Source organism: Nocardia rhizosphaerae, from assembly GCF_042650365.1.
In the GTDB taxonomy this organism is placed as follows: domain Bacteria; phylum Actinomycetota; class Actinomycetes; order Mycobacteriales; family Mycobacteriaceae; genus Nocardia; species Nocardia rhizosphaerae.
Window position 1 is genome coordinate 571,451 of record NZ_JBHSBA010000007.1, and the last position, 227,709, is coordinate 799,159.

Consider the following 227,709-nt stretch of genomic DNA (forward strand, 5'->3'; position numbering starts at 1 on the left):
TGTCGACACCGGGCGCGGCGTCGGTGACGATCGTGTCCGCGCCGAGCACGCCCGCGCCGCCCTTCTTCCGGCGACCCGAACGCAAGCGCTTCTCGATCCGGGTGGCCAGGAAACTCAAGGCGATATTCAGCGAGATCATCAGCAGCGCGACGACGATCAGCGCGGGGACGGGGTTGCCCAGCGCCGCGCCCACCTGTGCGCCGGAGCGGACCAGCTCCACATAGGTGATCTGGTAGCCCAGTGCCGTGTCCTTGAGCACCACGACCATCTGGGACACCAGCGCGGGCAGCATCGCGGTGACGGCCTGCGGCAGCAGGATCAGTCGCATCAGCTGGTTCTTGCGCAGACCCAGCGCGACCGCCGCCTCGGTCTGCCCCTTCGGGAGCGAGAGGATTCCCGCCCGCACGATCTCGGCGATGACCGAGGAGTTGTAGATGATGAGCGCGATGACCACCGCCGCCAGCGCCAGCTGATCGGACGGGAAAACCTTGTAATCGGCGAAGAACGAGAACAGGAAGATCATCAGGATCAGCACCGGGATGGCCCTGGCGAGTTCGACGATCGTGCCCGCCGTCCAGCGCACCCACGCATGATCCGACAGCCGCAGGATACCGAAGATCATGCCGAAGATCACCGAGCCGACGATCGAGATCGCGGCGGCGGTGATCGTGCCCTCCAGGCCGGGCAGGATGTAGGTCTCCCAGACCTGGGAGTCCAGAAACGGCTCCCACTTGGCCGCGGTGAACTGGCCCTTCGCGGCGAACGCGGTGTAGAGCCACCAGCCGGCGCCGATGAGAGCAAGGACGACGAGAACCGAATACAGGTGGTGACGCAGCCGCGCGCGGGGGCCGGGAGCGTCGAAGAGAACCGAAGCACCGCTCACCGTGCCACCTCGTATCGCTTGGCCAGCCAGCCGAAGATCAACCCGGTCGGCAGGGTGAGGACGACGAAGCCGAGCGCGAAGATCGCACCGATCGTGAGAATCGCGGCCTCGTTCTCGATCATCGACTTCATCAGCAACGCCGCTTCGGCGACGCCGATCACCGACGCCACGGTCGAATTCTTGGTCAACGCGATCAGCACGCTGCCCAGGGGCGCGATGACGGCGCGAAACGCCTGGGGGAGCACGATCAGCCGGAGATTCTGGGCGAACCCGAAGCCCAGCGAACGCCCCGCTTCGGACTGACCGAGCGCCACGGTGTTGATGCCGGCGCGCAGTGACTCGCATACGAACGCTGCCGTGTACACACTGAGGCCGATGATCGCCCAGCGATAGTTGATGTCCTGGATGTCGTCACTGGCGAGGGTCCACCCGAGCTGGGTGTACAGGCCGATCGAGGTGAAGACCAGGATCAGGGTGAGCGGCGTATTGCGGACTACGGTCACGAAGGCCGCGCCGACCCAGCGCGCGACCGGAATCGGGGATACGCGCATGGCCGCGACGAGGGTGCCGAGGACCAGGGCGCCGATCGCCGAGAAGAACGTTAGCTGCACGGTCACCCAGAATGCTTCGAGGATGTTGTACCTCGAGATCAGGTCGAACACGGACTCGCGTCCTCCGATCGATGGAAAAGGGCGAACAGGACATCACCGCCGCGGCGGCCAAGGGGCGCGCCGCGGCGGTGGCGATCATCAGTAGCGGTCGACGGCGGGCGGCTCGGGAACCGCGAAACCGGTACCGGCGAAGGACTTCTCCAGCGCGGCCTGCCACGCGCCGTCGGCGAACATGGCCTCGAGCGCGTCGTTGATCTGGTCGCGGGTCTCCTGATCGCCCTTCTTCACACCGATGCCGTAGTTCTCGGTGGTGAAGGTCTCGTTCACCAGCTTGAAGGTGCCAGGCGACTGCGCGGCGTAGCCGGCGAGGATGACGTTGTCGGTGGTGACCGCGTCGATGGCGCCACTGCGCAGCGCCTCGATGCACAGCGAGTACGTGTCGTAGGTCTGCAACTGCGCCTGCGGGTAGTTCTTCTGGATGTTCTGCGCGGGCGTCGAACCGCTCACCGAGCACACCTTCTTGCCCGCGAGCGAGTCGGGTCCGGTGATGTCGGTGTTGTCGGCGCGGACCAGCAGGTCCTGACCGGCCACGTAGTACGGGCCCGCGAAATCGACCTTCTCCTTGCGGGAGTCGGTGATCGAGTAGGTGGCGACGATGAAGTCGACCTGCCCGTTCTCGATCAGCGTCTCGCGCTGCGCCGACGGGGACTCCTTGAAGGTGATGTCCTCCGGCTTCACCCCCAGCTTGTCGCCCACGTACTTCGCGACCTCGACATCGAGGCCGCTGTAGGTGCCGTCGGTGTTGCGCAGGCCCAGGCCCGGCTGGTCGAACTTGATGCCGACGGTCAGCTTGCCCTCTTCGGCGTGGTCGAGGGCCGTGCCCTCGTCACCGCCGCCACAGGCGGTGAGCGTGGCCGCAAGGGCTACCGCGGCGGCACCGATGCCGACGCGCATCGCACGATTGATCCTCATCGAGTTTCCTTCTCCCTCTTGATGTGTGGACGGGCGTCAGTGGCTCAGAATTTTGCCGAGGAAATCCTTGGCGCGGTCGGACGTGGGCGCGGTGAAGAACGTCTCGGGGACGGTGTCCTCCACGATCTCCCCGTCGGCCATGAACAGCACCCGGTCGCCGGCCCGGCGGGCGAAGCCCATCTCGTGGGTGACCACCAGCATGGTCATGCCCTCCTTGGCGAGCGAGACCATCACCTCGAGCACCTCGTTGACCATCTCCGGGTCCAGCGCCGAGGTGGGCTCGTCGAACAGCATCACCTTCGGGTCCATCGCCAGCGAGCGCGCGATGGCCACCCGCTGCTGCTGACCGCCGGACAGCTGTGCGGGGTACTTGTCGGCCTGGTTGGCGATGCCGACCCGATCGAGCAGGGCGAGCGCGCTGGTGCGTGCCGCGTCCTTCTTCAGCCCACGCACCTTCAGCGGCGCCAGCATGACGTTCTCCAGAATCGTCTTGTGCGCGAAGAGATTGAACGACTGGAACACCATGCCGACCTCGGCGCGCAACGCCGCGAGCGCCTTGCCCTCGGCGGGCAGCGCGACGCCGTCGATGGCGATGGCGCCGGAATCGATCGGTTCGAGCCGGTTGATGGTGCGGCACAGTGTGGACTTCCCCGAGCCCGAAGGGCCGAGGACGATCACGACCTGCCCGCGCGGCACGTCCAGGTTGATATCGCGCAGCACGTGGAGGTCGCCGAAGTGTTTGTCCACGTTGCGCATCGAGATCATCGGCGGCGCGCCTGCGGAGGCGGCGGCGTTCCCGGTCGCGGGTGCGGCGTCGTCGGTCATGGTCAGAAACCTTAGGCGTTCTTCGGAGATTTGCCCCGCTTTCGGTGACTCGCCGGAACGGCACGCCGAGACGACACCTGCCGGTAACCTGGCCGGACCCGACCGCGACGCAGGCCACAGGGCCCGTGGCCGTAGCATGGACCGGTGGATTCGAACGGACAGAACGCGACGGAGCGGGCGCGCAGCTACGAGGTCCGCACCTTCGGCTGCCAGATGAACGTGCACGACTCCGAGCGCTTGTCCGGCCTGCTCGAGGATGCCGGATATGTGAAGGCCACGGCGGCCGAGACCCCCGATCTGGTGGTCTTCAACACCTGCGCGGTGCGCGAGAACGCCGACAACAAGCTCTACGGCACCCTCGGCCATCTGGCACCGATCAAGCAGGGCAGGCCGGGCATGCAGATCGCGGTCGGTGGCTGCCTGGCGCAGAAGGACCGCGAGACCGTCGTGCGCAAGGCGCCGTGGGTCGACGTGGTCTTCGGTACCCACAACATCGGGTCGCTGCCGGTGCTGCTGGAGCGGGCACGGCACAACGAGCGGGCCCAGGTGGAGATCCTCGAGTCGCTCGACGCCTTCCCGTCGACGCTGCCCGCTCGGCGGGAGTCCGCCTACGCGGGCTGGGTGTCGATCTCGGTGGGCTGCAACAACACCTGCACCTTCTGCATCGTGCCCTCGCTGCGCGGCAAGGAAGTCGACCGCCGCCCCGGTGACGTGCTCGCCGAGGTGCAGGCCCTGGTGGACCAAGGCGTGCTCGAGGTGACCCTGCTCGGGCAGAACGTGAACTCCTACGGCGTGAACTTCGTCGATCCCGAGCAGCCGCGCGATCGCGGTGCCTTCGCCCAGCTGCTGCGCGCGGCCGGGCGGATCGAGGGACTGGAGCGGGTCCGGTTCACCTCCCCGCATCCGGCCGAGTTCACCGACGACGTGATCGAGGCGATGGCGCAGACCCCCAACGTGTGCCCGCAGCTGCACATGCCGCTGCAATCCGGCTCGGACCGGGTGCTCAAGGCCATGCGCCGCTCCTACCGCAAGGAGCGCTTCCTCGGCATCATCGACAAGGTCAGGGCCGCGATGCCGGATGCCGCGATCACCACCGACATCATCGTCGGTTTCCCAGGGGAGACCGAGGAGGATTTCGCGGAGACCCTGGACGTGGTCCGCCGCGCGCGCTTCACCAGCGCCTTCACCTTCCAGTACTCCAAGCGGCCCGGCACGCCCGCCGCGGAGCTGCCCGACCAGCTGCCCAAGGCGGTCGTGCAGGAGCGCTACGACCGGCTGATCGCGTTGCAGGAGCAGGTGTCGCTGGAGGCGAACCAGGAACTGATCGGTACCGAGGTGGAACTGCTCGTCGCCGAGGGCGCCGGCAAGAAGAACGCCGCCACCGCCAGGATGAGCGGGCGGGCCCGCGACGGCAGGCTCGTGCACTTCCGGCCCGGCACCGATGCGGGGATCCGGCCCGGCGACATCGTCACCGTCGACATCACCGCCGCCGCACCGCACCACCTCATCGCCGACGGTGTGGTCAAGTCCCACCGGCGCACCAGGGCGGGCGACGCGCACGAGCGCGGTGTGACTCCCAAGACCGCGCCCGTCGGTGTCGGTCTCGGGCTGCCCCCGATCGGCGCACCGAGGGTGGCCGAGCCCGCGGACAGCGGTTGCTCGACAGGTTGCTCGGCGTGAGCTCGCCCGAACCGGATCCCGAATCTACTACCGGCGGTAGTGGGTCGGCCGCGGGTGGTGTTCGCGGTGATGGCACAGTGGAGCCCGGCGCGAACGAGCCCAGCAACGACGAGCCTGCCGACAGGAGCGACAACGCGGTGAACCGGGTGGACGAGGACAAGCAATTCGAACAGTTCCGCGGCGAACTCGACGCGGTGGAACGCCGCATCGCCGGTGAGATCGATCCAGGCGCCCGCGCGCTGGTGGTGGCGGGCGCGGTGTTCGCCCTGCTGATCTCGCTGGTGCTGCCGACCGCGGGGACCGCACGCGGCTTCGACGTGCTGCTGAACACCGACGCGGCAGGCGTCGAGCACATCGGTCTGCCGTCGCGGATCTTCGTGTGGCTGGTCATCGTGTTCGGAGTCGGCTTCTCGTTGCTCGCGCTCACCACCCGTCGTTGGGTGCTGGCCTGGCTGGCCTGCGCGGGGTCGGCCGTCGGCAGCGTCTTCGGCGTGCTCTCGATCTGGCACCGCCAGACGCCCGGCCTCGGCAACTACGAAGGCGCCGGTCCCGGGATCGGCCTGATCCTCGGCACGCTCGCGATCATGGTGCTCACCTTCCACTGGGTGCGGGTGGTGTGGAGCCGCACGGCGGTCCAGCTGGCCGCCGAGGAGCAGCGCCGCAATGCCGCCCGCGAGGCCGAGGAGCGCGACCGCAAGCGCCTCACCGGCGAGTAGGCTAGCCCGCCTCCCGCGACTGTTGCCGGTCGTTTTGGGAGGGCGGCCGGACTCGCGGGGGTGCGCTGATCGTTGTGCGTCCCCGGCGAGCTACCCGTGTTCGTGCGAAATCAGCTGCCGATGCTGTGTACGCCTCAGCGATTGCTGACCGCGCCCTCGGCGGCCTCGGCCCATTCGCGCCACTGCTTGGCTTGTTCGAGCGCCTTCTCGGCGTCGCGCTTCTTGCCCGCCGCGGTGGCCTTGGCCGCCTGCTCCTCGAACTGGGCGACCCGCTCGCGGAACTGCGCGGCGCGGGCGACGGCCTCCGGGTCGGTGCGGCGCCACTGCTGGTCGGCGGCGTCGCGCACGCGCTTCTCCACCGCGCGCAGCTTGCCCTCGAGCTCCTGCATGCGCTCGCGCGGCACCTTGCCGATCGCGTCCCACTTGTCCTGCAGCTCGCGCAGCGCGGCGCGGGCGGCGTCTAGCCCGGCGGCCGGGTCGATGTGGGCGTAGGCGCGCAGCAGCTCCTCTTTGGCGGTGGCGTTGTGCTCGAACTCCGCGTCGCGCTCGGAGGCCGCCGCGTTGCGCGCGGCGAAGAACACGTCCTGGGCGCTCTTGAACCGGCGCCACAGCGCTTCGTCGGCTTCCCTCGGCGCCCGGCCCGCTGCCTTCCACTCGGTGAGCAGATCGCGGAACACCGCGGCGGTGCCGGTCCAGTCGGTGGAGTCCGACAGCTCCTCGGCACGCACGCACAGCTCTTCCTTGCGGGTCTTGGCCGAGGCCCGTTCCCGATCGAGCTCGGCGAAGTGGGCGCCGCGGCGCCGGTTGAACGCCTCCCTTGCCTTGGAATAGCGCTTCCACAGCGCGTCGTCGACCTTGCGGTCGACGCCGCGAATGGTCTTCCACTCGTCGAGGATCTCGCGCAACCGGTCGCCCGCGGCCTTCCACTGGGTGGACTCGGCGGCGATCTGCTCGGCCTCGGCCGCGAGCGCTTCCTTGCGCTCGGTGTGCTCGTGCCTGGCCCGCTCCTTCTCCTCCTTGGCGTGCGCGGCGACTTCCTCGGAATGCTCGGTGATCGCCTGCAGCCGGGCGGCGAGGCCGTCGATATCGCCGATGACCGCCGCGGTCGGCAGCGACTCGGCCAGGGCGAGCGCCGCGGCCTTGGTCTTGCGGGCGTCGGTGCCCGCGGCCAGTCTCGCCTCCAGCAGGGCGACCTCGGTGGCGAGATCGTCGAAGCGGCGGCCGAAGTGGGCGAGGCCCTCGGCCGCGTCACCGGCCTGCCAGGAGCCGATCATCCGTTCACCGTCGGCGGTCTTCACCCAGGCGCTGCCGTCCTCGTCGACGCGGCCCCACTTGCTCGGGTCGGTGACGGTCGGCACGACGACGGGATGTGGGTGCGGTTGGTCGGGGCCCGGCGCGGGTTTCACCGCGTGCGGTTTCGGCGGGCGCGCGGGCTTGCCGCCGGGCTTGGGGATACCGGACGGTCGCGGGCCCGGCCCTGGGGTGGGCTTCGCGGTTCCGTTGCTGTCGGTCATTGCTCTCCGTCCCTGCCGCGCGTCACGGCTGCCTGGTTACGCCCTAGCACATCCCATTGAACCCGGTCCGAGCCGAGGAAACCATCGATCCGGGCGATCGGATGCCGGATTTCCTGGGATTTCGTCCCGGACGACGGGGGTGGTCGCCACTGAAAACACTAGCAATCCCGGCGCGCATCACCGCGCCGGACACTCGCGCGCCGCACCGTGGCCGGGATGTGGTGGCTGCCCGGCCCCATCGGCCCTCCGGCTACGGTTACGGCGTGTTCTCGATAGCGGCCCTGGTCCCGTCGCCGCCGATGCTGGTGCCCGAACTGTGTGGGCGGCCGGGCGCGCCGGGCGACGATCCCGACGACCCGATCGCGCAGCTGCGCGCCGCTGCCGTCGCCGCCGCGGCCCGGCTGGCCGCGTCCGCCCCGCGCTGGACCGTTCTCGGCGTCGGCACCGGCGACCAGAACTTCCCGTCCACGACCAGAGGGACCTTCCGCGGCTTCGGTGCCGACGTGGTCGTCGGACTCGGTCCAGCCGGCCCCGACCCGCTCCCGGCAGACGCTCAGCTTCCGCTGCCGGTGCTGATCGCCGGCTGGTTGCGGGAGCGGGCCGCGCCGGGGATCGAGGTGACGGCGCGACTGGTCGCCGCCGACACCACACCGGCGGACTGCGTGCGGGTGGGTGCCGCCCTGCGGGCCGAGCTGGACACGGACCCGCAGCCGCGGGCGGTGCTCGTCGTCGCCGACGGCGCGGCGACCCTCACCGTCGAGTCCCCCGGCTATCTGGACGATCGCTCGGCACCCGTGCAGGCGGCCGTCGATGCCGCGTTGCGGGCCGGATCGCGCGCCGGACTCGCCGATCTCGACCCGCAGCTGTGTGCCGAGCTGCTGGTCGACGGACGCGCGGCCTATCAGGTGCTGGCCGGTCTGTTCGCCGCCGATCCGGGCGATCCCCGGGTGCGTACCCTCTATCAGGGCGCACCCTATGGTGTCGGCTACGACGTGAGCGTGTGGGAACCGAGCGGGCAGGAAGGGATCGACGGGTGACGAGCCGGCTGTGGCGTCCGATCGCGGTGGTCGGCCCGACGGCCACCGGGAAATCCGAGCTCGCGCTCGACCTGGCCCAGCGCCTGGACGGCGAGATCGTCAACATCGACGCGATGCAGCTCTACCGCGGCATGGACGTCGGCACCGCGAAGCTGCCGCCCGAGCAGCGCCGCGGCATCCCGCATCATCTGCTCGACGTGCTCGACGTCACCGAGACCGCGACGGTCGCCGCCTATCAGAGCACCGCGAGCGCGGTGGTCACCGACATCATGGCCCGCGGCCGCACGCCGGTGATCGTCGGCGGATCGATGATGTATGTGCAGGCGCTGCTGGACAAGTGGGACTTCCCCGCCACCGACCCCGAGGTCAGAGCCCGCTGGGAGGCGGTGCTCGCCGAGGGCGGCGTTGCCGCGGTGCACGCCGCGCTGCGCCGGGCCGACCCGGTCGCCGCCGACACCATCCTGCCCACCGACGGCAGGCGGATGGTGCGCGCGCTCGAGGTCGTCGAACTGACCGGACAGCCCTTCGCCGCGTCGGCGCCGACGATCGGCGCCCCGCGCTGGGACACCGTGATCCTCGGAGTCGACCGGGAGACCGCCGCGCTGGATGCCCGGATCGAGGCACGCACCGCCCTGATGTTCGACTCCGGTCTGGTCGAGGAGGTGCGCGGGTTGATCGAGGTGGGCCTGCGCGAAGGTCAGACCGCCCAGCGCGCGATCGGCTATGCCCAGGTGCTCGCCCATTTCGACGGCGAGTACGACCTCGCAGGCGCCAGGGAACGCACCCTCATCGGCACCCGGCGGTATGTGCGCAGGCAGCGGTCGTGGTTCCGCCGCGATCCCCGGGTGCGCTGGGTCGACGGCGCCGATCCCGACCTCGCCGCGACCGCACTGACCCGGCTCTCCCCGATCGATCAGACAGGACGGACAGCGCAGTGACGCGACGAGTGAGCACCCGCAACGCCTCGGTGCAGGTGTGGCAGGCCTACCTGAGCAACCGGACCAAACGTCATCGTGACGGCCGGTTCCTCGTGCAGGGGGTGCGTCCGATCACCCAGGCGCTGGCCAACGACTGGCCGCTGGAAACGCTGCTCTATCGGCTGGGCACTCCCGAACTGTCGGGCTGGGCCCGCGAGATCCTCGACACCGCCGACGTACCGCAGGTGGGCCTCGTGCCCGAACTCATGGCCGAGCTGGGGGAGAAGTCGGCCGGTGTCCCGGAGATCGTCGCGGTCGCGGAATCCCGCCAGCCCGAGCTGACCGGGTACGAACCCGGCGAACCCGGCGAGGAGCCGCCGGTCGTCGTGGTGTTCGACCGCCCGAACTCACCGGGCAATCTGGGCACGCTGATCCGTTCGGCCGATGCGTTCGGCGCATCCGGGGTGATCGTCACCGGGCACGGCGCCGACCAGTTCGACCCCCAGGCGGTGCGTGCCTCCACCGGCTCGCTGTTCGCGGTGCCGGTGCTGCGCGCCGCCGGGCCTGCGCAGGTGCTCGAGTTCCGCGATCGCCAGGTGGCGCGCGGGATCCCCACTCGCGTCGTCGGCACCGACGAGGACGCGCCGAGCACGATCTACGACTACGACTTCACCGAGGCCACGATCCTGGTCGTCGGCAACGAGAGCGCCGGCATGAGCACCGCGTGGGCGCAGGCCTGCGACGACCTGGTGACCATCCCGATGGGCGGCACCGCGAGCTCACTCGGCGCGCCGTCGGCCGGTGCGATCGGGCTGTACGAGATCTCCCGGCAGCGCCGGAGTTTCGCCCGGTAGCGAGCGGGCCGATGACGAGGAGGACAATGGGCGGCGTGTCCGACATCGAATTCAGCAAGGGCCACGGCACCCAGAACGATTTCGTCGTGCTGCCCGACCCGCAGGTCCAGCTCGAGCTGCACGCCGACCGCGTCGCCGCGCTGTGCGACCGGCAGCGCGGCCTCGGCGCCGACGGTGTGCTGCGCGTCGCCACCGCCGGTGCCCTGTGCGACGCGGGCGTTCTCGACACGCTGCCGCCCGGGGTCGGCGCGCGGGACTGGTTCATGGACTACCGCAACGCCGACGGCTCGATCGCCGAGATGTGCGGCAACGGGGTCAGGGTCTTCGCGCACTATCTCGCCGCCACCGGCCTCGAGGAGCGGACCGAGTTCGTGGTCGGCAGCCGCGCGGGCGCCCGGCCGGTCGTCGTGCATGCCGCTGGCCCGGTCGACGGGGAGGTGACCGTCGACATGGGGACGGTCCGCGAGCTCGGCCCGTCCACGGCGACCCTCGGCGGCTGGGCGCTGCCCGGCCTCGGGATCGATGTCGGTAATCCGCACCTGGCGTGCGTCGACGACACCCTCACCGCCGACGCGCTGGCCAAGCTCGATCTCACCGCGGCGCCCGGCTTCGACCCCGATCTGTTCCCGCACGGCGTCAATGTCGAGATCCTGACCGCGCTCGACGCGGGCAACGCCGTCGACATGCGCGTCTACGAGCGCGGTGTCGGCGAAACCCGCTCCTGCGGAACGGGAACCGTCGCCGCCGCGGCCGCCGCGCTCACCGCGGCCGGGGTGTCCGTCGCCACCGGGACCGGAGAAGTGACGGTCCGGGTGCCCGGCGGGCAGGTGCGGGTGCGCATCGACGCCGGACACGCCAGGCTGCGTGGGCCGTCGGTGCTGCTGGCCACCGGCACCCTGTCGCGGGTGTGGTGGGACGCGCGGTAACCGGATAACCGGATGCGTGCTGTCACCACGACGTGGCAGCATAGAAGGCGTATGACGACATCGAACATTCCCACAGAGCCCCCCTCGGCCGAGCACACCACCCCGGCCGAGTCCGACGTGGCCGCCGACCGCGGTGACGTCGACGCCGCGCTCGCCCGCCACGCCGCGCGCATGCAGCGTCCCGGCTGGTCGGCCGAACCCACCGTCGGCGAGATGCAGCTCGACGAGCGCTCCTCGCTGCGCCGCGTCGCCGGGCTGTCCACCGAACTCACCGACATCACCGAGGTCGAATACCGGCAGCTGCGCCTGGAACGGGTCGTGCTCGTCGGGGTGTGGACAGCGGGCAGCGCCGCCAAGGCCGAGGCCAGCATGGTCGAGCTGGCCGCGCTCGCCGAGACCGCGGGCTCGGAGGTCCTCGAAGGCCTGATCCAGCGTCGCGACAAGCCCGACTCGGCCACCTACATCGGTTCCGGCAAAGCCGAGGAGCTGCGCTCGATCGTGCTCGAGACCGGCGCCGACACCGTGATCTGCGACGGCGAGCTCACCCCGGCGCAGCTGACCGCACTGGAGAAGGTCGTCAAGGTGAAGGTCATCGACCGCACCGCGCTGATCCTCGACATCTTCGCCCAGCATGCCACCTCTCGTGAGGGCAAGGCCCAGGTCGCGCTCGCGCAGATGGAATACATGCTGCCGCGCCTGCGTGGTTGGGGTGAGTCCATGTCCAGGCAGGCGGGCGGTCGCGCGGGCAGCAACGGCGGTGTCGGTCTGCGTGGTCCCGGTGAGACCAAGATCGAAACCGACCGCCGGCGCATCCGCGAGCGCATGGCGAAGCTGCGCCGCGAGATCCGCGAGATGAAAACCGCCCGCGACACCATGCGCGCCAGGCGCGCGGGCAGCGGCGTGCCGTCGGTGGCTATCGTCGGCTACACCAACGCGGGCAAGTCCAGCCTGATGAACCGGCTCACCGGGGCGGGGCTGCTGGTCCAGGACGCGCTGTTCGCCACTCTCGACCCGACCACCCGCAGGGCCGCGCTCGACGACGGCCGCGAGATGGTGTTCACCGATACCGTCGGTTTCGTCCGGCATCTGCCGACCCAGCTCGTCGAGGCGTTCCGCTCGACTCTGGAAGAGGTCACCGGCGCCGATCTGCTGCTGCATGTGGTCGACGGCTCCGATCCGCTGCCGTTGGAGCAGATCAAGGCGGTGCGCGAAGTGATCACCGACGTGATCAAGGAGCAGGGCACCGCGGCGCCGCCGGAACTGCTGGTGGTCAACAAGATCGACGCGGCCGATCCCAACGAGCTCACCCGGCTGCGCGGGCTGCTGCCCGACGCGGCCTTCGTCTCCGCGCACACCGGAGCCGGGGTGGAGCAGTTGCGCGAGCGGCTCTCGGAGGTGCTCGGCGGGCTCGACGTCGAGATCAGTGTGCTGCTGCCCTACAGCCGGGGTGACCTGCTCGCCCGCATCCACGCCGACGGCCGGATCATCTCCGCCGACCACGAGGAAGGCGGAACCAGGATCCGCGCGCGGGTGCCGCACCCGCTGGCCGCCGCACTGTCGGAGTACGCCCACTCCGGGCCCGCGGAGGCCGTGCCGAGCTGATCCGGTTCGCCGGGTGGTTGCCGGTCGACGTCGATGCGACACGGTCATTTCGGGCCGCTATGGTCGATGGTCGACAGCAGGAGGGTGTTATGTCGAACGACCAGCGGGGGACGGGAACTGTGAGTGTGACCAACGGGGGATCGGTCGAGCAGGGCGACCGGATCCTCTCCGACGACGCGCCATTGCGTCCGGCGCCGACCGAATGGGAGATGCGCGCGTTCGAGGCGGTGTTCGCGCCGGTGCGGGCGTGGGCGAGTCCGCGGTTCTTCGGGCTGGAGAACATCCCGGAGCAGGGCCCGGTGCTCATCGTGGCCAATCACAATCTGCTCGGCGGGATCGACGCGCCGCTGCTGATGCCGGAGATTCTGCGCGCCCGCGGCAGGCTGGTCCGCGGCCTGGCCGAGCACGTGCTGATGGTGCCGGGGGTCCGGCACATCCTGCACCGTTTCGGCGCGGTGCGCGGCACCCGCGCGAACTGCCTCGCGCTGCTGGAGCGCGGCGAGGCCGTCGTGGTGTTCCCCGGCGGCGGCCGCGAGGCGATCCGCCGCAAAGGCGAGAAGTACGTGCTCAAGTGGGAGGGCCGGACCGGGTTCGCGCGGATGGCGATCCAGGCCGGTGCCCCGATCGTGCCGCTGGCGATGATCGGCATCGACGACGCGTTCGACATCGTCTTCGACGGTCAGCATCCGGTGATGCGCCCGCTGCGCTGGACCTGCAGCCTGCTCGGTATCAACCCCGAGCTGAACCCGCCGATGGTCAAGGGCATCGGGCCGACTCCGCTGCCCCGACCGGAACGGTTCTACTTCTCCGCGGGTGCTCCGATCGACCCGACGCCGTGGCTGGAAGCCGATGACCTCGACACCGCCGCGGCCGACCTGCGCGACGTGGTCCACAAGAGTCTCGAGGAGGAACTGCGGTTCCTGTTCGCCGAGCGCGAGCGGGATGCCGGCCGCACCCTGTTCGGCAGGCTGCGCGGCGCGCTGCCGTTCTGAGCGCGTCCGTCGCGTGAGGGTCATCGCCCGGCCGGTTGCCCGGCCAGGCGTGTCGTCCTCTCGGTCCGGACGCGCGCCGCCGCGGTCAGATCTTGCGGATGACGGTGACGACCTTGCCCAGGATCTGCGCGTCGTTGCCGGGGATCGGTTCGAAGTGCGGGTTGTGCGGCATCAGCCACACGTCCTTGCCGCTGCGTTTGAACGTCTTGACCGTCGCCTCGCCGTCGATCATCGCGGCCACGATATCGCCGCCCTCGGCCACGTTCTGCTGGCGCACCACCACCCAGTCGCCGTCGCAGATGGCCGCGTCGACCATCGACTGGCCGACGACCTTCAGCAGGAACAGCGACCCGTCGCCCACCAGCTCGCGCGGCAGCGGGAACACGTCTTCCACGGCCTGTTCGGCCAGGATCGGTCCACCGGCCGCGATCCGGCCGAGTACCGGGACGAAGGTGGGAGTCGGCCGCTCCTGCCCGGTCTCGTCGACCTGTTCCACCGGGAGCGCGGTCACCGAGCGCACCGCCTCGTCGAGGCCGCGCACATTCACCGCGCGCGGGCGGTTCGGGTCGCGCCGCAGATAGCCTTTGCGCTCTAGTGCGCGGAGCTGATGCGCCACCGAGGAGGTGGAGGTGAGGCCGACCGCATCGCCGATCTCGCGGATGCTGGGCGGGTAGCCGCGCTCGGTGACCGAGGTGCGGATGACCTCGAGGACCGTGCGCTGACGCACGGTGAGATCCGCCCCGGATCCCGATGTGACGGTGCCGGTAGCGCTTTCGTCACCCGTGTCGTCTGTGTGGGTCACCGTGTCCCGCCCTTCCGCTTGTCGAATTCGCTGTTCCGAGGTTAGTCGCGCCACGCCGAAGTATCAAACATCTGTTCGAGCATGTCGGGCGTTTCGCGCTGACATCGACCCCGTGGCGTGGTAGAAATCGAACATCAGTTCGTCGCACAGATGTTCGAATGGCACACCACCCCGGAGGTTCTTCCGATGAGCACAGCGACCAGCGCCCTGCCGTCCTACGACCACGCCGCCGCCGTCGAGCCCGTTGTCCGGCGCCGTCGCGCCGCCCGAGGGCGGCGACCGTTCTCGCTGGTCCGCGGGGCGGGCGCGGCCAGGCCGCCGCGGCCTGTCGCGGCTGTTTCCGCCTCGCCGTCCTCGCCTGCCCCGGAGCGTCCGCGCCCCACGGTGTCACGCGGACCGGCCGCCGAGGTGTTCGCCGTCTACGGCACCCGTGGTCCGGCGGCGGCGCGGGCGGTGCTGGCTGCGGCCGCGACGCGACCTGTCGACGGGGCGCTCGATCAGGCCTTCGCCACGGTGCCGCGCACGGATGTGCCGCGTCGCCGCGTCGCCCGTCCGGCTCCCGCCGAGCGCGGCCCGCGCGCGCGTGGTCCACGTGCTGACGCGGCGCTCTACGTCCGGGTCGCCGGTGTCGGCCCGGCCCGTGGCGCGCATCCGGTGCGCCGGGTCGAGCAGGCGCAGGCCGGGTTCGCCGCGCTCGCGGTGGTGGCGCTGGCGACCGCCCTGATCGTGGTGGCCTTCCTCGGGTTGGCGCACCTTCGGGCCGGGAGTTTCGGTGAGCGGGTGGAGCCAGCGGTGCCGGTGGTCTCGGAGTCGGCGGGCGCCGGTGCAACTGAACTGTCCGGGACAGTTCGGTGAGGCGAAAACTCCTGTACAGCAGGTATTTCGGTGGTCTAATCGCTGCGCGGTTCGCGATCGGCATGATCGAAAATCGCCCATGGAACTAGAACGCGTTGCTACGGTGACGGGCATCGTCGAGCCGGGACGGACAGTGACCCGGCCGAACCGGATGCGAGGTCACGGTGCGCCGCTGCTCGATCGCCCTGTTGCTCAGCCTGGTCCTCGGCGCGCTGCTCGCGCCCCCTGCCCGCGCGGTCCCCGCCTACGTGGCGTATCTGGACCTGCCCGCCCGCAACGGAGACGGGGAATACGGCGGCGGCCTGCATCCCGATCTCCCGCTCGCCGCGCCCCCGCTGCTGGCCGCGCTCACCGAAGCCAGAGCCGACGGCATCTCCCCGGCCAGATACGCGACGTTGCTGCACCAATACTGGCTCGTCGTCGCGACCGACAACGCCGCCATCGACCTGGCCGCCTGGGAGCCCTATCGCGGCGTCGCCGCCAACGCGGCCACCTTCCCCCAGGTGTATGTGAACTACTTCCGGATCGCCGCCGCCGACCCCGACCTGTATTGGGCCGGCCTGGCCGGCCTCGCGGGCGGGTCCTTCGCCTCCGGGTTCTTCGATGTCGGCGACATCGCCACGGTGCTCTCGGTCGACGGCATCCATCAGCTCGGGACCGCGGTGGCCGATCTGCTGCGGGCGACCCCACCGGAACTGGTCGCCGCGGTGCCCGCCGACATCGCCGGCCTCGCGACCCTCGGCCCGCGCCTGACCGCGGCCGATCTGGCCTGGTACCAGACCCGGCTGATGATCATGCAGAAGCACATCTTCATCGATCTGGTGCCCATGCACGAGGCCTACCTCGCCGAGGGCATGACCGCGATCGACGAGCTGGCGGCCGCGGGCGTGATCGACGCCGACATGCGCGCCGCCTGGGCGGGGATCGACGGCGGCACCCCGGCGGGCCTGGCCGACGCGCTGGTCCGGATGGCCGACCGCGAACAGAACCGCATCATCGCCGACCAGTGGGACGTGACCGCGGCGGGCCGCGACGGCATGGGCCGGGTGCTGACCTACGTGACCACCGTGGCGGGCAAACCCGCGGTGCCGGGCACCAGGGCGCCCGGCCGGTACGACCCGGTGACGGTACGCGCAGGCGGTCTCGGCCTGCGGATTCCGCTGCCCGACTTCAACTGGGCCGACCGGCATCCGCGCTGGGACTACATCACCGACGACCTGCTGCCCCGCCACCACGACCTGGCCGCGAACCCGGCGCAGGCGGTGGCGGTGTATCGGGAACCGTTCCCGGCCAAGCTGGCCAGGGGTCGGATGTTGGCCCGGTTGCCGGAGCTGATCACCGACCTCACCACGCAGTGGCAGGTGGTGCAGTAGTGACAGGTATTCTGTCAAGTGCCATGGAGTAGCGTCGCATCGACGAAGGAACCCCCGGATGCATTGCCCGTATTGCCGACACCCGGACTCGCGAGTCGTCGACTCGCGGGAAGTCGAGGAGGGCACGGCGATCCGCCGCAGGCGGTCGTGTCCGTCGTGCGGTCGCCGGTTCACCACCGTCGAGACCGCCGTGCTGTCGGTGGTCAAGCGCAGCGGCGTCACCGAGCCGTTCAGCCGGGAGAAGGTGATCGTCGGGGTGCGGCGGGCCTGCCAGGGCCGCGAGGTCGACGACGACGCCCTGAACCTGCTCGCCCAGCAGGTCGAGGACGCGGTGCGCGCCAAGGGTTCCCCCGAGGTGCCGAGTCACGAGGTGGGACTGGCCATCCTCGGCCCGCTGCGTGACCTGGACGAGGTGGCGTACCTGCGGTTTGCCTCGGTGTACCGGTCCTTCACCAGCGCAGCCGATTTCGAACGCGAGATCACCGAGATGCGCAAGGCGCGCGCGGTAGCGGCCGGCACCGACTGAGCTCTCGGCGGGAACCCGGATGCGATGACCGACAGCGGATTCGGCCTGCCCGGGCGTTCCGGCGGCACAGCAGACATCAGCGGCGGATCGCGCTGATCGCCTTCTCGATCCGCTTGGCCGAGACCGGGTACGGCGTGCCGAGCTTCTGCGCGAACAGGCTCACCCGCAGTTCCTCGATCATCCACCAGATCTCGGTGACATCGCGGGCATTGCGGCGGCCTTCCGGCAGGCCGCGGACCAGCTTGTCGTAGGCGGCGAGCATGCGGTCGACCTCGGCCATGCCCTGGCGATCGCGCACGGCCGAACCGGGCAGTGACTCGAGGCGCTGCGCGGCGGCCTGCAGGTAGCGGGGGAGTTCGCGGAGCCGGGCGCGGCCCCATTCGGCAACGAAACCGGGGAACAACAGGTCGTCGAGCTGCTGGCGGACATCATCGGCGATGTCGGATTCGGTGCTGTCGGCGAGCGCGGAGCGCGCCTGGTTGGCGGCCGACAGCACCGGGACCACGGTGCGGATCAGGTCGGCGACCGCGCCGGTCAGCTGCGGTCGCACGGTGGCGACCAGACGATCGAACTCCGCTGGCGTGCGCACCGGTCCGCCCGCGGCGGCGATGAGTGCGTCGGCGGCCGCGATCCGGCAGTCCTGTACCAGGGCGTCGAGCGAGCCGTCGGGGTTCTGGCTCAGCGACAGCCGATCGGCCGGGCGCAAACTCGCGGTGACCGCCTTGGTGGACGTGGGGACCGCGGCGAGCAGCAGGGTACGCACGCCCGCGCGCATCGCGGCCGCCTGCTCGGCCGGTGTGCTCAGGACCCGCACCGCCACCCCGTCGCCCTCGGGGACCAGTGCCGGATACCCGGTCACCGTCTGCCCGGCGACCTCGCGGCGCACCGTCGGCGCCACCGAGCCGAGGGACTCCGAGGTCCACACCGTGGCCGGTGCCCGCTCGGCGCCCGCGGTGGCGCGGGCGACCGAGGCCGAGACCTGCTCGGCGAGCTGAGCTTTCAGTTGCGCGAGGTTCTTGCTCTTGGCCATGACCTCGCCGCGCCGGTCGACGGCGGCGAAGGTCATCCGCAGGTGATCCGGGAGCGCGGTGGGCGAGAGGTCGTCGGCGCCGATGGTGACCGAGCCGAGCCGGGACAGCTCCCTGGCCAGACCGGTGCGCAGCGGCTCCGAGCGCGGAACCAGCTCGCGCAGGGCCGCCGCGGCGAAGTCGGGAGCGGGAACGACAGTGCGGCGCAAGGTCTTCGGCAGGGTCTTGATGTACGCGGAGGCCAGCTCCTCCCGCATGCCTGGCACCAGCCAGTCGAAGCCGACCGCCCGCACATGCGCGAGTTGTTCGACCGGGATGCGCACGGTCACGCCGTCGTCGTCGCGGCCCGGCTCGAACTGGTAGGTGAGCGGGAAGCTCAGCTCGCCCTGGCGCCAGGCATCGGGGAAGTCGGTCGGGTCGAGGGTGGCGGCACCGGCGTTGACGACGGTGTCGGTGGAGAAGTCGAGCAGGGTGGGATCGTCGCGCTCGGCCTTGCGCCACCAGCTGTCGAAATGGCGCACCGAGACGATCTCGGCCGGAACGCGCTGGTCGTAGAACTCGAACAGCACCTCGTCGTCGACGAGGATGTCGCGGCGCCGCGCGCGGTGCTCGAGATCGGCGACGTCGTCGACGAGGGCGCGGTTGCGGGTGAAGAAGCCGTGCCTGGTCTGCCATTCGCCCTGGACCAGCGCGTGCCGCAGGAACAGTTCGCGCGAGAGCTCACCGTCGATGCGCCCGAAGTCGACCGGGCGGCCGGTCACCAACGGGACTCCGTAGAGCGTGGCCCGCTCGTAGGCCCGCGCGGCACCCCGCTTGGCCGACCAATGTGGTTCGGAGTAGGTGCGTTTCACCAGATCGCCCGCGAGCCGTTCGGCCCACTCCGGCTCGATCTTCGCGGCGATGCGCCCCCACAGCCGCGAGGTCTCCACCAGCTCCGCCGCCATCACCCAGCGCGGTGGCTTCTTCGCCAGCGACGATCCGGGGAAGATCATGAACTTGGCATTGCGCGCGCCGAGGAACTCCCGCGACTCCGCCTCCCGCACCCCGATGTGCGACAGCATGCCGGCCAGCAGCGCCTGATGGATCTGTGCGCTCGGCCACGGCATCGTGTCCTCGGCGGCATCGGTGGCGCCCTTCTGGCGGCCGGTACGGCCGTCGCCGGACTGCGCGCCCTGGCGGCTGTTTCCCGTGGCTGGTCCGGCCGAATCCGACAGGGCACGTTGGGAACCCGAGCGACCGCGCCGGGACCGGCGCCCTCGGCCGTCCCCGGATGCCTCCTCGCCCGGCGCGTCGCCCGCGGCACCGACGAGATTCCAGCCGAGTCCGCGGGTGATGGTGCGCAGCTGGCCGTGCAGGTCCTGCCATTCCCTGATCCGCAGGTAGTGCAGGAATTCGTCGCGGCACATGCGGCGGAAGCGGTTGGCCGACAACGACTTGCGCTGCTCGGTCAGGTAGTCCCACAGGCGCAGGTAAGCCAGGAAGTCCGAGCCGTCGACGGTGAACCGCGCGTGCTGGGTGTCGGCTGCCTGCTGATGTTCGACGGGGCGTTCGCGGACGTCCTGGATCGACAGGGCCGCCACGATCACCAGCACCTCGTCGAGACAGCCGTTGCGGTGCGCCTCGACCAGCATGCGCGCCATCCGCGGATCCACCGGCAGCTGTGCCATCTCCCGGCCGATCGCGGTGAGCGTGAGATGTCCCCGCGACTGGTCCTGGCCGTCGATCGTCTTCGTGCTGCCGTGGGCCAGCGCGCCGAGTTCCTCCAGCAGTCCGATGCCGTCGCGGATGGCACGGCGGTCGGGGGCCTCGACGAACGGGAAGCTCTCGATGTCGCCGAGCCCGAGCGCGGTCATCTGCAAGATGACCGCCGCCAGGTTGGTGCGCAGGATCTCCGGTTCGGTGAACGCGGGCCGCGCCTCGAAATCGTCCTCGGAGTAGAGCCGGATGCAGATGCCGTCGGCCACGCGGCCACACCGCCCGGAGCGCTGCCGCGCCGAGGCCTGCGACACCGGCTCGATCGGCAGCCGCTGCACCTTGGTACGCATCGAATAGCGGGAGATGCGGGCGGTGCCGGGGTCGATCACATAGCGGATGCCAGGCACGGTCAGCGAGGTCTCGGCGACATTGGTGGCCAGCACGACCCTTCGCCCGGTATGCGGGGCGAACACCTTGTGCTGCTCGGCGGCCGACAGTCGCGCGTAGAGCGGCACGATCTCGGTGCGGGGGAGTTTCAGGTCGCGCAGCGTGTCGGCGGTGTCGCGGATTTCGCGTTCACCGGACAGGAAAACCAGTACGTCACCGTCGCCCTCGGCGAACAGTTCGGTGACCGCGTCGGCGATGGCGTCGGTGGGGTCACGGTCGACGACGCGGACATCCTCGTCGTCTTCGTCCTCGTTCCCCGGCAGCTCCAGCGACAGGGGGCGATAGCGCAATTCGACCGGATACGACCGGCCGGAGACCTCCACGATGGGGGCGGGGGTGCCGTCGGGACCGGCGAAGTGCCGGGCGAACAACTCGGGATCGATGGTGGCCGAGGTGATGATCACCTTCAGATCGGGGCGCTTGGGCAGCAGCTGCTTCAGGTATCCGAGCAGGAAGTCGATATTGAGGCTGCGCTCGTGCGCTTCGTCGATGATGATCGTGTCGTAGCGGCGCAGCAGCCGGTCCCGCTGGATCTCGGCGAGCAGGATGCCGTCGGTCATCAACTTGACCAGGGTGCGGTCCGATGCCTGGTCGGTGAAGCGGACGGTGTAGCCGACGACATCGCCCAGTTCGGTGCCCAGCTCCTCGGCGATGCGTTCGGCGACCGTGCGCGCGGCGAGCCTGCGCGGCTGGGTGTGGCCGATGGTGCCGCGGATCCCGCGCCCGAGTTCCAGGCAGATCTTGGGGATCTGGGTGGTCTTGCCGGACCCGGTCTCACCGGCGACGATCACCACCTGATCGGCCGCGATGGCGGCGGCGATGTCGTCGCGGCGGGCCGAGACCGGCAGCTGCTCCGGGTAGCGGATGGCCGGAACCGCCGCGCGGCGATTCGCGACGCGAGCCTCGGCGGCGGCGATCTCGGCGTCGAGTGCGGGCAGGTCCTCGGCGCGCGCCCGGTCGAGCTTGCGCCGGAGCCGGTGTTCGTCGCGCAGCGAGACCTCCGCCAGGCGGGTGCGCAGCGCGCGGGTTCCGGTGATAGCTGTCCTGGTCATTGCGTCTCCCAGCGTAGCGAAGCCCGCTACCGGTTTTCCGGCCGCGCCGACGCCCGGCCGGGCGGTGGAGAGCTACGACACACCGTGCTGCGTGCTGCGCGGCCGTGGCGAGTCGGCGATTTCGTCGTGACGCGGCGCTCGGATCGGGGTGGTTTCGGCGATCGACGTGCGATGATCCGGCGATGAACGCAGCGACGGGGACGGCGTGGTGGATCAGGGTTCTGCGGCTGGGATTCGGCGTGCTCGGGGCGGTGGCGTTGCTGTGGATTCCGATCCGCAATATCGGTTCGGACACGTTCTCTCTCGCCAACTACTTCAGCTACTTCACCGTCCAATCGAACATTCTCGGGGTGATCGTCCTGCTCGTCGGCGGCCTGTTCGCCCCGGAGAGCCGTCGTTGGCAGCTGTTCCGCGGCGCGGCCACGCTGTACATGCTCATCACGATGGTGGTCTACGCGGTGTTGCTGGCGCACCTGGACGTGATGCTCAACGACAAGTGGATCAACGACACCATGCACCGGTACGTGCCCCTGGTCCTGGTACTGGACTGGGTGCTGGTGGCCATGCCGCACCGTCTGCGGCCGAGTCCGGCGCTGATCGGGCAGTGGCTGCTGTACCCGCTGGCCTACGGCGTGTACAGCCTGATCCGCGGGCCGATCGTCGACTGGTATCCCTACCCCTTCCTCGATCCGCGGGAGCAGGGCTACCTGTCGATGACGCTCGGGCTCGTCGTGCTGACGCTGGTGTTCGCGGTGCTGGCGGTCGCCATGGCGTCGCTGGCGGATCTGCCGTCGTGGTGGCGGGAACGCCGGTCCGCGGAGTGAGACATCGGTGGGTCCGGCGAGCGTGGTGCGGCCCGGTCGGGTAAGTGTGGACCCATGAATGCGCTCTGGCATGGATTCGCCGATATGGGTGCCGTCACGCGTGACGGCGCGTTCGTCGTCGCCCGTGGTGACGGTGCCTACGTCTACGACATCGCGGGCACCCGGTACCTCGACGCCACCGCGGGCCTGTGGTTCGCCAATGTCGGGCACGGCAGGGCCGAGATCGCCGACGCGGTCGCCGCCCAGCTGCGCACCATCGCGCACTACTCCAACTTCGGTGATCTCACCGAACCACCCACCCAGGAACTGGCGGAGAAGCTGTCGGCCATCGCCCCGGTGCCGGGCAGCAAGATCTTCTTCACCTCGGGCGGCTCGGACTCGGTGGAGACCGCGGCCAAGCTGGCCCGCCGCTACTGGCACGAACTCGGCCGCACGTCGAAGAAGATCCTGGTCGGCCGCAGGCTGGCCTATCACGGTATGCACTACGCGGGCACCTCGATCGGCGGCCTGGCGGGCAACCGGGAGGGCTACGGCGAACTCGTCGCCGACACCAGGACCGTGGAATGGAACGACGCGAAATCCTTGCTGGCACTGATCGAGGAGATCGGTGCCGACCAGATCGCGGCGTTCTTCTGCGAACCGATCATCGGTGCGGGCGGGGTGTATCTGCCGCCCGAGGGCTATCTGGCCGAGGTCCGCCAGATCTGCCGCGACCACGACATCCTGTTCGTCGCCGACGAGGTGGTCACCGGATTCGGGCGCATCGGCGGCTCCTGGTTCGCCTCCACCAGGTTCGGCCTCGAACCCGACCTCGTCACCACCGCCAAGGGCCTGACCTCGGGCTACGTGCCGATGGGCGCGGTGTTCATCGCTCCGCACCTGGCCGAGCCGTTCTACGCGGGTGGCACCTGGTGGCGGCACGGCTACACCTACGGCGGGCACGCGGGCGCGGCCGCCGCGGCCCTGGCCAACCTCGCCATCGTCGAACGGGAGGGTCTGCTGGAAGAGGCCGCCCGCCTGGAGAATTCCCTGCACGTGGCGCTGGCGCCGCTGGCCGGGCACCCACGGGTGGCCGAGGTCCGCAGTGGTCTCGGCGCGGTGGCCGCGGTTCAGCTCGCCGATCCCTCCGAAGGGCCCGCCCTGGTGAAAACCCTACGTGCGCATGGCATCTCGGGCCGTGCCGCCGGTCAGGGTGCGATGCAGATCTCACCGGCGTTCGTGATGACCGACGCGCAGGTCGCCGAGCTCGTCGAGGGCTTCACCCAGGCCCTGGGCTGACCCGACCGGGATCAGCCCGACTGTCGATCCCGATCGAGCCGCCGGACCCGCTCGTTGAGATACCGCTGTTCGGGCACGCTCGCGGTGAGCTGGGCCGCACGCGCGTACCCGGCGCGAGCCGACGTGGTGTCGCCGGTCAGTTCCATCAGGTGCGCCCACACGGCGTGGGTGCGGTGATGCCGGGCCATCGCCGGGTCGTCGAGCAGCTCGGTGATCATGGCTGGCCCGCGCTCGGGGCCATCGGCCATCCCGACCGCGACCGCCCGGTTGAGGGTGACGATCGGGCCGGGCGCCACCCGTTCCAGCATCTCGTAGAGCACCGCGATCTGCGAGAGGCGGCGCAGGCTCGGATGACAGCACACCAGTAGCAGCCGCAGGGTGTCGTCGCTGTCGGTGCCCTCCTGGTCGGCGGGCCGGGCGACCAGGTCGGACCGGGACACCGCGACCGCCTCCTCCCTGCCCGTGCGCGCCCGGTCGGCCCTGACCGGTCGATCAGCCGCCGCGAGGCGACCGTGATCAGCCGACCGCGCGGGCTATCGGGCCACTCCGGTTACGCCCCATTGCGCTGTTGCCGCCTCGGCCGCTTCCTGCGCGGCGTCCTCGCAGTCGCCGAGATCTCCATGCCTGCGCATCAGGGCGGCCAGGACGTACGGCGACTCTCGCCGCCACACGTCCGCGACCACCCGCGCCGTCACTGGTCCTCGGCTCCCGGCCACATCACCGGCCGCAGTTCCACCGTCTCGCCCGGCCCGGCGAACCGTTCGACGATCTCCTCGGCCCTGACCTGGCTCGCCACGTCGATGAGGAAGAACCCGGCCAGGTAGTCACTGGTCGGGTGCCCCAGGGCTGTGGGTTGGAGTGGATCACGATCACGTACTTCATGACGGCTCCCTTCGTCATCGCGGGATGGTCGCCTCGACCATCCTCACCCGGAACGTCGGAGCAGCGGTCGTGATGTCGACATCGTCATGCCCGATCGAGCGCAAGGGTGAAGAACTGGCTGTACGGATCGAGGACATAGCCGGCGAACGGGCCGCATTCGGTGAAGCCGTGCCGCAGGTACAGGCGCCGGGCGGGGGCGAAGAAGTCGTCGGAGCCGGTCTCGAGGCTCAGCCGGAGGTAGCCGCGCGTACGCGCTTCGGTGACGATCGCGTCGAGGACCGCGGCCGCGATTCCCCGGCCGGTGAATCCGTCGGCCGTGCGCATCGACTTGACCTCCCCGTGCCGGGGGTCCAGCTGTTTGAGCGCACCGCACCCGGCCAGCTCCGCACCCGCCCAGGCACTCCACACGGTGACCGCGGGATCGCGCAAGGCGGTCAGATCCAGGGCGTGCATGCTGCACGCGGGCGAGTTGGCGGCCATCTCGCTGTGGTGGCCGGTCAGCAGGGCACGGATCGCGGCGCCGTCGAGATCGTCGACGACGACGCGCACCGCCGAGGCGGTGGCGGCGGGGACATCGGGCATCGTTCCATGATCCTGCACCCGGATCCGGCACGCCCGACCGGGGGAAACACGCACGCGAAGGCCACCGGTTTGCGAGCATGGTTGCGGTGGGTGGGCGAGTCGAAGGTGGTGGGGTGTGGCCGAATTCGTCGAGCAGTACACGCTGGTGCGCTGGCCGGTGGTCGCCGCGTTCGTCCTGGCGCTCGGCATCGTGGCGGTCCGGCTGACCCGGCCTGCCCGCGGTCCCCGCCAGGACGACACGGCCACCGACGGCGCGCATCTGCTCATGTGCCTGGTGATGCTGGCGATGCTGATCTTCCCGGCCGACACCCATCCGCACGCGGTGCGGGGAGTGCTCACCGCGCTCATCGTGGCGTTCGCGCTGCTGCTGGCCGAGCGGGTGGTAGGCCGTCGCGCAGGCACGAGGATCGATGGCGCCGCGGCGATGGGGTATCACCTCGTGGCCGCGCTGGCCATGCTGTACGCGATGGGTGGGCACGGCGCGGGCGGGCATACGGCCGCCGGGCCGAGCTGGCCTGCCGCGGTGCTGGCCGTGCTGTTCAGCCTCGACGCGCTCGTCGCCGCCGCCACCGCCCGGCGTGGCGGCGGCTGGCACCGCTTCGCCCACCCCGCCGGCGCCCATCCGCTGACCTCGGCTCTCGTGCCGCACATCGTGATGGATATCGGCACCGTGTTCATGCTGATCGCCGCGATCGGCCGGTGACTACCGATCCACGACCGCGCGCGCTGCGAATTGCCCTTGTGCGGACAGGAATTCGACGATGAACCGGCACCGCCGTCCCGGGCGGGCGCCGGGGCCGGATCCTGAGCCGTCGTCCGGCCCCGAAGACCGCGACGCGGTGCGCGCGCTGTACCGGGCCACCGGGGCCGCCGCCTTCGGGCTAGCCCTGCGGGTGCTGCATCGTCGTGGCTCCGCCGAAGACGTTGTCCGGGAGGCCTATCGGCGGCTGTGGGTAGCCCCCTGGCGGATCGGTGCCCCGGTCGGCAGGCAGGCCATGCCGTCGCCACCGCCCGATCTGGGGACACCGTGGGGCCGGGCGGCCTTCGCCGCCGGACTGGCCAGCACCGCGGGCGACGACGCGGTGGGCACCCTGCCGGGTGGATCCCTCGCCGGCACCGAACAGAGCAGACTGCTGGCCCAGGTCCACCGGCTCGCGGTGCGGCGCCTGCGGCTGGACCGCCACGACGGCGACGACCTGCCCTGGCTGGCGGCCTCGGCGCGGCTCGGATTCGCCGATCCGCTCGACCGGCACTGCGAGGTGTTCGTCCTGGCCTACTACGGTGGCCGCACCTATCGGGCGATCGGCAGGGAGCTCGGCCTGCGGGTCCCCACGGTCACCCGGCTGCTCGCCGAGGGCATCGAACGGCTCGCCGAAACCAGGATCCCCGGGCTGGCCGCCGCACAACCGCCCGCCGCACCGGGATCGCCGCTCGCCCTCGCCGACGCCTACGCGCTGGACGCGGTCGCCGAACTCGAACACCATCACATCGAGAACAAACTGGCCGCGGTCACCCCGCGCAGCCTCGACCGGTTCGCCGCCAGAGTCACCGGTGTGCACGAGGTACTCGCCCGGCTGGCGGCCGACGACCAGCGCACTCCGCCCCGGCAGCTGGAGGCCAGGATCCTCGCCGACCTCGGTGCCGGCGCCGCAGCACGCAGGGCGGGTAAGCCGCCATGGTTGCGCCGCCGCGGCGGACCGGACTGCTGAGCGGCTACAGCACCACCGTGTGGTCGGCGACGACCCGCCCGCCCAGCCGGACCCAGCCGTCGGAATCCCATTCGGTGTAGAGCTGGGACCCCTGCCCCTGGGTCACCACCAGGCCGCGGCGCAGCTGCGCGGTGAGCGCGACCGCGGCCGCACCGGTGGCCTCGTCCTCGGCGATGCCCATGGCGGGCGCGAACATTCGCGAGCGCAGCGCGCCGCGGGTCTCGTCGGTCCAGGTCCAGAAATAGTGCTGGCCCTCGGTGAGGTCGTCGGGTCGCAGCAGGGCGAGTTCCTCGGCGGTCTCGAGCTGATGAAAGGTGAACTCCGGTGCCCATTCGGCACGCGCGGTGATCCAGGTGATGCCGTCGGTCTGGTCCACCGCCACCGGGCCCGCCTGCACCCGCAGCGTGTGGACCGGCGTTCCCTGCACCGCCAGCCACCACGCGGTGCCGACGCTCGGGTGACCCGCGAAGGGCAGCTCGACGGCGGGGGTGTAGATGCGCAGCGCGGCGGTCCCGTCGGCGGGCTCGTCCACCACGGTGGTCTCGCTGAACCCGAGCCGGGCGGCCAGTTCCTGCTTGTCGAGCGCGACCACATCGCCCGCCCTGGCGATGCCGAGCGCGTTGCCCAGCTCGCCTGCCGGGTCGGTGAACACCCGGACCACCTCGACCTGGACATCTGGGGCTTCCGGCACGTCGTGTGCGTTCATGCGCCCGAGCCTACCGGCCGCGACATCGGCCGGGCGGCAACGAAATGGGCCCCGACCGGTGACGGTCGGGGCCCACGACGTGGCACCGGTCAGACGCCGGCGGTGGTCAGGGCCTCGGTGGCCTGCACGGCCTGACCGACACCGGCGACGATCGCCGCTGCCCGCAGCGACTCGAAGATCACCTCGCGTGAGATACCGGCCTCACGCAGGGTCTTCTCATGTGCCTCCAGGCAGTGCGCGCAGCCGTTGATCGAGGACACCGCGAACGACCACAGCTCGAAATCGGCCTTGTCGACGCCCGGGTTGCCGATGATGTTCATCCGCAGGCCCGCGCGCAAGTCGTCGTAGCGGCCGTCCAGGAACGCCTTGCCGCGGTAGAACACATTGTTCATCCCCATGATCGACGCCGCGCCCAGCGCCGCGGAGTAGGCCTCGGCGGCGAGCGTGTCGGCGGCTTCCTCGGCGATCTCGCGCAGCGTGGTGGCCGAGCGGGTGGCCGCGGCCGACGCGAGCAGCGTGCCCCACAGCTGCTGCTCGTTCAGCACCGTGGTGCGCGCGAGCGAGGACAGGTTGAGCTTGAGGTCCTTGGCGTACTCGGGCAGCGAGTTCTTCAGGTTCTCGATGCTCATGGGGGACTACCTCCGGGGATCTGGGATGTGGTGGGGGAGTGCGGAACCGGCTCAGACGCTGGCGGAGAGCAGCTCGCCTGCGTCGATGGTCGGGTCGCCCTTCTTCCAGTTGCACGCGCACAGCTCGTCGGACTGCAGGGCGTCGAGCACGCGCAGCACCTCGTCGACGTTGCGGCCGACCGAACCGGCGGTCACGGAGACGAACTGCACCTCGTTGTTCGGGTCGACGATGAAGGTCGCGCGGTCGGCGACGCCGTCGGCGTTGAGCACGCCGGTGGCGGTGGCCAGCTCACGCTTGAGGTCCGACAGCATCGGGAAGGGGAGGGTCTTGAGATCCTCGTGCTGGGCGCGCCACTGGAAGTGCACGAACTCGTTGTCCACCGAGGCACCGAGGACCTGGGTGTCGCGGTCGGCGAACTCGTCGTTCAGCTTGCCGAACGCCGCGATCTCGGTGGGGCACACGAAGGTGAAGTCCTTGGGCCAGAAGAACACCACGCGCCACTTGCCCGCGTAGTCGTCACTGGTGATCTGGGTGAAGTAGTCGTCGGGCTGCTGCGCGTCGACCTTCGACAGGTCACCTCCGATGACGGCCTTGAGGTTGTATGCCGGGAACTGGTCGCCGATGGTCAGCAGAGCCATTACGCGTCTCCTCATTCGTGGTGTTGGCGCTCATCGTGTGAGCTCGGGGGGGAATCTTGCCGAAAGCGTACTTAAAGGTAAAGCCGATCGCTCGTCGTACACTGATAGGCGTGACTGATCATACTTATCAGCCAACCCTGTCGCAGCTGCGTGCGTTCGTCGCCGTCGCCGAATACCGGCATTTCGGCACCGCCGCAGCGCGTTTGACTGTGAGCCAACCCACGCTATCGCAGGCACTGGCATCACTGGAGAACGGCCTCGGGCTGCAGCTGATCGAGCGCAGCACCCGGCGCGTGCTCGTCACCGCCGCCGGGATGCGGCTGCTGCCGCAGGCCAAGGCGACCCTCGAGGCGGCCGACCGCTTCGTGGCCTCGGCGACCGGCGACGGCCTCGGCGGGGTGCTGCGCCTCGGCATCATTCCCACGATCGCGCCCTACGTGCTACCCGAGCTGCTACCCGAGCTACGCCGCAAGCTGCCCGGTCTGGTGCCGCAGATCGTCGAGGACCAGACCTCGCGGCTGCTGGACGGATTGCGAACCGGTGTCCTCGACATCGCCATGCTCGCCCTGCCCGCCGAGACCCCGGGCCTGGTCGAGATCCCGCTCTACCCCGAGGAATTCGTGCTGGTCACCCCGCGCGGGCACGAGCTGGCCGGACGGGCCGACCTGGCCGCGTCCGCCCTGGCCGACCTACCGTTGCTGCTGCTGGACGAGGGGCACTGCCTGCGCGATCAGACCCTGGAGATGTGCCGCACCGCCGAGGTGCATCCCGGCGCGGTCGGCGATACCCGCGCCGCCTCGCTGACCACCGTCGTGCACTGTGTGGCAGGCGGGCTCGGGGTCACCCTGGTGCCGGAGATGGCGGTGGCCAGCGAGACCGCGCGCGGCACTCTCGACACCGCGCGCTTCGCCGAACCTGCGCCGGGCCGCACGGTCGGGCTCGCCTACCGGGCTTCTTCGGGGCGGGCCGAGGAATACGAGTATCTCGCCGCGATCATCCGCTCGAAGCGCCCGTTCTAGATTTCATCTGTTCGCATGACGCCATTCCTGTGCCCTGGTGCTTTCGTGAATACGGTGACGATCTCGTCATGGGACCGGCACCTCGAAAGTCAGTCTGTTGTTAGGAATGGCCATGTACAAGATTCGTTCTACCATCGCGGTGCTCGCCTGTGCACCGTTGATCGCTCTCGGTGCCGGCGTAGCCGGCGCAGCACCCGCGGCGGACCCCGTCCCCGTCCCCGTCGCACCGGTGCCCGTTCAGGTAGAGCCGGCGGTGTTGTCACCGTTCATCACGATCCCCGGTGCTCTGCTGACCTGTGTTCCGCTGCTGGTGACCCTGCCCATTCTCTACCCGCTGTGCGTCGTCTGAGCGGGTGAGATGACAACGACAAGGAGTAATCGAGGCACTCCCGCACTCGTGTGCGAGGGTGCCTCGAAGGCGTGGTCGCGCGGCTGGATCGCCGTCGCGGCCCTGCTGCTGATCTGGACCACCGCCGGCACCGCCGGTGCCGCGGCGCCCGTACCGCTCGGTGGTGGATCGGGCATCGTCTTCGACGACGGCTCGACCTGCACACTCACCACCATCGGCTACGACGGCGCAGGTCAGCTCGTCGGCTTCACCGCGGGACACTGCGCCGTGGCCGGCGCGGGCGTGGCCGCCGAGGCCGATCAGGGGGCCGGCACCCTCGGCACGGTCGCGTTCGTGAACAGCGAGCTCGACTATGCCGTCATCGGTTTCGACGCGGGTCTGGTCCATCCGGTGAACCGGGTCGGCGCGACCTCGATCACCGGCGTCGGGCTGCCCGCGCAGTTCCCGGCCATCGCCTGCAAGGAGGGGCGGACGACCGGGCAGACCTGCGGCCTGGTCTACGGCGACGTCTTCGGTGGTGCCACCTGGACGATGACCCAGATCTGCGTGCTCACCGGAGATTCCGGCGGGCCGGTCGTGGTCGGCTCGACCCTGGTCGCGGTCGTCACCGGCTACCTCGCGGTGCCGTGCCTCGGCCCGCATGTCGGCATCAATTTCAGTAGAATTCTCGACGACGTGAATGCGCGTGGCGGAATCGGAACCGGATTCGGTCCGATCTGATTCGATAGGTCACGGTGCGGAAACGGCGGTGGTCAACAACAATCGCACCAATTCGGCCTGCCGGTGCGTTTTCGTTTTAGCGAAAATATGTTGCAGATGGGTGCGGGCCGTGAATACCGACACCGAGAGCTGATCGGCGACCGCCGGTAACCCGTCGCCGCGAAGTACTCCCAGCGCGACGAGCGTTTCGGCCTCGGTGAGTCCGTACAGGTCGTGTAGTGCTTCCGGTTGTGGCTCCGGGTCGTGCTCGGGGTCGACCAGGAGCAGCAGGACCGCCCGATGCCACGGGCCGTCGCCGGACAGGCCGTCCAGCGGCGAGACCCGCACGATCAGTGGCCGCGCTCCGGACGGGCGCGCGATCGCGACATTGCCGCCGCCGTCGGCATCGGCCGCGGCGAGGTCGATCAAGCGGCGCAGCCGGGTGTGCGCGGCCGAGCCTCTGGCGCGTAGGCGGCCCGAAGGGTCGACCGCGAGTCCGTCGCCGCGCGCGGTGATCCGTTCGGCCATGGAATTGGCGAACACCAGCGCCGCGTCGGCGGTGACGATGAGGATTCCGTAGTGCGCCTTCTCCAGCGTCGCCAGGGCGAACGCGCGCTCCCGCGACAACTCCACCAGGCGTGACTGGGTACGCAGGGCGCCGCGCAAGTGGGGGACGAGGGCGCGCAGCAGCGCAAGCCCCGCCGGGTGGCCGGTGATTGCGGCGTGATCGGGCATGGTCAGGCAGATCCACGACGCGGGCCGGTCGTCGCTGAGCCGGGCCAGGAAGCTGTTGGCCAGGCCGTCGGCGTGCTCGCCCAGGAGGTCGTCGCTGGTGACGGCGGTGCCGGTGGGGAGCTGGTGCACCCGGTCGGCGACGGGATCCAGTGGCGTCGGCAGGGCCGCGGCGCCCGCGGTGGTGACCGCCAAGCGGTGGGTGGTGGGATCGGTGACCACGAGGAAACCGTGGACCGCGCCGAAGGTGTCGGTGATCTCCCGGATCACTCCGTTCCAGCGATCCGGGTCGCTGCCCGCACCGTAGATTGCGGCGATCAAGTTCGAAAAACGTTGTAGCGCTATCGACATGACGGCCCTTCCCCGGCCACGGAGGTTGGCGGGCGCGCCGTGCTGCGGCCGCCGCCGAACAATAGCTCCCAACCTATGAATCCTAGTCGATCTCCGGGAGCTCGCCACCTGCTATCTTGAACGTCGTTCAAGTCAGTGTGGAGGATGTCTGCCGTGCCCCAAGTCGAGAAGTCTCCGAGCCGCGCGGCCGGATTCGCCGCGCGCGACCTGGCGCAGATCGCGGTGTTCGCCGCGCTGATCGCCGCGCTGGGACTGCCGGGGGCGATCACTGTCGGGTTCAGCGGGGTGCCCATCACGCTGCAGACGCTCGGTGTGATCCTGACCGGTGCGATCCTCGGCGCGCGCAAGGGCACCGCGGCCGTCGCGGTGTTCATCGCGCTCACCATGATCGGTCTGCCGCTGCTGTCGGGCGGACGCACCGGCCTGACCGCGCTCGCTTCGCCGACCGCGGGCTATCTGATCGGCTGGCTCCCGGCAACGGTGGTGATCGGCTGGCTCACCGCGGCCCTCCTGCCCAGGTATCCGTTCGTAGCCGGCCTGCTGGTCAACGCGCTCGGTGGGATCGTGGTCATCTACCTGTTCGGTATCGCGGGACTGCTGGTGCGCACCGATCTCGGCCTGTGGGCCGCGGTGTCGTCGAACTTCGCCTTCGTCCCCGGTGACCTGGCCAAGGTCGTCATCGCCACCGCCGTGGCCAAGAGTGTGCACCGCGCCTATCCCGGTCTGATCCGTGGCTGAGCGCGCGGCGCGATGAGTGAATTCCGGTTCGACGCGGTCGGGCACCGCTTCGGCGAACGCGTGGTGCTGCGCGATATCGACCTACGGATCACCGAGCGCCGGGTCGGGCTCATCGGCGCCAACGGGTCGGGCAAGTCCACCATGGCGCGCATGCTCAACGGGCTGCTGAAGCCCGACACCGGCACCGTCACCGTCGACGGGCTCGACGCCGCCCGCAAGGGCGCGCAGGTACGCCGTAAGGTCGGCTTCGTCTTCACCGACCCCGACACCCAGATCGTGATGCCGACCGTCGCCGAGGATCTGGCGTTCTCGCTGCGGCGCAGCGGCCTGGACAAGGCCGCGATCGCGGGCCGGGTGGCCGGGATGCTCGACCGGTTCGGACTGGCCGCGCACGCCGACCATCCGGCGCACCTGCTCTCGGGCGGGCAGAAGCAGCTTCTCGCCATCGGGTCGGCGCTGATCAGGCAGCCGGAGGTGATCGTCGCCGACGAGCCGACCACCCTGCTCGATCTGCGCAACGCCCGCCGGGTGAGCGAGGCGCTGAACTCGCTGGACCAGCAGGTGATCGTGGTGACCCATCAGCTGGCCCTGCTCGACGGCTTCGACCGGGTGGTGGTGCTCGACGACGGCTGTGTGGCCTTCGACGGCACGCCCGCCGAGGCGGTCGGCGCCTACCGGCGACTGGTCGAATGATCGGTCTGTACCTGCCGGGCGATTCGCCGCTGCACCGGATGCCCGCGGGGATGAAGCTGGTGTTGCTGGTCGGCGCGATCGTCGCCATGACCGTGTCGGTGCGCGGGCCGATCGGGATCGGCTGCGCGGTGCTCGTGGTCGCCTGCCTGTTCGCCGTGGCGCGGATCCCGTGGCGGGTGGCGGTGGCGCAGGTGCGCCCGGTGCTCTGGATGACCGCGCTCATCGGTGTGTTCCAGCTGCTCACCACCTCGCCGGTACGCGCGCTGGTGGTGTGCGGCGTGCTGCTGGTGTCGGTGGCGCTGGCGGCGCTGGTGACCGTGACGACCAGGGTCACCGATCTGCTCGATGCCCTGCTGCGCGGGCTCGGCCCGCTGCGCCGTGCCGGGGTGAACCCCGAACGGGTGGGGCTGCTGCTCGCCCTGGCCATTCGCTGTGTGCCGCTGCTGGCCCAGATCGTGCACGAGGTGGCCGAGGCACGTCGCGCGCGCGGGATGGAGTGGTCGGCCGCAGCGCTGGTCACGCCGGTTCTGGTGCGGGCGTTGCGGACCGCGGACGCGATGGGGGAGGCACTGGCGGCCCGCGGAGTCGACGACTGACCGTTGAGGGGTTGCCATTCCAAGACGACCGGTCGTATAGTCGTCGCATGGCACGACCACGGCGAAGCGACGACACCCGCGCGCTGCTCATCGAGGAGGGCGCGGCGGGGCTGTTGTTCAACGGCTACCACGGGACCGGCATCAAGCAGGTGCTCGACAAGGTCGGCGTGCCCAAGGGGTCGTTCTACAACTACTTCGACAGCAAGGAGAGCTTCGCGCAGGCGGTGATCGAGCATCACTCGCTGTGCGTGCAGCGCAACCTGGCCGAAGCGTTCGTTGGTGCCCCCGACGCGCTCACCGGGTTGCGCCGCTTCTTCGCCCGGCTGACCGACGATTTCGTGGCCGCCGAGTACACCGGAGGGTGCCTGATCGCGAACCTCGGTGGCGAACTCGAGGGCAGTGAGGTGTTGCGTGGCGCGTTGTCGGACGCGTGGGCGACCTGGCGCGACGGGGTGGCCGCCGCGTTGCGCACCGCGCAGGCCGAGGGGGCCGTTCGCGCCGATATCGACGCTGCCGACCTGGCCGATCTGCTGCTCGAGTCCTGGGAGGGCGCGGTGATCAGGATGAAACTCGACCGCACTGTCGCGCCGCTGGACAAGTGCCTGCGGCGTTTGCTCGACGACTACTTCCGCCCCGACCGCGCCTCGGTCGCTGTCTGACCCGGCCGGCGCTGTCCGTGCCGGCACTTCGGTCGCTCAGTTTGAGACGACCGGTCGTATACCTATGAGAGGATCTGACATGGCATCAACGCGAACGGTCGTTGTCACCGGTGCGTCCAGTGGAATCGGGCGTGACGTCGCGCGCGCCTTCGTCGCCCGCGGTGACGCGGTCGTGCTCGGCGGGCGCGACACGGCCAAGCTCGCCGAAGTCGCTGCCGAGCTGGCCGCCCCCGACCGGGTCGCCACCGTGCCCGGCGACATCGGTGACCCCGCCACCGGCGCCGCCTACGTGCGGACCGCCCTCGACCGCTTCGGCCGCGTCGACGTGCTGGTCAACAGCGCGGGCGAGTTCGGTGCGACGCCCTTCGTCGAGGTCACCGAGGCCGAACTCGACCGCTATCTGGCGGGCAACCTCAAGGGCACCTACTTCACCACGCAGGCCGTCGTGCGGCAGCTGCTCGCCCAGGGGTCCGGCGGCGCGGTCGTCAATATCGGCACCGTGCTCATCGACCATGCGATGACCGGCCTGCCCGCCTCGGCGGCGCTGATCAGCAAGGGCGGCGTGCACGCGCTCACCACCAGCCTGGCCGCCGAGCTGGCCCCGGCCGGGATCCGGGTGAACGCGGTGGCGGCGGGCATCATCCGCACGCCACTGTTCGGTGCAGGCGACGAGCGCGCCGCCGCGGGCGCGGCCCTGCTCGGCCGGATCGGCGAGGTCGCCGACACCACCGCGGCTGTGCTGTACCTGGCCGAGGCCGGCTTCGTGACCGGCCACATTCTGCCCGTCGACGGCGGGTTCATCTCAGGGAGAGCGGCGTAGAAAGGAAACCATCATGCCGTATGTCAATATCAAGGTCACCGACGAAGGGGTCACCCCCGAACAGAAGACCCAGCTGATCAAGGGGGTCACCGATCTGCTGTTCGACGTGCTCGGCAAGGCGCCGGAGAGCACCTACGTGGTGATCGACGAAGTGCCGCTCACGGATTGGGGTGTCGGCGGCATGAACGTCGCCGACTATCGCGCCGCGCGTGGCTGAGTGATCCGGTGTGCCGGGCACGGGAAACCGGGTCCGGCACACCGTGGTTCAGCCTGGTCCGTCGAACGGGACCGTCGCGTCGAGGGCGAACCAGCCCATCGGGATTCGCCTCGTCGCGGTCGTGAACCAGCTCGGCCCGAGCCACAGATCCGGTTCGATCTCGCGCAGCTCGTCGTAGACGTGCCGGGCAGGCCTGCGCGAACCCACCCGTGGATCGTCGTAGTCGAACAGCACCGCCGCTCGTCCGTCGAGCACCGATGGGCCCACCGCCGCAACGAAATTCAGCGCGCGCATGCCGCCGAGTAGCCGGAAGACATTGTGTCCCACCGCGATACCGCCGCCTACGTGGCGCAGCGACTTCGCGATCCAGAAGTACGAGGGCCGCGCCATCAACGGCGCGAGCACCCGCTGCGCCGACCCGGGGAACGACCGCATCGTCACATCGCCGTCGAGGCGGGCGAAGTCGGCGGGCGTCGGTGGGGGCGCTGCGGCGAACAGGGCGCCGAACGCGCCGAGTCCCGCCGCGGACAGCGCGTCCAGCCTGGGCCGTTCGTCGGACGGTCTGCTGACCGGCATCAGGCCGTCGGCGGACAGTGGTGTCTGCGTCATGGGCGACTCGATTCTCTCTACGCCCTTCGCATCATGCCGATACTCGGGGTGCCGAGGCACCGGAATCGCCGCGACGACAGCGCCGGTGATCCGGAAATCCGGATCACCGGCGCTGGGTTCGGACCGGGGCCGAGTTCAGCCGCGCAGGGCGTAGGGCTCGATCGCGCCGCGCTCGAGCGCGCGGGCATCGATGGTCTCGGCGCGGTAGGGCAGCAGCGCCAGCCGGTCGGCCATGCCGCGCACCGGGTCGTCGATCTGCTCGTTCAGGCCGAACAGGAAGGTCCACTCGTGCTCGTCGCTGCCGTAGGGGACCACGGTGGCGAACTGCTCGTTGAACCGGCTCCACGACCGCTTGAGGGTCTCGTTGCGCCACATGGTCGCGCAGCCCGCCTGGGCCGACAGCACGCCACCTGGAGCGAGCAGCGCCTTGCAGCGGGACAGGAACTCCGACTCGTAGAGCCGGTTGTGCTGGGCGTCCTCGACCCGCTCGTCGGGCAGATCGATGACGATCACGTCGTAGCGGGTGCCCGCCTGCTGCGCCTCGGCCAGGAAATCCCAGCCGTCGGCGTAGTGCACGTGGACCGGGCCATCGCCGGAGACGGCGGCGGCCAGCTCGGCGCTGGTGTAGCCGTAGGGCAGGTGCTCGGCGCACAGCTCGACCTCGCGCTGGTCGATGTCCACATGGTCGACGTGGCTGGCGCCCGCGGCCACCGACATCTGCGAGGCCACGCCCTCCCCGGACCCGATGACGAGTACCCGGTCGAGCTTCTCGGCCAGCACGAACGCCGGGACCATCATGGCCTCGTGGTAGGTGAGCTGGGAGAACTCGGTGGACTGGCGGTCGTCGTCGGAGAACAGGGAGATGCCCTGATCGGTCCGCGCGATCACCATGTGCTGGAACGGGGTGTTGGTGTCGACGATCACCTCGTGCAGATCCCAGATCCGGGTCAGGCCGTTGCCCACCGGCTCGTAGATCTTCTCGGCGCCGTGGCCGCGCTGTACGACCTCGGTCCGCACTGTCGTCGGAGACAGCTTGTCCCGCAACAACTCGACCGCCTTCGTCGCGCCCGCACCGATGCTGCCGCAGGTGAACACGTCGACGAAGATGTCGCCGGACTCCGGATAGGTGTGAATCGAGGCGTGGGACTCCGACAACAGCGCGAGGACGGTCACCCCCTGCGGTTCGAACTTCTTGTGAACGACATCGCAGATGGTGACGCCCGCCGCGATCAGCGACTCACGCAACGCCGATTCGAGTCGTTCGAGATCGTCACACAGGTCTGTGTCGACACCACCGAACTCGGCCAGCACATGCCAGCCGGTGAATTCCGCCGTCATGGGCAAACTCACTCTCGCTCAGCGCCCGAGACATGAACGGTCAAGGGCGGAAAACCATTGAAGGACACCGACGAATAGCTCGCGGTATAGGCGCCGGTGTCGAGAATCTGGATCTGATCACCGGCTCGCAACGTGGTCGGCAGAAGGACCTTCGTGCGTTGATACAGTACATCGTCGCCGTCGCAGGTCGGACCCGCGACCACCGCCTCGCCGACCGGATCGCCATCGCGATCGGTGACGAATCGGTAGGCGATGTACTCGTTCTCGGTCTCGGCCATGCCGTTGTAGCGGCCGATGTCGAGATACACCCAGCGCCGGCCGTCCGGCGCGATGCGCACGCCGACGACCTCGGCGTGAATGGTGCCCGCGTTACCCACCAGCGCGCGGCCCGGCTCGACCACCAGGCCGGTGGACCCGGGCAGGAACTCGGCCGCGGCCTGGGTTATCGCGGCCGCGAACGCGTCGAGGCCGGGGGCGGCGTCGGCGTAGGAGATCGGCAGCCCGCCGCCCACGTTGACCGTGGCGACGTGAATGTCCTTGTCCGCCAACGCCGAGACGATCTCCCCGGCCTGCTGGATACCGATCCGCCATGCGGCCGGGTCCAGCTGCTGGGAGCCGACGTGGAAGTACGGGCCGCCCACGGTCAGACCCAGATCGCGGGCCCGCACCAGCAGGTGCAGGGCCTCGCCCGGCGCGCAGCCGAACTTGGTGCCGAACGGGGTGCGTGACTGTGGCGCCGAGGACAGGAACCGGCACTCGACCTCGGAGCCGGGCGCGTGCTCGGCGATTCGCAGCAGGTCGTCCTCGGTGTCGAAGGCGTAGCGGCGTACGCCGAGGGCGAAGGCCCGCGCGATGTGGGCGCTCTTCTTGATCGGGTTGCCATAGCAGAGCTTGTCCGCGTCGATGCGTAGGCGCAGCGCCTGCTCGATCTCGCCGAGACTCGCCACGTCGAACTCCGCGCCCTCGGCGTCGAGCAGCGTGAGCAACTCGTCGACCGGTGCCGCCTTCACCGCGTACCTGATCCGGGTGCCCCGGCCCGCCGCGACGGCACCGGTGAGGGCTCGGTAGTTGGCACGTACCCGTTCGGGGTAGATGACAAGGTACGGGGATTCGGGCATTCTCGATCTTTCGGTCGGCGGCCGGGAGAGACTATCAGCGGCTCCTACCCAATAACGAATCCGTCAAACATTCGTCATAGTCACCCGGCGGTGACGGTGACCTCGTCGAACACGACTTCGCCCGCGGCATCGGATTCGGCCAGGTCGACGATGGCCGTGAGCGCCCAGCCATGATTGCCCGCCGGGTCGTCGAGCACCTGGCGGACGTGCCAGAACCCGGGCCGCCGCTCCACCTGGAACAGCTGCGGGCCGCGCGCGTCCGGGCCGGTGCCGATCCCGGCGTACTCCGCGAAGTACGGCTCCAGCTCCTGTTCCCACTCCGGGCCGGTGCCGAGCTCGTCCAGCTCGTCCCAGCGCCGCCTGGCCGCCAGCTCGACCCGGCGGAACATCGCGTTGCGCACCAGCACCTTGAAGGCGCGTTCATTGGCCGAGATGGGCCGCACCGCCTCGGCGCCGAAGGCGATCTGCTCGGCGTCGGTCTCGGCGCCGGGGTTGGTGAGCTGCTCCCACTCGTCGAGCAGGCTCGAGTCGACCTGGCGGATCAGCTCGCCCAGCCACTCGGTGAGGTCGTCGAGTTCCTCGGTGCGCGCGGCATCGGGCACGGTGCGCCGCAGCGCGCGGTAGGCGTCGGCCAGATAGCGCAGCACCACGCCCTCCGAGCGGGCCAGCTCGTAGAACGAGATCAGCTCGGCGAAGGTCATCGCCCGCTCGATCATGTCGCGGACCACCGATTTGGGGGAGGGCGCGAACTCCGAGACCCAGGGGTGCCCGGCCCGGTAGGTATCGAAGGCGGGCTCGATCAGCTCGGCCAGCGGCTTGGGCCAGGTGACCTCTTCCAGGAGCTCCATCCGCTCCTCGTAGTCGATGCCGTCGGCTTTCATCTCGGCCACCGCGGCACCGCGCGCCTTGTGCTGCTGCGCCATCAGCAGCTGGCGCGGGTCCTCCAGGGTGGCCTCGATCAGCGACACCACATCCAGGGTGTAGGTGGGACTTTCGCGGTCGAGCAGCTCGAAGGCGGCCAGCGCGAACGGCGACAGCGGTTGGTCGAGGGCGAAATCCCGTTGCAGGTCGACGGTGAGGCGCGCCATCCGTCCCGTGCTGTCCGGTTCGGTGAGCTGCTGCACCACACCGGCATCGCGCAGAGCGCGATAGAGCCGGATCGCGCGCAGGATGTGCCTGCGCTGGGCCGGTCGTGGCTCGTGGTTGTCCTCGAGCAGATGCCGCATGGCGTCGAAACAGTTGCCGGGGCGGGCGATCACATTGAGCAGCAGGGCGTTCGTGACGCTGAAGCGGGACACCATCGGCTCGGGCTGCGCGGCGACGAGCCGGTCGAAGGTCTCCGCGCTCCAGGACACGAAACCCTCGGGGGGCTTGCGGCGCTGCACCTTTCGCTGCTTCTTCGGATCGTCGCCCGCCTTGGCCAGCAGCCGCGCGTTCTCCACCTCGTGCTCGGGGGCCTGCACGACCACCGTGCCCATGGTGTCGAACCCGGCGCGCCCGGCCCGCCCGGCGATCTGATGGAACTCGCGCGCCTTGAGCCTGCGGGTGCGCACCCCGTCGAACTTGGTGAGCCCGGTCAACAGCACGGTGCGGATCGGCACATTGATACCGACCCCGAGGGTGTCGGTGCCGCACACCACCTTCAGCAGCCCGTCCTGGGCGAGCTTCTCCACCAGTCTGCGATATTTGGGCAGCATGCCCGCGTGGTGCACGCCGATGCCGTGCCGGATCAGCCGCGAGAGGGTCTTGCCGAAACCGGACGCGAAGCGGAACTCGCCGATGGCGGCGGCGATCGCGTCCTTCTCGGCCCGGCTGGCGAAGTTCACGCTGGTCAGCGCCTGCGCCCGCTCCAGCGCCGCGGCCTGGGTGAAGTGCACGACATAGACCGGCGCCTGATGGGTGGTGACCAGTTCCTCGATGGTCTCGGTGATCGGTGTGCGTACATACGAGAACGTCAGCGGGACAGGACGTTCAGTGCCCGCGACCACCGCGGTGGCCCGGCCGGTGCGGCGCTCGAGATCGGTGGCGAAGAAGTCGACCTCGCCCAGGGTGGCCGACATCAGCAGGAACTGCGCGCGCGGCAGTTCGAGGATCGGCACCTGCCAGGCCCAGCCGCGATCGGGATCGGCGTAGAAATGGAACTCGTCCATCACCACCTGGCCGATATCGGCGTCGGCACCTTCGCGCAGCGCCAGGTTTGCCAGGATCTCCGCGGTGGCGCAGATGATCGGCGCGTCGGCGTTGACGGCCGCGTCCCCGGTGACCATGCCGACGTTCTCTGCGCCGAACACCTCGCACAGCGCGAAGAACTTCTCGCTCACCAGCGCCTTGATCGGCGCGGTGTAGTAGCTGCGCTGCCCGTTGGCCATCGCGAACAGGTGCGCGCCCACCGCGACCAGCGACTTGCCGGACCCGGTCGGCGTGGCCAGGATGACGTTGGATTCCGAGGCCAGCTCCATCAGCGCCTCGTCCTGCGCCGGATACAGCGACGTACCCTGCTCGGCGGCCCACGCCGCGAACGACTCGTAGAGCGCGTCGGCGTCGGTCCCTGGTATTTCCAGCAGGTCGGTCAGATCCACTCCGACCACCCTAGTGGGTGGCCGGATCAGGTTCGGTCGTCACCGGGGGTGTCGTCGTAACCGCCCTGTTCGGCCAGGAAACGCTCGAACTCGGCACCGAGCTCCTCGCCGCTGGGCAGTTCGCCGTCGCCGGCCAGCAGGCTGGACTGGCGTTCCTGGGCGGTGACGAAACTGTCGTACTGGCGTTCCAGCGCGGTCACGACCGTCTCCACCTCCTCGTTGCCTGCGATGTGCTCGGCCACCTGCTCGCGCACCCGCGCCGCCGCCTCGCCGAGCGCGGCCAGCGGCAGTTCGAGGCCGGCGTTGTCGGCTACGTTCTCCAGCAGCGTCTGCGCCGCCTCCGGGTAGTCGGTCTGGGCCAGGTAGTGCGGCACGTGCACCGAGAAACCGAGCGACTCGTGCCCGTGCTGGGCCATCCGGAACTCGAGCAGCGAGGACGCGCTGCCCGGCACCTGCAACTCACCCGGCCAGCGCTGATGGTCACCGATCAGTGAACGGTCCGAGGAGTGCGCGGTGACCCCGAGCGGGCGGGTGTGCGGGATGGCCATCGGGATCGCCGAGAGCCCGATCGTACGGCGCACGCCGAGCTGCTCGGCGAGCAGCCGCACCGCGGTGGTGAACTTCTCCCAGCGCAGATCCGGCTCCAGTCCGGCCAGCAGCAGGAACGGGGTGCCCGCGGTGTCGCGCAGCGCCCACAGGTTCAGCTCGGGCTCGGAGTACTCCGAGAAGTGATCGGTCTTGAACGTCATCAGCGGACGGCGCGAACGATAGTCGAGCAACTCGTCCACGTCGAAGGAGGCGACCAGTTCCGATTCCAGGCTCTCGCGCAGGTGGGTGGTCGCCAGGCGCACGGCGTGACCGGCATCGGTGAAACCCTCGAGCCCGTGCACCAGCACCGGGCCCGCGCCGTCGTCGGCCGACAGCTGCGGTGCCGGGAACTCCAGCTCGTACATGTGCGACTGATCGTCCATCGCGTACTCCTTCCTGCGCGGTCCACCGACGCTCGAGGGCGGGGGAGGCCTTTCCATTGTCCCCCACGCGAGCAGACTCGTCGCACACGGCCGGAGGACGGCTCGTCATGGTGGGACAACCACTCCGCCTGCCTCGGCATTCCCCGGCGGCGTGGCGCTGCGGCCCGGCCCCGCGCCGGTGCGGCACAGTGGGTGGGGTGAACGTGGCCGAAACGACGCGGGCCGGTGCACTGGCCCTGGTGCTCGCAGGCACGGCGGTGGCGCTGACCGGCTGTGGCGAGCGGATCAGCGGGACGCCGGTCGCCCAGAGTGCGACGGCGGCGCGGCACGTGGCGGGCGCACTGGCTGATCTGCTGCCCACCCCGCAGCGCTTCCCCGCCCGCTATCCGGCGGTCGTGCTCACGCCGCAGGCGGCGGCCGCGGCGGCGGGGGATCTGGACGGGGTCGGGGCGGGTGCGAGCGTGCAGCCGGTGTCGTGTACACCCCCTGAGCCCGATCCCGACGGCGAGCCCGCCGCGGTGGCGGTCGGCAGCGACGACGTGCGGCGCGCGACCCTGACCGTCGAGTTGTCGCGCACCACCGAACAGCTCGCCGGGGTTCGTGACCGGCTGGCCGGATGCGAACGGATCCGGGTCGGCCGGGCCGGCGCCGTCGCGACGGTCACCACCGCCGTCGACGCGACGGTTCCGGTCGGCGCAGATGACGCGATATCGTTGCGGCGCACTGTGATTCCCGATGTCGGTGGCGCCGGGCTGACTCAGACCATGCAGACCTCGATCGGCCAGATCGGCGATGTCAGGATCACGGTGACCTCGATGACCTTCGGCGGGGGCAGCCCCGACCAGGCCGCCGTCGACGAGATGTTCGCGACCGCGGTGCGCGGCGTCCGCGGGGGCTGAACGGCCGATACCACGCGGCGGTGACAAGGTCGGGCCCCGCTGCGCCCCGCGACCGGCGCCGCTCCACAGGCCGGACACTGTCAACAGGGCGAGAGAAAGCCCAGGTCGCGGTGGCGTGCCCGAGCGGGGCGGCGAGCACTGTTGAGGCATGACACCTTCGACGAACACCACTCGCCGCGCCGGCTCGCCCACCCCCTTCCGCCGCGCCCTCACCTGCGCCGAAGCGGCTCCCGGCTATCCCGGCCGTCGGCCGCCACCGCCGCTGCGGGTCGACGATCCGGGCGCGCTGATCGCCGCGCTGCCCGCCATGCTCGGCTTCGTCCCGGAGCGCTCGCTCGTGGTAGCGATTCTGCACGAGCCCGCGCGCACCGGCCCGAGCGCGATCGAGGCGGTGGTGCGGTTCGATCTGGACGGGCTCACCGATCCGTCGCGCGCCGAGCAGCTCACCGCGTGTGTGGCCTCGATCTGTCTGCGGGAACAGACCGAGGCGGTGCTCGCGGTGCTCGTCGACGACCGTGCCGGGTCGCGGGCCGCGGCGGCGGGACGGGCGGCCGCGTTGGTCGAGGCGTTCGGCGGCGCCGGGATCGCGGTGCGCGGGGCCTGGTCGGTGCCCGCGATCACGGCGGGCGCGCGCTATCACAGCCTGTTCGAGCGAGCGGGCGGGCTCGTCGGCGACCCGGAGTCCTCCCCGGTCGCGCTGTCGCACGTGCTCGACGGACGCCAGATCCGCGCCTCCCGAGGCGACCTCACGGCGCTGGTCGTGCCCGACACCGCGCGCTGCGCCAGGGTGGTGACCTGGCTCGGGCCCGCGGTGGCCCGGTATCGCGGCGGGCTCACCGCCGCGACGAGGACCGGCGCGGCCGTGGCTTACCAGCGCCGCGCGCTGGAATGGGTGCTGTGGCAGATCGCGGGCACCGAGTCCGGCGAACCGCGCGCCGACCGCGAACTCGCCCGGCTCGCCGCGGTCCTGCGGGACCGGCCGATCCGCGACGCGATGTACGGACTGGCGCTCGGCGATCACGCCGAAGCCGCCGAGCAGCTGTGGGCGCAACTCGCGCGCGCCACCCCGGGATCGGACCGCGCCGAAGCCGCGGCGCTACTGGGATTCAGCGCCTACCTGCGCGGCGACGGCCCGTTCGCCGGCGTCGCGCTCGCCGCTGCGGTGGACGCGGACGCCGACCATCCGATGGCGGTGCTGCTGGAGACCTCGCTGCAGAGCGGTCTGCGCCCGGAACGACTGCGCACTCTGGCGCACTGCGGTCGGCAGGTCGCCGCCGACCTCGGCGTCGACCTCGGCCCGATCGGGCCGTGACCGCCGCCGGTCAGCGGGCGCTGTGGGCCTTGTCGCCGAGCGAACGCAGGAAATCCCAGGCGTCGGTGACGATCTCGTCGAGATCGTTGTGCTCGGGCCGCCACCCGAGCTCGGCGATCGCGCGATCACTGGAGGCGATGAGCACCGCCGGATCTCCGGCGCGGCGCGGCGCGTCGATCGCCTCGATCGGCAACCCGGTGACCCGCTCGCACGCCGAGATCACCTCGCGCACCGAAAACCCGGTGCCCGAACCGAGATTCAGGATCCGGTGGCTGCCGGGCTGCGCCGACGACAGCGCGAGCAGATGCGCCTGCGCCAGATCGCGGATGTGGATGTAGTCGCGCACACAGGTACCGTCCGGCGTCGGCCAGTCGGTGCCGTAGACGGAGATGGCCTTGCGGTGGCCGAGTGCCACCTGCAACACGAGGGGGATCAAATGCGTTTCCACCACGCGGTTCTCGCCGAGACCGGCGTAGGCACCCGCCACATTGAAGTAGCGCAGGCTTGTCGCGGCCAGACCGTGCGCGACCGCGTAGGAGGTGATCGCGTGATCGATCGCCAGCTTGCTCGCACCGTAGGGATTGGTGGGTCGGGTGGGCGCGTCCTCGGTGATCGGCACCTGCTCGGGCTCGCCGTACACCGCCGCGGTGGAGGAGAACACCAGGCGTGGCGTCGCGGTCTCGCGGATCGCCTCCAGCAGGGTCAGCGTCTTGACCACATTGCCCTGCCAGTACTTCTCCGGCTGCTCCACCGACTCGCCGACCAGCGACTGTGCCGCGAAATGCAGGACGCCGTCGAAGGATTCGGCGCGCAGCAGCTCCGGCGCCGCCGACGCGATGTCACCGTCGACGAAACGGGCACCGGCGGGGACGCCGTCGGCGTTCCCGGTCGAGAGGTCGTCGACGACGACCACCTCGTGGCCCTGATCGAGCAGAACGGCGGCGCAGCCGCCGCCCACGTAGCCGGCGCCGCCGGTGACCAGAAGTTTCACGACTCAGACCAGCCTCACCTGGACGGCGTGCGCCATCTCCTCGGACAATTCGTACCCGGAGTGCCCTGGCACCGTGATCAGCACCGCGCCCGGCTTGGTCTCCACGGTGACGCGCGCATCGGGCACCACGCCCGCTTCCCGCAGCCGCCCGATCACCTCCGGGTCGGTCTGGATGTGTTCGGCCAGGCGCCGCACCACCACGGCGTGCAGGGCGCCGTTGGGCAGGTCGGACAGCCGCACCAGGGTCTCCTCGGCGGCGGAGATCTCACCGATGCCCAGTTCGTCGAGGCCGGGTATGGGGTTGCCGTAGGGCGAGGTCGTCGGATGGTTGAGCACCTCGATCAGGCGCCGCTCGACCTCCTCGCTCATCACGTGCTCCCAGCGACACGCCTCGGCATGCACGTTCTGCCAGTCGAGGCCGATGATGTCGACCAGCAATCGCTCGGCGAGCCGGTGCTTGCGCATCACCGCGACCGCCATGGCGCGGCCCTTGTCGGTGAGCTCGAGGTGGCGGTCGCCCGCGACGAGCAGCAGGCCGTCGCGTTCCATCCGCGCGACCGTCTGGCTCACCGTCGGACCACTCTGCTCGAGCCGCTCGGCGATGCGCGCACGCAGCGGCACGACGCCCTCTTCCTCGAGGTCGTAGATGGTACGGAGATACATCTCCGTGGTGTCGACCAGATCCTTCACCTGTTACCCCTTCGTCGGCATGAATTCTACCCACGCGCGAACGCCGGTCCGCCCGTCGGACCAGCGGACCTATTTCTACTGCATGTCAACGCCACACGGGGTTCGCAGCTTCCGGCTAGCGTGGCGATCATGCTCACGTCGCCGCGCAGTACCGAGCCGGGCACCGTCGTGTGGACCGAGCGATTCCTCGGCTACACCTGGACACCGGAGCACCCGATGAAACCGGCGCGACTGCAGTTCACCATGTCGCTGGCCGAAAGTCTGGGAGTCCTCGACGGTGTCGAGCCACTCGCTCCCGGCGCGGCCACCGAGACCGATCTGTTGCGGGTGCACAGCAGCGCCTACATCGAGGCGGTCCGCCGGGCGGGCGAGGGACCACCGATGCCGGAGGACACCGCCTACGGCCTGGGCACCGCCGACAATCCGGTCTTCCCGCGCATGCACGAGGCGGCCTCGGTGATCGTCGGCGGCACCATGGCCGCGGCCGGGGAGATCGCCGCGGGGCGGACCAGGCGGGCGGTGAGCATCGGCGGCGGAATGCACCACGCCATGCCGGATTCGGCAGCGGGGTTCTGCGTGTACAACGATGCCGCGATCGCGATCTCGTGGCTGCTCGACCACGGCTTCGACCGCATCGCCTACATCGACGTCGACGTCCACCACGGTGACGGCGTGCAGCGCGCCTTCTACGCCGATCCGCGTGTGCTCACGATCTCGCTGCACCAGCATCCGGCGACGCTGTGGCCCAACACCGGGTGGCCGACCGAGACCGGGCTCGGCGCGGCGGAGGGCACCTCGGTCAACCTGCCGTTGCTGCCGGGCACCCGGGATGCTCAGTGGCTGCGCGCCTTCCACGCGGTGGTGCCTGGTGCGGTGGCGGCGTTCCGGCCGCAGATCGTCGTCAGCCAGTGCGGGGTCGACACCCATCGGGAGGATCCGCTCGCCGATCTGGAGCTGACCGTCGACGGGCAGCGGGCGGCGTTCCTGGCCATGCGCGATCTCGCCGACCGGTATGCCGAGGGCCGGTGGCTGGCGGTCGGCGGCGGTGGCTACGGAGTGGTCCGGGTCGTGCCACGGGCCTGGACCCACCTGCTCGCCGCGGCGCTCGACCGGCCGCTGCCCCCGCCGACCCCGGTACCCGCCGACTGGATCGAGCAGGTGCGCGCCGCCGCACCACGCGTGCAGCCACCGGCGAGCATGAGCGACGGTGGCGACACCGACTACCGGCCGTGGGACGGACCCGGCGGCACGCCCGATATCGGTGACGCGGCCCAGATCCGCGCCCAGCGGGCGGTCGACACCGCCATCACGGCCACCCGGCGGGCGAGTTTCGCCCTGCTCGGCCTCGACCCGGAGGATCCCCGTGACTGAGCCGCTGCTGCCGGACACCCCCGACACCCCGGCAAATCCGCCTGTGCCGCCGCAGCAGTGGAACGCCGACGTGCTCGCCGCCGACGGCGGCGTGGTCCGGGTGCGCCCGATCATGCCCACCGACGCGCCGGCACTGGCGGCCTTCCACGCGGGGCTGTCCGAGCGCACCCGATATCTGCGCTACTTCGGCCCGTATCCGCAGATCTCGGCCAAGGACATGTATCGCACCACGCACGTCGACCACCGCGACCGGGTTGGGCTGGTCGCGCTGCTCGGTGACGCGATCATCGGCGTCGCCAGGTACGAGCTGCTCACCCGGCCGGGACCGCGCGCGGCCGAGGTCGCCTTCGTGGTGGCCGACGAGCATCAGGGCCGCGGGCTCGGCTCGGTGTTGCTCGAACACCTCGCCGGTGCGGCGGCCGAGAACGCGGTGGTGGCGTTCGTGGCCGAGGTACTCGCCGAGAACGAGGCGATGATCACGGTGTTCCGCGAGGCCGGCTATCAGCTGCAGCGCAGCCGCGACGGCGCCGAGGTACATCTCGAATTCGCCATCGACCCCACCGAGGCGCTGCGCACCGTGCGGGATTCGCGGGAGGCGGCCTCGGAGGCGCGCAGCGTCGGCAACCTGCTCGCGCCCGGCTCCGTCGCGGTGATCGGGGCGTCGCCGGAGCACACCAGAGTCGGTGGCGCCGTACTGGCGAATCTGCTGGCCGGTGGGTTCAGCGGGCCCGTCTTCCCGGTGAACCCGAACCGGCGGTCGGTGCGCGGCGTGCGCGCCTACGCCACCGTGCGCGAGATCCCCGACGAGGTCGACTTGGCGGTGGTGGCGGTACCGCCCGCCGCGATCGGATCGGTGCTCGACGACTGCATGGCCAAGGGCGTCAAGGGGCTGGTCGTGCTGACGGCCGGTTTCGGGGAGACCGGGCCCGCCGGGCTGGCCGCCGAGCACGATCTGGTGGCCGCGGCGCGCGGACACGGCATGCGGGTGGTCGGTCCGAGCGCGCTCGGCATCGCCAACACCGATCCGGCGGTCGGGTTGAACGCCACGCTGGCGCCGGTCCTGCCCGGCCGTGGGCGGATCGGCTTCTTCTGCCAGTCCGGTCCGCTCGGCGCGGCGATTCTCGGTGAGGCCGCCGCCCGCAACCTCGGTCTGTCGACCTTCGTCTCGGCGGGCAATCGCGCCGATGTCTCCGGCAACGATCTGCTGCAGTACTGGGATACCGCCGCCGATACCGAGGTGATCCTGCTGTACCTGGAGAGCTTCGGTAACCCGCGCAAGTTCTCCCGGCTGGCGCGGCGGGTGGCGCGCGGCAAGCCGATCGTGGCGGTGAGCAGCGGCAGACTCGCCGCGGGTGCCGACATGGATCGCACCGTGGTGCGCGACCTGTTCACCCAGGCCGGGGTGGTCCAGGTGGACTCCATCTCCGAATTGTTCGACTGCGCCGCGCTGCTGGCCTGTCAGCCACTGCCGCGCGGGCCGCGCGTCGCGGTGGTCGGCAACAGCGCCGCGCTGAATTGGCTGGCCATCGACGCCGCCAACGGTGAAGGGCTGCGGGTGTACCGGCCCGCGACCGCCGTCGATCGCGGGCCGGGCGCGCGCCCGACCGAGCGGGGTTCGGCGAGTGCGGGCGTAGCCGGGCCGGTGGATCTGGGGCCCGAGGCCACCCCTGCCGACTACCGCGAGTCGGTGCTCGCGGCGCTGCGCAGCGACGAGGTCGACGCCGTGATCGTCGTCGTCGCCCCGCCGGTGCCGGTGCCGATGGCCGGGTTCGCCGACGCGCTGCGGGCCGCGGCGGCCGCCGCCCCCGATCGGGACAAGCCGGTACTCACCACCTTCGTCGCCGAATCGGGCATCCCCGAGCTGCTCGCGGTCCGCTCGACCGGCGGCGCGCCTGCACGCGGTTCGATCCCGTCCTACCCCGACCCCGAACGCGCGGCCAGGGCGCTGGCCAGGGTCGAGCGCTACGCGCGCTGGCGGGACCGGCCGCTGTCCCCGGTCGTTCGTCCGCCCGGCATAGATACCGCGGCCGCCGCGGCGCTGGTCGACGGCTGGCTCGCCGAATCGGGCGGGCGCTGGCTGACCGACGAGGAGGCGGTTCGGCTGCTCGGCTGCTACGGCATCGAGGTGGTGGAATTCCGCGCGGTGCGCGATGCCGAGCAGGCGGTGGCGGCCGCCGCGGAACTCGGCTATCCGGTCGCCGCCAAGGCGACCGGCGAGCTGTGGCGGCGTCGCCCCGACCTCATCGGAGTTCGGCTGGACCTGTGGGGCCCGGAGGCCGTCCGGCAGGCCTACACCGATCTGGTGGCGATCTGTGGCGACCCGCTGCTGCATGTGCAGAAGATGGCGACCAAGGGCGTCGGCTGTGTGCTGCGGGTGACCGACGACCCGTCGTTCGGTTCGGTGATCGAGTTCGGCCTGTCCGGTCTGATCATCGACCTGCTCGGGGATCGCGCCTACCGGGCACTGCCGCTCACCGAAGCCGAGGCCGCCGCCCTGATCGACGCGCCGCGCGCCGCGCCGCTGCTGTCCGGTGGTCCGGCGGGGCCCGCGGTGGACAAGGCCGCGCTCGCCGAGCTGGCGCAGCGCATTTCGGCACTGTTCGACGACATCCCGCAACTGCGGGAACTGTCCTGTGACCCGGTGCTCGCCGCGCCGTCGTCGGCGGAGATCATCTACGCCAGGGTGCGGATCGGGCCGGAACCGAGCCGTTTCGACACCGGGCCCCGGCGGCTGGCCTGACCGGGTGCCGATCCGCGGGCCGGTCCCCGGCGACGGACAACGCCGACCGGCTCGCGGCCCCGGAGGGGTGGAGTCGCGGACACCGGTCGGCGTTTCGGAGGACGACCCCGCCAAGGGCCGTCGGGTTTCGGGAGGGTCAGCTGGCGTAGGCGCGCAGCCGGTCGGCGCGCTCACCCTTGCGCAGTTTGGACATGACCTCGCGTTCGATCTGGCGGACCCGCTCGCGGGACAGGCCGAACAGCTTGCCGATCTGGTCGAGAGTTCGCGGCTGGCCGTCGTCGAGGCCGAAGCGCAGGCGGATCACCTGCTGCTCGCGCTCGTCGAGCGTGGCAAGGACGCTGCGCACGTCGTGGTGCAGCAGGCCGGCGATCACCGCGCTCTCGGCGGAGGTGGCCTCGGAGTCCTCGATGAAATCGCCGAGCGGTGCTTCCTCGTCGTTGCCGACGGGCATGTCCAGGCTCACCGGGTCGCGGCTGTGGTCGAGCAGGTCGGCGATCTTCTCCTCCGGAATACCGGATTCGAGGGAGAGTTCGGCGTCGGTGGCCTCACGGCCGAGCTGCTGGTGCAGTTCCCGCTTGATCCTCGCGAGCTTGTTGACCTGCTCGACCAGGTGCACGGGCAGCCGGATGGTGCGGCTCTGGTCGGCCATGCCGCGGGTGATGGCCTGCCGGATCCACCAGGTGGCGTAGGTGGAGAACTTGAAGCCCTTGGCGTAGTCGAACTTCTCCATCGCGCGGATGAGTCCGAGATTGCCCTCCTGGATCAGGTCGAGCAGCGGCATGCCGCGGCCGGTGTAGCGCTTGGCCAGCGATACGACCAGCCGCAGGTTGGCTTCGAGCAGGTGCGAGCGGGCGGCCTGCCCCTCGCGGACCAGGATCGCCAGATCACGCTTGCGAGTGGCCGATAGCCGCTTACCGGTCTCGAGCAGGTGCTGGGCATACAGGCCCGCCTCGATACGCTTGGCCAGTTCGACCTCGTCGGCCGCCGTGAGCAGTGCCGTGCGGCCGATTCCGTTCAGGTACACGCGTACCAGGTCGGCGGCGGGGCTCTGGGCGTCGATATCGGACTCGCTGGGGCGCACACGAGTAGTGGCGGGGCTTGTCATGACTTGCCTCCTGTCGGTGGTGTCTCACTCCGATCAACGGACCCGACTTAAAGAAAGTTCCCGATCCGGTCGGCGATAAACAGCTCTGAGCTGCAGGTTCCCACCCCTACGGCTGAGAAGTTCCTGAGAAGCGCGCCGCCGCGGAACCGAGCCCACTCGAGCGATGCGTTTACACCGGCCGTACCAGTCCGTGGCGCACCAACCCGGCAACGACGCGCACGGCCTCGGCGGCGAACTCGGGCGTCACCTGCTCGGCGCCGTCGGCGAGAGCCAGCAGTTCGAGCAGCTCGTATAACGGAAGACCGTCCGGTCGCATTCCCGCGACCAGGGCCACCGTCGCGTCGTCGACCTCGTGCTGCCAGCGGGGGCCGTCGCCGCGATGCAGCCGGGCCACCTGTTCGGTCCAGCCGTCCTCGCCGGGCAGGTACACCCGTTCCAGCGCGGTGGCGGGACTCGGCGCGAATCGGGAGGTCAGCGCGAGATTCTCGTCGGCGGCGACAGCGCGCAGCCAGGCCGACCGCGCGAAATAGGACGCGACCTCCCCGCCGAGCGGATCGTCGAAGCCGTGGGTGAGGTCCTCGGCCAGCAGTTCGGTGGGGCCATCGATGGCGTGCAGGTAGACGAAACCGAAGCCGATGCCGTCGACATCGGCGGCCTCGAAGGCGGCCAGCCACTGTTCGGCGCGCTTCTGCGCGGCCGGATCGCGCGGATCCAGGCCCGCGTCGCGCAGCCAGGTGCCGACATAGAGGCCGGGGTCGGCCACGTCGCGTTGCACGACCCACGCGTCGACGCCGTGTGCAGGCAGCCACGACGACACCCGCTGCCGCCAGTCCTGCCCGTCGACATGCGCCCACGCCGCGAGCATCGCCGCGGTGCCGCCGGGGGCGAGCAAATCCGGCGCCTGTCCGATGACCAGTTCGCTGGCGCCGTCGAGTGCGAGCCCGGAGTCCCGATAGGTGTGCTCGATCCGGGCCGGGCCGACCACGAACGGCGGATTGGCCACGATCTGATCGAAGCGCCGCCCGGCGACCGGCTCGAACCAGGAGCCCTCCAGCAGGTCGATGTCGAGGTCGTTGAGTGCGGCCGTCGCCTCGGCCAGCCACAGGGCTCGCCCGTTGACGTCGGTGGCGGTCACCCGGCCCGCGTAGCTCGCCGCGTGCACGGCTTGCACACCGCAGCCGGTACCGAGGTCGAGCACGGTGCCGACCGGTTCGGTGGGGGTGGCCCGCAGCAGTGACAGCGACGCGTGGCCGACGCCGAGCACGTGGTCCTCGGTGAGGGTGCGCCTGCGCATCGAATCGTCGAGGTCGGACAGGATCCAGCGCGTGCCGGCGCCGGTGTCGAGCGGTCGCAGGTCCAGTGCCGCCATCACCTCGTCACCGGCGCGGACCAGCAGGCCCGCCGCGACCGCGGCATCGATCCGCACCGGTGCCAGCGCCGCCGCCACCGCGCGCTCCGGCAGCGCGTCACCGAGCAGCAGCAGCCGGATGAGCGTGCCCAGCTCACCAGCAGCCCGCGCGGCCCGCCGCACCGGGACCGGCTCCGAGCGACCGAGCGCCGCGTGCACATCGGGCCCGAGCACGTCGAGCAGCGTGTCGGCGTCGTACCCGACCCGGACCAGCGCGGTGCGCAGATCGGGGCACAGCGCGGTGAGCAGGGAACCGGTGGCAGTGTGGTTGGTCGTCACACGCTCACTCTGCCAGCAACACGCGCGGCCCCCGACCGCCCGCTGCTCCGCGTCGCGAAGGTGCCGCGTGGCGCGGTCTCCGGTGACGTCGGCCGGTCACCGAATCGGCGGCGGATCTCTCCCTGTGCGGTGCGTTCGCGGCTCCGCGGCGGAGGTGGTCCGGTCAGTGAGTGGGGAGCAAGCCGGTGTCGGGGTCGCGGCCGGTGACGCAGTACGTGGTGCCGCTCGGATCGCGCAGCACGATCCACCCCGATCCGTCGGCGACATGGGTCGCGCCGAGAGATTCGTGCCAGGCCGCGGTGGCTGCGATGTCGGTGCTGGCCAGGTCGACGTGGGCGCCTGCCGGGCGCGGGGTGTCGAGGCGCTGCAGGAGGAACTGCAGTGGTCCGTCCCCGCCACGTAGCCGGGCGAACTCCGGACGGCGGCCCGGCGACAGCGGCCAATCGGTGAGCTCCTGCCAGAACACGGTGTCGACGGTGAGGTCGGCGGCGGACAGATCGAGGCAGATCTGGTCGAGGCGGGTGCGGGTACCGTCCGGCGCGGTGACGACGGCGGTGAGCGCTGGGGCCTCGCGGCGATACGGCGTGCAGCAGAAGGTCTGCCCGGCTGGCGATGTCAGCACCGTGTAGTCCGGTTCGACGGTGCGGACGGTCGCGCCGAGCCGGGTCGCCACGGAGACCGCGGCCGCGACATCGTCGACATCCAGATCCAGGTGGATCCCACCCCCGTCACCCACCGCCTGCATCTTCACCCACGCCTGTCCCCGCTCGGGCAGCAGTGTCACGAACTCGCCGCGCTCGCCACGTGGTGCCGACACCGTCGACCCGGTGACGGTGGCCCAGAAGCGCACGCACTCGTCGAAGGACTCGGCAGGCCGATCCAGAAACGCCCACATCCACCGAATCACCAGTGCCTCCTCGAACGCCGATGCCGGAGCACACCACACGGCCACCCGGTCGAAATCGCTACAGGGAAAGCGTATCCGGACGCCGCCGGGCCGCGAGCCGACCCGGCCCGTGGCACCGGGACGCGAAAGCTGGACACCTGGATCGCCGGACGCCGGAAAACGGTGGCGAGACCCCGAACCTGGCCACGACCCCGGCCGCGGGGTCGAGGCAAGCTGCGGAGAGGAAGGCCAGGCCGCGAGTGGTCGTCCGCGAGGAGGGTCGCTGGGGGCTGGTGTGCGTGATGGCTGGGCGCGGGCCCGGACGCCTGCGGCAGAAGCGGGACCCGGCCGCCGGACGCGGGAGCGCCCAGCGACTCTCCTCGCGGCCGGGCCGGGACCGAGGCCGGACGCGGGGAGTGTGGCCGGAGGTCGGGCGCTGGATGCCGACCGATGGCAGAATATTGTCGAAAGCTGACATTCCGGCCACTCGTTCGCGACGTTCCGATCCGCCACGATTCCCGGGTGACCGATCTCCGCGACCAGCTGACCTCCCCTGGCGACGATCCCACCGATCCGCCGACGACATCGGCCGCCCGCGCTGCCGCGCCGGTGCCGCCCGGCGGCCCGGCCGCCGGCACCGCATCGGACGACGCCGTCGGTGTGGCGGCGCGGAGTCGATGGACCGCACTGCACCCGGCCTGGATCGTGGCGGGCGTCGGCTTCGTCGCGCTGCTCGGTGCCGCCGCGTTCCGCTCGGTGCCGAGCGTCCTGATCGACCCGCTGCACGCGGAGTTCGGCTGGTCACACGCCACCATCTCGGCGGCCGTGTCGTTGAACATGCTGCTGTACGGCCTGATCTCGCCGTTCGCGGCGGCACTGATGGATCGCTTCGGCATCCGCAGGGTGGTGTGTGCCGCGCTGGTGCTGATCGCGGCGGGCAGCGGGCTGACGGTGTTCATGACCCAGGCCTGGCAGCTTGTGGCGACCTGGGGGCTGCTGGTCGGGGTCGGCGTCGGGTCGATGTCGATGCCGTTCGTCGCCACCATCACCGGCCGCTGGTTCGTGCGCAGCCGTGGGCTGGTGACGGGCGTTCTCACCGCGGCGGGCGCGGCGGGCCAGCTGATCTTCCTGCCGATGGTGGCGACGCTGGCGCATTCGCACGGCTGGCGGATGCCCGCGCTGATCGTTGCCGCTGTGGCCCTGGCGGTGGTGCCACTGGTGTGGTGGTTCGTCCGTGACTATCCCAGCGACCTGGGTGTGTGGGCCTACGGTGCCCCCGCCGGATCGGCGGTCGGGATGCGGGTACGGAGCACCGGCGGCGCGGGCCGGGCACTGCGGGTGCTGGCCCGCGCGGCCCGCAGACCGGGATTCTGGCTGCTGGCAGGCGGTTTCGCGATCTGCGGAGCCTCGACGAACGGGCTGGTCGGCACGCATTTCGTGAGCGCGGCCCACGACCACGGCATGCCGCCGACCACCGCGGCCGGGCTGCTGGCTCTGATCGGGATCTTCGACGTGGCGGGCACGATCGCCTCGGGTTGGCTGTCGGACCGGGTCGATCCCAGGTACCTGCTGCTCGGCTACTACTCGTTGCGCGGGCTCTCGCTGCTGGTACTGCCGTCGCTGCTCGCCCCGCAGGTGCAGCCGAGCATGTGGGTGTTCATCGTCTTCTACGGCCTGGACTGGATCGCCACCGTGCCGCCGACGGTGCTGCTGTGCCGGGAACTGTTCGGCGCGGACGGCCCGATCGCGTTCGGCTGGGTCTTCGCCGCCCACCAGGTGGGCGCCGCGCTCGCGGCCACCACCGCCGGATTCATCCGCGACCTGCACGGCTCCTATGACCTGGCCTGGTATCTCGCCGGCGGGCTGTGCGGGCTCGCGGCGGTGATGTCGATGCTGGTGCGCAGGCCCGCGGCCTCAGCCGTCGATGGCCTTGTTCGGGCGTGAGTCGAGGGCGAGCTGGTTGCGGCGCCCGTCCCAGCGGCTCGGCTCGTCCTTGGTGCGCGGTGGCCGGTCGTTGGCGATGAGCACCGCGATCCACGGCAGCGGCACCGAGGCGACGATGATCAGGATCGACAACAGCGGATTCTCGAACATGCTGTAGGCGATGGCGGCGAGCACCAGGCAGGGGATGCGGAACGCCATGATGATCGTGTACCGGCGGACCCTGGCCCGGTGCTGCTCGTCGAGCGAGGGCGCGGCCTCGGTGATCAGCGCGGGATGTTTGGTGTCGGCACCGGGGAAGTAGCCGCGCGAGGTGGGTGCGGCGGGCGTGCTCACCTCGGGGTCCGGTGTCGGTTCGTCGGCGCCGGAGGTGTCGCCGTAGGACTGCATACCCCGAGTCTCCCACTCGGCGCTGCCGAATGCACACGCGGCTGGTCAGCGGCATCGGCACCGGATGCGGCATCATGGAAGGCGTGAGTACAGACACTCTGGTACGCCCGGACACCACGACCGACGAGACGACCGGCGACGACGTCCCCAAGTTCTTCCACTACGTGAAGAAGGACCGGATCGCCGAGAGTGCCGTGATGGGCACCATGGTCGTCGCGCTGTGCGGCGAGGTCTTCCCGGTGACACGCTCGCCCAAGCCCGGCTCGCCGGTCTGCCCGGACTGCAAAAAGATCTACGAAGGTTTGCGCAAGGGCGACTGAGCGGGCTCGGCCTCCGGCGCCGCTGCGGTGGCGCCGGTCGGCTCGGCACGCTCGTCGTCCCCGCGGACCTGACTGCTCAGCCACTCCCGCACCTGTTCGATCCTGGTCGCCCTGGCGGGCCAGAACTCCTGCACCGCCGCGTTGAAGTGCGCGCCGAGGATCACCGCGAAGCCGAGGAAATAGGTGAACAGCAGGAACGCGATCGGCGTCGCCAGCGCGCCGTAGGTGACGCCGGTGGCCGAGATCCAGGACAGATACCGGCGCAGCAGCTCGCTGGCGGCCATGAAGAACACCCCGGCCACCAGCGCGCCGCCGAAGAGCCGATGCCACGGCAGCGACTTGTGCAGCGCCAGCTTGTACAGCGTGGTGAGCCCGACGATCAGCAGCAGCCCGACGATCGGGTAGTAGAAGGTGTCGATCAGACGTAGCCCGGGTTCGCGCCAGGTGTCGGGCAGTACCTGACCGATCAGGGCGGGCCCCAGCGCGATCACCGGCAGGATCAGCACCGCCGCCACCAGGAACTGCACGTACAGCAGCAGCGCGAAGATCCGCTGCCACACCGGGTGCCGCGCGTCCTGCTGATGGTGGGCCTCGGTGATCGCGTCGACGAAGGTCGCCATCGCCGAGGAACCCGCCCACAGCGACAGCACGAATCCGAACGACACCACGGCGCCGCGGCCGCGCCCGAGCACGTCGTCGACCGTCGGTGCGATGAGATCGTTCACCACCGACGGGCTGAAGAAATCCCGGCTGAACGCGATGATCTTGGCTTCGACGACGTCGACGGTGTCCGGCCCGAACAGCCCGCCCACGTAGCCGAGACTACCGAGCAGCCCGAGCAGCAGCGGTGCCAGCGACAGCGTCTGCCAGAACGCGGCCGCCGCGGACTTGGCGAAGATCGAATCGTCCCAGCTCTTGACGGCCACCCTGGCGATCAGCCGCCATATCGCGTGGAGCGGGCGCCGGAGTTCGCGGAGACGTTGCCCGGCGCTCCGGGAGGCGGCCGCGGGCGCGGCGGGACGCCCGCCGGGCTGATGCGCCCGCGGTGGGTGTGCCGCGTCGGCTGCCCGGAACTGGTCCTCGCTCATCTCCCGTCCAGCATCCCGCACGAAACCCGTCGGTGGGTGCGGAGCGGGCGTCGTGTCGGCGGGTAACAGGTAAATGGCCGGTGACCTCGGACACCGTTGTGATGCCGGTCGCTGACTCCGCGTCGGTTTGGCGACACGCCGGACCGGGCGGCTAGGGTCTTCTGCGTGACTGGGTCGGGTGGCGCCGCTGCGGCGAAGGATGCGGGTACACCGGGCGAGACCGCCGCCGGGGGTGTGTCGGGGGGAACCCTGCGTGCCTGGCAGCGCCGCGCCCTGACGAAATACCTGGCCACCAAGCCGCGCGACTTCCTCGCCGTCGCCACCCCCGGCGCGGGCAAGACGACCTTCGCTCTGCGTGTTGCCGCGGAATTGCTGGCCGACCGGACTGTCGACCAGGTCACCGTCGTCGCGCCGACCGAGCATCTCAAGCATCAGTGGGCCGCCTCGGCCGCGCGCTCCGGCATCCAGCTCGACTCGCGCTTCTCCAACTCCACCGGTGGCACCTCCGGCGACTACCACGGCGTAGTGGTGACCTACGCCCAGGTCGCGGCTCACCCGACGCGCCATCGGGTGCGCACCGAGAACCGCCGCACCCTGGTGATCCTGGACGAGATCCACCACGCCGGCGACGCCAAGAGCTGGGGCGAGGCCACCGAGGAGGCCTTCGGCGACGCCACCCGCCGCCTCGCCCTCACCGGAACCCCGTTCCGCAGCGATGATTCCAAGATCCCGTTCGTCACCTACGAGCCCGACGAGGCGGGCTTCCCGCGCTCGCGCGCCGACCACTCCTACGGCTACGCCGATGCGCTCGCCGACGGGGTCGTGCGCCCGGTGGTCTTCCTCGCCTACTCCGGTGACGCGCACTGGCGCGACAGCGCGGGCGAGGAGCACACCGCTCGCCTCGGCGAACCGCTCGACGCCGAGCAGACCGCCCGCGCCTGGCGCACCGCGCTCGACCCGGCGGGCGACTGGATCTCGGCGGTGCTGCGGGCCGCCGACACCCGGCTTCGGCAGCTGCGCGCCACCGGCATTCCCGACGCGGGTGGCCTGGTGATCGCCACCGATCAGGAACGTGCCCGCGACTACGCCGAACTGCTGGAACACATCTCGGGCGAGCGCCCGGCCGTGGTGCTGTCCGACGATCCGCAGTCGTCGAGCCGGATCGGGGAGTTCGCCGAGGGCACCCAGCCGTGGATGGTGGCGGTGCGCATGGTGTCCGAGGGTGTCGACGTGCCCCGCCTCGCGGTCGGTGTGTACGCCACCAGCGCGTCGACGCCGTTGTACTTCGCCCAGGCCATCGGCCGGTTCGTGCGTGCGCGCAGGCCGGGCGAGACCGCGAGTGTGTTCCTGCCCTCGGTGCCGGTGCTGCTGGATCTGGCCGCGCAGCTGGAGGTGCAGCGCGACCACGTCATCGGCAAGCCGCACCGGGAGAAGAACGCGCTCGACGACGAGCTGCTGATCGAGGCGAACAAGACCAAGGACGAGCCGGGCGAGGAGGAGAAGTCCTTCGTCGCGCTGGCCGCCGACGCCGAACTCGACCAGGTGATCTACGACGGTTCCTCGTTCGGCACCGCGACCTTCGCCGGCAGCGACGAGGAGGCCGACTACCTGGGTATCCCCGGGCTGCTCGACGCCGATCAGATGCGCGCGCTGCTGCGTGACCGGCAGACCAAGCAGCTGGCCGAGCGCAGCGTCGCCGAGCCCGCCCCAGCGCCCGCGGTGGTCGCCGAGCGCATCGCCACCTCCGACAAGCTGGGTGAACTGCGTCGCGAGCTCAACAGCCTGGTCGCCATGCATCACCACCGCACCGGCAAGCCGCACGGCGTGATCCATGGCGAGCTGCGCCGGGAATGCGGCGGTCCGCCCACCGCGCTGGCGACCGCCGACCAGCTCACCGAGCGCATCGCGCTGCTACGCCGCCGGTAGGACGCCGACGGCGGGGTGGCTCACCGTTCGGTGCGGCCCCTGCCGCGCGGCTGGGCTCTCAGCCGGTCCGCGCCGCGGCGAGCACCGTGAGCGCGCTGTCGACGGCGGCCCTCAGTTCGGCGGATCCGACACCATCTCTGGCCTGGATCGACAGGCCATAGAGCACGGTGCTGTACAGCGCGGCCAGCGCCGCGGTATCCGTGTCAGGTTTCAGGTCGCCGTCGCGGACGCCGCGGTCGAGGCGGGCGCGGATATCCGCGGTGGTCCGGCGACGTGCCTCGACGAGGAATTCCCGGACCGGAGCTGTGCGGGGGGTGTAGGTGGCCCCGGCCAGGACCACCATGCAGCCGTGCGGCAGGCACGGATCGGTGTAGGTGACGACGTTGCCGCGCAGCATGGCCGCGATCGCGGCGTAGGCGGTGGGTTCCTCGCGCAGGGCGCGCGCGGTGTGCGAACCCTCGGTGCGGCCGTAGAGCTCGACAGCGGCACGGAACAGGGCTTCCTTGTCGCCGAACGCGGCGTAGAGGCTGGGTGAATTGATGCCCATCGCGGCGGTGAGGTCGCTCATCGACGCGCCGTCGTAGCCACGCTCCCAGAACACCTCCATGGCGCGGCGCAGGGCCGCGTCGCGGTCGAAGCCCCGTGGGCGCCCGCGTTCTGCCATGTCCCGCCTTTCCGTGCCGGTCGTTCAACATACCCCGGCCGCTGTGGCATGCACTATTTCTGTGTCGATTGATACGAAACTCTTGACGCGTGGGGCGCCGGTGCGCTTGGCTCTTTCTGTATCAATCAATACAGAAATGGAGTGACCCCGGATGACGAACATGACCGTGGCCCTGGTGACCGGCGGCAGCAGGGGGATCGGTGCCGCCATCGCGCGCAGGCTGGCTGCCGCAGGCACCGATGTGGCCTTCACCTACCAGCGTGACGACACCGCCGCCGCGGCGGTGGCCGCCGATATCACGGCGCTCGGCAGGCGCGCGCTGGCGATCCGGGCCGACAGCGCCGACGCCGCCCAGATCGGGTCCGCCGTCGACCGGGCAGCGCGCGAACTGGGGCGCCTGGACATCCTGGTGAACAACGCCGGTATCTTCCCGGCCAAGCCCTATGCGGAGTTCGAGCTCGCCGAGATCGATCGTGCGCTCAACATCCACGCGCGTGCGCCGTTCGTCGCCGGGCAGGCCGCGCTCGCCCACCTCGGCGACGGTGGCCGGATCATCTCGATCGGCTCGAATCTGACCGACCGCGCGCTCTTCGGCGGACTCGCGCTGTACAACTTGAGCAAGTCGGCGCTCAACGGCTACACCAAGGCGCTGGCCAGGGAACTCGGGCCGCGCGGGATCACCGTCAACCTCGTGCAGCCTGGCCCGACCGACACCGAGATGAATCCCGCCGCCGGTGACCACGCGCCCACCCAGCGTGCGTTCAACGCGCTCGGGCGTTTCGGCGCGCCAGAGGACGTGGCCGAGCTGGTCGCGTTCCTGGCCGGGCCGTCGGGCCGCACGATGACCGGCGCGATCATCACCGTCGACGGCGGCACCAACGCGTGACGCGTGCGGACCGTGTTCCGCGGTTCCCGCGCAGGCCGACCCGGCTCCACCTCAGCGCGCGCGGTCGAAGAAGCGGCCGGGGTCGAGAGTGTTGATCCTGATCCAGCGTGGTTCCGTGGCATCGGCGCCTGGGGCGGGTGCGTCGAAGTAGCCCTGTAGTTCCAGTGCGAGCCTTGGGTTCTCGTCGACTCGCCGGGCGATCGTGTACAGCACGGCGAGCAGGTGGACACACCGTTGGGTCCGCGCCGAACACGAGCAGTCGGTGCTCGCCAGAGTCGGCGCGGGGGAGTATCCGGCATCGCGGAGCGCCCGGTGCGTCTCGTCGGTGACCACGGTCGGGTCGGCGATCACCCGCGCGATCGTGGTCACCGCCGCGTGCGGCAGGGGCGCCACCTCCACGTGCGCGACCGAGGCCTGGCCGCCACGGTGCAGGTGCGCGCGGACCGTGCGCGCCTCGATCACGAGGCGCACTCCGTCGTTGCGGGCGATGCTGCGAGCGCGGGGGAGCAGTGGTTCGGGGCGGGTCTGGCGCAGCGGTTCGGCCAGTCGTACCCAGTCCCTGCCCCACGGGGTATAGCCGAATTCGTTGTCGGGCATCAGTTCTCCCGCTTACGTCGGAGGATGTCGACCAGGGCGTCGTCGTCGAGCCTGGCCAGTGCGGCGACGCCTGCGGTGTCGGTGAGATCGGTCAGCGCCGACTTTCGGGCGTGCATGGCCGCGATGTGTTCCTCGACGGTGGTCGCGCTGGTGAGCGTGGTGACGGTGACCGTGCGGGTCTGCCCGATCCGGTGCGCGCGGTCCGAGGCCTGCGCCTCGACGGCCGGGTTCCACCAGCGATCGAAATGGATCACATCGGCGGCTCTGGTGAGGGTGAGTCCGGTGCCCGCCGCCCGCAGGCTCAGCACGAGCACCGGTGGGCCATCGGGTGCTTGGAACGTGGTGACGATCTCGCTGCGCCGCGTTGTGTCGAGCCCGCCGTGGAAGAACGGCGTCTCGATCCCGAACTGCTCGGCGAGATGGCGCACCAGCAGCTCGCCGGTGCGGCGGTACTGGGTGAAGACCAGGGTGGGGTCGCCGGTGTCGAGATTGGTGCCGACGATATCGGTGCACAGATCGAGTTTGCCGGAGCGGCCCGCCAGTTCGCTCAGCTCGCCGGAGATCAGGCCGGGGTGGTTGCACACCTGTTTGAGCTGGGTGAGCGCGGCGAGCACGCGGCTCTGCCGCTGCAGGCCGGTCCCGAAACCCTCGTCGAGCGCGTCGGCAAGGACCGCGTCGTAGACCCGTTCCTGCTCGGCGGTCAGATCGCAGAGCAGATCGCTGTGGATCTTGGCCGGCAGCGCGGCGGCCACCTGGGTCTTCTTGCGGTCCAGGACGACCGGTTCGATCGCGGCGCGCAACCGGGCCGCCGCGGCGGTCGAGCCCTCCTCGATCGGGCGCACGAACCGGCGCCGGAACTGGGTGCGGTGCGCGAACATTCGCGGCACGGTGAGATGCAGCAGGGCGAACAGTTCGTCGAGGTGGTTCTCCACCGGTGTGCCGGTGAGCGCCACTTTCGCCGGTGCCGTGAGGGCCCTTGCCGCCTTCGACACCTGGGTGCGCGGATTCTTCAAGGCCTGTGCTTCGTCGAATATCACACCGGCCCAGGTGATCTCGGTCAGCGCCGCACCGTGCAGGCGCAGCGCCGGATAGCCGGTGACCACGACGGTCCCCGGCGCGGCGGGTACCTGGCCGCCACGCCAGGACAGCACGGTGAGGCCGGGCGCGAACCGGGTGATCTCGTTGACCCAGTTGCCCACCAGCGAGGTCGGGCACACCACCAGCTGTGGACCTTCGGCCCGTCCGGCCAGGAACCCGATGGTCTGTACGGTCTTGCCCAGCCCCATTTCGTCGGCCAGCACCGCGCCGCCGTAGGCCGCCACCGTCTCCCGCAGCCACCCGACACCCCGCACCTGATACGGCCGGAGCTCGGCGTCGAGCACCTCGGCCAATTCGGCGCCGACGGCCTCGGTCTCGCACAGCACACGCACCGCCCGCTCGCCGGAGACGATCGCCTCGCCGACCGCGTCCGGCACCGCGTGCGCCGCGATCGGCAGCGTCTCGGCGGCCGTCGGCGGGTCCACGGTGTCGTCGGGGTCGGCGCAGGTGAGCAGGGCCTGCCAGGCCAGCGCGGACGCGGCGAGCGCGTGCGGCGGCAGCGTCATCAGCTCGGCGGGGGTGACGACTGCGGCCGGGACTTCGGCGAGCTCGATGGACCCGCGCTCACCGACCGGCAGGGCCAGGGGCAGGAGTTCGGGATCGCCGATGTCGGTCGGCGCGTGGCCGGGGGTGTGCCCGGTCCAGGTCCACAGGGCGAACAGGTGACGGTCGGGGAGGTAGGTGGCCTGGGTGGCGGGCAGGGTGTTCTCCTCGGCGGGGCGGCACGGACGAATCAATAACGTACACTGTACTGAGTTTGTTCCCGACTGCCAGTGAAGGACGGCCGGTGCCCACCGACAGCGATGCCAAGACCACCGAGCAGGCCGCCAGGATCCTCGAGCTCCTGTGGCGGCACGCGCTCCCGGCCAAGGTGGGTGGGCGTGGCCCGAAGCCGGGCCTGTCCGTGGATGCGGTGGTGGCCGCGGGCATCGCCCTGGCCGACCGAGACGGCATCGGGAAGCTGACCATCCGCGCCGTCGCCGCCGAGCTCGGCTTGCGCGCGATGAGCCTCTACACCTACGTCCCCAGCAAGGAGGCGCTGCTGGTGCTCATGGTCGACGCGGTCGCCGCCGGTGATCCGCCGATCCCGGTCGGCCTGCCGGTCCGGGAGCGGTTGATCGCGATCGCCACCAGGATCAGGGACGAACTGCTAGCCCATCCGTGGTTGCTCGAGGTCTCTCCGTGGCGTCAGGTCCTCGGTCCGGCCCGGATGCGCCGCTACGAACGCCAGCTCACGGCGATCGACGGCATCGGCCTGTCCGACCTCGCCATGGACCGAGCCATCGCGGTGCTCACCGACTTCGCCACCGGAAACGCCCGGCTGGCGATCGCGGCGCGGGGTGCCGCCGCGCAGCTCAGTGACGCCGACTGGTGGCAGGTGCACGGCCCGCTGCTGACCAGGGTGATGCCTGCCGAGGAGTTCCCGCTAGCAGGCCGGGTCGGTACCGCCGTCGGCGAGCACTATCAGGCGCCCGCCGACCCCGACGGCGCCTTCGCCTACGGCGTCGCCGTCCTGGTCGACGGCCTGCTCGCCGATCCGGGCGCCTGATCCGCCGGACGACGACAGCGGGCGCCGGAATCCGGTCGCCCGCTGTCGGGTGTTCTGTTGTCGGATGCTGTTGTTTCGGACGCGAGGAGTGGTCAGAGCGCGGGAGCGGAGTCCGTGTCGATCACGGCTTCCAGCTCGCGCAAACGGTCCATGTGTTCATTCGCGTGGTGCTGGCAGAAGAGCAACTCGCCACCCGCGGGAAGAACGGCACGCACTCGGGCAGCCGCCCCGCAACGATCGCAACGATCGACCGCGGTCAGTGGGGTGCTGGTCAGTGTTCCTGGCATGACTCCTCCGTCCCGGCTCCCGGCGCTGCGTGGCCGTTCGCCTAGGTGTGGGCCCCGTGGTCACTCCACGTGGCTCGCTCCGCTACTTCCCAGCAGTGGTACGACTACTTTGTCAGACGATCGGGGTTCAGGCTTTGTTCCCGGAAGTGAATCTTTGTGTTTTCGATAACACGACCTGCGGTTTCGCGGAGAGCGAACAATCGCTGGTCACCGTCTCGAGCACCCGCCGATCACCCACGGTGCCGTCTGTGCCACCTCCTACCTCGTTCCCGCCACTCATCGAGATGATCGCTCGCTGCGGTGTTGCCCGTTACGCGTGTGGCAGGGTCTCCTCGTCCGAACCTGTTGTCTACCCGGAGATTACCCGTGACATCCGACACCCACACGCTTGTTCACCTGTGTTCTTCCGAAGAATGGGCGCAGGCTCGCAGAGCCGGGGAACGCAGGCCGCCGTCGCTGGCCGAGAGCGGCTTCGTGCACCTGTCCACGCCTGCTCAGGCCCACCTGCCCGCCAACCGCCTGTTCGCAGGGCGCACCGACCTGCTCGTGCTGTGGCTCGACCCGGCCCGGTTCACCGGCGAGGTGAAATGGGAGCCGGGCGTGCCCGGCGATCCGGCGGCGATGCTGTTCCCGCACCTGTACGCCCCGCTGCCGGTGGCCGCGGTGCTCGCGGCCGTCCCGTATCGGCCCGGCCCCGGTGGCGAGTTCGGTCCACCCCGACGCCACGATGTGGCGTAGGCCACATTCGACCGCCTCGCGCGGCTACTGTGGAAGGCGTGAACGTCGACGTCACAGCGCTACCGGGGATCGGAGTGCGCAAGGATTTCGAGGTCAGGTCCGGCCGCCGGGTCGGGGTGATCGCCCATCGTGACGGCGATCTCGACCTGATCGTGTCCAAATCCGACGACCCGGACGCGATCGCCGCCCAGGTGCCGCTGTCCACCGACGAGGCGTCGGTGCTGGCCAACCTGCTCGGCGCACCGCAACTGGTCGCCAAACTCAACGACGACCATCGCGACCTCCCCGGGATCACCACCCGCCAGCTCGCCGTCGGTGACGATTCCCCGTACGCGGGCCGCACGCTCGGCGAGACCGCGATGCGCACCCGCACCAAGACCTCGATCGTCGCGGTGATGCGCGCCGGTCAGCTCCACCCGTCGCCGGGCCCGGACTTCACCTTCACCGAAGGTGATCTGCTCGTGGTCGTCGGCACTCCGGACGGCCTCGACGCGGCCGCGAAGATTCTCGCGCACGGCTGACGGCCGTGACCGCGCAGGCCCTGGCGCTGCTCGAACTCGGCGCGATCCTGTTCGCGCTCGGGGTCTGCGGGCGGATCGCAGGCCGGTTCGGTATGTCACCGATTCCGCTGTATCTGCTGGGTGGGCTGGCGTTCGGGCGCGGCGGGTTCTTCGAGCTGGAAGCGGCCGTCGAATTCGGTCATCTGGCCGCCGAGATCGGTGTCGTGCTGCTGCTGTTGCTGCTCGGGCTCGAATACACCGCGCCCGAGCTGATGACGGGGCTGCGGCGCTCCTGGGCCGCCGGTGTGCTCGACCTGGTGGCCAACGCGCTGCCGGGGGCCGCGGTCGCGCTGATCCTCGGCTGGGGTGTGCTCGGTGCGGTCGTGCTCGGCGGTGTCACCTACATCTCGTCCTCGGGGATCGTCGCCAAGGTACTCGACGATCTGGGCCGTCTCGGTAACCGCGAGACCCCGGTCGTGCTGTCGATCCTGGTGCTGGAGGACCTGGCCATGGCGGTGTATCTGCCGATCCTGACGATGATGCTGGCCGGGCTGAGTCTGCTCAGCGGGCTGGTGTCGCTGGCGATCGCGCTGGCAACCATCTCGGTGGTGCTGGTGGTGGCGCTGCGCTTCGGCCGGGTGGTCTCGGCCGTGCTCGACAGCGCCGACCGCGAGGTGTTCCTGTTGCAGTTGCTCGGCTCGGCGTTGCTGGTGGCGGGCGCCGCGTCGGCGCTGAACGTCTCGGCGGCGGTCGGGGCGTTCCTGCTCGGCATCGCGATCTCCGGGTCCACCGCGCACGAGGCCGCCAAGCTGCTCGCGCCGCTGCGGGATCTGTTCGCCGCGATATTCTTCGTCGCCTTCGGCCTGTCCATCGATCCGGCCGCGGTGCCGCCGGTGTTCGGCTGGGCGGTGCTGCTTGCGGTGATCACCACCTGCACCAAGATCGCCGTCGGCTGGTGGGCGGCGAGCAGGCAGGAGATCCGGCGGATGGGGCGGGCAAGGGCCGGTGCCGCGCTGGTGGCGCGCGGCGAATTCTCCATCGTCATCGCCGGACTCGCCGTCGCCTACGGCAAGGCCGATGTGCGTCTCGCCGCGCTCGCCTCGGCCTATGTCCTGCTGATGGCGATCCTGGGGCCGATCGCGGCCAGGATCGTGGAGCCGGTGGTCGAGTTCACCAGGGGCCGACCGGGTCTGGCGACGGGTTGAGACTCAGTCGACGATCCGGCGCGGCCAGTTCCCGGCACCGTCGTAGGCGAGTTCCTCGGTGCGGTACTCGATGTGCTGTGCCGGGGCGGGGCCGGGCGGCGCGGGCAGCGGGAGCCGTGCCGGTGCGGTGCGCGGCGTGGGCCGGTGCCGGGAGGTCAGCCACATCCGGGGCAGCGCCTCCTCGTTCTCGATCTCGGTGAGGCTCACGGCGATCAGGACCAGCATGGTGACGATACTGCTCACCCCGATCAGCGGCGCGATCAGCTCCATCGCCGCCGAACCAGATGGCGGCGCCGCGTGGTGGTCGGTGTGCGCGTGCATGGCGGCCATGCCGGTGTAGTGCATGCCGCACACGGCCACCCCCATGATGAGCGCGGCGCCGACGGTGGCCAGAAAACCCTTGACCCGCAAGGTGAACCACAGCGCCACGACCGAGGCGGCCACCGCGATCACCATCGAGAGCGCCACCAGCCCCGCGTCGTAGCTGACAGTCGCTGTCGTTCGCATCGCGTACATGCCGGTGTAGTGCATGGTGCCGACCCCGGTCCCGGTGATCGCGCCTGCGGCCAGCAGCGAACGCAGCGTCGGCTGCGGTTTGTTCACCATGAACAGCCCGATGCCGACGACCACCATCGCGGTGATCGCGCTGAACAGGGTCAGCGGAATGTCGTAGCGGATCTCCGTGCCGCGGATGCTGAATCCGAGCATCGCGATGAAGTGCATGACCCAGATCCCGGTCCCGCCGATGGCGATCGCGGCGCCGATCAGCCACCCGACCCTGCCCTCGGTGGCGTTGCGGCCGCGGGCGGCGCACTGCAGGCCGAGCAGGCATCCGGTGACGGACATGAAATACGCGAGAACAGGGGTGATCCAGCCGTAGCTGAAGTGATAGATGTCGAGCACGCCGCGAAACCCTCAATGCCGAATACCGCAGCCGGGCGGCGGTAGAACGAAAAACTGGAAGCGACGATACGGTGTAGAACCCGAATTCGGAGTGTTCGCAGCGTGGTTCGGCGGCGTGTTCTTGATCACGAAACGGTTACCGAGTCCGGTTTATTGGGAATACCAACCGACTGGAATTTTTATTCGGAATCAAATCCGACCCGTGCGCGACATGCGAAAGGCCCGCGCCGTCCGGGAGGGGACGGCGCGGGCCCTCATGCGCTCGGATCAGTCCAGGTAGTCGCGCAGCACCTGCGAACGGCTCGGATGCCGCAGCTTGCTCATCGTCTTCGACTCGATCTGGCGGATGCGCTCCCTGGTGACGCCGTAGACCTGACCGATCTCGTCGAGCGTGCGCGGCTGACCGTCGGTCAGGCCGAACCGCAGCCGGACCACGCCCGCCTCGCGCTCGGACAGCGTCTCCAGCACCGACTGCAGCTGATCCTGCAGCAGCGTGAAGCTCACCGCGTCGACCGCAACCACGGCCTCGGAGTCCTCGATGAAGTCGCCGAGCTGGCTGTCGCCCTCGTCGCCGATGGTCTGGTCCAGCGAGATCGGCTCACGCGCGTACTGCTGGATCTCGAGGACCTTCTCCGGGGTGATGTCCATTTCCTTGGCCAGCTCCTCCGGGGTGGGCTCACGGCCCAGATCCTGGAGCAGCTCGCGCTGGATGCGGCCGAGCTTGTTGATGACCTCCACCATGTGCACCGGGATGCGGATGGTGCGCGCCTGGTCGGCCATCGCGCGGGTGATCGCCTGCCGGATCCACCAGGTGGCGTAGGTCGAGAACTTGTAGCCCTTGGTGTAGTCGAACTTCTCGACCGCGCGGATCAGGCCGAGGTTGCCCTCCTGGATCAGGTCGAGGAACGCCATGCCGCGGCCCGTGTAGCGCTTGGCCAGCGAGACCACCAGGCGCAGGTTCGCCTCGAGCAGATGGTTCTTGGCCCGGTTGCCGTCGCGCACGATCCAGGTGAAATCGCGGCGAGTGGTGACCGAGAGCTTCTCGCCCGCCTCGGCGAACTCGCGCATCTTCTCCGCGGCGAACAGGCCCGCCTCGATCCGCTTGGCGAGTTCGACCTCCTCCTCGGCGTTGAGCAGCGCGACCTTGCCGATCTGCTTGAGGTAGGCGCGCACCGAGTCGGCCGAGGCGGTGAGCTCGGCGTCCTTGCGGGCCTGCCGCAGTGCCTCGGACTCCTCCTCATCCCAGACGAAATCGCCGGAGGCCTTGTCCTTCTCGGACGGCTCTTCGGTCTCGGCCTCTTCGGTGGAATCCTCGGCGACCTCTTCGACCAGCGTGTCACCCTCGGTGAGCTCGTCCTCGGAGACCTCGAGGTCGCCGAGGTCGTCGAGCTCGATCGACTCGTCTTCGAGCTGCTCCTCGCCACCCTCGCCTGACGTCGCCTTCTTGGCGGCGGTCTTCTTGGCCGGAGCCTTCTTGGCGGCGGCTTTCTTGGCCGGAGCCTTCTTGGCGGCGGCTTTCTTGGCCGGAGCCTTCTTGGCGGCGGCCTTCTTCGCCGGAGCCTTCTTGGCCGGGGTGGTGGCGTCGGCGTCGGCGTCGGCCGAGTCGGCGGTCTGACGGGTATTCGTGGCTACCACGTACGCCCTTTCGTGACGGTCTCGTGCGGCGTCACGCCAGAGTGGTGTTCCGGCGGAGCGGTCGGTCGGGTTGCACCGGCGGTGCGTCGGTCGGGGGAGCCGGTGATGTCCACCGGCGTTCTCGCGACCGGCCGCGGGCCGGAAGGTTTCACCGGCTCACCGCCGGACGTGTTCCATTGTAACGATCCAACCAGGGTACTCATGGCACGATGCCACCCAGGCGTTGCGTCCACCGAACGCGCCGGGCTACGGCGCGATCCCGTCGGCGACCGCCATCGCGGCCCCGACGATGCCCGCGGTGTTCTTCAGCACCGCCGGGATCACCGGAGTCCGGTTGGTGAGCAACGGAATCCACTGCTCGTGGTCGCGGCTGATGCCGCCGCCTGCCACGATCACCTTCGGCCAGAACAGGTCCTCGAGGGTACGCAGCACCGTGCTCACCCGGTGCGCCCACTGCGGGTAGCTCAGCTCCTCGCGATCCTTCACCGAGGCCGCGGCCAGATGCTCGGCCTCGGCGCCGTCGACCACCAGGTGGCCGAGCTCGGAGTTCGGGACCAGGGTGCCGTTGTAGAGCAGTGCCGAGCCGATGCCGGTGCCGAAGGTGAGCAGCAGGGTGAGCCCGTCGAGGTCGCGGGCGGCGCCGTAGGTGTCCTCGGCGAGGCCCGCCGCGTCGGCGTCGTTGAGTACGGTCACCTCGCGCCCGCCCAGCGCCGCCGAGAACAGCGCTCGGGTGTCGGTGCCGATCCAGGCCTTGTCGATGTTGGCCGCGGTCCTGGCCTCGCCGTCGAGCACCACGCACGGCATGGTGAGCCCGACCGGGCCGTCCCACCCGGCCTTCGCCACCAGTTCGGCGACCGCGCCCGCGACCGCGTCCGGGGTGGACGGCTGCGGTGTGGCGATCTTGATCCGGTCGTGGGTCAGCAGGCCGGTGGCGAGATCCACCTGCGCGCCTTTGACTCCGCTACCGCCGATATCGATGCCGAAGGCGTGCCCTCGAGCAGACATGGTTCAACCCCTCGCTGGTGCGGTCGATGTGCCTGACAAAGAGTAGCGGGTATCACCTTCCGGGCGCGTCGAACCGGCATGTGATGCGATGGAGAGGTGCCCGAACACACGAGCTCCGAGACCGCCGCCCCTGCCGTCGCCCCCGACTACGACGAATTGCGTTCGCTCGCCGTGGAACTCGCCGAAGCGGCCGCCGCGCACGTGCGCGCCCGCCGCCCCGAGGTGTTCGCGCCCGAGGGTCCCGCCGCGGGCGCGGTGACCACCAAGGGGCACGTCACCGACCCCGTCACCGTCGTCGACACCGAATCCGAACAGCTCATCCGCCTGCTGCTCGCCGAGCGCAGACCCGCCGACGCCATCCTCGGCGAGGAGGGCGGCGGCGATGTCGGCGCCACCGCGCCGGGGGCCATCACCTGGGTGGTCGACCCGATCGACGGCACGGTCAACTTCCTCTACGGCCTGCCGGGCTACGCGGTGTCGGTGGCCGCGGTCCGCGACGGCAGCCCGGTCGCAGGCGCGGTCGTCGACGTGGCGGCCGCGACGACCTACAGTGCCGCGCGCGGTGGCGGCGCACACGCGGTCGGCGCCGACGGCACGAGCACCCGCCTGCGCTGCGCGCGCGAGGAGTCCCTCGCCGTGGCGCTGGTCGGGACCGGGTTCGCCTACGGCAGGCAGCGGCGCGCGCGACAGGCGGCGCTGCTCACCGAGATCCTCCCGGAGATCCGCGACATCCGCAGGCTCGGCGCGGCCGCCATGGATCTGTGCCATGTGGCGGCGGGCGAGCTCGACGCCTACTACGAGCACGGGCTCAATGCCTGGGACTGGGCGGCGGGCGCGCTGATCGCGGCCGAGGCGGGCGCGGTGGTGCGGGTGCCCGAGGTGACCGTCGGTGGCGCCGCGGGCGAACTGACCGTGGTCGCCGCCCCCGGCGTCGCCGCGCAGCTGTCGGCGCTGCTGAGCCGGGTCGGCGCCACCATCGCGCTGCCCGACTGAGCAGCGCGGGCTAGTCGGCGCTCAGCACTGGACGGTGCGGGCGGCGTCGAGCAGCGCGGGATCGATCGAGGACGAGCTCGCCCCCGGCGCGAGGTTCTTCAGCGCGCGCAGAACCGCTTCGGCGTCGGCGCCCGGCCGCAGCGATTCGCCGAAGCCGAGGCCGAGCACCAGGTCGACGGTGTCGTCGGTGCGCTGATCCTCGATCAGCTCGGCGCACGGCGCGGCCAGCTGGACCGAGGCGGCCGCGGGCCTGCCGTTGACCCCGAACCGGATCTGACCGGTGCAGTTGAGGTCGCTGTTGACATACACCGGATCGTTACCCACCTGTGTCCCCGGCGCGCCGGCGAAGCCGAAGTCGGCGAGTGCGGAGGCGATGGCACCGGCCTGCCCGCTCTTGCCGTTGGCGTTGAAGACCCGCACCTTCGACTCCGACAGCGCGGCGGGATCCACCTCGTCGAGGCGGTCGGGCCCGACCCTGGCGCCCAGCGCGGCGGGCTGCGGTGCGTTGGTGGCCGTCGGCGTGCTCGGTGCGTTGCAGGCCATCGGCTCATTGCTGTCGTCGTGCGTGCGAAACGCCGTGATCCAGACGAACAGGCTCACCAGAGCCAGCACGAGGACGAGCACGAGCCACAGCTCGGGCCGCCGCCGCGGGAAAGGGTTGCCGTCGCGATCGGTCGCGCTGCCTTCGGTGATCAGTGAAACCACGCGCTCACTCTACGAGTCCCGCGGCGCCACGTCGGCGCGGGAGGTCTCGGCGAGTTTCCCGCGAGGTGAAGATTCGTCGTCGGTTTCGACTCGGCCGGGTTTTGATTGCGACATTTGTCCGTAGGTCCGCTATTGTCTGGCCGCCCAGATCGAATAAACACCGGTGAAACGGTGCCAGGTCGCGGGAACAACCAGGGCATGTCCTGCGTTAACCGAACGCTATCGGAGTGGATCCTCCCGGATCGACGCTGATAGGAGAGTCGGTGTACGTGTGAGGTGCACCACCGGCGGGGCGGAACGAAGGCCGAATCCCAGCGGGGATCCCGGTCGGCGGACCGATCCGGGATATACGGAGTAAGGACTGAGGGGAAGACGACATGGCAACCGACTATGACGCACCGCGGCGCACCGAATCCGACGAAGTGTCGGAGGATTCGCTCGAGGAGCTGAAGGCCCGCCGCAACGAGGCGCAGTCCGCCGTCGTGGACATCGACGAATCCGATACAGCGGAATCGTTCGAGCTTCCCGGCGCGGACCTGTCCGAGGAAGTACTCAGCGTTCGGGTGATCCCGAAGCAGGCCGACGAATTCACCTGTTCGAGCTGCTTCCTCGTGCATCACCGCAGCCGCCTGGCCAGCGAGAAGGGCGGCCAGCTGATCTGCATGGATTGCGCCGCCTGAACCGCGGCGAGACGGGTCAGCCCGCGCTCGGGAGCCCGAGCGCGGCCAGGACCCGGTCCGGCCTGCGCGTACTGATCAACCAGTACGGCGTCGGGTCGTCCGGGTCGTCGAGCACCAGCAGCACCATCGGGCCGATCCACGCCCGGTGCTGCACATACGCGGCGGGGTCGAGCTGTCGGCCCATGGCCGCGCTCTTGGCCGTCGGCGCGACGGTCGCGGCCCGCGCGACGAAGCTCACCGGCAGGTGGGCGCGATCGACGCGCAGTTCCGCGGCACCGTCCGGCGCGACGGTGACCTCCAGCCGATGCCTGCTCATCCACAGCAGGATCCAGACCGGGACCGGGGCGAGCAGCACATAGGGCAGCCAGGCCCGCAGGCCGGGCGCGCCCATGTGGATCTCCGCGGCGAGCAGGCCCGCGATGGCGAATCCGATCGGCCACCACCACAGCGGCACCCACAGCCGTTCGCGATAGGGCGAGGCGCTGCGTGTCGCCGGTTCGGGGCGATCGGTATCGGTGGTGTCGGTGGTCGTGGGCAGGCGCTGGTCGGGCACCTGTCCAGAGTAGGCCACCGAGCCGGGGCGCTGGCCGCAAGGGCGGGGCCTCGAGCGCGTAGGCTCGACCGATGTGAACGCACTTGCACCGATTCCGCTGCGGCGGCTCGATCCCGGCATTCCCGTGCCGACGCGTGCCCATGACGGCGACGCGGGCGTCGATCTCTGTACCACCGAAGACGTGATCATCGAACCGGGCGAGCGGGTGCTGGTCGGCACCGGGATCGCGATCGCGTTGCCCGTCGGCACGGTCGGGCTGATCCATCCCAGATCCGGGCTGGCCGCCAAGGCCGGGCTCTCGGTGGTCAACACCCCCGGCACGGTGGACGCGGGCTATCGCGGCGAGATCAAGGTGTGCCTGATCAACCACGATCCGCGCACCGCGATCGAACTGCGTCGCGGCGACCGTATCGCCCAGCTGCTGGTGCAGCGGGTGGAACTGGTCGACTTCGCCGAGGTCGACGACCTCGACGAGACCGCGCGCGGCGCGGGCGGATACGGGTCGAGCGGCGGGCACGCGAGCCTGACCGGCGAGGAGGCGTGATGGGTCTGTTCGGCAGGAAGAAGCGCGAGCGTCGCGAGGACGCGGCCTACGACGAGTCCGTCGGCTACGACGACGAGGACTACGCCGGCGGGTACGACGAGGACGAGTACGACACCGACGAGTTCCCCCGTCCCGATTTCGCGCACCTCGACTTCGACGACGCGCCCACCGACGAGCGGATCTACGGCAACTTCGACCACGCGCCCGATGCCGCCGCCGGTCCCTACGACATCAGCGAGGTCTCCGACGAGGTCGTCGATCAGCGCCTCGATCTCGGCTCGGTGGTCATCCCGCTGCCGCCGGGCGGGCAGCTGCAGGTGGAGATGAGCCCGGACGGCACCCCGCAGGCGGTGCATCTGGCGACCGAGCACGGCAGGCTCACCGTCGCCGCCTACGCGGCGCCGAAGTCGGCGGGGCAGTGGCGCACGGTCGCCGCCGACCTCGCCGACTCGCTGCGCGCCGACGGCGCGAGCGTCGCGGTGGAGACGGGGCCGTGGGGCCGCGAGATCAAAGCCGTCACCGAGGGGGCCGATCTGCGCTTCATCGGTGTCGACGGCCCGCGCTGGATGATCCGGCTGGTCGCGGCGGGCCCGTCCGGTGCGGTCGACGACCGCAGCCCACTGATCACGGCCGCCCGCGCGGTGCTGGCCGACACGGTGGTCCGCCGGGGCAGCGAGCCGCTGCCGGTGCGCGACCCGTTGCCGGTGGTGCTGCCGCGGGAACTGGCCGAACAGCTCGCGGCCGCGCACCAGCAGCAGGTGCTCGCCCAGCAGCAGGCCATCGCCGCGCAGGCCGCGGCCGCGCAGGCGGCGCCGGTGTCGGCGGTGCCGCCGAAGCTGCCCGACGAGCCACGCCGCGGTGCGGACGGCTCGGCCATGCAGCAGCTCGGTTTGAACTAGCGGCAACGGAGTCGGCGTCGGCGCGCCCACCCGGTCAGGCGTCGATCGTCGCCGAATCCGGCAGCAGCCCGCGCAGTTCGGCGAAGCCCGCGTGGCCGATGACTGCGGGGTCGGCGCCGAGTTCGGCCAGGGTCAGCCGATGCAGCGCTGCCGTCGGCAGGGTGGCCGCCCATTCCTCGGCGACCGCGATCGGGTGCACCGGGTCGTCGGTCGCGCCGACCACCGCCACCGGCACCGTGGTGGCCGCGAGCTGGTCGGCGGTCGGCCAGGCGTAGGCTGCGGCCTCGTCGAGTGCCTGCGGCAGATACGGCCACTGGCCGCGCCAGGATTGGGTGAGCGCGTCGGCCAGCCACGGCGGACTCGACGTGCGCATGCGCTCCAGCACCGCCTCCAGACCGTCGGCGCGCAGTTGCCGGGCGGTAACCGACGCGCTGAGCGCGGCGGGGCACGCGGCGGTTTCGGCACCCGTCCAGGCGGGTAATGCGGTAATGACACCGACCACCGCGGTCGGCTGCTCGGCTGCCCAGTCGAGCGCGATCGCGGCTCCGAGGGATATCCCTGCGACCAGAACGGGGCCGCGGGCTGCGGCGGACGACAATGCCGCGGTACAGCTCGCGATCACGGCCTGGGGATCCGGTTCCACGGCCTGGAACGCCAGCCCGTGCGCGGCCGCTGCCGGTCCGAACGCACGGGCGGCGAACGCGGCATCGGAACCGGTTCCGGGCAGGGCGACCACGGTGACCTGGGGTGGGTTGCGCAACACGGACCGAGCGTAGCGACCGGACGTTTGCCCATCTACAGTGGCGGTGTACGGCCAACTAGCGGGAGAAGCGTGTCATGTCGTCATCCACGGGCGGACGCAAGTCGGGATCGGGTCCGGACTCGGGATATTTTCGGCGACTCGGTCGTCGGCTGACCGCCGATATCGATCAGCTCGACGCCGAGGAACTGGCCGAGACCGCCGACGCCTCCGGCGCCCGGCGGGCCGTCGACTGTTGCCGCGGCGAGGAGGCGACCATTCTGGGCAGGCTGCGCAGTGTCGAGGCCTGTCCGAAATCGGCCGGCGCGACCGTGCAGGCCGAGTTCTTCGACGGCACCGACGCGATCACGCTGGTCTGGATCGGGCGCAGGCGCATTCCCGGGATCGAACCGGGCAGGCGCATCATGGTGCGTGGCCGCGTCGGCGATCGCGACGGTCGCAAGGTGATCTTCAACCCCTACTACGAATTGCGCGGGAACAGCTGACGTATGCCAACCAGCGACGAGAACCGCACCGCTGCGGACCCCGAACCCACCGTGGTGCTTCCAGTGGCGACCGAAGACCCGGTCGACCCGGCCGTCGACGGTGAGATCGCCCGCTCCGAGCAGACCCTGCTCGAGCAGATGGGCGGGTTCAGCGGCCTGATCTACTCCACCCTGCCGGTGCTGGTATTCGTTCCGGTGAACACCGTCGCCGGTCTCACCGCCGCGATCTGGGCCGCACTCGGGGTGGCCGCGGGCGTGCTGTGCTGGCGGCTCTACCGGCGCAGCCCGGTCCAGCCCGCGATCTCCGGCTTCCTCGGGGTCGGCGTGTGCGCGTTCATCGCCTACCGGATGGGGGAGGCCAAGGGCTTCTTCCTGTTCGGGATCTACACCAGTCTGGTCTACGGCGGTGTGTTCGCGCTGTCGATCCTGCTGCGCCGGCCGCTGGTCGGGGTGATCTGGGGCGCGCTCAACGGGCACGGCACCGCCTGGCGCGCCGACCGGCGTGCCCGCAGGCTCTACGACCTCGCGACCGCGGTCTGGGTGGTGGTGTTCGGTGCCCGCTATCTGGTCCAGTCCCAGCTCTACGACACCGACCACACCACCTGGCTGGCGGTGGCCAGGATCGCCATGGGCTGGCCGCTGACGGGAGTGGCGTTGGTGACCACCGTCTGGGCGGTGCGGCGGGCGGGCCACCTGCCCGCGGCGAAGGTCGAGTCCGCCGGTGCCGGAACGGTTTCCACGCGCACCGAGGTGTAGGCGGGAAACGCGGGAGAGGTGGGGAAGTATCCACCCTGGGGTGTCTGGTCGCGAGACCGTGATCGTCGCACGATCAATGCGTAGGAGTTACCGAGCGCAGTGATCGTGAGAGGAACCGGCGACCATGATGGCATCCGAGCATCGCCCCCGCGCCGCATCGAAGGGCACGACCGCCGCCGCGCTGTCGGAGAGCAAGCGCATCGGGGCCGAACTCGACGCCCTGATCGCGCCCGCCGCCCGCGGTGACCGCGCCGCCGTCGCCGAGATCGTGCGCCTGGTGCATCCGCTGGTGCGGCGCTACTGCGCGGCCAGGATGGGTGCCACCGGGCACCTGACCGTCACCGCCGACGACGTCACCCAGGAAGTGCTGATGGCCACCGTCACCGCCATCCCGCGCTACCGCGACCAGGGCAAGTCGTTCCTGGCCTTCGTCTACGGGATCGCCGCCAACAAGGTCTCCGACGCGTTCCGCCGCGCCAAGCACACCGCCTACCCGATGGCGGAACTGCCCGATGCCGCATCCGGCGCCGCGGGTCCGGAGGAGTGGGCGCTGGCGATGGAGCGGCGCACTGCCACCCGCGAGCTGATGTCGGTGCTCGCCCCCAACCACCGCGAGGTGCTGGTCATGCGGATCGTGCTCGGGTGGAGCGCCGCCCAGACCGCCGAGGCCATCGGCACCAGCCCAGGGGTGGTGCGGGTGATGCAGCACCGCGCGCTCAACAAGCTGCGCAAGGAACTGCAGGTGGCCTGAGCACACCGGGGCCAAGGCCGGGCCGGGGAGTTACGGCCGGATCCCGTGGGTGGCCAGCGTGAGGCGCAGGTCTTCCTCGGCCTCCACGGAGGTGACGAACAGCAGTTCGTCCTCGCCCTCGAACGGGTCGTCGGGCTGGGGCACGATGACCCGCCCGCCGCGCAGGATCGTCACCAGCGCGGTGTCGCGCGGCATCGTCAGCGTGCGTACCGGTTTGCCGGCCAGCTGGGTGTCGCTGGGCAGGGTGATCTCCACCAGGTTGGCCTGGCCCTGGCGCAGCGTCATCAGCCGGACCAGGTCGCCCACCGACACCGCCTCCTCGACGAGCGAGGCGAGCAGCCGCGGTGTCGACACCGCCACGTCCACACCCCAGGACTCGTCGAAGAGCCATTCGTTGCGCGGATCGTTGACCCGCGCGACCACCCGCCGCACCCCGAACTCGGTCTTGGCGAGCAGGCTGTGCACCAGGTTGGCCTTGTCGTCGCCGGTGGCCGCGATCACCACCTCGTAGGTCTCCAGCTCGGCGTTCTCCAGCAGCGACAGCTCGCAGGCGTCGGCGTGCACCCAGACCGCGTCGGGGATGGCGCCGGGGTCGATGTGGTCGAGCTGGCGCTCGAGCAGCATCACCCGATGCCCGCCGCGTAGCAGTTCCCTGGCGATGGAGCGCCCGACGGCGCCCGCTCCGGCGATAGCAACCTTCATTGTCGATCAGTCCTCGCTCGCGGGGGGCTTGGCGGCCAGCGCGACCGCTTCGCCGACGGTGCCCGAGGTGGCCGCGACGTACACCACGTCCTCGGCCTGCACGATGGTCTTGGATTCGGGCAGCAGCCCCTGGCCGAAGCGCAGCACGAACGCCACCCGCACCCCGAGTTCGCGTTCCAGCTCACGCACGGTGCGCCCGGACCAGTCCTCGTGCAGTGTCAGCTGGGTGACCGCCACCGCGCCGGTGGGGTCGCGCCAGGTGGTGGTGGAGTTGTCACCGATGAGGCTGCGCAGGAAACGGTCGGTGGTCCACGGCACGGTGGCGATGGTGGGGATGCCGAGCCGCTCGTACACCTCGGCGCGCTTGGCGTCGTAGATCCTGGCCACCACCCGCTCGACGCCGAACATCTCCCTGGCCACCCTGGCCGAGATGATGTTGGAGTTGTCGCCGGAGGACACCGCGGCGAAGGCGTCGGCGCGTTCGATGCCGGCGCGGGTCAGCACATCCCGGTCGAAGCCGACCCCGATCACTTCCTGCCCGGTGAAGCCCTCGCCCAATCGGCGGAACGAACTGGGATCGCGGTCGATCACCGTGACCTCGTGGCCCACCCGGACCAGGGCGCGGGCCAGCGAGGAGCCGACTCGTCCGCACCCCATGATCACTACGTACACCGTGCACCCTCGTTCCTGGCCGTGGCATCCAGCCAAGGACCGTACCCGCCGGATGTACCCATCGCCCATTTTCCCCTCGCCGACCCGGCGCAAACAATCACGACACCCGTCTCGGTGGCGGTGAACTGCGCGCGAGCGGATCGATGAGCTGCTCTATGCTGAGCCCGGTGTCCAAGTTGACGACGGCAGCGAAGCGGGTGCTGCTCGGCAGGCCGTTCCGCAGTGATTCGCTCGGCCATACGCTGCTGCCCAAGCGGATCGCCCTGCCGGTGTTCGCCTCCGACGCGATGTCCTCGGTGGCCTACGCGCCGGAGGAGATCTTCCTGGTGCTGTCGGCGGCGGGCCTCTCGGCCTACCTGTACGCGCCGTGGGTCGGGCTGGCCGTCGCGTTCGTCATGGCGATCGTGGTCGCCAGCTACCGGCAGAACGTGCACGCCTACCCGTCCGGCGGCGGCGACTACGAGGTGGCCACGAAGAACCTCGGCCCGACCGCCGGTCTCACGGTGGGCAGTGCGTTGCTGGTCGACTACGTGCTCACGGTGGCGGTCTCGATTTCCTCGGCCGCCTCCAACATCGGTTCGGCCATCCCGTTCGTCGACACGCACAAGGTGCTGTTCGCGGTGGCCGCGATCGCGGTGCTCACCGCCGTCAACCTGCGTGGGGTGCGCGAGTCCGGGACCGCGTTCGCGATTCCCACCTACGCCTTCGTCTTCGGGATGACGGTGATGCTCGGCTGGGGCCTGTTCCGTACCTATGTGCTCGGCGACGACGTGCAGGCGGCCTCGGCGGGATTCGGTCTCCAGGCCGAGGACGAGACCCTGTACGGCCTGGCCCTGGTGTTCCTCATCGCCAGGGCGTTCTCCTCCGGCTGTGCGGCGCTGACCGGTGTCGAGGCGATCAGCAACGGCGTCCCCGCCTTCCGGAAACCCAAGTCCCGCAATGCCGCGACCACCTTGCTGATGCTGGGCATGATCGCCATCACCTTGCTGATGGGCATCATCATCCTGGCGCAGAAGATCGGCGTGGTGTACGCCCACGACCCGGCGAACCTGATCGGCGCGCCCGCGGACTACCACCAGAAGACCCTGATCGCCCAGATCGCCGAGACCGTCTTCCACGGTTTCCCGGTCGGCTTCTTCTTCGTCACCGGCGTGACCGCGCTGATCCTGGTGTTGGCCGCCAACACCGCCTTCAACGGGTTCCCGGTGCTCGGATCGGTGCTGGCCCAGGACCGGTATCTGCCAAGGCAACTGCACACCCGCGGTGACCGGCTCGCCTTCTCCAACGGCATCCTGTTCCTGTCCGGCGCCGCGATCGCGTTCGTCGTGCTGTTCGGTGCCGAGGTCACCAAGCTGATCCAGCTCTACATCGTCGGTGTGTTCGTCTCGTTCGTGCTGAGCCAGACCGGCATGCTGCGGCACTGGACCCGGCTGCTGCGCACCGAGACCGATCCGGCGGTCCGCGGGCGGATGAAGCGGTCGCGGGTGATCAACGCCATCGGCCTCAGCGCGACCGGCATCGTGCTGGTGATCGTGATCGTCACCAAGTTCTTCGCCGGTGCCTGGATCGCGATCCTGACGATGGTGGCGATCTTCGCGGTGATGAAACTCATTCGCAAGCACTACGACTCGGTCTCGCGCGAACTCGACGAATCCGAGTGGGACGGTGTGCTGCCCAGCCGTACCCATTCGATCGTGCTGGTGTCGAAGCTGCATCTGCCGACCCGGCGCGCGCTGGCCTACGCGCGGGCCACCCGCCCGGACACCTTGGAGGCGGTGACGGTCAACGTCGACGACGCCGACACCCGCGAACTGGTGCGCGAATGGGAGAACAGCGAGATCAATGTGCCGCTGAAAGTGGTCGAATCGCCGTACCGCGAGGTCACCAAGCCGGTACTCGACTACGTCAAGCGGGTGCGCAGGGACGCCCCGCGCGATGTGGTCACCGTGTTCATCCCCGAGTACGTGGTCGGGCACTGGTGGGAACAGGTGCTGCACAACCAGTCGGCGCTGCGGTTGAAGGGCAGGCTGCTGTTCGAGCCGGGCGTGATGGTGACCAGCGTGCCGTGGCAGCTGAGCTCCTCGGCGCGGGCCAAGCAGGCCGCCGAGGTGAACGCGCCGGGGTCGGTGCGGCGCGGATTCGACCAGCCGGGACGGCGCCGATGAGCGACTGGTACGGACAGGAATTCGAGGTCAGGCTCGGGCCGCCGGGACACGGCGGGTTCTGTGTCGGCAGGCACGAGGGCCGGGTGGTGTTCGTCCGGCACGGGCTGCCCGGTGAGCTGGTGCGCGCCCGCGTCACCGAGGACCGCGGCGGCTCGTTCTGCCGGGCCGACGCCGTCGAGATCGTCGAGGCGTCCGCGGATCGAGTGCAGGCGACCTGCCCGGTGTCCGGGCCGGGTGGCGCCGGCTGCTGCGATTTCTCCTTCGCCACGCCCGCCGCGCAGCGCGCGCTGAAGTCCACCGTGGTGGCCGAGCAGCTGCGCAGGCTGGCGGGGGTGGAGCGGGAGGTCACCGTCGAGCCGATCGGGGAGGACAGCGGTACCGGCGGCTGGCGCACCAGGATTCGGCTGGTCGTCGACGCGGCGGGCCGCGCGGGTGTGCACCGCTATCGCAGTACCGAGGTGCTCGCGGACCTGCGTTGCCCGCAGCCGGTCGCCGGTGCGCTGGCCGGGGTCGCCGACCGGCGGTGGACGCCGGGCTCGGACCTGGTGATCGCGGTCGACGGCGACGGCGTGCGCCATCTCGTCGAGCTGGCGGCGGTGCCCGACACCGTCGCCCCCGGTGGCCGTCCGGCGACCCCGCGCGGCGCGGGTCGCGGCCGTTCGCACCGGCCCAGCCGTCGTCGCGAACCTGGCCCCCGTGACGAGCGGGCCGCAGTGCGCGAGCGGGCCGCCGCCCGCAAGTCGGCCACCAACGCGCCCCGCGAGGAGTGGGTGATGGCGGGTACCGGCCGGGCCGTGGAGTATGTGGCAGGCCGTCGCTGGGAGCTGGCGGCCACCGGCTTCTGGCAGGCGCATCATGGTGCGGCGCAATGCTATTCGAACCTGGTGGCGGACTGGTCCGGGCTGGCGCCTGGCGGCTGCGGCTGGGATCTCTACAGCGGTGTCGGCGTGTTCGCCGCGCGGCTGGCCGAGCAGACCGGGCAGACCGGCTCGGTCGCGGCCGTCGAATCCGCCCGCGCGGCAGTGGCGGACGGGACGGCCGCCACGGGCGACCTGCCCTGGCTGGACCTGCGCACCGACCGGGTCGAACGCTGGGTCCGTAATGCTTCCGGCACACCGGATGTGGTGGTCCTCGACCCGCCGCGGGCGGGCGCGGGCAAGGAGGTGATCGGCGCGGTCGCCGACGCCGATCCCCGCCGCATCGTGCACATCGGCTGCGACCCGGCGTCCTTCGCCCGCGACCTCGGACTCTATCTGGACGCGGGCTACCACCTGGCCGACCTGCGGGCCTTCGACGCCTTCCCGGCCACCCATCACGTCGAATGCGTGGCGCTGCTCGATCGGTGAGGCCGGCTCGGCCAGGCCGCGATCGGAGCCGCGGCCGGGCGGCCTGCCGCGGTGCGCATCCGGACACCCGCATCGTGCGCCTGCTCGGCCGCGGCGCGTCGGCCCGTCGGCGTGATCAGTCCAGGGCCCAGGTGACCCGCACCGTCGCACCGATCTCGGTCTCACCGGGTACCACCGGCACCGGCGAACTCGCCTTGGCCATCAGCATCGGGGCACCCATCTCCGCGCTGACGTCGTAGGCGCGGGGCAGCGGCACGGCGGTGTCCTCGGTGATCTGCAGGACCGTGCCGAGCGACACGCCCGCGCGCGCCGCGTACTGCTCGGCCTTGGCCTTCGCGTCGTCGAAGGCCGCGTCGCGGGCCTGGGCGAGCAGGGGCTCCGGATCGGCGATGCCGCGGCCGAGACCGCCGAGACGTACGTCGTCGCCGCCCGCGGTGACCGCGGCCGCTACGGTGACCGCCGGATCGGTCCCGCTGTCCTCGCGCAGCGACACACTCAGCCCGGTGGTCGCGAGATAGCCGGCGATCTCGCTGCGCCCGTTGTCGGTGTAGACGGTCTCGGTGCGCACACTCAAACCGCTGGTCGCCATGTCGACCTCGCGCACCCCGGCGGTCCGCAGGGCGGCCACCACTGCCTCGACCCGTTCACCCGCGCGTCCGTACGCGGCGGCGACGGTGGCCGCCCGCGATTCCACCGACAGCGTGAGCCGGATCAGGTCGGGCGCGGCCCGCACGCCGCCCTGCCCGATCATCGTGATGCTCGCCTGCCAGGACTTCTTGCCCATCGTGGTACTCCTCCTCGATTCGGCCGATCCTGTGCTGCCCAACGTCGCACCCGCGGCGCTGGTTCCCGCTCAGTAGTGGCCCGCGTTGCCCGAGATGGTGCGCACGGCGGCATCCATCTGCGCGTAGGCGCCCGCGGCGAGCCGTTGCAGCAGCACCAGTTTCAGTCGCGGATGCCCCTGGGTGAGCTCGTCGAACACCGCGGGGCGCATCACCGCGACCCGCACCGGCGTCTCGGCGACGATCTCGTTGACGAACGGTTCCCCGAGCAGCATCGGGATCTCGCCGAACGACATCCCGGCCGACAGCGTCACCAGCCGGTGCACCCGGCCGTCGGTGCCGGGGAAGGTGACCCGCACCCGGCCGTCGAGGATCAGGTAGAGCCCGGAGCGCGCCTCGCCCCGCTCGGCGATCACCTCGCCGCGGGCGAAGGTCCGCGACTCGAAGTCGGCGCACAGCCTGGTCCGGTCGGTGGGTTCGAGCCCGACCACCAGGGGATGCTCGGCGAGGCCGATCGCGGTGGCGGTGGTGCCCGGCGGCCGGTGCCGGTGCAGGACGATGTCCTCGCACCACTCGGTGGCGGTGTCGCGATCGATGAATACCCGCCCGCGCGGATCATCGGGGTCCAGGCTCGACGCCTCGTGCCCGAGCTTGGCATCGGGATCGACCAGCGCCACCCGGCTGCCGCGGCGGACCAGTTCGGCCTGCAGGGCGTCGAGCATCTCGCGGGCCACCGTGCTCACCTCGCCGACCCGGCGCAGATCGATCACCAGCGCGTCGAGGGAGCTCGCCTTGCCCTCGATGGCGCGGACCGCGCGTTCGGCGCCGGCGAAGAGCAGGTCGCCGTGCAGTTCGTAGACGCGGGCGCGGTCACCGTGCGCGGCGAGTACCGCGGCGTCGTCGGGGGAGCGGCGCAACCGCGACGGCACCTGCGCGACGGTGTAGTCGGCGCGGATGGCGGTGCGCGCCGAGCGGGTCACGTGACAGAAGTGCAGTTCCAGCCGTCGTGACAGCTCCCGGCACGCGGCGACCCCGCGCACGCTGTTGCCGTGCGTGTCGAGCCGAGGCGAGTACACCGAGATCCCCAGCTGACCCGGCAGCACCGCGATGATCCCGCCACCGACACCGCTCTTGGCGGGCAGACCGACCGTGGTCACCCAGTCACCGGCCGCGTTGTACATGCCGCAGGTCGTCATCACGCTGAGCACCCGTTCGGTCAGCGGCGCCGACAGCGCCCGCTCCCTGGTCCGCGGATTCACCCCGTTGTCGGCCAGCGTCGCCGCCATCACCGCCAGGTCGGCACAGGTGACCTCGATCGAGCACTGGCGGAAGTACCGGTCGACGGCGTCGTCGGGGTCGGCGTCGATGATGCCGACCGAGCGCAGCATGTACCCGATCGCGCGATTGCGGAATCCGGTCCTGGCCTCGGACCGGTACACCGCCTCGTCCATCCGCAGCTCCCGGCCGGCGAACCGGGAGTAGCAGCGGCGGACCCGTTCGAACTTGTCGGCGGCGTCGCGGCCCACGACGAGCGAGGCCGCGGTGATGGCGCCGGAGTTGATCATCGGATTGCTCGGCCGCTGGGTGTCGGGTTCGAGGCTGATCTCGTTGAACGGCTCACCGGACGGCTCCACATCGATGTGCGCGGCCACCCCGTCGAGCCCGCGGTCGGCCAGTGCCAGCGCGTAGGTGAACGGCTTGGAGATCGACTGGATGGTGAAACCGGTCGCGGTGTCGCCGACCTCGTAGACCAGACCGTCGGCGGTCGCCAGGCACAGCCCGAACGCGTCGGGCGCGACCGCGGCCAGTTCGGGGATGTAGTCGGCGGGTGCGCCGGAGTCGTCGTCGCGGAAGGCCGCGTACACCTCGTCGAGCATGCCTGCCACGACGCCGGGGTCAACACCTTCGGGTTCGGCCACAGCGTCACTGTAGGGCGCGCGGTCACCACGCCATGGCTGGACGCGCGGGGAGACAGTCCTCACAGCCCCCGACCGCGGGCGCGGCGACCTGGCGCCCTGTTCAGCGGGGGTACGGCGCCTCGCGTGGTGACGGTGGCGCGGCGCCGGGAAGGGGCCGCGGGCCGGAGGCACTCGCGCGGCCAAATACACTGGGCGGATCACACGGTAGTCCGGAGGGAGCGAGTTCAGGTGGGAGTGCTGTCGCGGGTGGATTCACCCGAAGATCTGCGCCGGCTGAGCGTGCCGCAACTGCGCGACCTGGCCGCGGAGATCCGCGAGTTCCTGGTGCGTAAAGTCGCGGCGACCGGCGGCCACCTCGGCCCGAACCTGGGCGTGGTGGAGCTGACCATCGCGCTGCACCGGATCTTCGATTCCCCGGCCGATCCGCTGATCTTCGACACCGGCCACCAGGCCTACGTGCACAAGATCCTCACCGGCCGCAAGGATCGCTTCGACTCGCTGCGTATGCGCGACGGCCTGTCGGGCTACCCGAGCCGCGCCGAGAGCGAGCACGACTGGGTGGAGTCCTCGCACGCCTCGGCGGCGCTGTCCTACGCCGACGGCCTTGCCAAGGCGTTCGCGCTCAGCGAGCAGGACCGCACCGTCGTCGCCGTGGTCGGTGACGGCGCGCTCACCGGCGGCATGTGCTGGGAGGCGCTCAACAACATCGCCGGCGCACCCGACCGGCCGGTGGTGGTCGTGGTCAACGACAACGGCCGCTCCTACGCGCCGACCATCGGCGGCCTGGCCGACCGGCTCACCGCGCTGCGCACCCAGCCCGCCTACGAGCACGCCCTCGACGCGGGCAAGCGGATCCTCAAAAGCATTCCGGCGGTGGGTGATTCGGCGTACTCGATGGTGCACGCGCTCAAGGCGGGCATCAAGGACGCGGTGAGTCCACAGGAACTCTTCGGCGATCTCGGGATGAAGTACGTCGGCCCGGTCGACGGCCACGACCTGGTCGCGCTGGAGGCGGCCATGCGCCGGGCCAAGGACTTCGGCGGCCCGGTGGTCGTGCACGTGGTGACCCGCAAGGGCAACGGCTACGAGCACGCCGAGAATCACGTCGCCGACCAGATGCACGCCTGCGACCCGATCGACCCGCTCACCGGCCGTCCGCTGGCCGGCAAGAAGGCCAAGGGCTGGACGGCGGTGTTCTCCGAGGAGCTCATCGATCACGCCGCCCGCCGCGAGGACATCGTCGCCATCACCGCCGCCATGCCGGGACCCACCGGGCTGGCCGCGTTCGGCGAGCGGTTCCCGGAGCGCATGTTCGATGTCGGCATCGCCGAACAGCACGCGATGGCCTCGGCCGCAGGCCTGGCGCTCGGCGGCATGCACCCGGTGGTCGCCATCTACTCGACCTTCCTCAACCGCGCCTTCGACCAGTTGCTGATGGACGTGGCGCTGCTGAAGCAGCCCGTCACCGTGGTGCTCGATCGCGCAGGCATCACCGGCCCCGACGGTGCCAGCCACAACGGCATGTGGGATCTGTCGCTGCTCGGCATCGTTCCCGGCATCCGGGTCGCCGCGCCCCGCGACGGCGCCACCCTGCGCTCCGAACTCGCCGAGGCGCTGGCCGTCTCCGACGGTCCGACCGTGCTGCGGTTCCCGAAAGGCAGTGTCGCCGAAGACATCACGGCGGTCGAGCGACTCGACGGAGTCGATGTGCTCCGCCTCGCTGTCCCCGGTAACGGGTCGGCGCAGTCCCAGCACGGTGACGTCCTGCTCGTAGCGGTCGGCCCGTTCGCGCACACGGCGATGGCGGTCGCCGAACTGCTCGCCCCGCAAGGCATCTCGGTCACCGTCATCGACCCGCGCTGGGTGATCCCGGTGTCGGACACCCTGGTCAAGCTGGCCGAGAACTACCGGCTCGTGGTCACCGTCGAGGACGGCGGTCTGCACGGCGGCATCGGCTCCACCCTCTCGGCCCGGCTGCGCGACGCGGGCCTCGACGTCCCGACCCGCGATCTCGGTGTGCCGCAACAGTTCCTCGACCACGCCGCGCGCGGCGAGATTCTCGACGACCTCGGCCTCACTGCCGAGGCCATCGCCGGGCGCATCGCCGGCTGGCTGCAGTCGCGCTGAGCGTGCCGGTCCGGCCGTCGACTAGCCGCGGGCCGGGCGGCGGGCGACGACGGCGAAGTTCAGCGGGATCCGTGGCGCACCCGGCGGCAGCATCCAGCCCTCCGGGCACGCGACCAGGTCAGGGAACGCACGCCAGTCCATGAAGGGCAGTTCGGCCAGCCCCGCCACCACGAGCCCGGCACCGAGCAGCGCGCCGACCACCTCACCGAGGTCGTGGCGCCACTCGTGGTTGGTCGGGTGCGCGATCGCGCCGGCGGAGTCCTCGGTGTAGGTGCCCGCGTCGGAATAGGTGCGGACCCCGCCGCCGGCGAGGTAGTCGTCGGTGAGCAGCCATGGCTCGAACTCCATGGCGCCGAGGATCGGATGGTCGTCGCGGATCAGGAAGACGCCGCCGGGCACGAGCAGGTCGTGGATCGACCGTGCCCATGCGGTCAGCTCCGGCAGCCAGACGATGGTGCCCGCGCTGGTGACGACGGTATCGAACTGCCGACGCACCACCGAGGAGGCGAACCGCGCATCACCCTCCACCCAGGTGATGTCGCGTCCGTCCGCGGCGGCGATGCGTGCGGCGTGCCGTAACGAGTTGGGTGACAGGTCGATTCCGTGCACATCCACCGCGCCGAGCCGCGCCCACGACACGGTGTCGGTTCCGATATGGCACTGCAGGTGCAGCAGCGAGCGACCGGTGATGCCGGTGCCGGGCAGGTGTGGTGCCAGCACCGCAAGATCGTTGCGCACCACCGTGGAGATCTCGGCCGGGTCGGTGAGGAAGGCGTCGACGTCGTACATCCGGGAACGGACGTGGACCTCGGCGCGGTCGTCCCAGTTCGCCCGGTTGTCGGCGATCGCATCGGCGTCGAGCACGGCGGTGCCTCCTGTGGTGTCGGCGCGCCGACACTACCGCCGCGACAATGCCGCCGTCGATCGGTTTTCGGCCGCGGGAACCCGCGCACCTCGCCTCGGATTGCGGCGCCGACGTCGCGGGCCGAGGGCTAGGAGGGGGTGAGGGCCTTGGCGAGCGCGGGGACCGCGAGATCGCGTTGCCAGTTCCTGGCACCACCGGCGCGCAGGAATGCCTCGATGGTGGCCGACAGTTCGTCGGGGGCACCGACCTCGGTGTAATCGGGCAGTCCGTCCCAGCACAGGCGGCGGACGAGGTCGGGGGAGAGCAGGTTCTCGACCGGGATGGCGTATTCGGTGGACAGTTCACCCATGGCGGCGCGAGCGGAGGTGAGCCGGGCCGCGGCGGCGGGGTCACGGCGCTCCCAGCGGTTGGCCGGTGGCGGTCCGTCGAAGGGCAGGGTGAGCGGGGGCAGCTCGGTGTCGGGGAGCGTGCGGCCGCGTTCCACCGCGCCCAGCCAGTCGCGCGAGTAGCGGCGCTGGCGCGGTCCGCCGAAGACCGGCAGGGCGCGCAGCTGGGCGATGCTGCGCGGTTCGGCGTTCGCCGCGGCGACGATCGCCGCGTCCGGCAGGATGCGGGCGGGGGCGACATCACGGGCGCGGGCCAGTTCGTCACGGGTGGTCCACAGTTCCCGCACGATCGCCAGCTGCCGGGGACGGCGCAGCGTGTGGATGCCGGACGTGCGGCGCCAGCGGTCGGTCTTCGGGGCGGGCGGGTCCATGGTGCGGATGTGCTCGAACTCCTCGGCGGCCCAGTCGAGCTTGCCCTGCTCGGCGAGGTCGGCGGCCACGGTGTCGCGCAGCTCGAGCAGCAGTTCCACATCGAGGGCGGCGTAGTTGAGCCATTCGTCGGGCAGCGGGCGGGTCGACCAGTCGGCGGCGCCGTGCCCCTTGCGCAGTGTCCGGCCGAGCAGATTCTCCACCATCGCCGCGAGTCCGACCCGCTCGTACCCGGCCAGGCGGCCACCGAGCTCGGTGTCGAACAGCCGGGCCGGGCGCAAACCCAGTTCGGCAAGTCCCGGCAGGTCCTGGTCGGCGGAGTGCAGCACCCACTCCAGGTCGTTGACCGCGGCCGCGAGCGGGCCGAGCGCGTCGGTGATCGGGATCGGGTCCACCAGGAACGAGCCGGCGCCCGCGCGGCGCAGCTGGATCAGGTAGGCCCTGGCCGAATAGCGGAAACCGGACGCGCGCTCGGCGTCGACCGCGAGGGGACCGGTGCCCGCGGCGATCGACGCGGCGGCCGCGGCGACCTCGTCGGCGGTCGACAATACGGGCGGCACCCCCTCGGCAGGGGCGAGCAGGGGTTCTGCTGCGGTCGGTTCCTCGGCGACGGGCATAAACGTGAACTCTACGTGGCGATCAGGGGCGGTCGGTGCGGGTATACGACTCCGGTCGCAAATGGGTGATCCCGGCGGGCGGCAACCCGGCGGCGAAGGCGAGCACCTCACAGAACGCTTCCACGTGCCTGCGCATCTCGGTGTTCATGGCCGTCCACGACGCCCGTAGCTCCAGCTGATGGGCACGGGGCGGGCCCGCGATGTCACCGTAGCGGACCGAACTCGTCGCGGTGACCGTGCCGCCGAGCGCGGTGAACGGTTCGCCCCGCGACTCCAGCGAGTCGACCAGCCAGCTCCACGCCACCTCCGGCAGCAGCGGGTCGGCGGCGAGGGCGGCATCGATATCGGCCTGGATGTAGGCGACGAGGCGGAACACACCGTGCCAGGCCGCGTCGCCCTCCGGGTCGTGGAGCAGGATCAGCCTGCCGAAGGCGTCGCCCTCGGAGTCGATCGGCACCACGGCGCTGTCGGGGTGGGTGACCTCCGCTCCGAGCGCGTAGGAGAACGGCGCCAACCGTTGCGGGGGACGGATAGGCGCCAGCTCTATTCGGGGATGCACGGTTGCGGTGCCCATCGCATCGACCGCCGCCCGGAAAGAAGCAGGCTCACGGGGCGTTCCCCCGGTCGGTGCGGCGCCGTCGCGGATGTCGAGCGGTGTCACGAGGAGCAACGGTAGACGGTCGCGCCGCGGCGCCGTCGGAGGCGCGCCGCCTCGCCGTGCCACCGCCGGGCTGCATTGCGCAGCGCGCATTCTCGCGGTCGCGATGATGCACGATGTGCACCGGCGCGGTGGTCCGCCGGAGGTGTGGTGCCGTGCTGCGGCGCCGTCGAACCGTGTCGCGCAGGGTGCGTTCCGGCGCTGTCGCCGAGGCGCGGATCGCGAGGAGTGCCGCGCGGGGAGGTGGCGCTCGCGCCGCACCCCGGCGGTGCGCGATGGCTGGTGGCGGACCGCGCCGCATAGGATGAACGACGATGAGCACATACACCCGCCGCCGGTTGACCGATGCCCCTTTCCTGGCCGCCGCCACCGGCGCGACGCCGAGCAGGCGCCCGGTCTGGTTCATGCGTCAGGCGGGCCGGTCACTGCCGGAGTATCGCGAGCTGCGCAAGGGCATCGGGATGCTCGAATCGTGTTTCGACCCGGAGCTGGTGTGTGAGATCACCATGCAGCCGATCCGCAGGCACGGTGTCGACGCGGCGATCCTGTTCTCCGACATCGTCGTTCCGCTCAAGGCCGCCGGGATCGACCTCGATATCGTGCCGGGTGTCGGTCCGGTCGTGGCGGAGCCGGTGCGCACCGAGGCCGACGTGCGCGCCCTGCCGCGACTGCGACCGGAGGAGGTCGGCGCCGTGGCCGAGGGCGTCCGGCTGCTCACCACCGCACTCGGGGACACCCCGCTCATCGGCTTCGCCGGTGCCCCGTTCACCCTGGCCTCCTACCTGGTCGAGGGCGGGCCGAGCAAGCATCACGAGCGCACCAAGGCGATGATGCACGCCGACCCGAAGACCTGGCACGCCCTGCTCGGGGCGCTCACCGACATCACCATCGCGTTCCTGCGGGCCCAGCTGACCGCCGGGGTCGACGCCGTGCAGCTGTTCGACTCGTGGGCGGGCGCGCTCTCCCTGGCCGACTACCGCGAATTCGTGTACCCGCATTCGGAACGGGTGTTCGCCGAGGTGGCCGCCGCCGGGGTGCCGCGCATCCACTTCGGTGTCGGCACCGGAGAGCTGCTCGGCGCGATGGGCGAGGCCGGTGCCGATGTGGTCGGCGTCGACTGGCGGGTGCCGCTCACCGAGGCCGTGCGCCGGGTCGGCGCCGGAAAGGGCCTGCAGGGCAACCTCGATCCGGCGATCCTGTTCGCCGGATTCGACGCGGTCGAGGCCGAGACCCGCCGCATCCTGCGCGAGGCCGACGAGGCGATCACCCTCGGCGCCACCGGCCACATCTTCAACCTCGGCCACGGCGTCCTCCCCGACACCGACCCGGGCGTCCTGACCGCACTGGTGGAGCTGGTCCACTCGCTCTGACCGCCCGCCCCACGTGGGCCACCCGATCAGGTCTTGGTGATCTCGGCGACATCGGGCAGGGTGCGGCATGGTGACCCTTCGTGTGGTGGCTAACGTCGGGGTATGCGGATCGCGATCATCGGTGGCGGCATCAGTGGGCTCGTCGCGGCATATCGACTGCGGCAGGGGCTCGGGGCGGACGCCGACATCGTGGTGCTCGAGCAGCGCGACCGCGTCGGCGGGGTGCTGCGCACCGGCGAATTGGCCGGGGAGCCACTGGATCTGGGTGCCGAGGCGTTCGTCGGGCGCAGGCCCGAGGTGCTCGAGTTGATGACCGAGCTCGGCATCGCCGATCAGCTCGTCCGCCCGGCGGGCAAGCGGCCGCTCGTCTGGGCGCAGGGTGCGGCGCATCCGCTGCCGGGGCGCACGCTGATGGGGGTGCCGTCCGAGGCGGAATCCCTGCGCGGACTCGTCGACGACGCCACGCTGGCGAAGGTCGCGGCGGAGCCGCAGCGCCCGTTCGCGTGGACGCCCGGCGCCGACACCGATGTGCACAGCCTCGTCGCCGACCGCTTCGGACCGCAGGTGGTCGAGCGCAGTGTCGACCCGCTGCTCGGCGGTGTCTACGCGGGGACCAGCGCCTCGATCGGCGTGCGCGCCGCGCTGCCCACTCTGGCCGCCGCCCTCGACCGCGGCGCCGCGAGTCTCACCGCGGCGGTCCGCGAGGCACTGCCGCCGCCGAGTACCGCACCGGTCTTCGGCGGCCTGCGTGACGGCTACGGTGCCCTGCTCGCCGCGCTCACCGCGGCCGCGGACGCACGGGTGGTCACCACCATGGCGGCGACCCGGCTGGCAGCGGCGCCGGCCGGATGGGTGGTCGATCCGCTCGGCCTCGTCGACGCCGTCGTCGTTGCCACACCCGCCCCGGTCGCCGCCCGCCTGCTGCACTACGTCGCGCCGGTCGCCGCCGCTGCCGCCGCCGGAATCGAGCTCTCCTCCTCGGCGCTGGTCGCCATGGCACTGCCCGCGACTACCGACCTGCCGGACAACTCGGGCATTCTGGTCGCGACCGGTGAGCCTTTGCGCGCCAAGGCATTCACCCTGTCGAGCCGGAAGTGGCCGCATCTCGGTGCCCGTGAGGTCGCTCTGGTTCGCGCCTCCTTCGGCCGCTTCGGCGACGAGGCGCCGCTGGCTTGGTCCGACACCGAACTCGTCGCCGCCGCCGTCGCCGATCTGGCCACGGTGACCGGCGCCGACATCACCCCGATCGACACGGTGGTCCAGCGCTGGCCCGGCGGCCTGCCCCAGTACGCGCCAGGCCACATCGACCGCATCGCCACCATCGAATCGGCCGTCGCCCCACTGGCCGGCCTCGCGGTAGCCGGTGCCTATCTGCACGGTGTCGGTGTCCCCGCCTGCGTCGCATCCGGCACCGCCGCCGCCGAGCACATCCTCGATCGCTGACTTCCACGGCGGCGATCGGTTCGTGCGGCGTCGACATCGGACGGGGACGGACGCCGCCAGCTCGGCCGAGTCAGGTCAAGTGACGGTGCAACTCGATGCCGACCGGCGTGCTCGTACCACCGGCGGTATCGGCGACGAGCGAGCGGGCAGGCCTACCTCGAGCTCGCTCGCCACCCACACCGAGCGCCGGTTCCGCATGCGGCGAGGCCAGCGGGGCCTGGTGCTTCTGACGCCGCCATTCCCCGGTGATCCGGCCGAGCGGTCGGCGGGGCACCTGGCCGACATCCGGTGCCGAAGTGCCCGCCAGGGGTGATCAACCCCGCGTGCGCTCGGCTTCCGACGACTGGCCGCCATGCCGGGCCGTGCTACGGACCCACGCCACTACCAGGCCGCGATCAGCGGGGCCTCGTGCACCCGGCACCGCCACTCCCCGCTGAGCCTGCCGAGACGGGCCGCGGAGCCGACGCCGTGCACTCCCGCGATCCGTCCGTCGCGCATGTCGAACACCACCATGCCGATCACGCGGTCGTCCAGGACGGCCAGCAGCGCCGGACACCCGTTCACGAGTTCGGCGTGCATCGATGGCGAGCCGCCGACAAGGGCACGTTTGGCCGCGGTCGGCTTGAAGCCGGCACGGAAGGCGCGCGCGACCCGCTCGGGGCTGGTGAGCCGGATGAGTCGCTCCGACAGTCCGGCACCGTCGGACACCGCGGTCACGTCGTCGGTCAGCAGGGCCACCAGCTGATCGGTGCGGCCCGAGGACGCGGCGTCGACGAAGGCCTGCACGATGCGATGGGCAGCGGCGCGATCTATGCCGGTACCGGAACCCGAACGGTCCAGCCGTCGCCTTGCCCGGTGCAGATGCTGCTGACTCGCCGACTCGGTGAGCTCGAGGATCTCGGCGATCTCGGCATGGCGGTAGGCGAACGCCTCGCGCAGCACATACACCGCCCGTTCGATCGGGGTGAGCCGTTCCATCAGCGTCAGCACCGCCAGGGTCACCGACTCGCGCTGCTCGACGGTGTCGGCCGGACCGAGCATCGGGTCGCCGTCGAGCAGTGGTTCCGGCAGCCAGGTGCCCACCGCCCGGACCCGCCGCGCCTCGGCCGAGCGCAGCCGGTCCAGCGCCAGATTGGTGACGATCTTGGTGAGCCACGCCTCCGGCACCTCGACGTAGCTCCGGTCGGCCGCCTGCCACCGCAGGAACGCGTCCTGCACGGTGTCCTCGGCATCGGCGGCCGACCCGAGCAGCCGGTAGGCGAGCGAGGCCAGCCGGGGACGGCTGGCCTCGAACCGCGCGACCGCGGCAGTGTCCATGAGCACGAGACTAACCGAGCGCCATCTCGGGCGCCGGGGCCGTGACCGCACGGTATCGGCGATCGAGCTTGCCGAAGGTCGGGTGGCTCACGCTCCAGCCGGACAGGTCGAGAATCGCAGCCTTGATCCGCGCCGCCATCCGGCCACGCAGCGCCCACGACCGCGCCTGCGCGGCACCGTCGACGAGCTGGAAGATGGCGTCCTTGCGGCCCAGGCTGATGTGGTTGCCGACATAGGACAGCGCCGTGGTGGAGATCGACCGCCCGGTCCGGTCCCCGACGATCGCGGCCGTGGCCTGCATGCCGGTGAATCCCGCCGACGCGCACGACATCGGCAACGGCAGCCCGTTCTCCCCGAGCACGAAGACGCTGTCACCGGCCACGTACACCTCGGGATGCGACACCGACCGCATCTGCCGGTCCACCCGGATCCGCCCGTCCGGCACCACCGCGAGCCCGCTCGCCGCCGCGATCGGCGACACCGCGAACCCGGCCGCCCACACGATGGCGTCGGCGCGCAGCGCGGTTCCGTCGGCGGCGATCGCCGCGCCCGGCTCGACCCGCGCGACGGTGGTGTGCTCGTGCAGCGTGATCCCGAACCGGTCGACCGCCCGCAGCAGCTGACCGCGGGCCGACGCGCCGAGCCAGCCGCCGAGTTCGCCGCTGGTGGCCAGGGCGACCCGCAGGCCGGGTCTGGCCTCGGCGAGCTCGGTGACCGTCTCGATGGCGGTCAGATTGCCGCCGACCACCAGCACCTTCCCACCGTCGGCCAGCTTGTCGAGGCGCGCACGAAGGCCGAGCGCCGATTCCCGCGCCGCCACCGGGAAGGTGTGTTCGGCCACGCCGGGCACTGTCTCGTCGGCGCTGCTGCCGAGCGCGTAGAGCAGGGTGTCGTAGCCGAGTTCGTCGACACCGTCCTGGCCCGCCACGGTGACAGTGCGCCGCTCCACGTCGAGCGCGCGCACCCGCGCCACCCGCAGCTCGATCCCGGTACCCGCGAAGACCCGCGCCAGCGGCCGATGCCGCAGCGGCCGTCCGGCGGCGAGCTGATGCAGCCGCAGACGCTCGACGAAGTCCGGTTCGGCGTTGACCACGGTGATCTGGAAATCGTCGGGATGCAGCTTGCGTGCCAGCGTTCCCGCGGCGAAAGCGCCTGCGTACCCGGCTCCGAGGACGACGATGCGGTGCTTCATGATTCGCTCCTGTCTGGTTCGCGTGCTTGCTGAACGAGACAGCCGCCGAATTCCTGACAGCGGTGACGCAGATCACTTCTCGGGCGGGTGGCATCCGGCCCGGCGTGTCAGGAGGGCGCTGCCGATAGCCATGCTGCATGATCGCTCGCTGTGACCAGCACCGGTGAACAGGCGACCCGCACCCTCATCCTCGATCCCGACCTCGGCCCGGTCGAAATGTGCGCGGGTGAGGCGAAGACCGTGACCTCCCTGTTCGGCGGCGACGAATCCTCGCCATGGCACGCCACCGACTGACCGGCCGCCCTGCACCCGAAAACCGCGCAGTGGCACCATGGGTCCATGGCGCGACTCGACTACCAGGCCCTCAACTCCACCATCCGCTACCTGATGTTCTCGGTGTTCCAGGTACAGCCGGGCGTCCTCGGTGACGAGCGCGCCGCCGCGATCAAGGAAGCACAGGCCTTCTTCGACGGTCTCGCCGACAAGGACGTGGTCCTGCGCGGCGTCTACGACGTGGCCGGCCTGCGTGCCGACGCCGACTTCATGCTGTGGACCCACGCCGAACGCGTCGAGGACCTGCAGGCCACCTACGCCGACTTCCGCCGCACCACCGAACTCGGCAGGGCCAGCGCGCCGGTCTGGAGCAATGTGGCGCTGCACCGCCCCGCCGAATTCAACAAGAGCCACATCCCCGCGTTCCTCGCCGGCGAGGACCCGGGCAACTACATCTGCGTCTACCCGTTCGTGCGTTCCTACGAGTGGTACCTGCTGCCCGACGAGGAACGGCGCAAGATGCTCGCCGACCACGGCAAGGCCGCCCGCGGCTACCCCGACGTGCGCGCCAACACCGTGAGCTCGATGGCGCTGGGCGACTACGAGTGGATCCTGGCCTTCGAGGCACCCGAACTGCACCGCATCGTCGACCTGATGCGCGACCTGCGCGCCACCGAAGCCCGCCTGCACGTCCGCGAGGAGATCCCCTTCTTCACCGGCCCCCGCGTCGAGCTCGACAAACTCATCACCGCCCTGCCGTGATATTGGAGCGCTGGCGCGCTCGAGTCGCGGCCCCCTTGGTCCCGTCGATCAGGCACCGTTGCTTGCTCCTTCGTCGCTTGCGCAACGGCGCCTGATCGACGGGACGGGCCGCGACCGTCGACTTCGTCGGCGGACCCTCCTCGAGGTCGGGTCGTGCGGGGACGGGTTGGGCGGTGACGTTGCGGTGTTCGGTGGAGCGCTGGCGAGATCGTGGTTCTGCGTGTCCCGACGAAACCCTCACTGGTCGGGTCGTGGGGGAACGCGTGGTAGCTACGCCGGTTCGGTGGGGTTGAGGCGCAAGGCGATCGAGTTGATGCAGTAGCGCTGGTCGGTGGGGGTGGGGTAGCCCTCGCCCTCGAAGACGTGGCCGAGGTGGCTGTGGCAGTTGGCGCACAGCACCTCGACCCGGCGCATGCCGAGCGAGTCGTCGGGGCGCAGGATCACCGCGTCGGAATCGGCCGGGTCGAAGAACGACGGCCAGCCGCAGTGCGAATCGAATTTCTCGGTGCTGCGGAACAATTCGGCGTCGCAGGCCCGGCAGGTGTAGACACCGGCGGTCTTGGTGTCGGTGTACTCACCGACGAACGGGCGCTCGGTGGCGGCCTCCCGCAGGACGGCGTACTCCTGCGGGTTCAGCTTGGCCCGCCATTGCTGCGGTGTCAGCTGGATGCGTGGAGAATTCATGCTTCCACGCTAATGGTTGTCGCCGGTGCGCGCCGCGATCGTCGCGCCACGTCACCGACCGGTCACTATTTCAGGGCTGGTTCGCGCTCGCCTGCGGGCTCGTCCGGAGTCACCGGATCGTCGGTGCCGCGCGTCGGCGCGGCGACGGGCGCACCCTTGTCGGCACCGTCGCGGGAGTCGGGTGCCGAGGCCATCCAGGCCGGGTCGAGCCCGAACCGCAGCCTGCCTTCGCGGCGTGCGGCCAGGTAGCGGTCGCCGAGCACACAGAACACGACAATGAGCAGCAGCCCCCAGCCGAAGGTCACCCGCAGGTACTCGAGCGCCCTTCCGGTGCTCTGCCAACGGTCCGACAGCCACTTGTCGTAGGTCATGAACCCGAAGATCGCCAACCAGGCGGGCCAGTTGCGCAGCACCGAATTGCGCAGCACCACCGACATCAGGAACGGGAACAGCATCATCGAGTAGTACATCTGGCCCAGCGAGGGCAACACGAACGACGCGGTGAGCAGCACACCCGAGGAAGTGGTGACGAAGAACAGCTCGTCGTGGCGGTAGTACCGGTAGAGCAGCCACAGCGAGACCGCCACCGTCCCCGCCAGCAGCACCTGGATCAGCAGGATCAGCCAGTGCGGCAGCCCGTAGTAGAGGCCGTTGCCGCCGACCGAGCTGTTGAAGTAGTCGCGGGTCTCCGACAGGTAGGGCATGACCTCGGTGAAGTACTCCATCGGGTCCTGCATCAACGGCCAGGCCATCGCGGTGAGCGCCACCGGCACCCCGATGGCGGTGACGAACACCTTCCACTGCCCGCGCGCCGCCGCGATCAGCAGCAGCGGCGCCAGGGTGGGTTTCACCGCGATACTCAAGCCGAGCGCCGCACCGGCCCACAGGTCACGGCGCTGCAGCAGCAGATGCAGGAAGATCAGCTCGGCCAGCAGCAGGCACCCGTTGACATTGGTGAAGACCAGTGTGTTCGTCACCGTCTCCGAGGCGAACATCGCCAGCAGCAGCGCGGGCGCGGCGATCGAGCCGACACCCAGCTTGAACAGCCGCAGCAGCAGATACCAGGCCAGCAGGATGGCCAGTGCGTTCAACCCGATGAACAGCCAGCGCGACAGCTCGTACTCGATCGCCGCGATCGGCGCGATGATCAGCGTGCCGCTCGGCGGATACAGGTAGTGCGGGTCCACGGAATCGAAGTTGGCCGTGTACACCGGCCTGCCGTTCAGGAACTCGAACGAGGCGTTGTACACCGGCCGGTAGTCGTCGGTGACGAAGCCGTTGATCGCCTTGATGAAGACACGGTTCAGCACGGTCATGACCGCGAACGGCCAGAGCGCGAACTTGAGAACTTCGGCGGAGGTGCGCGCGGTACGGGGTTCGAGCTGTCGGAACAACACTCCGGGCACGGTACACCGGATCGGGTTGCGATGGTGTCGCCGGACCCGCCCGACGCGCCGGACCGCGGCCCGGATCAGGCCGGGCAGGCACCGCCGTCGGCGGGCAGTTCGGCGTCGGCCAGGTAGTCGGTGACCGCCTGTTGCGCGCACCCGGAATGCGCGACGACCGGGTGCCCCCAGCCCTGCCAGGTCATGGTGGCGTGCCGGGCACCCGCGGTGCCGAGCGCGCCTGTCACCGAGCCCCCGGCGCCGCCGACGACCGGGTCTGCCACTCCGGCGAACACCAGTACCGGCAGGTCGAGATCGGTGGGCAGCGGCGGCGCGGTCGACACCGGCCAGGCCGAGCACACCATCAGCTCGAGCGCGGCGACCCGGCCGAACACCGGGTATTTGCCCGCCCAGGTCTCGGCCAGCTCGCGCGCCTTGTCCTGGGTGGGCGGCAGCCGGCTGTCGGTGCACCGGTTCACGAACTCGCCGTCGGAGTCGATCGCCGCGGTCTCGCGGGTCACCAGCGCCGCCAGTGGGCCACGGTCGCCGCGCTCGGCGGCGGCGAGGATGTCGGCCAGCGTGTTCACCCGGCTCGCCTGATCGCCACGCGGGCTGGACAGGAAACCGATCAGCGCGGTCGACAGGTCGGCGGCGGTGATCGTGCCGAGCTCGCCCGCCGCGGCCTCGCCCATCAGCGCGGTGACCGCGGCGCGCGGATCGTCACCGAGCGCGCAGCCTGCCGCCCGGCAGCGCTGCGCGAACGCGGTGAGCGCGGCCTCGGCGCCGGTGACGGCGGCCTCGGCCATGGTGGTCGCGTCGGCGCCGACGGGTTCGGGGGAGTCGAGCACGAGCCGGGCCAGGTGGTCGCCGTAGCGGCGCGCGTAGCTCAGCGCGACCTTGGCGCCGTTGCCGGTGCCGATCAGGTTGATCTTGTCCACCTGCCACTGCTTGCGCAGCTGCTCGATATCGTCGGCGGCGTGCGGCGCGTCGAAGGTGCCCTCGTAGGGCTGCAGGAAGTCGCGGCAGGCGATGGTGGCGTCCTGGCTGTATCCGGCGACGGCCTCGACCTGATCGTCGCCGCCGACCCCGGTCTGGCCCAGATCGTGCAGCACCGAGCGCAGCTGGGCGGGGATACAGTCGATGGGCTGGGAGGCGCCGATCCCGCGCCGGTCCACCGCGACGACCGGCTGGGCCGCCAGCAGCGCGCTGTCGGGGCCGACGGCGAGCCCGGCCAGCGTCGAGGCCGAGGAGCGGTCGGCGCCGGAGGTGAGCACCAGCGGCGCGGCGTCGGGTGGCGTCTGTGGCAGCCGGGCGCGCAGCGCGCCCGCGCGGAAGGTGCCGAGCACGGTGCCCGCGGTGTCGATCGGGGTGGCGAAATCGGCGCATTCGAGCACCAGACCGGCGGGGCCGGGCCCCAGCTCCAGCGATTCGAGGGTGGTGGCGGTGCAGTCCGCCCAGGCCAGCTCGGTCTGCGGCACGTCGGCCGTCGCCGGCTCCGGCGTGGTCGGCGCCTCGGTCTGTCCGCCACCGGCACCGGGGCGCTCGACGGCGACGGCGGGCCGATCCGACGGTCCGGCCCCGCAGCCCGCGAGCATGATCGACAGTGTCGCGGCCGTCACCGCGGCCCGAGTCCAGCGCATGCGCTACACATTGCCAGGTTCGGCGCCAGGTTTCATCGACGGGCCCAGCGGGCCAGGACGGTCCCGTCCTCGGCGAGCACCAGCTGCTTGCGGCTCATCGGCGTGTCGAAACCGCTCGCCGACAGCGAGATTCGCCCGCCCGCGCCGCCGACCAGCTTCGGGACGGTGCTCAGGCACAGTTCGTCGACCAGGTCGGCTTCGGCCAGCTGGCCGAACAGGTGCGGACCGCCCTCGCACAGCACCCGCTGCCATCCGCGCTCGGCCAGCACCCGCAGCACCGCGGCGGGCATGATCGCGGCCGCTCCGGCGACCTCCACCTGCGCGCCCGCCTCCTGCAGCGCCGCCACCCGGTCGGGGTCCGCGTGCGCGGTGGTGATGATCAGTGGCGCGACCTCGGCGTCGGTGAACAGCCGAGCCGCCGGATCGAGCCGTGCGCTCGCGGTGACCACCGCGATCGGCGGCGGTGCGCCGTCGGCCGACCCGCCGATCCCACGCTGGAAATGCGCCCGCCGCCGCGCCGGGTCGGGGTGCGCGCCACCGTAGTCCTCCGCCCGCGCCGTGCCCGCCCCGACCACGATCACCTCCGCCAGCTCCCGCAACAGCACGAACACCCGGTGGTCGGCGTCGGTGCCGAGCCCGGCCGACACCCCGTCGACGGTGAAGGCCCCGTCGATGCTGCTCACGAAGTTGGCCCGCACCCAGGGGCGATCCAGCTGCCGCGGATAGGCGTAGCACCGGGCCATGGCGTCGTCGTCGAGGTCTGCGAGCTGGGTCACATTGTGGATACGCTGCATAGGGTCCGATGCAACCACGTCCGTACGATTCGTTCATGCAAGAACGCCTCGTCGATCGCCATCCGGAGGTCCCGGCCGACCAGCTCGTCGCGCAGATGGTGCCCCCGCCCATGTTCGACGAGGTGAGCTTCGCCTCCTATATCCCCGCCCCCGAGGAACCGAGCCAGGCCGCGGCCGTGCGCAAGGCCGAGGAGTTCGCGGGCCAGGTCGCCAAGATCCACAAGGCCGGATCCAGGAAGAGCCTGTTCGGCAAGAAGAAGGCCGTCTCCGGGGCAGGCCTCTACCTCGACGGCGGCTTCGGTGTCGGCAAGACCCACCTGCTCGCCTCGATCTTTCACAGCGCGCCCGCGCCGAAATCCTTCGGCACCTTCGGCGAACTGACCAACCTGGTCGGCGCGCTCGGCTTTGTCAACGCGGTCGAGCGGCTCTCCGGCAACAGCCTGCTGTGCATCGACGAGTTCGAACTCGACGACCCGGGCGACACCACCATGGTCTCGCGCCTGCTCACCGAACTGTCCGCCGCCGGTGTGTCCATCGCCGCCACGTCCAACACGCTGCCGAGCCAACTCGGTGAGGGACGCTTCGCCGCGCAGGATTTCCTGCGCGAGATCAAGAAGCTGGGCGCCATCTTCGAGCCGGTACGGGTGGACGGCCCCGACTACCGGCACCGCGATCTGCCGCCCGCGCCGGAGCCCACCTCGCCCGAGGTGCTGACCGAACGGGCCGCCACCACCCCCGGATCCACGCTCGACGACTACGACGCGCTGCTGAAGCACCTCAGCACCCTGCACCCGTCCAAGTACGGCGCCTTGATCGACGGGGTGTCGTCGGTGTTCATCTCCGGGGTGCACCCGGTGACCGATCAGGCCGTGGCGTTGCGCATCGTGGTCCTGGCCGACCGCCTCTACGACGCCGGCGTCCCGGTCACCGTCTCCGGTGCCAAGCTCGACGAGATCTTCTCCACCGAGATGCTCGACGGCGGCTACCGCAAGAAGTACCTGCGCGCCATCTCCCGCCTGCTCGCCCTGTCGCGGTTCGAGGCCGCCGCCGCCTGAGCGGTCAGGGGCGGAGGCGACAGCGCAGCGTTACCACGTAGCGCCCCGAGCAGGCGATATCGAACACCGCCTGATCCCGATCAGTCGAGCGCGCGCTCGAGGACGAAATCGGAGTGCACCTGGTTGCCGACGAGGAACGTCTTGGTACCCACCCGCACGAATCCGTGCTTGGCGTAGAACCTCTGCGCGCGCTCGTTGCTCTGGTTGACCCCGAGCCACACCGCGCTCGCCCCCGCCTCGCGCGCGGTGGCGACCACGGCGGTCATCAGCGCGGCCGACACCCCGCTGCCGTGGTGGCCGGGCAGCACGTACATCTTGCTCAGCTCCACCACCGCGCCGTGACTCACCTGCGCGGCCACCTCGGGGTCGGCGGGCCTGCCTGACACGAGCATGGCGTATCCGACGATCTCCTCGTCCTGCACCGCCTTGAGCACGGTGCGCCGCGGATCGGAGAGATACTCCCCGAATCGTTCGCCGGAGAGCATCTGCTCGAGGAAGATCTCGATATCGCCCTGGGTGGCCTCCGGCGGGCACGCGAGCGGGAAGGTGGCCGCGGCGACATCGCTGAGCTCCTCGGCATCCCAGAGCCCGGCCCGATCGACGACGACGGAACTGTTGGTCATATTTCCAGTACAGCACGGGTCGCGCCCGTGGCGGTGGCACCGTCACCGTCGTCCCGAGTACTCTCCTCGCCATGACGAGCGGTAGCCGCATCGGGATCGTCGGTGCGGGAGTTGCGGGATTGGCCTGCGCGAAGGTGTTGAGCCGGGCGGGATTCCCGGTCGAGGTGTTCGACCGGGCGCCCGATGTCGGCGGGGTGTGGAGCGCCACCCGCCGGTATCCGGGCCTGCGCGCGCAGAACAGCAAGTTCACGTACCACTTCAGCGACCACCCGATGCCGGAGGACTATCCGCGCTGGCCGGACGGTCAGCAGATGCAGGCCTACCTCGCCGGGTACGTCCAGCAGTTCGGCCTCACCGAGCACCTGCGGCTCGGCACCGAGGTGGTGGCGGCCGATCCGGTCGACAGCGGCTGGCTGCTCGAGATCCGCGACGGCGACGGCGTGCACCGCACCTCCTGCGATCACCTGGTCGTCGCCAACGGGGTGTTCAGCGAGCCGGTGCGGCCCGCGCTGCCCGGCGCCGAGGCGTTCGCGGCCGCGGGCGGCCGGATCTGCCACGTCTCGGAGTTCCACGACGCCGAAAGGGCGCGGGATCGCTCGGTGGTGGTGATCGGCTACGGCAAGTCGGCCACCGATGTGGCCGAGGCCGTCAGCCACCTGGCCGACGAGACCAGCGTGGTCGCGCGCCGCCTCACCTGGAAGATGCCGCGGACCTTCGGCGGCGGCCTCGACTACGAGAAGCTGCTGCTGACCCGGCTCGGCGAGGCGCATTTCGCCGCGCGGGAACCGCATCGCACCGAACGCCTGCTCGACTACCTGCGCCTGCGCGAAGCCAACCTGGACTTGATCCAGGAACGGGTCACCCGCAAGCTGCGGCTGCGCGAGCTCGGGCTGCTGCCGGAGGGCCGGTTCGAGCGGATCGCCACCGGTACCGCCGCGCTGGCCACCGAGGGCTTCGCCGAACAGGTCGAGGCAGGCCGGATCTCGGTGCACCGCGACGCCGAGGTGACCGACCTGATCGGCGGGCAGCACGGGCCCGCCGTCCGCCTGTCCGACGGCACCCTGAAGCTGGCCGAGATCGTCATCTGCGCCACCGGGTACCGCCAGGAGGTGCCGTTCCTCACCCCGTATGTGCGGCGCGCGCTCACCGACGAGACGGGCGATTTCCGGCTCTACCGCAATATCCTGCCCGTCGACGTGCCCAACCTGAGTTTCGCCGGCTACAACACCTCCCAGGTGAGCGCGCTCGGTGCCGAGGTCGGCGCGCATTGGATCGCCGGGCTGCTCACCGGGAAGTTCGTGCCGCCGATGGCCGAACAGATGAACTCCGAGATCGACGAGCGCCTGGCTTGGTCGCGCGAACGCACCGAGGGCCACCACGCCCACGCCACGTCGGTCCTGCCGTTCTCGCTGGCCAATATCGACGAGATGCTCGACGATCTGCGCACCCCGTTGCCACTGACCAGCAGGCTGGCGCAGTGGGTGCGGCCGGTGCGGCCCGCGTCCTACCGCCGGGTGCTGCGGGAGCGTCCGGTGCCCGTCGCGGCCGCGCCCGCACCGGCACAGGTAGCCGAGGGATAGCCGACACGCCGGACCGGTCCCGGCGCAACACTTGGTGCCGATCGTTGCGTTGGTGATAATCCTCGCGTGGACGCGCTGGATCTGAACCTGTTACTCGCTCTCGACGCACTCCTGGACACCAACAGCGTCACCGAGGCGGCCCGGCGCCTGCACACCTCGACCTCGGCGATGAGCCGCACTCTCACCCGATTGCGTGAGGTGCTCGGGGATCCGCTGCTCGTGCGTTCGGGCCGAGGGCTGGTACCGACGCCGCGGGCGCTCGAACTGCGCCAGGACGTGGCCGGGCTGGTGGAGCAGGCGCGATTGCTGCTCACCACCCGCGATCCCGGCGAAGCGGGCCGCACCCGCGATTTCGTCGTCCGGGTCGCAGATCCGGTGGCCGTGCGCCTGACCGGACCGCTGCTGGCCGCGGTCCGCGCCGAACTGCCGGGGGTGACGGTGCGGGTGCTCGCCGCCGATCCGGCCGATGCCGCCGTCGCCCTGCGTGACGGTCGCGTCGACATCGAGGTGGGCATGATCGGCCGGACCGACCCGGAGACGGTCGTCAAGAGGCTGTTCGCCGACCGCTGGGTTGGCGTGGCCGCCGCCGACCATACGTTCGGCGGCGAGCGCCCCACTGTCGCCGCCTATGCCTCGGCACCGCACCTCGAGGTGTCACCGACCGGCCGCATGCACAGCCCGATCGACGACCGGCTCGCCCTGCACGGCCGCACTCGCCGAGTGGTCGCCACCGTGCCCGATCTGTCCACCGCCCTGCTCACCGTCGGTGCCACCGAACTGGTCTGTCCGGCACCGGAAGTGCTGTCCCGCGCGGCCCGCGCGGCCCTCGGCCTGACCGTGTTCGAGATCCCGCTGCCGCTGCCCGCCCCCGTGATCGCCATGGCCTGGCATCCGCGCAACACCGCCGACGCGGGCCACCGCGCGCTGCGCGATCTCATCGGGGCCGTCCTGCACGAGGCCACCACCCCGGAACCGGTGCCCGTCGGCTGAATTCAGCGCGGATCCGTCGGCGGCGCGAACACATCCCTCGGTCCCGGCGGCAGCCCCGCCGACCGCTTCAGCTCGTCCAGCATCGCCTGCAGCTTGTCGACCTGCGCCCGCTCGATATCGAACGCCCGGAACGTTCCGGTGACGGTGATCCCCGCCGGATCGGTCGCCGTCGGCGGCGCCGGCTCGGTCCGCGCCCCTACGGGATTCCGGTCGGTCGGCGGGTCGAGCTCGGCGGGGCTCGCCGCACGCCGATCCGGCACCGCACCCGTCATCCCACGCCCATCCGTCGACGAGTGTCCGGAACCCCGCTGCTCGACCGGCCCGCCGTACCCGTTGCGCGACGCGGGGAGGCGGTCGTCGTCCGTGCCCGCCGACACGAGACCGTTCCGGCCACGCGACCCCGCCGAGATGTCGGGCGCCTGATCCCCCGACTGGACATATCCGTTCGACTGGCTCGAGCCATCCGGGTGGCCGCGGTCCTCGCGGAGGGGCAGTCCGCCGGGTGCTGTGGTGCGGTCTTCGAGCGAGCTGCCGTGCGGTGCGTGGTGACCGCTCGCTGCCCACGGGGCGTGCCCGCCGGGCTGCCCGGTGTCGGCGCGATCGTCCCGCGGCGCGAACGCTCCGGGCTCGGCTGTGAGCTCTGCGGTGTCCACCACAGGCGGCACGCGGTCGGCACGACCGCCGGACTCCGACGGCGTGGTGAAGGCCGCGCAGGCACCGGGACCAGCAGGCACCGACCCCGCCACCGGCGGCGATGGTGTCCGTTGACCCACCGGTAGCGCCCGCCCGGCCCCCGGCGTGCCCTCCTGTGTCGACCCCGCTGCCGCCGCGGAGGCGCCATCGGGTGCCGAACTTCCACTACCGGTGGGTGCGGTGATGCCCGTCGAATCCCGGAGTGCGGTCCCATCCTTCGGGGCGATCGGCTCGCCGAAAGGTGCCGACGGCCGGTTGTCCTCCGGGTTCTTCGGCGCGGACAGCCGCGCGGGCGCAGCCGCGGAGGTCCGTCCCTGGCCGCCCGTGACCTCGGCCCGGTCGTGCCCGTCCGTGGTGAATCCGTTGCGGGCGTACCCGTTACGGACCGGCGCGGCGCCCGGCCCGTCCTCGTCGGCGAAACTCCAGGTGATCCCGTTGACCGTGCCGCCTGCTGTCCCGGACCCCGCCCCTCTGGGGTCCGCTTCGGCGGTGGAGACTCCCGCCGTCCCGGTGGTCAGGCCCACCGCTCGCGGGTCGCCCGGCTGCGCGGTGCCGACCTGGCTGCTCATCGGTTCCACAGCCTGTCGGTCGGCAAGGAGACCCGGGTCGGTTCCCGAACCGGAGTCGGTGACAGTGGCGGCGTGGTTCGTGGCGGTCGGTGGTGCCACCGCCTGATGTTCGGCTCGGACAGGGGTATCCGTTCCTCGGGTGCTCGCGAGGGAGCTGGCGCCGGTCTCGCCGCTGGTCGGAGTGTCCGGCCGTCCGGTTGTCCACGCACCGGAGCCGACGGCCGGGCCTGCGCCGGGGATCTCCGGGACGGCGATGTCGGTCGGGTGGTCGGCGGCGCCCGCTGCCGGACCGGCCGGAGATGCCACAGCACCGAGGTGTGCGCCACCCCGATCGCCACCGATCCCGGCGCCCGGCGCGGCCTCCGGACCCGACGAGCGATCACCGGTGACGGCGGTGTCGCCGAGGACACCCGCGGTACCGGTTCGGTTGCCTCCCCCTGCCAGGCCGGTGCCTACGGCTCGGTCCACGGCCGCGATGGCGTCGTGGCCGCCAACCGAATTCATCGGGGTGGCACCCGATGCTTCGCCGATCACCGAACGGTCGGTGCGGGTCGGTGCGGGGTCGGTGCCGTTCGTGCCGACAGCCGCCGGGTGTTCCGCAGCCCCGGACGTACGGGTAATCGGCTGTGCCGCTGCCATATCGCGGACGGCGGAGGTACCTCGACGTTCAGCCCCCGGACGGTGACCGGTGTCGGGATCCTGGTCCGAGGACCGCTCAGCCGCGTGATCGGTGGCGGCGTTCGCGGCTGCCGGTTCGGCCGCGAACTGCCGACCGCCCGCCTCGGCAGGTAGTCGAGTGGCTCCGGCATCCAGGGCGGATAGCTCGGCTGCACCCGACCACGCCGAGTCCTCGGCCGAGCCGTTCCGGCGCTCGCCCGCCGCGAGCGGAGCCGAGCCGTTCCGGCGCCCACCCGCCGGGGGCGGAGCGGACTCGGTGATCCGCGCCGCGGTCGATCCGGGACCGTTGCGCGCGCCGTTCCCGACCGCCGAACCCGACCGCGCGGCGGCGGCATTCGAGACCAGCAGGGCGATCGCCGACTCCGCGTCGGCCGATCCGAGCCGCTCGTCAGGTATCCCGGCGTCGGCCGCGAGCGTCACCTCGTCGACCACATCGTTGTGGCGAACCGAACCATGCCGCCGATCGGCCGCGGCACCGTTCGACTCGGCCGCAGGTACCGCATCCCGACCGGTTGATGGCGAACTCTCTCCGGTCTGCCCCATCTCCTCCGGCGGCGTGAACAACGACCGCGACACCGCGTCGCCGCCACGCGGAATCGGCGGCGCCGTGATCGGCCAGGTGGGATCGCCTAGGTGATCGGTGCGGCTGTGGCGGCGATCCAGCGGGGGACGGGCGTCCTCGGCCGCTTCGGCGGCGGCCCGCTCGGCGGCCTCCCGAACCTCCCTGCGGGTGCGCGCCGACCGCCCGGTGCGCGGCGGGGTGTCGCCGCCGTCGAGCGCGTCGAGCCGGGAGCTGAGCCGCGAAATGTCTTGTGACGCATGGAAGGCCCAGGATTCGAGCCGGTGGATTCTGGTGCGTTCGGGCAGATCCTCGTCGGCGGGGAAGGTCGGCACTTCCTGCTGCACCCGGGCGGCGACGACATCGAGCTTGTCACTGACCTCACGCAGTGCCGCGGCGATGCTCGCCAGCATCGACCCGATGGACTCGTCGTGCTCAGCGTGGTTCATGCGCACCCTACTTCCCGTGCTCGGCGAGCGTGCCCGCCCCGGCCGCAGCGATCATATCCACCGTCGCCGCGGCCCGTGCTCCCGCGATGGTCGCCGACGGGGTTCGGCGACGCGCCGAACGGAATCGAAATCCGGACGAAATAGACGGGCAACAAGCCCGGTCCGTGTATCGAAATGATCAAGATCTCGGAGGTATTCCGGGACGTTGGCACAATGAAATGGCTTGATATACAGGCGGAGTGGCGTGTGTGATCTCGATCACCGATCGGTGACGCACCCGAACGCGGGTCAAGGGGGCTGGCGGCGTGTCGTCGGCTGCGGGAACCTGGAACCACGGCGAGGGCACTGGCACCGCCAGGGTCCCGGGTGAGGGAGAGATGGTGTGCGGACGAAGCGGCGAAGCGACACCCAGGTAGCGTGCGGACGTCGGGCGCTGCTGGACGAACTCGGGATCTCCGAGGGCACCCGGCGCGCGGCCCCCGAACGCACCGGATACGGCTGCGGTTGCCCCGAATGTGTGGCACGGCAGTGGAATACGCAGCGTCTCGAGCACTGGATCTGCGGCAGGCTCACCGCGGCGGGTGCCGACGAGGCCATGGTGGACGCCCGGATCGATGACATCCCCGTCGACGTCTATTGGCGGCGCGGCGATCGGCGCTGTGTGGTGGAGGTGCGCACCGGCCCGCTCGACATCACCGCCGCGGGCGCGCACCGCGAGCGCCTGCGCGCCGCGGGCATCGACGACGTGCTGTGGGTGTGCCCGCAGGGTTACTGGGTGCCGCTGGCGCCCGCGGTCGGGATCGCCGATTTCGCGCCGCCCGGCGGCGACTACCGGATCGATCAGGGCATGCTGACCGCGGGGGAGTCGGGGTTCGCCGCGCCCGCGCGGGCATCGACACAGTTGCGTGAGGTCCTCGCGGGCTGGGTGAGCGGGGAGATCCATTGGGGCCATGTGGATCTGCGGACAGGAGGGTGGGCCGAGGTGGGCACCTGGGAACGGCATACCGCGGCGCAGGCCGCCATGATCGAGCAGCAGCGCAGGCAGTTGCGCGACCAGCGGGTGGAGCTGGCGGTCTCGCGGCAGACGGTGCGGGAGAAGCAGAAGCTGGTCTCCCGGCTGCATCACCGGATCGACCGGGCGGGTGTCGAGGCCGACGCCGAGGCCATCACGATGGCCGGGGTGCGCAGCGAACTCCTCGCCCAGCAGCGGGTGGCGGCGGCGCTGCGGGCCAGCATGCGGCAGATGGATCGCACGATCAATCAGTGGCAGTGGCTCACCTGCTGCGCGATGCTGCTGGTGGTCACGGTGCTGGCGGGCGCGCTGGTGATGCGCTGAGCCGCATCGGGGCCCGGTCCCAGCACCAGTCGTTGCGCAGCACCAGCCCGGCCAGGTCGAGTAGTTCGAGACCGGTCTCGGCGCGCACCGCCTCCAGTCCGCGCAGGTCGTAGGGGCCGCGGGCCAGGTCGGCGGTGAGGCGCTGTTCGACGGTGGGCTCGATCCGCCGGGCGGCCACCGCGGCGGGGTCGAGCGCGCTACCGGTCCAGGTGAGCCAGCCCCAGCCGTTGGCGTGCGCGTGCGCCCGGCCGAGCTCGGTGTGGATTCGGTTGTGGTGGAAGGCGATCCGGCCCAGCGGGACGACGTCGACGAGCACGATCCGGCCGTCGGTGAGCTGAGCGGCGACCGCGGGATAGTGCACCTGGTCCTGATCGCCGAACCGGTAGGTGAGCGCCGTCGGTTCTTCCTGGAAGGCGGTCACCGCGTCACTGGTGTCGAGCCCGCGCAGCAGTCGCGCGGCCAGCGCCGAGTCGTAGGCGACATCGCGGCCGACGGTGGCCAGGTAGAAGCGGCCGCGCCCGTCGTCGTCGGCGTCGGCGACGCGCGCCGACACGGTTGGCAGCGGCGCAGGCGGTCTGTCGGCAGGCCAGTCGACGGTGTCGAGCAGGGGGCCGAGATCGCCGGGTTCGGCGAGGGGGTGCAGCTTGGCGAGGATGCTGGCGGTCTTCTTCTGCCAGCCCAGGATTCGCTGCATCACGTATCCGGCGACCCGTTTGGCGTCGCCCTGCTCGTGTCCGGCCAGCCGCAGCTTCAGATACGACCACTCCATCGCCACCAGATCGGTGTCGGTGGCGTAGGTTTCGGTGAGCAGCTGCCGCACCAGGCGCAGATCGCCCGATTCGCGTGGGTAGCGGTGCGCGAATACCGCCGCCGACCGGTGGCCCGTCTGCGCCGCCTCGCGCACCAGCCGCCCGACGGCCTTGGCGTAGAGCTGACGGACCCGGTCGCGGGCCAGGTCGTAGCGGGCGCCGATGCGGGTGAGCGTTTCCGGGCGCACGCCGCCGAGACCGAGGCGCAGGGCCACGATCCTGGCGTCTCGCGCGGCGCGTTCGGCGTGCGCGGCCACCAGTTCGGCGACCAGCTCGTCGAGCTGTTCCAGTTCGAAGGACACATCGGCGGCGATGTCGTGGTCGAGTTCGCTTCCGGCTCGCACCCGCTCTCCTCCCGCTCGGCGGTGTCGGGTCAGCGTAGCGGGGGCCACCGACAGCTCAGATCGCGGTGATGTACTCGCCGTAGAACAGGCAAAGCCCGATCGCGGCCGCGATCCCTGCCAGTACCCAGAACCGGATGATCACCGCCGTCTCGGGCCAGTTGTTGAGTTCGAAGTGGTGATGGAACGGCGCCATCCTGAACAGCCGGGTGTGGGTGGTGCGAAAGACCACGATCTGCAGCACCACCGACATGATCTCGGCGACGAACAGCGCGCCGAGCACTACCGCGAGCAGTTCGGTGCGGCTGGTGATCGACAGCCCGGCCACCAGCCCGCCGAGCCCGAGCGAGCCGGTGTCACCCATGAAGATCTTGGCCGGTGCCGCGTTCCACCACAGGAATCCGATACAGGCACCCGCCGCCGCGGCGCTGACCACGGCGAGGTCGAGCGGGTCGCGCACGTTGTAGCAGCCGCGGACCGGTTCGAGTTCACAGGAGTTCTCGAACTGCCACAGCGTGATCACCACGTAGGCGCCCATGGTCAGGCCCATCGATCCGGCGGCGAGCCCGTCGAGTCCGTCGGTGATGTTGACCGCGTTCGACCAGGCCACCACCAGCAGGCAGATGAACGCGACGAAAATCAGCGAGCCGAAGGCGATGGTGTCGATGTCACGCACATAGGACAGGTTGTTGCTGGCCGGGGTGAGTCCGGTGGCGCCGGGGAAGCGCAGCACCAGCACCGCGAACACGACCGCGGCGCCGATCTGGCCGAGGTACTTGCCCGCGGCCGTCAGCCCGAGGTTGCGGTGTTTGCGCAGTTTGATCGAGTCGTCGAGGAAGCCGACCATGCCGAGCGCCGAGGCGAGCAGCAGCACGAGCAGACCGGAGACGCTCGGTCCAGGCGCGTCCCAGAGCAGGCCGATCAGATGCGAGCCGAGGTACCCACCCCACACGCCGGCTCCGATCGCCAGCCCACCCATGGTCGGTGTGCCGCGTTTACGTTGATGGCTGGACGGCCCGTCGATCCGGATCTCCTGCCCGAACCCGCGCCGCGCGAACACCCGGATCAACACGGGGGTGAGGGTGATGGTGACGACCAGGGCGATTCCCGCCGACAACAGGATCTGCCTCAACTGCCCGCCCTCCGCACCGCCGGTCCGCACACACCATCGCCGGCCCGGCGGCGACGCCGTGAGCCGATCCTAGGGGAGGGGCGTCCCCGTCCGGGCCGGGAGTGACCCGGGTTACATCGACCGCCCCGGAACAGCAAGAAGGCCCCGGTCGAAACCGGGGCCTTCTTGTGGTGCGCGATACTGGGATTGAACCAGTGACCTCTTCCGTGTCAGGGAAGCGCTCTCCCGCTGAGCTAATCGCGCGAGGTGGAGACGGGAATCGAACCCGTGTGCACGGCTTTGCAGGCCGTTGCCTCACCACTCGGCCACTCCACCGCGCAAAGGAGGATGGCAAATGCCTAACCTACCTCTCGAGCGGATGACGGGATTCGAACCCGCGACCCTCACCTTGGCAAGGTGATGCGCTACCAGCTGCGCTACATCCGCATTCACACTTCCGGCGAGAAGCTCGGCTCGCGGCCTCGCTGCTCTCCGTGGTGCGAGAGAAACATTAGCCGACGGTCGGCGCAGACTACAAATCGCCTGGTAGATGGGCCTGAAAGCGAATTACAACCGTGTTGTTCGAGCCATCGCGAGCGTCCGAGGTGTCGAACAGGTGAACCTCCGGTGCCGCGGCCCGCTCTGCCGCAAGCAATGCTGAAACGTAGATATGCGCACTATTGCAGCCAGTGTGCGCTACGGCCGGAAGGTGAGTCGCGGCCTCTACTCGGTAGCAGCAACGGCTCAGGAGCCGAACCCCCCTTTCACAAGGCGATTTGGTATCCCAAGGGTGCCCCGTGCTAATGTTCCATCTCGTTCGAGAGGCGCTCCCAAGGCCCCTCGCAACATGTTCGGTCCCATAGCTCAGCGGGAGAGCGTCCGCCTCACACGCGGAAGGTCGCTGGTTCGAAACCAGCTGGGACCACTCCAAAAATGCAGGTCAGAGCCTCTCGGCAATGGCCTGCATTTTTTGTGCAGTAGCGCCTATCGCTGGGACGCTCGGGCGCGGCCGAATGGTCGTAGCGGTCGGCGAATCCCGATGTGGCCCGTGTCGGGTCGGTGTCAGTGACGCCGAGGAATGTAGCTCGCATGAACAGCCGCGCCGCAGCTTTCGGCCTCCGAACGGTCCAGGTTGGAGTCTCGGTCATGCCGTCCATCGACGTGCGGATCGCGACAACGACTCCGCGCCTGGACGAGTCTTCAGGCGGGATCGTCGGCGGAACGAGAGGGAGATCAGGTCTGCCCCGCGTAGCCCAGTGTGTCGATTACGTCGACAGCCGGAGTGCGTGCGGGACGGCAGCGAAGGCCTCGTGCAGACGTTCGAGGAGGTCGGCGCGGCCGCCTGCGCCATCAGCGGCGACCCAGCCGCGGCCGGCGATGCTCCAGGCGGTGGTGGCGAGCTCGGCGAGGATGCGGCAGCGCAAGTCGTCCTCGGGGAGTCCGAGTTTCGCGGTGAGCTGTTCGGCGACTTGGGTTTCCACGCCGGAGCGGGCGTAGTCGATGTGTCCGAGCAGGCTGGGGGCGGTAAGCGCCAGCCGCCGGGTGGCGATGTAGCGCTCGTCCCAGTCGGCGGGTAGAGCGGCGGCGGTGTCGCTGAGGACGTCCCGCAATGCGGTGAGGACGGTTCCGGTGAGCGCGCGGTCGGGTAGGGCGTCGAGATAGCCCGTCCACAGCTCGGTTTCGGCCTCGATGGCCACCGCCTCCTTGGACGGGAAGGCACGGAAGAAGGTGCTGCGGGAAACCTCCGCCGCATCGACCAGTTCCTCCACTGTGGTGGCGGCGAAGCCCTTCTCGGTGAACAGCCGCAGTGCGGCGTCGGCGAGGGCGCGCCGGGTGCGAATCCGCTTTCGTTCGCGCAGCGGCAGGGCGCGATCGTCGATGGACATGTCGAAATCCTAGCGCGGGACGAACCTCAGGCACGAAAGAAGCTAAGTGTCAAATGAAACTTGCGCATGTATGACACTCAGTGTCAGAATCGACCACGTCAACGAGCACCACCCCGAGCAAGGAGATTGCAGTGAACACCAGTACCGCCCTGAACCCCGCGATCATCGGCCAAGCCGAGAAGCATCACGCCGCGATCCTGACCCGGGCACTGGCCGGCACGACACTCGACGAGAAGCAGTGGATCGTGCTGAATCAGGCCGTGGCCGCCGGGGAACCGGTCGAGCGGACCGAGTACGTCACCCGCATCGCCGGTATGACCCAGTGGAACCGCGCCGACGTCGAAGACGCCCTGAACACGCTGCTCAACAGCGGTCTGCTGGCGGCCGTGCCCAGCGGTCTGGTCGAGCCGACCGAGGTCGGCGCAGCCCTCGCGGCCGAGGTGCGCGCCGAATCCGGCGTGATCCTGCAGGCCGCCTACCGCGCGGTCGCTCCCGAGGACCTGGCCATCGCGGCCCGAGTGCTGACCACCATCACCGCCCGGATGGCCGAGGAACTGGCCCGCGCCTGAATCGAGATGCCGCCTCTCCGGCCCGCGGCGCGCGCGGACCGGAACGACACGGGCCCTTTTCCGGGTTCGTTCGTCCACGAAGTCGAACCGGAAAGGGTTTCACACAATGGCAAGAACTGCCGCAATCGGCGTCGCGGTCTCGGTGATCGGTGCGGCGCTGCTGCTCGCGGGTTGTAGCGGGACAACCGGCGACGCCGAGCCGTCCGTGGTCAGCTCGGGCATCACTGTCCCGGCTGCGGGAACGGAATCGGCTCCGACCACCTTGAACCCTTCGATCATCGGTCAGGCCGAGAAACACCACGCCGCGGTTCTCACTCGAGCACTGGCCGGCACCACGCTCGACGAGAAGCAATGGATCGTGCTCAACCAAGCACTGGCCGCCGACGAGCCGATCGAGCGGACCGCCCACATCGCTCGGATCGCCGGTATGACCCAGTGGGATCGGGCCGATGTCGAAACCGCCCTGAACGCACTGTTCGACAGCGGCTTGCTGGCGGCGACACCCAGCGGCCTGCTCGAGCCCACCGAAGCCGGCCAAGCCCTCGCCGGCGAGGTTCGCGCCGAGTCCGGCGCGATCGTGCAGGCAGCCTACGGTGCCGTCACGCCGGAGGACTTGGCCACCACCGCCCGCGTACTGACGACCATCACCGCGCGCATGGCCGAGGAACTGGACCACCCCTGAACCGATCCGCGCAGTCGCTTCCATCCCGGACCATGCCGGTGAACTCGGTCGGTCCCGGTGGGGCACATACGGGGAAGGGGCCGGGCCCCGGTAGCGCCGCACCATGAACGAGGGTCGGTAATGCTGGAAAGAGTGGAGCTGGAGGCGTTCCTCACTCTTGCGGAGGAACTGCAGACGAACTGCGCACCGGTAGCAGGTGACGACGAGTCGGGTCGGCCAGATCATCCGCAAGGTCGAACGACGGGTCGGCGCAACGCTCTTCGAACGACACAGCCGGATGGTGACCTTGACGGTCATCGGCAAGCAGTTGCGCGACGACCTGCGCCCCGCGTACGACCGGATCGCCGCGGGACCGGCCGCGGCGAGGCTTGGGAACTCGGTGAAACCGACTATTGTACTGGGCTTTTCGGCACCTTGGTGCGGAAATCTGATGGTGCGGGCCGCGGAACTGTTCCGGGTCCGCTATCCAGGGAGTGTCGTGCACGTGGAGGAGATCCAGTCGGCCGATCCCCTGGGTCGGATGCGTTCCGGCGCGGTGCACCTGCCCTGCGCTTCTCGACGACCTCGGCCTGCCATCCGCCCGGCAAGGCGAACTGCATGCGGCCGGCGAGCCGGCTCAGTGGGGTGCTTGGGCAGATCTGGGGAGCCTGTCCGTCTGTCATCGGTCCGACCTCTCTGATGTCGACTCGTGCACGCGTCGGCGTCGCCGGGTGCGCGAATCGGTGGGAAAGGACGAGCACCGTGGGGGTGCTCGGTGGCGTGATGAAGCAGTGGGCCCAGCACTGAGGCTAGGACAGGGGAGTGCGCCCGGTAAGTCCCCGACACCGTGATTGGGGGACGCGGCGGCCAGGGTTAGGGGCTGTAGGGGCTCGGCCCCCTCCCGGGGCGGTGTGGCCGCCCCGGAGCCCGCTACATGGGCGGGGCTCCAACGTTTGTGGATCTCTCCAGAATTGCGGGACGGATGGTCTTGGGCAGGTCTCCAAATATCTGTGGAAAATGATCGGGGATTTGTCCGAAGAAATTGTTCTAGCTGCGGAAATTCCGGTGGCGGAATTGTTTCGGGGCACGTGACATCGAATCCGCTGTGTGTTCTGATGTGATCCGTCCCGAGCCTGGGACGGCTGCACAAACGCAATACGAGGATGTTTCATGAGCTCCAGAATTCTCCGTACCTTCGGCGTCACCACGGTCGCGGTCGCCGCGATCGCGCTCAATGCCGGTGCCGCCACCGCCGCGGCGCCCGCGGCCACGCCGGTCGTCGGGTCGGTCGAGGTGTGCCTGCCCATTCCGGTTGGTCCGATCGAGCTCAGCTTCTGTCTGTGATCGCGGTCTGAACTGGGCTTCCGGCGGTGGCGACTGAAGGGATCGCGCGGGTCCATCGCGGTCGCCGCCGCCGGGTTGCCCGGGCCGGGCGCGATGCCGGATCGCTCGGTTCCGCGCCGGGCCCGCAGCGGAAAGAGGGAGTGGTGTGCTCGAAGTACTCGCGAACGCCGCGGCGTTTCGTGCCGCGGTGCGGCGTCGCGACATCGCCCTTGCGGTGCTGTTCCATGCTCGGTGGGATGTGAATTCCCGTATGTTGCGAGACGAATTCGGGAAATTCGCGCGGACCGCCGACGAACGGATAGCGTGCGCGGCGATGGAGTTCGACGACTGGTCGAGGGTTGTCGAGCGATATCGGGTCACCGCGGTGCCGACGATTCTGATATTCACCGGTGGCCGGTTGTCGGGCCGGATCGTCGGCGCCAGGTCGGCGGCGCGGGTGGGCCGCGACATCGCGCGATATCTCCCTGCTGTGCCGGACGCCGCGGGGCGGCGATCCGCGTGGGTGGGTGTCACGGGCGATCGGGCGCCGCGTGCGCCGAGGTCCCCGCTGTGAACGCGCACGAGACGAGTTTGTCGCCCGCTATAACGTGTCCCAGTGATCTCTTGCCGGTTGTCACAAGTGAATACTGGTCGGCTGACTCCTACCGGACGGTAACCTGGCGGGATCCCGCGACCTCGCGGGGTGAAAGGAGTCGCCGATGACTGCCAACACTGCCGCCGAACCGTTTCTGACACCCGCGGGCTGGCCGGTCTCTACGCCGCTCAAGGACGTTCGCACGGTCTCCCGGCAGATGGTCGGACATTTCATCGAGAACGTCGTACCGTGCGCGACGCTGCCCGGCGAGGCCCTCGACGGGGACATCACCACCGTCACCAAAGTGTGCCTGGAGCTGACCAGGAGCATGCTCGACGGGCGTGACCCGCAGGGGCGCACCGAGCGGGTGCAGGACGCCGCCGCCGACTGGGCGCGGGAGGGAATCCCGATCGGGACCGTCAACCACGCCATCCACGAGGGCTTCAAACTCGGGTTCGACCTGCTGCTCGCCAATGTCAACACACTCGACTTCGAGACGGTCGCCGGGGTGGCGCGTCGGCTGATGGACGCGGTGGACATGATCACCTCCGCGGTCACGGTGGCCTACTTCCGGGAACTCCGGTCGGTGGTCAACGAGCATCACACCGCGGTGCACACCCTGACCTCGGCCCTGCTGGGCGGGCAGAACGTGGCCACCATGGCCAGGGAGTGCGGCATCGAGGTCTCCGACCGGTATCACGTGCTCGGGATCATCCTGCTGCCGCACGCGGAGGAAGCGGTGGCCTCCCTGGACGCGAAAGTCGTTGCCCGGCGCAAACTGCGGCGCGTGCAGGCGGAGCTGGCCGACCGGTGCGGCGGCAAAGTGCTGTCCCTGCTCAGTGTGGACGGCGGCACCCTGCTGCTGCCCGCCGCGGACTACGGCGACGCGGAGCTGGACGAGCTGATCGCCAATCTGGCCGAAGCCGCGCAGGCGCCGGTGCGCGCGGTGGCGACGGTGGCCGCCCGCACCGAGGTCCCCCGCGCCGCCGAACAGGTGCACGAACTGCTCGACATCGTGCACGTGATCGGTGCCGACACCAAGGTGTACCGTCCGCACGAACTGGCGCTCGAATACCAGCTCACCCGGCCGGGGCCCGCGCGCGACGCGCTGGCCGCCGTGGTGGATTCGCTCGAGGCCAACCCGGAACTGCTGCACACGCTCGAGGTGCACATGTCGACCAACCTGCAACGGTCGCGGACTGCGCGAGAGTTGTTCGTGCACACCAACACCGTGGACTACCGGCTGAAACGGATCGCCCAGATCACCGGCTTCGATCCCGGCGATCTCACCGGCCTGTGCTACCTCAGAGCTGCCCTGCTGATCCGGGCCTACCGCAGGCCGCGCGGCGTGAGCGCCGACCACCCGGTGGACCAGATCCGTCCGCATGCCGTCTGAACAGGGGAAGTGTTCCTGCGGTGCAGGGAGGTCGCGCCCAGGAGCTTGTCGGGAACCCGGCCGATGTGCATACTGAGGCGCATGACGACTAGTCGAAAGGGCGTCGAGCGCCCAGGCCGTTGAGCCGCCCGCCGGGCTACGGACCGGCTTCCCTCCCGCTCGATCGAGCCGATCTCCTGAACTTCCCTGCCGGTGCCCGTGCGCCCGTGCCGCGCCGCGAGGCGAGCCGGTTGGCCATGTGGCGGCGGGTGCGCGAGTACGCGGTGCCCTGGTCGATGATCGAAACTGCCACTGCCAGAAGAGAAGTGGGCGATTGGGCCGGTGCCTGCGCGGCGGCCAGGGTCGATGTCGATCTCGATCTACGCGCCGTCGCCCGGCTGCACGGCCGGGACCTGGCCGCGGCGGTGCGCGCCGACCTGCGGTCTCTCGCGCCCGACCTGCTGCGGTGGCATCTGCCCCGCGTGGCGCCCACGGGGTTGCTGCGGCCCGAGTTGACCATCACCCTGGCCCGATACGACGAAAGCGGTTGTGCGACAACAGGTGGAGTACGCCTCGTGGTGCGCACCGCGCCCGCCTGGGCCGCCGCGGACCAGCGCATCGTCCTCGCCCTCCGGGACGAGTCGGAACCGGGGCGACACCCCCACCGGCGCTACCGCCTCGACCTGCACCGCCACCTGTGGGACGCGCGCCGCGCGCCGGAACTACGAAGTCGTTCCGGCGCAGGGCCATTCGCGGCCACCCGGCCCGTGGCCTCGGCACAGCCGCAGCGCGGCGATGCCGAAGGCTCCGGTCGGCAGGGTGGCTTCGAGGTGCCGCTCGCGGCGTCCGGTGCTCCCGCCGCGGCGGTCGGGCGCTCTGCGCAGCGTGTCGGCCCTGTTCAGCAGGGTGGCGGTGAAGCCGGGTGTGCCGTCGACCGGTGGGCGGCCGAGGCGGAGATCCTGCGGCGTGCCGACGGGCACGGCGGCCCCTTCCAGGTGTGGCTCGGGGCGCGGAATCGGCTGATACTCGATACCGACGTGGGTGGACTGCGGATCGTCACGGACTATCCGAGCGCCGAGATGCGTTCCCTGCCAGTCCTTCCCGACGCCGCGACCTGGATTCCGCCCGACGTGGAACTGCTCGCCGCCGGTGCCGTCACCGCCGACCAGCTGCATCCCCTGGTGGCGACGGCGCTCGAGCCCGGTTTCGCGCCGGGTAGCGCGGCGCGCGGGACCGAGGAATATCGCGACGGCATCGTGGACTGCCGAGGGGAACGGCACCGGATCGGACTGGTGGACGGCGTGCTGTCGGCTCTCGACCACGATCCGGCCGAGCTCCGGCGTGAGGAATTTCTCGTCGCGCTCACCGGCACCCCGCTGCCCTGCCTGCGGGCCATCGACGAGGCCCACCGGCATCCCGAATGGTTGTCCGGGGTGCGGGAGCGGCTGGCGCACGGCGACGTGACCGGCGCGCTCGGCGTCGTCGAGCGGCTGCTCGGGCCCGACGCCGTGCTGTCGGACGGACCGTTGCGCGACTCCTTCGAGGCCGTCGCGCGACAACGCGTCACCTACGGCTTCTACCGGGCGGGACTGCGGCCGCCCGGTCACGACCAGGTGCCCTACGCACCGCGGCGGCCCCGCTCCGAACGCCGTTCCCGGCCGTGGCGCACGGTCCGTCGCTGACCACTCCAACACCGAACACCGCACCGGAGTACGCCGCACCGCATGGCACCGCGCTGAAGCACACCGCACCGCACTTGAAGCGCGTCGCGTCGCATCGCACCGATGTGCCCCGCATCGCACCGGTGCCCGTCCCTGACCATCCCCCAAGAACCCGAGGTGATAACCCCATGTCTACTTCCGTCCTTCCCCAACTTCGCATCGCCGACGACCTGCTCGCTCTGCTCGGTGCCGTCACCACCGAACCGCGACCCGACGCCCGCCTCGACGCGCTGACCCTCGCGGTCGCCGCTGACCTACCGGTGCTGCTGTGGGGTGAACCCGGCATCGGCAAGACCGCCGCGCTCACCCAGCTCGCGGCGTCGCTCGACCTGCCGCTGACCACGGTGATCGCCAGTGTTCATGAGCCGTCGGACTTCTCGGGCCTGCCCATCGTCGGCGACGACCCCGCCGCGGACGGCGTGCCGATGGCGCCGCCGGACTGGGCGGTTCGCCTGGTGCGGGCCGGACGCGGGCTGCTGTTCCTCGACGAGCTGTCCACCGCGCCACCCGCCGTGCAGGCCGCGCTGCTGCGCGTGGTGCTGGAACGCAAGGTCGGCGCGCTGGAACTGCCCGCGGGCATCCGCATCGTCGCCGCCGCCAATCCACGCTCCTCGGCGGCCGACGGCTGGGAACTGAGCGCTCCGCTGGCCAACCGCTTCGTCCACCTGCCGTGGACCCACGACCACGAGGTGGTGGTGCGCGGCCTCGGCGGGACATGGCCGCGTGCGACGCTGCCGCGCCTGGATCACGAAAAGCTCACGTCAGCGGTGGATTTCGCGCGGCGCGCGGTCTGCGGCCTGCTGGCGGGACGGCCGAAACTGGTCCATCAGATGCCCACCAGCGAAACCCGGCGCGGCGGCGCGTGGGCCTCGCCGCGCAGTTGGGAGATGACCGTGCGCCTGCTCGCCTTCGCCACCGCCGCGGGCGCCGACCGCGACGTGGTGTCGTTGCTGGTGCGCGGCGCGGTCGGTGACGGACCCGGCTTCGAACTCCTCACCAGCATGGACCGGATGGATCTGCCCGACCCAGAGGACCTGCTCGCGCACCCGGCCGTTGCGGTCCTGCCCGAGCGGGGCGACTTACGCCAGGCCGCCCTCGACGCTGTGGTCGCCGCGGTGCGCGCCCGCCCGGCGCGCGCCCGCTGGGACGCGGCGTGGACCCTGCTGGTCAGGGCGGTCGACACCGGGGCTCCTGACCTGGTCGTCGTGCCCGCGACGACCCTGGCCACCCTGCGCCGCGACGACTGGACGGTGCCCGCCGCCATCGAACAGCTCGCGGGCATGATCGCGGTGTCGCGAACCGCGGACAGTGCCGCCGACCGGGTCGCCGCCGGGGTCGGCCGATGACCGCGCGGCCCGAGCTGGACTTCGACCGTCTCTACGCCGCCCGGCTGCAGGCGGTGCGGGCCAGGCCGTATCTCGCGACCGCCCTGTACGCGCTGCACCTGGTCGCCTCGCGGGCGGTGCCGACCATGGGCGTCGATCGCTACTGGCGCTGCTACGTCTCACCCGTCTTCGTCGCGAGGACACCGGTCGAGGAGCTGGCTTCGGTACTGGTGCACGAGGTTTCGCATCTGCTGCGCGACCATCACGGCCGCAGCGACCGCTACGCCCGTGCCAAGGAGCTGAGCGGCCCGGCCGAACGACTGCGGATGAACATCGCGGCCGATGCCGAGATCAACGACGACGCGTTCGGCGACGGCCTGGTGCAACCCGCGTGGGTGGTCACCCCGGCTACCCTCCGCCTGCGTGAGGGTCAGCTGATGGAGGACTACCTGGCGAACTTCACCCTCGGACAGCTCACCGAGGAATTCGCCTGGCTCGACTGCGGCAGCGGCGCCGACGGCCTCGACCGCGACTGGGAGCTCGGCCCCGACGGCGCCGACGGGCTCAGCGAACAGGAACGCGAAGCGGTGCGATTCCGGGTGGCACAGGGTATCAGCGGCCGCTGCGGTGACGCGCCACGTGGGTGGCGGCGCTGGGCCGAGGAGACCCTGCACCCACCGCAGCCGTGGCGGGACCTGCTCGGCGCGGCCATCCGCTCGGCCGCCGCGAGCTCCGGCGCCTGCGCCGACTACACCTACCGGCGACCCGCCCGCCGCGGCGCCGCGCTGCCCGGTGTCGTGCTGCCGAGCCTGCGCAGCACCCCGCCACGGGTGTGCGTGGTCATCGACACCTCGGCCTCGGTGAGCGACCTCGAATTGGGCAGCGCGCTGCTGGAAGTGGCGGCGATCTCGCGCGCGGTCGGCCGCGACAAGGTGTCGGTGCTGTCCTGCGATGCCGCCGCGCACATCGCCCACCCGATCTGCCGCGCCGAATCGATCCCGCTGATCGGTGGCGGCGGAACCGACCTGCGCGCCGGATTCGCCAGGGCTGTGCGCACCGGGCCCGATGTCGTCGTCGTGCTCACCGACGGATACACGCCATGGCCGGACCGTCCGCCCTGCCGCACCGTCATCGGCCTGTTCCGCCGCACCCATACCGCCGACGAGGACAATCCGCGCTACTTCCCGCGCACGCCGCCCGACTGGGCGCGGGTGGTCGAGATCGGCTGAGTGCCGGGCTCAGACCCGGGCTGCCTTTCGGGCCCGCAGCCGGGGCGTGACCAGCATGGTCAGCCCGGAGAACAGCAGCCCGGCCAGCGGGAACAACGGCAGATAGGAGACCCAGACGATCGGCTCCGGCAGCGACAGTGCCACCACCGTGGCCGCGACGGCGACCAGGAACACCACACCCGACCAGCGGTGCGCTCGCCGCACCAGGGCGCTGGGACCGCTCGACGCCCTGCCGCGCCCTCGGTAGACGAGCACCAGCATCACCAGCCCCGACACGAACAGCCCGGCGAGCGGGATCAGCGGCAGGTAGGACACCCACTCGGGGCCGCTCACGGCCAGGGCGAGCACGGTGACGACCAGGATCGCGGTGAAGGCGACGGCGAGCCATCGGTGTGTCGGTCGAACCCAGGTGGTGGTCATCGGAAGGCCTTTCGTGTGTGCCGATGACACCGATGCTCCCAGCCTCGGCGGCGGTGGCGCTTCTCGATTCCTGATCGTTCCGCCCGCCGCGACCCTCACATATTGCATGTGGCGCACGTCACAGTTGCGTCGCGATCCATCCGATTCGGCCTGAAGGCTTTCCCTACGCTTGGGTAAGTCTTTACTATTGACGCCGACCCTGTCCTGGGTCCGTTCTCGCAGCTCAGCATCAATTGCCAGTGCATGTTCGACCGATGAACCGGGACCTTCGCCGGCCCCGGCGAAGGAGAATGATGACCGACAATGATCCGGGCCCATCGCTGAAAGCTGTTCTTCAGCAAGATCTTCCAGCGTCACTGGTGGTGTTTCTGGTCGCTTTGCCGCTCTCGCTCGGTGTCGCGCTCGCCTCGGGGGCACCGGTCGTGGCGGGCTTGATCGCCGCCGCGGTCGGGGGAGTGGTGGCCGGGCTGCTCGGCGGCTCCACCATCCAGGTGAGCGGGCCGACCGCCAGCCTCGCCGTCGTCCTGGCGGGTGCCGTCCAGCAATTCGGCTGGGCCGCCATGTGTTTCATCACCGTCGGTGCCGGAGTCCTGCAGATCCTGTTCGGGCTCAGCCGGATCGCGCGCGCCGCGCTCGGCATCGCCCCGGTGGTGGTGCACGCCATGCTGGCCGGTATCGGCGTGATCATCGCGCTGCAGCAGGTGCACGTACTGCTCGGTGGGACCACGGTGAGCTCGCCGTGGGCGAGCGTTGTCGCGCTGCCACGCCAGGTGCTCTCGGTGGAGAAGGGTGACCTGTTCGTCGGTGTGCTCGTGATCGCCATCCTGATCGGCTGGCAGTATCTGCCCCGCCGGGCGCGGATGGTGCCGGGCCCGCTGGTCGCGGTGGTCGTGGCGACGGTGGCCTCGCTGATCCTGCCCATCACGGTGGAACGGGTGCGGCTGGACGGCTCGCTGCTCGACGGCATCGGCCTGCCCGCGCTGCCGCACGGCGGCTGGCTGCCGATCGCGCTCACCATGCTCACCGTCGCGCTCATCGCCAGCGTGGAGACGCTGCTCTCGGCGGTGGCGGTGGACAAGATGCGGCCCGGCGTCCGTACCGATTTCGACCGCGAACTGCTCGGCCAGGGTGCGGCCAACATGGCTTCCGGTGCGCTCGGTGGATTGCCTGTCGCGGCTGTCATCGTCCGCAGCATCACCAATGCCAACGCCGGCGCGCGCACCAGGGCCGCGACGGTGCTGCACGGCCTCTGGATCCTGGTGTTCGCGATCGCGCTGGTCGGGCTGGTCCGCCAGATTCCCACCGCGGCGCTGGCCGGGCTGCTGGTCCTGATCGGGGTACAGCTGGTGAAGCTGGCCCACATCAAGCGGGCGCGGCGGACCGGTGACCTCTACGTCTATCTGGTCACCGTGATCGCGGTGGTTTCGCTGAATCTGTTGCAGGGCATGGTGATCGGGCTCATCGCCTCTTTCGCTCTCTTGCTGTGGCGGGTGGTCAGGTTCACCATCGCCGCGGTGCCGCGCCCGGACGGCAGCTGGCTGGTGCGCATCGACGGCACCTGCACCTTCCTCGCCGCGCCCAAGCTCACCGGGGAACTGGCGAAGGTACCGACCGGCGTGGACGTGACGGTGGAACTGAGCGTCGACTTCCTCGACCATGCCGCCTGCGAGCTGCTCTCCGACTGGGCCGCTGCCCGCGAATCCGCCGGCAGCGCGGTCGATTTCGTGGAACTCGGCACCGCGCGGATGGCCGGTGCCCAGGACGGTCCACCCGAGCACGGGCACGCGCGCACCGCGGTGGACGAGGCGATCCGGCCGTGGCGGCGCAGCGGCGGTGTCGACCCCATCGCCGCCGGAATCACCGCCTACCACCGCGGCCACGCGCACCTCATGCGCCCGCACCTGGACGGCCTTCGGCACCGTCCTGACGCCGACACCTTCTTCCTGACCTGCGCCGATGCCCGCGTGGTTCCCAATGTGATCACCAACAGCGGGCCCGGCGACCTGTTCACCGTCCGCAATGTGGGCAATCTCGTTCCGGTCGGCGGCAGTGACGTCTCGGTGGAGGCGGCGCTGATCTACGCCCTGGACAAGCTCGACGTGCGGGCGGTGGTGGTGTGCGGGCACAGCGGCTGCGGGGCGATGGAGGCGCTCTACGGCAAGGTGCAGGCCGGGCCAGGGCTCGACGACTGGCTCGCCAACGCCAGGCCGACCCTGACGGCCTTCCAGCTCGGGCATCCGGTGGCCGAAGCCGCTCGGCTGGCCGGATTCGGGCCGGTCGACCAGCTGGGCATGGTGAACGTGGCGCGCCAGGTGCAGACCCTGATCGACTATCCCGCGGTGCGGATCGCGATCGCCGAGCGCGGAGTCGCGGTCTCGGGGCTGTTCTTCGACCTGGCTACCGCGCGGGTGATCGAGGTGACCGCCGACGGGATCGCCGAGTTCGGGGCCGCGGGCAGCGGCGTCGCGGCGGAACCGGTGTGAGCAGGGTTCATGTGGGTCACACCACAGCGGCCCCGTGGTTATGGCGACACCCACTCTTGGTGCGGCACACTGGCTTTGCCAAGTCTTTACCAATACGGTGGTGAATCTCGACCGGTTCGCCGTCGCACCGGGCTCGACGAGCTCCATCGCAGGGAAGCTGTTCCGCGGTCACCTCGACCGCCACCGACATCTTGATCGTCCATCGACCACGGCTGTGCCGCGTCGCCGAAGGAGAACCATGTCTGTCGCGAACGATCTAGCTCCACCTCTCGCTCCGGCGCGGTCGCCGGAACCCGTCCCGGACTACTGGCGCGACACCGTGTTACGGCATGATCTGCCCGCGTCGATCGTGGTCTTCCTGGTGGCTTTGCCGCTCTCGCTCGGCATCGCGGTCGCCTCGGGCGCACCGGTCGCCGCCGGTCTCGTCGCCGCCGTGATCGGCGGGATCGTGGCTGGAATGTTCGGCGGATCGGTGCTGCAGGTGAGCGGGCCCGCTGCGGGCCTGACCGTGGTGGTGGCCGAATCCATCGCGCAATTCGGCTGGCGCGTAACATGTTTCATCGTCGTCGGCGCCGGGCTGCTGCAGATCCTGTTCGGGTTGAGCCGGATCGCGCGCGCCGCGCTGGCGGTGGCGCCGGTGGTGGTGCACGCCATGCTCGCCGGGATCGGCATCACCATCGCGCTGCAGCAGATCCACGTGCTGCTCGGTGGGTCATCACACAGCACGGCTTGGCGCAATATCGTCGAGTTGCCGGGCCAGCTGCTTTCCCTGCACGGCGGCGGTGTCGTCGTCGGCGTGCTGGTGATCGCGGTGATGCTCGGCTGGAAGTACCTGCCGCCCAAGGTGCGTGCGGTGCCCGGCCCGCTGGTCGCCGTCGTGGCGGGCACACTGCTGTCGCTGGTGCTGCCGGGCGGCGTGGAACGGATCGTGTTGAGCGGGTCGCTGTTCGACGCGCTGCAACTGCCCGAACTGCCCGCCGGCAACTGGTCGGCGGTGGCCATGATGGTGCTCACCATCGCCCTCATCGCCAGCGTGGAGAGCCTGCTGTCGGCGGTCGCGGTGGACAAGATGCACACCGGACCACGCACCGGATTCGACCGCGAACTCATCGGCCAGGGCTCGGCCAATGTGCTCTCCGGCTTGGTCGGTGGCCTGCCGGTCACCGGCGTGATCGTGCGCAGCGCCACGAATGTGCAGGCAGGCGCGCGCAGCCGGGCCTCGGCGGTCCTGCACGGCTGCTGGATCCTGCTGTTCTCGGTGGCGCTGGTCGGCCTGGTCGAGCGGATCCCCACCGCGGCGCTGGCCGGGCTGCTCATCGTGATCGGCATCCAGTTGGTGAAGCTGGCCCACATCCGTTTGGCCACCCGCACCGGCGACCTGCTGGTCTACCTGGTGACTGTGCTCGGCGTGGTGTTCTTGAACCTGCTCGAAGGCGTGGTGATCGGGCTGGCGCTGGCGTTCGGCCTGCTGCTGTGGCGGGTGGTGCGGGTGCAGGTGGCGGCGCTGCCGCTGCCCGGCGCGGCGCGCTGGCTGGTGCGGATCGACGGATCGTGCACCTTCCTCGCCCTGCCGAAACTGTCGGCGGAGCTGGCGAAGGTGCCCGCCGGTGCGGCGGTGACCGTGGAGATGACGGTCGACTTCCTCGACCATGCCGCCTTCGAGGCCATCGAATCCTGGCAGCGTCAACAGGAAAGCGGCGGCGGTACCGTCGAATTCGTGGAGATCGGCAGCGCCAGAATGGCGGCGACCCCGGCCGCGCCACCCGCCCGCGGGTTCGGGCGCGAGACCGTGGAGCAGCTGCTCGGCCCGTGGCGGCACCAGAAATCCGGCAGCGACGCGCTGAACGCGGGAGTGTCGGCGTTCCATCGCAGCCACGCCCACGTGGTCCGGCCACACCTGGACGGGCTGCGTGACCGGCAGGATCCCGACTCGTTCTTCCTCACCTGCTCCGATTCACGGATCGTGCCGAACGTGATCACCTCCAGCGGGCCCGGTGACCTGTTCACCGTGCGCAATGTCGGCAATCTGGTGCCGACCAGCGGCGACGACTCGGTCGAGGCCGCGCTGGTGTTCGCGCTGGAGGAACTGGCGGTGCGCTCGGTGGTGGTCTGCGGGCATTCCTCCTGCGGGGCGATGAAGGCGGTCCACACCGGCGCCGGGTCCACCGGTGGGCTGAGCTCCTGGCTGGGACATGCCGCGCCGAGCCTGCACCGGTTCCGGGACGGTCACCCGGTCGCCGCCGCGGCCATGGCTGCCGGGTTCGGCGAGGTGGACCAGCTGAGCATGGTCAATGTCGCGGTGCAGATCGAGACGCTGTCGCGGCATCCGGCCGTGCGGCGCGCGGTGGCCGAGCGCGGCGTGGTGGTGTCCGGGCTGTTCTTCGACATCGCGGGCGCGCGGGTCGTCGAGGTGACCGCCGACGGCATCCGCGCCATGGACGACCGTGCGGCGGTGCCCGTCACGAAGTGATCACCCGGTCGGCGCCTCGTAGGCTGGAATGATGAGCAAGCCGACCACCGACGCCCCGGCGGACCCGTCCGCCGGGGCGGCGAGCTTCCCGCAGCGCTGGCGCGCCTTCCGCGCCGGGATCGCCCACCGGCCTACCCTGAACTTCGGCTACCGCATCGCTGTCGGCGTGGTCGGTGGACTGGTGTTGCTGGTCGGGATCATCACGATCCCCTACCCGGGACCCGGCTGGGCGCTGGTGTTCGCCGGATTCGGCATTCTGGCCACCGAGTTCGTCTGGGCCCACCACACCCTCACCTGGGTGCGCGGCAAGTACCGGACCGTCATGGACTGGTATATCGCCAGGGGCTGGCCCCTCCGGATCTTCGGCGCGGTGGCCACCTTCGCCCTCGTCCTGGCGACGCTGTGGCTGCTCGGCACGTTTTCGTTGATGGCAGGGTGGATCGGAGTCGATTGGCCATGGTTACGCAGTCCCCTGATGTCGTGAGCACCGTTCCCGGCCGGCTGCTCACCGACCCCGGCTGGCTGACCGCCCGGATCGGTGAGATGAGCCGCGCCTGGGGCACCGACGCCGAACGCGTCGGCGGCACCCTGTGGTGGTGCATGGTCGCCTCCGCGCTCGTCGAGGAGATCACCCGCGCCTACGCGGCGGGTGCACCCGCTCCGCTCGCGACGCTCGACGAGCTGGACTGCGAGGTCCGCCCCGACGGCGGAATCGAACACATCCGGTGCCGGTCCACGGCAGCCGCTGATTCGGCCGATGCGGTCGGTGTGGCCCTGCGCGACACACTGGCGGCCGTGGTCCCCCAGGTGGCGGCCGTATCCGGCGCCGGAATGCCGGCCCTGTGGGCGGTGGTCGCCGACGCCATCGGCAATCGCGCACTCGACGCGGGCGCCACCGAGGCCGCCACCCGGCTCGCCGCCGAGGTAGGCGGGCGCCTACCCGCACCCCGGTTCGTCACCATCGGCACCCGCACCGTCGTCCAACGGATCTCCTGCTGCCTGGTCTACGAGGTCCCCGGCTGCCAGATGTGCACCAGCTGCCCGAAACGTCCCAGGGAGGAACGGGCGGCGCTGCTCGCCGAGAAGTGTTGAAGACCTCAACGCCTTCCGTTGCTTTCCGTGCGAACCCGGCGCGCATCTGCTCGCCGGAGTCGAACCCACCGAACCCTTTCGAATCCGAAGCGGTACCTCACAAGATCACGGATGCGGCAGCGCTTCCTTGACTGGCTTGCCCTTCACGATCGGGGATGTGCACATCAGGTCGGCCAGCGCTACTCGTTCGCTGTTCTTCGCCGGGGCCGTTCCGATTCGTGACGGTCTCCGGCGGTGGGACCAGGTCGGGTGCTACAGGTTGACCGACTGATTACGAGGACCGAGCCGCGACTGCGTCCGGAAGCCTGGCTTGGAAGGCGCTGGGTGTTTGTGGCGCCGCCAGGCGGGTGAGCCCGAAACGTCGGGAGGCGAACGGCTAGCATGGTCGCGATGTGGGAGAGGACCTGCATCCGTGCGGGAAACCCGCGCCAACCGACGTCAAGGAGAGCATTCCGGTGACCACCTCTGCACCCATCAGTCCAGCAGCCCTCATCCGGGTGCCGGCGGGGACTACCGCGGGCGCGGCGGTGCGCGAGGCCGGACTGCCGACGAAGGGCCCCGACACCATCGTGGTGGTCCGGGACGCCGAGGGTGCGTTGAAAGATCTGTCCTGGATCCCGGATGCCGACGCCGAGGTGGAGCCGGTCGCGGCGAATACCGAGGACGGTCGCAGCGTGATCCGGCATTCGGCCGCGCATGTGCTGGCCCAGGCCGTGCAGCAGGAGTTCCCCGATGCCAAGCTGGGCATCGGCCCGCCGATCAAGGACGGCTTCTACTACGACTTCCGGGTCGACCGGCCCTTCACCCCCGAGGATCTGGCCAAGCTGGAATCGCGGATGAAGAAGATCGTCAAAGGCGCGCAGCGCTTCTCGCGCCGGGTCGTGGAGATCGACGAGGCGCGGGTGGAACTGGCGAAGGAGCCGTTCAAGCTCGAGCTGATCAGCGACAAGTCCGGCATCGACGATCCGGAGATCATGGAGGTCGGCGGCAACGAGCTGACCATCTACGACAATCTCGATCCGCGCACCGGCGAGAAGGTCTGGGGCGATCTGTGCCGGGGTCCGCACATCCCCACCACCAAGTTCATCCCCGCCTTCAAGCTGACCCGCAGCTCGGCCGCCTACTGGCGCGGTGACCAGGACCGCGAGGACCTGCAGCGCATCTACGGCACCGCCTGGGAGTCCACCGAGGCGATGGACGAGTACCTGCACCTGCTCGCCGAGGCCGAGCGCCGCGACCACCGCAAGCTGGGCCTCGAGCTCGACCTGTTCAGCTTCCCGGACGAGCTCGGCTCCGGGCTGCCGGTGTTCCACCCCAAGGGCGGCATCATCCGCAAGGAGATGGAGGAGTACTCGCGTCAGCGCCACATCGACGCCGGGTACGAGTTCGTCAACACCCCGCACATCACCAAGGGGCACCTGTTCGAGGTCTCCGGTCACCTCGACTGGTACCGCGACGGCATGTTCCCGGCCATGCATCTGGACGCCGAACTCAACGACGACGGCACCGTGCGCAAGCCCGGCCAGGACTACTACGTCAAGCCGATGAACTGCCCGATGCACAACCTGATCTTCCGTTCGCGTGGCCGGTCCTACCGGGAACTGCCGCTGCGGATGTTCGAGTTCGGTTCGGTGTACCGCTACGAGAAGTCCGGCGTGATCCACGGCCTGACCCGTGTTCGCGGCATGACCCAGGACGACGCGCACATCTACTGCACCAAGGAGCAGATGCACGCGGAGCTCACCAGCACACTGCAGTTCGTGCTGTCGCTGCTCAAGGACTACGGCCTCGACGACTTCTACCTCGAGCTGTCCACCAAGGACCCGAAGAAGTTCGTCGGCTCCGACGAACTGTGGGAAGAGGCCACCGACACCCTCGCCAAGGTGGCCGAGGCCTCCGGCCTCGACCTGGTGCCCGATCCCGGCGGCGCGGCATTCTACGGGCCGAAGATCTCGGTGCAGGCCAAGGACGCGCTGGGCCGCACCTGGCAGATGTCGACCATCCAGCTCGACTTCAACTTGCCGGAACGGTTCGACCTCGAGTACACCGCCTCCGACGGCACCAAACAGCGCCCGGTGATGATCCACCGCGCCCTGTTCGGCTCGATCGAGCGGTTCTTCGGCGTGCTCACCGAGCACTACGCCGGTGCCTTCCCGGCCTGGCTCGCGCCGGTGCAGGTGGTCGGCATCCCGGTCGCGGAGAACTTCGCCGAACACCTGGACACGGTGATCGAGCGGCTGCGCGATGCCGGGGTGCGCGCCCAGGTGGATCGCAGCGATGACCGGATGCAGAAGAAGATCTTCAACCATATTGCCCAGAAGGTGCCGTTCATGCTTGTCGTCGGTGCTTCCGAAGCAGAGGCGGATGCGGTGAGCTTTAGGTTCCGTGACGGAACCACGTTGAACGGGGTGGGGGTCGACGAGGCTGTGGCAGTGATTCTTTCGTGGATTGGCGGTCGAATTAACAGCTCGCCCACTGCCGGGCTATTGGAAGCTTCGCTGGCCCGGTAGCCCCCTTGGCTCGACGACTTCGGGCATCTGCTGTGCTGGGATGCGGTGGTCGTGCGCCCACCGCATCCCAGTTGAGCGACGGGCATCGCCGATGTCGAGCTTCCTCAGGTCGCTGGAGGCGAGCGCGCCACGGCCAGCGGCTGAGCGCTGCTACTCGGTGAATTACCGCGGCGCGTCGCCTATCGGGACCCATTCCCACCTATCGGGTCCTGGACTGCATTCGTAGAGGTACCAGCCGTCGGAGCGCTGGACACCATCCAGACCGCCGTAACACGTCGGGAAGCCTTCCATTGCTCGGAGCGTCATGGTCTGTCCGGCAGCTGTTCCTCCTGCGCCGACCAAGATCAGCGACAACAGCATTGTGCTTGCAAATAGTCTTGAGATACGCATATGTCCTCGCTTGCAGTGTGATGGGTACCTGGTGGTTGCTCGTGGCCCGCACGGGTCCACTTGCCGAGACCGGACCACGGTGATGCATGCTCGCGCGAAATCCGTTCCGACGCTTGTTTGGACGCGCCGCGCCGCGATTCGGTTCCATAGAGTCGATAGCGTGTTTTGGGTGGCGATCGTCGGATGTCGGCAACGACCGGGCACGACTCCGGATATCTGCCAGTCGGTTGCCCGTGCGTCTGGCCGCAGCGACTAGCATGGGGCCGTCTGCTGAATCGAGCCAGCACACACGGGATAGGCTCGTAAGATCGTCGACTCCGAGGAGTGTTGTTTTGACCGCGTCGCTGTTGCCTGGTCCTGTGGAGTTGGCCAGGGTTTGTCCCGAGCGACTGGAACCGGCAGCGTGCCCTGTTTCGCAGGTCCTGCTTAGCGGAGCGGGGACCAGCGCCAATGGTTGAGGTGTCTGGTACAAACAGCAGCACGGTTGTCGACGCTGGCGCCGGGCAGCCCGATCGACTGCAACGTCTGTGGACGCCGTACCGGATGTCCTACATCACCGGCGAGGTGAAGCCCAAGGACGCCACCGGGCACCCGTTCACCGACATCCCCAAGATGTCCGACGAGGACGGGCTGATCGTGGCCCGCGGCGAGCAGGTGTACGCGGTGCTCAACCTGTACCCGTACAACCCTGGGCACATGATGGTGGTGCCCTACCGCAGGGTGGCCGACCTGGAGGACCTGACGCCCGCCGAGAGCGCGGAGCTGATGGCCTTCACCCAGCAGGCCATCAGGGTGATGAAGCGGGTGTCGCGGCCCGCGGGATTCAATGTCGGCCTCAATCTCGGCGGGGTGGCCGGTGGTTCGCTGGCCGACCACTTGCACCAGCACATCGTGCCGCGCTGGAGCGGCGACGCGAACTTCATCACCGTCATCGGCGGAGTCAAGGTGATGCCACAATTGCTACGCGAGACGCGCCAGCTGCTGGCGGAGGCGTGGGAGGCGTAGATGTGTGATCATCGCGTAGCCACGCACATCGCAGCCGATCGGGTGCGGGTGTCCCGCAGGTCGCAGGAGGACTAGACAACCGTGCTCAGCTTCTTCGGCCGCCAGACGTTTGCGAAAGCGACTGCGCCGCTGGGCAAAGCGCTCGTCGGAACCGGGCTCACCCCCGACGCGATGACGTTGATCGGCACCACCGCGACGATCGCGGCCGCGGTGACGCTGTTCCCCACCGATCATCTTTTCTGGGGAACGATGGTCATCTGGCTGTTCGTCATGTTCGACATGCTCGACGGGGCGATGGCGCGCGCCCGCGGTGGCGGCACGAAGTACGGTGCCGTGCTCGACGCCACCTGTGACCGGGTGGCCGACGGTGCCATCTTCGGCGCGCTGGCCTGGTGGGCGGTCTATCACGAGCAGAGCCGGTCGCTGTTCGCGGCGACGCTGGTGGTGCTGGTCACCTCGCAGGTGATCTCGTACGCGAAGGCGCGGGCCGAGGCGAGTGGGCTCTCCGCCGACGGCGGGCTGATCGAACGCCCGGACCGGCTGGTCATCGTCCTGGTCGGCGCCGGGCTCACCGGAATCGGCGGGCACTGGGGGATCGAGTGGCTCACCTACGCGGTGTACGTGGCGATGTGGGTGCTCGCGGTATTGAGCATCGTCACGGTGTTCCAGCGGGTGCTCGCGGTGCGCCGCTCGCCCGGTGCTCGCCTGGTGATCCCGCAGGCACCACGACAGCAGGACCAGGACGCGACAGGGGGAGCGGCGTCGTGACGTTGCGTGATCGGGTGAGCGACCTGGGGTACGCCGCGGGCTGGCGGCTGGTGCGTTCGGCGCCGGAGCCGCTGGTACGCAAGGTGTTCGACCTCGGTGCCGACCGCGCCGCCAAGGGTGGCGGGCCGGTGCAGTTGCGCCGCAATCTCGCCCGCGTGCTCGGTGTCGGCCCGGCTGAGGTGCCCGACGAGCTGATCCGCGCGAGTATGCGCTCCTATGCCAGGTACTGGCGGGAGGCGTTCCGGCTGCCGAGCATGGACCATTCCGCCGTCGACTACTACGTCGGTGGTTTGGAACACCTCGACAAGGCCCTCGCCGACGGTCGCGGGGTGATCCTGGTGCTGCCGCACTCGGGCAACTGGGACATGGCAGGCGTGTGGCTCGTGCAGCACTACGCCAGCTTCACCACGGTGGCCGAACGGCTGAAGCCGGAATCGCTGTTCGAACGGTTCGTCGCCTACCGGGAGAGCCTCGGATTCGAGGTGTTCCCCCTGACCGGTGGCGAGCAGCCCCCGTTCGAGGCACTCGCGCAGCGCCTGCGGCAGAACCGGATCGTCTGCCTGATGGGCGAGCGCGACCTGACCGGCAAGGGCGTGCCCGTCGAGTTCTTCGGTGAGCGCACCTGGCTGCCCGCGGGCGCGGCGAAGCTGGCCATCGAGACCGGCGCGTCGCTGCAGCCGGTCCACGCCTGGTTCACCACCGAGGCCGACGGCACCGAGGGCTGGGGTTTGAAAACCAGTGCGCCACTGGATGTCTCCGGTGGCGTCGCGGCGACGACGCAACTGCTGGCCGACCGGTTCGCGGCGAACATCGCCGAACACCCGGCCGACTGGCACATGCTGCAACCGCTGTGGGAAGCCGACCTGTCCCCGCAACGGCTGGCGCGCATCGCCGCGAACCAGGGCGGTGGCCTCCGGTGAATATCGGCATGGTGTGTCCGTACTCGTTCGATGTCCCGGGCGGTGTGCAGGCCCATGTGGTCGAGCTGGCCCGGGTATTCATCGAGCGTGGGCACAAGGTGAGCGTGCTCGCTCCCGCCTCGGACGACACCCCGCTGCCGGAGTTCGTCGTCTCGGCGGGCCGCGCGGTGGCGATTCCGTACAACGGGTCGGTGGCGCGGCTGTCGTTCGGCCCGATGGCATACACCCGCATCCGGCGCTGGATCGACAGCAACGACTTCGACGTGCTGCACATCCACGAGCCCAACGCGCCGAGCCTGTCGATGCTCGCCCTCAAGATCGCCGAGGGCCCGATCGTGGCGACCTTCCACACCTCGACCACGAAGTCGTTGGTGCTGAGCACGTTCCAGGGTGTGCTGCGGCCGTATCACGAGAAGATCAGCGGCCGGATCGCCGTCTCGGAACTGGCGCGGCGCTGGCAGGTGGAGGCGCTCGGCTCCGACGCGGTGGAGATCCCCAACGGCGTCGACGTCTCGGCCTTCGCGCGCGGCCCACTGCTCGACGGCTACCCGCGCGCGGGCAAGACCGTGCTGTTCCTCGGCCGCTACGACGAACCGCGCAAGGGCATGGACGTGCTGCTCGGCGCGCTGCCCGCCGTGGTCGCGCGGCACCCGGACGTGCAGGTCCTCATCGTCGGCCGCGGGGACGAGGAGCGGTTGCGCCGCGAGGCGGGCCGCCATGCCGGGCATCTGCGCTTCCTCGGCCAGGTCACCGACGCGGAGAAGGCGGCCGCGATGCGCAGCGCCGACGTATACGTGGCGCCCAACCACGGCGGCGAGAGTTTCGGCATCATCCTGATCGAGGCCATGGCGGCGGGCACCCCGGTGGTGGCCAGCGAGCTCGACGCGTTCCGGCGGGTCCTGCGGGACGGGACCGCCGGATTGCTCACCCCGGTCGGTGACGCGGCCGCGCTGGCCGCGGCGATCGACACCGTCCTCACCGACGACGACACCCGCGCCCGGCTGGTGCGCACCGCCACCCAGGTGGTCGCGGCCTACGACTGGCCGGTGGTGGCCGAGCAGATCCTGCGCGTGTACGAGACCGTCACCGTCGGCGACACCAGGGTCAGGGCCGCCGGATGATCACCTTCTCCGCGACGACGATCCTCGTCCTCGGCCTGATCGCGCTGCTCGTGCTCGCGCTCGGCGTGTGGGCCTACTCCACCGCCAACCGGCTCGACCGGTTGCACGTGCGCTCCGACCAGTCCTGGCAGGCCCTCGATGCCGCGCTGGCCCGGCGGGCGGTGGTGACGCGCGCGGTGGCGATGGCGATCGGCGGTCCGGTGAGCACCGATCCGCACCGCGCCGACAAGGCCGCCCAGCTGGCGTCGCTGGCCGATCGGGCCGAACGAGCCGACCGGCGGGAGCGGGAGACCGTGGAAAACCAGCTCTCCGCGGCGTTGTCGCTCGTCGACATCGATCAGCTGCGCCCGCAGCTCGTCGCCGAACTCGCCGACGCCGAGGCCAGGGTGCTGATCGCGCGCCGCTTCCACAACGACGCCGTGCGCGACACCCTCGCTCTGCGTACCCGTCGCCCGGTGCGGGTCCTGCACCTCGGCGGTACGGCGCCCCTGCCGGAGTATTTCGAGATCACCGAACGGGCCACCCCGGCCGCGGCCACCGGCCTGGAGGTGAACACCAGCCGTACCTCCGCGCGGGTGGTGCTGCTCGACGGCAACGACAGGGTGCTGCTGCTGCGCGGCCATGATCCGGTGTTGCCCGAGGTGTCGTTCTGGTTCACCGTCGGTGGCGGCGTCGAACCGGGGGAGAGCCTGCGTGACGCGGCGGTACGCGAGGTGTACGAGGAGACCGGGCAGCGCGTGCGCCCGGAGTCGCTGCGTGGACCGGTGTGGCGCCGGGTCGCGGTGTTCCCGTTCAACGGTGAGCTGATCCGCGCCGAGGAATTGTTCTTCGTCCTGCGTGCCCCCAGCTTCGACTGGCGCCCCGCCGCCCTGAACGCGCTCGAACGCCGCACGATCACCGACCACCGCTGGTGCGGTCCGGCCGATATCCGCGCACTCGACGCGGCGGGTGAGGCGGTCTACCCCTACCACCTCGACGACCTGCTGGCCGAGGCCGTCGCGGCGGCCGCCGAGGACACCGAACCCGTCGTCCGCTCGATCCGCTGAGGTCGTGTGGGTGGCCCGACGATCGTGCGGGCTGCCGCACCCGCCGCGCCGCGCCTTGCGGGCGCCCTGGCGACCACCGCGCTCAACCTCGGCGCGGTCCTCGGCCCCGTCGCGGCCGGACTCGTGGTCGATGCGGCCGGAACCCCGGTCGCGGCGCTGTGGTGCGCCGGTGCGGCGGCCGCCCTCGCCGCCGCGATCGTGCTCGGCGACCGCGGCCGGCCCGCCCGCGTAACGGCCGCGATCCGGGTCGACACGCACTGAGACACGGGCCACTCGAGCAGGCCAGCAGAGGTCCGCGAAAGGATCGCCGCTGGTCGCGGCAAGGCCAGTGGACCCCAACTGGATATGAAGGGCGATTTCGGGCAGCTCTAGAATCGACCTTGTCCACCCACGAAGCGACTTGATTGGCGCCCATGACACAGGAGACAGCCGTGACTACGCCTGAGACCACCACCACCGTCGGCACCGCCCGCGTGAAGCGCGGCATGGCCGAGATGCTCAAGGGCGGCGTGATCATGGACGTGGTCACCCCCGAGCAGGCCAAGATCGCCGAGGACGCGGGCGCGGTGGCCGTGATGGCGCTCGAGCGGGTCCCGGCCGACATCCGCGCCCAGGGCGGCGTCTCCCGGATGAGCGACCCGGACATGATCGACGGCATCATCTCCGCGGTGTCGATCCCCGTGATGGCCAAGGCCCGCATCGGTCACTTCGTGGAGGCGCAGATCCTGCAGAGCCTCGGCGTCGACTACATCGACGAGTCCGAGGTCCTGACCCCGGCCGACTACGCCAACCACATCGACAAGTGGAACTTCACCGTGCCGTTCGTCTGTGGCGCGACCAACCTCGGTGAGGCCCTGCGCCGCATCACCGAGGGCGCGGCCATGATCCGGTCCAAGGGCGAGGCCGGCACGGGGGACGTGTCAAACGCGACCACCCACATGCGCACCATTCGCGCCGAGATCCGCCGCCTGACCTCGCTGTCGGCCGACGAGCTCTTCGTCGCCGCCAAGGAGCTGCAGGCGCCCTACGAGCTGGTCCGCGAGGTCGCCGAGACCGGCAAGCTGCCGGTTGTCATGTTCACCGCCGGTGGCATCGCCACCCCGGCCGACGCCGCCATGATGATGCAGCTCGGTGCCGAGGGTGTGTTCGTCGGCTCCGGCATCTTCAAGTCGGGCAACCCCGAACAGCGCGCCGCAGCCATCGTCAAGGCCACCACCTTCCACGACGACCCCGACGTGCTGGCCAAGGTCTCCCGCGGCCTCGGCGAGGCCATGGTCGGCATCAATGTCGAGGAGATCCCGCAGCCGCACCGTCTCGCCGAGCGCGGCTGGTGAGCCTTCGGCGCTCTAATCCTGCCGATTGGGAGTACCGTACAGTCGGTTCGTGACCGCTCTCGACATTCTGCTGCTGGTCGTCGCGGGATTCTTCACCGGCCTGGTGGGGTTCGTCACCGGGATGGCCTCAATCGTGTCCTATCCGGCGCTGCTGTCCGTCGGTCTGCCGCCGGTCTCGGCCAATGTCACCAATACGGTGGCGATGGTGGCAGTCGGTGTCGGGGCGACCGCGAATTCGGGGCGGGAACTCACGGAGCGGGGTGCCACGCTGGTGCGCTGGGCGGTGCTGTCGGCGCTGGGTGGCCTGCTCGGGGCACTCGCGCTGCTGGTGGCGCCCGCTGGGGTGTTCGAGGTGGTGGTGCCGTTCCTGGTCGCCGGTGCCTCGATCGCGCTGCTGGTGCAGCCGGTGGTGCGCCGCCACGTCGGTGAACTGCAGTCGTCGTGGATCGTGCCGGTCGGCATCGTGCTGATCTCCGTCTACGGCGGCTACTTCGGTGCGGGCGCCGGGGTGATCTATCTATCGATGATGCTGCTGTGCACCTCCGAATCCCTCTGGAGCGCTTCGGTTCTCAAGAGCTTCCTGCTCGGCGTCGCCAACCTGGTCGCCGCGATCGGGTTCGCCGCGTTCGGCCCGGTGCACTGGGGTGCGGCGCTGGCGCTCGGCGCCGGGGCCTTCGTCGGCGGGTGGTGCGGGCCGCCGGTCGTGAAGGTGATCCCACCGAACCTGCTGCGGGTGGCGGTCGGGCTGTGTGGGCTCGGCTTGGCGGTGTACCTGGCACGGTGAGGCCGCTGGTAAGAACGGTGGGTCACTTCTCACGATGTGTGATGCGGTTCCGGCGCGCCCGGGTGGCGAGTCGGCGGGGCGGATCGGTGCCGATGTGGCCTGCCCGGTGCCCCGGCGGACGTACCGTGACTGCGGTGCACCACACTGATATCGAAATCGCTATCCGCGCAACAGAAGTCGCGTCGACCGTGATCCGGTCGGCCTACCACGCCCCGCTCGCCCACTACGCCAAGACCGGCGACGACTTCGCCACCGAGGCCGACCTGGACGCCGAGCGCGCCATCCTCCGGGTGCTGCGCGCCGCACGGCCGGGTGATCGCTTCCTCGCCGAGGAATCCGGACTCACCGGCGCCGTCGGCGACGGCAGGCTCTGGCTGATCGATCCGCTCTGCGGCACCCGCAATTTCGCCGTCGGCACCCCGTCGGTCGCGATCAATGTCGCGCTGCGCGACAGCGGCACCGTCACCGCGGCAGCCGTGGGCGTGCCGTTCGCCGGTGAGGTGTTGTGGACCGCGGGCGACGGCGCGTTCGCCCGTCATGAGGGCACCGACCGGCGATTACGCCCGGCCGCAGGCAACCGGCTGGTCGATGTCGACCTCGACGGCCCGTTCCCGTGGGCCACCCCCGCTCGTCTGCTCGACGCCCCCGGCTTCGCCGGCTTCTTCCACGCGCGAGTCCACTCCACCGCGCTCGCCCTCGCCTGGGTCGCCGCAGGCCGCCGCGCCGCCTACGTCGCCGGCGGCGACCTGACCGACAGCGTCCATTTCGCCGCCGCAATCGCGGTGTGCCAGGCAGCCGGCTGCCTCGTCACCGGTCTGGCGGGCCAACCCCTGCACACCCCGCCGCACGGACTGATCGCCGCCGCCGACGCCGACACCCACGCTCGTCTCGTCGCGGCGGTAGCGAGCCTGCGTTGATCCAGGACCGATCGCCGGGTGCTCCGAATCCCCGGAGAACCGGCCGCGCAGTCTGCGCGGCGGCGGATCGCCTGGTGCGCAGTCACTTGTGCCGGAGGGATCGTCCCCGGCGGAGGGGTCAACGGGCCCGCGGCTGACTATCGCATGTGTCTCAGAGTTTCCTCAACATCGGTCGGTAGCGTCTGCGCCGTGGCATGGGGGCCTGCGTCGTCGTTGGCGCGGTTTCGTGCCGTCGCCCACCGGGCGAGAACGCCGACCCGACGTAAAGGACGAGTGGATGAACAGTGGTAGGACCGGACGTGTCGCGATCGCAGGCCTGGCCGTGGTGGCGGCCCTCGGGCTGAGTGCGTGCAGTGATGACAAGGGTGATACGCCCGCTGCCAAGACCACGACCAGTGCTGCTGCTACCACGTCGGCGACGGTGGCGTTGCCGCCGGTGCCGTCGGTGGAGGAGTTGAATGCGCAGTTGAATACGGCGCTGGATCCGTCGGTGCCCAATGAGCAGAAGCTGGATTTCGTGCAGGGTGGTGAGGCTGATCCGGAGTTGCCGAACCGGTTGGCTGTCGCGGCGCAGGATGCCGGGGTGGTGGTGCAGGTGACGGAGGTGACTTCGTTCGGTGAGAGTGTGAACGCGAAGGCGGATTTCACGGTGAACGGGCAGACGAATGTGGTGGATGTGCCGTTCGTGGTGGAGGACGGTAAGTGGAAGGTGCAGAAGGTGTGGGCGTGCACGATGTTGACCAATTTGGGTCAGCAGTCGGTCGCCTGCGCCTGATCGGCGAAACGCGCCGCCCCGGTCGTACCACGGCCGGGGCGGCGCGTCTTCTCACTCCACGCGCAGTGCCGCCCGGTCGGGGTGGTCCCAGCGCACCGTCCAGGTCGCGGTCTCGGGATGCTCGGCCGCGTGGTCGCGCAGGGCGGGCAGCGTCCACCGCTGCTCGGACGGGGTGCGGCGCAGCGCCGCCCGCTCGCTCAATTCGAGCCGCACCGTGAGATCGAAGTCGAGTTCGCGGCCGAGCAGCATCGGCCCGGCCAGTACCAGCACCAGATCGGCCTCGGCCGTGCGGATGGCCATGCGCGCCGACCGGTCCCGCGCCTCGTCCCAGAGCGCGGGCAGCCAGCGCCCGGCCGACCGGACCGGGTCGACGATCTCGCGGCGCACCGCCGGATAGTCGAACCAGGCTGTGCGGTAGGACCATTCGTCGGTGCGCCCGTATTCCATCCGCACCGACGCCGGGCGCACGAAATCGTGCAGCGATACCGCCTGCGCAGAACGGCCGCTCGCGGCCACCGCATGCATGATCCCGCGGGCCAGCTCCACCGGGGCGGCGGCATCGGCGCCGTCGACGGCGAGCACCCGCCGTCCCGGTAGGCCGGTCAGCCGCTGCGCGACCAGTTCGGCCAGCGCGGCGGGCGAGGTGGGACGGAACGACGGCATCGTCCCATCACAGCAAATTCCCGGCCGTCGTGCCGAGTCGGGCAGACCGGCCGGTCGGTGACGGGATAATGTCGGGCCCATGGCGACTATCGAAGAGGCGCTCGAGATCGAGCAGCTGGAACGCGACATCTTCCGTGGCGCGGCCACCGAATCCCAGCTGACGCGCACCTTCGGCGGTCAGGTCGCGGGCCGGGCCCTGGTCTCGGCGGTGCGCACCGTCGACCCCGCCTTCCAGGTGCATTCCCTGCACGGCTATTTCCTGCGACCGGGCAACCCCGAGGCACCCACCGTCTACCTGGTCGAACGCATCCGCGACGGACGGTCCTTCTGCACCCGCCGGGTCACCGGCGTGCAGAACGGCGAAGCGATCTTCATGATGTCGGCATCGTTCCACCATGGCGACGAGGGGCCCGAGCACCAGGACGTGATGCCGCAGGTCGACGGTCCCGAGGAGCTGCCGGACGCCAGCGTGAGCATGAGCCCGGAACGGCTGTGGGCCATGCGCGAATGGCAGCACTGGGACATCCGGACCGTGCCGCAGGAGCAGGTCGTGGTGCGTGACGGGTCGGCGTCGCAGCAGCAGGTGTGGTTTCGCTACCGGCACCAGCTGCCCGACGATCCGCTCTTCCACGTCTGCACCCTGGCCTACATGAGCGACATGACGCTGCTCGGCTCGTCCAAGGTCGCCCATCCCGGCGAACCCACCCAGGACGCCTCGCTCGACCACGCCATGTGGTTCCTTCGCCCGTTCCGTGCCGACGAGTGGCTGCTCTACGACCAGTCCTCGCCCTCGGCGGGCTTCGGCCGGGCACTGACCGGCGGCCGCATCTGGGACCGCAAGGGCAACCTGGTCGCCGCGGTCGTGCAGGAGGGGCTCATCCGGACACCTCGGCACAAGTAGCCGGCGAAGCGACCGTGAGCGGGCACACACCGGCCCACCTCGTAAGCTCAGCGGCTGTGAACGCAACCGCCACCGCCACCCGGCCCACCATCGGTGTCCTCGCGCTGCAGGGCGACGTGCGCGAACACGTTGCCGCGCTGGACCACTGCGGTGCCGACGCGGTGCTGGTGCGGCGCGAGTCCGAACTGGCCGCCGTCGACGGGCTGGTGCTGCCCGGCGGTGAGTCCACCGCCATCTCCAAGCTCCTGCAGGCCTTCGACCTGCTGGAGCCACTGCGCGCCCGACTGCGCGACGGCATGCCCGCCTTCGGCTCCTGCGCGGGCATGATCCTGCTCGCCTCGGAGGTCCTCGACACCCGCCCCGATGCCCAGCACCTGTCCGGCATCGATATGACGGTGCGCCGCAACGCCTTCGGCCGCCAGGTCGACTCCTTCGAGACCGACCTCGACTTCGCCGGGCTCGACACGCCGGTGCGGGCGGTGTTCATCCGCGCGCCGTGGGTCGAACGGGTGGGCGACGGCGTGGAGGTGCTGGCCACGGTGCCGCACGGACCGGCGAAGGGTCGCATCGTCGCCGCCCGTCAGGGCCGGGTCGTTGCGACCTCGTTCCACCCCGAGGTGACCGGCGACCTGCGGGTGCACCAGCTGTTCGTCGACCTCGTTCGTTCGGCACGGTAACGCCCGCCGCCACGCCCCGGTGCGGCCCGAGTAGGCTGGATCGAGCTTGTCCGCCCGGGCAGACGCGCAACCGACCTGAAGGAAGTAGGGCATGAGCGGCCACTCCAAATGGGCCACCACCAAGCACAAGAAAGCCGCGATCGATGCCAAGCGAGGGAAACTCTTCGCGAAGCTGATCAAGAACATCGAGGTGGCGGCCCGGACCGGTGGTGGCGACCCGGATGGCAATCCCACGCTGTACGACGCCATCCAGAAGGCGAAGAAGTCCTCGGTCCCCAATGACAACATCGAGCGGGCCCGCAAGCGCGGTGGCGGTGAAGAGGCCGGTGGCGCCGACTGGCAGACCATCATGTACGAGGGTTACGGCCCCAACGGCGTCGCCGTGCTGATCGAGTGCCTCACCGACAACCGCAACCGCGCCGCCGGCGAGGTGCGAGTGGCGATGACCCGCAACGGTGGCAACATGGCCGACCCGGGCTCGGTCGCCTACCTGTTCACCCGCAAGGGTGTGGTGACCCTGGAGAAGAACGGCCTCTCCGAGGACGACGTGCTCGAGCACGTCCTCGACGCGGGCGCCGAAGAGGTCAACGATCTGGGTGATTCGTTCGAGATCATCAGTGAGCCCGGCGATCTGATCGCCGTGCGCTCGGCGCTGCAGGCCGCGGGCGTCGACTACGACTCCGCAGAGTCGGGCTTCCAGCCGTCGGTGTCGGTCGCCGTCGACGTCGAGGGTGCCCGCAAGGTGTTCAAGCTCGTCGACGCGCTGGAAGACAGCGACGACGTGCAGAACGTCTACACCAACGTCGACATCTCCGACGAGGTCGCGGCGCAGCTCGACGACGAGTGACCCCATGATCGGTGGACAGCCCCGGCCGAAGCGGCCGGGGCTGTCCACGTTCCCGGCTCAGGCGGCGCGCTGCCGGTAGTACTCGGCCATGGCCGGGTAGTAGTCGGCGAAGTCGGGCAGACTCGTGTTGGTGCAGGCGGCGACGAACATGTCGGCGTAGTACTCCCAGCCCGGCCCGACCTGGGTGACCTCGGCCAGCTGGAACTCCGAGGTGAGGTGGTGCACCAGGCGCACCTCGGTCGCGGCCCCGGTGTCGAGCAGCGACACCTCCAGCCGCCACAGCCCGATCTGATCGGTCGCGGACAGGCCGAGATGCAGTGGTGGGGCACAGTCGTCGATGTGCATCGCGGTCCACGGCGCGCCGTCCTCGAATCGCATCTGCACCCGGATCGTGTTGCCGGTTCCCGGCTCCCCGGTCCAGGTCCCGTACCAGCCCGCGGTGAGATCGGGATCGGTGAGCCGGGCCCAGACCTGCTCGATCGGCAGCCCGAGCGACCGGGTGATCACCAGGTCGAGGCCATCGGTGGTCGGCACGAGCTCGCCGGTAGGTGTGGCCATGGGTGGTCCTCCCTCGCGTCGGTGGCATACCCTGCGCTGACTCGACGGTACCCGCGGGCGGCAGAATGAAGCCATGACCAGGATCGAGGCCGTGCGCGGCGACATCACCGAACAGCACGTCGACGCGGTGGTCAACGCCGCCAACTCGTCCCTGCTCGGCGGCGGGGGAGTCGACGGCGCGATCCACCGCAGGGGCGGCCCCGAGATCCTGTCGGCCTGCCGCGACCTGCGCGCCGGGCACTACGGCAGGGGCCTGGCGACCGGCCAGGCCGTGGCCACCACCGCCGGTCGGCTGCCCGCTCGCTGGGTGATCCACACCGTCGGCCCGGTCTGGTCGGCCACCGAGGACCGCTCCGCGCTGTTGACCTCCTGCTATCGCGAATCCCTGCGCGTGGCAGCCGGACTCGGCGCCGAAACGGTGGCTTTCCCGGCCATCTCCACCGGCATCTTCGGCTGGCCGATGCACGACGGCGCCCGCATCGCCGTCGAGACCGTCCGCGCGACCGACACGACCGTGCGGCAGGTGCGCTTCGTCCTGTTCGACGATCGTGCCCTCGAGATCTTCGCGGCCGCGGTCGGTTAGCAGCCGGTACTGATCTCGCGGACCTCGCGCAGGTGCTGCTCCATCGCCGCGGCCGCGGCGGGGCCGTCCTTGGCGTCGACGGCCCGCAGGATCGCGGTGTGCCCGTGGATGGACACCCGCCTGCCCAGCGGGGTGCGATGGGAGAGCGCCCTGGTATGCCTGGTCCACTCGGTGGTCCTGGTGCACAGGGTGACCAGCAGCGGATTCTGAGCCGAATGCGCGAGGCACTGTTGCGGATCGCGCAGTCGATCCCGGACGGGCCGCCGATGACCGCCGCAGGCAACTCCGACTCGGTGCGGGTCCAGCTGGCCGAGCGGATCGTCGGCAACGGGCCCGACAGCTCCATCGGCGACTTCGACACCGGCCGGGTCGACCGCGTGATCGCCGCCGTGACACCGATTCTGCGCGAGCGCGACGTCGAGGTCGCCGACGATCTCACCGCGAACGCCATCGTCACCAATCGGTTCATCGATCCCGCGATCGGCCTGCCGAGGGCGCCATAGCGGACGGGTGCCGCGATCGGCGCGGTCCGTGTCGCTGGTCGGGGCGACGGCCCGGATGCTCTAGACTTTCGAACAACTGTTCGTGTCTTCGAAGGGGCTGCCGGTGCGGGTGATGGGCGTCGATCCGGGGCTCACCCGGTGCGGGCTCAGCATGGTCGACAGTGGGCCGGGACGTAAGGTCGTCGCGCTCGATGTGGGGGTGGTGCGTACGCCGGTCGACGACGAGCTCGCGGTGCGGCTGATGGCCGTCGCCGATGCGGCCGAGCACTGGATGGACACCCATCGGCCCGAGGCTGTCGCGATCGAGCGGGTCTTCGCTCAGCACAATGTGCGCACCGCGATGGGAACCGCGCAGGCGGGCGGGGTGATCGCGCTGGCGGCGGCCCGGCGCGGGATCAAGGTCGCCTTCCACACGCCCAGTGAGGTGAAAGCCGCCGTCACCGGTAACGGCACCGCCGACAAGGCACAGGTCACCGCCATGGTCACCCGGATACTCGGGTTGCAGGTCGCCCCGAAACCGGCCGACGCCGCCGACGCGCTCGCGCTGGCGATCTGTCATTGTTGGCGGGCGCCGCTGCTGGACCGGATGGCCGCGGCGCAGGCACAGGCGGACGCGGTCCGGCGTCGCTACGAACAACGGCTGGCCGAACAACGGAAGGTGGTGCGCCGGTGATCGCGTCGGTACGCGGTGAGGTGCTCGAGATCGCGCTCGACCATGTGGTGCTCGAGGCCGCCGGAGTCGGCTACCGGCTCAATGTCACCCCGGCCACGCTGGCAGGCCTCACCCGCGGCGAGGACGCCCGCCTGTACACGGCGATGATCGTGCGCGAGGACTCGATGACGCTGTTCGGTTTCGCCGACACCGAGGCGCGCGACCTGTTCGGCCTGCTGCAGACCGTCTCCGGGGTCGGCCCGCGCCTCGCCATGGCGGTGCTGGCCGTGCTGGAGCCGGAGGCGCTGCGAAAAGCGTTGGCGGAGAGCAATGTCGCCGCGCTCACCCGGGTGCCGGGGATCGGCAAGCGCGGCGCCGAGCGGATGGTCGTCGAACTGCGCGACAAGGTGAACCTGGTGCCGGTGCCCGCGGGCCCGGCCGGCACGCAGGCTCCGGTGACCCCGGTGCGCGAGCAGGTCGCCGAAGCGCTCGTCGGCCTCGGCTTCCCCGCGAAACAGGCCGAACAGGCCGTCGACACCGTCCTCGCCGACCAGCCCGCCGCGACCACCTCCGCCGCCCTGCGCGCCGCCCTCGGCTTGCTCGGCAAGAACAGGTAGCCCATGGCCGACGACTTCGATCCCGAGGACTCCGCCGTCACCGCGCAGTACCTGCACTCCGACGGCGAGACCGACACCGGCCTGCGCCCCACCTCGCTCGACGACTTCATCGGTCAGCCACGGGTGCGCGAACAGCTCGCCCTGGTGCTGCGTGGCGCCAAACTGCGCGGCGGCACCCCCGACCACGTGCTGCTGTCCGGCCCGCCCGGTCTCGGCAAGACCAGCATGGCGATGATCATCGCCACCGAACTCGGCACCGCGCTGCGCATCACCTCCGGTCCGGCCCTGGAACGCGCCGGCGATCTGGCCGCCATGCTGTCGAATCTGGTGGAGGGCGATGTGCTGTTCATCGACGAGATCCACCGGATGGCCCGGCCCGCCGAGGAGATGCTGTACCTGGCGATGGAGGACTTCCGGGTCGACGTGGTGGTCGGCAAGGGCCCTGGCGCCACCTCGATCCCGCTCGACATCGCCCCCTTCACCCTGGTCGGTGCCACCACCCGCTCCGGCGCGCTCACCGGCCCGCTGCGCGACCGCTTCGGTTTCACCGGGCACATGGACTTCTACGAGCCCGAGGAACTGCTGCGTATCCTGCAGCGCTCGGCCCTGATCCTGGGCGTGCGGATCGACCACGATGCCGCCGCCGAGGTCGCGGGCCGATCCAGGGGTACTCCGCGCATCGCCAACCGCCTGCTGCGTCGCGTGCGCGACTTCGCCGAGGTGAGGGCCGACGGGGTGATCACCCATCCGATCGCGATGGCGGCACTCGAGGTCTATGACGTCGACGCGCTCGGGCTCGACCGGCTCGACCGCGCCGTGCTCGGCGCGTTGGTCCGCGGGTTCGGCGGGGGACCGGTGGGGGTGTCGACCCTCGCGGTCGCCGTCGGCGAGGAGGCGGCCACGGTCGAAGAGGTGTGCGAACCGTTCCTGGTGCGGGCCGGGCTGGTCGCCCGCACGCCACGCGGCCGGGTGGCCACCGCCGCGGCCTGGGAGCATCTCGGGCTGGTGCCGCCGCCGGACTTGGTCATCGGTGCCATCGAGGTGCGCGGTCGCGAACCCCAGCAATCTCTCGACCTGTTCGACTGAGCCCGGCGGGCAGGCGACGGCGGGGTCGTCTACTGTCGGCCGGGTGGCAGTGAATGCGGTGGTGCAGCGCCTCCCCGAGCCGTTGCGGTCCCTGCTCCTGAAACATCGGGAGCTGGTGAAATTCGCGGTCGTCGGTGGAATCACCTGGTTCATCGACACCGGCGTGGTGTACGCGGTGAAGCTGACGGTGCTCGGCGACAAGCCGCTCACCGCGCGGCTGCTCGGCGCGCTCATCGCGACCATCGCCTCCTACATCCTCAACCGCGAATGGTCCTTCCGCACCAGGGGCGGACGGCAGCGCAGCCACGAGGCGGCCCTGTTCTTCACCATCAGCGCGCTCGGCATCGGCGTCACCATGATTCCGCAGGCCATCTCGCTGTATGTGCTGAATCTGCGGGTGCCGCACGTGGATCCGGTGGTGCAGGCGGTCGCCAACTTCGTCACGGGACAGATTCTCGGCGTGCTGCTCGCGATGGCGTTCCGGTTCTGGGCGTTCCGCCGCTTCGTCTTTCCCGACGACCTGCGCGAAGCCGAACTGCACAGCATCCAGGGCTGAGGGGTCAGTGCCTGCGCTCAGCGTGTTCGATTGCGGTGATGACCAGGTCGACGAAGGCGTCCACTTCCTCGCGGGCGTAGCCGCGGGTGCCGAGACGGGTGTCGGTGAACCGCACGCCGCGCACGTCGTCGGCGGTCAGGCTGCCCGGACCGTTGTGCGCCAGTGTGGCCGCGACCAGGTCGAGGAAGGCGTCGACCTCTTCCTCGTGATAGCCGCGCCTGCCGACCGCCGACTGGCTGAACCGCATCCGGTGCACGTCGTCGGGGGTGAGCATCTCGGCGGCGTCGTCACCGCCCCTGGCCGCGGGTACCGGGGCGCCGCCCTTCTGCCGGTGCTCGAGTTCGGTTCTGACCCGGTCGAGGAAGTCGTCGACCTGATCGGCCTGGTAGCCGCGCCCGCCGAAGCGCGGGGCGCCGAAATGCACGTGCCGGACGTCGTCGGCGGTGAGCGCGCCATGACCGTCGAGAGTGGCCGAGACGAGTTCGAGGAAGGCGTCGACCTCCTCGGCGTGGTAACCACGGTGGCCGAGGGTGGGCATGGCGAAGTGGGTACGGCTCACATCGTCGGGCGTCACAGCGGTCATTGTGTCAGGAGTGCCCTTCCATCCCATGGCTTTTCGGCATTGCGTGCCCATGGCGCAGGCCCCCGGAGCGCAGCCGCCGTACGGCGTGACTGTACACCGATTTCGGTGTCGGATCAGGGGGTTCGTCCGCCGGGCGCGGGACATGATCCGGCATCGGCTCCTCGCACCGCATCGAATAATGTGTCATTCTGTAACAGACACAATGTGGTGACTGGAGGTTCGTGGTGGCACCCCAATTGGACGCGATCGTGGTCGGAGCGGGGTTCGGCGGTCTCGGCGCCGCCATCGAGCTCGACCGGCTCGGGCTGCGTGAGTTCGTCATCCTGGAACGCGAGGACGACCTCGGCGGCACCTGGTATGTGAACCGGTATCCCGGCCTCGCCGTCGACATCGCCTCGGTGACCTACTCGTACTCCTTCGAGCCGAATCCGTACTGGTCGCGGCTGTTCGCCCCGGGTGAAGAACTGAAGAAATACGCCGACCACGTGGCTGACAAGTACGACCTGCGGGGCAGGATGCGATTCGGCACCGTCGTCGAGGGCGCCCACTGGGACGCCGGGAACGAGCAGTGGGTGGTGGCGATCGCGGGCGGCGACACACTCACGGCGCGCTATCTGCTCACCGCGACCGGCTTCCTGTCCCAGCCCTACACCCCGCCGTTCCCCGGCATCGAATCGTTCGCGGGCAAGATCATCCACACCACCGCCTGGGACGACGACTACGACCTCACCGATCGTCGGGCCGCGATCATCGGCACCGGCGCCACCGCGGTGCAGCTGGTGCCCGAGGTGGCGGCGAAGGTGGCCGCGCTGACCGTCTTCCAGCGCACCCCCATCTGGGTGGTGCCCAAGGTCGACGCGCCGATTCCCGGGGTGGTGCAGGGGCTGTTCGCCAAGGTGCCGCTTACCCAGAAGGCGGCCCGGCTGGCCAACACCGCGATGCTCGAAGCGCTGATGGTCCTCGGTGTGCTGCACTACGCGCAGGCCAAACCGCTGAACACCGCCGCGGCCGCGCTGGCCAAGGCACACCTGTTCGCGCAGGTGCGCGACCGGCGCACCAGGGCCGCGCTCACTCCGCACTACGACTTCGGCTGCAAGCGCCCGACCTTCTCCAACACCTACTTCAAGACCTTCAACCAGCCGCACGTGCGACTGGAGACCAACTCGATCGACCACATCGAATCCGACGGTATCGTCACCGCCGACGGCCACAAGACCGAGATCGACACCCTGCTGCTCGCCACCGGATTCAACCTGTGGGACGTGAACTTCCCGGCCATCGAGATCATCGGCCGCGACGGGGTGAATCTCGGGAAGTTCTGGCGCGAGAACCGTTTCCAGGCCTACGAGGGCATCACCGTACCCAAGTTCCCCAACTTCCTCAGCCTCAACAGCCCCTACTCCTACAGCGGGCTGTCGTACTTCACCACCATCGAGGCGCAGATGAAGCACATGGGCAGGCTGTTCACCGAACTGTTCCGGCGCGGGGAGCGCACCTTCGAGGTCACCGAGCGCGCCAACGCCGAGTTCCTGGACCGGGTCACCGACAAGCTCGGCTCCTCGGTCTTCTATGGTGGCGACTGCGCTACCGCGCGCAGCTACTACTTCAACCAGCACGGCGAGGCCGCCCTGCTGCGGCCGACCAGCACCGCCAGCGCGCACCGTGAAGCGGTCTCCTTCCCACTCGACGACTACACCTACGGCCGGACCGCCTGAACGGCGCGCGGGGCTCAGGCGGTGTCCGGTGTGTCGGCGCCGCGGGGAACTGGCAGACTGTCAGACGTACATGCACGTCCACCACTGACTAGGGACTGACTTCGACGATGGATTTCCTGTTTCCGCTGCTGATCCTGGCCCTGCTCGTGCCGATGTTCTTCGGCATCCGCAAACAGAAGCGGGAGGCCGAGAAGGTCGCGACCATGCAGGACAGCCTGGCCGTCGGTGACCAGGTGATCACCACGTCGGGTCTGTACGGCACCGTGGTCGACCTGGACGAGCGCAGCGTCGACCTCGAGATCGCCGAGGACGTCGTCACCACCTGGCTGCGCCAGGCGATCCGCGAGGTCCGCGTCGAGGAGCCGACGGCCGCGGACAGCGCCGTCGAGACCCCGGCCGAGACCACCGTCGAGGAGTCCGCGGAGCAGACCGAGACCCGGCTGACCAAGGACTGATCGCTTCATAGTCTGTGCACCGGTGCCGGCGCGCACCCGGTGCGGGCACCGCTGTGCCCACCCGTTCCGACTCGACTTCCGCCTAGGAGATGACCTGCTGTGCCACCTTCCCAAGGATCGGCGCATCCGTTCCGGCTGCTCGGTGTCTACGCCGCGCTGCTGGCCGTGATCTACGCGCTGGTGTTCTTCACCGGTGACCAATCCCCCACGCCCAAGCTCGGCATCGACCTGCAGGGCGGCACCCGCGTCACCCTGACCGCGCGTACGCCCGACGGCAGCAGGCCGAGCCAGGACAGCCTGAAGAAGGCGCAGGAGATCATCGAGAACCGGGTCAACGGTCTCGGCGTCTCCGGCTCCGAGGTGGTCATCGACGGCGACAACATCGTCATCACGGTGCCCGGCGAGGACAGCCAGCAGGCCCGCGCGCTGGCCACCACCGCCAAGCTCTACATCCGGCCGGTGCTGGCGGCCACCACCCCGCAGGCCGGTGGCGCGGCGCCGCAGGTTCCGCCTGCCGAGGGCCAGACGCCGCAGACCCCGGCCACCGACGCTCCCGGCGAGACCACGGCGCCCGAGACCACGGCGCCCGCCGACGCTCCGGCCGAGGGGGAGCCGGTCACGCCGGCACCGCAGTCGCGGGTGTTCCCCGCGCAGGCACCGCCGACCCCGACCCCGGCGCCGGGCACCGAGACCTTCCAGGAACAGCAGGCCAGGGAGATCGCCGCGGCCAAGGAACTGCGCCAGAGCACCGACGAAGCCGTGCAGCAGGCCGCCATGGCAAGCATGGACTGCACCGAGCCGGACCCGCTGGCAGGCAACGACGACCCGGCCCTGCCACTGGTCACCTGCTCGCAGGACGGTACCGAGGTGTTCCTGCTCGCCCCGAGCCGCATCGACGGCCAGGAGATCGCCGATGCCACCTCCGGCTTGAACTCCCAGCAGGCCCGCCACGAAGTGAACCTGGAGTTCAAGGGCACCGGTGCCGACGCCTGGGCGGATCTCACCGGTGAGTACGTCTACAAGCGGGTCGCCTTCGTGCTCGACTCGCAGGTCGTGAGCGCTCCGCAGGTGCAGCAGGGCCCGCAGCTCGGCGGGCGCACCTCGATCTCGGGCAGCTTCACCGCCGACAGCGCCGCCGAGCTGGCCAACACGCTGAAGTACGGTTCGCTGCCGCTGTCGTTCCAGACCTCCGAGGCCGAAACCGTCTCGGCCACGCTGGGACTGTCCTCGCTCAAGGCCGGCCTGCTCGCCGGCGCGGTCGGCCTGGTCGCGGTGCTGCTGTACTGCCTGTTCGTCTACCGCATGCTCGGGCTGATCGCCGGGTTCTCGCTGCTGGCCGCCGGTGCCGCCGTCTACGGCATCATCGTGCTGCTCGGGCGCTGGATCGGGTTCACCCTCGACCTGGCCGGTATCGCCGGTCTGATCATCGGTATCGGCCTGACCGCCGACTCGTTCGTGGTGTTCTTCGAACGCATCAAGGACGAGATGCGCGAGGGCCGCAGCTTCCGCTCGGCGGTGCCGCGCGGCTGGGCACGGGCCCAGCGCACCAACCTGTCCGGTAAGACTGTCAGCCTGATCGCCTCGGTCGTGCTGTACCTGCTCGCCGCCGGTCAGGTGAAGGGCTTCGCCTTCACCCTCGGCGTCACCACCGTCCTCGACGTGATCGTGCTCTACCTGGTCACCGCACCGCTGATGATGCTCGCCGCGCGTTCGCCGTTCTGGGCGAAACCGTCGGTGAACGGGCTCGGCTCGGTGCAGCAGATCGCCAGGGAACGCGGTGCGGGCCAGGTCCGGCCGAAGGAGATGTCACGATGAGCAACCGTCCCACCGACGCGGCCCCCGACCACGGGTTCTTCGCCCGGCTCTACACCGGCACCGGCGGGTTCCGCATCGTCAGCAGGCGCAGGTTCTTCTACACGCTGTCCGCGGTGATGCTCCTGATCTCGCTGCTCAGCATCGCGGTGCGCGGCTTCACCCTCGGAATCGATTTCGAGGGCGGCTCCCGGATCCAGATCCCGGCCACCGGCGACATCAGCACCCAGCAGGTGGAGGACGTCTACGCCGAGACGCTCGGCCACGGGCCGGTCACCGTGCAAGAGGTCGGTTCCGGTTCCTCGGCCACCATTCAGGTGCGCTCGGAGACCCTCGACGCCGGTGAGACCGAGCGGATTCAGACCGCGCTGTTCGAGGCGTTCCAGCCGAAGGATTCCGACGGCGAGGTGAGTCGCAACGCGATCAGCATCGCCGAGATCAGCGAGACCTGGGGCGGCCAGATCACCCAGAAGGCGCTGATCGCGCTGGTGGTGTTCGTCGTCCTGACGATGATCTACATCGCGATCCGCTTCGAGCGGGACATGTCGATCGCGGCGATCGTGTCGCTGTTCTTCAACATGATCGTCACCGCCGGCATCTATTCGCTGGTCGGGTTCGAGGTGACCCCGGCCGCGGTGATCGGTCTGCTCACGATCCTCGGCTTCGTGCTCTACGACAATGTCGTGGTGTTCGACAAGGTCGAGGAGAACACCCGCGGCGTGCTGCACCTGAACAAACGCACCTACGCCGAACAGGCGAACCTGGCCGCCAACCAGACCCTGATGCGCTCGATCAGCACCACCGTCATCGGCATCCTGCCGATCATCGGCATGCTGGTGATCGCGGTCTGGCTGCTCGGGGTCGGCACCCTCAAAGACCTCGCGCTGGTGCAGCTGGTCGGCATGATCGTCGGTGCCTACTCCTCGATCTTCCTCGCCGTTCCGGTGCTGGTGTCGATCAAGGAGCGCTGGGGCCCGGTGGCCGCGCACACCAAGAAGGTGCTCGCCAAACGCGCGGCGGGCGAGGCGACCCCGCGGGTACCGGTCGGCGCGGGTGCCCCGGCCGCCCGTGGCCCCCGGCCGAGCGAGGCCGCCGCACCGCGGCCGGGCGCGCGGCCGAGCGGGAAGCGGCACAAGCGGAGGAGCTGACGGCGAGGGCAGGGGGTCTCATCATGCGACGTGGCACGATCAGGCTGACGGCCGTGCTGGCCGCGGCCGCCGTCGGCGCCGGCCTGCTGGCCGGCTGCTCGGGCAAGAACCAGGTGCCCTCCATCGGGTACGCCGTCGACGCGACGGTCGCCAGCTACAACGGCGGCAGCACCCTCGGTGCCACCAGCGGTGCCGCTGCCGTGTTCGGACGGGTGCTGACCGGGTTCTTCTATACGGGGCCGGACGGACAGCAGGTGGCCGACACCGATGTCGGCACCGCCAAGGAAGTACCCGGCGAGACGCAGACCGTGCAGTACCGGCTCAACCCGGACGGGGTGTACTCCGACGGGGTGGCCACCTCCTGCGACGATCTGGTGCTGGCCTGGTCGGCGCGCTCGGGCCGGTTCACCCGGCCCGACGGCGGACCACTGTTCGACGCGGCGAGCACCGCGGGCTACGCCGATATCGAGCGGGTCGACTGCCAGCCCGGCTCCAAGGACGCCACCGTGGTGTTCCGGCCGGGCAGGCGCTACCTGCCGTGGAAGACGCTGTTCACCGCCGCCGAACTGATGCCGGCCCACGTGGTGGCTCAGGCCGTCGGCGTGCCCGATGTGGTCGGCGCGCTCCAGGGCGGCGACGGCGCGCTGCATGCCAGGATCGCCGACTTCTGGAACAGCGGCTGGACGATGCGGCCGGGCGAACTCGACCTCACCGAGTTCCCTTCCTCGGGGCCCTACCGGATCGAATCCTTCAGCGCGAGCGATGGATTGGTGTTGGTGGCCAACGAAACGTGGTGGGGGAGCGCACCGGAGACCAGTCGGATCGTGGTGTGGCCGCGCGGCACCGACTACGCCGCGAAGGCGAAGGAGAACGCGCTCGGCGTGGTCGACATCGGCGCCGGGTCGGTCGACGGGCTGACCCTCGACGGATTCGACGAGCGGACGGTGCCGAGTCGTGGCGCCGAGCAGCTGGTGCTCGGCACCGGCGGAGTGTTCGCCCCGGTGGAGGTGCGCCGCGCCTTCGCTCAGTGCGTGCCGCGGCAGGCGCTGTTCGACACGCTGGGCAAGGCGGGCGAGCCGCCGCGGTCGGGGCTGGGTGCCGGGCCGTTGAACGCCCATGTGGTGCAGCAGGATTCGCTGTACTACCCGGCGGTCGCCGGTGCCGCCGACCCGTTCCGCGGCGCCGACATCCCGGCCGCCACCGCCTCGCTGGCGGGAGCTCGTGCCGGAGCGCCCACCATCCGGGTCGGCTATCTGGCGCCGGACGCGCGCCGCGCGGCGACGGTCGCCATGATCGCCGAGTCCTGCCGGGGCGCCGGGATCACCGTGGTCGACGCGGGCGCACCGGATTTCACGCCGACCAGGCTGGCCGAGGGTGCGGTCGACGCGGTGCTCGGCGGCACGGCCTCGGCGCCGGGCCCGGCCGGATCCAGCACCGGGGTGGCCGCGTTCGCCGCGTTGCGGGCCGGTAGCGGACTCGATGTCGGCGGCTTCGCCAACGGCCGCTACGATGCGATAACCGATCAGCTTGCGGGAGAGACGGACTCGACCGTGACGCTGAATCTGCTCACCGAGGCCGAGAATCTGCTGTGGGCGCAGTTGCCGAGCATCCCGTTGTTCGCGACGCCGCGCACCATCGCGTTCGGTGCGGGTATGCAGAACGGGATAGCCGGACCGACGCTGGCGGGCACCGGCTGGAACATGGATCGCTGGGTGTTGCAGCGATGAGTGGTGAAAGGCGCGCGCAGCGCGGCCGTGACGGAGAGGTGTCGATGAGCAAGCACGCGGTGGTCGAGTCCGCCGACCAGGTCGGTGAGCGGTCGGCCAAGGCCGCCGACGCGGTGTCAAGGCTGACCCGCTGGCACGACGACTTCCCCACTCCCGGAGTGCGTTTCGCCGACCTGACCCCTGTCTTCGCCGATCCGGAGGGCTACCGCGCCGTGATCGACTGCTTGGCGGCCGTCGCCCCCGATGTCGATATCGTCGCCGGTGTCGACGCACGGGGCTTCCTGCTCGGGGCCGGAGTGGCGGCAGCCCTCGGTACCGGCGTGCTCGCCATCCGCAAGGGCGGCAAGCTGCCGCCACCGGTGGTCTCGCGGGAGTACCAGCTCGAATATGGTTCGGCGGCACTGGAGATCCCGGCCGACGGGGTCGATCTCGCAGGCAAGCGCATCCTGCTGCTCGACGACGTGCTCGCCACGGGCGGCACCCTCGCCGCCGCGGCAGGGCTGTTCGCCGAGGTCGGCGCCGAGGTGGTCGCCGCGGCCGTGGTCCTCGAACTCGCGTTCCTGCAGGGCCGCGAGCATCAGGGCGACTATCCGCTGACGTCGATCGTCACTCTGTAACGCGCGCCACGCCGGCGAAAAAGGAGTGGCGCGCGCCGGCGCCGGGGTGATATCAATGTCGGGTCTTGCTCCCGGCGATCGGAGTCGTGCGTTGATTTCTTGAGGTAGCGCAACCGGGCGGTCCGCATTCCGCGCACCGCGTTTTCCGTCGCACCTCGAGGGGATCCGCATGGTCTCTCTTTCCTTTTCCGATCTCACCTTTCACTGGCCGGACGGCACCGTCGTGTTCGACGGCCTCGACGCCACCATCGGGCCCGGCCAGATCGGCCTCGTCGGCGGTAACGGCGCGGGCAAATCCACGCTGCTGCGGCTGATCGCCGGGGAACTGCGACCGCTGCGCGGCTCGATCACCGTGCCGGGCCGCCTCGGTTACCTGCGCCAGGACCTCGCGCTGCGGACCGGACAGCGGGTCGAGGCCGTGCTCGGCATCGCCGAGGTGCGTGCCGCGTTGCAGCGCATCGAGGCGGGCACCGGCGAACCCGAGGACTTCGACGCCGTCGGCTCGCAGTGGCAGCTGGAGGAAGAATCGATCGCCCTGCTCGGTAAGCTCGGCCTCGACCACATCGCCGGGTCGGTGGCCGAGCTGGATCGCACCATCGACACCCTCTCCGGTGGCGAAACGGTCTTGCTCGGCCTGGTCGCCGAGCTGCTGCGCGAACCCGACGTGCTGCTGCTCGACGAGCCGACCAACAATCTCGACGCGGTCGCGCGCGCCCGCCTCTACACGGTGATCCGCCAGTTCGCCGGCACCGTCGTGGTGGTGAGTCACGACCGGGAACTCCTCGACCGGGTCGACGGCATCGCCGAGCTACGGGCGGGCGAGATCCGCTCTTTCGGCGGCAACTACGGCGATTACGAGCGGATCATCGACCAGGAACAGGCCGCCGCGCTGGCCGCCGTGCGCGACGCGCGCAGCGATGTGCGCAAGCAGGCGCGCGAATTGGTCGAGGCGCGAACGAAATTGGATCGCAGGCAACGTTTCGCGCAGAAGATGCAGGACAACAAGCGGGTGCCCAAGATCATCGCCGGGTTGCGCAAGAACGCGGCCGAGGTCTCGGCGGGCAAGCTGCGGACCGCGCATATCGACAAGCTCGACAGCGCGCGTGAAACCCTGGACCAGGCCGAGGATCTCGTGCGGGCCGACCGGGAGATCCGGATCGAGCTGCCGGACACCCGGCTGTATCCGGGCCAGGATGTGATCAGCCTGGACCAGGTGCGCCTGGCCAACGGTCCCGTGGTGGAGCTGCGGGTGAACGGGCCGGAACGGATCGCGCTCACCGGGCGCAACGGCGCGGGCAAGTCCACGCTGCTGCGCCGGATCGTGGACGAGGGCCCGAAGGTGCCGTGGCGGTTGCTGCCGCAGCGGCTCGACGTCTTCGACGAGGACCGCAGCGTGTTCGACAATGTCGCCGAGGCCGCACCCCACGCGGACGCGGAGCGGATCCGGGGACAGTTGGCGCGCTTCCTGTTCCGTGGCTCCGACGCCGATATCCCCGCTTCGGCGTTGTCGGGCGGGGAACGGTTGCGGGCCGCGCTGGCGACGCTGTTGCTGGCCGACCCGGCGCCGAAGCTGCTGATGCTCGACGAGCCGACCAACAATCTCGACCTTCCCAGTCTCGGGCATCTCACCCAGGCGTTGGCCGGGTTCGAGGGCGCGCTCATCGTGGTCAGTCACGACCCACGGTTCCTGGCCGAGATCGGGGTGACCCGCACCCTCGAACTCACCCAGGACGGGCTGGTCGAGTAGTCCTGGCCGACCGGATCGCCGAGCTGCGGCCCGGCGATCCGGCGCCGGGGCGAATCAGGCGGGGGCTCTTGACCGGATTTGTTTTGGTTGCATACACTAAAACAACGAACTGAGAGGGAGTGGTGCAGATGGGATACGGGAACTGGGACGACAGCGCGTACCGCGCGGGCAAGACCTACCGGGCCAGGGCGGGCGTCGACGACTTCGGATACACGGCGCGGCTGCGCGAACAGCCCTACGAGACCTGGTCGGCGCATCCGACGCTGGACCCGTTCGGCGTCGGCGTGCGGGAGTGCCGGGACTCGGCCGAGCACGGGAACTCGCTGCCGGTGGCGGTGCTGTTCGATGTCACCGGGTCGATGGGCCGGGTGCCGCGGATCATGCAGGACAAGCTCGGGAAACTGCACGGCCTGCTGAAAAGCAAGGGCTACGCCCAAGACCCACAGATCCTGTTCGGCGCGATCGGTGACGCCGACACCGATCGGGTGCCGCTGCAGGTGGGGCAGTTCGAATCGGACAACCGGATGGACGAGCAGCTGCGCTCGATCCTGCTCGAAGGTGGCGGTGGCGGGCAGAAGTCGGAAAGCTACGAGCTGGCGGCCTATTTCCTGGCCCGGCACACCGCCACCGACGCGTGGGACAAGCGGGGCAAACGCGGCTACCTGTTCGTGATCGGCGACGAGCTGAACAAGCCGCGGCTGGCCGCGCGCCACATCCGATCGGTCATCGGCGACCACGTGCGTCGCGACGTCTCGGTCGAGTCGATCTATCGGGAGCTCGAACAGCGCTGGCACGTCTACTACGTCCTGCCGAATCAGTCGTCGTACTACCGGGATCCGGAGATCGCCGAGCACTGGCGCGGCCTGCTCGGCCAGAACTTCCTGAAGCTCGACGATCCGGCGGCGGTCTGCGAACTGATCGCGCTGACCATCGGGCTGGGGGAGGACCGGGTCGACGTCGACACCGGGCTGGCCGATCTGCGCGATGTCGGGTCGGCCTGCGAGGCCGAGGCGGTCGGCCGTGCCCTCGGCGCCCGGCCCGCCAGGGCGCTGCCGCCCGGTAGCTGAGGAGGGACGCCATGTTCGGTGCCGAGCACATCGTCGTCGTCGACCTCGGCTTCGGCGACGCGGGTAAGGGCGCCACGGTCGACTGGCTGTGCGCACCCGAAGCGGGCCTCGGGGTGACGGCGGTCGTACGGTTCAACGGCGGTGCGCAGGCCGCGCACAATGTCGTCGCCGAGGGCCGCCACCACACCTTCGCCCAGTTCGGCGCAGGTACCTTCCACGAAGTGCCGACGCTGCTGTCGCGGCACATGCTGGTGGAGCCGATCGCGCTGGCGGCCGAATCCGAGCGGCTCGCCGCGCTGGGTGTGCGCGATCCGCTCGGTCTGCTCGCCGTCGACGGCCGGGCTCTGCTCACCACGCCGATCCATATCGCGGCCAACCGTGCCCGCGAGGACGCGAGGGGTGCCTCGCGGCACGGTTCCTGTGGTCGCGGCATCGGCGAGACCGCCTGGTACGCACTGGAACACGATGCGCCGAAGGTCGCCGACTGCCGGACGCCGAACCTGCTGCGCGCCAAGCTGGACCGGCTCGCCGCGCACTACGAGGCCCTGGTCGGGCCGAGCGCGCACGGCTACGAACCGATCGACGCCATGGTGGCGATGTACGCGGATTTCGCGCAGGCGGTCCGCGTCACCGGCGAGGCCGAGCTCGCCCGGTTCGCGGCAGGCGGCAGGCTCGTCTTCGAAGGCGCGCAGGGGGTTCTGCTCGACGAATGGCGTGGCCTGCACCCGCACACCACCTGGTCGACCGTGGAACCACGCAATGCGCGCGCCATGGTCGCGGGAATCGGCGGCACCGCCACCGTGCTCGGCGTCACCCGGACCTACCAGACCCGGCACGGTGCGGGCCCGCTGCCCACCGAGGCGGCACTGGGAAATCCGGAGCCACACAACGGCACCGGCCGCTATCAGGGGGAGTTCCGGCAAGGCCACCTCGACCCGATCCTGTTGCGCTACGCCGTCGACGTGTGCGGCGGGATCGACGGGTTGGTGGTCAATCACCTCGACGTGCCGGGAACGCGGTGTGCCGCAGCGGCCTACGTGACGGAAACGGGATCGGTCACCGAGCTGCCCGCCGGCCGGTGGCGTGATCTCGAACACCAGCAACGGCTCACCGACCTGCTGATGTCGGCGACCCCGGTCCTGGAACCCGTCGTCGGCGACCCGGCGGACTGGCTGGCCGACCGCCTCGGCGCCCCGGTCGTGCTCACCGGGCACGGGCCGGATCGGCGGGACCGCAGGCTCGTCGACCAGCGCTCGTCGAGCACGGGACCGACCGCGGCGTATGCCGCCCGGTCTGCGTGATGCCGTGCCGGTCCGTCGTCCGGGTCGGCGCAATGCCCGACCTCGGCCGGGCGTCGTGCGTGAACCCCCCGCCCGGTGCCTGCGGCCGGAATCGGAGGTTCCCCATTCGATGCGTATGTGCGGCAGGATGGCACGACGTGGAGCAATCCGTCGTATCGATCGATGTCGTGACATTGCGGTGCTGGGAGGGCGACAGCGGCATCCTGATCGGCATCGCCGCCCGCGAGTTCGAACCGTTCACCGGCGAACTCGCCCTGCCCGGTGTGCTGCTCGGCCGCGGCGAACGGCTGGCCGAGGCCGCCAGGCGCGCAGTGCGGACCAAGCTCGGCGTGCCCGCGGCGGCGATCGGTGCGGTCGGTCAGCTGGTCACCTTCGACGAGCCGCACCGAGATCCGCGCGGGCCGACACTGTCCATCGCCATGTGGGCCGTGGTCGGCGAGCACGATGGCCCCGCCGAATGGGTCGGCTTCGACGCGGTGCCCCCGCTGGCGTTCGACCACAACCGCATCGTCGACACCAGCCGCCGCCTGCTCGCGGCCCAGCTCTGGAAGGACAGGACCCTTACTCGCGCACTGACGGGCGCCGAGTTCCCGGCGACCCGCGCGGTCGAACTCAGCACCGCGCTGCACGGCACCCGACCCGACCCGGCCAACCTGAACCGGACCCTCGCCGCCATCCCCGGCCTGCGCCGCACCGGCGAACGCCGCAGGGTGAAGGCCACCGGTCGCCCCGCCGTCGTCTGGTCCTTCGACGAGAACGCGGACGTCTGCGGTCACCGCTCGCCGCCGATCGGCGAGAGCTGAGCCGATCCGCAGGTCGCGGGGCGATTCCTGGTCGCGCCGCGACCGTCTCACGCTTGTGACCGCGGGGAATCGAACACCGGGTCGGTGCGGGGACTAAAGTTGGTGGTCCGGGCGGTTGCAGCACTCGGCCGACAGGGTCCGAATGCAGCGTGAGAGGCGGTGGCATGACTCGACACATCGGCGAGGCGAAGGTTGAGCAGGGTTCCACCGACGCCCCGCGGACCAACGGCACCCCGGCGCCCCCCGAGCCGCCCAAGCAATCTCCCACCGCGGCGGTGCCGAGTTCGGCCTCCCGGCGCGTGCGGGCCCGGTTGGCCCGCCGGATGACCGGTCAGCGCGGGATCGCGGCGGTCAAGCCGGTCCTGGAACCGCTGGCCACCGTGCACCGGGAGCTGTACCCGAAGGCCAATCTCGCGCTGCTGCAGCGTGCCTTCGACGTCGCCGACGAGCGGCACGCCAAACAGTTCCGCAAGTCCGGCGACCCCTACATCACCCACCCGCTTGCGGTCGCCAACATCCTCGCCGAACTCGGCATGGACACCACCACCCTGGTCGCGGCCCTGCTGCACGACACCGTCGAGGACACCGGCTACTCACTGCAGCAGCTCGAGGAGGAGTTCGGGCAGGAGGTCGCGCACCTGGTCGACGGCGTCACCAAGCTCGACAAGGTGAACCTGGGCGCGGCCGCGGAGGCCGAGACCATCCGCAAGATGATCATCGCCATGGCGCGCGATCCACGCGTGCTGGTGATCAAGGTCGCCGACCGCTTGCACAACATGCGCACCATGCGCTTCCTGCCGCCGGAGAAGCAGGCCAAGAAGGCCAAGGAAACACTGGAGGTGATCGCGCCACTGGCGCATCGCCTCGGCATGGCCACCGTGAAGTGGGAGCTCGAGGATCTCGCCTTCGCGATCCTGCACCCCAAGAAGTACGACGAGATCGTGCGCCTGGTCGCCGACCGCGCGCCCTCGCGTGACACCTATCTGGCGAAGGTGCGCGCCGAGATCGTCAACACCCTGGCCGCGTCCAGGATCACCGCCGTCGTCGAAGGCAGGCCCAAGCACTACTGGTCGATCTATCAGAAGATGATCGTCAAGGGTAAGGACTTCGACGACATCCACGACCTGGTCGGCATGCGCATCCTGTGCGACGAGGTCCGCGACTGCTATGCCGCCGTCGGCGTCGTCCACTCGCTGTGGCAGCCGATGGCAGGCCGGTTCAAGGACTACATCGCCCAGCCGCGCTACGGCGTGTACCAGTCGCTGCACACCACCGTGGTCGGCCCCGACGGCAAGCCGCTGGAAGTGCAGATCCGCACCCACGACATGCACCGCACCGCCGAGTTCGGCATCGCCGCGCACTGGCGGTACAAGGAAACCAAGGGCAAGCACTCCGGCGACGCCGCCGAGGTCGACGATATGGCGTGGATGCGTCAGCTGCTCGACTGGCAGCGTGAGGCCGCCGACCCCGCCGAGTTCCTCGAGTCGCTGCGCTTCGACCTGAAATCGCCGGAGATCTTCGTGTTCACGCCCAAGGGTGACGTGATCACGCTGCCGCAGAAGTCCACCCCCGTCGACTTCGCCTACGCCGTGCACACCGAGGTCGGGCACAAGTGCATCGGTGCCAGGGTCAACGGGCGGTTGGTCGCGCTGGAGCGGCAGCTGGAGAACGGCGAGGTCGTCGAGGTGTTCACCTCCAAGGCCCAGAACGCCGGACCGAGCAGGGACTGGCAGAACTTCGTCGTCTCCCCGCGCGCCAAGGCCAAGATTCGCCAATGGTTTGCCAAGGAGCGGCGCGAGGAAGCTCTCGACAGCGGCAAGGAACAGATCTCCAAGGAGGTGCGCCGGGTCGGGCTGCCGCTGCAGCGGCTGATGAGCGTCGACGCGATGACCGCGGTCGCGCACGAGCTGCACTACTCCGACATCTCCGCGCTCTACACCGCCGTCGGCGAGCATCAGGTGTCCGCGCACCACGTGGTGCAGCGGCTGATGGCCCAGCTCGGCGGCATCGGTGATGTCGAGAACGAGCTGGCCGAGCGGTCAACGCCGTCGACGACGCCGAGCAGGCAGCGGGTCACCGGCGATGCCGGTGTGCTCATCCCCGGCGCCTCCGGCACCGTGGCGAAGCTGGCCAAGTGCTGCACGCCGGTGCCCGGCGACGAGATCATGGGTTTCGTCACCCGCGGCGGCGCGGTGAGTGTGCACCGGACCGACTGCACCAACGCGGGCTCGCTGCAATCGCAATCCGAGCGGATCATCGACGTGGAGTGGGCGCCGTCGCCGTCCTCGGTGTTCCTCGTCGCCATCCAGATCGAGGCGCTCGATCGCACCCGCCTGCTCTCCGATGTCACCAAGGTGCTCGCCGACGAGAAGGTCAACATCCTGTCGGCCTCGGTGGCCACCCACGGTGATCGGGTGGCGATCAGCAAATTCACGTTCGAGATGGGCGATCCCAAGCACCTGGGTCACCTGCTCAACGTGGTCCGCAACGTCGAGGGCGTCTACGACGTCTATCGCGTGACCTCCGCGGCCTGACCAGCGCTTCCGGCCAGGGCCACCGCCACAGCGCGAGTGTGCCCTGGCCGCTTCGTGTCCCGCGCCCGATGCCTTCGCCAGAAAGTTGCCGGCCGCCAACGTGTTCGCCAGGGCAGTGAAAGGGCAGGTTGGGGCAGCGGTTGGATAGGCCGGAATCTGTTACGGTTTAGTGCGTTTCAACGCTCCATTGATCAGCCGAAATGGACTCGGAGATGCGGATCGATATGGCTCGGCACTCGACACGGCTCGCGGGGACGATGATGGCGTCCGCCGTGGCTTTCGTGTCGGTGTCGACGGGTGTCGTGCACGCCGAGGCGGACGTCCTCGCCGCGCCGTCCGCACACGCGCCCATCGCCGAGTGTCCCGCACTGTACGCCTTGGGGATTCAGGGCACCGGCGAATCGTCACCCGATGCCGCGCCGAGTACGGATACCGGCATGCTGTCGACCGTCTTCCGGCCGCTGCTCGCGCTCGCCGCCGAGCCGGGTCTGGTCGACCGCGCCTATGTGCCCTACGAGGCCGCATTCGGCGGTGCCGTACCCGGCGGTGTGGTGCCGTACGCGGAATCGGTCGCCGGCGGGCTGGAAAGGCTGCGCGCGATGGCCACCCAGGTGGTGGAGCGGTGCCCGGACTCGCGCATCGCGGTGGTCGGCTACTCGCAGGGGGCGCACGTGGCCTCGCTGTTCGCGCAGGACGTCGGTTCCGGCCGCAGCGCGGTCCCCGCCGACAAGGTCGCAGCGGTGGCGCTGTTCGCCGACCCGATCAGGGGCGCGAACGCTCCGCTGTTCCCCGGCGCGCCCGGCCGCACCGCGCCGCTGGCCGCGCCGGGCACCTCCGGCGACACGCTGGCAGACGTCGCCGCAGTGCGCCAGGCCGCCGCACCCGGCGGTGGCCTCGGCGTCCAGTCGGTCGAACCCGCCGATTTCGGCAGGCTCACCGGTCGGGTCGCGAGCTTCTGCGCGACCGGTGACCTCGCCTGCGACGCACCACAGGGCGCGCCGCTGCTGCGCGCGGTCGCCAATCTGGTGAGTCAGGTGAAACTCTCCGGCGGCGATCCGATCGGGTCGCTGATCTCCATCGCCGACGCCATGGCCTACACCTCCATCAAGACCGCGACCACCGTGGTGAACGAGGACATCGCGGGCAGCACTCTCGCCGATGTCTCCCTCGCCCCTGGCAAGTCGATCGCCGAGCGGGTCGCCGATGCCGCCGACCCGCGGGTCGCTCCGGACGGGAACGCCGCGCTGCGGGCCCTGCTGAAGGTCGGGATGATCGGGCTCAACGCCGTCACCACGGTCGTGAAGACGGTGCTCGGGCCGGACAGCATCACCGAATTGGCCGCCGCGACACTGTCGAATCCGCTGGCCGGGCTCACCCTGCTGAGCACGAGACTGACAGGCGCGATCCCGGAGCTGGTGCCACCGACCACCGGGGTGCGGCTGGTCAACGAGGCGTTCACCGCGGTCACCGAGAGCATCACCGACAACCGGGAACTCCTCGACGTCTCCACCTGGGTGCGCTACTGGAACACCACTCAGCGCCACGACGCCTACTCCCGCATCGGTGTCGGCGCCGACGGCGCGACCCCGACCAGGTACGTCGCCGAGTGGTTCGCCGCCGTCGCTCGCGACGCGGCGGCGATCAGCGCGCCGGGTGCCGAGCCGGTCGGTGGGTCGGACCAGCACGGTGCCGGAATCTTCACTTCGCCGACCGGCGCGTCGGCCACACCCGAACCCTCCGGTGGGGGACAATTTCCGTTCGGGACAGGAGCCGATGGCGCCTCATCCGGCGGCGCGACGACTCCGCCTGCCGCGTTACCCGGAACCACCACCCCAACCACCCGTCCGTTCGCGGTGAACTGAGTAGCGAGAGGTCTGACATGCGAATCCATGTGCCCGGCGTCGCGGAGAGGGGGAAATGTTGAAGTCGTACAACGAACTGTCGCGCTGGTATTCGGCGCTCGAACCGGAGACCGAGGCAGTCGATCCCGCGCGCCAGGCCACCGCCGAACAGGCGGCGGGCGAGGACGAGGGCCTCGACCGATATTCGCAGCGCCCCGCGCGCACCCCGTCCGACGCCACGGCCGCCGAGCTATCCGAGCCGGAACCGGGTTCCGCGACGGGTAGCCAGGACACCGGATTCACGCCGAGCGACGCGCCGCTCTCGATGGACAAGGGCGGCACCGAAGTCGGCGAGCTGACCACCGGCGCCGGATACCCGGTCGAGCCGGAACCCGAACCCGCCCCGGCGCCGCCCGCCGAACTCGCGGCCCGCCGCAGCGAATTCACCGGTGGTTGGTCGGACTGGGTCGTAGAACCGGCGCCCGGCCGCGACGACGGCTACGACGCCGAACTCGTTCAGTTCCCCTGGCCGGAGGCCGTCGACGACGAGTACGACGAGGCCAGGGTGCTCGAACCCTCCGGCGCGCTGCGCCGGCGCCGCAGTGCCCAGCGCGCCTGGATCGTGCTCGCCGTGTCGGTCCTGGTGCTCGTTCTCGCCGCGACCGGCGTCTGCTTCCTGCTCTTCGGCCGCGACACGGCCAAACATGCCGCGCCGCTGCACTTCACCGCAGGCAATGTCGTCGCCGAGCCGCTCGGTGCCTGTCCCACCGAACACGCAGGCACCGTGTTGCGCAGCGCCGAGGCCGGTGGCACCGGCTCCGGTCCCGACGCCGTGCTCGCCTTCCAGCACGCCTACTACGTGACCAGGTCCGGCGAGCTGGCCAGGGCGGTCGTCGCGCCCGATGCCGAGGTCTCGCCCGCCGCCGTGATCCAGCGCGGCATCGATTCCATCCCGATGGGGACGACGCACTGCGTGCGGATCACCACCGTTGCCGAGAACCGGTACACCGTCGAGGTGACCGAGTTCCCGCCCGCGGGGGCACCGGCCACCTACACCAAGCAGACGGTGCAGACCGCGGTGGTCGGCGATCGCACGCTCATCACGGGCATCGCGGCAGGGTAAGGAGCGAGGGCGATGACAGACGACTGGAGCCGATGGCTCGACGACGGCGCAGCGGAGGAGCCGTCGGACGAACCGTCCGGCGATCGCGCGCCGGTCGTCCGGTTGCGGCGCAGGAACCGCGAGGCGGGCGCGCACCGGCCGATCCTGGTCGTCGGCGGCTGTGGCGGCGCGGGGACAACGACGACCGCGCTCGGCCTCGCCGCCGAACTCGTCACCGCTGGTGCTGCCACGGTCGCTGTCGACGCGACCGCGGCGGGCAGCGATCTGGCGCTGCGCGGCGCCGACAAGCACCTGCACCCGGTGAATCTGCAGTCCTGGGTGTACGGCCGCGGCGACGACGAACCGGCGCCGCTGGAGGAGTGCCTGTCGCGCTCCACCTCCGGGTTCGGACTGCTCTGGCGCGACGCCACCCCGCTGCGGCGGCGCGCGACATATCTCACTGTCGCCAGGGCTTTGGACGCGGATGGGTACACCGCGGTCTACGACGGCGGCAACGCGATAGCCGGTCGGCAGCTGCGTCCCCTGCTCGACGATGCCGAGATCGCGCTCGTGCTGGCCATTCCGGCGCGCGCCGACGCCGCGAATCGGCTCCGGGTGAGCCTGGAATGGCTCGACGACCACTACGGCGACGAGGGTGCGGGCGTGGTCGCCGACACCACCATCGTTGTCTCGCACCAGTATTCGCACGACGACTCGCGCGTTGCCGAGCATTTGCGTGAGCATCTGTCCGGCTGGGTGCGCGAGGTGGTCGAGATCCCCTACGACCCGCACCTGGCCCGCGGCGAGCTGGTTCGGCACAGCGAGCTCGCGGCCGTCACGCGCGCGGCCTATGGGCGGTTGCTCGCCGGGGTGGCATCATGACGGCCGCTATGAATCTTCGTCGTCGTCGTGAACCGGCGCCCGCTCCCGGCGCCGGTGTCGGGGTGGTCGCGCCGCCGGAATCGTTGCGCGCGCCGATCTGGGAGCGTCCGGTGCCCGGGGTCGGCCGGGCGCCACTGGTGTGGCTGCTCGGCGGGCACGGCGGCTCGGGCGCCAGCACGCTCGCCCATGTGCTCGCCCCCGCCGCCGACGCCCGCGGCCGGTGGCCAGGGGGATTCGAGCGCGAATCCCCCTACGTCGTCCTGGTCGCGCGCGAGACCATCTCCGGTCTCACCCGCGCGCACGACCTGCTGCGCCAGCACCACGCCGGGCTCGCCGGTCCGTCGCTGGTGCTCGGCCTGATCACGGTCGCGGCGCGGCCGGGACGGGTACCGCCGGAGATCCGGCGGTACCGGGATGTGGTCGGCTCACTGGCCGGGCACGTCTGGCAGGTGCCCTGGATCGAGGAATGGACCCTGGTGGAGTCGGAGGCCCTGCCGGTGTGGTCGCCGGGCGACGAGATCGCGCCACGCAAACGCCGGGTCGATCCGCTCGACGAGGTCCCCGCCGAGATCGGTGAGCTCGGCACCGAGCTGGTCGCCGCCATCCGCGCGAGCATCGATACGCCCGCGCCGGAGGAGGGGCGGTCATGACAGGTGAGCAGGGTCGGCGCGGGTCGTGTAGAAACGTGTGTCGGCGTCGAAGTGTTTGTGGCACAACACCTTTACAGTGGGAGAAAGGCACCCGATGAGCATGATCCTCCTCGCCGTGCAGGACACGTACGGCACTGTCCTGGCCCAGGTGGGTAATCCGACGCCGGAAGCTCCCCCCGGGTCGGAGAAGATCCTGCAGCTGGTGCGCTACCTCACCTGGTTCGTGCTGCTGTCGGGCATCTGCGGTATCACCTACGCGGGCGGCAAGTTCGCCTGGGAGCGCTGGACCGGCGGCGGCCTCGAGTCGCCGAAGATGGTGGCGGGAGCCATGATCGGCGGTGTGGTGGCGACCAGCGCGGGCACCATCATGAACGCGGTCATCGGTACGTGATGATCACCGTGCTCGCCTACAAGCAGATGCCGGCGGAGGTGCTGGCGCCGTTGATGCAGCTGCTGAACTGGCTGCTGTGGTTCGTCCTGCTCTCGTGTCTGGCCTGGATGATCCTGTCGGCGGGCCGGTTGTGGATCGCGTTCCGCTCCGATCTGGCCGTCAACGACGCCTCGCACGGCGTGCTGATGAGCCTGATCGGTGCCTCGGTGGCCAGTACCGCGTCCGCGATTGCGCTGGCGTTCCTGCCGGCGTGAGGGGGACCGCCATGACGCGACCGGTCGCGGTCGGGATCGCGCTGCTGGCCGCGGCGGTGGCCTGCGGCCGGGACGGCGGTTCCGGGCTCGACCTGTCGGCAGCGCCGACCGGGGTGCGCTGGCAGGACTACCAGGGCATCGCACTGCCGCGGACCGACCAGGGTCCACGGACGGAGTCCGGCAGCGCCGCAACGGGTTTCGAGCATTCCCCGCGCGGAGCCGGGCTGGCGGCGCTGACCCACACCATCCGGTTGTCGGTGGCCACGGACAGCCAGTGGGCGGCGGTGGTGAACCAGGAAGTCGAACCGGGTCCGGCACGCGACGAATGGGCGATCAACCGGGTGCAGTTGTCCATCACCGGCCCTGCCGCACCCGAGTACGCCCCGAGATTGTTGGGTTACAAAATCATTGAGTATGGAGACGAGCTGTCCAGGGTCGAGGTGTACACGGAGTATTCGGACAGCTCCCGCGCGGTCAACCACACCACCGTCAGCTGGTTCGGCGGGGACTGGCGCTTACGGTTACCCGACCCGCAGTCCGAGGACCGACCCGTCGACGCCGTCGACGAATTACCTACCGACATCGTGATATTGGAGGCACCGAGGTGAGCGCGAAGGAGCCGGGCACGCGCGACCGCGCGTCCTTCGGCATGATCGCCTCCGGTGCCCTGCTCGCGCTGATCCTGGTCGTCGGCGCGGTCGTGTACTTCACCAGCAGCGGCGAGGCGGCCACCGACACCGCGCCGCCGCCCGCCCAGGCCGCGGGCGGCACCGGCTTCGCCGAACCAGAGATCGATGTGCTCGGCAGGCGGGTCGACGTCCCGAACAATCCGGCGGGCCAGCCGCTGGCACAGGTCCCCGGCACCCAGCGCACGCCGGTCGACTCGGACTGGCTCACCGCCGCGCCCGTCGGCACGACGAAACCGCACGGCTGGCAGCGGGTGTTCGGTGCGTCGGTGCCGTTCTCCACGTCCGACGGGCCGACCAGGATCGAGAACGGCATGGCGGTCGGCTACGCGCGGACCCCGCAGGGTGCCGCGCTGGCGGCCGCGCAGATCACCTACCGGCTCAATGCCAGGCCCGCCGACCGCGAGCTCTACGTCACTCAGGTACGGGCCAGCTCCGCGCAACTGGCCGCCTACGACGCGGCGCTGTCGAGCGACCGGCTGCCCGCGCAGCAGCCGGAGAAGGTGACCAGGTACTTCGTGGCGACGGACGCGTTCAAGATCGATGATTACGCCGACGACATGGCGATCGTGCGACTCGCCTCGCGCGGCCCGGTGATCGACGGTAAGCAGTTGTATGCCGCCATGCGGTTGATCGTGGTGTGGGACGAGGGAGATTGGCGGCTCAAGCCGTCGACCACCACCAATGCCCAGACCGAATATGTGGAATCGCTGGCGGGGTGGACGAAATGGTGAGCATCGGTGAACAGCACAGCCCGGATCGATTCCCTGCGGACCATCGAGGGGTGCCAACAATGCTGAGACGGATCGTCACTATTCTCGCGGTGATCTTCACCGTGATGATCGCGACGCCGACGGTGGCCTACGGCCAGACCTACGGCTTCGACGAAGCGTGCAACGAACTGCACGACACGCTCGACAGCGTCGCCATTCCCGGCATCTCGCTCGGCGACGCCGCCTCGGCGGTGTGCAAGGCGGGCAATGCCGCCACCCATCCGGGTGAGGCGGCCACCGTGGTCAAGGACAAGGCCTGGGATTCCACCTTCGGCAAGGTGGTCGACTCGCTGATGAAGGGTCTCGGCGAGGCGCTGATCCTGGCGCTGACCTTCTGGATGAAGGTGCCCAACGAGGCGGTGAGCGATTCGGGCGCCCTGTTCACCAAGATCAACGACTACACCTATCAGATCCAGATATTGCTGCTGATCGCGTCGGTGATCATCACCGGCGGCAGATTGGCCGAGGCCAGACGCGGGGCGGCCGTCAGCGAGGCCGCCGAATCGTTCCGCCTGTTCGCCCGTGTGGTGTTCAGTTCGTGGATGCTCGGCGCGGTGATCGTGGCAGGCACGCGGGCCTCGGACCTGTTCTCCGAGTGGATCATCGCCGACGCCACCGGCGGCAATGCCAAGAACATGGCCGAGCTGATGGTGAAAACCAGTAAGTTGCAGGCGTTCTCGCCCGGTCTGGTGCTGATCATCGCGATCGTCGGCCTGCTCGGCGCGCTCGCCCAGATCGTGCTCGCCATCGTCCGGCAGGGTCTGCTCGTCGTCGCGGCCGGTGTGCTGCCGCTGGCCGCGGCGGCCTCGGCGACCGGGACCGGAAAGCAGTCGTATCAGAAGCTGATCGGCTGGATCATCGCGTTCATGCTGTTCAAACCGGTCGCGGCGATCGTGTACATGATCGCGTTCACCACCGCGGGCCACGTCGACGAGACCACCGCCTCCGGTGGCCTGCCCGAAGGCGAGCAGGCCCAGCGGATGCTGGTGGCGCTGGTGCTGCTGTGCAGCGTGGCGTTCGTGCTGCCCGCGCTGATGCGCCTGGTGGCGCCCGCGGTGGCCACCGTCGGCACCGGCGGTTCCGGTCTGATGGTGGCCGGTGGTACCGCGGTCGGCGCGATGGCACTCGGCGCGATCGGCACCAAGGCGGTGGCCACCCGGCCCGCCGCCGCGCCCGGTTCGGCGGGCTACTTCGGCAGTGCCGCGGGCGGTTCGCGCCCCGGTGGTGCCGGTGGTGCCGCCGCGGGCCGTTCCCCACGCGGGCCCGCGCCGACGCCGCCACCCCGCGGTGGCGGCGGTGGCGCACCCGCTCAGCCCAGCTCCGGCTCGGTACCGTCGGGCGCGGCCCGCAACGTGGTCGCCGCGCGGGCGGCGGCGGGCGGCGCGGCCAGAGCCGACGAGTCCATGGGCGACCTCGCCGGTGACCGCTGGGCGAATCGTTCACCCGACCTCGGCAGGAGCACGATTCCGCGATGACTTCCACCTCCTCGGCCGACACCTACGAGCGCCGCTCGTACGGGTTGTGGCAGAAGCCGCGCAGCGCGGGCCTTTTCGGCCTGCGCTGGGAAGAGACCGTGATCGGTTTCGTCGTGGTGATCGCCGCGCTGATCAGCGCGATGGTCGGTGGATTCACCTGGGGCTTCGCCGTCGGCGGCGTCGGCGCGTTGGTGATGGTGCCCCTGGTGTGGCGGACCGGGGGCCGTTCGGGCTACGAGACGGGACTGATGATGTTCAACTGGATGCGCTCGCGGAAGAACGGCGAGCACGTGTACCGCGGTGGTCGGTTCTCCCGGATCCCCGGCGGTGTCACCAAACTGCCAGGCCTGCTCGCGCCCTCGAAGCTGTACGAGGGCATCGACGCGGGCGGCTACCACTTCGGGATGATCCATCTGCCCGCGTTCGCCCAGTACACGGTGGTGCTGCGGGCCTGGCCGCAAGGCCATGAGGCGGTGGACCAGCCGGTGATCGACCGCTGGGTCGCGGCCTGGGGCACCTTCCTGGCCTCGGTCGGCCAGACCAGCGACATCGTCGCGGTGGTGCCGGTGATCGACACCGTGCCCGAGACCGGCAACCGGCTGCTCAACGAGGTCTCCACCATCACCCGCCCGGAGGCGCCGGACCTGGCCCAGCAGGTGATGTACGAGCTGGCCACCGAATTGCCGCAGGAGCGGGTACAGCTGCTGCCGAGGGTGGCGATCACCTTCAAGGCCACCACCGCCGAACGGCGCAAGAACCCGGCCGAGGAGGCCGTGGAGATCGGGCGCAGGCTGCCGGGTATCTGCGCCGCGCTGGCCGAGGCCGGGGTGCGAGCCCAGCCGATGGCGGCCGAGGAGGTCATCTCCTTCATCCGGCGTAGCTACGATCCGGCCGCCCAGGCCGATCTCGAGGTCGCCGCGGCGGATCCGGGCGGGCACGGTCTCGGCTGGGACGACGCGGGCCCGGTCTCGCACGACGAGAAATGGGATCACCTGATCCACGACGGCGGCCGATCGGTCACCTGGGAGATGGACGCGGCCCCCGAGGGCGCGGTCGACGAGCGGGTGCTGCAGCGGCTGCTCGCGCCCAATCCCGAAGTGCCACGCAAGCGCATCGCGATCGTCTACCGGCCGCATTCGGCCGCCGACGCCGCCGAGATCGTCGACGACGACTTCAAGAACGCGCTGGTCGCGCAGCAGAGCGAACGCGGCGTCGTCTCGGCCGCGGCGACCCTGCGGGTCGGTGCGACCCAGCAGGCCCGCGAGGAACAGGCCCGCGGCCACGGGGTGACGCGCTTCGGCGCACTGGTGACCATCACCGAACCGTTGCGCGGTGATCTGCCGCGCATCGAGGCCATCACCCGCGACCTGTCCACGCAGGCCCGGCTCAAGATCCGGCGCTGCTATCGCTACCAGGCCGCCGCGTTCGCGGCGTCGCTGGGGTGCGGCGTCATCCTGCCCGAGCACGCGACCATTCCGAAGGCATTGGCGGGGTGAGGCGATCATGGGACGCGACTTCGACGACATCGCGCTACGGCCCGTGCACCGGCCGCCCCGCATCCGCGGGGAACGCGAGCCACGACCGGTCGGGACCTCCGCGCGGGTGAGCGAGGACGCGCTCGGCGTCGAGGAGCGCACCGAACCCGCCGACCGTGCGCCGGCGTGGGACGACGTCGAGGAGCACGACCGTGCCGCGCGCGCGGGCAGCGCGCGCCCCGACACGCCGGGCGGCCGCTCGCATGGTGCGGACCAACGCCGTCCCGCCGTCGAGCCCCGGCCGGACCCGCGCAGGCGAACCGCGGACGACGGCGCGGAGCCGGGCACCGACACCCGACGGCGCCGCCCCGCGATGGGTAGCCCGGACGACGAGGCGGATGGCGGTCGGTCCGCCGGTCGCCGGCCCGACGACCGGGCACGCGGACGGCGATCCACCGGGAGCGAGGCCGCTCGTCGTGACGGCGACCCGCGGGGCCGACGTGCCACCGACGATGCCGTCCGCGGGCGCGCCGACGATCCGCGTGCGCGCCGCGACGGCGCGGCCGGCGGCGGCACAGGGCGGGCACCGCGCCAAGGGGAGCGGCGCCGCCGGCCGGATCCGGCCGGGGCCGCCACCGCGCGGCTCGACCGCGGCCTGCGCGCCGAGGATCACGGTCCGCGGCTGAATCACGAGGCCGCGATGGGAACCCGCCGCAAGCAGCGTCCGGCCGATCCGCCGAAGCTGGTCAAGCAGGCCCGGATGCCGAAGGCCGAGCGCCCCGACGACCTCGCCGACCGGGCGATGGGCTCGGGCCGGGCCAAGGGCAGGGGCAAATCGGACCGCAAGCAGTCCGGCCCGCCGCTGCTCGACGACGTCACCCGCGCCCGCTACGAGATGATCGCCCGCGAGCAGTCCGGCTTGCGCGCGGCCTGGGCGACCTTCCGCATCCACACCGACGACCTGCGCCGCAACAACGCCAAGGCGCGCACCGAGGCCGTGGTCAGCGACGGATTCGACCGCACCACCGCCGAACTCACCGACCGCGGCTACTCCGGGCCGGGCGGCGGCAAGATGAACGTCGTCGGCCGCCCGGTCGAATACCGCGCCACCACCGCCCAGGTCGCCGGGCTGTGGCCGTGGTCGGTCGGCGCGGGCGCGCCGCTGATCGGCACCCCGCTCGGCTCGCACCTGCACACCGGCGCCCCGGTGTGCTTCGACCCGATGAACTGGTTCATGCGCGGCAGCTTCATCACCGCGCCGAGCCTGTTCGTCCTCGGCCTCAACGGTTTCGGCAAGTCCTCGCTGGTGCGCCGGATCGTGCTCGGCGGCATCGCCCAGGGCATCACGCCGCTCATCCTGGCCGACGTGAAACCCGACTACCGCAAGATGGTCGAACTCGTCGGCGGTCAGGTCATCGACCTCGGTTACGGGCACGGCAAACTGAACCCGCTCGCGGCGGGCGTGCTCGGCTCGGTGGTGCCGCGGCTCGACGATCTGCCCGCCCTGCAACGGCAGGTGCTGCAGGACCTGCGGGCCAGGCAGGTGACGCTGATCGCGGGTCTGGTGGAGCTGGTGCGCGGTGCCAGGGTCGCCGACTTCGAGGAAACGCTGATCGCGACCTCGCTGCGCATCCTGTACCAGCCGGGCAGCGGCTTCACCCCCGACAAGCCGCCGATCATGGAGAACCTGCTCGAGGTGATCGTCGGCGGCGGCGCGGAACTGATGCTCGACGCGGGCGCCGACAACGACGAGGAGTACCAGGACGCGATCAAGAACCTGCGTCGTTCGCTGCGCGCGCTCACCCAGGGCCCGTTCGGCGCCATCTTCAACGGTCAGACCTCGGTGCCGATCGACACCGGCGCGGTCGCGGTGTGCATCGACGTCTCGCACATCCCCACCGGCGACAAGAAGCTCAAGGCCGCGGTCATGCTGGCCTGCTGGGCCGACGGTTTCGCCTCGGTCGAGGCCGCGCACGTGCTGGCCGACGCGAAACTCGGTCCGCAGCGGTACTTCCAGGTCGTGATGGACGAGCTGTGGCAGGTGCTCGGCCTCGGCGACTTCATGGTCGACCGGGTCGACGAGCTGACCAGGCTGCAGCGTGGTCTGGCCACCGCGCTGATCATGATCAGCCACACCATCAAGGACTTGCAGGCGCTCGGCTCGGACGCCGCGATCGCCAAGGCGATCGGCTTCCTGGAGCGGGCCCGCGCCAAGATCTTCGGCGCCCTGCCCGCCGAGGAGATCAGCAGACTCGACTCCACCGTGCCCTTCACCTCCGCCGAACAGGAGATGGTCACCGGTTGGTCGGCACCGCAAGCGCTCACCGGTGAGGCGCTGCGGCCGGGCCAGCAGCGGCCGTCACCGCCGGGCACCGGCAAGTTCCTGCTCAAGATCGGTGAGGATCGCCGTCCCGGTATCCCCTTCCACATGGAGTTCACGGTGTCGGAGCGAGAAAGCGGAATCCACGACACGAACCAGCGGTTCAGCGAATTCGGCGATGCCCCGCGCGCCGGTGCGGAACCGTCGACACCGAACGGAGGCCGGCAATGATGCCGCACCGGTCCTACCGCAGGGTCTCGCCGGAGGTCCGCACAGCCGCCGTCGAGCAGGTACTCGCCCTGACCGACAAGTTGCGCAGCGAATCCGAGGCGTGCCGGGTGGTGGCCGAGCAGATCGGCGTGCATGCCAACTCGGTGCGCAACTGGGTGCGCGCCGCCGAGGGCCCGAGCCTGGAACGGATGGACGCCACCGCGTTGCGCCGCAAAGTGGTGCTGCTGCAACAACAGCTGGCCGCGGCCGCCGAGATGAACCGTACCCTGGCCGACACGCTCAACGAAGCGCGGCGCCGCACGTGAGGACCGCCGCGGCGGACCCGGATCCCGGCGCCCGGCGCGGCACGCCAGGGAGCGCGCGGTGAACGTCAGGACCATGACGATGACGGCATTCGGTGCCGTCATCGGGTTGATCGCGCTCGTCCTGGTGATCGTGCTGCCCGCGGCCGACGAGACCTGCGAGACCACCGATGTCCTCGACAGCTCGGCGGTGCCGACCTTGCCGCCGCTCGGCGGCGAGAACCCCGGCGACACCAGGGCCGCGGCACCGTCGACGACCAACCCCGCCGTCACCGGCACCCCGTCGCTGGCCGCCGGGATCGGCCCGCTGCGGCGCACGCTGCCGCTCGAGGTCGGTACCTTCACCGTCTCCGATGTGTTCGGTTCCCGTGGCGGCAGGCACCTCGGTATCGACCTGGCCGCCGCCGACGGCACCACCATCTACTCGGTGTCCGACGGCCGGGTCGTCGCCGCCGGTCCCGCCTCGGGCTTCGGCAACTGGATCGTCGTCGACTCGGTCGACACCAACGGCCGCGCGTACTCCGCGGTGTACGGGCACATGTGGGACAACGGGGTCCGGGTGCGCACGGGGGAGACGGTGACCGCGGGCCAGCCGATCGGGATGGTCGGCTCCGCGGGTGAATCCTCCGGCCCGCACCTGCATTTCGAGATCGTGCCGGGCGGTCGGTTCACCGGTGGCCGCCAGATCGACCCGATCCCGTGGCTCGACGGTGCGCCGACCCCGGATGTCGGTGGCGCGCGAGCGTTCTCGATCGACGCGAACTGCGTGCGCGGGTTCGGGACCGCCGGTGGCGCGCTCGCCGACGGCAAGGTGCCCGCCGAGCTGGAGATCTGGTATCGCAGGGCGGGTTCGGTGTGCCCGGAGATCTCCTCCTCGCTGCTGGCCGCGCAGGCCAAGCAGGAGTCCGGTTTCCGGCGCGGGCTCACCTCTCCGGCCGGCGCGCAGGGCCTGGCGCAGTTCCTGCCCGGCACGGCGGTGAGCATCAATCCCGACGACGGCAGGCCGTACGTCATCGACGCCGACGGCAACGGAACCGCCAGCGTGTGGGACGACGGGGACGCGATCATCGGCCAGGCCCGCTACATGTGCGCCATCGCGCGCAAGATCTCGGGCTGGATCGCCGAGGGCCGGGTCTCCGGCGACCTGACCGCCCTGACCCTGGCCGGCTACAACGCAGGTGAGGGCGCGGTGCTCGCCTCCGGCGGCATGCCCAATCAGGTCGCGGCGCACTACTCCGAGACCAGGCCCTACGTCACCAACATCCTGACGATGGAACCGCAGTACCGGGCGCCGGGCGCGCAGGGCCGGTTCACCCCCGAACCGGGCGGTGGGGGCGCGCAGATCGTGGAGGCCGCCCACGACTGGCTCGGCACCCCGTACGTGTGGGGTGGCGGCGGCCCGCAGGGCCCGAGCCGCGGCGGATTCGACGCGGCCGGGCTGACCGCGGCGGCGGTGTTCGCGGCGTCCGCGGGGGAGATCAGCCTGCCCGGCACGGCCGAACAGCAGTGGGAGGCAGGACAGGAGGTGTCGATGTCGAAGGTCGCCGCCGGTGACCTGGTGTTCAGCGACTTCGGTCCGCGCGGCCCGGCGATGGTCGGCATCTACGCGGGCGAGGGTCTGCTGATCCAGGCCGTGCCGGCGTCGAGTGGCAGCGGTGGCGGTGTCGTCGAGGTCGCGGTGCCGGGCGACGCGCGGGCGAGGAGGGTGTTGTGAGGGCATGTCGCCGCGCACCGGGGATAACCTGGTGGGAGAGAACACGAATCCGCACGATCCCGGCGGTGATGCTCGTGGCGGTCCTGTGCACGGTCGCCGCCTGCGGCGGTGACGCCGATCCCGCGCGCTCCGACGGCGCCACCTCCACCACCAGGCTGCTCGAAGCCACCACGGTCGACCCGACCACGCCCGACGGCGTCGCGGTCGTCGCGCTGCGGGAGATCTACACCTGGAACCCGGCCGCCGAGCAACCCGGCGATTCGGTCGAGCGGGCGCGAAAATGGCTGGGGCCGAGCATGATCGGTATGCTCGACAACTCGGCCGACGTCACCGCGACCCCGAATCCGTCCGTGCAGTGGGCCGATTGGGGCCGTGCCCACGCGCGGGTCGAGGCGTTCACCTTCGCCGCGGGCGAGCGAGCACCCGACGGCGCCGACCCGGCCGTGGCGCAGTACAAGATCGGTATCGAGCAGACGGTTGTCTATCCGAACGGGCGGTCCGAGGAACTACCGCCGAGCACGGTCATCGCGACCGTGGTACAGACGCCACAGGGCTGGCGCCTCGACGCGTTCCGCTGAGCACCCACACCCACCGACCCAGTCCACAAGGAGGCACACGTGGCGAAGAAGAAGGTGACGGATCCGGCCGCGGTCGGACCCGACACGACGCTGATCCTGATCGTGGTCGGTTTCGCGACCCTGATCACCCTCGCCGTCGCGCTGCACCTCGGCAATGCGATGTCGGTGGTGCCGCAGAACATCCCGGTGAACCCGATCGCGGTGGTCGCCGACCTGGCCCGCGGGAACCTGCAGTGGCCGCGGGCGTCCACGGTGATCGTGATCCTCGTCGTGCTGGCGGTGATCGCGTACGTCGTGATCCGCAAGCAGCTCGCCAAGCGCGCGGTCAAGGGCAGGCTGTCGATCGACGACAAGGCCGACCACATGGGCAGTGGCAGCGCCATCGCCTCGATCACCGAGGCCGGTGTCCGGGAGAAGGCGAAGGAGCTGGGCGTGCGGCTCGGCACCAACGACTCGCCCGGCGTCCCGATCGGTGTCGCGGTGGCCGACGGCACCCCGCTCTACGGCTCCTACGAGGACCTGCACCTCGACATCTGGGGCCCGCGTCAGGGCAAGTCGACCTCCAGGGTGATCCCGGCGATCCTGTCGGCCATCGGCCCGGTCCTGGCGACCTCGAACAAGCGCGATGTGGTCGACGCCACCCGCAATGTGCGCGAGGCCAAGGGCAGCGCCACCTTCGTGTTCGATCCGCAGGGTGTGGCCGGGGAACGACCCGGCTGGTTCTGGGACCCGCTGGCCTGGGTCGACTTCCGCAAGGAGGGCTGCGAGATGCGCGCGGCCCGGCTGGCCGGGCACTTCGCCGACGCCGAGAGCACCGGGGCCGACACCAGCGACAACTTCTTCGACCCGGAGGCCGAGGACCTGCTCGCCGGGCTGTTCCTGGCCGCCGCGATCGCGGGCAAACCCATCACCCAGGTGTGGGAATGGGTGACCAACCCGCAGAACAGCGAGCCGATCGAGCATTTGCGTAGCGCCGGGCACGATTTCACCGCCGCCGGTCTGGCCATGCAGTACAACGCCGAACAGCGCACCAAGAGCGGCATCTTCGGCACCGCCAAGAAGATGGTCCGCTGCCTGCAGATGTCGAACGTGCACCCGTGGATCACCCGCGGCAACGGTGATCGGTTGCAGTTCGACGAGCTCGAGTTCGTCGAGCGCAACGGCACGCTGTACTGCCTGTCGCTCGAGGGACGCGGCTCGGCCGCACCGCTGGTGAGCGCACTCACCGAGGCTGTGATCGACGTGGCGATGCGCAAGGCGTCGATGTCCTCGGGCGGCAGGCTGCCGATCCCGTTGCTCGCGGTGCTCGACGAGGCCGCCAACGTGGTGCGCTGGAAGGACCTGCCCAAGCAGTACAGCCACTTCGGTTCCCGCGGCATCGTGGTGATGACGGTGTTGCAGTCGTGGGCCCAGGGCGCCCGCTGTTGGGGCGACGCGGGCATGAACGCGCTGTGGTCGGCGGCCAATATCAAGGTGCTCGGCAGCGGTGTCGACGATATGGCCTTCCTGCGTGACCGGTCAGAGGCGATCGGGGAGTACGACTCGATCTCGTCGTCGATGTCGCAATCGGGCAGCAGCAAGAGCTACTCGCGTTCGCTCAGTTCGTCGGTGACCTTCACCGCCCAGGGTCTGGCCACGCTGCCCCGCGGCCGGGCGGTGGTGTTCACCTCGGGCCAGCCCGCTGTGCTGGTCCGCACCGTGCCGTGGTGGGAATCGGAGTACGCCGACGCGGTCAAGCAGTCGATCGAATACAACGATCCGACGCGCAAGACCCGCATCGACGACCTGATCGGCACGCCGGTGCTGTCGCAGTCCACCCCGCCGGATCAGCTCGGTGACATCGAGGAGGCCAAGCCACTGTGAACGACCAGACGCAACCCGCGCGTGACATCACCAATGGGTACGAGACGGTGTTCGATTTCGTGACCGACTACCTCAGCAGGGTCTACAGCAGGCAGGTCACCGATATCAGCGATACGGTGTGGTGCCCGGAGTGGTGGCGCCATCCCGAGGCCGCGGTCCGGCTGCACGCGCTGTGGCAGGCCTGGGAGCACTTTCGGATGCAGGGTGGGCCGGGGATCAGCGTCTGGTTCCTCGATCACGCCGACCCGCACATGGCCAAGTTGTTCGATTCGCGTGGTCCGTTCAAGTATTGCAGCGTGCGCAACGGCCACAAGGCGATGCTCGAACCGCTGCCCTACCAGCAGCCGCAGGCGGGCGACGGGCAGCTGTTCACCGATCCCGACGTCAGCGAGACGATCGAGAAGACCCGGCCGTGAGGCGGGCGGCACGGCTCGGGCATCGGCACCGAGCCGTGCCAGGCTCGCTCAGCGTCCGCGATCGATGCCGCGTTCGATGCCGCGCTCGAGCCCACGCTCGAAGCCTGCCCGCCGCGCACCCGCATTGGCCCGATGGATCGCCTCTTCGGGCGAGATACCCTGACCCATCTCCACGAGCATCCGCACCTGGGCCAGTTCCGGTGCTACACCGGCGCGTTCGAGGTGGGCCGCGATCGCCGCGCGCCGCTCCACCGAGTCGTAGCCCAGTTGCGGCGCCTGCGTGGCGGTCGCCGTCGCCGAACTCGCGGCGGCGGCGCTCGCGAACGGCGAGGTCGGGTCCTTCTCCAGGCTGAGACCGCGCGACTGGGTGGCCTTGTTGCCCAGCGACATCATCTGCACGAGCTCGATATTGCGCGGGTCCTTGGCCTTCAGGTCGCGGGCCTCGCGCACCTGGAGTTCCCTGGCTTCCTTCATCTTCGCCTCGACGGCCTTCGCGCGGGCTTCGGCTTCCTTCTGCCCGTGCTCGCGTGACTTGAGCGCGACGAGAGTGGCCATCTGCAGCATGGTGCGCATCATGGCCGATGTTTCGCTACCGATGTCGTCGAGTTCCGCCATGACTGCTCCCCGATGCGGCTGTGGAAGTGGACATCTGAGCCTACCGCGCGAAGGACACGCCGGGATGTCGGGCAGCCCCGACACGGGGGAGTGTCGAGAAATTCCGGCGAAACGGACCGGACACCGATCGATGTCCGGTCCGTCGGGGTGGTGTCAGGCCACCTTCACGCTGTTGAACGAGATCGGCATGGCGGGCGCGCCGTCTCGGGCACCACCCTGGACACCGGCGCCCGCGACCTTGTCGAGCGTGGCGAGTCCGGCCTCGTCGATGGTGCCGAAGATGGTGTAGTTGGGCGGCAGTTCGGTGTCGCCGAAGACCAGGAAGAACTGGCTGCCGTTGGTGCCATCGCCCTCCGGCGAGATACCCGCGTTGGCCATCGCGACCACGCCGCGCTGGTAGTTCACCGGCGTCTGCAGGGCCGGATCGCCCAGCGGGTACAGGTCGGTCGGGTACTCGTTGTCGAAGGTGTAGCCGGGCCCGCCGCCACCGGTGGCCGCCGGGTCACCGCACTGCAGGATGCCGAAGCCAGGGCTGGCCACGATGCGGTGGCAGCTGGTGTTGTCGAAGTAGCCCTGCTCGGCCAGGCTCACCATGGAGTTGACCGTGCACGGCGCCTGCGCACTGCTCAGCGTCAAGCCGATCGGGCCCTGGGTGGAGTCGATCGCGAGCTTCACCTCGGGACCGTCGGTGGCGACGGTCGTGGTGGCCGGGGCGGTCACCGGCTTGGCCGGCTCGCGGCCCGCCGGGTACGCGCAGTCCACGGTGGCCGGCTTGACGGCGGGCGGCGGCGGACCCGGTAGCTCGAGCGGGGTGTTGACGAACGTCGTCGTCGGCACTTGCGACGACGATTCCGCCGTCGTGCTCGCCTCGTCATCGCCCCTGGTGAGGAAGTACACGCCGACACCGGCGGCCGCGACCACGATGACACCGAGGACCGAGCCCGCGATCACGAGACGCTTACGCTTCTTCTCCTGCTCGGCCCGTCGTACCAGCTGGCGCTCCAGCTTGCGCTTGGCCGCCGCCCGTCGCTGTTCGTTGCTCGGCACTACCGCGTTCCTCCCATGTCGTCGAATTCGTCTAGAGGGTAACCGGTTGGACTCCGGGGGCGCCCGTGGGGAAAACTGGATGATCGTGACCAAGACCAGCAGCTTCACCGCCCCGAAGGGGGTCCCGGACTACGTGCCGCCCGGATCGGCCGAATTCGTCGCCGTGCGCGACGGCTTGATCCACGCCGCCCGACTCGCCGGGTACGGGCATATCGAGCTGCCGGTCTTCGAGCAGACCGCGCTGTTCGCGCGGGGTGTCGGCGAATCGACCGACGTGGTCAGCAAGGAGATGTGGACCTTCGCCGACCGCAACGGTGAGAGCTTCACGCTGCGGCCGGAGGGCACCGCGGGAGTGATGCGCGCGGTCATCCAGCACGGCCTGGACAAGAGCGGGCAGCTGCCGCTCAAGCTCTGCTACGCCGGGCCGTTCTTCCGCTACGAACGCCCGCAGGCAGGCCGGTACCGGCAGCTGCAGCAGGTGGGCATCGAGGCGATCGGCGTCGACGACCCCGCGCTCGACGCCGAGGTCATCGCGGTGGCCGACGCCGGATTCCGCGGCCTCGGCCTGGACGGGTTCCGGCTCGAGATCACCTCGCTCGGCGACGAGACCTGCCGCCCGCAGTACCGGGAGTTGCTGCAGGAATTCCTGTTCGGGCTGCCGCTGGACGAGGAGACGCGGCGTCGCGCCCAGATCAACCCGCTGCGCGTGCTCGACGACAAGCGGCCCGAGATCCGCGAGCTCACCGCGAACGCGCCGCTGATGATCGATCACCTGTCCGAATCGGCGAAGACGCACTTCGAGCAGGTCCTCGCGCACCTGGACGCGCTCGGCGTGCCCTACATGGTGAACCCGCGCATGGTCCGCGGCCTCGACTACTACACCAAGACCACCTTCGAGTTCGTGCACGATCAGCTCGGCGCGCAGTCCGGCATCGGTGGCGGCGGCCGCTACGACGGGCTGATGGCCGAACTCGGTGGGCAGCCGCTGTCGGGCATCGGCTTCGGGATCGGCGTCGACCGCACCGTGCTGGCGCTGGCCGCCGAGGGCAAGTCGGCAGCCGATCCGGCGCGCTGTCAGGTGTACGGCATCGCGCTCGGCGATGCCGCCAAGGCGCGCCTCGTCGCGCTGGCTGGTGCGCTGCGCGGCGCCGGGATCAGCGTCGACCTCGCCTACGGTGGCCGCGGGATGAAGGGCGCGATGAAGGGCGCCGACCGGTCCGGCGCGAAGTACACCCTGGTGCTCGGCGATCGTGATCTCGAGGAGCACTCGATCGGGGTCAAGGACATGGCCACCGGTGAGCAGCGGCAGGTGCCGCTCGGTGAGGTCGTCGGGGTGCTGCGCACCGCGCTGCGCCACTGAGCCGTGCGGTCCGTGGCGCGGTACTCTCAGGCCCGCCGCGGACCGGACGGGCCGGTACGGGTGGAGAGGGACTGACGGTGGACGGGGATTCCGGGCGGGCCGCGGCGGAACCGGTCGGCATCGACCTGGTGGCGCCCGAGGTGTTCGCGCCGATGCTGCGCAAGCTCACGCTGGCCGCGGTCGGTGTCGGCATCGGGGTGGCCCTGGTGGCGGCGGTGTGGTTGAGCTGGCCGTACGCGGTCGTCCTCGGGCTGGTCGTCGCCGTGCCGACCATCGGGTACGTGCTCGCCTTCCGGCGCAGGCGGATGTGGTTGCGTGGCACCGAGATCCACGCGCATCGGCTCTTCGGTGCCAGGGTCGTCGACCTCGCCGACGCCACCGGTGTGCAGCTGCTGGTGTTCCCCGGCAGGCTCAGCCGCATCGTGCTGAAGGTGACGGCGGGCACCGAGATCCAGCTGATCCCGCTGGCGATGTACACCGACGCGGGCAGCGGCAGGGAACTGCACCTGCTCGGCCTGCGCAAGCTCGCCGACGCGCTGGCCGCGAGCGAACTCGCTGCCGCGATCTCGGTGTCGGAGGTGCTGGTGACGCAGCTACGTGCCGAGGCGAGGGACGCGCCGCTGGGTGAGCGGCCGCTGTATCGCGGAGTGCGCCTGGTACGGGACAAGGACGCCGTATCGCCGGTGGTGCTCACCGATGCCGAGGTCGCCGCCCTCACGTGAGTGCGAGTGCGGGGCCGTCGCTCGGACGGCATCCGCGCTTCGCCCGTGTGCGGCCGGTCGGCGCCGGAGAGGTTCGAGGAGCCGGGTGCGCTGTGGTGTCGGATGGGGCGCCGGCGTCAACCGAACAGGGCCAGTTGCTCGGCGCGCGCGGGCGGCACGGGGGCCGGTGGTGTTGTCGGATCCTGGTCGTGGCGTAGGCCGTTGGCGATGAGCAGCGGGTCGATCCGCTCGCGCAACCAGCGGGCGTAGGTGGGCGTGACGTTCGCGCCGTGCCCGTACAACTGGCGGTAGCGGCGCAGCAGGGCGGGATGTTCGGCGCCGAGCCAGCTCAGGAACCAGCCGCGGGTGCTGCCGCGCAGGTGCATCGGGAATCCGACCGCGCTGTGGGCGCCCGCCGCGGCGACAGCGGTGACCAGCGCGTCGAGCTGGGCGCTGCCGTCGGTGAGATACGGGATGATCGGGGCCGCCATCACGTGGACGGCGAATCCCGCGTCGGCCAGCGTGCGTACCAGCTCGAGCCGGGCGCGGGGCGACGGTGTTCCCGGCTCCAGGCTGTGATGCAGGTCCGGGTCGAGGATGGCGATCGACACCGCGACGCGCACCTCGACGCGCTGGGCCGCCGCGGTGAGCAGCGGCAGATCGCGGCGCAGCAACGGGCCCTTGGTGAGGATCGAGAACGGGGTGCCGCTGTCGGTCAGTGCGCGAATGATGCCAGGCATCAACCGGTATCGGCCCTCGGCCCGCTGATACGGATCGGTGTTGGTGCCCAGCGCCACCGGCTCGCGCCGCCAGGATCGGCGCGCCAGTTCCCGCCGCAACACCGCCGCCACGTTGGTCTTCACCACGATCTGGGAATCGAAGTCGCGGCCCGCGTCGAGATCGAGGTACTCGTGGCTTCCGCGCGCGAAGCAGTACCGGCAGGCGTGGGTACACCCCCGCATGGGGTTGATCGTCCAGCGGAACGGCAGCCCGGAGTTCTCCGGCATCTTGTTGAGCGCGCTCTTGCACAGCACCTCGTGGAAGGTGATGCCGTCGAACTCGGGCGTGCGGACGGTGCGGACGAGACCCGCCCTGGTCAATCCGGGCAGGGAGCCGTCCTCGGCCTCGAGGGTCTGCGCTTGCCACCGCACCCCACGAGTCGAACATGCGTTCGAGATCGTGTCAAGCGTGGCTCGCACCGCTCATCCGGCATGAGGGTCGTTCCATGACGGACAACTCGCCGAGGAGCCGTCACCGGGCGGGGCCTCGGCGAAATCAGGCTGTGTTCGCGGAAGCGAGCGGAGATGGCAACTCTGAGTGTCTGGCCTCGACCAGGGGTACGAGCGATATTCCGGCCCTGGTCGGCGTCGGAGATTGATGTCGACGTCGACTTTCGCGAACTACAGGGGCAGGCGGGACCCGCCGCCGGGCAGCGGGCGAGCGCGCGGGTGGTGCGCGTCGCCACCGCTGCGTAGCGGGCCCGCGGCTAGACGGTGCGGGGTGCGCGCAGGAAGTCGACCAGGTCGGCGACGGTCTCGGCGACCGGGCGCGGGCGGTAGCCCAGTTCGCGCTCGGCCTTGCCGTGATCGACGATCGGGGCAGACAGGATGGCGCCGAGCGCGGCCTTGGACAGGATGTCGGAGCCCAAGCGCTTGCTGATCGGTTCCACCACCGGCAGGACGGCGCCGAGCATCTTGGGCGGAATGGCGAAGCGCGGGCCCTTGGCGCCGGTCCGCGCCGCCGCCATCCGGCACAGGTCGAGCAGGCTGGTCATGTAGCCGCCGAGCAGGTAGTTCTCGCCGGTGCGACCCTTCTCCCCGGCCAGGATCAGCCCGTGCGCGACATCGCGCACGTCGACCAGGTCGAAGCCGCCGCCGATCATCACCGGCATCCGGCCGCGCATCGCCTCGGCCGCGGTGCGGTTGAGCCGGGAGAGCCGATCGGGGTGGTCGGCCGGGCCGTAGACACCGGTGGGATTGACGATCACCGCGTCGAGTCCGCGCTCGAGCACCGGGCGCAGGGCCTGCTCGCCTGCCCATTTGGACCGGTCGTAGACCGGCAGGCCGGGATCGGTCGAGCGCAGGGTGGTCTCGTCGATGTGGCCGCCGCAGCGATACTGGTCGAAGGCGTGGATGGAGCTGGTGTGTACGAACCGCCGCGCCCCCACCTCCAGCGCGGCCTCGGCGGTGACCCGCACGCCCTCGGTGTTGACTCGCCATGCCAGGTCGTTCTTCTCGGCGAGGGTGATCAGCGCGACCAGGTGGTAGACCACCTCGGCGCCCGCGAGTGCCGTGCGCATCGACGCCGGATCGAGCACGTCACCGGAGACCCAGGTGACCGCCGGGTCGGTGGTGGTCGGTGCGGCGCGGTCGATGGCCACCACTTCGTGGCCACGCTCGACGAGCTGCGGGATCAGGTTGGTACCGAGGTAGCCGGCTGCGCCGGTCACTGCGACCTTCATTCCGCCGAGGATATAGAACATGTTCTAGTTTTGAAAGCGAATCGTGCGGATCGGAGCGGACACGGCTCGATCGAGGTCGGGGTGTTCGGCTATATTTGGCGCACCGCGCCCTCGGGCGGCCGCGCCGGGAGTTTCGCGGCTCTCGATCGCGGTATCGGAGCAGCCTTTTCACGACGAAGTTGGGGGAGTCGCATGACAGATCTCTCGGTGCAGACCGATGCCGTCGCGGCGTTCGCCGCGACGAACGCCACGGTGGCGGGGGATATCGCCGCAGCGGGGATTACCGACGCGGCGAGCAACGTCGCCGCGATGACGCCGACGTTCGGGCTCATCGGCGCCGACTATCTGGCCATGTTCGCGGTCGCGCAGGTGCTGCAGGCCAAGGACATCAACGACCTGTCGGCCAAGTTCGGCAAGCTGTCGGAGGCGGCGTTCACCTCCTCGGTGGAGTTCGACGCCGCCGACGCGGCCAATGCCGCCGATATCGCACGGCAGGCCGCCGGGATCGGCGGGCTGGCATGAAGCCGCTCAGCACCGGCGACGCCGGCGTCATCTCGCCCGATCTCGCGGCGGCCACTGCCGACGCGGCCACTCGGTCGGCCCTCGGCGCGGTCCCGGTGGACTACAGCGAGCAGGCGATCCTCGATGTGCCGCTGATGCAGCTGCCAGAAGACGTGCTCACCGCCGAGGACCCGGTCTTCACGCTCGCGCAGAAGATCACCGACGAGGCTCCGGCGGTCGCGGTGTCCCCGGCCGGTCTCGGCGGCCTGTCCGGTCTCGGCGCGGGTGAGGTCGATGCCCAGGACATCCTGTCGGGTGTCTCCGCCGACGCGTCGGCGGCGCTCGGCGACGCCCAGGCGGTGCTCGGCCAGGCCGCCGGATCCGCACTCGCCACCGCGCAGACCACCTTCGATCAGGCCAAGAGCGCGCTCGCCGGCGCCACCACCGGCGGCGCGACGAGCACTGCGGGCGGCACGTCGAGCTCCGCAGCAACGACCACCCTCACCGAGGACCCGGTCGCCGCGCTGCTGAGCGGGCTGTCGCTGCCCGCGCTGCCCGGTATCGACACGCTGTTCGAGCCGATCCTGCAGCTGCTCAGCAGCTTCGGCACCGGTGTGTTCGATTCCCTCGATCCCGCCGCACTGCTGAGCAAGTCCTCGACGGTGATCGAATCGGCGATCACCGTCGCCGAAGGCGGTCTGAAGACCGTTCAGCAGCTGTGGGAGGGCGAATCGGCCGACGCGGCGACCACCGCCAGCCAGCAGGCGCAGGTCGAGGGCAGCGAGACGAGCCAGCGCGGCTTCGACATCGCCTCGCTCACCGAGCAGGCGGCCGCGGTCGTCCAGTCAGGCAACGCGCAGCTCACCACGATCGCCACCACCTTCGCCGCGCAGGCCACCGCGCTGGCGCCGACGATCATGCTGCCACCCACCCAGGCCACGCTCATCGGCCTGGCCACCGAGCACCTCGGTTCGGCGGTCACCGTGGTCAACACCACCCGCGGTCAGCTGGCCGGGCACACCGCCCAGCTCAACGGCGTGGTGTCCCAGCTCGCCGCGCAGAGCGGACTGCCCTCGCCGGAGGAAGCGCTCTCGGCGGTGTCGGAGAACATCGGCGAACCGCTGCTCAACCAGGCCGAGAGCGCGCTCACCGGCACCGACGACTCCACCACCGCCGCGAGCACCACTACCCCGGGCAGCACGACGACCACGCCGGGGGCCACCACCACCTCCGGTCTGAGCACCGGCGGTTCCGGTGGCAGCACCGGCGGCGCGCTCGGGGCGCTCGGCACCGCCCGCGGCGGAGCCGGGATCAGCACCGGCGGCACACCGAGCAGCGGAACGCCCAAGGCCACCACCGCGATTCCCGGTTCGGCGCTGCCCGGCGGCCGCGTGATGACCGCGGGCCTCGGCGGCACGCCAGGTCTCGGCGCCACCTCGGCCACCGGCACCGCGGGCTCCGGCTACATGGGTGGTGGCGCACCGGGCGCTGGTCAGCGCAGCAACGACGACGAGCACGGCCGCACCGTGCAGCCGTACCAGAGCCGCACCGGCAACGACGACCTCACCGGCCCGCTCGGCGAATCCACACCGGAGGTCATCGGCGCGGTCCACGAGGACGAACGCGATACCGACGAAGACCGCTTCTGACAAGACCGCCCCGGGAACCTTCCGGTTCCCGGGGCGGTGCCGTCGGTTCTGGGTTCAGTCCTTCTCGAACGCGTCGACCAGCTTCTCGCTGAGATCGGCGAAGCGCTTGCGGGCCGCCTGCTGATCGGCGTTCAGGCCCTCGGTCGCGTCGGGGGAGTACACCACCAGGTGTGCCTCGCCGTCGGCGTCGGCGGGCATCAGATCGATGATCTTCGTGCCCTTGCCCTCCCCGGCCGGGATGCCGAAATCGACCTCGGCCAGCGCCTCGATCTCGGCGCGGGCGGCCGAGATCACATCGGCGGAAACGGTTCCCGACACCTTCTCGGGCGCGGTCTCGGGTTTACGGTCCTTGCTGACCGCGTCCGGGGAGTGCACCGCATCGCCGTCGGCGAACACCTGCAGGATCGGGCGCAGGTCGGTGCGCTGGGACCAGCCGTCGGGGATCGTGGTAACGCTGATCAGCGGCAGCTGCGTCGGCTCGGCATGGGCGACGGCGCTCACCCCTGGCAGGGCGAGCGCGCAGACGAGCAGGCCGGTCATGGTCAAGCGCATGGAATCCCCTCGATCGGAAGTCGGTGCGACGGTGTCGCGTTCGCCGGTCAGCGTAGCCCGGGCGGGTTGTTCAGGTCACCCGCGGAATAGGTATCGCACGCCCGCACCGACCCGGTCCGATAGCCGGCCAGGAACCACTTCTGGCGCTGTTCGGACGAACCGTGGGTCCACGACTCGGGATTGACCCCGCGCCCGGCCGCCCGCTGGATGCGGTCGTCGCCGACGGCGTTGGCCGCTGACAGCGCGTCGCGGATATCGGTGTCGGACAGCGGCTTCAGGAACGGCTGACTGCCGCCGGGCGCGTTCTGCTTGTCGGCGTGGTAGGCCCAGATCCCGGCGTAGCAGTCGGCCTGCAGCTCGGTGCGCACCGCGCCGGACTCGGCGCCCCGTGGATCGCGCTGGGCGCGGCCGATATCGCCGAGCTGGTTCTGGATGTGGTGGCCCACCTCGTGCGCCACCACGTACTCCTGCGCGAGCGGGCCGGCGCTGGCGCCGAAGCGGTCGGTGAGATCCTGGAAGAAGGCGGTGTCGAAATAGGCGGTCTGGTCGGCCGGGCAGTAGAACGGGCCGACATCGCTGGTGGCATTGCCACAGCCGGTGGACACCGCGCCGGAGAACAGGACGAGCTCCGGCTCGATGTAGCGGGTGCCGGTCTGCTTCGGCAGCTCCTGTGCCCACACCGCGTCGAGGGACTGCGCGGTGAGCACCACCCGGCAGTCGACGTACTTGTTGGCGTCGGCACCGGTCTTGCAGTGCTCCGGTGTGCCCGCGGTGCCCGCCTCACCCGGCTGGTACTGACCGCCCGAAACCGGACTCCCGGTGCCGGTGAGATCGACGCCGAAGAACAGACCGATCACCAGCAGGAGCAGACCACCCGCACCGCCACCGAGAGCGATCTTGCCGCCCATCCCCGGTCCGCCGCCGGAGGAGGCCCGGCCGGGATCGATCTGCATACCTTCGTTGAAGGTCATCGCGGTACTCGCCTTCGCTCGGTTGTCCAGCTGTCGTGCAGCATGATTCACCACCGGTGGACGCGACGGGCGGCAGCATGCGTCACAAGCTTGACACGATGACCTGGATATCGGTTTCCACTCCGGGTTCGTGTCTCACTACGATGGCAGTGCACCTGGTCGTGTCCGCCGGTGCGACATGTCCGTAGGAAGTCTGTCGAAAGGAATACCGTGCTGCGCACCCACTTGGCTGGTTCGCTGCGAAGCGAGCACGCCGGTCAGACCGTCACCCTCACCGGCTGGGTGGCCCGGCGTCGTGACCACGGTGGCGTGATCTTCATCGATCTGCGCGATGCCTCCGGCGTCTCGCAGGTGGTCTTCCGCGAGGGCGAGGCGGCCGAGCAGGCCCACAAGCTGCGCGCGGAATTCTGTGTGCAGGTCACCGGTGTGGTGGAACAGCGTCCCGACGGCAACGAGAACCCGGACCTGCCGACCGGCCGGATCGAAGTGAACGTCTCGGAGTTGGTCGTGCTCAACGAGAGCGCCCCGCTGCCGTTCCAGCTGGACGAGACCCCCGGCGACGAGGCCCGCCTCAAGTACCGCTACCTGGACCTGCGCCGCGAGGGGCCCGGCCACGCCATTCGGCTGCGGTCCAAGGTGAACGCCGCGGCGCGCGAGGTGCTGGCCCGGCACGAGTTCATCGAGGTCGAGACCCCGACCCTGACCCGCTCGACCCCCGAGGGCGCCCGCGACTTCCTTGTCCCCGCCCGCCTGCAGCCCGGCAGCTTCTACGCGCTGCCGCAGAGCCCGCAGCTGTTCAAGCAGCTGCTGATGGTCGGCGGCATCGAGCGCTACTTCCAGATCGCGCGCTGCTACCGCGACGAGGACTTCCGCGCCGACCGGCAGCCCGAGTTCACCCAGCTCGACATCGAGATGAGCTTCGTGCGCCAGGAGGACGTGATCCTGCTGGCCGAGGACATCCTGGTCGCGCTGTGGAAGCTGGTCGGCCACGACATCACCACGCCGATCCCGCACATGACCTACGCCGAGGCGATGCGCCGCTTCGGTTCGGACAAGCCCGACCTGCGTTTCGGTATCGAGATCACCGAATGCGCCGACTATTTCACCGACACCCCGTTCCGGGTGTTCCAGTCCGAGTACGTGGGCGCGGTCGTCATGCCGGGCGGCGCGAGCCAGCCGCGGCGCCAGCTCGACGCCTGGCAGGAGTGGGCCAAGCAGCGCGGCGCCAAGGGCCTGGCCTACATCCTGATCAACGAGGACGGCACCCTCGGCGGCCCGGTCGCCAAGAACCTGTCCGACGCCGAGCGGGAGGGCCTGGCCAAGCACGTCGGCGCGGTGCCCGGTGACTGCGTGTTCTTCGCCGCGGGCGCGACCAAGTCCAGCCGCGCCCTGCTCGGTGCCGCGCGCGGCGAGATCGCGCGCAAGTGCGACCTCATCGACCCGAACGCCTGGGCCTTCGTCTGGATCGTCGACGCACCGATGTTCGAGCCCACCGCCGACGCCACCGCCAGTGGCGATGTCGCCCTCGGCTACTCGGCCTGGACCGCGGTGCACCACGCGTTCACCTCGCCCAAGCCGGAGTCCATCGATACCTTCGACACCGACCCGGCGTCGGCGCTGGCCTACGCCTACGACATCGTCTGCAACGGCAACGAGATCGGCGGCGGTTCCATCCGTATCCACCGCCGTGACGTGCAGGAACGTGTGTTCAAGGTGATGGGCATCGGCCACGACGAGGCGCAGGAGAAGTTCGGCTTCCTGCTCGACGCCTTCGCCTACGGCGCCCCGCCGCACGGCGGCATCGCCTTCGGCTGGGACCGCATCACCGCGCTGCTGGCAGGCGAGGACTCGATCCGCGAGGTGATCGCGTTCCCGAAGACCGGCGGCGGCGTCGACCCGCTCACCGACGCGCCCGCGCCGATCACCGCGCAGCAGCGCAAGGAAGCGGGCATCGACGCCAAGCCCGAGGTAAAGACCGACGGCAAGACCGCCGACGCGCCGAAAGCGGTTGTCGCCGGGGAATAGCCGTTCGTCGAGGTAGGCCGGTACCTTCTGGTCAGTTCCCGCGCCGCGTCGCGGTGCCGACCGGAAGGCACTGGTGTGCTCCATCTGCGTGTGATCTCGCCTCCCGAGCAAACCGAGGCGCTGCTCGCGGTGCTCGCCGCCGATCCTGGCGTCACCCATGTGACTCTCGCCCGTGGGATGGCCGTGGAACCGGCGGGCGATCTGGTGCAGGCCGACCTGGCCCGTGAGGCGGCCAATACGGTCTTGGCCGACATCAAGGCGCTCGGTCTCGTGCACACCGGTGGAATCACGCTGGGACCGGTCGCGACGGTGCTGTCCGATGCCGCCGAGGCCGCCGAGCGGGCGGCACCCGGCGATCCCGACGACGCGGTGGTATGGGAACAGCTGCAAGCCGAGACGCACGAGGAGTCCTCGCTCAGCGCGACCTTCCTGGCGTTCCTGACCATCGCCTGCCTGCTGTCCTCGATCGGCGTCGCCACCAACTCTGCGGTCACCATCGTCGGCGCCATGGTGGTCGGCCCGGAATTCGGGCCGCTGGCCGCGCTGTCGGTGGCGTTGGTCCGGCGGCGGTGGCGGCTGGCCCGCCGGTCGATGATCGCGCTGGTCGTGGCGTTCCCGTTCGCGATGGCCGTCACGGCCGTGGCCACACTGCTGTGGGAGCGCCTCGGCTGGATCACCACCGAGGGTGTGCTCGACGCCCACAATGTGGACTTCATCTACCAGGTCGGGCCGTTTTCCCTGGTGGTTGCGCTGCTCGCGGGAGCGGCGGGGATGTTGTCGCTGGTCTCGGCGAAATCGGCGGCGCTGGTCGGGGTGTTCATCTCGGTGACCACGGTGCCTGCGGCAGGGTACGCGGTGGTGGCTGCCACGCTCGGTGAATGGCATCGCGCGCTGCTGTCCGCGGGCCAGATCGCGGTGAACCTGGTCGGGATCGTCGTGGCGGGGGTACTGGTGCTGTGGCTGCGGCCGCGCACCGCCAGCCTCCCGGAATCGGTCGAACGGCGCAGGCGCGCGCTCGGCGAGCAGCGGGCGCCGGGGCGCTGACACTCAGATCCGGGCGACCGGCCCCGCGGTGAGCACCCGATAGGAGTAGGTGACCGCGATCGCGCACACCGGACCGGCGACGAACAGCCCGAGCCCGCACAGCGCCAGGCCAATCATCGTGACCAGGGCGACGGTGAGCGCGAGCAGCAGACAGGCCCACAGGTTCGCCAGGACCAGCATGGCGCTGGCCTTGATCGCCTCCAGCGGGCCGTAGTCCTGATCGATCACGAAGTGCAGCGAGAACATGCACAGGAACCCGACGATCAGACCGGGCAGCAGGCACAGCGCGGAGGCGAGCAGGGTCGCGCCGAAGGCGAGCAGGGCGGTCAGCAAGACATTGCCCGTGTTCACGAATCGGAAGAACGAGCCGAAAGCCGGTGGATACCCGTCGGTTTCGTAGAGCGCGCCGCGGATCATCACCGCCTGTAGCAGCCACAGCGCCACCGCGACGACCAGGAAGAGGAACAGCACGGTGAACAGCGATGTGGGATCGAAGATCTGGACCACTGCAAGCAGCGCCAGATAGATGAGCACCCCGACGCCGGTGACACCGAGCCACGGGCCGGGGTTGACGCGGAAGCGCTCCCACCCGTAGCTGAGCGACCGCCCGACATCGAGCGTCTGTATTTCCGCCTGGGAGTAGCCTGGCGGCTGCCCGCCTCCGGTGCCCGACACGCCGGGTGCGGGGGTGGCCCCGTAGTCGCCGGTAGCAGGTTTCGGCGGTGGGGTGGCGTAGCCGGGACCGGTGCCGACCGGGCCGTACTGCGGGGCGGTGGCGCCGGGACCGGCAATCGGCGGCGGCGGTTCCAGCGGCTCGTCACCGTACTGTGCGGCGCCAGGACCCTCGAATTGCGGATAGCCTGCGCCACCGGCCATTCCGTGCCGGGCTGGGCCGGGACTCGCGCTTTGCGCCTGGCCCGGCGCCTCGTGTCTGCCGGTGCCGTCGGCGAACTGTGGGTCACCGCTGGATCGCGGTGGCCCACCCGGTGAATCGCTCGATGCGGCGTACGGTGTGTCGGTCACTGTGGTAGACCTTTCGACTCAACCGGTTTGCGGTGTGGCGCACAGCAGTTGACGTCGAGAAAACCCGACGGCCCACTGGTGTGTCAAGCGAACAGGCACACCCGGCGCAACCACGGCGCCAACACGCCGAGCGACGCGGAAAGGTTGTGCAACCGCTCGCTAGAAGTGACCAGGTACGAGTAGCTTGAGAGGCGATGACCGCACTATTGGCCGAACGCGCCGCCGACGTCGTGTCCGCAGCACAACAGTTGCTCACAAAGCGAATGGGTGCTCCGGTGAAGCTGAGCGATCCGATGGAGCTCAGCGGCAGTGGTAGGACAACAGTCCTACGTGTGCGTGTCGCGGAGAACGCTTTCTCGTTGCCGCGCACGCTGATCGTGAAGCAGGTGCGCGGGTCCGCGCAGGACCGGCGCACCGGTGGCCTGGCGCCCGGGGTCGCCAGCATCGATGCCGCCTTCCTGCGCGAAGCCGTGTCCTACCAGTTCACCACCGCGCTCAGCCGCGAGCAGCGCCCCGGCGCCTACCTGATCGCGCACAGCGTGCCCGACCGGCTGCTCGTGCTGTCGGATCTGGGCGAGAACGCGCTGCTGACCTCGGTGCTGCAGGCCAGGTCGGAGCCGGGCACCCGCAACGCGCTGATGGCGTTCGCCCAGGCACTCGGCCGGATGCACGCGGCGACTGTCGGCCGTGAGCCCGATTTCGTCGCTCTGCTGCGGCGGGTCGACTCGACCCATCGCGCCGACGGGATCGCCCAGCAGGCCCAGGCCGCGATCGCGGAGGTCCCCGGTCTGCTCGAGGCCGAACTCGGCATCGAGGTGCCCGGCGAGATCGCCGAGCGCATCGTGCACGGCAACCGCCTGTTCACCGGCGGCAGGTACCGCGCGTTCAGCCCGTCGGACCTGTGCCCCGACAACGTGATCATGAACGACGAGGGCGCGCGTTTCCTCGACTACGAGTGGGGTGGGTTCCGCGACGCCACCCTCGACATCGCCTACGCGCTGGTCTCGTTCCCCGGCTGTCTGTGCGATTTCGAGCTGTCACGCGGCAGGGCCAGGGAGATGGTCGAGGCGTGGCGGTCGGCCGTGGTCGGGGTGTGGCCGTCGCTGGCCGACGATGCGGTGCTGGCCGAGCGGATCCTCGAGGCGCGGCTGATCTGGGTGTGGCTGTCGACCTACTGGTTCCTGCCCGCCGACCATGCCCGCATCGCCACCGCGCGTGAACACGGCTTGTCCGTGCCCAGATCGGAGGCACTGATCAATCGCTGGTCGGCACTGGCCGAGGACGCGCGCGTCACCGGCGACGACGCGGTCGGCGATTTCGCCGAGCAGGTCTCGGCGATGCTGGAGGAGCGCTGGGCGGAGTAGCCGCCGACCCGGTCCCGCGCCGCGGTGGCAGGGCGTTCTCAGGCCACCGGGCCGGGGCGCGGCTCCACCCGGCCGCCCGACGGCACCGCGTAGGAGATGCCGTGGCGTACCCCGGAAGCCGGGTCGTTGACATCGGTCAGATAGAACCAGTCCATCTGGGTCTGTCCCGCGGTCACCTCGACCACCCCGTAGCCGTGCGAGTCCAGCTCCACGTAGCGCAGATGATGATTGGCGGCCTTGATGGCCTCCTCGGCGGGTACCGACGCGGTGCGGTTCGGCACCTTCAGCATGTCGCCGACGCTCGACGAGGTCACCGAAGGGACGACGAATTCCGCGCCGACCGTCGGCCCACCCGGATAGTTCGCGGCGTCGCGCGGCAGGTCGGCGGCCCACGAGGTGTGGATGTCGCCGGTCAGGAACACCACATCGCCGATGCCGTTGTCGGCGATGGTGCGGTACAGGGCGGCCCGGTCGGCGGTGTAGCCGTCCCACTGGTCACCGTTCACGGTCAGCCCGCCCTGTGGCAGGCCGAGCACGGAGGTGATCGCGTCGGTGGTCGCCGGTTCCAGTGGCGGGAACACCAGCGGCGCGATCATCACCGAGTTGCCGATCAGCTTCCACCGGGTCGGCGAGGACGCCAGACCCGCCGTGAGCCAGTCCATCTGCGGCCTGCCGGTGATGGTGCGGGCCGGATCGTCGGCCACCCGCCAGCCCGCGCCCGGCCCCGCCTCCCTGTCCCGGTAGCTGCGCAGATCCAGCATGGACAGCTCGGCCATGGTGCCGAAACGCAGGCGGCGGTAGATCTTCACTCCGCCGTCCGCGCGGTCGGCGCGTACCGGCATCCACTCCAGGTAGGCCTGGGCCGAGGCGGCCTTGCGGTCGCGCCACGGTCCGCTGACGGCCGGGTCGTGATGCGAGGACCCGTCGCGCCAGGAGTTGTCGGCCGACTCGTGGTCGTCCCAGGTGCACACGAACGGCACGGCCGCGTGCAGGGCCATCAGATCCGGGTCGGTCTTGTACTGGCCGTGCCGGATCCGGTAGTCGGCCAGGCTGACGATCTCGTGCACCGGATCGTGTCCACGGACCGCGCCCGCCCGTCCGGTGTACTCGCCGCGCCCGTACTCGTAGAGGTAGTCGCCCAGGTGCACCACCGCGTCGAGGTCACCGCGCGCGGCCAGATGCCGGTAGGCGCCGAACCAGCCCGCCTCCCAGTTGGCGCAGGAGACCACGCCGAACCGCAGCCGGTCGACCTCGGCCTCGTGCGCTGGTGCGGTGCGGGTGCGGCCCACCGGCGAGGTCTCGCCGAGCGCGGTGAAGCGGTAGACGTAGTCGGTGCCAGGTGTCAGGCCGGCCGCGTCGATCTTCACGGTGTGATCGCTGTCCGCGGTCGCGGTGGTGGTGCCCGTGGCGGCGATGTCGGTGAACGCCTCGTCGGTGGCGATCTCCCAGCCGACGGTGGTCGCGGCACCGAGCCCGGATCCCGGCAGCGCGTCCGCGGCGACGGTGACCCTGGTCCACAGGATCACCCCACCTGGCAGCGGGTCGCCCGAGGCGACACCGTGCCGGAACACCGTACCGGCGGCGTGCGCGGTGCCCGCGGTGAGCAGCGCCGCCGCGGCGGCCGCGGTGCCGCCCTTGAACAGGGTGCGGCGGGCGAATCGCCCCGTGCGCACGGAAGCGACGACCTCGGTGTTTTCGACCACGATCAGCGATCTCAGCCCAGCCGGGCCTCGCGCGCAAGTCGGACACGCAAAAGTTGGTCGAACGTTCAATTTTGGGGCGCTTCGGCCGCGCGGTGCGCCGGGCGCCGGGCGGCCCGACCCCGCGCGATCGGCGAGGCAGCGGAGGTGTCCGAGACCATCGGTACCCTGCACGACGTGAGTGAGAGCCTGTTCGACGTGCCCGGTGACGACCCCGTGCCCGCGCACGGGCTCGACGCCGTGGTCCGGCGCGATCCCGGCGCGCCGCTGGCGGTCCGGATGCGGCCCCGAACGCTGGACGAGGTGATCGGCCAGCAGCACCTGCTCGGCCCCGGATCGCCGTTGCGGCGCCTGGTCGAGGGATCGGGCGCGGCGTCGGTGCTGCTCTACGGCCCGCCCGGCACCGGGAAGACCACTCTGGCCTCGTTGCTGTCGCAGGCCACCGGCCGCCGGTTCGAGGCGCTGTCGGCCTTGTCGGCGGGCGTCAAGGAGGTCAGGGCCGTCATCGATGTGGCGCGACGCAGGCTCACGGCGGGCGAGCAGACCGTGCTGTTCATCGACGAGGTGCACCGCTTCTCCAAGACCCAGCAGGACGCGCTGCTTGCCGCGGTCGAGAACCGGATCGTGCTGCTGGTCGGCGCGACCACCGAGAACCCCTCGTTCTCGGTGGTGTCGCCGCTGCTGTCGCGCTCGCTGGTGCTGCAGCTGCAGTCGCTCACGCCCGCCGACATCCGCGCGGTGCTCGACCGCGCGATCGCCGACGAGCGTGGCCTGGCCGGCGAGTACACCGTCACCGACGCCGCGCTCGATCACATCGTCCGCATCGCCGGCGGCGACGCGCGGCGCGCGCTCACCGCGCTCGAGGCCTCCGCGGAGTCGTCGCTGGACGGGGTGGTCGACGTCGACCTGGTCGAGGCCAGTGTGGACAAGGCCGCGGTGCGCTACGACCGCGCAGGCGATCAGCACTACGACGTGATCAGCGCGTTCATCAAGTCCATCCGCGGCTCCGATGTCGATGCCGCCCTGCACTACCTGGCCCGCATGCTCACCGCGGGGGAGGACCCGCGGTTCATCGCCCGCCGCCTGATGATCCACGCCAGCGAGGACATCGGCATGGCCGACCCGATGGCACTGCAGACGGCGACCGCCGCCGCCCAGGTGGTGCAGCTGGTCGGCCTGCCCGAGGCCAGGCTGGCGCTGGCGCAGGCCACCATCCACCTGGCCACCGCGCCCAAGTCCGGCGCGGTCACCGCGGCACTCGGGGCGGCGATGGCCGATGTCGCCGCGGGCAAGTCCGGCGCGGTGCCAGCGCACCTGCGCGACGGCCACTACGCCGGTGCGGCCGCGCTCGGCAACGCCAAGGGCTACCGATTCCCGCACGACGCCCGCGACGGGGTGCTCGCCCAGCAGTATCCGCCCGACGATCTGGTCGGCACCGACTACTACACGCCGACCGACCACGGATTCGAACGTGAGGTCGGCGGCAGGCTCGGCAAGCTGCGCCGGATCGTGCGCGGGAAGTAGCCGGATCGGGTGTCGCCGGGGCCACCCACTCCGGCGCAAAACAGGTGGAACGCAGGCGGTAGGCTGGACTGCTGTGCAGACCCACGAGATTAGACGGCGTTTCCTGGACCATTTCGTCCGTGCCGGACACACCGAGGTGCCCAGTGCCTCGCTGATCCTGGCCGACCCCAACCTGCTGTTCGTCAACGCAGGCATGGTCCAGTTCAAGCCGTATTTCCTGGGGCAGGAGGCGCCGCCGTACTCGCGCGCGACGAGCGTGCAGAAGTGCGTACGCACCGGCGATATCGACGAGGTCGGCGTCACCACCCGGCACAACACGTTCTTCCAGATGGCGGGCAATTTCTCCTTCGGCGACTACTTCAAGGAGGGTGCCATCACCCTCGCCTGGGAGCTGATCTCCAAGTCCCAGGAGGAGGGCGGCTTCGGCTTCGACCCCGAGCGCATCTGGGTGACCGCCTACGAGTCGGACCCGGAGGCCGCCGAGATCTGGCACCGCGTCGCCGGAATCCCGAAGGAGCGAATCCAGTTCCGCGACGGCAAGGACAACTACTGGGACATGGGCGTGCCCGGTCCCGGTGGCCCCTGCTCGGAGATCTACTACGACCGCGGCCCGGCCTACGGCAAGGAAGGCGGCCCGGTCGCCGACGAGGACCGCTACCTCGAGATCTGGAACCTGGTCTTCATGCAGGACATCCGCGGTGAGCTGAGCCCCAAGCTGGGTCACCCGCCGGTCGGTTCGCTGCCGCGCAAGAACATCGACACCGGCATGGGCGTCGAGCGCGTCGCCATGCTCCTGCAGGGTGTGGAGAACGTCTACGAGACCGATCTGCTGCGCCCGATCATCGACAAGGCAGAGGCGCTGACCGGCCGTTCCTACGGCGTCGAGCACGCCGACGACGTGCGGTTCCGCGTGATCGCCGACCACGTCCGCAGCTCGGCGATGCTGATCGCCGACGGCGTGAACCCCGGCAACGACGGCCGCGGCTACGTGCTGCGCCGTCTGCTGCGCCGCATCGTGCGCTCGGCCCGCCTGCTCGGTGCCGAGAAGCCGGTGATGGGCGAGCTGATGAAGGTCGTCTCCGAACTGATGTCGCCGTCCTATCCCGAACTGGCCACCGACTTCTCGCGCATCGAGACCGTCGCAGTCGGCGAGGAGACGGCCTTCCTGAAGACACTGAACACCGGCGAGACCCTCTTCGACAACGCCGCCACCGCGGTGAAGTCCAAAGGCGGCAAGCAGATCACCGGGTCGGACGCCTTCGCGCTGCACGACACCTACGGCTTCCCGATCGACCTCACCCTCGAAATGGCCGCCGAGGCGGGCCTTTCGGTGGACGAGGACGGCTTCCGCTCGCTCATGGCCGAGCAGCGGCAGCGCGCCAAGGATGACGCCCAGGCCCGCAAGCACGCCCACGCCGACCTGACCGTTTACAAAGAACTGGTCGACCGCGGCGCCACCGAGTTCACCGGTTTCGACGAACTCACCTCCGAGGCGCATGTGCTCGCGCTGATCGCCGACGGGGTTCGGGTGCCCGCCGCGCAGGCCGGTCACGACGTCGAGGTCATCCTCGATCGCAGCCCGCTCTACGCCGAGTCCGGCGGTCAGATCGCCGACCGTGGCACCATCACCGCCTCGGGCCTGAAGCTGCGTGTCAACGATGTCCAGAAGATCGCCAAGAAGCTGTGGGTGCACAAGGCCACCGTCGAGCAGGGCCAGATCACCGAGGGCGACGTCGTGCTCGCCCAGGCCGATCCGGCCTGGCGCCGCGGCGCCACCCAGGGTCACTCCGGCACGCACATGGTGCACGCCGCGCTGCGCCAGGTACTCGGCCCCAACGCCGTGCAGGCGGGCTCGCTGAACAAGCCGGGCTATCTGCGGTTCGACTTCAACTGGCAGGGCGCGCTCTCCGAGCAGCAGAAGGCCGATATCGAGGCCGTCTCCAACGACGCCGTCGGCGCCGACTTCCCGGTGAACACCTTCGTCACCGACCTGCCCAAGGCCAAGGAAATGGGCGCGATGGCGCTGTTCGGCGAGAACTACGGCGATGAGGTGCGCGTCGTGGAGATCGGCGGCCCGTTCTCGATGGAGCTGTGCGGCGGCACCCACGTCGAGCACTCCTCGCAGATCGGCCCGATCACCGTGCTCGGTGAGTCTTCGGTCGGTTCGGGTGTGCGCCGCGTCGAGGCCTTCGTCGGCCTGGACTCCTACAAGTACCTGGCCAAGGAGCGTGCGCTGCTCGCCGGTGTCGCCTCGTCGCTGAAGGTGCCGTCGGAGGAGGTGCCAGGCCGTGTCGAGCAGCTCGTGGAGCGGCTGAAGGTGGCCGAGAAGGAACTGGAGCGCACCAAGATGGCCGCCGTGCTTTCCTCGGCGGGCACCTATGTGGAGCAGGCAGAGCGGGTCGGCTCGCTGTTGCTGGTCGCCGCCGCCGCGCCCGATGGCGTCGCCGCGGGTGATCTGCGCACCCTGGCCACCGACATCCGCGGCCGGTTCGGCAGTGATCCCGCGGTCGTCGTGCTGCTCGGCAACACCGACGGCAAGGTGCCGTTCGTGGTGTCGGTGAACAAGGCCGCCCAGGACCAGGGGATCAAGGCGGGCGATCTGGTCGGCAGCTTCGGTCCGAGCATCGCCGGTCGCGGCGGCGGCAAGCCGGAGATGGCGCAGGGCTCCGGGTCGGATCCGGCGGGGATCCCGGCCGGGCTGGCCGCGGTCCGCGCCCGGGTGGCCGAACTGGCCGGCTGATGCCCGACACCGCCGACGATCGGGATCCGGCCGATCGCCCGGACGCGGCGACCGATCCGGGCCGTGGCCGCCGGATCGCCATCGACGTGGGGAGCGTGCGGATCGGGGTCGCCTCCAGTGACCCCGATGGCATCCTCGCCACGCCCGTGGAGACCGTGCCGCGCGTCAAGCCGGGCAAGTCCGGTGCGCGCCAGGCCGGCCCACCCGCCGACATCGCAAGAATTGCCGATCTTGTCGCGGAGTACGAAGCGGTCGAGGTGATCATCGGGCTGCCGCGCACGTTGCGCGGGGAAAACGGCACGGCGGCCGCCATCGCGCGCCGGTTTGCCCGGGAGTTGCGCCGGGTGATCGACCCGATTCCGATACGCCTTTCCGACGAACGTTTGACTACGGTGTCTGCTGCACGTGCGCTGCGCGACAGCGGAGTTCGCGCACGTGGCCAGCGGCAGGTGATCGACCAGGCGGCAGCGGTGTCGATCCTGCAAGGATGGTTGGACGAGCGGAGTTCGGTGTTGAAGGACGCGACAGACACAACACACGTGGTCGGAGACGATGCATGACCGACCGATGGGCCAGGGCCGAGGAACGCTACCGTGCGCGGGAAGCCGATCGGCGCTACCCCCGGCGCGACGACTGGGGCCTCGACGCCCGCACGGCGGGCGAGCAGTCCCCGCCGGCCACCCAGGACCACTGGGACGACGATGACGACACCAACGTCATCCCGCGCTACGAGGACGAGGGCTACGACGACGAGCCGCAGCCCGAACCCGAGCGGGCCGCGCCGGTGCGCCGCAGGCCGGTGGGCCGTGCGGCGCCGGGCGGGAAGCAGGCACGCGGCCGGGCCGATCGCGAGCCGGACGGCGCGGGTCGCCGGTCGGGCGGTGGGCGCGAGCGGTCGCGGATAGCCTCCCGCAAGGCGGCCGAGCGCAAGCGCCGTCGCCGCACCCTGTGGGTGGTCGGCGGGGTCTTCGCCGTGCTGTTCGTCCTCGCCGGCGGGTTCGCCGGATACAAACTGATGAGCGGGATCACCCCGCCCGAGGACTTCGCCGGTCCGCCTGGCGAGCTCGTGGTGATCCAGGTGCATCCCGGTGACACCGCCACCGAGATCGCCGAGACCATGAAGGACAAGGGCGTCGTCGCCAGTTCGGCGGCGTTCTACGAAGCGGCCGTGCGCAACTCGAACATGAACGGGGTGCAGCCGGGGTTCTACACGGTCGGCGTGAACAGCCCGGCCGCCGACGCGGTCACCGCGCTGGTCGGCGGCAAGTCGCGGGTCGGCAATGTCACCGTCTCCGAGGGCAGGTTGCTGCACGACAAGCACGACGTGAGCACCGGCGGGCGCTACGACGGCATCTACCGCAAGATCGCCGACGCCAGCTGCTATGGCACACAACAGAAGTGCGTGACCTACGAGCAGCTCGACGCCGCGGGCGCGAGCTCCGACCTGGCCGCGCTCGGTGTGCCGGAATGGGCGATGCAGGGCGTGCGCAACTCGCCGGACCCGTCCCGGCAGCTGGAAGGCCTGATCGCGGCGGGCACCTGGGATTTCGATCCGAGCGCGCCGCCGCAGGAGATCCTGCGGCAGCTCATCAGCACGAGTGTCGAGCGCTACGAGTCGACGGGTCTGCTGCAGTCCGGCGGCAACACCGGGCTGACCCCGTACGAGACGCTGATCGCGGCATCGCTGGTGGAACGTGAGGCGAAGCCGCAGGACATGAGCAAGGTCGCCAGGGTGATCGTGAACCGGCTAGAGGTCGACCAGATGTTGCAGTTCGACTCGACGGTGAACTACACCCTCGACACCACCGAGGTCGCGACCACCGACGCCGACCGCGCCACCGAGACCGCCTGGAACACCTACGCGATGCAGGGCCTGCCGATCACCCCCATCGCCGCGCCGTCGGTGGCTGCGCTGCAGGCGATGGAGAATCCCGAGCCGGGGGCGTGGCTGTACTTCGTCACCGTCGACAAGGAAGGCACCACCCTGTTCACCGAGAGCTACTCCGAACACCTGCGGCTCGTCGCGCAGGCCCAGCGCAGCGGCATCCTCGACAGCTCGCGGCCCTACGGTGGCTGAGGTGCGAAAGGCCGCGGTGCTCGGCAAGCCGATCGCGCACTCCCGGTCGCCGCAGCTGCATCTGGCCGCCTACCGTGCGCTCGGGCTGGACTGGACCTATGAGCGCATCGAATGCGCGGCCGACGAGCTGGCAGGCCTGGTCGACGGGCTCGGACCGGAATGGGTCGGGCTCTCGGTGACGATGCCGGGCAAGGAGGCCGCCCTCCACTACGCCGAGGTGCGCACCGATCGTGCGGTGCTGGCCGGATCGGCCAACACCCTGGTGCGCACGGACGCCGGCTGGCTGGCCGACTGCACCGATGTGGACGGGGTGCTCGGCGCGCTGCGCGGTGGCGGCGTCGAGCGGCTGCGCGCCGGCGTGGTGCTCGGTGCCGGTGGTACCGCACGTCCCGCGCTGCTCGCCCTGGCTGAGCTCGGCGCGGAATCGGTCACCGTGGTGGCCCGCGACGCCGGACGTGCCCGCAGCGCGGTGGAACTGGCCGAGCGGCTCGGTCTGGCCGTGTCGGTCTGCGGATTCGAGGCAGGCGCGCTCGCCGCCGCCTGTTCGAGTGCGGGTGCGGTGGTCAGCACGATTCCCGCCGAGGCGGCCGCTGTGGTGGCGGAATCGGTGGCGACGGCCCCGGTGGTGCTCGACGCGATCTACAACCCATGGCCGACACCGCTGGCAGAGTCGGTCACCGCGGCCGGGCACACGGTGATCGGTGGGCTGCAGATGCTGCTGAACCAGGCGTACAAGCAGGTCGAGTTGTTCACCGGGCAACCGGCCCCGCGTGCGGTGATGGCGGCGGCGCTCGGCTGAGCGGTGCCGCCGCCGGACCGCCCCGATCCGAAGAATTGATACCGGTTCTAGTTTTGTCCGGCTAAGGTGTCGGACATGACCGCTTGGGTTTTGCGCGCCACCGTCTTCGGCGCACTCGTCGTCGGGTTGCGGCTGCTGCTCGGATTCGCGATGGCCACCGCGCCGACCTACGGCATCGTCTGGCGCACGGCCTGTCTGGTCCTGATCGTCGGCGCGGCCGCCGCCTGGGGCCTGCGCGACGGTCGTGCCGCCGACGGTACCGACCTGACGGTCCGCTGGATGTCGGCCGGCGCGGTCGCCGGGATCGGCAGCGGGGCCGTGTGCTGGCTGCTCGATCAGGTGCCCGGCATCGCCCTCGGCGACTCCGGCGCGCTGTTCGAACTCACCTCCGCCGCCGCGTTCATCCTGCTGTTGATCTTCCTTCCCGCGCTCGCGGGCATCGGCTACGGCCGGTTCCGTGCCAGGAAGGCGGCGGAGACCGCCCCCGCGGTCGGTGCCACCCAGCTCGCTCCGGCCTGACACCGATTCAGCGACCGCCTGGGACGATCAACCCGGTCTCGTAGGCCAGGCGCACCAACTGCGGCCGGTCGCGGGCGTCGAGTTCGGTCAACAGCCGTCCCACATGGGCGCGGGCCGTCGCGGGACTCGTCGACAGGGCCACCGCGATCTCAGGATTGGACCGGCCCGCACCGATGCCGACGCCACGGTGTCCGATCGCGGTCGGCATCGGCGCGCTCCCTTCGTCGTCGGTCATCCGGTGCGGCGACCCGTCCTCGCCCGCAGCAGCAGCCAGGCGAGCACCCCGACACCGCGCCGACGAGGACACCGGTGACCAGGCTGCTGCCGACGGCGAAGCCGCGCGGTACCAGGTCCTCCAGCGTGGGCGACAGCCGTCCCGCCAGCGTGCCACCCAGCCGCGGCGGCGTGTCGAACGCGCCACGGGTCCACAGGATCTGATGGGTGATCGCCAGCAGCACGCCGTAGACCGCACCCACTGTGAGCAGCGCCCGCAGCGGGTCGCCGACGCGCCGCCAGACGGCATAGCCCACCCACGCTACGAGGGGCGCGAACACCAGCATCGCGTTCACCGCAGGGCCGACCAGGTCCAGGTCGTGCGCGAGGACGCGCGGCACCCCGAGCGATGCCAGCGCGCACACTTCGATGCGGGACAGTCTCATCGCCGCGTCACCCACTCGCGGTACGCGCCGAGGAAGCCGAGGCAGGCGGCCACGGTCGTGACCGCGCTCATGGCCAGCCTGCCCCGGTGGGCGTTCTCGAATTCGGTCGCGGTGCGGCGCAGGACCTCGGCCGAGTGCACAGCCGCCCCTTCGGTGAACAGGATCTCGTTGCGCGGCCAGAAATACAGGACCGAGAACAGGAATTCGCCGAAGAACAGCGTCAGCAGGCTGCCGAGAATCCACCAGCGGGCACGCGGCACCCGCCACACCGTGACCAGGCTCGCCAGCGCGGCAACGACGGTCAGCGCGCCGAGCGGGCGGAACAGCTCCGCGGGGCTTCGAACCGGGTACGCGTTTCGACGTACGGCGGGTACCCACCCGGCACGGCAGGCCGGGTGGGTACCGGTCGATCAGAGCAGGATGGCGCCGCTGTTCGGCTTGTCCGTGCGCGCAATGGCCGAGTAGGCCGCCGCCAGCAGGCTCGGGTCGGGGCCCTCGAGCCTGCCTGGCTTGGCCAGCCCGTCCAGCACCACGAATCGCAGCACACCGGAGCGTGTCTTCTTGTCGGTCTGCATCGCGTCCAGCAGCTGGGGCAGCGCGTCGGCGTCGTAGCTCACCGGCAGACCGACACTTTCCAGGACGGTGCGGTGCCGGTCGGCGGTGGCGTCGTCGAGCCTGCCCGCCAGCCTGCCGAGCTCGGCCGCGAAGACCAGGCCGACCGCCACCGCGGCGCCGTGCCGCCAGCGGTAGCGTTCCCGCCGCTCCACCGCGTGCCCGAGGGTGTGCCCGTAGTTCAGGATCTCGCGCAGGCTCGATTCCTTGAGGTCGGCCGCCACCACGTCGGCCTTGACCTGGATGGCGCGCCGGATCAGTTCCGGCAGCACCGCACCGGTGGGGTCGAGGGCGGCTGCCGGATCGGCTTCGATCAGGTCGAGGATCACCGGGTCGGCGATGAAGCCCGCCTTGATGATCTCGGCCATGCCCGCCACGATCTCGTTGCGCGGCACGGTCTCCAGGGTGGCCAGGTCGACGAGCACCGCGCTCGGCTCGTGGAAGCTGCCGACGAGATTCTTGCCCGCCTCGGTGTTGATGCCGGTCTTGCCGCCGACCGCCGCGTCGACCATCGCCAGCAGCGTGGTCGGCACGTGCACGATGCGCACCCCGCGCATCCAGGTGGCGGCGACGAAGCCGGCCAGGTCGGTGGCCGCGCCACCGCCGAGGCTCACCACGGCGTCGTTGCGGGTCAACCCGATCCGGCCGAGCACCTCCCAGCAGAACCCGGCCACGGCCAGGTCCTTGCCGTCCTCGGCGTCCGGGATCTCGATCCGGTGCGCGTCGATCCCGGTGTCGGCCAGTGCTTTCCGCACCACCTCGGCGGTCTCTGCCAGCGGCGGCTGATGGAAGATCGCCACCGTCCGCACCGCGTTGCCCGCGGTCACCGACTCGACGAGCTCGCCGAGCAGGCCGCGGCCGATGATCACCGGGTACGGGTCGGCGGTACGAACCTCAATGGTCGTCGGATCTGTCACGTGCGCTGCTCCGATTCTTTCTGGTCGTTGTTCTTGCGTCGCCCCCGCCGCCGCGGCCGTTTCCGGCGCGCCCGTTCCTGATTCGCCTCACCGGACGGTGTCGCGCCCCGGCGGCCGCTGGTCGTGCCCACCGCCTCGGCGACGGCTCCGCCGCGCTCCCCACCGCCGCCGCGGCCTGCGCTGCCGAGGTCGGCCTGGCCGTTGTGGTCGCCCGTGGTGTCGGGCCGGTCTGTGCCGCGCCGGCTGGTGGTGCCGGATCGGGTTGTGGTGTCGGCCTGCCTGCCTGCGGCGTCCGGTCCGGACACCTCGCTGCGGTTGCCCGGATGTCCGTGCTCGCCGGATCCGCCGACAGCGCGCCCGGTGCTCGCCGGGAGCCCGCCGGTATTGCGCCCGGTCGCGGAGGTACCGCCGGGCGCCGCCGTGGTGGCACCCCGCGCACCGGTCGCGGTGCGGTCGGCGGCGTTTCCTGGGGTGCCGGTGGTGGCAGACCGGATACGGCCGCCGCGGCGCGACCGCGCTCGCCGTGACCGGCGGGGGTTCGTCGAGCGGGTGCTCGGCTCACCGGGCTGTCGGCCGGTCGAGTCGATGCCGGTCGATGTGCCCGCCTGCGCTGCGTCGGGCGTGGCGGGGGCACCGGGCTCGGGGCCGATGGTCGCGGTCTGCTCGGCCTGGCCCGGCTGCGCGGCGTTCGCCCGGCGCGCTGCCGCGGCGCGCGCCCTGGCCCGGCGTCGTGCCCTGGAGCGATTGCTCCCGGTACCGGGCCTACTGGTGACCGCACCCGGCGGGCTCGCGGCTCCGGCACCTCCCCGGTCGGCCGCGAGATCGGTGCGTACCGATTCCAGCCCGAGCTTGGTCAGGATCATCTTGACCACCCGGCCAGGGCTGCGACCGTCGGTGCGGACCCGGACCGTGGCGACCTGGCGGTAGAGCGGTCGTCGGATCCGCATCAATTCCCGGTACTTGGCGGCGGGGTCGGTGCCGTTGAGCAGCGGCCTGGCATTGCTCGACCCGGTGCGCCGAAGTCCTTCGCCCACACTGATTTCCAGGTAGACGACCGTCGCCCCGCGCAGGATCTCGCGGGTTCGCGCCGACAGTACGGAGCCGCCGCCGAGCGAGACGACGCCGTCGTGCCCGAGCACCGCCCGGCGCACCACGTCCTCCTCGATCCGCCGGAACTCCGGTTCCCCGTCGGTCGCGAAGATCTCGGGGATGCTGCGTCCGGTTTCCGCTTCGATCCCGGCATCGGTGTCGAACAGTTCGACGCCGAGTTCCCTGGCGAGCTTGCGGCCGATCGTCGACTTGCCCGATCCGGGCGGCCCGACCAGCACGATCCGAGCCAGGGGAGCCGTGTCCCCGGCCTTCTCATCGCCCGCGGTTCCTGACTTCGCCGTCGCGGCGCCGATCCGGTCGTCCGGGTGCGCCCGGTGGTCGTCTGTGTGCGCATGGTCGTTCTGTGTTCGCGCCTGGTCGGCCGCCGCGTGTACGCGGTCGTCGGCGTGCGTCCGGTCGGGCCGCGCGTGCGGGTGGTCGGGCACCGCCTGTACCCCGTCGTTCCCCGTCGGCGGGTGGTCGTGCACCGGCCGCGTGCCGTTGTGCACGGACCGTGCGTCGGTAGCGGGCCGCTCGACGCGGTCGCTCGATGGGGGGCCCGCGTCGGTGTCCTCCGCGGCCCCCTCCTGCCCCTGGCCGGTCACGGCGTACGGCTCTCCGCTGGCACGTGCGGGCGGTTGCCGATCCGCTTGACGTAGCTGGTGATGTTGTCGACGGTCTCGGCCAGCGAGTCGCCGCCGAACTTCTCCAGCGCGGCCTGGGCGATCACCAGCGCCACCATCGACTCGGCCACCACCGCGGCCGCTGGCACCGCGCACACATCGGAGCGCTGATGGATGGCCACTGCCTCCTCGCCGCTGGACATGTCCACCGTGGCCAGCGCGCGCGGCACCGTGGAGATCGGCTTCATCGCCGCGCGCACCCGCAGCGCTTCGCCGTTGGTCATGCCGCCCTCGAGTCCACCGGCCCGGTTGGTGGAGCGCAGCACGCCGTCCGGGCCCGGCCGCATCTCGTCGTGAGCCTGGCTGCCGCGCCTGCGCGCGGTCTCGAAACCGTCGCCGACCTCGACACCCTTGATCGCCTGGATACCCATGAGCGCGGCGGCGAGCCGCGAGTCGAGCCGCTGCTCACCGCTGGTGAACGAGCCGAGCCCGATCGGCAGACCGTCGACGATCACCTCGACGACGCCGCCGAGGGTGTCGCCGTCCTTCTTGGCCGCCTCGATCTCGGCGATCATCGCGGCCTCGGCGTCGGCGTCGAACGCGCGCACCGGGCTGGCGTCGATGGCGTCGAGATCGTGCGCGCCCGGGGCGACCCCGGTGGTGTTGGCGGCGGTGCCGATCGACACCACATGCGAGATCACCTCGACGCCGAAGGCCTGACGCAGGAAGTTCCTGGCGACCGTGCCCGCCGCGACGCGGGCCGCGGTCTCGCGGGCACTGGCCCGCTCCAGGACCGGACGGGCGTCGTCGAAGTTGTACTTGAGCATGCCGGAGTAGTCGGCATGGCCCGGACGTGGACGGGTCAGCGGGGCGTTGCGCGCCATTCCGGCGAGTGCCTCCTGGTCGACCGGGTCGGCCGACATCACCTCGGTCCACTTGGGCCACTCGGAGTTGGCGACCTCGATCGCGACCGGACCACCCATGGTCCGGCCGTGGCGCACACCGCCGACCAGCGTGACCTTGTCGGCCTCGAACTTCATTCGTGCGCCGCGCCCGTACCCGAGCCTGCGGCGCGCGAGCTGTGCCGAGACGTCGTCCGATGTCACCTCGACTCCGGCCACCATTCCTTCCAGGAGGGCGACGAGAGCGGGACCATGGGATTCTCCGGCAGTTATCCAGCGCAACACGCCGACCATCTTCCCATGTCGACGCGCGTCGTAGGGCACGCGGTCCACCGTGACGAGCGGCACCCCCGTCCCACTCCGGGCGGCGCGGCGACGCCGACCGCCCCGAGCGGGCCGCCCCGAGCCGGTCCGGACGGACGGACGGCGACGCCGCGTCGCGCGGGCATGCCGGGCGCGTCGGCGCAGCGGTGGCGCGGGCGACGTCGCCGGCCTGCGGTGCGCCGCCGACGGTTCGGCGCATCGGACCGTCGCCGCACCGAGGGGGTTCGTCATCGCGGCACGTCCCGGTCGCGTAGCAACCCTCGGCGTGGCGAACTCGCGGTTCTGAGCGCGGTGACTCGTCGATGTCGACGGCGGGCACGCCCATGCTTGCACCTCGTGGGCGCTCGGCTCCACCGTGACCGCTCGGGTGCGGCCGGCGCCACCGACCACACGAACGATGCCGATGCCGATACCGATCCGCCGCTGTTTGCGCGCGGTCATGCCAGCACCATCGCGGTGACAGTCGCCAGACACATCGCCGGACCGTGCGGCACCATCCGGGGCGCGGACGGCGGCGGCTCTTCCGCATCGCGACTCGGCGCGCCGCGCAGCCGATTCCGGCCGAGTACGACCAACGCGGCGACTGCCGTGAGCAGCGGTGCGGCGCAGGCGGCCCAGACCCAGGCGGGCGCGCCCGCCAGCGCGGCCGCTGCGCCGAGCGGCACCGCGAGCTTCACATCGCCCGCGCCGAGCGCGGCCGGGTCGACGAGGTGGACGACGAGATAGGGGATGGTCAGCAGCGCAGCTCCGATCAACGCGGTCTCGAGCCGCCCGGTGGACAGGGCATAGCCGAGGACACCAGCGGCGCCGACCCCGGTGAGGGCGTTGGGTAGCCGACGGGCATGGACATCGATGACGCCGAGCAACACACACCAGGCGACGAGCAGGCAGTACGCGGCAGTGGTCATGGTTCGATCGTGCGGCGTCCGGCCCGGCCGGACCAGGCCGTGCGCACGAATGTGGACAACTACCCCTGATGTGGATAAACAGGTGTCCAGAATCGGCCCTGGCGACGCGCCCGCCTTGGGGAACGCGCCGCCGACGTGTCGCCGGATGAGCGGTAGCGTTGACGCATGTGTGCTGACTACACGGGCCCGGATCACGCCGCACGGCGTGGCGCCCTGCGGAGCCTGCTGGTGGAGAACGGCGTCGACGCGCTGCTGGTGACCGATCTGGTCAATATCCGCTACCTGACCGGCTTCACCGGCTCCAACGCGGTCCTGCTCGTGCACTCGTGGGACATGCGTGGCGCCGAGGACCGTACCGTCATCGGCACCGACGGCCGCTACTCCGCGCAGGTGGCGGTGCAGGTGCCCGACCTGCGGGCGGAGATCTCCCGCGCCACCGCTCGCCGCATCCTCGAACTGGCCGGTGAGTGGCAGCTCGGCCGCGTCGGCTTCGAGAGCCATGTCGTGACCGTCGCCGAGCATCATTCGTTCCAGCAGCTGCGCACCGGCCTGCAGTTGGTGCCGACCAACGGGCTGGTCGAGCAGCTGCGCATGGTCAAGGACACCTACGAGGTGGCACAGTTGCGCGCGGCCTGCGCGGCCGCCGACGCCGGACTGGCCGATCTGCTCGAGCGCGGACTGCTGCGGCCCGGCCGCACCGAGCGCCAAGTGGCCCGCGACCTGGAGTGGGCGATGTTCGAGCACGGCGCCGAGGCCGTCTCGTTCGAGACCATCGTCGCCACCGGCGCCAACTCCGCGGTCCCGCACCACCGGCCGACCGGCGCGGTCCTGGCCACCGGCGATTTCGTGAAGCTCGACTTCGGCGCGGTCGTCGACGGCTACCACTCCGACATGACCCGCACCCTGGTGCTCGGTAGCCCCGCGGACTGGCAGCGCGAGATCTACGACCTGGTCGCCCGCGCCCAGCGAGCGGGCCGCGAGGCCCTCAAACCCGGCGCGGGGACCGCCGAGGTCGACGCCGCGGCCCGGGTCGTCATCGAGCAGGCAGGCTACGGCGCGCAGTTCGTGCACGGCCTCGGACACGGTGTCGGCCTGCGGATCCACGAAGCGCCGGGAGTCGCGAAAACGAGTACCGGTACACTGCTTGCTGGCGTGGCGGTGACCGTCGAACCTGGTGTGTACCTTCCCGGCCGCGGCGGAGTCCGGATCGAGGACACGCTCGTGGTCCGCGAGGCGGGCCCGGACCTGCTCACCCTCACCAGCAAGGACCTGACCGTCGTCGAGTGACGCCGGTCCCCAGAGACCGCAGTAAACGAACGAGGAGATCCGAGGACAGTGGCGGACACCAGCGACTTCAAGAACGGCCTTGTGCTGAAGATCGACGGTCAGCTCCAGCAGATCATCGAATTCCAGCACGTGAAGCCGGGTAAGGGCCCCGCCTTCGTGCGGACCAAGCTGAAGAACGTGCTGTCCGGCAAGGTCGTCGACAAGACCTTCAACGCGGGCGTCAAGGTGGAGACCGCGACCGTGGACCGTCGCGACATGACCTACCTGTACCACGACGGCAGCGACTACATCTTCATGGACGGCGAGACCTACGACCAGATCTCCATCCCGGAGGCCACCATCGGCGAGGGTGCGCGCTTCCTGCTGGAGAACATGGCGGTGCAGGTCGCGGTGCACGAGGACGCGCCGCTGTTCGTCGAGCTCCCCGTCTCGATCGAGCTGGTCGTGCAGCACACCGACATCGGCCTGCAGGGCGACCGCTCCACCGGCGGCACCAAGCCCGCCACGCTGGAGACCGGCGCCGAGGTGCAGGTCCCGCTGTTCATCAACACCGGTGACAAGCTGCGCATCGACTCGCGCGACGGCAGCTACCTCGGCCGCGTCAACGCCTGATCGTGACGGATTCCCCGGCGGACAAGAAGGGCTCGTTCAAGAAGCTGGGCGCGCGCCACAAGGCGCGCCGCCGGGCGGTCGACCTGCTGTTCGAGGCGGAGGCGCGCGACGTCGACGTCTCGGACCTGATCTCCGAACGCGCCGAGCTGGCCACTCGCGACCAGAGCGTGGCGCCCGTGCACGCCTACACCACGGTCCTCGTCGAAGGCGTCGCCGATGACCTCGACCGGGTCGACGGCACCATCGAGGGTTACCTGCAGGACTGGACGCTGGCCCGCCTGCCCGCCGTCGACCGCGCGATTCTGCGCATCGCAGTGTGGGAGTTGTTCCACGCCACCGACGTTCCGCCGGTGGTCGCGGTCGACGAGGCCGTGGAGCTGGCCAAGGAGCTGTCCACCGACGACTCGCCGTCGTTCGTGAACGGGGTGCTCGGCCAGGTCGTGCAGGTGGCGCCGCAGGTGCGGGCCGCCGCGGCGGCCACCCGTGCCGCGCGCCCGGCCCAGGAACCGGATCAGTGACCAGCAAATATCTCGTGATGGTCATGCGCACACCGGCTTTCGACGAGACCGTGATCGAACCGCACCGTGAGTTCCTGCAGCGGCTGCTCGACACCGGACAGCTGGTGGAGAGCGGCCGGTTCACCGACGGATCGGGCGGCGCGTATGTAGTGCTCGCCGAGAACCTTTCGGCGGCAACGGCGCTCGCGCACGCAGACCCGCTGCACCGCACCGGTGCATCGGAGCTGACGGTGCACGAATGGGAGATCACCGTCTCCGCGTGACCTCGATTCCACACAGCCGCACAGCCTTTCGCGGGTGTGCGGCTGTTGTGTTCCCGGCGGCCGCCACCGGTGGGTGTACGGGAAATCGGTGGCGGCGCGCCCGCGCCGGTAGCGCGGTGCCGGGCGTGCGCGAGGCACGACCGCATCCTGCTACCTCGAGTGCACTCGAGGTCAAGCCCGTCAGCGGTCGGCGTGGACCAGTGGCGCCAGGAAGCCGGTGACCTGCGCCGTCGACGGCTGACCGAGCCTGCGACCGAGATCGTCGGGCGCATCGGCGGCGCCACGACAGCGATCGGGATCGGTGTTGGCGGGATCGGCCGAGTATCGTTCGCCGATCATGGTCGCGGTCGCCACTTCCCGGCCGGTGCGCAGTTCGTACACGGTGACCTCGTAGGTGGCGCGGAACAGGTTGACCGTCCGGCCGATGGGTTCCCCGCGGGCAGGCGCGAACTGACAGGTTTCCACGAGCTCGCCGAGGCTCAGCCGCGTCATGCAGGCGATGAGCTGCACCGTGTCCGTATCGGTCGGCCGCCAGGCCGGGGAATCGCTGCCCGCCACCATCGTGGTGAGGTCGCCGGACAGATAGACCGGGCTCACGCTGTCGCCGCGCCGGTATTCCGCGGCATTCGGGAACGGGGTGCGCTCGGCGCACATCCGGTCGTAGTCGGCCATCTCGAACCGGCTCGCGTCGATCGCCGCGACCGCGAAGAAGCTCACCCCGAACAGGACGATGAACAGCAGCAACCCGATGCCGGGCCCGATCCGGATCACCGGCCGTGGATGCTCACGCCGCTGCTTGATCGGGGTATTGCGCCACCGTTCGAGCCAGGACAGACGGCGTGCCTCGCGGCGCGGGCGCACTCGGTTCGCCGCCGGTCGTTGCGGTGTCGGGTCGTGGACCCAGTCGCTCCAGTGCTCGGAGCTGTCGAACCCGTCGGCTTCGCCGGTGCTCTCGGCAGGGGGCGGTGCGGTCTGCTGCTCGGCCGACCATGCCGCGGCATCGCCTGCGGCTACCGCGGTGGCAGGTCCCGCGGCCGCCTGACCTCGCAGGTTGTCGTCCTCGTACCAGTCCTCGCCGTACCCCGGCTCATACGCACCGGCCGCCGCGTATCGGAGCGCGTCGTCGCCGTCCTCGGGTACTGCCGATCCGTCGAGCTCGTCGGCCTGCACCTGCGCGCCGGACTTGGTCAACGACACGGCTTCCGACATTCCGTCGTCATCCTCGACCGCGGCGCCCGAGCTCTCGTCGGCACCGGGAAGTCCTGCCGTGTCATCGGAATCTGTACCGGATATCGCCTCGACACTCGCGGTCGGGGAGCCTGCCGCTACGTCGTCGGCCGCAGCGGTTTCGGAAAGGGTTCGCGGCGGGGAGTGTTCGGCGGCGTCGGGGTCCGCTGAACTGTCCGCGCTCGTGCTAGCGGCGGCCGAGCCGACGGCCCCAGCCACATCGGTTGCTGGTGTGAGGGTTTCGGAAGTGGTTCGCGGGGGGGAGTACTCGGCGGCACCGGCCTCCGCCGCACTGTCGGTGCTCGCGCCCACGGCAGCGCCTGCGATGACCCCGGCCATACCGGCTGCCGCGGCAGCGGATACCGCCGGCACAACCTCTGCGCCCGATACCGATACGCCTTCGCGATCAGCGGAGATGGAGTCGTCGGTTTCCGACACGGTGTCGGCTGCCTCTTCTCCGGTGTTCCCAGGTACTTCCGGGGACGGCTGGATGGTGGAGGGTCCTGCGGTCGGAGAGTCGCTGATCCGCTCGGTGTCCAGGTCGGCGGCACCGGAGTCGCTACCCGCGGTGTCTGCGCCCGAGTGATCCGGCGCGGACGATCCGCCAGGTACCTCCGGCGATCCGATGAGCGTCGCCGGTTCCCCTGTGCCGTGGGAATCCTCCCGGTTGATCTCCTCGCCCGGCGCCACGGCCGGTTCGGTCGTGCTTCTCTCGTCGACGTCGGGTGTGCGGGCGTTGCCCCGCGCCGCCGAATCTCCGCCACCGGCCTCGGGATGCGGTCCGTCGCTCCCGGCGATGGCGTGCGGCGTTTCGCGAGTGGGCACGGCACCGGCCGCTTCGGGGGTCGCGGCCGTGGTGGCTTCGCGATCCGACGTGTCGGTCGCGGGCTCGGCTGAGGGTCGGTGGGCGAGGCGATCGATGGCGGCGAGGAATGCCGGGGCGCCCGCGCGGATGCTCAACGGTGACGGCGCGTCCGAGGCATCGGGCGATTCCGGCTGGTCGGGCTTGGTGGTGGCGGGACGCGGGGTGGTGGTGGGGGTGAGGCGGGCCGGGAAGCCCTGCTCGGCCAGGACGACCCGGCTCGGCAGCAGGTGGGCGAGGTTGAGCGCGTCGAAGACGCGGCGCACATCGTTGACGCTGAGCCGGGTCGTGCGTCCGGTCTCGCCGTGGAAGTAGTCGTGCAGGGCGGTCGAATCCTCGCGGTCGACCAGCACCGCGCGGTACCCGTCGGCGATGCGGGATTCCTCGAGCCTGATCCGCGAACCGGGCTGGGGGACCAGCACGACCACCGCGTTCACCCAGCCGAAGATCCCGGACTGCTGCAGCAGATTCTTCGCCGCGAACACCTGCCGCCGCACCTGGACGAACGGATTCGGCACCCGGACGGCGTGATACAGGGCGGCCTCGGCGCCGTCGACCGTCCACGGCCCGTTCGGCGGGGTGGCGAGCACACCGTCCTGGCGTGCCGTGAACCCCTTCACCTCGATGACGGTGGCGCCCTGCGGCGTGCACACCAGTGCGTCGACCTCGACCGACCCGCCCCGGCTCTCAGGCACATGGCACCGGAACACGGCTATACCACCGACCTCGGACGCCCATTCCCGGATCGCCGCCGCGACGACCTCTTCTGCGCCTTCGAGCTCGGTTTCGTCCGCGACAACGACGATCACCACGACCCCCTGTGCAACCGACTGCGGACCATACCAGGATACGGCCTCCACCAGCCAGCTCGAAACCGAATCCTGTTGCCGAGCAACGAGATCGGCAACGCCGATTTCCGGTCTCGCGGCGGGGTGCCGCGAGACCGGGTCCGGCCGGGTGACTCAGCCGCTGATCTCGGCCAGCCAGACGTAGTCTCGTGCCCTGGTCACCGCGACGAATTGCTGGCGCATGGTGAGTTCGTACCGCTCCCGCTCCGCGTCGGTGGCAGGGGCCGCCGGCACCGGGAACGGGTGGATGACCGCGCGGAAATCCAGCCCTTTGGCCCGATAGACCGTGCCGACCTTGACGCCGGTGTCGGCGGCGGCGCAGCGGTAGTCGACGAGTTCGGTGGCGGGGATCTGCCACTGGTGCAGCAGCCGCAGGATCGCTTCGGCTTCGGGGTTGGTGATGGTGATGATCGCGGTATCGGACAGGGAGATGCCCGCGGCGACGATCAGGTCCAGCCTGCCGCGCAGGTGTCCGGCCAGCTCGGCCCTGGTGCAGGACCAGCGTTCGGCGATGCCGTCGGGGAGCGCGGCTTCGGTGTGTTCGAGGCTGTGGCGGTCGCCGGTGTCGAAGTCGTCGACCGGACCTGCCCCCGGCAGACTCGCGGCGAGTTTCAATATCGCCCGCCGGTTGCGGTAGTTCCTGGTCAGCCGTTCGCTGCGGCCGACGATCGCGATGCCCGCGTCGACGAACCGCCAGCCGCCCGCGTAGATCTGCTGTTGCCGGTCGCCGACGAACAACAGCGAGTTCGGTTCGTCGCCGGTGAGCTCGTGCACCAGACGCACACTCTGCAACGTCATGTCCTGTACCTCGTCGACCACGACCATCGCGTACGGCCGGTCGAGGGGGCGGGCGCGTAGTTCGTCGAGCGCGGCGGCGATCACGTCATTGCCGTCGAAACAGCCACGCTCGGTCCGGATCTGCTCGTAGGCCCGGTACAGGGCCCACACATGGCGGCGCTGGACGGGATGTAGCGGCACCCGGCGGCCACGGCGGTCCACCTCGGCGTAGGCAGCGAAGCCCGCGTCGGTGGCGGGCAGTCCGCGACCCTTGATCACCCGGTCGATCTCCTCCCGCCAGTAGCTCGGCTCGGTGGCGGCCAGCGGGCTCACCCGGCCTGCCCTGATCCAGGCGAGGTTGAACGCGGTGGTCGTCCGTTTGAGCTCCATGATCCGTGGCTTGCCGCGTTCGGCGAGGAAGTTCTGCGCCCAGGCGTGCAGGTTCGTGAACTCCGCGCGGTGTGCCGCGTCGGGAAGCAGTCGCGCGAACGCGGACTGCTGGCACGGCGGCAGATTCCGCACCAGCGTCGTGAACAGCAGCGGGCCGGTGCTGCGCCGGGCGCGATGGGCCATGCGGTGCAGCGCCAGCACGGTTTTGCCCGAGCCCGCCGGGCCGACGATCCGCGCAGGCCCGGTGTAGTTGCGGGCGACGAGGGCGTTCTGCGTGGGATCGAGGAAGGTCAGCCAGGTCGGAAACGGCTTGGCCAGTGCGAGGTTCACCTGATCGGTCTGCAGCGCGTCCACCTCGAGCAGACCATCCGGCGCCGCGGCCGGTGCGGGGGTGACGGTGGGCAGCAGCACATAGTCGGCGTGCCTGCGACCGGTGTGCTCGGCGAGTGCTCGCGCGGCCTTCGCGGGCAGTATCCGGTCGCGGCCGAGCACGCTGCGCAACGTGGCATCGGTGACGACGACGAACCGCCCGTCCGCATCCGGCCGCCGCCCGGCGGGCAGCACGAACACCAACTCCACTGTCTCGCGTACGAACTCGCCGCTTTCCGGACCATAGGAAACCCCGGTGAACACGTGCTCCGCCTGCGCCCTCAGCCTGCGGATCTGTGCCTCACCAGGCAATTCGTCGACGATATTGACCGCGAACACTCCGCCGGGCCCGATCAGCATCGCATCGCATCGGCCCGCAGGCGCGGGCTGGGTGCGATGCAGCAGCAACCGCCATTGCCGATGCCCGTCCACCAGCAGCGCGGTGTAGACATTCCGTGACCGCCCCGGTAGCTCACCGACCGCGTCCCCGACCTCGCACTCGATCCGCCGCCGTAGCATCTCCCGATCGTTGCTGGACGTCATCCCGGCCACCCCACTCGGTCCGCGCGTTCTCCGTCCCTTCGAGTATGAGTGAAATACCAAGCCACAGACAGAGTTTCATCCCAAGAAGGCCGGAGGCGTCAGCAGCTACGGAAGCAGCAGCACCGCCCCACGCGCGGTCCGGTCCTCGGGCGCACGGTGCGCCGCAGCAGCCTCACCGAGCGGCAGCACAGCATCGATCGCGACGTTCAGCGTCCCCTGCGCGGCGGTCTCCCAGGAAGAATAAGGGCCACCGAATCCGCCGCGCCCGCGACAAAGCTCGGCGTAGGTGTGTCGTAACCACTTGCCGCTGCGCGGCGCGGTCGGTCTTGTCAGCGCACGCCGCGCGGGCGGAACTGGATGCTGATGCGTGGGCCCACCGGGCGGGTGGTTTTGGGGACGGCGTGTTCCCAGGTGCGTTGGCAGGAGCCGCCCATGACGAGTAGGTCGCCGTGGCCCGCGGTGAACCGGGTGCTCGGTCCGCCGCCGCGGGGGCGGAGCAGCAGGGTGCGTGGGGCGCCGACGGAGACGATCGCCACCATGGTGTCGTCGGTGGCGCCGCGGCCGATGGTGTCGCCGTGCCAGGCGACACTGTCGCGGCCGTCGCGGTAGTAGCACAGGCCCGCGGTGCGGAAGGGTTCGCCGAGTTCGCTCGCGTAATGGCTGCTCAGGGCGTCGCGGGCAGTGACGAGGATGCGGTCGGGGAGTGGATCGTGTTCGGCGAAGAACGAGACGAGCCGTGGCACATCGACCACCCGGTCGTACATCGGCCTGCGTTCGGCATGCCACGGCACCCGCTCGGCCAGTCGCTCGAACACCGTGCTCGCGCCACCGAGCCACCCGGGGAGCACATCCACCCAGGCGGTCGCGTCGAGCCGGGTGCGCCGGACGTCCGCCAGCGAACCCAGCACGACGGCATCACCGTCGAACAGTGAACCTTGCAGGGGCAGCGACATGACCGCCAGTGTAGCGCGTATTCGAACACATGTTCGCATTGTCGCTAGTGTCCGGCGAGCTGAGCGACGATCGGTGCGAATCGTTCGGCGACCTCGCCGCCGAAGACGAAGTAGGAGAAGCCCATCTCCTCCCGCCGCCGCTGGATCTCCTCGGCGGCTGCCACCGGGTCCTCGGGCAGGACTGTCATCGCGTCCGCGCCGCGCCAGGCGGCGGTATCGATGTCGTGGGGCGCCGTGTGGGCCGCGACGGTGTCACCGATCACCGGCCCGGCCAGCGCGAGTTCCATCTCGGTGGTGCGGTATGCGCAGGCCAGCCGGTGCTCACCAGTACTGGTGGCGCGTGCCGTCGGTGTCGGCGACGAAGATCACCGCGTCGGTGCCGTCCAGATCGGCAGGAGTGAGCGGGATATGACCCGGCACGATCGGGGCGCCCGCCTGCGTCCCCGCGGGCAGCGTGGCGCGCAGGGACGCCGCGGAGAACAGGGACCTGCGGGTGGTGGCCGCGGCGAGCGCGCCCTGGAGAGTGCCGGGCGCGCTGTGCGGGGCGCCGTCGGTCGTCACCACGATATGGCGCGCACCGAGTGCGGGCGCGACGAGAGCGCCTGCGCCGCACCAGCTCACGTCCCCGGTTCCCATCCCCATGGTCGATCGCCCGCGGTGCACGTGCGCATTGTGCGCGAAGACCAGGCTCGGCCCGCGGTCTTGCTCGGCGTCGCGAATGGCCAGCAGGTTGTCGGCCATCATCTCGGCGCGGATGCTGAGCAGGGTACCGATCCGGTCGGGTGCGGTGCTGCCCATGGCGGCGTGATAACGCAGTACCCCCTGCGCGGTCCGCGCGTCCGCGACCGCGCGGTCGAAGGCCGCCGGTGCCGTCGCGCGGAGGTCGGGCGCCGCGCGGCGCAGGGCACTGGCGATGTCGTCGGCGATGCTGCGCAGGAAACGCACGCGCGCGCAGTCGCCGAGGGCGGCGTCGGGGTCGTAGATGCCTGCCGGGTTCGACCAGTCGGCGTCGGCGCCGAGCAGCGATTCCAGCTCGCCGGCGGAGGCGGGGCGCAGGGCCGCGGGCAGCGCCGCGAGAGCTCCGGTGAGGGCGGCGCGCGGGCTCGGCGTTTCGATCTGGTCGAGCGGTGCGTCGAAGCCGTGGAAGCGGACCCGGTCGGCCGGTGCGCGCCCGGCATTGTGCGCGCGCAGCCAGGTGACGAGTTCCCGATTGCCGGGCACGGCGCCGAATGCGTGAGTGAATCCGGTGGCGAGCACCGTGTCGAGGTCGGTGTCCGCGCCGTCGATGTAGTCGTCGACCAGGGACGCGGCGAAGTGGTCGGTCTCGAGCACCACCGACCGGAATCCTCGCTCGACCAGGTGCGCCAGGATGTCGTTGCGCAGCGAAGGGAACGCCGCGATTCCGTGGGTCGGCTCGCCGAGGGCGAGGACGGCGGGTGGTTCGGTGCGAGTGGCCAGCAGATCGTCGAGCGCGTGGCCGAGCTGTGTGGCGTCGTCGAGCGGGCGGCCGGGCGTGAGCGGTGCGGTAGCGGATGACATACCTTCGACAGTATCGTTGAAGGTTCGTGTGAAACTTTTCTGCAATCAGCCGAGTTAGACTCGGTGAAACCTTCAAAGAGAGGTGCGACCTGCGGCCCATCGATCTCGCTCGGGAGCACGGTCTGTCGGCGCAGGCGATTCGCAACTACGACGACGCGGGCATATTCCCGCCCACCGCCCGCACCGAGTCCGGCTACCGCCGCTACACCCCGCTGCACGCGCAGGCCCTGCGGGCGTTTCTCGCCCTGCGCGCCGGGCACGGCCATCAGCGAGCCACTGCGATCCTGCGCGCGGTCCATCGGGGTGACCTGGACGCCGCCTACCGGCTGATCGATGCCGCGCACGTCGCGCTGCTCGACGAACGTGGCACCCGCGCCGACGTCGCGAGTGCCCTGCGCGAGTTGTCCACGACAATGCCTGCCCGCATCGCGGGCCCGGCCATGACGATCGGGGAACTCGCGCGCCGCCTTGCCCTGCATCCGGCGACCTTGCGCACCTGGGAAGCGCGCGACATCGTGCGCCCCGACCGCGACCGCGCCACCGGATATCGCCGATACGGGCCGGAATGCGTCCGCGACGCCGAGATCGCCCGGCAGCTGCGCCGCGGCGGATACCCGCTGAGCCGGATCGCGCAATTCCTCGACGCGCTCCGTGCGGCGGGCGGGGCCGAGCCGCTGCGGCAGTTTCTCGAGGACTGGCAGGATCGGCTGACCACCCGTGGCCGCACATTGCTACACGGTGCCGCTGAACTCGATATTTACCTGACGAGGGAAGAAGCGGCACGTGCGGAAGCCGTGCTCCACAGCCGTGAGTGAGCCCGGCGAACTCCGGCCCGTTGTGGATACTCGCTGAAGTGACCGCGAGCCCGATGACCGACCGTGCCGTGCTGCCGGGCTGGTCGGTGCCCCTCGTCTTCGTCGTCGCCGCGACCTCGCAGTATGTAGGTGCGGCGCTCGGCGTGTTCCTCTTCGACACCACCGAACCGGCGACCGTCGCCTGGCTGCGCGCCGCGGCCGCCGGCGTGGCGCTGGTGGCGTGGCGGCGGCCGTGGCGCACCCGGTGGACGCGGCGGGGGATCGCGGTGGCGGCCGGATTCGGGATCGTCACGGTGGGCATGAACATCGTGTTCTACGAGGCGATCGCCCGTATTCCGCTCGGCACCGCCGTCGCCATCGAATTTCTGGGGCCGGTCGCCGTGGCCACACTCGGTTCCCGCCGGGCCAGGGACGTGCTGGCGGTGGTGCTGGTCGCGGCGGGTGTGGTGCTGCTGGCCGGAGTGCAGCTGGACGTGGAACCGGTGGGCGTGGGATTCGCGCTCGCCTCGGCGGTGCTGTGGGCAGGCTACATCCTGGTCGGCAAGCGGGTCGCCGACGCCGGGGACGGGCAGGATTCGCTCGCGGTCGGAATGGCCGCAGCGGCGGTGCTGCTCGCCCCGTTCGTGCTGATCCCGCAGGTGCTGATCGACGCGTCGGTATTCGCCGATTCCCGCACCTGGCTGCTCGGCCTCGGCGTCGGCCTGCTGTCGAGCGCCGTTCCGTATGCCCTGGACCAGGTGGTGTTGACGGCGGTCGGCCGGGCTCGCTTCGCCCTGCTGCTCGCGCTGCTCCCTGCCACCGCGGCCGTCGTCGGCGCGATCGCGCTCGGCCAGCTGCTGAGCGGACCGGAGGTGGCCGGAATCGCGCTGGTCATGACGGCACTGACGATCAGCGCCATGCCCACCCGACAAGTGGCGCCGGAACCGCCCGCACCGCTGTAGTCGACCCTGACGTTGCGTCAGAGTCGACGATGCTCGGATGAGCACACCGTATCCCGCCTTCTACGACGCCATCGCCCCAGGCCTCGCCACCTGGCTGAGCACTGCCATCGACGCCAACGCCCGCGCCGAACGAGTTGTCACAGTGACGATCCCGCACGCGGCCCCAGGTACTGCCGCCGTCGGTGGAGGTAGCTCTGCTCACGGGGCTTTCGACGGGGCTGTGATCGGTGCCGCACGAGGTGGCCGTGGACCGGGGTCGTGGTGGCGCTCACAGCGGGGACGCCCTGGTCAGAGTAGGGGGAGGACGCTGATAGGGTGGAGCGCGAGTTAGGCATCCTTTAACGGACCGTCCGGTGAGGCGGGGAAGGAGGTCGGCATGGCTGTGCCCGAACGGGCGGCCGGAACCGGCGCGGGTGAAACGTCGCAGCGGCACACTCCGGAGTGGGTGGCGGCCGGGCGCGAGCTGTTGTCACCGTCGGACGTCAACCGCACCATCGCGCGCATCGCGCACCAGATCATCGAGAAGACCGCACTCGACGCGGGCGACGCACCGCGGGTGGTGCTCATGGGAATCCCGACCCGCGGCACCACGCTGGCCAACCGGCTCGCCGCCAAGATCGAGGAGTTCTCCGGCGTGCGGCCCGCACTCGGCTCACTCGACATCACCCTCTACCGCGACGATCTGCGCAGCCGTCCGCACCGCCCGCTCGAACGCACCTCGGTGCCCGACGGCGGCATCGAGAACGCCCTGGTCGTGCTCGTCGACGACGTGCTGTTCTCCGGCCGCACCGTCCGCTCGGCGCTGGACGGCCTGCGCGACCTCGGCCGCCCCCGCGCCGTCCAGCTGGCCGTCCTGATCGACCGCGGTCACCGCGAACTGCCTATCCGCGCCGACTACGTGGGCAAGAACGTGCCGACCTCCCGCGCCGAGGACATCTCGGTGCTGCTCACCGAACACGACGGACACGACGGGGTGTACCTGCACCAGGAGGCGCAGCAGCAGTGAGACATCTTCTGACGGTCGCCGACCTGGACCGTGGCACCGCCACCGAACTCCTCGACGAGGCCGAGCGTTTCGAACAGGCGCTGCTCGGCCGCGAGGTGAAAAAGCTGCCGACGCTGCGCGGCCGCACCGTGATGACCGTGTTCTACGAGAACTCCACCCGCACCAGGGTCTCCTTCGAGGTCGCGGGCAAGTGGATGAGTGCCGACGTGATCAATGTGAGCGCGTCGAGTTCCTCGGTCTCCAAGGGCGAATCGCTGCGCGACACCGCGCTCACCCTGCACGCGGCAGGCGCCGACGCGCTGATCGTGCGGCACCCGGCCTCCGGTGCCGCACACCAGATCGCGCGCTGGATGGACCAGTGGGCGCGCGCGGAGAACCGGGCAGCGCCCGCGATCATCAACGCGGGCGACGGCACCCACCAGCACCCCACCCAGGCACTGCTCGACGCGCTGACCCTGCGCCAGCGGCTCGGCGACATCGAGGGCAAGCGGATCGTGCTGGTCGGCGACATTCTGCACAGCCGGGTCGCCCGCTCGAATGTCTTCCTGCTGAACACTCTCGGTGCGGAGGTGGTGCTGGTGGCGCCGGGCACGCTGCTGCCGGTGGGCGTGGACAGCTGGCCGTGCCGGGTGTCGACCTCGCTGGACGCCGAACTGCCCGGGGCCGACGCGGTGATGATGCTGCGGGTCCAGGCCGAGCGGATGAACGGCGGGTTCTTCCCGTCGGCGCGGGAGTACTCGATCAACTACGGACTGTCCGAGCGCCGGCTGGGCCTGCTCGGTGACGACGCGGTGGTGCTGCACCCCGGTCCGATGCTGCGCGGTATGGAGATCGCAGCCGCGGTCGCCGATTCGCCGAAAGCGGCGGTCCTGCAACAGGTGACGAACGGAGTGCACATGCGAATGGCCGTGTTGTTCCGGCTCGTCGGCGGTGCCAAGGAGGAAACGGCGTGAGTGAACTGCTGATCAGGAACGTCCGGCCCTACGGTGCGGACGAGCCGGTTGATGTGCTGGTGCGCGGTACCGTCATCGCCGAGATCGGTCCCGGCCTGGCGGCTGCCGCGGGCGCCGAGGTGATCGACGGCGACGGCCAGATCCTGCTGCCCGGCTTCGTCGACCTGCACACCCACCTGCGCGAACCCGGCCGCGAGGACACCGAGACCATCGAAACCGGTTCCGCCGCGGCGGCTCTCGGCGGGTATACCGCGGTGTTCGCGATGGCCAACACCAGCCCGGTCGCCGACTCGCAGGTGATCACCGATCATGTGTGGCGGCGTGGCCAGGAGGTCGGCCTGGTCGACGTGTTCCCGGTCGGCGCGGTCACCGTCGGCTTGGCGGGCAAGCAGCTCGCCGAGATGGGCACCATGGCTGCGGGCGTCGGCCGGGTACGGATGTTCTCCGACGACGGCCACTGCGTCTACGACCCGCTGATCATGCGCCGCGCCCTCGAGTACGCGACCTCCCTCGGGGTACTCATCGCCCAGCACGCGGAGGAACCGCGACTGACCGAGGGTGCCGTCGCGCACGAGGGTCCCAACGCCGCCCGCCTCGGCCTCGCGGGCTGGCCGCGCGCCGCCGAGGAGTCGATCGTCGCCCGCGACGCGCTGCTGGCCCGCGACGCAGGCGCCCGCGTGCACATCTGCCACGCCTCCACGGCGGGCACCGTCGAACTGGTGAAATGGGCCAAGGGCCAGGGCATCGCGATCACCGCCGAGGTCACCCCGCACCACCTGCTGCTCGACGACTCGCGCCTGGAGACCTACGACGCGGTGAACAAGGTGAACCCGCCGCTGCGCGAGTCCACCGACGTCACCGCCCTGCGCCAGGCGCTGGCCGACGGCATCATCGACTGCGTCGCCACCGACCACGCCCCACACGCCGAACAGGACAAATGCTGCGAGTTCGCGGCCGCGCGTCCCGGCATGCTCGGGTTGGAGACCGCCCTGTCGATCATCGTGCAGACGATGGTGCGGCCGGGCCTGCTCGACTGGCGTGGGGTCGCCAGGGTGATGAGCGAGCGGCCCGCCGCGATCGTCGGCCTCGACGACCACGGCCGCCCGATCGCCGTCGGCGAACCGGCCAACCTCACGCTGATCGACCCCGACGCCGAGTGGACGGTGCGCGGCGCCGAACTGGCGAGCATCTCGAACAACACCCCGTTCGAGGACATGACGTTCCCGGCGCAGGTGACAGCCACCGTGCTGCGCGGCCGGGTGACCGCCCGCGAGGGCAAGGCGGTCGGGATCTAGGGAAGGCCTGCGAACGTGGAGAGAACACTGTGGGTAGTGGGGTGTCTGGCCCTGTTCCTGCTCGGCCTGTGGCTGATGTACCGGGCTTGGGGCAAGAAGGCCGAGCGCCAGCGGGACCGGATCGGCGAGCTGCCGACCGTGCCTGCCGAACTCGGCGCGCAACTGCTGGAACCGACCACCGGCCTCTACCTGGGCAGCACCATCGCGCCCAGCTGGCAGGACCGGATCGCGGTCGGTGACCTGGGATTCCGGGCGACCGCGGAGATGACGCGGTTCGAACGCGGAATCCTGCTCGAACGCGACGGGGCGACGCCGATCTGGATTCCGCAGGAATCCGTGACGGCCGTGCGCACCGAACGCGGACACGCGGGCAAAGTGATGACAGAGAATGGTGTGCTGGTGATTCGCTGGACACTGCCGACCGGCACCGAGATCGACACCGGATTCCGGGGCGACGACAAATTGGTGTACCCGGCATGGACCGCGGATGTGACCAGGGCGAGGACGGAGACGACGAATGACGAAGGTTAAGGCGGCTCTGGTGCTCGAGGACGGCCGCGTGTTCCGCGGGACCGCCTTCGGCGCCGAGGGGCAGACGCTGGGCGAGGCGGTGTTCTGCACCGCGATGACCGGGTACCAGGAGACCCTCACCGACCCCAGCTACGACCGGCAGATCGTGGTGGCCACCGCCCCGCAGATCGGCAACACCGGCTGGAACGACGAGGACGACGAGTCCGGCAGGATCTGGGTCGCGGGCTACGCCGTGCGCGACCCCTCCCCGATCTCGTCGAACTGGCGCGCCACCGGCACGCTGACCGACCAGCTCGACAAGCAGAACGTGGTCGGCATCGCCGGCATCGACACCCGCGCGGTGGTGCGTCACCTGCGCACCCGCGGGTCGATGAAGGCGGGCATCTTCTCCGGCTCGGCGTTGGCCTCCGACGAGGAACTGCTGGCCAGGGTCAAGGGCCAGCCGTCCATGCTCGGCGCCGACCTGGCACAGGAGGTGAGCACCGACGGCATGTACACGATCGAGCCGGTCGGCGCGCACCGCTTCACCGTCGTCGCGGTCGATCTCGGCATCAAGACCAACACCCCGCGGATGTTCGCCGAGCGCGGCGTGCGCACGCACGTGGT

The 227,709-nt window shown here is 70.3% G+C and carries 214 protein-coding genes, 4 tRNA genes and 1 pseudogene (1 of these 219 running past the window's edge); 138 read left to right on the top strand and 81 right to left on the bottom strand.

Features of this window, described 5'->3' with window-relative positions:
- The 4 genes from ACFOW8_RS17355 to ACFOW8_RS17370 all read right to left on the bottom strand — a co-directional run.
- Positions 1–883 (bottom strand): amino acid ABC transporter permease (locus ACFOW8_RS17355; protein ID WP_378551650.1); only part of this gene is annotated, 883 nt, incomplete at its 3' end.
- Positions 880–1,545, bottom strand: a complete 666-nt coding sequence (locus ACFOW8_RS17360) for an amino acid ABC transporter permease (protein WP_378551651.1) — start codon at positions 1,543–1,545, stop codon at positions 880–882. The genes ACFOW8_RS17355 and ACFOW8_RS17360, both read right to left, overlap by 4 nt.
- 87 nt (positions 1,546–1,632) lie before the next feature.
- Complete coding sequence (locus ACFOW8_RS17365) at positions 1,633–2,466, bottom strand: glutamate ABC transporter substrate-binding protein (RefSeq protein WP_378551652.1); 834 nt, start codon at positions 2,464–2,466, stop codon at positions 1,633–1,635.
- A gap of 36 nt (positions 2,467–2,502) precedes the next feature.
- Entirely contained in the window at positions 2,503–3,231 is a 729-nt protein-coding gene (locus tag ACFOW8_RS17370) for an amino acid ABC transporter ATP-binding protein (RefSeq protein WP_378552073.1), read from the bottom strand.
- Positions 3,232–3,435: 204 nt separating this feature from the next.
- Here ACFOW8_RS17370 and miaB point away from each other — a divergent pair, with 204 nt between their 5' ends.
- Positions 3,436–4,971, top strand: coding sequence for a tRNA (N6-isopentenyl adenosine(37)-C2)-methylthiotransferase MiaB (gene miaB / locus ACFOW8_RS17375; protein WP_378551653.1), 1,536 nt, complete (start codon positions 3,436–3,438; stop codon positions 4,969–4,971).
- Positions 4,972–5,108: 137 nt separating this feature from the next.
- Positions 5,109–5,687: an Rv2732c family membrane protein gene (locus tag ACFOW8_RS17380; protein WP_378552074.1), complete on the top strand. Its 579-nt coding sequence runs from the start codon at positions 5,109–5,111 to the stop codon at positions 5,685–5,687.
- A gap of 134 nt (positions 5,688–5,821) precedes the next feature.
- Here ACFOW8_RS17380 and ACFOW8_RS17385 read toward each other — a convergent pair whose 3' ends face one another.
- Positions 5,822–7,201, bottom strand: a complete 1,380-nt coding sequence (locus ACFOW8_RS17385; protein WP_378551655.1) for a DUF349 domain-containing protein — start codon at positions 7,199–7,201, stop codon at positions 5,822–5,824.
- Positions 7,202–7,464: 263 nt separating this feature from the next.
- On the opposite strand from ACFOW8_RS17385, the gene ACFOW8_RS17390 reads away from it, so the two are divergent.
- The 6 genes from ACFOW8_RS17390 to ACFOW8_RS17415 all read left to right on the top strand — a co-directional run bounded on the left by ACFOW8_RS17390 (position 7,465) and on the right by ACFOW8_RS17415 (position 13,529).
- Positions 7,465–8,238: a hypothetical protein gene (locus ACFOW8_RS17390; protein WP_378551656.1), complete on the top strand. Its 774-nt coding sequence runs from the start codon at positions 7,465–7,467 to the stop codon at positions 8,236–8,238.
- A complete protein-coding gene (miaA, locus tag ACFOW8_RS17395) occupies positions 8,235–9,176 on the top strand; it encodes a tRNA (adenosine(37)-N6)-dimethylallyltransferase MiaA (RefSeq protein ID WP_378551657.1) in 942 nt (313 codons plus the stop codon). Before ACFOW8_RS17390 ends, miaA begins: the two co-directional genes overlap by 4 nt.
- On the top strand, positions 9,173–10,009 hold the full coding sequence (locus ACFOW8_RS17400) for a TrmH family RNA methyltransferase (RefSeq protein WP_378551658.1): 837 nt from the start codon (positions 9,173–9,175) through the stop codon (positions 10,007–10,009). The genes miaA and ACFOW8_RS17400 overlap by 4 nt, the downstream gene beginning before the upstream one ends.
- A 44-nt stretch (positions 10,010–10,053) precedes the next feature.
- On the top strand, positions 10,054–10,935 hold the full coding sequence (gene dapF, locus ACFOW8_RS17405) for a diaminopimelate epimerase (RefSeq protein WP_378552076.1): 882 nt from the start codon (positions 10,054–10,056) through the stop codon (positions 10,933–10,935).
- A gap of 171 nt (positions 10,936–11,106) precedes the next feature.
- On the top strand, positions 11,107–12,537 hold the full coding sequence (gene hflX, locus ACFOW8_RS17410; protein WP_378552078.1) for a GTPase HflX: 1,431 nt from the start codon (positions 11,107–11,109) through the stop codon (positions 12,535–12,537).
- Between the two features lie 119 nt (positions 12,538–12,656).
- Positions 12,657–13,529 (top strand): lysophospholipid acyltransferase family protein, encoded by an 873-nt coding sequence (locus tag ACFOW8_RS17415; RefSeq protein ID WP_378551659.1) that lies wholly within the window; start codon positions 12,657–12,659, stop codon positions 13,527–13,529.
- A gap of 85 nt (positions 13,530–13,614) precedes the next feature.
- Here ACFOW8_RS17415 and lexA read toward each other — a convergent pair whose 3' ends face one another.
- Complete coding sequence (gene lexA / locus ACFOW8_RS17420; protein ID WP_449289776.1) at positions 13,615–14,256, bottom strand: transcriptional repressor LexA; 642 nt, start codon at positions 14,254–14,256, stop codon at positions 13,615–13,617.
- 261 nt (positions 14,257–14,517) lie between these two features.
- Here lexA and ACFOW8_RS17425 point away from each other — a divergent pair, with 261 nt between their 5' ends.
- The 3 genes from ACFOW8_RS17425 (at position 14,518) to nrdR (ending at position 17,085) form a co-directional block, all read left to right on the top strand.
- Complete coding sequence (locus ACFOW8_RS17425; RefSeq protein ID WP_378551662.1) at positions 14,518–15,186, top strand: hypothetical protein; 669 nt, start codon at positions 14,518–14,520, stop codon at positions 15,184–15,186.
- 164 nt (positions 15,187–15,350) lie between these two features.
- Complete coding sequence (locus ACFOW8_RS17430; RefSeq protein WP_378551663.1) at positions 15,351–16,559, top strand: hypothetical protein; 1,209 nt, start codon at positions 15,351–15,353, stop codon at positions 16,557–16,559.
- Positions 16,560–16,617: 58 nt separating this feature from the next.
- Positions 16,618–17,085: a transcriptional regulator NrdR gene (nrdR, locus tag ACFOW8_RS17435; protein ID WP_378551664.1), complete on the top strand. Its 468-nt coding sequence runs from the start codon at positions 16,618–16,620 to the stop codon at positions 17,083–17,085.
- 76 nt (positions 17,086–17,161) lie between these two features.
- On the opposite strand, the gene hrpA is transcribed toward nrdR, so the two are convergent.
- The gene (gene hrpA, locus ACFOW8_RS17440) at positions 17,162–21,307 is read right to left on the bottom strand and encodes an ATP-dependent RNA helicase HrpA (RefSeq protein ID WP_378551666.1); all 4,146 of its coding nucleotides are present in this window, start codon (positions 21,305–21,307) and stop codon (positions 17,162–17,164) included.
- Between the two features lie 182 nt (positions 21,308–21,489).
- On the opposite strand from hrpA, the gene ACFOW8_RS17445 reads away from it, so the two are divergent.
- Positions 21,490–22,131, top strand: a complete 642-nt coding sequence (locus ACFOW8_RS17445; protein ID WP_378551667.1) for a Pr6Pr family membrane protein — start codon at positions 21,490–21,492, stop codon at positions 22,129–22,131.
- A 54-nt stretch (positions 22,132–22,185) separates the two neighbouring features.
- The gene (locus ACFOW8_RS17450) at positions 22,186–23,409 is read left to right on the top strand and encodes an aminotransferase family protein (RefSeq protein ID WP_378551668.1); all 1,224 of its coding nucleotides are present in this window, start codon (positions 22,186–22,188) and stop codon (positions 23,407–23,409) included.
- Between the two features lie 11 nt (positions 23,410–23,420).
- Here ACFOW8_RS17450 and ACFOW8_RS17455 read toward each other — a convergent pair whose 3' ends face one another.
- A complete protein-coding gene (locus ACFOW8_RS17455) occupies positions 23,421–23,849 on the bottom strand; it encodes a hypothetical protein (RefSeq protein WP_378551669.1) in 429 nt (142 codons plus the stop codon).
- Between the two features lie 526 nt (positions 23,850–24,375).
- Complete coding sequence (locus ACFOW8_RS17460) at positions 24,376–24,873, bottom strand: GNAT family N-acetyltransferase (protein WP_378551671.1); 498 nt, start codon at positions 24,871–24,873, stop codon at positions 24,376–24,378.
- Between the two features lie 115 nt (positions 24,874–24,988).
- On the opposite strand from ACFOW8_RS17460, the gene ACFOW8_RS17465 reads away from it, so the two are divergent.
- A complete protein-coding gene (locus ACFOW8_RS17465; protein ID WP_378551672.1) occupies positions 24,989–25,576 on the top strand; it encodes a DUF5134 domain-containing protein in 588 nt (195 codons plus the stop codon).
- 58 nt (positions 25,577–25,634) lie between these two features.
- A complete protein-coding gene (locus tag ACFOW8_RS17470) occupies positions 25,635–26,582 on the top strand; it encodes an RNA polymerase sigma factor (protein WP_378551673.1) in 948 nt (315 codons plus the stop codon).
- 4 nt (positions 26,583–26,586) lie between these two features.
- Here the strand turns inward: ACFOW8_RS17470 and ACFOW8_RS17475 are convergent, their stop codons facing one another.
- From ACFOW8_RS17475 to ACFOW8_RS17485, 3 genes are all read right to left on the bottom strand, one after another.
- On the bottom strand, positions 26,587–27,288 hold the full coding sequence (locus ACFOW8_RS17475) for a PhzF family phenazine biosynthesis protein (RefSeq protein ID WP_378551674.1): 702 nt from the start codon (positions 27,286–27,288) through the stop codon (positions 26,587–26,589).
- Positions 27,289–27,377: 89 nt separating this feature from the next.
- Complete coding sequence (locus ACFOW8_RS17480) at positions 27,378–27,917, bottom strand: carboxymuconolactone decarboxylase family protein (RefSeq protein WP_378551675.1); 540 nt, start codon at positions 27,915–27,917, stop codon at positions 27,378–27,380.
- A 51-nt stretch (positions 27,918–27,968) separates the two neighbouring features.
- The gene (locus ACFOW8_RS17485) at positions 27,969–28,556 is read right to left on the bottom strand and encodes a peroxiredoxin (protein ID WP_378551676.1); all 588 of its coding nucleotides are present in this window, start codon (positions 28,554–28,556) and stop codon (positions 27,969–27,971) included.
- A 110-nt stretch (positions 28,557–28,666) separates the two neighbouring features.
- On the opposite strand from ACFOW8_RS17485, the gene ACFOW8_RS17490 reads away from it, so the two are divergent.
- The 3 genes from ACFOW8_RS17490 to ACFOW8_RS17500 all read left to right on the top strand — a co-directional run bounded on the left by ACFOW8_RS17490 (position 28,667) and on the right by ACFOW8_RS17500 (position 30,644).
- The gene (locus ACFOW8_RS17490) at positions 28,667–29,575 is read left to right on the top strand and encodes a LysR substrate-binding domain-containing protein (protein ID WP_378551679.1); all 909 of its coding nucleotides are present in this window, start codon (positions 28,667–28,669) and stop codon (positions 29,573–29,575) included.
- A 112-nt stretch (positions 29,576–29,687) separates the two neighbouring features.
- Positions 29,688–29,924 (top strand): hypothetical protein, encoded by a 237-nt coding sequence (locus ACFOW8_RS17495; protein WP_378551680.1) that lies wholly within the window; start codon positions 29,688–29,690, stop codon positions 29,922–29,924.
- 48 nt (positions 29,925–29,972) lie between these two features.
- Positions 29,973–30,644, top strand: coding sequence for a serine protease (locus tag ACFOW8_RS17500; RefSeq protein ID WP_378551681.1), 672 nt, complete (start codon positions 29,973–29,975; stop codon positions 30,642–30,644).
- 9 nt (positions 30,645–30,653) lie between these two features.
- Here the strand turns inward: ACFOW8_RS17500 and ACFOW8_RS17505 are convergent, their stop codons facing one another.
- Positions 30,654–31,676 carry a helix-turn-helix transcriptional regulator gene (locus ACFOW8_RS17505; protein ID WP_378551683.1) on the bottom strand — a complete coding sequence of 341 codons (1,023 nt, stop codon included), beginning with the start codon at positions 31,674–31,676 and terminating at the stop codon, positions 30,654–30,656.
- 174 nt (positions 31,677–31,850) lie between these two features.
- On the opposite strand from ACFOW8_RS17505, the gene ACFOW8_RS17510 reads away from it, so the two are divergent.
- From ACFOW8_RS17510 to ACFOW8_RS17535, 6 genes are all read left to right on the top strand, one after another.
- Positions 31,851–32,444 (top strand): biotin transporter BioY, encoded by a 594-nt coding sequence (locus tag ACFOW8_RS17510; protein ID WP_378551684.1) that lies wholly within the window; start codon positions 31,851–31,853, stop codon positions 32,442–32,444.
- 12 nt (positions 32,445–32,456) lie between these two features.
- Positions 32,457–33,137 (top strand): energy-coupling factor ABC transporter ATP-binding protein, encoded by a 681-nt coding sequence (locus ACFOW8_RS17515; protein ID WP_378551686.1) that lies wholly within the window; start codon positions 32,457–32,459, stop codon positions 33,135–33,137.
- Positions 33,134–33,733: an energy-coupling factor transporter transmembrane component T family protein gene (locus ACFOW8_RS17520; protein WP_378551687.1), complete on the top strand. Its 600-nt coding sequence runs from the start codon at positions 33,134–33,136 to the stop codon at positions 33,731–33,733. Before ACFOW8_RS17515 ends, ACFOW8_RS17520 begins: the two co-directional genes overlap by 4 nt.
- 47 nt (positions 33,734–33,780) lie before the next feature.
- Positions 33,781–34,392 (top strand): TetR/AcrR family transcriptional regulator, encoded by a 612-nt coding sequence (locus ACFOW8_RS17525; RefSeq protein WP_378551688.1) that lies wholly within the window; start codon positions 33,781–33,783, stop codon positions 34,390–34,392.
- Positions 34,393–34,471: 79 nt separating this feature from the next.
- Positions 34,472–35,212: an SDR family NAD(P)-dependent oxidoreductase gene (locus ACFOW8_RS17530; protein ID WP_378551689.1), complete on the top strand. Its 741-nt coding sequence runs from the start codon at positions 34,472–34,474 to the stop codon at positions 35,210–35,212.
- 13 nt (positions 35,213–35,225) lie between these two features.
- A complete protein-coding gene (locus ACFOW8_RS17535) occupies positions 35,226–35,429 on the top strand; it encodes a tautomerase family protein (RefSeq protein ID WP_378551690.1) in 204 nt (67 codons plus the stop codon).
- A 48-nt stretch (positions 35,430–35,477) separates the two neighbouring features.
- Here the strand turns inward: ACFOW8_RS17535 and ACFOW8_RS17540 are convergent, their stop codons facing one another.
- From ACFOW8_RS17540 to ACFOW8_RS17560, 5 genes are all read right to left on the bottom strand, one after another.
- Positions 35,478–36,038 carry a hypothetical protein gene (locus ACFOW8_RS17540; protein WP_378551691.1) on the bottom strand — a complete coding sequence of 187 codons (561 nt, stop codon included), beginning with the start codon at positions 36,036–36,038 and terminating at the stop codon, positions 35,478–35,480.
- Between the two features lie 135 nt (positions 36,039–36,173).
- A complete protein-coding gene (gene speD / locus ACFOW8_RS17545; RefSeq protein WP_378551693.1) occupies positions 36,174–37,376 on the bottom strand; it encodes an adenosylmethionine decarboxylase in 1,203 nt (400 codons plus the stop codon).
- Positions 37,377–37,384: 8 nt separating this feature from the next.
- The gene (locus ACFOW8_RS17550) at positions 37,385–38,494 is read right to left on the bottom strand and encodes a type III PLP-dependent enzyme (RefSeq protein ID WP_378551694.1); all 1,110 of its coding nucleotides are present in this window, start codon (positions 38,492–38,494) and stop codon (positions 37,385–37,387) included.
- 80 nt (positions 38,495–38,574) lie between these two features.
- Positions 38,575–41,073, bottom strand: a complete 2,499-nt coding sequence (locus ACFOW8_RS17555; protein ID WP_378551695.1) for a DEAD/DEAH box helicase — start codon at positions 41,071–41,073, stop codon at positions 38,575–38,577.
- Between the two features lie 26 nt (positions 41,074–41,099).
- The gene (locus ACFOW8_RS17560) at positions 41,100–42,044 is read right to left on the bottom strand and encodes a PAC2 family protein (RefSeq protein ID WP_378551696.1); all 945 of its coding nucleotides are present in this window, start codon (positions 42,042–42,044) and stop codon (positions 41,100–41,102) included.
- Positions 42,045–42,241: 197 nt separating this feature from the next.
- On the opposite strand from ACFOW8_RS17560, the gene ACFOW8_RS17565 reads away from it, so the two are divergent.
- Together ACFOW8_RS17565 and ACFOW8_RS17570 are read left to right on the top strand one after the other, a co-directional pair.
- Positions 42,242–42,943: a sensor domain-containing protein gene (locus tag ACFOW8_RS17565; protein ID WP_378551697.1), complete on the top strand. Its 702-nt coding sequence runs from the start codon at positions 42,242–42,244 to the stop codon at positions 42,941–42,943.
- A 148-nt stretch (positions 42,944–43,091) separates the two neighbouring features.
- Positions 43,092–44,255, top strand: a complete 1,164-nt coding sequence (locus ACFOW8_RS17570) for a DUF4192 domain-containing protein (RefSeq protein ID WP_378551698.1) — start codon at positions 43,092–43,094, stop codon at positions 44,253–44,255.
- Positions 44,256–44,265: 10 nt separating this feature from the next.
- Here ACFOW8_RS17570 and galE read toward each other — a convergent pair whose 3' ends face one another.
- Together galE and ACFOW8_RS17580 are read right to left on the bottom strand one after the other, a co-directional pair.
- Positions 44,266–45,246: a UDP-glucose 4-epimerase GalE gene (galE, locus tag ACFOW8_RS17575; RefSeq protein WP_378551699.1), complete on the bottom strand. Its 981-nt coding sequence runs from the start codon at positions 45,244–45,246 to the stop codon at positions 44,266–44,268.
- Between the two features lie 3 nt (positions 45,247–45,249).
- Positions 45,250–45,936, bottom strand: coding sequence for a metal-dependent transcriptional regulator (locus tag ACFOW8_RS17580; protein ID WP_378551700.1), 687 nt, complete (start codon positions 45,934–45,936; stop codon positions 45,250–45,252).
- 129 nt (positions 45,937–46,065) lie between these two features.
- Between ACFOW8_RS17580 and ACFOW8_RS17585 the strand changes: the two genes are divergently transcribed.
- Entirely contained in the window at positions 46,066–47,307 is a 1,242-nt protein-coding gene (locus tag ACFOW8_RS17585; protein ID WP_378551701.1) for an acetoin utilization protein AcuC, read from the top strand.
- The gene (locus ACFOW8_RS17590; RefSeq protein ID WP_378551702.1) at positions 47,300–50,047 is read left to right on the top strand and encodes a bifunctional acetate--CoA ligase family protein/GNAT family N-acetyltransferase; all 2,748 of its coding nucleotides are present in this window, start codon (positions 47,300–47,302) and stop codon (positions 50,045–50,047) included. Before ACFOW8_RS17585 ends, ACFOW8_RS17590 begins: the two co-directional genes overlap by 8 nt.
- Before the next feature lie 136 nt (positions 50,048–50,183).
- On the opposite strand, the gene ACFOW8_RS17595 is transcribed toward ACFOW8_RS17590, so the two are convergent.
- The 3 genes from ACFOW8_RS17595 to ACFOW8_RS17605 form a co-directional block, all read right to left on the bottom strand.
- Positions 50,184–51,152 (bottom strand): sigma-70 family RNA polymerase sigma factor, encoded by a 969-nt coding sequence (locus tag ACFOW8_RS17595; protein WP_378551704.1) that lies wholly within the window; start codon positions 51,150–51,152, stop codon positions 50,184–50,186.
- A 169-nt stretch (positions 51,153–51,321) separates the two neighbouring features.
- The gene (locus ACFOW8_RS17600; RefSeq protein ID WP_378551705.1) at positions 51,322–52,839 is read right to left on the bottom strand and encodes a DUF7782 domain-containing protein; all 1,518 of its coding nucleotides are present in this window, start codon (positions 52,837–52,839) and stop codon (positions 51,322–51,324) included.
- 163 nt (positions 52,840–53,002) lie between these two features.
- The gene (locus ACFOW8_RS17605; RefSeq protein ID WP_378551706.1) at positions 53,003–53,746 is read right to left on the bottom strand and encodes a VOC family protein; all 744 of its coding nucleotides are present in this window, start codon (positions 53,744–53,746) and stop codon (positions 53,003–53,005) included.
- A gap of 501 nt (positions 53,747–54,247) precedes the next feature.
- On the opposite strand from ACFOW8_RS17605, the gene ACFOW8_RS17610 reads away from it, so the two are divergent.
- The gene (locus tag ACFOW8_RS17610; RefSeq protein WP_378551707.1) at positions 54,248–55,669 is read left to right on the top strand and encodes an MFS transporter; all 1,422 of its coding nucleotides are present in this window, start codon (positions 54,248–54,250) and stop codon (positions 55,667–55,669) included.
- Here the strand turns inward: ACFOW8_RS17610 and ACFOW8_RS17615 are convergent.
- Entirely contained in the window at positions 55,640–56,056 is a 417-nt protein-coding gene (locus ACFOW8_RS17615) for a DUF3099 domain-containing protein (RefSeq protein ID WP_378551708.1), read from the bottom strand. The two genes, ACFOW8_RS17610 and ACFOW8_RS17615, sit on opposite strands and share 30 nt — an antisense overlap.
- Before the next feature lie 83 nt (positions 56,057–56,139).
- Here ACFOW8_RS17615 and ACFOW8_RS17620 point away from each other — a divergent pair, with 83 nt between their 5' ends.
- Complete coding sequence (locus ACFOW8_RS17620) at positions 56,140–56,376, top strand: DUF3039 domain-containing protein (RefSeq protein WP_030202808.1); 237 nt, start codon at positions 56,140–56,142, stop codon at positions 56,374–56,376.
- On the opposite strand, the gene ACFOW8_RS17625 is transcribed toward ACFOW8_RS17620, so the two are convergent.
- Positions 56,349–57,464 (bottom strand): YihY/virulence factor BrkB family protein, encoded by a 1,116-nt coding sequence (locus tag ACFOW8_RS17625; RefSeq protein ID WP_378551710.1) that lies wholly within the window; start codon positions 57,462–57,464, stop codon positions 56,349–56,351. The two genes, ACFOW8_RS17620 and ACFOW8_RS17625, sit on opposite strands and share 28 nt — an antisense overlap.
- A gap of 234 nt (positions 57,465–57,698) precedes the next feature.
- Between ACFOW8_RS17625 and ACFOW8_RS17630 the strand changes: the two genes are divergently transcribed.
- On the top strand, positions 57,699–59,390 hold the full coding sequence (locus ACFOW8_RS17630; RefSeq protein ID WP_378552080.1) for a DEAD/DEAH box helicase: 1,692 nt from the start codon (positions 57,699–57,701) through the stop codon (positions 59,388–59,390).
- Between the two features lie 58 nt (positions 59,391–59,448).
- Here ACFOW8_RS17630 and ACFOW8_RS17635 read toward each other — a convergent pair whose 3' ends face one another.
- On the bottom strand, positions 59,449–60,054 hold the full coding sequence (locus ACFOW8_RS17635; protein WP_378551711.1) for a TetR/AcrR family transcriptional regulator: 606 nt from the start codon (positions 60,052–60,054) through the stop codon (positions 59,449–59,451).
- 151 nt (positions 60,055–60,205) lie between these two features.
- Between ACFOW8_RS17635 and ACFOW8_RS17640 the strand changes: the two genes are divergently transcribed.
- Complete coding sequence (locus ACFOW8_RS17640) at positions 60,206–60,940, top strand: SDR family NAD(P)-dependent oxidoreductase (protein ID WP_378551712.1); 735 nt, start codon at positions 60,206–60,208, stop codon at positions 60,938–60,940.
- Between the two features lie 51 nt (positions 60,941–60,991).
- On the opposite strand, the gene ACFOW8_RS17645 is transcribed toward ACFOW8_RS17640, so the two are convergent.
- Both ACFOW8_RS17645 and ACFOW8_RS17650 read right to left on the bottom strand, forming a co-directional pair.
- Positions 60,992–61,537 (bottom strand): hypothetical protein, encoded by a 546-nt coding sequence (locus tag ACFOW8_RS17645; RefSeq protein WP_378551714.1) that lies wholly within the window; start codon positions 61,535–61,537, stop codon positions 60,992–60,994.
- Positions 61,537–63,297 carry a DEAD/DEAH box helicase gene (locus ACFOW8_RS17650; protein WP_378552082.1) on the bottom strand — a complete coding sequence of 587 codons (1,761 nt, stop codon included), beginning with the start codon at positions 63,295–63,297 and terminating at the stop codon, positions 61,537–61,539. The genes ACFOW8_RS17645 and ACFOW8_RS17650 overlap by 1 nt, the downstream gene beginning before the upstream one ends.
- 125 nt (positions 63,298–63,422) lie before the next feature.
- On the opposite strand from ACFOW8_RS17650, the gene ACFOW8_RS17655 reads away from it, so the two are divergent.
- On the top strand, positions 63,423–64,184 hold the full coding sequence (locus ACFOW8_RS17655; protein WP_378551715.1) for a TetR/AcrR family transcriptional regulator: 762 nt from the start codon (positions 63,423–63,425) through the stop codon (positions 64,182–64,184).
- A 92-nt stretch (positions 64,185–64,276) separates the two neighbouring features.
- Here the strand turns inward: ACFOW8_RS17655 and ACFOW8_RS17660 are convergent, their stop codons facing one another.
- Positions 64,277–64,471, bottom strand: a complete 195-nt coding sequence (locus ACFOW8_RS17660) for a DUF7455 domain-containing protein (protein WP_378551716.1) — start codon at positions 64,469–64,471, stop codon at positions 64,277–64,279.
- Between the two features lie 366 nt (positions 64,472–64,837).
- Between ACFOW8_RS17660 and ACFOW8_RS17665 the strand changes: the two genes are divergently transcribed.
- Genes ACFOW8_RS17665 through ACFOW8_RS17675 form a run of 3 tightly spaced genes read left to right on the top strand, consistent with a single transcriptional unit; the run spans position 64,838 to position 66,914 of the window.
- Complete coding sequence (locus ACFOW8_RS17665) at positions 64,838–65,209, top strand: DUF952 domain-containing protein (RefSeq protein ID WP_378551717.1); 372 nt, start codon at positions 64,838–64,840, stop codon at positions 65,207–65,209.
- A 38-nt stretch (positions 65,210–65,247) separates the two neighbouring features.
- Positions 65,248–65,730, top strand: a complete 483-nt coding sequence (locus ACFOW8_RS17670; protein WP_378551718.1) for a cation:proton antiporter regulatory subunit — start codon at positions 65,248–65,250, stop codon at positions 65,728–65,730.
- A gap of 5 nt (positions 65,731–65,735) precedes the next feature.
- Positions 65,736–66,914 (top strand): cation:proton antiporter, encoded by a 1,179-nt coding sequence (locus tag ACFOW8_RS17675; RefSeq protein ID WP_378551720.1) that lies wholly within the window; start codon positions 65,736–65,738, stop codon positions 66,912–66,914.
- Positions 66,915–66,917: 3 nt separating this feature from the next.
- Here the strand turns inward: ACFOW8_RS17675 and ACFOW8_RS17680 are convergent, their stop codons facing one another.
- The 3 genes from ACFOW8_RS17680 to ppgK form a co-directional block, all read right to left on the bottom strand.
- Entirely contained in the window at positions 66,918–67,817 is a 900-nt protein-coding gene (locus ACFOW8_RS17680) for an MHYT domain-containing protein (RefSeq protein WP_378551721.1), read from the bottom strand.
- A gap of 267 nt (positions 67,818–68,084) precedes the next feature.
- Complete coding sequence (locus ACFOW8_RS17685; protein WP_378551722.1) at positions 68,085–69,452, bottom strand: RNA polymerase sigma factor; 1,368 nt, start codon at positions 69,450–69,452, stop codon at positions 68,085–68,087.
- A gap of 246 nt (positions 69,453–69,698) precedes the next feature.
- Positions 69,699–70,457: a polyphosphate--glucose phosphotransferase gene (ppgK, locus tag ACFOW8_RS17690; RefSeq protein WP_378551723.1), complete on the bottom strand. Its 759-nt coding sequence runs from the start codon at positions 70,455–70,457 to the stop codon at positions 69,699–69,701.
- A gap of 96 nt (positions 70,458–70,553) precedes the next feature.
- Here ppgK and ACFOW8_RS17695 point away from each other — a divergent pair, with 96 nt between their 5' ends.
- On the top strand, positions 70,554–71,450 hold the full coding sequence (locus ACFOW8_RS17695; protein ID WP_378551724.1) for an inositol monophosphatase family protein: 897 nt from the start codon (positions 70,554–70,556) through the stop codon (positions 71,448–71,450).
- A gap of 21 nt (positions 71,451–71,471) precedes the next feature.
- Here the strand turns inward: ACFOW8_RS17695 and cei are convergent, their stop codons facing one another.
- Entirely contained in the window at positions 71,472–72,155 is a 684-nt protein-coding gene (gene cei / locus ACFOW8_RS17700; protein ID WP_378551726.1) for an envelope integrity protein Cei, read from the bottom strand.
- A gap of 377 nt (positions 72,156–72,532) precedes the next feature.
- Here cei and ACFOW8_RS17705 point away from each other — a divergent pair, with 377 nt between their 5' ends.
- A complete protein-coding gene (locus tag ACFOW8_RS17705) occupies positions 72,533–72,835 on the top strand; it encodes a DUF4193 domain-containing protein (protein ID WP_110035695.1) in 303 nt (100 codons plus the stop codon).
- Between the two features lie 16 nt (positions 72,836–72,851).
- Here ACFOW8_RS17705 and ACFOW8_RS17710 read toward each other — a convergent pair whose 3' ends face one another.
- On the bottom strand, positions 72,852–73,388 hold the full coding sequence (locus ACFOW8_RS17710; RefSeq protein WP_378551727.1) for a DUF3093 domain-containing protein: 537 nt from the start codon (positions 73,386–73,388) through the stop codon (positions 72,852–72,854).
- Positions 73,389–73,461: 73 nt separating this feature from the next.
- Here ACFOW8_RS17710 and dut point away from each other — a divergent pair, with 73 nt between their 5' ends.
- The gene (gene dut, locus ACFOW8_RS17715; protein WP_378551728.1) at positions 73,462–73,932 is read left to right on the top strand and encodes a dUTP diphosphatase; all 471 of its coding nucleotides are present in this window, start codon (positions 73,462–73,464) and stop codon (positions 73,930–73,932) included.
- Between the two features lie 5 nt (positions 73,933–73,937).
- Positions 73,938–74,831, top strand: coding sequence for a DUF3710 domain-containing protein (locus ACFOW8_RS17720; RefSeq protein WP_378552083.1), 894 nt, complete (start codon positions 73,938–73,940; stop codon positions 74,829–74,831).
- Positions 74,832–74,865: 34 nt separating this feature from the next.
- On the opposite strand, the gene ACFOW8_RS17725 is transcribed toward ACFOW8_RS17720, so the two are convergent.
- Complete coding sequence (locus tag ACFOW8_RS17725; protein WP_378551729.1) at positions 74,866–75,594, bottom strand: alpha/beta fold hydrolase; 729 nt, start codon at positions 75,592–75,594, stop codon at positions 74,866–74,868.
- A 74-nt stretch (positions 75,595–75,668) separates the two neighbouring features.
- Between ACFOW8_RS17725 and ACFOW8_RS17730 the strand changes: the two genes are divergently transcribed.
- The 3 genes from ACFOW8_RS17730 to ACFOW8_RS17740 all read left to right on the top strand — a co-directional run bounded on the left by ACFOW8_RS17730 (position 75,669) and on the right by ACFOW8_RS17740 (position 77,583).
- Positions 75,669–76,076 carry an OB-fold nucleic acid binding domain-containing protein gene (locus ACFOW8_RS17730; protein WP_378551730.1) on the top strand — a complete coding sequence of 136 codons (408 nt, stop codon included), beginning with the start codon at positions 75,669–75,671 and terminating at the stop codon, positions 76,074–76,076.
- 3 nt (positions 76,077–76,079) lie between these two features.
- Positions 76,080–76,832 (top strand): DUF3159 domain-containing protein, encoded by a 753-nt coding sequence (locus tag ACFOW8_RS17735; protein WP_378551732.1) that lies wholly within the window; start codon positions 76,080–76,082, stop codon positions 76,830–76,832.
- 127 nt (positions 76,833–76,959) lie between these two features.
- Positions 76,960–77,583 carry a sigma-70 family RNA polymerase sigma factor gene (locus ACFOW8_RS17740; protein WP_378552084.1) on the top strand — a complete coding sequence of 208 codons (624 nt, stop codon included), beginning with the start codon at positions 76,960–76,962 and terminating at the stop codon, positions 77,581–77,583.
- A 30-nt stretch (positions 77,584–77,613) separates the two neighbouring features.
- Here the strand turns inward: ACFOW8_RS17740 and ACFOW8_RS17745 are convergent, their stop codons facing one another.
- Both ACFOW8_RS17745 and ACFOW8_RS17750 read right to left on the bottom strand, forming a co-directional pair.
- Positions 77,614–78,285 (bottom strand): potassium channel family protein, encoded by a 672-nt coding sequence (locus ACFOW8_RS17745; protein WP_378551733.1) that lies wholly within the window; start codon positions 78,283–78,285, stop codon positions 77,614–77,616.
- A 6-nt stretch (positions 78,286–78,291) separates the two neighbouring features.
- Positions 78,292–78,957 (bottom strand): potassium channel family protein, encoded by a 666-nt coding sequence (locus ACFOW8_RS17750; RefSeq protein WP_378551734.1) that lies wholly within the window; start codon positions 78,955–78,957, stop codon positions 78,292–78,294.
- 167 nt (positions 78,958–79,124) lie between these two features.
- Here ACFOW8_RS17750 and ACFOW8_RS17755 point away from each other — a divergent pair, with 167 nt between their 5' ends.
- Together ACFOW8_RS17755 and ACFOW8_RS17760 are read left to right on the top strand one after the other, a co-directional pair.
- The gene (locus tag ACFOW8_RS17755; RefSeq protein WP_378551735.1) at positions 79,125–81,122 is read left to right on the top strand and encodes an APC family permease; all 1,998 of its coding nucleotides are present in this window, start codon (positions 79,125–79,127) and stop codon (positions 81,120–81,122) included.
- Complete coding sequence (locus ACFOW8_RS17760; protein ID WP_378551736.1) at positions 81,119–82,468, top strand: class I SAM-dependent RNA methyltransferase; 1,350 nt, start codon at positions 81,119–81,121, stop codon at positions 82,466–82,468. Before ACFOW8_RS17755 ends, ACFOW8_RS17760 begins: the two co-directional genes overlap by 4 nt.
- 115 nt (positions 82,469–82,583) lie before the next feature.
- On the opposite strand, the gene ACFOW8_RS17765 is transcribed toward ACFOW8_RS17760, so the two are convergent.
- Both ACFOW8_RS17765 and glsA read right to left on the bottom strand, forming a co-directional pair.
- Positions 82,584–83,252 (bottom strand): SIMPL domain-containing protein, encoded by a 669-nt coding sequence (locus ACFOW8_RS17765; protein WP_378551737.1) that lies wholly within the window; start codon positions 83,250–83,252, stop codon positions 82,584–82,586.
- A 69-nt stretch (positions 83,253–83,321) separates the two neighbouring features.
- The gene (gene glsA, locus ACFOW8_RS17770) at positions 83,322–85,127 is read right to left on the bottom strand and encodes a glutaminase A (RefSeq protein WP_378552086.1); all 1,806 of its coding nucleotides are present in this window, start codon (positions 85,125–85,127) and stop codon (positions 83,322–83,324) included.
- 270 nt (positions 85,128–85,397) lie between these two features.
- On the opposite strand from glsA, the gene dxs reads away from it, so the two are divergent.
- Positions 85,398–87,296 (top strand): 1-deoxy-D-xylulose-5-phosphate synthase, encoded by a 1,899-nt coding sequence (gene dxs / locus ACFOW8_RS17775; protein WP_378551738.1) that lies wholly within the window; start codon positions 85,398–85,400, stop codon positions 87,294–87,296.
- Between the two features lie 21 nt (positions 87,297–87,317).
- On the opposite strand, the gene ACFOW8_RS17780 is transcribed toward dxs, so the two are convergent.
- From ACFOW8_RS17780 to ACFOW8_RS17790, 3 genes are all read right to left on the bottom strand, one after another.
- Positions 87,318–88,160, bottom strand: coding sequence for a class I SAM-dependent methyltransferase (locus ACFOW8_RS17780; RefSeq protein WP_378551739.1), 843 nt, complete (start codon positions 88,158–88,160; stop codon positions 87,318–87,320).
- 128 nt (positions 88,161–88,288) lie between these two features.
- Positions 88,289–89,533: an HRDC domain-containing protein gene (locus ACFOW8_RS17785; RefSeq protein ID WP_378551740.1), complete on the bottom strand. Its 1,245-nt coding sequence runs from the start codon at positions 89,531–89,533 to the stop codon at positions 88,289–88,291.
- A 22-nt stretch (positions 89,534–89,555) separates the two neighbouring features.
- Positions 89,556–90,107 (bottom strand): DUF3000 domain-containing protein, encoded by a 552-nt coding sequence (locus ACFOW8_RS17790; protein ID WP_378552089.1) that lies wholly within the window; start codon positions 90,105–90,107, stop codon positions 89,556–89,558.
- A 398-nt stretch (positions 90,108–90,505) separates the two neighbouring features.
- On the opposite strand from ACFOW8_RS17790, the gene hemE reads away from it, so the two are divergent.
- Positions 90,506–91,561 (top strand): uroporphyrinogen decarboxylase, encoded by a 1,056-nt coding sequence (gene hemE, locus ACFOW8_RS17795; RefSeq protein ID WP_378551741.1) that lies wholly within the window; start codon positions 90,506–90,508, stop codon positions 91,559–91,561.
- Positions 91,562–91,663: 102 nt separating this feature from the next.
- A complete protein-coding gene (locus ACFOW8_RS17800) occupies positions 91,664–93,004 on the top strand; it encodes a protoporphyrinogen oxidase (RefSeq protein WP_378551743.1) in 1,341 nt (446 codons plus the stop codon).
- A gap of 381 nt (positions 93,005–93,385) precedes the next feature.
- Here the strand turns inward: ACFOW8_RS17800 and ACFOW8_RS17805 are convergent, their stop codons facing one another.
- The gene (locus ACFOW8_RS17805) at positions 93,386–94,321 is read right to left on the bottom strand and encodes a sigma-70 family RNA polymerase sigma factor (protein WP_378551744.1); all 936 of its coding nucleotides are present in this window, start codon (positions 94,319–94,321) and stop codon (positions 93,386–93,388) included.
- A 10-nt stretch (positions 94,322–94,331) separates the two neighbouring features.
- Positions 94,332–95,513 (bottom strand): NAD(P)/FAD-dependent oxidoreductase, encoded by a 1,182-nt coding sequence (locus ACFOW8_RS17810; RefSeq protein WP_378551745.1) that lies wholly within the window; start codon positions 95,511–95,513, stop codon positions 94,332–94,334.
- Between the two features lie 150 nt (positions 95,514–95,663).
- Here ACFOW8_RS17810 and ACFOW8_RS17815 point away from each other — a divergent pair, with 150 nt between their 5' ends.
- Both ACFOW8_RS17815 and hemQ read left to right on the top strand, forming a co-directional pair.
- Positions 95,664–95,807: a hypothetical protein gene (locus tag ACFOW8_RS17815; RefSeq protein WP_378551746.1), complete on the top strand. Its 144-nt coding sequence runs from the start codon at positions 95,664–95,666 to the stop codon at positions 95,805–95,807.
- 45 nt (positions 95,808–95,852) lie between these two features.
- On the top strand, positions 95,853–96,548 hold the full coding sequence (hemQ, locus tag ACFOW8_RS17820) for a hydrogen peroxide-dependent heme synthase (protein WP_378551747.1): 696 nt from the start codon (positions 95,853–95,855) through the stop codon (positions 96,546–96,548).
- A gap of 270 nt (positions 96,549–96,818) precedes the next feature.
- On the opposite strand, the gene msrB is transcribed toward hemQ, so the two are convergent.
- The 4 genes from msrB to ACFOW8_RS17840 all read right to left on the bottom strand — a co-directional run bounded on the left by msrB (position 96,819) and on the right by ACFOW8_RS17840 (position 101,051).
- Entirely contained in the window at positions 96,819–97,232 is a 414-nt protein-coding gene (gene msrB, locus ACFOW8_RS17825; protein WP_378551748.1) for a peptide-methionine (R)-S-oxide reductase MsrB, read from the bottom strand.
- 65 nt (positions 97,233–97,297) lie between these two features.
- Positions 97,298–98,629: a glycosyltransferase family 87 protein gene (locus ACFOW8_RS17830; RefSeq protein WP_378551749.1), complete on the bottom strand. Its 1,332-nt coding sequence runs from the start codon at positions 98,627–98,629 to the stop codon at positions 97,298–97,300.
- A 74-nt stretch (positions 98,630–98,703) separates the two neighbouring features.
- Complete coding sequence (locus ACFOW8_RS17835) at positions 98,704–100,257, bottom strand: alpha/beta fold hydrolase (protein ID WP_378551750.1); 1,554 nt, start codon at positions 100,255–100,257, stop codon at positions 98,704–98,706.
- 32 nt (positions 100,258–100,289) lie between these two features.
- Positions 100,290–101,051 (bottom strand): pyrimidine reductase family protein, encoded by a 762-nt coding sequence (locus ACFOW8_RS17840; protein ID WP_378551751.1) that lies wholly within the window; start codon positions 101,049–101,051, stop codon positions 100,290–100,292.
- 35 nt (positions 101,052–101,086) lie between these two features.
- Between ACFOW8_RS17840 and zapE the strand changes: the two genes are divergently transcribed.
- A complete protein-coding gene (gene zapE, locus ACFOW8_RS17845) occupies positions 101,087–102,106 on the top strand; it encodes a cell division protein ZapE (protein WP_378551752.1) in 1,020 nt (339 codons plus the stop codon).
- An 80-nt stretch (positions 102,107–102,186) separates the two neighbouring features.
- Here zapE and ACFOW8_RS17850 read toward each other — a convergent pair whose 3' ends face one another.
- Positions 102,187–102,729 (bottom strand): GNAT family N-acetyltransferase, encoded by a 543-nt coding sequence (locus tag ACFOW8_RS17850; RefSeq protein WP_378551753.1) that lies wholly within the window; start codon positions 102,727–102,729, stop codon positions 102,187–102,189.
- Between the two features lie 71 nt (positions 102,730–102,800).
- On the opposite strand from ACFOW8_RS17850, the gene ACFOW8_RS17855 reads away from it, so the two are divergent.
- Together ACFOW8_RS17855 and ACFOW8_RS17860 are read left to right on the top strand one after the other, a co-directional pair.
- On the top strand, positions 102,801–104,309 hold the full coding sequence (locus ACFOW8_RS17855; RefSeq protein WP_378551754.1) for a flavin-containing monooxygenase: 1,509 nt from the start codon (positions 102,801–102,803) through the stop codon (positions 104,307–104,309).
- Between the two features lie 66 nt (positions 104,310–104,375).
- Positions 104,376–105,299 carry a LysR family transcriptional regulator gene (locus tag ACFOW8_RS17860; RefSeq protein ID WP_378551755.1) on the top strand — a complete coding sequence of 308 codons (924 nt, stop codon included), beginning with the start codon at positions 104,376–104,378 and terminating at the stop codon, positions 105,297–105,299.
- A gap of 2 nt (positions 105,300–105,301) precedes the next feature.
- On the opposite strand, the gene ACFOW8_RS17865 is transcribed toward ACFOW8_RS17860, so the two are convergent.
- Positions 105,302–108,247 carry a hypothetical protein gene (locus ACFOW8_RS17865; RefSeq protein WP_378551756.1) on the bottom strand — a complete coding sequence of 982 codons (2,946 nt, stop codon included), beginning with the start codon at positions 108,245–108,247 and terminating at the stop codon, positions 105,302–105,304.
- 382 nt (positions 108,248–108,629) lie between these two features.
- Between ACFOW8_RS17865 and ACFOW8_RS17870 the strand changes: the two genes are divergently transcribed.
- A complete protein-coding gene (locus ACFOW8_RS17870) occupies positions 108,630–109,583 on the top strand; it encodes a hypothetical protein (protein ID WP_378551757.1) in 954 nt (317 codons plus the stop codon).
- Here the strand turns inward: ACFOW8_RS17870 and ACFOW8_RS17875 are convergent.
- The 5 genes from ACFOW8_RS17875 to ACFOW8_RS17895 form a co-directional block, all read right to left on the bottom strand.
- Positions 109,549–110,736 carry a sigma factor-like helix-turn-helix DNA-binding protein gene (locus ACFOW8_RS17875; protein WP_378551758.1) on the bottom strand — a complete coding sequence of 396 codons (1,188 nt, stop codon included), beginning with the start codon at positions 110,734–110,736 and terminating at the stop codon, positions 109,549–109,551. The genes ACFOW8_RS17870 and ACFOW8_RS17875 overlap by 35 nt on opposite strands.
- A gap of 55 nt (positions 110,737–110,791) precedes the next feature.
- Positions 110,792–111,865: a phospho-N-acetylmuramoyl-pentapeptide-transferase gene (gene mraY / locus ACFOW8_RS17880; protein WP_378551760.1), complete on the bottom strand. Its 1,074-nt coding sequence runs from the start codon at positions 111,863–111,865 to the stop codon at positions 110,792–110,794.
- Positions 111,866–112,033: 168 nt separating this feature from the next.
- A tRNA-Val gene (locus tag ACFOW8_RS17885) sits at positions 112,034–112,108 on the bottom strand.
- A 1-nt stretch (position 112,109) separates the two neighbouring features.
- Positions 112,110–112,180, bottom strand: a tRNA-Cys gene (locus ACFOW8_RS17890).
- A 38-nt stretch (positions 112,181–112,218) separates the two neighbouring features.
- Positions 112,219–112,291, bottom strand: a tRNA-Gly gene (locus tag ACFOW8_RS17895).
- 406 nt (positions 112,292–112,697) lie between these two features.
- On the opposite strand from ACFOW8_RS17895, the gene ACFOW8_RS17900 reads away from it, so the two are divergent.
- Positions 112,698–112,769, top strand: a tRNA-Val gene (locus ACFOW8_RS17900).
- Between the two features lie 340 nt (positions 112,770–113,109).
- Here the strand turns inward: ACFOW8_RS17900 and ACFOW8_RS17905 are convergent.
- A complete protein-coding gene (locus tag ACFOW8_RS17905; RefSeq protein WP_378551761.1) occupies positions 113,110–113,730 on the bottom strand; it encodes a TetR/AcrR family transcriptional regulator in 621 nt (206 codons plus the stop codon).
- Positions 113,731–113,861: 131 nt separating this feature from the next.
- Here ACFOW8_RS17905 and ACFOW8_RS17910 point away from each other — a divergent pair, with 131 nt between their 5' ends.
- The 8 genes from ACFOW8_RS17910 (at position 113,862) to ACFOW8_RS17945 (ending at position 122,528) form a co-directional block, all read left to right on the top strand.
- Entirely contained in the window at positions 113,862–114,299 is a 438-nt protein-coding gene (locus ACFOW8_RS17910) for a hypothetical protein (protein ID WP_378551762.1), read from the top strand.
- 106 nt (positions 114,300–114,405) lie between these two features.
- Positions 114,406–114,981, top strand: a complete 576-nt coding sequence (locus ACFOW8_RS17915; RefSeq protein ID WP_378551763.1) for a MarR family winged helix-turn-helix transcriptional regulator — start codon at positions 114,406–114,408, stop codon at positions 114,979–114,981.
- 1,149 nt (positions 114,982–116,130) lie between these two features.
- Positions 116,131–116,304 (top strand): hypothetical protein, encoded by a 174-nt coding sequence (locus ACFOW8_RS17920; RefSeq protein WP_378551764.1) that lies wholly within the window; start codon positions 116,131–116,133, stop codon positions 116,302–116,304.
- A gap of 145 nt (positions 116,305–116,449) precedes the next feature.
- Positions 116,450–116,857 carry a thioredoxin family protein gene (locus ACFOW8_RS17925; protein ID WP_378551765.1) on the top strand — a complete coding sequence of 136 codons (408 nt, stop codon included), beginning with the start codon at positions 116,450–116,452 and terminating at the stop codon, positions 116,855–116,857.
- Between the two features lie 145 nt (positions 116,858–117,002).
- Positions 117,003–118,274 (top strand): PucR family transcriptional regulator, encoded by a 1,272-nt coding sequence (locus ACFOW8_RS17930; RefSeq protein WP_378551766.1) that lies wholly within the window; start codon positions 117,003–117,005, stop codon positions 118,272–118,274.
- Positions 118,275–118,510: 236 nt separating this feature from the next.
- Entirely contained in the window at positions 118,511–119,935 is a 1,425-nt protein-coding gene (locus tag ACFOW8_RS17935) for a hypothetical protein (protein ID WP_378552090.1), read from the top strand.
- 167 nt (positions 119,936–120,102) lie between these two features.
- Positions 120,103–121,320: an AAA family ATPase gene (locus ACFOW8_RS17940; protein ID WP_378551768.1), complete on the top strand. Its 1,218-nt coding sequence runs from the start codon at positions 120,103–120,105 to the stop codon at positions 121,318–121,320.
- Positions 121,317–122,528: a vWA domain-containing protein gene (locus ACFOW8_RS17945; RefSeq protein WP_378551769.1), complete on the top strand. Its 1,212-nt coding sequence runs from the start codon at positions 121,317–121,319 to the stop codon at positions 122,526–122,528. The genes ACFOW8_RS17940 and ACFOW8_RS17945 overlap by 4 nt, the downstream gene beginning before the upstream one ends.
- Positions 122,529–122,537: 9 nt before the next feature.
- Here ACFOW8_RS17945 and ACFOW8_RS17950 read toward each other — a convergent pair whose 3' ends face one another.
- Positions 122,538–122,948 (bottom strand): hypothetical protein, encoded by a 411-nt coding sequence (locus tag ACFOW8_RS17950; RefSeq protein WP_378551770.1) that lies wholly within the window; start codon positions 122,946–122,948, stop codon positions 122,538–122,540.
- A gap of 290 nt (positions 122,949–123,238) precedes the next feature.
- Here ACFOW8_RS17950 and ACFOW8_RS17955 point away from each other — a divergent pair, with 290 nt between their 5' ends.
- The 15 genes from ACFOW8_RS17955 to ACFOW8_RS18025 all read left to right on the top strand — a co-directional run bounded on the left by ACFOW8_RS17955 (position 123,239) and on the right by ACFOW8_RS18025 (position 140,563).
- Complete coding sequence (locus ACFOW8_RS17955) at positions 123,239–125,431, top strand: SulP family inorganic anion transporter (RefSeq protein WP_378551771.1); 2,193 nt, start codon at positions 123,239–123,241, stop codon at positions 125,429–125,431.
- A 238-nt stretch (positions 125,432–125,669) separates the two neighbouring features.
- Entirely contained in the window at positions 125,670–127,901 is a 2,232-nt protein-coding gene (locus ACFOW8_RS17960; RefSeq protein WP_378551772.1) for a SulP family inorganic anion transporter, read from the top strand.
- Between the two features lie 31 nt (positions 127,902–127,932).
- Positions 127,933–128,385 carry a TIGR02611 family protein gene (locus ACFOW8_RS17965; protein WP_378551773.1) on the top strand — a complete coding sequence of 151 codons (453 nt, stop codon included), beginning with the start codon at positions 127,933–127,935 and terminating at the stop codon, positions 128,383–128,385.
- The gene (locus ACFOW8_RS17970) at positions 128,382–128,993 is read left to right on the top strand and encodes a (2Fe-2S)-binding protein (RefSeq protein WP_378551774.1); all 612 of its coding nucleotides are present in this window, start codon (positions 128,382–128,384) and stop codon (positions 128,991–128,993) included. Before ACFOW8_RS17965 ends, ACFOW8_RS17970 begins: the two co-directional genes overlap by 4 nt.
- Positions 128,994–129,448: 455 nt before the next feature.
- Positions 129,449–131,503, top strand: coding sequence for a threonine--tRNA ligase (gene thrS / locus ACFOW8_RS17975; RefSeq protein WP_378551775.1), 2,055 nt, complete (start codon positions 129,449–129,451; stop codon positions 131,501–131,503).
- 840 nt (positions 131,504–132,343) lie between these two features.
- Positions 132,344–132,898, top strand: coding sequence for an HIT family protein (locus ACFOW8_RS17980; protein ID WP_378551776.1), 555 nt, complete (start codon positions 132,344–132,346; stop codon positions 132,896–132,898).
- Positions 132,899–132,979: 81 nt separating this feature from the next.
- The gene (gene pgsA / locus ACFOW8_RS17985) at positions 132,980–133,666 is read left to right on the top strand and encodes a phosphatidylinositol phosphate synthase (RefSeq protein WP_378551777.1); all 687 of its coding nucleotides are present in this window, start codon (positions 132,980–132,982) and stop codon (positions 133,664–133,666) included.
- Complete coding sequence (locus ACFOW8_RS17990) at positions 133,663–134,586, top strand: phosphatidylinositol mannoside acyltransferase (protein WP_378551778.1); 924 nt, start codon at positions 133,663–133,665, stop codon at positions 134,584–134,586. The genes pgsA and ACFOW8_RS17990 overlap by 4 nt, the downstream gene beginning before the upstream one ends.
- The gene (locus ACFOW8_RS17995) at positions 134,583–135,707 is read left to right on the top strand and encodes a glycosyltransferase family 4 protein (RefSeq protein ID WP_378551780.1); all 1,125 of its coding nucleotides are present in this window, start codon (positions 134,583–134,585) and stop codon (positions 135,705–135,707) included. The genes ACFOW8_RS17990 and ACFOW8_RS17995 overlap by 4 nt, the downstream gene beginning before the upstream one ends.
- Positions 135,707–136,753 carry an NUDIX hydrolase gene (locus ACFOW8_RS18000; RefSeq protein ID WP_378552091.1) on the top strand — a complete coding sequence of 349 codons (1,047 nt, stop codon included), beginning with the start codon at positions 135,707–135,709 and terminating at the stop codon, positions 136,751–136,753. Before ACFOW8_RS17995 ends, ACFOW8_RS18000 begins: the two co-directional genes overlap by 1 nt.
- Positions 136,754–136,759: 6 nt before the next feature.
- Complete coding sequence (locus ACFOW8_RS18005; RefSeq protein WP_378551781.1) at positions 136,760–137,014, top strand: YbfB/YjiJ family MFS transporter; 255 nt, start codon at positions 136,760–136,762, stop codon at positions 137,012–137,014.
- 152 nt (positions 137,015–137,166) lie between these two features.
- Positions 137,167–138,087: a pyridoxal 5'-phosphate synthase lyase subunit PdxS gene (pdxS, locus tag ACFOW8_RS18010; protein WP_378551782.1), complete on the top strand. Its 921-nt coding sequence runs from the start codon at positions 137,167–137,169 to the stop codon at positions 138,085–138,087.
- A gap of 49 nt (positions 138,088–138,136) precedes the next feature.
- The gene (locus ACFOW8_RS18015) at positions 138,137–138,871 is read left to right on the top strand and encodes a sulfite exporter TauE/SafE family protein (RefSeq protein ID WP_378551783.1); all 735 of its coding nucleotides are present in this window, start codon (positions 138,137–138,139) and stop codon (positions 138,869–138,871) included.
- 134 nt (positions 138,872–139,005) lie between these two features.
- The gene (locus ACFOW8_RS18020) at positions 139,006–139,788 is read left to right on the top strand and encodes an inositol monophosphatase family protein (RefSeq protein WP_378551784.1); all 783 of its coding nucleotides are present in this window, start codon (positions 139,006–139,008) and stop codon (positions 139,786–139,788) included.
- A 277-nt stretch (positions 139,789–140,065) separates the two neighbouring features.
- Complete coding sequence (locus ACFOW8_RS18025; protein WP_378551785.1) at positions 140,066–140,563, top strand: hypothetical protein; 498 nt, start codon at positions 140,066–140,068, stop codon at positions 140,561–140,563.
- 51 nt (positions 140,564–140,614) lie between these two features.
- On the opposite strand, the gene ACFOW8_RS18030 is transcribed toward ACFOW8_RS18025, so the two are convergent.
- Positions 140,615–141,226 (bottom strand): hypothetical protein, encoded by a 612-nt coding sequence (locus tag ACFOW8_RS18030; protein ID WP_378551787.1) that lies wholly within the window; start codon positions 141,224–141,226, stop codon positions 140,615–140,617.
- Positions 141,227–141,305: 79 nt separating this feature from the next.
- On the opposite strand from ACFOW8_RS18030, the gene ACFOW8_RS18035 reads away from it, so the two are divergent.
- From ACFOW8_RS18035 to ACFOW8_RS18045, 3 genes are all read left to right on the top strand, one after another.
- Positions 141,306–142,127 carry an acyl-CoA thioesterase gene (locus tag ACFOW8_RS18035; RefSeq protein ID WP_378551788.1) on the top strand — a complete coding sequence of 274 codons (822 nt, stop codon included), beginning with the start codon at positions 141,306–141,308 and terminating at the stop codon, positions 142,125–142,127.
- 56 nt (positions 142,128–142,183) lie between these two features.
- On the top strand, positions 142,184–142,804 hold the full coding sequence (pdxT, locus tag ACFOW8_RS18040; RefSeq protein ID WP_378551790.1) for a pyridoxal 5'-phosphate synthase glutaminase subunit PdxT: 621 nt from the start codon (positions 142,184–142,186) through the stop codon (positions 142,802–142,804).
- 91 nt (positions 142,805–142,895) lie between these two features.
- A complete protein-coding gene (locus ACFOW8_RS18045) occupies positions 142,896–143,651 on the top strand; it encodes a YebC/PmpR family DNA-binding transcriptional regulator (protein ID WP_378551791.1) in 756 nt (251 codons plus the stop codon).
- A gap of 57 nt (positions 143,652–143,708) precedes the next feature.
- Here the strand turns inward: ACFOW8_RS18045 and ACFOW8_RS18050 are convergent, their stop codons facing one another.
- The gene (locus ACFOW8_RS18050; RefSeq protein WP_378551792.1) at positions 143,709–144,209 is read right to left on the bottom strand and encodes an SRPBCC domain-containing protein; all 501 of its coding nucleotides are present in this window, start codon (positions 144,207–144,209) and stop codon (positions 143,709–143,711) included.
- A 73-nt stretch (positions 144,210–144,282) separates the two neighbouring features.
- Here ACFOW8_RS18050 and ACFOW8_RS18055 point away from each other — a divergent pair, with 73 nt between their 5' ends.
- Positions 144,283–144,792 (top strand): O-acetyl-ADP-ribose deacetylase, encoded by a 510-nt coding sequence (locus ACFOW8_RS18055; RefSeq protein WP_378551793.1) that lies wholly within the window; start codon positions 144,283–144,285, stop codon positions 144,790–144,792.
- Here the strand turns inward: ACFOW8_RS18055 and ACFOW8_RS18060 are convergent.
- On the bottom strand, positions 144,789–145,097 hold the full coding sequence (locus tag ACFOW8_RS18060) for an FCD domain-containing protein (RefSeq protein WP_378552092.1): 309 nt from the start codon (positions 145,095–145,097) through the stop codon (positions 144,789–144,791). The genes ACFOW8_RS18055 and ACFOW8_RS18060 overlap by 4 nt on opposite strands.
- Here ACFOW8_RS18060 and ACFOW8_RS18065 point away from each other — a divergent pair.
- The 5 genes from ACFOW8_RS18065 (at position 145,008) to ACFOW8_RS18085 (ending at position 148,206) form a co-directional block, all read left to right on the top strand.
- The gene (locus ACFOW8_RS18065; protein ID WP_378551794.1) at positions 145,008–145,295 is read left to right on the top strand and encodes a hypothetical protein; all 288 of its coding nucleotides are present in this window, start codon (positions 145,008–145,010) and stop codon (positions 145,293–145,295) included. The genes ACFOW8_RS18060 and ACFOW8_RS18065 overlap by 90 nt on opposite strands.
- A 103-nt stretch (positions 145,296–145,398) precedes the next feature.
- A complete protein-coding gene (gene ruvC / locus ACFOW8_RS18070) occupies positions 145,399–145,968 on the top strand; it encodes a crossover junction endodeoxyribonuclease RuvC (protein ID WP_378552093.1) in 570 nt (189 codons plus the stop codon).
- Positions 145,965–146,564: a Holliday junction branch migration protein RuvA gene (ruvA, locus tag ACFOW8_RS18075; RefSeq protein WP_378551795.1), complete on the top strand. Its 600-nt coding sequence runs from the start codon at positions 145,965–145,967 to the stop codon at positions 146,562–146,564. The genes ruvC and ruvA overlap by 4 nt, the downstream gene beginning before the upstream one ends.
- Positions 146,565–146,567: 3 nt before the next feature.
- On the top strand, positions 146,568–147,650 hold the full coding sequence (gene ruvB / locus ACFOW8_RS18080) for a Holliday junction branch migration DNA helicase RuvB (protein ID WP_378551796.1): 1,083 nt from the start codon (positions 146,568–146,570) through the stop codon (positions 147,648–147,650).
- 43 nt (positions 147,651–147,693) lie between these two features.
- Positions 147,694–148,206 (top strand): GtrA family protein, encoded by a 513-nt coding sequence (locus tag ACFOW8_RS18085; protein WP_378551797.1) that lies wholly within the window; start codon positions 147,694–147,696, stop codon positions 148,204–148,206.
- Positions 148,207–148,210: 4 nt separating this feature from the next.
- Here the strand turns inward: ACFOW8_RS18085 and ACFOW8_RS18090 are convergent, their stop codons facing one another.
- A complete protein-coding gene (locus tag ACFOW8_RS18090; RefSeq protein WP_378551798.1) occupies positions 148,211–148,789 on the bottom strand; it encodes a DivIVA domain-containing protein in 579 nt (192 codons plus the stop codon).
- A gap of 224 nt (positions 148,790–149,013) precedes the next feature.
- On the opposite strand from ACFOW8_RS18090, the gene ACFOW8_RS18095 reads away from it, so the two are divergent.
- The 27 genes from ACFOW8_RS18095 to ACFOW8_RS18225 all read left to right on the top strand — a co-directional run bounded on the left by ACFOW8_RS18095 (position 149,014) and on the right by ACFOW8_RS18225 (position 180,668).
- Positions 149,014–150,504 (top strand): flavin-containing monooxygenase, encoded by a 1,491-nt coding sequence (locus ACFOW8_RS18095; RefSeq protein WP_378551800.1) that lies wholly within the window; start codon positions 149,014–149,016, stop codon positions 150,502–150,504.
- Between the two features lie 107 nt (positions 150,505–150,611).
- Positions 150,612–150,959, top strand: coding sequence for a preprotein translocase subunit YajC (gene yajC, locus ACFOW8_RS18100; protein WP_378551801.1), 348 nt, complete (start codon positions 150,612–150,614; stop codon positions 150,957–150,959).
- 99 nt (positions 150,960–151,058) lie between these two features.
- Entirely contained in the window at positions 151,059–152,774 is a 1,716-nt protein-coding gene (gene secD / locus ACFOW8_RS18105; protein WP_378551802.1) for a protein translocase subunit SecD, read from the top strand.
- The gene (secF, locus tag ACFOW8_RS18110) at positions 152,771–153,919 is read left to right on the top strand and encodes a protein translocase subunit SecF (protein WP_378551804.1); all 1,149 of its coding nucleotides are present in this window, start codon (positions 152,771–152,773) and stop codon (positions 153,917–153,919) included. Before secD ends, secF begins: the two co-directional genes overlap by 4 nt.
- 23 nt (positions 153,920–153,942) lie before the next feature.
- Entirely contained in the window at positions 153,943–155,646 is a 1,704-nt protein-coding gene (locus ACFOW8_RS18115; RefSeq protein WP_378551807.1) for an ABC transporter substrate-binding protein, read from the top strand.
- Between the two features lie 44 nt (positions 155,647–155,690).
- Entirely contained in the window at positions 155,691–156,263 is a 573-nt protein-coding gene (locus ACFOW8_RS18120) for an adenine phosphoribosyltransferase (protein ID WP_378551808.1), read from the top strand.
- Positions 156,264–156,432: 169 nt separating this feature from the next.
- The gene (locus tag ACFOW8_RS18125; RefSeq protein ID WP_378551811.1) at positions 156,433–158,010 is read left to right on the top strand and encodes an ABC-F family ATP-binding cassette domain-containing protein; all 1,578 of its coding nucleotides are present in this window, start codon (positions 156,433–156,435) and stop codon (positions 158,008–158,010) included.
- 128 nt (positions 158,011–158,138) lie between these two features.
- A complete protein-coding gene (locus ACFOW8_RS18130) occupies positions 158,139–159,077 on the top strand; it encodes a hypothetical protein (protein ID WP_378551812.1) in 939 nt (312 codons plus the stop codon).
- A gap of 11 nt (positions 159,078–159,088) precedes the next feature.
- A complete protein-coding gene (locus ACFOW8_RS18135; RefSeq protein WP_378551813.1) occupies positions 159,089–160,378 on the top strand; it encodes an adenylosuccinate synthetase in 1,290 nt (429 codons plus the stop codon).
- Positions 160,379–160,515: 137 nt separating this feature from the next.
- Positions 160,516–161,181 (top strand): NUDIX hydrolase, encoded by a 666-nt coding sequence (locus ACFOW8_RS18140; RefSeq protein ID WP_378551815.1) that lies wholly within the window; start codon positions 160,516–160,518, stop codon positions 161,179–161,181.
- A gap of 164 nt (positions 161,182–161,345) precedes the next feature.
- The gene (locus tag ACFOW8_RS18145) at positions 161,346–163,715 is read left to right on the top strand and encodes a RelA/SpoT family protein (protein ID WP_378551817.1); all 2,370 of its coding nucleotides are present in this window, start codon (positions 161,346–161,348) and stop codon (positions 163,713–163,715) included.
- Between the two features lie 212 nt (positions 163,716–163,927).
- Positions 163,928–165,577, top strand: a complete 1,650-nt coding sequence (locus ACFOW8_RS18150) for a cutinase family protein (RefSeq protein WP_378551818.1) — start codon at positions 163,928–163,930, stop codon at positions 165,575–165,577.
- 55 nt (positions 165,578–165,632) lie between these two features.
- Complete coding sequence (locus tag ACFOW8_RS18155) at positions 165,633–166,679, top strand: hypothetical protein (RefSeq protein ID WP_378551820.1); 1,047 nt, start codon at positions 165,633–165,635, stop codon at positions 166,677–166,679.
- Positions 166,680–166,691: 12 nt separating this feature from the next.
- On the top strand, positions 166,692–167,540 hold the full coding sequence (locus ACFOW8_RS18160) for a hypothetical protein (RefSeq protein ID WP_378551821.1): 849 nt from the start codon (positions 166,692–166,694) through the stop codon (positions 167,538–167,540).
- A gap of 8 nt (positions 167,541–167,548) precedes the next feature.
- The gene (locus ACFOW8_RS18165) at positions 167,549–168,190 is read left to right on the top strand and encodes a hypothetical protein (protein ID WP_378551822.1); all 642 of its coding nucleotides are present in this window, start codon (positions 167,549–167,551) and stop codon (positions 168,188–168,190) included.
- Positions 168,191–168,284: 94 nt separating this feature from the next.
- The gene (locus ACFOW8_RS18170) at positions 168,285–168,581 is read left to right on the top strand and encodes a hypothetical protein (RefSeq protein ID WP_022566424.1); all 297 of its coding nucleotides are present in this window, start codon (positions 168,285–168,287) and stop codon (positions 168,579–168,581) included.
- Positions 168,581–168,835, top strand: coding sequence for a hypothetical protein (locus ACFOW8_RS18175; RefSeq protein WP_378552094.1), 255 nt, complete (start codon positions 168,581–168,583; stop codon positions 168,833–168,835). The genes ACFOW8_RS18170 and ACFOW8_RS18175 overlap by 1 nt, the downstream gene beginning before the upstream one ends.
- Positions 168,836–168,846: 11 nt before the next feature.
- A complete protein-coding gene (locus tag ACFOW8_RS18180; protein ID WP_378551823.1) occupies positions 168,847–169,443 on the top strand; it encodes a hypothetical protein in 597 nt (198 codons plus the stop codon).
- Positions 169,440–170,255, top strand: a complete 816-nt coding sequence (locus ACFOW8_RS18185; RefSeq protein WP_378551824.1) for a hypothetical protein — start codon at positions 169,440–169,442, stop codon at positions 170,253–170,255. Before ACFOW8_RS18180 ends, ACFOW8_RS18185 begins: the two co-directional genes overlap by 4 nt.
- 59 nt (positions 170,256–170,314) lie before the next feature.
- Positions 170,315–171,769 (top strand): hypothetical protein, encoded by a 1,455-nt coding sequence (locus ACFOW8_RS18190; RefSeq protein WP_378551826.1) that lies wholly within the window; start codon positions 170,315–170,317, stop codon positions 171,767–171,769.
- Complete coding sequence (locus ACFOW8_RS18195; protein WP_378551828.1) at positions 171,766–173,265, top strand: SCO6880 family protein; 1,500 nt, start codon at positions 171,766–171,768, stop codon at positions 173,263–173,265. The genes ACFOW8_RS18190 and ACFOW8_RS18195 overlap by 4 nt, the downstream gene beginning before the upstream one ends.
- Before the next feature lie 7 nt (positions 173,266–173,272).
- Positions 173,273–175,795 carry a hypothetical protein gene (locus ACFOW8_RS18200; protein WP_378551829.1) on the top strand — a complete coding sequence of 841 codons (2,523 nt, stop codon included), beginning with the start codon at positions 173,273–173,275 and terminating at the stop codon, positions 175,793–175,795.
- Positions 175,792–176,100, top strand: a complete 309-nt coding sequence (locus ACFOW8_RS18205; RefSeq protein WP_378551830.1) for a transposase — start codon at positions 175,792–175,794, stop codon at positions 176,098–176,100. The genes ACFOW8_RS18200 and ACFOW8_RS18205 overlap by 4 nt, the downstream gene beginning before the upstream one ends.
- Positions 176,101–176,158: 58 nt before the next feature.
- Entirely contained in the window at positions 176,159–177,811 is a 1,653-nt protein-coding gene (locus tag ACFOW8_RS18210) for a peptidoglycan DD-metalloendopeptidase family protein (RefSeq protein ID WP_378551831.1), read from the top strand.
- 68 nt (positions 177,812–177,879) lie between these two features.
- Positions 177,880–178,389 (top strand): hypothetical protein, encoded by a 510-nt coding sequence (locus tag ACFOW8_RS18215; protein ID WP_378552095.1) that lies wholly within the window; start codon positions 177,880–177,882, stop codon positions 178,387–178,389.
- A 39-nt stretch (positions 178,390–178,428) separates the two neighbouring features.
- Positions 178,429–180,252, top strand: coding sequence for a type IV secretory system conjugative DNA transfer family protein (locus tag ACFOW8_RS18220; RefSeq protein ID WP_378551832.1), 1,824 nt, complete (start codon positions 178,429–178,431; stop codon positions 180,250–180,252).
- Positions 180,249–180,668: a DUF4913 domain-containing protein gene (locus ACFOW8_RS18225; protein ID WP_378551835.1), complete on the top strand. Its 420-nt coding sequence runs from the start codon at positions 180,249–180,251 to the stop codon at positions 180,666–180,668. Before ACFOW8_RS18220 ends, ACFOW8_RS18225 begins: the two co-directional genes overlap by 4 nt.
- A gap of 48 nt (positions 180,669–180,716) precedes the next feature.
- Here the strand turns inward: ACFOW8_RS18225 and ACFOW8_RS18230 are convergent, their stop codons facing one another.
- Positions 180,717–181,283 (bottom strand): hypothetical protein, encoded by a 567-nt coding sequence (locus tag ACFOW8_RS18230; RefSeq protein ID WP_378551838.1) that lies wholly within the window; start codon positions 181,281–181,283, stop codon positions 180,717–180,719.
- A gap of 153 nt (positions 181,284–181,436) precedes the next feature.
- Positions 181,437–182,330 carry a peptidylprolyl isomerase gene (locus tag ACFOW8_RS18235; RefSeq protein WP_378551840.1) on the bottom strand — a complete coding sequence of 298 codons (894 nt, stop codon included), beginning with the start codon at positions 182,328–182,330 and terminating at the stop codon, positions 181,437–181,439.
- 85 nt (positions 182,331–182,415) lie between these two features.
- On the opposite strand from ACFOW8_RS18235, the gene hisS reads away from it, so the two are divergent.
- Together hisS and ACFOW8_RS18245 are read left to right on the top strand one after the other, a co-directional pair.
- On the top strand, positions 182,416–183,690 hold the full coding sequence (gene hisS, locus ACFOW8_RS18240) for a histidine--tRNA ligase (protein WP_378552096.1): 1,275 nt from the start codon (positions 182,416–182,418) through the stop codon (positions 183,688–183,690).
- Between the two features lie 77 nt (positions 183,691–183,767).
- The gene (locus ACFOW8_RS18245) at positions 183,768–184,412 is read left to right on the top strand and encodes a hypothetical protein (RefSeq protein WP_378551842.1); all 645 of its coding nucleotides are present in this window, start codon (positions 183,768–183,770) and stop codon (positions 184,410–184,412) included.
- Positions 184,413–184,528: 116 nt separating this feature from the next.
- Here ACFOW8_RS18245 and ACFOW8_RS18250 read toward each other — a convergent pair whose 3' ends face one another.
- On the bottom strand, positions 184,529–185,542 hold the full coding sequence (locus ACFOW8_RS18250; protein WP_378551843.1) for an Rv2578c family radical SAM protein: 1,014 nt from the start codon (positions 185,540–185,542) through the stop codon (positions 184,529–184,531).
- Between the two features lie 335 nt (positions 185,543–185,877).
- Entirely contained in the window at positions 185,878–186,852 is a 975-nt protein-coding gene (locus ACFOW8_RS18255; RefSeq protein ID WP_378551846.1) for an NAD-dependent epimerase/dehydratase family protein, read from the bottom strand.
- 192 nt (positions 186,853–187,044) lie between these two features.
- Between ACFOW8_RS18255 and ACFOW8_RS18260 the strand changes: the two genes are divergently transcribed.
- Both ACFOW8_RS18260 and ACFOW8_RS18265 read left to right on the top strand, forming a co-directional pair.
- Positions 187,045–187,374 carry a type VII secretion target gene (locus ACFOW8_RS18260; RefSeq protein WP_378551848.1) on the top strand — a complete coding sequence of 110 codons (330 nt, stop codon included), beginning with the start codon at positions 187,045–187,047 and terminating at the stop codon, positions 187,372–187,374.
- Positions 187,371–189,002 (top strand): hypothetical protein, encoded by a 1,632-nt coding sequence (locus ACFOW8_RS18265; RefSeq protein WP_378551850.1) that lies wholly within the window; start codon positions 187,371–187,373, stop codon positions 189,000–189,002. Before ACFOW8_RS18260 ends, ACFOW8_RS18265 begins: the two co-directional genes overlap by 4 nt.
- Before the next feature lie 54 nt (positions 189,003–189,056).
- On the opposite strand, the gene ACFOW8_RS18270 is transcribed toward ACFOW8_RS18265, so the two are convergent.
- Positions 189,057–189,554, bottom strand: a complete 498-nt coding sequence (locus ACFOW8_RS18270) for a hypothetical protein (protein ID WP_378551852.1) — start codon at positions 189,552–189,554, stop codon at positions 189,057–189,059.
- A gap of 47 nt (positions 189,555–189,601) precedes the next feature.
- Positions 189,602–190,525, bottom strand: a complete 924-nt coding sequence (gene ypfJ, locus ACFOW8_RS18275) for a KPN_02809 family neutral zinc metallopeptidase (protein ID WP_378551854.1) — start codon at positions 190,523–190,525, stop codon at positions 189,602–189,604.
- A gap of 210 nt (positions 190,526–190,735) precedes the next feature.
- Between ypfJ and aspS the strand changes: the two genes are divergently transcribed.
- Together aspS and ACFOW8_RS18285 are read left to right on the top strand one after the other, a co-directional pair.
- Positions 190,736–192,550: an aspartate--tRNA ligase gene (gene aspS / locus ACFOW8_RS18280; protein WP_378551855.1), complete on the top strand. Its 1,815-nt coding sequence runs from the start codon at positions 190,736–190,738 to the stop codon at positions 192,548–192,550.
- Positions 192,551–192,625: 75 nt separating this feature from the next.
- Positions 192,626–193,594, top strand: a complete 969-nt coding sequence (locus ACFOW8_RS18285) for a DUF389 domain-containing protein (protein WP_378551857.1) — start codon at positions 192,626–192,628, stop codon at positions 193,592–193,594.
- 3 nt (positions 193,595–193,597) lie between these two features.
- On the opposite strand, the gene ACFOW8_RS18290 is transcribed toward ACFOW8_RS18285, so the two are convergent.
- Positions 193,598–194,617: a hypothetical protein gene (locus ACFOW8_RS18290; RefSeq protein ID WP_378551858.1), complete on the bottom strand. Its 1,020-nt coding sequence runs from the start codon at positions 194,615–194,617 to the stop codon at positions 193,598–193,600.
- A gap of 194 nt (positions 194,618–194,811) precedes the next feature.
- Here ACFOW8_RS18290 and ACFOW8_RS18295 point away from each other — a divergent pair, with 194 nt between their 5' ends.
- Positions 194,812–195,981: a phosphotransferase family protein gene (locus tag ACFOW8_RS18295; protein ID WP_378551859.1), complete on the top strand. Its 1,170-nt coding sequence runs from the start codon at positions 194,812–194,814 to the stop codon at positions 195,979–195,981.
- 38 nt (positions 195,982–196,019) lie between these two features.
- Here ACFOW8_RS18295 and ACFOW8_RS18300 read toward each other — a convergent pair whose 3' ends face one another.
- Positions 196,020–197,684, bottom strand: a complete 1,665-nt coding sequence (locus ACFOW8_RS18300) for an alkaline phosphatase D family protein (protein WP_378551861.1) — start codon at positions 197,682–197,684, stop codon at positions 196,020–196,022.
- Between the two features lie 195 nt (positions 197,685–197,879).
- Here ACFOW8_RS18300 and ACFOW8_RS18305 point away from each other — a divergent pair, with 195 nt between their 5' ends.
- The 6 genes from ACFOW8_RS18305 to ACFOW8_RS18330 all read left to right on the top strand — a co-directional run bounded on the left by ACFOW8_RS18305 (position 197,880) and on the right by ACFOW8_RS18330 (position 205,340).
- Positions 197,880–199,205, top strand: a complete 1,326-nt coding sequence (locus tag ACFOW8_RS18305; RefSeq protein ID WP_378552097.1) for a replication-associated recombination protein A — start codon at positions 197,880–197,882, stop codon at positions 199,203–199,205.
- Between the two features lie 73 nt (positions 199,206–199,278).
- Positions 199,279–201,945 (top strand): alanine--tRNA ligase, encoded by a 2,667-nt coding sequence (alaS, locus tag ACFOW8_RS18310; protein ID WP_378551862.1) that lies wholly within the window; start codon positions 199,279–199,281, stop codon positions 201,943–201,945.
- Positions 201,945–202,505 (top strand): Holliday junction resolvase RuvX, encoded by a 561-nt coding sequence (gene ruvX / locus ACFOW8_RS18315; RefSeq protein WP_378551863.1) that lies wholly within the window; start codon positions 201,945–201,947, stop codon positions 202,503–202,505. Before alaS ends, ruvX begins: the two co-directional genes overlap by 1 nt.
- Positions 202,502–204,022, top strand: coding sequence for an endolytic transglycosylase MltG (gene mltG / locus ACFOW8_RS18320; RefSeq protein ID WP_378551865.1), 1,521 nt, complete (start codon positions 202,502–202,504; stop codon positions 204,020–204,022). The genes ruvX and mltG overlap by 4 nt, the downstream gene beginning before the upstream one ends.
- Complete coding sequence (locus ACFOW8_RS18325) at positions 204,015–204,821, top strand: shikimate dehydrogenase (protein WP_378551866.1); 807 nt, start codon at positions 204,015–204,017, stop codon at positions 204,819–204,821. Before mltG ends, ACFOW8_RS18325 begins: the two co-directional genes overlap by 8 nt.
- 75 nt (positions 204,822–204,896) lie before the next feature.
- Positions 204,897–205,340, top strand: coding sequence for a B-4DMT family transporter (locus ACFOW8_RS18330; protein WP_378551867.1), 444 nt, complete (start codon positions 204,897–204,899; stop codon positions 205,338–205,340).
- A 7-nt stretch (positions 205,341–205,347) separates the two neighbouring features.
- Here ACFOW8_RS18330 and ACFOW8_RS18335 read toward each other — a convergent pair whose 3' ends face one another.
- From ACFOW8_RS18335 to ACFOW8_RS18365, 7 genes and pseudogenes are all read right to left on the bottom strand, one after another.
- A complete protein-coding gene (locus ACFOW8_RS18335) occupies positions 205,348–205,548 on the bottom strand; it encodes a response regulator transcription factor (RefSeq protein WP_378551868.1) in 201 nt (66 codons plus the stop codon).
- On the bottom strand, positions 205,490–205,999 hold the full coding sequence (locus ACFOW8_RS18340; RefSeq protein WP_378551870.1) for a hypothetical protein: 510 nt from the start codon (positions 205,997–205,999) through the stop codon (positions 205,490–205,492). The genes ACFOW8_RS18335 and ACFOW8_RS18340 overlap by 59 nt, the downstream gene beginning before the upstream one ends.
- Positions 205,996–206,259, bottom strand: coding sequence for a hypothetical protein (locus tag ACFOW8_RS18345; protein WP_378551871.1), 264 nt, complete (start codon positions 206,257–206,259; stop codon positions 205,996–205,998). Before ACFOW8_RS18345 ends, ACFOW8_RS18340 begins: the two co-directional genes overlap by 4 nt.
- Before the next feature lie 150 nt (positions 206,260–206,409).
- Positions 206,410–207,528, bottom strand: coding sequence for a 3-dehydroquinate synthase (gene aroB, locus ACFOW8_RS18350; protein ID WP_378551873.1), 1,119 nt, complete (start codon positions 207,526–207,528; stop codon positions 206,410–206,412).
- Between the two features lie 845 nt (positions 207,529–208,373).
- Positions 208,374–208,868 (bottom strand): annotated as a pseudogene (locus ACFOW8_RS18355) (shikimate kinase); the annotation flags it as partial.
- A gap of 350 nt (positions 208,869–209,218) precedes the next feature.
- Complete coding sequence (gene aroC / locus ACFOW8_RS18360) at positions 209,219–210,427, bottom strand: chorismate synthase (RefSeq protein ID WP_378552098.1); 1,209 nt, start codon at positions 210,425–210,427, stop codon at positions 209,219–209,221.
- 476 nt (positions 210,428–210,903) lie between these two features.
- On the bottom strand, positions 210,904–211,374 hold the full coding sequence (locus tag ACFOW8_RS18365) for a prepilin peptidase (RefSeq protein WP_378551875.1): 471 nt from the start codon (positions 211,372–211,374) through the stop codon (positions 210,904–210,906).
- Positions 211,375–211,539: 165 nt separating this feature from the next.
- Between ACFOW8_RS18365 and ACFOW8_RS18370 the strand changes: the two genes are divergently transcribed.
- The 4 genes from ACFOW8_RS18370 to ACFOW8_RS18385 are packed head-to-tail and all read left to right on the top strand — an operon-like array spanning position 211,540 to position 214,054.
- Positions 211,540–212,661: an aminopeptidase P family protein gene (locus ACFOW8_RS18370; RefSeq protein WP_378551876.1), complete on the top strand. Its 1,122-nt coding sequence runs from the start codon at positions 211,540–211,542 to the stop codon at positions 212,659–212,661.
- A 48-nt stretch (positions 212,662–212,709) separates the two neighbouring features.
- Positions 212,710–213,273 (top strand): elongation factor P, encoded by a 564-nt coding sequence (gene efp / locus ACFOW8_RS18375; RefSeq protein WP_378551878.1) that lies wholly within the window; start codon positions 212,710–212,712, stop codon positions 213,271–213,273.
- A 2-nt stretch (positions 213,274–213,275) separates the two neighbouring features.
- The gene (gene nusB / locus ACFOW8_RS18380; protein WP_378551880.1) at positions 213,276–213,791 is read left to right on the top strand and encodes a transcription antitermination factor NusB; all 516 of its coding nucleotides are present in this window, start codon (positions 213,276–213,278) and stop codon (positions 213,789–213,791) included.
- Positions 213,788–214,054: a YciI family protein gene (locus ACFOW8_RS18385; RefSeq protein ID WP_378551882.1), complete on the top strand. Its 267-nt coding sequence runs from the start codon at positions 213,788–213,790 to the stop codon at positions 214,052–214,054. Before nusB ends, ACFOW8_RS18385 begins: the two co-directional genes overlap by 4 nt.
- 180 nt (positions 214,055–214,234) lie before the next feature.
- Here ACFOW8_RS18385 and ACFOW8_RS18390 read toward each other — a convergent pair whose 3' ends face one another.
- The 5 genes from ACFOW8_RS18390 to ACFOW8_RS18410 form a co-directional block, all read right to left on the bottom strand.
- A complete protein-coding gene (locus tag ACFOW8_RS18390; RefSeq protein WP_378551884.1) occupies positions 214,235–216,952 on the bottom strand; it encodes an NERD domain-containing protein in 2,718 nt (905 codons plus the stop codon).
- Between the two features lie 153 nt (positions 216,953–217,105).
- Positions 217,106–219,070, bottom strand: a complete 1,965-nt coding sequence (locus tag ACFOW8_RS18395) for a UvrD-helicase domain-containing protein (RefSeq protein ID WP_378551886.1) — start codon at positions 219,068–219,070, stop codon at positions 217,106–217,108.
- A gap of 329 nt (positions 219,071–219,399) precedes the next feature.
- Positions 219,400–220,023 carry an alpha-ketoglutarate-dependent dioxygenase AlkB gene (locus ACFOW8_RS18400; protein ID WP_378551888.1) on the bottom strand — a complete coding sequence of 208 codons (624 nt, stop codon included), beginning with the start codon at positions 220,021–220,023 and terminating at the stop codon, positions 219,400–219,402.
- 44 nt (positions 220,024–220,067) lie between these two features.
- The gene (locus tag ACFOW8_RS18405; RefSeq protein WP_378551889.1) at positions 220,068–220,310 is read right to left on the bottom strand and encodes a hypothetical protein; all 243 of its coding nucleotides are present in this window, start codon (positions 220,308–220,310) and stop codon (positions 220,068–220,070) included.
- Positions 220,311–220,344: 34 nt separating this feature from the next.
- Positions 220,345–221,562: an erythromycin esterase family protein gene (locus tag ACFOW8_RS18410; RefSeq protein WP_378551891.1), complete on the bottom strand. Its 1,218-nt coding sequence runs from the start codon at positions 221,560–221,562 to the stop codon at positions 220,345–220,347.
- An 89-nt stretch (positions 221,563–221,651) separates the two neighbouring features.
- Here ACFOW8_RS18410 and ACFOW8_RS18415 point away from each other — a divergent pair, with 89 nt between their 5' ends.
- The 7 genes from ACFOW8_RS18415 to carA all read left to right on the top strand — a co-directional run.
- A complete protein-coding gene (locus ACFOW8_RS18415; protein ID WP_378552100.1) occupies positions 221,652–222,377 on the top strand; it encodes a MerR family transcriptional regulator in 726 nt (241 codons plus the stop codon).
- A 53-nt stretch (positions 222,378–222,430) separates the two neighbouring features.
- Complete coding sequence (locus ACFOW8_RS18420; RefSeq protein WP_378552101.1) at positions 222,431–223,318, top strand: EamA family transporter; 888 nt, start codon at positions 222,431–222,433, stop codon at positions 223,316–223,318.
- A gap of 376 nt (positions 223,319–223,694) precedes the next feature.
- Positions 223,695–224,324, top strand: coding sequence for a bifunctional pyr operon transcriptional regulator/uracil phosphoribosyltransferase PyrR (gene pyrR, locus ACFOW8_RS18425; RefSeq protein WP_378551893.1), 630 nt, complete (start codon positions 223,695–223,697; stop codon positions 224,322–224,324).
- Positions 224,321–225,277: an aspartate carbamoyltransferase catalytic subunit gene (locus tag ACFOW8_RS18430; protein ID WP_378551895.1), complete on the top strand. Its 957-nt coding sequence runs from the start codon at positions 224,321–224,323 to the stop codon at positions 225,275–225,277. The genes pyrR and ACFOW8_RS18430 overlap by 4 nt, the downstream gene beginning before the upstream one ends.
- Positions 225,274–226,572, top strand: coding sequence for a dihydroorotase (locus tag ACFOW8_RS18435; RefSeq protein WP_378551897.1), 1,299 nt, complete (start codon positions 225,274–225,276; stop codon positions 226,570–226,572). The genes ACFOW8_RS18430 and ACFOW8_RS18435 overlap by 4 nt, the downstream gene beginning before the upstream one ends.
- 15 nt (positions 226,573–226,587) lie before the next feature.
- Positions 226,588–227,103 carry a PH-like domain-containing protein gene (locus ACFOW8_RS18440; protein WP_378551899.1) on the top strand — a complete coding sequence of 172 codons (516 nt, stop codon included), beginning with the start codon at positions 226,588–226,590 and terminating at the stop codon, positions 227,101–227,103.
- On the top strand, positions 227,090–227,709 hold the 5' portion of the coding sequence (gene carA, locus ACFOW8_RS18445; protein WP_378551901.1) for a glutamine-hydrolyzing carbamoyl-phosphate synthase small subunit. 496 nt of this gene lie beyond the right edge of the window; 620 of the gene's 1,116 nt are visible here — the first part of the coding sequence; the start codon lies at positions 227,090–227,092; its stop codon lies beyond the right edge, outside the window. Before ACFOW8_RS18440 ends, carA begins: the two co-directional genes overlap by 14 nt.

Bases quoted from the DNA above. Each gene is read 5' to 3' on its own strand.
- ACFOW8_RS17905 (WP_378551761.1), bottom strand. From the start codon at position 113,730: ATGTCCATCGACGATCGCGCCCTGCCGCTGCGCGAACGAAAGCGGATT.
- ACFOW8_RS17920 (WP_378551764.1), top strand. From the start codon at position 116,131: ATGAGCTCCAGAATTCTCCGTACCTTCGGCGTCACCACGGTCGCGGTC.
- ACFOW8_RS17550 (WP_378551694.1), bottom strand. From the start codon at position 38,494: ATGCCCGAATCCCCGTACCTTGTCATCTACCCCGAACGGGTACGTGCC.
- ACFOW8_RS18135 (WP_378551813.1), top strand. From the start codon at position 159,089: ATGTTCGGTGCCGAGCACATCGTCGTCGTCGACCTCGGCTTCGGCGAC.
- ACFOW8_RS18205 (WP_378551830.1), top strand. From the start codon at position 175,792: ATGATGCCGCACCGGTCCTACCGCAGGGTCTCGCCGGAGGTCCGCACA.
- ACFOW8_RS18130 (WP_378551812.1), top strand. From the start codon at position 158,139: ATGGGATACGGGAACTGGGACGACAGCGCGTACCGCGCGGGCAAGACC.
- ACFOW8_RS18370 (WP_378551876.1), top strand. From the start codon at position 211,540: ATGTGTGCTGACTACACGGGCCCGGATCACGCCGCACGGCGTGGCGCC.
- ACFOW8_RS17445 (WP_378551667.1), top strand. From the start codon at position 21,490: ATGAACGCAGCGACGGGGACGGCGTGGTGGATCAGGGTTCTGCGGCTG.
- ACFOW8_RS18125 (WP_378551811.1), top strand. From the start codon at position 156,433: ATGGTCTCTCTTTCCTTTTCCGATCTCACCTTTCACTGGCCGGACGGC.
- pdxS (WP_378551782.1), top strand. From the start codon at position 137,167: ATGACACAGGAGACAGCCGTGACTACGCCTGAGACCACCACCACCGTC.
- ACFOW8_RS17595 (WP_378551704.1), bottom strand. From the start codon at position 51,152: ATGACAAGCCCCGCCACTACTCGTGTGCGCCCCAGCGAGTCCGATATC.
- ACFOW8_RS17495 (WP_378551680.1), top strand. From the start codon at position 29,688: ATGTACAAGATTCGTTCTACCATCGCGGTGCTCGCCTGTGCACCGTTG.
- ACFOW8_RS18255 (WP_378551846.1), bottom strand. From the start codon at position 186,852: ATGAAGGTCGCAGTGACCGGCGCAGCCGGCTACCTCGGTACCAACCTG.
- ACFOW8_RS18155 (WP_378551820.1), top strand. From the start codon at position 165,633: ATGTTGAAGTCGTACAACGAACTGTCGCGCTGGTATTCGGCGCTCGAA.
- ACFOW8_RS18025 (WP_378551785.1), top strand. From the start codon at position 140,066: ATGAACAGTGGTAGGACCGGACGTGTCGCGATCGCAGGCCTGGCCGTG.
- ACFOW8_RS17800 (WP_378551743.1), top strand. From the start codon at position 91,664: ATGCGGATCGCGATCATCGGTGGCGGCATCAGTGGGCTCGTCGCGGCA.
- ACFOW8_RS18195 (WP_378551828.1), top strand. From the start codon at position 171,766: ATGACTTCCACCTCCTCGGCCGACACCTACGAGCGCCGCTCGTACGGG.
- ACFOW8_RS18165 (WP_378551822.1), top strand. From the start codon at position 167,549: ATGAATCTTCGTCGTCGTCGTGAACCGGCGCCCGCTCCCGGCGCCGGT.
- ACFOW8_RS17450 (WP_378551668.1), top strand. From the start codon at position 22,186: ATGAATGCGCTCTGGCATGGATTCGCCGATATGGGTGCCGTCACGCGT.
- ACFOW8_RS17645 (WP_378551714.1), bottom strand. From the start codon at position 61,537: ATGCCCGACAACGAATTCGGCTATACCCCGTGGGGCAGGGACTGGGTA.
- ACFOW8_RS17930 (WP_378551766.1), top strand. From the start codon at position 117,003: ATGACTGCCAACACTGCCGCCGAACCGTTTCTGACACCCGCGGGCTGG.
- ACFOW8_RS17425 (WP_378551662.1), top strand. From the start codon at position 14,518: ATGAGCACAGCGACCAGCGCCCTGCCGTCCTACGACCACGCCGCCGCC.
- nrdR (WP_378551664.1), top strand. From the start codon at position 16,618: ATGCATTGCCCGTATTGCCGACACCCGGACTCGCGAGTCGTCGACTCG.
- ACFOW8_RS18160 (WP_378551821.1), top strand. From the start codon at position 166,692: ATGACAGACGACTGGAGCCGATGGCTCGACGACGGCGCAGCGGAGGAG.
- secF (WP_378551804.1), top strand. From the start codon at position 152,771: ATGAGCAACCGTCCCACCGACGCGGCCCCCGACCACGGGTTCTTCGCC.
- ACFOW8_RS17520 (WP_378551687.1), top strand. From the start codon at position 33,134: ATGATCGGTCTGTACCTGCCGGGCGATTCGCCGCTGCACCGGATGCCC.
- ACFOW8_RS18260 (WP_378551848.1), top strand. From the start codon at position 187,045: ATGACAGATCTCTCGGTGCAGACCGATGCCGTCGCGGCGTTCGCCGCG.
- ACFOW8_RS17480 (WP_378551675.1), bottom strand. From the start codon at position 27,917: ATGAGCATCGAGAACCTGAAGAACTCGCTGCCCGAGTACGCCAAGGAC.
- ACFOW8_RS17370 (WP_378552073.1), bottom strand. From the start codon at position 3,231: ATGATCTCGATGCGCAACGTGGACAAACACTTCGGCGACCTCCACGTG.
- ACFOW8_RS18090 (WP_378551798.1), bottom strand. From the start codon at position 148,789: ATGACCGCTGTGACGCCCGACGATGTGAGCCGTACCCACTTCGCCATG.
- ACFOW8_RS17760 (WP_378551736.1), top strand. From the start codon at position 81,119: ATGAGCGACTGGTACGGACAGGAATTCGAGGTCAGGCTCGGGCCGCCG.
- msrB (WP_378551748.1), bottom strand. From the start codon at position 97,232: ATGAATTCTCCACGCATCCAGCTGACACCGCAGCAATGGCGGGCCAAG.
- ACFOW8_RS17635 (WP_378551711.1), bottom strand. From the start codon at position 60,054: ATGGCAGAACGCGGGCGCCCACGGGGCTTCGACCGCGACGCGGCCCTG.
- ACFOW8_RS18180 (WP_378551823.1), top strand. From the start codon at position 168,847: ATGACGCGACCGGTCGCGGTCGGGATCGCGCTGCTGGCCGCGGCGGTG.
- ACFOW8_RS18340 (WP_378551870.1), bottom strand. From the start codon at position 205,999: ATGAGACTGTCCCGCATCGAAGTGTGCGCGCTGGCATCGCTCGGGGTG.
- ACFOW8_RS18115 (WP_378551807.1), top strand. From the start codon at position 153,943: ATGCGACGTGGCACGATCAGGCTGACGGCCGTGCTGGCCGCGGCCGCC.
- ppgK (WP_378551723.1), bottom strand. From the start codon at position 70,457: ATGTCTGCTCGAGGGCACGCCTTCGGCATCGATATCGGCGGTAGCGGA.
- ACFOW8_RS17940 (WP_378551768.1), top strand. From the start codon at position 120,103: ATGTCTACTTCCGTCCTTCCCCAACTTCGCATCGCCGACGACCTGCTC.
- hflX (WP_378552078.1), top strand. From the start codon at position 11,107: ATGCAGCGTCCCGGCTGGTCGGCCGAACCCACCGTCGGCGAGATGCAG.
- ACFOW8_RS17660 (WP_378551716.1), bottom strand. From the start codon at position 64,471: ATGCCAGGAACACTGACCAGCACCCCACTGACCGCGGTCGATCGTTGC.
- ACFOW8_RS17945 (WP_378551769.1), top strand. From the start codon at position 121,317: ATGACCGCGCGGCCCGAGCTGGACTTCGACCGTCTCTACGCCGCCCGG.
- ACFOW8_RS17470 (WP_378551673.1), top strand. From the start codon at position 25,635: ATGAACCGGCACCGCCGTCCCGGGCGGGCGCCGGGGCCGGATCCTGAG.
- ACFOW8_RS17950 (WP_378551770.1), bottom strand. From the start codon at position 122,948: ATGACCACCACCTGGGTTCGACCGACACACCGATGGCTCGCCGTCGCC.
- ACFOW8_RS17535 (WP_378551690.1), top strand. From the start codon at position 35,226: ATGCCGTATGTCAATATCAAGGTCACCGACGAAGGGGTCACCCCCGAA.
- ACFOW8_RS17855 (WP_378551754.1), top strand. From the start codon at position 102,801: ATGACGAGCGGTAGCCGCATCGGGATCGTCGGTGCGGGAGTTGCGGGA.
- ACFOW8_RS17705 (WP_110035695.1), top strand. From the start codon at position 72,533: ATGGCAACCGACTATGACGCACCGCGGCGCACCGAATCCGACGAAGTG.
- ACFOW8_RS18030 (WP_378551787.1), bottom strand. From the start codon at position 141,226: ATGCCGTCGTTCCGTCCCACCTCGCCCGCCGCGCTGGCCGAACTGGTC.
- ACFOW8_RS18330 (WP_378551867.1), top strand. From the start codon at position 204,897: ATGACCGCTTGGGTTTTGCGCGCCACCGTCTTCGGCGCACTCGTCGTC.
- ACFOW8_RS17625 (WP_378551710.1), bottom strand. From the start codon at position 57,464: ATGAGCGAGGACCAGTTCCGGGCAGCCGACGCGGCACACCCACCGCGG.
- ACFOW8_RS17730 (WP_378551730.1), top strand. From the start codon at position 75,669: ATGTCGTCATCCACGGGCGGACGCAAGTCGGGATCGGGTCCGGACTCG.
- hemE (WP_378551741.1), top strand. From the start codon at position 90,506: ATGAGCACATACACCCGCCGCCGGTTGACCGATGCCCCTTTCCTGGCC.
- ACFOW8_RS18150 (WP_378551818.1), top strand. From the start codon at position 163,928: ATGCGGATCGATATGGCTCGGCACTCGACACGGCTCGCGGGGACGATG.
- pyrR (WP_378551893.1), top strand. From the start codon at position 223,695: ATGGCTGTGCCCGAACGGGCGGCCGGAACCGGCGCGGGTGAAACGTCG.
- ACFOW8_RS17615 (WP_378551708.1), bottom strand. From the start codon at position 56,056: ATGCAGTCCTACGGCGACACCTCCGGCGCCGACGAACCGACACCGGAC.
- ACFOW8_RS18055 (WP_378551793.1), top strand. From the start codon at position 144,283: ATGACCAGGATCGAGGCCGTGCGCGGCGACATCACCGAACAGCACGTC.
- ACFOW8_RS17765 (WP_378551737.1), bottom strand. From the start codon at position 83,252: ATGGGCAAGAAGTCCTGGCAGGCGAGCATCACGATGATCGGGCAGGGC.
- ACFOW8_RS17840 (WP_378551751.1), bottom strand. From the start codon at position 101,051: ATGCAGCGTATCCACAATGTGACCCAGCTCGCAGACCTCGACGACGAC.
- ACFOW8_RS18395 (WP_378551886.1), bottom strand. From the start codon at position 219,070: ATGACGTCCAGCAACGATCGGGAGATGCTACGGCGGCGGATCGAGTGC.
- ACFOW8_RS18420 (WP_378552101.1), top strand. From the start codon at position 222,431: ATGACCGACCGTGCCGTGCTGCCGGGCTGGTCGGTGCCCCTCGTCTTC.
- ACFOW8_RS17570 (WP_378551698.1), top strand. From the start codon at position 43,092: ATGACACCTTCGACGAACACCACTCGCCGCGCCGGCTCGCCCACCCCC.
- ACFOW8_RS17915 (WP_378551763.1), top strand. From the start codon at position 114,406: ATGGCAAGAACTGCCGCAATCGGCGTCGCGGTCTCGGTGATCGGTGCG.
- ACFOW8_RS17585 (WP_378551701.1), top strand. From the start codon at position 46,066: ATGCTCACGTCGCCGCGCAGTACCGAGCCGGGCACCGTCGTGTGGACC.
- ACFOW8_RS17510 (WP_378551684.1), top strand. From the start codon at position 31,851: ATGTCTGCCGTGCCCCAAGTCGAGAAGTCTCCGAGCCGCGCGGCCGGA.
- ACFOW8_RS17475 (WP_378551674.1), bottom strand. From the start codon at position 27,288: ATGAACGCACACGACGTGCCGGAAGCCCCAGATGTCCAGGTCGAGGTG.
- ACFOW8_RS17980 (WP_378551776.1), top strand. From the start codon at position 132,344: ATGGTTGAGGTGTCTGGTACAAACAGCAGCACGGTTGTCGACGCTGGC.
- ACFOW8_RS17935 (WP_378552090.1), top strand. From the start codon at position 118,511: ATGTGGCGGCGGGTGCGCGAGTACGCGGTGCCCTGGTCGATGATCGAA.
- ACFOW8_RS17955 (WP_378551771.1), top strand. From the start codon at position 123,239: ATGATGACCGACAATGATCCGGGCCCATCGCTGAAAGCTGTTCTTCAG.
- ACFOW8_RS18295 (WP_378551859.1), top strand. From the start codon at position 194,812: ATGACCGCACTATTGGCCGAACGCGCCGCCGACGTCGTGTCCGCAGCA.
- yajC (WP_378551801.1), top strand. From the start codon at position 150,612: ATGGATTTCCTGTTTCCGCTGCTGATCCTGGCCCTGCTCGTGCCGATG.
- ACFOW8_RS17850 (WP_378551753.1), bottom strand. From the start codon at position 102,729: ATGACCAACAGTTCCGTCGTCGTCGATCGGGCCGGGCTCTGGGATGCC.
- ACFOW8_RS18050 (WP_378551792.1), bottom strand. From the start codon at position 144,209: ATGGCCACACCTACCGGCGAGCTCGTGCCGACCACCGATGGCCTCGAC.
- ACFOW8_RS17460 (WP_378551671.1), bottom strand. From the start codon at position 24,873: ATGCCCGATGTCCCCGCCGCCACCGCCTCGGCGGTGCGCGTCGTCGTC.
- ACFOW8_RS18045 (WP_378551791.1), top strand. From the start codon at position 142,896: ATGAGCGGCCACTCCAAATGGGCCACCACCAAGCACAAGAAAGCCGCG.
- ACFOW8_RS17960 (WP_378551772.1), top strand. From the start codon at position 125,670: ATGTCTGTCGCGAACGATCTAGCTCCACCTCTCGCTCCGGCGCGGTCG.
- ACFOW8_RS18410 (WP_378551891.1), bottom strand. From the start codon at position 221,562: ATGTCATCCGCTACCGCACCGCTCACGCCCGGCCGCCCGCTCGACGAC.
- ACFOW8_RS18215 (WP_378552095.1), top strand. From the start codon at position 177,880: ATGCTCGTGGCGGTCCTGTGCACGGTCGCCGCCTGCGGCGGTGACGCC.
- ACFOW8_RS17965 (WP_378551773.1), top strand. From the start codon at position 127,933: ATGAGCAAGCCGACCACCGACGCCCCGGCGGACCCGTCCGCCGGGGCG.
- ACFOW8_RS18335 (WP_378551868.1), bottom strand. From the start codon at position 205,548: ATGCCGACCGCGATCGGACACCGTGGCGTCGGCATCGGTGCGGGCCGG.
- ypfJ (WP_378551854.1), bottom strand. From the start codon at position 190,525: ATGACCTTCAACGAAGGTATGCAGATCGATCCCGGCCGGGCCTCCTCC.
- ACFOW8_RS18365 (WP_378551875.1), bottom strand. From the start codon at position 211,374: ATGACCACTGCCGCGTACTGCCTGCTCGTCGCCTGGTGTGTGTTGCTC.
- ACFOW8_RS17560 (WP_378551696.1), bottom strand. From the start codon at position 42,044: ATGGACGATCAGTCGCACATGTACGAGCTGGAGTTCCCGGCACCGCAG.
- ACFOW8_RS18405 (WP_378551889.1), bottom strand. From the start codon at position 220,310: ATGGAACTCGCGCTGGCCGGGCCGGTGATCGGTGACACCGTCGCGGCC.
- hemQ (WP_378551747.1), top strand. From the start codon at position 95,853: ATGGCGCGACTCGACTACCAGGCCCTCAACTCCACCATCCGCTACCTG.
- ACFOW8_RS18270 (WP_378551852.1), bottom strand. From the start codon at position 189,554: ATGCGCTTGACCATGACCGGCCTGCTCGTCTGCGCGCTCGCCCTGCCA.
- ACFOW8_RS17790 (WP_378552089.1), bottom strand. From the start codon at position 90,107: ATGGGCACCGCAACCGTGCATCCCCGAATAGAGCTGGCGCCTATCCGT.
- glsA (WP_378552086.1), bottom strand. From the start codon at position 85,127: ATGCTCGACGAGGTGTACGCGGCCTTCCGCGACGACGACTCCGGCGCA.
- ACFOW8_RS17385 (WP_378551655.1), bottom strand. From the start codon at position 7,201: ATGACCGACAGCAACGGAACCGCGAAGCCCACCCCAGGGCCGGGCCCG.
- ACFOW8_RS17530 (WP_378551689.1), top strand. From the start codon at position 34,472: ATGGCATCAACGCGAACGGTCGTTGTCACCGGTGCGTCCAGTGGAATC.
- ACFOW8_RS18190 (WP_378551826.1), top strand. From the start codon at position 170,315: ATGCTGAGACGGATCGTCACTATTCTCGCGGTGATCTTCACCGTGATG.
- ACFOW8_RS17540 (WP_378551691.1), bottom strand. From the start codon at position 36,038: ATGACGCAGACACCACTGTCCGCCGACGGCCTGATGCCGGTCAGCAGA.
- ACFOW8_RS17740 (WP_378552084.1), top strand. From the start codon at position 76,960: ATGGCATCCGAGCATCGCCCCCGCGCCGCATCGAAGGGCACGACCGCC.
- ACFOW8_RS18145 (WP_378551817.1), top strand. From the start codon at position 161,346: ATGACTCGACACATCGGCGAGGCGAAGGTTGAGCAGGGTTCCACCGAC.
- ACFOW8_RS17835 (WP_378551750.1), bottom strand. From the start codon at position 100,257: ATGCGCTGGACTCGGGCCGCGGTGACGGCCGCGACACTGTCGATCATG.
- ACFOW8_RS17640 (WP_378551712.1), top strand. From the start codon at position 60,206: ATGACGAACATGACCGTGGCCCTGGTGACCGGCGGCAGCAGGGGGATC.
- ACFOW8_RS18400 (WP_378551888.1), bottom strand. From the start codon at position 220,023: ATGTCGCTGCCCCTGCAAGGTTCACTGTTCGACGGTGATGCCGTCGTG.
- ACFOW8_RS17515 (WP_378551686.1), top strand. From the start codon at position 32,457: ATGAGTGAATTCCGGTTCGACGCGGTCGGGCACCGCTTCGGCGAACGC.
- ACFOW8_RS17810 (WP_378551745.1), bottom strand. From the start codon at position 95,513: ATGAAGCACCGCATCGTCGTCCTCGGAGCCGGGTACGCAGGCGCTTTC.
- ACFOW8_RS18200 (WP_378551829.1), top strand. From the start codon at position 173,273: ATGGGACGCGACTTCGACGACATCGCGCTACGGCCCGTGCACCGGCCG.
- ruvX (WP_378551863.1), top strand. From the start codon at position 201,945: ATGCCCGACACCGCCGACGATCGGGATCCGGCCGATCGCCCGGACGCG.
- ACFOW8_RS18265 (WP_378551850.1), top strand. From the start codon at position 187,371: ATGAAGCCGCTCAGCACCGGCGACGCCGGCGTCATCTCGCCCGATCTC.
- ACFOW8_RS18175 (WP_378552094.1), top strand. From the start codon at position 168,581: ATGATCACCGTGCTCGCCTACAAGCAGATGCCGGCGGAGGTGCTGGCG.
- speD (WP_378551693.1), bottom strand. From the start codon at position 37,376: ATGACGGCGGAATTCACCGGCTGGCATGTGCTGGCCGAGTTCGGTGGT.
- ACFOW8_RS17735 (WP_378551732.1), top strand. From the start codon at position 76,080: ATGCCAACCAGCGACGAGAACCGCACCGCTGCGGACCCCGAACCCACC.
- ACFOW8_RS17805 (WP_378551744.1), bottom strand. From the start codon at position 94,321: ATGGACACTGCCGCGGTCGCGCGGTTCGAGGCCAGCCGTCCCCGGCTG.
- ACFOW8_RS17745 (WP_378551733.1), bottom strand. From the start codon at position 78,285: ATGAAGGTTGCTATCGCCGGAGCGGGCGCCGTCGGGCGCTCCATCGCC.
- ACFOW8_RS17365 (WP_378551652.1), bottom strand. From the start codon at position 2,466: ATGAGGATCAATCGTGCGATGCGCGTCGGCATCGGTGCCGCCGCGGTA.
- hrpA (WP_378551666.1), bottom strand. From the start codon at position 21,307: ATGACCAGGACAGCTATCACCGGAACCCGCGCGCTGCGCACCCGCCTG.
- ACFOW8_RS18230 (WP_378551838.1), bottom strand. From the start codon at position 181,283: ATGGCGGAACTCGACGACATCGGTAGCGAAACATCGGCCATGATGCGC.
- ACFOW8_RS17485 (WP_378551676.1), bottom strand. From the start codon at position 28,556: ATGGCTCTGCTGACCATCGGCGACCAGTTCCCGGCATACAACCTCAAG.
- ruvB (WP_378551796.1), top strand. From the start codon at position 146,568: ATGGCCGACGACTTCGATCCCGAGGACTCCGCCGTCACCGCGCAGTAC.
- ACFOW8_RS18035 (WP_378551788.1), top strand. From the start codon at position 141,306: ATGGCGACTATCGAAGAGGCGCTCGAGATCGAGCAGCTGGAACGCGAC.
- ACFOW8_RS17865 (WP_378551756.1), bottom strand. From the start codon at position 108,247: ATGAACCACGCTGAGCACGACGAGTCCATCGGGTCGATGCTGGCGAGC.
- ACFOW8_RS18065 (WP_378551794.1), top strand. From the start codon at position 145,008: ATGCGCGAGGCACTGTTGCGGATCGCGCAGTCGATCCCGGACGGGCCG.
- ACFOW8_RS17785 (WP_378551740.1), bottom strand. From the start codon at position 89,533: ATGCCCGTCGCCGAGGAACCGACCGCAGCAGAACCCCTGCTCGCCCCT.
- mltG (WP_378551865.1), top strand. From the start codon at position 202,502: ATGACCGACCGATGGGCCAGGGCCGAGGAACGCTACCGTGCGCGGGAA.
- ACFOW8_RS18120 (WP_378551808.1), top strand. From the start codon at position 155,691: ATGAGCAAGCACGCGGTGGTCGAGTCCGCCGACCAGGTCGGTGAGCGG.
- zapE (WP_378551752.1), top strand. From the start codon at position 101,087: ATGCAAGAACGCCTCGTCGATCGCCATCCGGAGGTCCCGGCCGACCAG.
- ACFOW8_RS18170 (WP_022566424.1), top strand. From the start codon at position 168,285: ATGAGCATGATCCTCCTCGCCGTGCAGGACACGTACGGCACTGTCCTG.
- ACFOW8_RS17525 (WP_378551688.1), top strand. From the start codon at position 33,781: ATGGCACGACCACGGCGAAGCGACGACACCCGCGCGCTGCTCATCGAG.